The following is a 214958-nucleotide window of genomic DNA, read 5'->3' on the forward strand; positions in this document are numbered from 1 at the left end:
TAATCCATCTGTCAGCGGTGGTACCCTGACGGTGCAGGTAGAAAAATATAATCCGTCAAAACCGGTACAGGTGCAGTTACTGGATGTGAACAGGAAAGTAGCGGCTTTTAAGAAAACAAATACACAACGTGTATCGCTTGCTACCGGCAATATCGCCAGCGGTTTTTATATCCTGGTGGTAACAAACGGTGCTGAGGTGTATACGAAGAAAGTATTGATCCAATAATAATTCGGCTCCCTATATATATGTAAAAAGGCTGTCCGCATGTGACAGCCTTTTTCGTTGATTACATCCTTTCTTACTTGCCTGTTTTAACGTGCTTCAGTTCTGCGCCGTCTCTTAACTCTTCGGTGGCGGTAGTTACGATGGTGTCGCCTTCGTTGAGATTACTTCCGTATATTTCAATTTTTCCATCTGCTTCACGTCCGGTCTGCACCTGTACTCTTTCGGCCTTACCATTTACCACCCTCACTACGAATATATTCACGGTAGAATTGACGACTGCTGTCTTTGGAACCAGGAATGTGCTGTCAGTGCTGTTCATTGGAATGTTCACTTCTGCGATCATACCGGGAAGCAGTTTTTTATCATTGTTGATGACGTCCATTTCAATACGCTGTGAACGAAGTCTGGTATCAAGCGCCCCGGAAAGGCGGTTCACCTTTGCGGTGAATGACTGACCGGTGAATGCTTTTACATTGAAGCGTACCTCGCTGTTGTTGGCCAGGTAGCTGGTATATGCTTCCGGAACAGAGATCACAAGACGCAGTTTCTTCTGTTCCTGCAGGGTAAATAAGGGGAATTCAGAGCCTTTTCCGGTTGGACCAACATATGCACCCGCACTGACATTTCTTGCGCTTATAACGCCTGAAAATGGCGCTCTGATCTCCAGGTAGTTCCTGTTATCGGTGATCTCCCTGTAGGAAGCCCTGGCAGCATCCAGTTGTGCTTTATCTGAGTTCTGACGGGCCAGTGCTATATCGAGATCGTTCTTTGATACGGTGCCCGGTGTCAGACTGGTACTGTACAAACGGTCATAGTTCGCTTTGCTGGCAAGGTATATTGCCTCCTGTGCCTTTAACCTGGATTCTGCGCCAGCCAGCTGGGAAGTGATCTCAGGGGCTTCCATGGTGGCCAGCAGCTGACCAGTGCTCACTTCAGAACCTACATCTACGTGCAGCTTTCTTACGAAGCTGCTCACCTTTGCATAAATATCTACCTGTTGGTAAGCAATCAGCTCACCAGGTATCTGCAGGGAGGAAGATAATTTACCCTTTTGGAGGGACAGGGCGGATACGGCCGCCTCTTCAGGCGCTGCAGCTTCTGTCGTTTCTGATTTGCCTTCTGTGTGGCCGCAGCTGCTCAGCAGCATCGTAGCTGGCAAACTGCATATTATCGTGATAGCAAGTGCTTTTAGACTGTTCATATTATTCGTGTAAGGATGGTACATAGTTTTTACTTTCTTTATCTTCCGGATCGAGTGATACCGACTGGGTCGTTGTCTTACCCTGCGCCCATGCAAATACCAGTGGTAAAATGAAGAGCGTACTGAAGGTAGAAGCAATCAGACCGCCGATCACCGCACGTCCCAGCGGAGATGTCTGGTCGCCGGATTCTCCCAGGCCGCTTGCCATCGGGATCATACCTGCCACCATCGCAAGACTGGTCATCAGAATGGGGCGGAGACGTAATGCTACGGCTTCTTTCGCAGAAAGCAAAGCATTGCCGTTACCCAGGCGCAGCTGTTCCGCATTGGTGATCAGCAATACGGCGTTCGAAATGGACACGCCCACCGACATGATGATACCCATATAAGACTGCAGGTTCAGGGTAGATCCGGTGATAAGCAGTAAGGTCAGTGAACCGATCAATACTGCCGGTACTGAAGCCAGTACCACCGCCGATACTTTGAAAGACTGGAAGTTGGCTGCCAGCATCAGGAAGATCACTACTACTGCTACAATCAATCCCGATTGCAGGCTGTCCAGTGTTTCGGTAAGGGTTGAGCTCAAACCGATCAGTTCAACGCTCAGACCACGTGGCAACTCACCGATGGAAGCAATCGCTTTGTTCACATCATCAGTTGCGGTACCAAGATCGATATTGTTTGTATTTGCCGTCACAGAAAGTGAAGGGATAGCACCCAGGTTGTCTGCTTCACCATAAGTGGTATCGCGGGTGATCGTGGCCACATCTCCCAATACGGGCCTGCTGGCGTTCCTTAAAAGGGGAATTTCTGCAATATCCTGTACATCCGTCATTTTGTTTTCCGGAACCTGTACCTGCACGCTGTAACTCAGGTTTGATTTTTCATCTATCCAGATGTTCTTCTCGGTATAACGGGAAGAAGAAGTAGATGCGATCAGTGAACGGGAAATATCACTCACGTCCACACCCAGTTGTGCTGCGCGCACGCGGTCTATCGTGATCTTCAAGGCAGGATACTTGGTAGATTGACCAAGTTGCACATCCCTGAGATATGGGATCTTTTTCAGTTTCCCGATCACTTTCTCCGCATACTGCTCATTGAGCTGTTTATTCCTGCCGGAAAGCCTTACTTCTATCGGCGTAGGAGAACCCTGGCTCAGGATCTTATCCGTCAGTTCTATTGGCTCAAATGAAGGAGTAACACCCGGCAATTCTGCCTTCATCCTTTCCCTGATCTTATCTTTCAGCTCATCCATGTTTACTTTATAATCCTCTTTCAGCGCAACCTGTATTACCGCTTCCTGTGGTCCGGGCATGAACAGGTAAATAGGGCTGATGGAGAATTGTCCGGGGTGTTGTCCTACATAAGAAGATGAAATAGCTACATTCTCTGGTCCTACAATGCTTCTGATAGCCTTAACCGTTTTTATAGTGATCTCTTCTGTTCTTTCAGCGCGGGTGCCCTGTGGCGCACGTATCCTTAACTGGAACTGACTGCCGTTACCACGGGGCAATACGTCCCTTCCTATTGTATTCAGCAGCAGCAAAACCAGCCCTATACCTGCTACCAGGTAAATTGATACGATCACTTTACGGGCAGGCATAACACGTTCTATGAAACGCATGAACCGGTTACGCAATCTCTCAAAGAAGGAAAGTTTACCATTACTATTTAAGTCTGCTCTTTCAGCGAGTTCTTTCTTACTGAGGATATGATCAGGTTCATGACCTGCGTGCGGATGCGCCTTCATCAGCCAGTTGGCCATGATAGGTACAAAGGTTTGCGCCAGGAAGTAAGAAATGATCATGGCAAAACCTATTGCTAATGCCAATGGCAGGAACAACGATCCCGGAATGCCACCCATAGTGAATGCCGGCGCAAATACAGCCAGGATACAGAACAGGATGAGCAGTTTCGGGAAAGCGATCTCCTTACACGCGTCCCAGATGGCCAGCCCCTTCGGTTTACCCATATCAAGGTGCTGGTGTATATTTTCTATCGTCACCGTACTCTCATCCACTAATATACCAATGGCCAGCGCCAGACCGCTCAACGTCATAATGTTGATGGTCTGTCCTGCCACTTTGAGGCAGAGCACTGCCGCAATAATGGAGGTCGGGATGGTCAGTATCACAATCAGCGCACCTCTTGGGTCACCGAGAAATAACAGTACCATTAACCCTGTCAGGATCGCACCAATGGCGCCCTCACTGATCAGGCTTTTTACAGCGTTGATCACATATACAGACTGGTCAAATTCATATGTCAGTTTTACATCTTCCGGCAGCAGGGACTGGAATTTCGGCAATGCCTTTTTCAGTTTCTGTACTACTTCCCAGGTAGATGCATCACCCGATTTTGCCACACTGAGGTATACGGAACGGCGTCCGTTCACCAGTGCATAACCGGCAGTAATATCTGCGCCGTCTTCCACAGTGGCTACGTCGCGCAGGTAAAGGTTCTGTACGCCTCCTTTGTAAAGGGGGATGTTCTCAAAATCTTTTACAGTGCGGATAGCAGTATTGGCTGGTGTGATAAAGTTGATATCTCCGATACGTACGTTACCGGATGGAGAGGTCTGGTTGTTGATACGTAATGCCTCTACCAGCTGGTCGGGCGTCATATTGTGAGAACGAAGCAGTTCAGGATCTGCCTTGATCACTACGGTACGTAAGTTACCACCGAAGGGAGGTGCAGACACCAGACCCGGAATAGAAGTAAAAGATGAACGTACATAAGTGTTGGCAAGGTCCAGCAGCTCGTTATTGTTACGTTTTTCACTGCTCAATACCAGCTCGCCTACAGGCAGGGTAGAAGCGTCAAAACGGATAATGAAAGGAGGCTGTGAGCCCGGCGGGAAAATGGCCTGTATACGGTTACAGAAGGCACTTAGCTCTGCCTGTGCCTGTGCCATGTTCGTGCCCGGATAAAAACTCACCTTGATGAGGGTAAGACCTTGTATGTTCTTTGTTTCAATGGTTTTGATACCATTCACATAAAGCAGGACGTTGATATATTGTTTACCAAAATATGCTTCCATCTGGGTGGGAGTGTATCCGCCGAAGGGATGCGCGATGTACATCACCGGCAGGTCCAGTTTGGGGAAGATGTCCACCTTGATCGTTCTTACAGCGCCTATGCCGAAGAAGAAGAGGGCAGCCACTATTACCAGTATGGATATTGGTTTGCGTAATGCTGATCTTATCAGGTTCATTTAATTAGAATTCATTGATGAATAGAGAGAAATTGCCGGTAGCGGCAGCTTTCAGTAACAGCGCCTGCCATACGTTGGTGTAGGCAATATCACGATCTGTTTCTGCACGGTTCAGTGTATAAAAGACCTGTGTCACATCCACGATCGTATTCAGTCCGTTCCTATACAGTACCGTTCTTTGCTGATAAGCTTCAGTTGCCGCATTGACCTGTATAGGCGCTTCTGCATAATTGACAAGCGCATTTTTGATCCTGGTGTCAGACAGTGATAACTGTGCCGTCAACTGCTGGCGTACCAGTTCATATTCATCCTGCAAGCCTTTTGATATGAATTTCTGAGAGGCTGCCTGGTGTTTTACTCTCAGCGGAGAAGTAATGTTCCAGGTTACGCCTACCCCCAGCAGATAGTTACTGCGGTTAGGTTTTACACCATCCCAGTATCCTTTATCGTATGCTGTCTGGTCTGTTACATAGCTGGCATCGAAACCGGAACCTCTTGTCTGCATGACCCCGAAAACAGAAAACGCAGGGAAGTTCAGGGTATGTATGTAACGTGCCTGTTCATCACTTAACCTGATACGGTTTTCATAGTATTTCAGTAAAGGATGGCTCTGTACTGCAGCATTGACGCTGTCAGTCAGCGCCGCCGGAATGCGGTTAATGAACACGGTATCCAGTATGAACTCAGTAGGAGGTACGCCCATCAGTACCGCCAGCTGATTAGCCTGTGTCTGTTCTGCGTCCTTTGCCTTTGTGTAGGCGATCTTTGCATTGGATACTTCTGCATTGGCCAATGTAGAATCTACGCCGGGGATTAACCCGTTCTTCGCCCTTGTTACCACCACTGAGCGGAACGTATCAGCACGTTCCAGATTATTCCACCATGACCGGGTCAGGCGTTGTGCGGCCAGCAGATTAAGGTATGCTCCCGCAACCCTTACAGATTGCTGGAATTGTTCCTGCTCCCAGTCTGCCTGGTCCCTGGCTACGGCTGCCTGTGCGGCTTTGATCTTCTCTTTGGCGCGGCCAAAGGCAAAGAAATCCCAGTTGACATTGGCGAGATAGAGTCCGCCGAAAGCGGCATTCCAGTTCTGCGACGGAAGGGTAGGACCTGATGAAGATACCCCCAGACCATTCAGACCATAGGAAGGGCCGAACTGCCCGTTCACAGTACCGTAATCCTGCTGGGCAGAAAGATTAAGGTTCGGGAGATAATCCCGCTTCGCCTGGGTAACGGTGGACTTAGAGGCATTCAGGTAATTGGCCTTGGCCTTAATTGATCCATAGTTGGCGAGTGCAGTCTGTACGGCGTCTTTCAGCGTTAGTAGCTGCTGTGCGTGTAATACTTCCATCGATCCGTGCCATAACAGCAGGAACAGGACCACGACGATTCTTTTTGTTTGCATGATAATACTTGAACATTAGACCATAAGCACTAATGTTGTCTTTCCGGAAATAATGCGTTGGCGTCTTCCTTCTGTAACATTGTGCTCCCTGTTGATTCCTCGAAAATTATTTGCATAGTATGCCATCCGTCGGCATAATTATATTGGATATTAAAATGATTGACGTCACAGATCTGTTTTACAATGGCCAGGCCTATTCCTATCGAATCGCTATTCCTGCGGCCCTTTTTAAAACGTTTGAACAGTTCTGTGGTTGGCACTTCCGGTGGATTACCGGTATTGCTGATGATCAGTTTCGCTTTAGACAGCCTTACCCTGATCATGCCCCCGTATATATTGTGCCTGATCGCATTGCTCAGCAAGTTGCCCAGTAGAATGTCTGTCAGTGCAGGATGTAATTGCACTGATACGCCTGAAGTGATCTTCGTGTCCAGCTTAATGGCTTTCATGTCCATCAGCTCGGAAAATCCCTGTAACGCGTCTGTGGTCAGCTGGCAGAATGAGATAGCCTGCTTGTTGCGAAATTCATTGTTTTCCAGCCTGGCCAGCAAGGTCAGGGAACTGTTGATCCTGGAAAGTTTATCAATGGCGTTCTGCATATCTGCTATCAGCCCGGTAATAGTATCCGGGTCTTTCGCCTGCAGATAAGACTCTGTCAACAGCTCCAGCTTATTACGTAGTATGGCTACCGGTGTCTGTAACTCATGAGAGGCATTTTCAGTGAACTCCTTCAGCGACCGGTAGTCATCCAAAGCCTTATCTGTCATGCTATTCAGAAAGCTGTTCAATGTTTTCAGCTCTGCCGCATTGACCGTAGGCAGCTGCAATGGCTTCTTATCTTTCAGGTTGAACAGGCGTACCTTTTTCAGTGTATAATGAAAAGGCGCCAGTATCAATCGCGATACAAAGCGTGCTGAGAGCACCGTCAGCAGCAGCAGGATGGCGAAGATCCAGATGAAAGAGCTCATTAACCCCTCCAGGATCTCCTTTGCCTTGGTAATATAATTATATGACGAAATGCTGTAATAGTGTCCGTTTATCTTGTAAAAAGAAGTAACGGTCAGCCGGCACTCCTTGTGTTGCAGCATGGTATTGTAAAACGAATGCTCTAACACTTCATATTTATTGACCGGTACCTCATTCAATAATAGTTTGATCTCTGCCGGCCTGCCGCGCATGTAAGTATCCGGAGATACGCCACGTTGCATCTGCAGCGCCATCTGATCATTATATACCTTCAGCCTGTTGATCTCTGCCTCGTCAATACCTGATTTTACTTTATTGTAAGCGATCGCCACCCCTACAAGCATTGCTGCCAGTGTGATGCATAGATACCATAAAGTGAATTTGTTGATCAGTTTCATGACACGGCAGTATTAAATTTGTATCCTAATCCGTATACCGTACTAATATAATCTCCGCCTTCAGCTGCGTGTATCTTCTTTCGCAGGTTCTTAACATGCTGGTATACGAAGTCAAAATTGGCCAGGTTGTCGGTATAGTCTCCCCACAGATGGGCGGCAATAGACTGACGCGATAGTACCCTGTTCTTGTTGACCAGAAAATAAAGCAGCAGATCAAATTCTTTCGGCGTTACGTCCAGTTTTATATCGTGGACGATAGCCTCCAGCGTATCCGTATTCAATGTGATCTCATTGAACGTGATAATGTTGTTTCCCTGCAGTTTCTTTCTCCTGTATATAGCTCTAAGCCGGGCATGTAACTCTGTAAGATGGAAAGGTTTTGTCAGATAATCGTCGGCGCCGCCTTCCAGTCCTGTTATCTTATCATCTAATGAATTCCTGGCGGAAATGATCAGTACACAACTATCAATCTTCTCCAGGTGGATGAACTGAAGCAGTTCCAGTCCATTGCCATCAGGTAATGTAATGTCCAACAGCACACAGTCATATTGAAACGATACCAATTTATCATGTGCTTCATTACTGGTATAACTCACTTCGCACAGGTAGCCTTCTTTTTCGAGAAAATTACTAATGCTGCCGGCCAGCTCCATATTATCTTCAACGAGCAGTACTTTCATATCAACTGCATAATTCGTTTTAAAGTTTGAAGGAATCTTGAAGCAATGATTTTTTATAAGAAAAGAACCACTCGTCATACGTGGTTCTTTTCTTACTGTCTTTTGTCCGTTGAGTACCTTCAAATTCTGGTGTAAAGGTGGAAAGAATCCTGCTCGTTTTATTGTTTCATTCAAATGAATAGTTGTAAAATTCAAAGTTTTTTATGGCCGGGGTCGCCTGATGTTCACAAACGTAAAAAAGGGCTGATTAAAGCACAATTAGCTATTAATCAACCCTATACAAAATATGGCAATCTTTAGTAGTATTATGATCCTTACTTTATGCCGTAGTGGTCATTCATCAGTTTTGTAAACAGCCCGCCGGGGAGGATGGCCTTTAGTGTCGGCACAATAGTCTGTCCCAGGGCGCCTACCAGGTAGTTGTGAGAAGGACTGGATTTAGCAATGATCTTAGAGATCTTTTTGGCTACAACATCCGGATGGCTGCCGTTTTGCTCATCTCTTCCCATATTGCTGACTGCAGTATCAAAGTCCTTATGCAGTTTTTCATTCACGATAGGGAAAGGTAATTTCTCGCGGTTGTCTGTAAAAGCAGTCTTGAAATCGCCCGGATTTACAACAGCCACTTTTACACCGGTATATAGTAATTCCATGCGAAGACTCTGTGAATAACCTTCCACTGCAAATTTGGAAGCGCAGTACATACCCTGATAGGGCAACCCAAAGAGACCTCCCAATGAACTCACCTGTACTATCAGGCCTTTCTTACGCTCGATCATTCCCGGGAGAACGGCGCTGTTCACACGCACCATACCGAAGAAATTCACTTCGAATTGTCTTTTGGCCTGTTCTACAGGCATGGCATACAGCGGGCCTACTATGCCGTTACCTGCATTGTTGACAACGACGTCGATATGGCCCTCATTTTTGATGATGTCTGCTATAGCATTATTTACTGATGCATCATCAGTAATATCCATTTGAAGCGGCTTAAAGGGAACGTCTTTGATACGTTTTATATCCCGGCTTGTGCCATAGACGGTGTGACCTTCTGCAGTAAGTGCTTTGGCGGTAGCCAAGCCCAGGCCTGTGGAGGCGCCGGTTACGAGAATTACTTTTTTCATTGTCGGATTCGAAACTTTTGAGTGTTTATAAGAGACATCTGTAAAGGGATAGCTCTTGATGTGTGTTCTTAACGTTGTTTTTGAATATGATGAATGATGGATACGGCTTCACCGACCCCGCGAATGTCCCTTGTGACGCTTTTCATTATCTGTTTCTGTGTCTCTTATCTGGTACCCGGAATGATTCCGGCAACGCAAAGATGGGCAGAAAACGTTTATTCCATTGTTAAATATCTCCTGCGAAAGTTACTATCTTTTTTGGTAGTAAGAGATGGATAGATAAAAAGAAGGGCATCCTTAAAGTAGTAACTCTTTAAGGATGCCCTGAATAAAACGGGTTATTGCCAGGTTTATCGTAGGAGGTTGATGGCCCCTTTTCTTGTCAGCTCAGTCTTGTTATTCAGGGTGATCCTTACAGTGTAAGTATATACTCCTGTAGGCTGCAGCTTACCATTATAAGTACCGTTCCAACCTGTTAGCTGATTGGTCTGGTAGATCAGTTCTCCCCACTGGTTGAACACTTTCATGTCAATGGCAGAGATAGTAGTGCCTTCCGGTTTGAAGTAGTCATTCTTCCCGTCGCCGTTAGGCGTAAATGCATTCGGGATGAATATTTCCCCAGGCTTAGGTTTGGCCGCAGCAAGGCCTGGTAAACTATTCTGACAGCTTATCGGACCGAGCGCGATCACTTTGATGGAGATGGATTCCTGGTTGGTAATACCCGTCACTACGTGCGAAGTGCCGGTATTGCCGGAGCTCGGCGTAATATAGGCGGCTCCATCTACAGAAACAATGTAACCTGTTGCTCCGGGTACTGGGTCCCAGGTGAAGGTTACTCCACTTGTAGTGATATCTCCGGCCTTTACCACCGGTGTAGTAGCCCGGTCATATGGACTGACGGTCACCGCCGTTCTGTCACTGCTGCAAGGGCCATTTACTGCCTCCACATACCAGGTCGTCTCCGTGCTCACCGCAGGTGTGGTATAAGTGGCGCCCTGACCTTCCACGTCACCGCCGGAAGGGTAAGTATACCAGTTATAAGTGAAGGGTGTGGTGGCGTTGTCTATTTTTAACACTGCTGTACTGTCGGGGCAAATGCTTTGTGCAGATACAAGTGGTGCGGCCGGCTTTTTGGTTACAGTCACTTTGATACTATCTATTACATGACAGCCATTCTGATCTTCGGCGGTCAGTTTGAAGGTAGTGGTGGTATCGGGTGCGACTGTGAAGCTGGAGTCAGTGATATTGCCTGGTTCCCAGGTATAACTCCTCATGCTACCGCCGGTAGGGATGGCGTATAACTTGGTTGTTGTACCTGAACAGATATCGCCCGGTTTAGCCAGCGCTTTTAAGAGTATCATGGATTCCTCACTGATATCTGCTGCAAAATCCGCAGGACAACCATTAGCATCTGTCACAGTACAGGTATAGGTGCCTGCTGGCAGGTCTGTAGCTGTTTCTGTGGTCTGTACCGGTGTCGTGTTCCATGAATAGGTAAGCGGGAAGGCACCACCGGTAGCCATAATGGCAATACTACCGTCACTGTTGCCGCAGGTAGCCTTCGTCACGTCGGAAGTCACCGTAACAGGAACATAAGCCTGCCCTGATACCGCCAGGATTACAGCCCTGGACACATTACTGGGGTTACCACTTACCAGGTATTCTATAGTGACAGATGCAATATCTTTTGCCTGGTTTTCACAGGCAGGAGCAATATCAATGCAATAGATACGCGGATCGTTGCTGCTAAGTCCTTCTACATTGTAAGGTCCCGCTGGCAATCTTTGGATACGGCCATAACTGTCAAATACAGGATTGATACCACCAAACCAGTCAAGGATACTGGCAACGACCTGCGGCGATGTTGTGCCGTCTGTATAATTGAAGGTGATGCCTAATGTGCTGCTCTGTTCAGTAGAGAAGCACAACAGGCTTATCTTACTGTATGCATCCGGTGTGGTAAATGTCAGTGTGCCGGTTCCGAGCGTATTGGTTACGCCTCCCAGTTTGGAAAGATAGAGTACGTTGTTGTCTGCAAAACCATTCATCTGATAGGTACGCAGCCCTGTGCTAAACAGACCATCATTCGCTATCCCTGCCAGCAAGCCATTGGTGGCGGCAAAATCATATGTGTAGAGTATTTTCTGCTGGATGTCAAGTCCGGTGGTGGTCACAGCCTCAGCATTGACACCTGTTTCAGCTACTCCGTCATTGTTGAAACCTGTTACGGCAATGGGCGTATAGGTTTGAGCGTATAACCTGCAGGCGCATATTACCAGCATGGAGGCAACAATAAGAACACGTTTCATTCAATTGTATTTTTGGTTGATACTAAATTTTATTACCGTAGCAGGGCCACCCATCCTGTATAGGGCTTTTCATCTGCTGATGTTTTGATGACATAATAATACGTGCCTTCCGGCAGCAGCCTTCCATTGCGTGTTCCATCCCATGGATTATAACCGATACCTGTGAACACTATTTGTCCCCAGCGGTTATAGATCTCTGTCGTGGCGGCAGGCCTTGCTTTCAATCCATCTATGCTCCAGCGGTCATTGATACCATCTCCGTTCGGACTGAAAACATTGGGTATTTCCAACACCAGGTCAGGCACAACGATATACCATGCATGACTGATGCTATCTATACAGCCGATATCATTCTTTGCATACAACGTTACTCTGTAGCTGCCAGGTAGTTCATACTTATGCTGCGCATCTTCGAGATCGGAGAGGGTGCCGTCTCCGAAATCCCAATTGTATGCTATTGCAAACTGTGAAGTATTATTAAATGTGAAAGTGCCGTTCTTGAACTCTACCGGATTATTTGCTCCAGGCGCAGCGCTGAATGCTGCAACAGGAGCGGCCAGTATTTTGATCAAAGCGGTTTTTGTAACGGTTGTTGAGCACTGACCTTGCGCGATAGCCTTTAAGGTTACGGTGTAAGTACCGGGCGTATTGTAACTATATACAGGCTCGGCATCACCTGTCTGGTAGCCGTTTCCGAGCGACCATTCATACGTATCTGCAAACTGTGAAAGATTGTCAAAGCTGATTTCTGTCGGCGCGCAACCTGTAGTCAGATCTGTTCTGAAATCAGCCACCGGCATCGGAATAGCGGTTACCGTAACAGGAGCAGCGGTATCTGCGCATATATTATCTTGTATAACCAGACTGATGGTGCCGCTTTGCTGATAAGTAACGGTATAAGGCCCAAAACCACTGCCGCTCTGCACTACGCCGCCACCCCAGTTCCAGACAGGAGTAGCATTACCTGCATAGGCGCCGGTAAAATTGATGGTGGTGACCTCTCCTGCACATACAGGTGTTTTACTGACGGTGAAACTGGCCGTTGGTGGTTGTGACACTGTGATATTATGTGTGGAAGTACCAGACACGCAGCCATCTTCCGTGACCTGTAATTGTATGGGATAAACGCCTGCTGTAGTAAAGCGTATATCATACGGACCTGCACCGGCGCCGCTTTGTATAGTAGCACCTGAAAAGTTATGCCAGTCGTAAGTAGCAGCGGTTCCCGCTGTACCTGTGAATGTCAGCGTATGGCCTGTACCCAGGCACACTACATCCGGCAGTACAGAGAAATCGGCGACAGGTGTAGGTTTAACAATTACTTCCACGGTATCTTTCAACACGCAGCCGAAGGCGTCTTGCGCAGTAACGATGTAGGATGTTGTATCTGTCGGACTCACGGAAACGGTATTTCCGGTAGCAGGACCGGGTGTCCATGAATAATTATTCGCAGTGCCACCCGTTGCAGTCACTGAAAGTGTAGCTGTTTCTCCCGCACAGATCTTGGCAGGACTGGTGGCTGCTGTGAGCTTCACCAGCGATAATTTCTCTACAGTATCCTTAACAGTTGTAATACAATTATTCCCATCCCTGATGGATAATGTATAAAAGCCTGCAGCCAATCCTGTGGCGGTAGGCGTAGTCTGTACAGGAGTAGTATTCCAGGAATAGCTCAGCGGAGCAGTACCGCCGCTTGCAGTCACCGCAATGCTGCCGTTCGCACCTCCGCAGATGGCATCGGTAACGGTGTGTGTATATATAAGTGGCGTATACTGTACGCCGGAAAGCGCCATGATCAAGGCCCTGGAGCTGATATTGGGTCCCGCTACATACAGAAAAGAAACGGACCTGATCAGTTTTGACTGATCAGCGCAGGGAATATTAAAGTCAAATGCGTACATCCTCGGATTGCTGGGAAGACCGTCCACCGTAGGGGCGGTAGTGGTGCGCGTCAATCTGCCCATACCGCTGAATATAAACGGAGTTCCGAAGAACCAGTCTTTGATCTGCAGGGTACCCGCATTGGAAGACGTACCATCGGTATAGTTCAATGTCACGGTCACGGTACTATTATTTTCCGTGCCAAATGCCAGGATGCTCAATTTGCTGAAACTGGCGGGTGTGGTGAGGGTTAAGGTACCTGCGGGCAGGGAGTTGGCAACGTTGCCAGCGGCAGAGAGATACAATGCATTCAGGCCGGTATAAGGATTCATCTGGTAAGTGCGGGTGCCACTAACGAAGGTGCCGGAGTTGATAATGCCGCCACCGATCCCATTCGCCGTGGCGAATGCCTGGGTATGCAGAATGTGGTTACTACCGTCTATTACGGTCGATGTTACAGCGACTGCGTTGGTGCCCGCTTCAGCTACAATGTCGGCATTGAAGCCGGTAACAGGTACCGGTGTATAGGTTTGTGCAGACAATAACTGTATGCCGGCATGGATGAACAATAGGGTAATTGTAAAGATACGCTTCATGAACGGTCATTATAGATTTCGGTCTTTTATAGATTTACTAAGCTCTATGAATTGGCAGGGTATAGGCTTACAGCCATGCACAATGCCGGAGGCCCCTGAAGGAAGCTTCCGCCAGCAACAGTTAACTTTCACCAGTAAATACTTATGGAGAAGAAAAAAGGGTGGGTACGGGGATATATATTTTTTATTTCAATAATTAAAACAGGTAAGAGATAGACTGTTTTTACAGCTACCGGATTCTAAAGAGGGGCATTTTTATGGGGAGTTGGATTTCTAAAATGGTCAGGTAACAGTTATTTCTAATCTTCTGGCATTGATAGCCTGACCTTCTTTTTCCCAGATGCGCCTTTGTTCAAAGGTGACGCTAGCATGTCCCGGGGCCTTTCCGTTAATAACAAAGGCCTCTTCATTACTGGTGCCTACGTCCTGCCGGAAGGTATCCACGGCATGATCGTAAGGTCTTACATCAACGCATTCGCTATTGCTGACCTTGTAGAACCATTGGAATCCTGCGGTACCAAGACCCGGTAGAACTACAGTGAGGGATGTCCCTGCTTTTATTTCTTTAGCCTCGCTTTCCATAGTTTTAGGTTTTTAATAAAATGCGAATTACAGTCACTATACTTAACTTCCGGCAATCATCAGGCCAGAAGATGAGATAGTTAACCGTAATTCGCAATTATGACTGCTATTTATACGTACCATTTATGGTACATAGCGGAATCGGTTCCTTGCACAAAGCAGTCGAGTCGTCCGGCTGCCCATGAAGATACGCCTACATCAGAAGAGAGGATACCTCCGAGGTTTTCATCTCCGCTCCACTTAGCGCCATCCCACCATTTATGCATCATATTGTAGGTTTGTCCAGGGAAGAATACATCTATCCTGTTATCGCCCCATGACACGGCAGCAGGACTGCCGAACATATTGGACTGCAGGTCTTCCCATCCGCTCCATTTGGTATCAAACCATTTGTGGAACAGGTGATTGTTCAGGCCGCGCGCAAAACAATCCAGTCTGCCCGGAGCCCATGAAGATACTGCCGGAGCTGAATTGATAACGCCTCCGAGGTCTTCCCATCCATGCCATGCGCCATTCCACCAGAGATGCCACATAGAGGAGTTCATGCCTCTTGCGAAGATGTCAATGCGGTTTGGTCCCCAGCTTACGCAGGCTGGTTCTGAAGATAGCAATCCACCGAGATCTTCCCATCCGCTCCATCCACCCTGATACCATTTATGATACAGGTGATGGTTGAGGCCCAGCGCGAAGATGTCCAGGCGTCCGGATGCCCATGAGCAGATAGCAGGAGCTCCCTGGATCTGTCCACCTAAAGATTCCCAGCCATTCCAGGAAGTACCGTTCCACCATTTGTGATAAACGGCAGAATCCATGCCCCGTACGACAACGTCAATGCGGTTTGGTCCCCACGACACTGCATTTGGTCTGGATGATAATAAACCGCCCAGGTTTTCATATCCGTGCCATTGATGTTGTTGCGCAGGAAGTTTAATGCCGCTGGCAGTCCAGAATGGGAATTCTGTATCTATACCAGCTTGTCCGTAAGCGATCTTAAAGAATCCTCCTTTACCCCATCCGGTGCCCCAGGAGTTTTTACAGATCCAGCAGTGGTCTACTTCTGAATAACCGATCACTGTTACGCAGTGCAGACCATAATCTGAGCCGCTGACATGTTTGTATACGCCATCAGCATAAGAGAAGAAGTCTTCATACACGTGCATAACAGCAGAGCATGGGCCATTGTTGGAAATATAGTTCTTTCTTTCAGTGATGTTTGCAATGGTAGTAGAGTTAGTGATCTTTACTGCCCTTGCATCACGATTGGGGCCTACTTTACATGTGGGAGGTTGCTTCCAGATATTGTTGTCCGGGAAAGCCGTATCATAAGGGAAGCAGGCTTCATCCGGAATACCTCTTGATTTGATCTGACTGAAAGCATCAGTAGGCCACCATCCTCCGCAATTTGCACCGTGCGAAGAGCAGAAATGGAGGTCTGCTTCTGAGAGGTTGAGTAATTGTCCTTTTTCAATGGACGCCATTGCTTCAGTAACTGAGGTAGTACAGAACGAAACGCAGGAGCCACATCCACCCTGGTCTTTCACAGGAGTGATATGATTACCATTGCGGTTGCGCCAGTCCACCTCCTGAGCAAAATTGGCTACCGGAGCAGTAGCAGCCCGTTTGTTCATAACGGCGGCAAGTTCCTCAGTGTTTACAATGACACCCAATAAAGCTTTTTGCTGTGGATCGGGCAGTTGGGAAACCGTAGTTTCTCTTGCCTGCCACTGGGTATCGGCCTTCTGAAGGTCGGCTACCAAATCTGAGATCTTGATCTTAGACATTTGAATGGTATTGTTTTGGAGTGAACAGAATAACGATAACGATCCGAAATTCAATGCTGAATTTAGAAGTAAGTAAAGGTGCTAAGAAATGCACGTGCAGGATTTACTGTTGATGTTACTACATCATCCTCATCTTCACAAGAGATATGTTAAATGTGCTGCCTGTCTGGTGGTTCCCGATAGAGAAAGAAAAAATAAGGTTCTTAAGGTGCTTTTTTACGTAATAAAGTGGAATACTTCCATTCTTGTGTCTGCAAATCTATATGATTATCAGAAGTTTTAAAAATAAATTTAGTGTGCTAACGATTGCAGAAGCATAAAAATTTACTCCTTGTATAAACATGTGGGATCGTTGAAAGAACGTACAGAGATATATGATATAGGTTATCTGCATGTAGATGAAAAAAATAAATACTTATTAACTTCCAATTAACTAAATACTATAAATTGTTTCTTAAACTTGCGTGCAGTTGCATTGTATGGATGCATTAATACCATTGTTTGTAAGATGAAAAACTGACAACCATTGTACCCGGATTTCTTCTTACATCTTATCATATTTTCCTGAACAGTTTGTATACCGCAAATCCACAGCTGTTTAAGCGTTCGTGAATGTTGAACTAAAAACTATACATATGAAGAATGCATTATTATTAAAAAAGAAAGCAAGAGTACGCAAGCGTAAACGCAAAAAAGTGTATCTTTTTTCACCCAGGGTGATAAATGGAAAAGACCGGCAGTATGTATTTAATTTCCCTTTACTTTCTATCATGAGCAAAGAAAATGGTCATTACGTGATTGAGAACAGCATGCTTTCTATCTTTGGCGTCGGCAGGACACGTACAGAAGCTATGCGGGATTTTGCCGAGGTATTTGATGATGTCTACAGATGGTACGGTGAGCTTCAAGATGAAGCACTCACTCCCAAAATGCTAAGAATAAAAACAATGTTGAACAGCACAGTGAGAGGTGTCATTGTCGCTCCCTGACAGGCAGGAAGAAATATTATGTCAGAACAAAGCGCATGATATGAAGGAACAGTGGTACGGGCAAATAATGTCACAGGCAAATAGTATCACAAATAATGGCGTCCTGGATAAATGGTGAAACAAATAAAGTGGTTTAATAGCTGAAAACAGCCATTTTGATATTTATAGCTTGTTGATGTGAACTTAATGTTATATTTTTTCGCATCATTTCGAATGTTATGGATATTGATTTGTTTGAACAACTTCAAAAAGAGGGGACTATTTCCGCTGCATCAGCAGAAAAAGTACGCACCATCACAACAACCAGGCTTTTCTCTGTACACTGGGAGCTTAAAACCATCCTGTACCTGGGCGTTTTGTTACTAAGCGGAGGCTTAGGAATACTGGTATACAAGAATATTGACACGATAGGTCATCAGGTCATTCTGCTGGCGATCGCATTAGCTTGTGGCGGTTGCTTTTATTATAGCTTCCGCCATAAGTTACCGTTCTCCAGAGAGAAGGTACCTGCGCCCAACAGCTTTTTCGATTATATCCTGTTGCTGGGCTGTTTGCTGCTGATCACTTTCATCACTTATCTGCAGGTGCAATACAATGTGTTTGGCACCAGATACGGTGCAGCCACCTTTATGCCGATGCTGGTATTGTTTTTCTCGGCTTACTACTTTGATCACCTGGGAGTACTGAGTATGGCTGTTACCAATCTGGCGGCATGGATGGGCGTAACAGTAACACCGCTTCAATTGTTAAGCGCCAACGATTTTTCCAGTTATACGCTTGTATATACCGGATTAGCACTGGGAGCTTTGCTGATAGTAGCTGCTTTGTTGAGTCACCGCTTACGGTTCAAAGCTCACTTCGCATTCACTTACAGCAACTTCGGTACGCATGTTTTTCTCATTGCAAATCTGGCAGGCATGTTTGCCGCATACGATGGTCCATATGGATTATGGTTTCTGTTGCTGGTTGCGGCAACCGTTTTCTTTTACAGCCAGGCCATGAAGCAAGGTTCTTTTTATTTCATATTGATCATTACACTATATGCTTATATAGGACTGAGCTTTGTGATAGTAAGATTGTTAATGAGAACAGAATCAGAGGGTGGTATTTATGCCGGGCTATTGTATTTCATTATGTCTGGTATAGGCGCTATTTTATTGTTGATTAACCTTAATAAAAAACTGAAGAGAGCATGATCGCATATAACAGTCAGTCATTGGACAACCTGTATGTTCAGGAACAGGCGGAAATGGCAAAGGGGGCAGATTGTATTACAGCGGAGGAGTATAATGCCATCATCACCGCATATCCGGCAGATCTTTATACGCCTAATCCTTACATGCGTATCGGTATTTTTATCCTGACAGCTATCATTCTGCTGTTTTCTTTCGGGCTTTTCTGCCTGTTGTCAATAGCGGGAGGTGAAGGTGCAATTACTTTCCTGTGTGTGCTTTTCGGCGGAGGGTCTTACGCGCTGGCCGAGTATATGGTACGCGAAAAGAAACATTATAAATCAGGAGCTGATGCGGCTTTGATATGGGGGGCAGGCATCTTTTTGCTTTCGGCATTAGGCATTGCGACCGACGCCGATGCACCTGTGTGGGTATGGTGTTTAGCGGCGCTGATATTATCACTCTTTTTTGTATTGCGCTTTGCGGATGTCAGTATGAGTATTGTAACGCATTTGTCCTTGCTGGGCCTGATCTTTTCCGGATGTGTACAACTTGGCAATATTGCGAAGCTGATCATCCCGTTTATGGTCATGCTGGCTTCCGCAGGCGTATATTTCCTTTCGGTAAAACTGATTGCAATACATACCTACCGGCATTATAAAAAATGTCTGCAGATGTTGCAATGCTGTGCCCTGATCACACTTTATCTGGGCGGAAATTATTTCGTGATAAGGGAAGTAAGTAATGAGATGTTCAATCTGGATCTGCAACCAGGACAGGATATTCCCGGAGGGTGGTTCTTCTGGATACTGACCGTTGCATTACCACTGTTATACATTTATGCAGGTATCCGTAAGAAAGACAGGATATTGATCTGCGTAGGTCTGTTGCTGATTGCGGGTATAGTGTACACTGTCCGGTATTATCACAGTGTGGCTCCGCTCGAAGTGGCAATGACACTGGGCGGCCTGGCTATGATAGGTATAGCCTATGCACTGATTCGTTACCTTAAAACACCGCGTCACGGTTTCACGGAAGCATCTTCTGATGAAAGACATGCTATGGAGGCCATGCAGATAGAATCGCTGGTAATTGCACAAACTATGAGCCATGCTGCTACTCCACGACCCGATCAATTCGAATTTGGCGGTGGCTCTGGTGGAGGTGGTGGCGCCTCTGGTGATTATTAAAGGTGACCGCCCGCTAATTTGAGCGGCCACCTGATGCTTACCTGCTTTGTGGTGTATCGTCAGACGGTGAAACGGAAATAAGACCATTCGGACCAGGAGCAATAACGGTCTCCTACTTTTGCTCTTACACGCCAGCGTCCCGGTTGTGCACCTACAAAATTATGATTGAAGGAGGTGCCTGTAATGTTGTGGTATACGCCAAAGCTGCGGAAAGATTGAGCCGCCCACTGACCAGCAGTGATAGCGCCAAAGGCGTCTATTTCCAGCGAATAGGTGGCTCCGGGTATGTTCACCGGCGCCCAGCGGAAGGTCATCGTTCTTGGATAGTGGTTGAACACTGATCCATCAGCAGGCTCCAGCAATCTCGGTACAGCGCCTTTCCACCAGGTGAGGGTAGGATCGCCCAGAATACTCATACCATAGAACCATTGCCTTTCACCCAGATCATGATCTGCACCGCGGGCCTGCCACCACTGTGTGAGCGCAGATCCTATGCAGCTGCCTTTACCGATAGGTTCATAAAAGTCCGCAAAGAACAGCATAGAGCCTGTTTTAGTACTGCCTACTACGGTTAGTCCCATATTGGTTTCTCCACCTGCCTTGTCGAAAATGTACCATCCGCCGAGATAGTCACTTTCGGTGAAGCGTGCAGTGCTGCAGCAGAACAGGTTAAAGAAATTGGCGTTCGGACAGCGTTCATCCCGGAAATAGGACCTGTCGATCCATTCCGTAGTGCCCTCTGCGGGAACACGGAAAGAGTGTACATAAGGGGATGAATGAGAACATAGCTGTACGAAGGAACGGGTTTTGTTAATTTCTGTCTTGTACAGATCAGCATCTGTAATGTCAGGGTTGGTGTATTTGGTGATATAGGCAGAAGGGGTCATCAGGTCCATCTCACAATCATCAAACCCGGTCCAGTCATCTTCCACGTATGCCAGCGCGGAACGGGAATGGCCCAGTGAGCCTATACGGAACAGGTGATTGCGGTCAAAATAATTGTTGATCAGTGCTACATCATTGCCATTGGACGTGGGCGTCCAGATACGCCCTAACCAGATTTCAGGCGTAACATTGCCGCTTACTGCATTATACTTACCATCGCCGTCGGCATCTGTCCAGGTACCATTGGTATCCATGTAGAACAGGTCGCAGGGGAATTCAGCATGTGCACCATAGAAATCGTCGTCCATTTCAAACCATGCCACAGGAATAGCGCCTACCATTACGACGCCTGCTGGCGCTTTATCGTGGATGTAGTTCCTGATATAGGCTGGTTTGCCTCCCCGTACCACGTGAATAGTGGCCCAGAAGCCATCCCGGCCCAGGTCCAGTACATAACGATGGATGCGGTCCTGTACCTTTTCAAAGATATCGGCATGTACCATCACCAATACCTTACCACGGGTAAACCGGAGTTTGTTATAGGTATTCAGGTAGCTTTCTCCCGCAGGATAGGAGGGCCGGGGCTTTTCTTCAATGAGGGGTTTCAACTCCAGGAAATTCTTATAACGCGACAGGTAGTCATTGTAGGTTTGCAGCTGTATGTTCTCTTTGTCTGTCAGTCGCAGGTTACGAACGCTTTTGTAAGCCTGCCCGAGTTTGTAGTCACGGCCTACAGCTTCAAGGTTGAAGATGGTTCTGTCCTGTACGACTTGCGTACGGATATGTTGAAGGTCAACAAGTGCCTGCTTTTCATCTGCTGATGTGTGGTTTTTCTTTTCTTTTGACATTTTGGGTTTTTTGGGTTTGTTAACGATGAAAACAAAGGTAAGACGCTGAAATGGAAGCCATTAGGTAGGAAATACGTGATTCCCGCGTATTTATACGTGAAATGAAATTGAACAGTAGTGATGGGGGAAGGATGGTTTTGTATCAGGATATTTCCGGGATATGACTAGCATACAACCAGCATATGACCAGGATCTTTCTTCGTTCTTCTTACGTTAAAAACGGAGGAAGAACGGAGGAAAGACGGAGGAAGATGCTAGTTATATGCAAGTCATATCCTGGATACATTGGAACCAGAATGGTCCCTCCAGGCAGATGATGAAGACGAAAGATAAGATCAGACTGCCACTGCACGTGCCGGTGCAGGCTGAGTTCTTAACTGTCTGATAGTGATCATTTTATTGACCTCCGGGCTCCAGATCTTCAGTTTCAGGCATGCCATAATAGCCCTTGGCGACAGGGATGTGGTTTTTGCCTGCTGTAACTCTGGAATAGCCGCCATTGCTTCCGGCAAGCGGTAAAAAGGTATACGGGAGTTCAGGTGGTGAATATGATGATAGCCGATATTACCGGTTACCCATTTCCAGAAAGGATTCATCAGCATGTAACTGGAAGACGCCATGGCAGCATTGTCATGGCACCAGCCTTCCTTGTCCCTGAAGGTTACGCCGGGGAAATTATGTTGTGCATAGAACAGGTAGGCGCCGATGGCACAGGCGATGAAAAACGGCACGATCATCAACAGGAGCAGACTGAGCCAGTCCATAAATATAAAGATCAGCGTGCCGGCAGTGAAATGCAGTACCAGTGCCAGCAGGGAGTCCATATGGCGGGAAGGGCTGCTGGTAAATGAACGTACGCTCATACCCACCATAAACATGCTGATATAACCGAACAGGATGGTTACCGGGTGACGGGCAGCCAGGTAAGAACGTCTTTCTGCGGGAGTAGATTCCAGGAATTTCTGCTGTGTCATGATAGGAAAAGAACCGATGCTGGCGGTGAACAGCTTGGAATTGTGCGCATGATGGTAATCGTGCGAGCGTTTCCATATGCTGGCAGGAGCCAGTATAAACACGCCAAAGGCGCTGAACAACAATTTGGCCGCCTTAGATTGGTAAAGAATAGTGTGATGCTGGTAATCATGATAGATCACGAACATCCGGACGATCACCAGCCCCGACAGTATACTGCAGAGAATGCGTAAAAGCAGCCAGGGAAGGAGGGCAGTGCCTGCAAAAAGTCCAACCAGTATCACCGCGGTGGAAAGGGTATAGTACCAGCTTTTCCAGCGGGTCTCTTTCGCATAAGGTTTTGTGGCAAGGATCAGTTGTTTTCCTGTTAGCATTGGTTCTGTAAGTAATAAACGTAGATGTAAAAAAGGTATAGGATAAATTATGTTCAGACGGCGGCTGCCTGCCGGTCAGCCGGCTGTTTGGCAGCTTCAGGCCGTTTATGTTTCCATCTTCTGTGGCTCCAGAGCCAGAATTCAGGATGAGCGCAGATATCATGTTCCAGTGCCTGGGTATGAGCCGTGGTGATCTCCCCATCTTTCGTAGCTGCCGGTTCGTCAAAAAGCGTGCGTGCGGAAATCTCGTAATAGCCGCGTTTTACACGCTGTACCTGCACATATACTACCGGATAGTTCATTTTGCGGGCGATCTTTTCTGTGCCCTGGAAAACTGGCGTGTCCTGGTTCAGGAAGTTTGTCCAGTAGGCGCTGTTTGGTGCGGGTGTCTGGTCGGCAATAAAAGCAGTGGCGTCCAGCTCGCTTTTGTGTGCTACCATGTCGCGGAAAGTATCTTTCATACTGATGAGACCTGTACCAAAACGGGTACGCATACGGTACATCAGTCCATTGAAATATTTATTGCTGAGAGGATGATATACTACATAGAGGTGGTGTTTGCCCTGGAGGCTGAAAGTATTACCCGCCCATTCCCAGTTGCCATAATGCCCCATAACGATCATAATGCTCCTGTTTTCGGCGGCATAACGGTCAAACAGTACCTGTGCCTCCGGGGTGAGCTTGCAGCGCCTGATGGCGGCAGCGCGGGAAATAGTCAATGTTTTGAACGTTTCCAGCAGCAAATCGCAGAAATAGCGGTAAAAACGGCGGCGGATCTGCTCGATCTCCTTCGCGGATTTGTCAGGGAAAGCGTTTTGCAGGTTCTGAAGTACTACCTTCTTACGATAACCAATTACATAGTACAGTAAAAGGAACATCACATCACAGACACCGTAGAATAACGGGAACGGTAACAGGGATATAAGATAGATAAACGGTAATACGAAATAATAAGTCAGCATTGGTTCAAAATTACAAATTAAAAATTAATATAAAACAATGCATTTTAGTTGTATATGCAGTAAAAATGAGTTTCAATTGTATCAAAAGTGAGTTTCAATTGTATCATTGACGGATATTCCTGTTCCAACCCCTATCCGCACACCCGATTTTGCTTGTATTTGCTGGCATTTCTCTGTATTATTATTGCTCATGCAAATGCAACCAAAATATGTTGAGACGAATTTTACTGGCAGCTTCCTGCCTTGTCATGTGTATCAGTGCCAGCGCACAAAAAACGGCCAATGATCCTGCGAAAGAAAAATGGTTTATGGACCTTGGACTGGGAATGTTCATTCACTGGAGTGTGGACGTACAGGTCGGTGCTGTGATCAGCCATTCCATGGCAGGGGCTTCTGACGATTATCTGGAACGTTTTACGACTGAATTGCCTAAAACATTCAATCCGCACAAGTTCAATCCGGACGACTGGGCAGTACTGGCAAAACTGGCAGGCATGAAGTATATCGTCTTTACAGCTAAACACCATGCGGGGTTCTGTATGTGGGACACCAAAACGACGCCTTTCAACATTATGAACACCCCTTTCAAAAAAGATGCGACCCGCGCCATCTTTGATGCTTTCCGCAAGCAGGGCATCGCCATCGGCGTCTACTTCTCTCCCGAAGACTTCTACTACCTCTACAAGCATAAAGTGCCCATTGGCAGGATGCAGCTGCCACAGCATTTCCCGGAAAAGAATCCTGGTCTGATGGCTTATGATAAGTCACAGCTGAAAGAACTGCTGACTAACTACGGTAAGATCGATTTTATCTTCTTTGACGGGCCGGCCGAAGGACTGAAAGAGTACGCCTGGGAGCTGCAGCCGGATATTGTGGTGACCCGCGGACAAATGAACACGCCTGAGCAGGAATTGCCGGATGCTATCATGCCAGGCCCCTGGGAGGCCTGTTTTACAATGGGGACCGACTGGCAGTACAAACCGACTAATGATCCACAGAAGTCAGGCACAGAGATGATCAATATGCTGATAGAAACCCGTGCCAAAGGAGGCAATCTTTTGCTGAATGTCGGCCCTAAACCTGACGGTGAGATCCAGATAGAACAGGAAGCCCTGCTGCGTGAACTGGCACTCTGGAACCTGGCGAACGGAGAGTCGGTACAGGGCGTAAGGCCCTGGCATATTGCAAGGGAAGGAAATATATGGTTCACCCGTGGAAAAGATACCAGTACCATATACGCATTTGTGCCAGGTGGAAAAGACTGGAAATATGGGGAAAGGAAGGACCTGGTGATCCGTACGCTGGAAGGTACGCCGCAGACCAAAGTGTCCATCCTTGGGTATGCCAGTGAGCTGGTGGAGTATAAGGAAGGATTTGACGCCGGGATCTATTCACAGTCAACGCCGGTAGGACTGTTGATCAGCGCTGTGAACGGACAACGTTTTTATACAGACCGGAAATGGCCCAATCCTGTGGTGATAAAGATCGAAAATGTCAAATACAGGCCCGTGACGACAAGCTATAAGCAGAGCACTATTGATGGAGCCAAGTAGCAAGAGACATATTCCTGCGGGACTACATACGCAGATATGTAGTCCCGCAGGGAATTTTCGCGAGACTATCTGTACCGTATATACGTTATATCATTTTTTTCTTTATCAGCCTCTTCTGCTGACCCCGCATGACTGATGTACTGAATATTGTATTTAAGCCAGTTATACCAACTTAAATAAATTATGCCCGGCGTCTATGCCAGCAAGCGTCCGGATTACTAAAATATTTTTAGTTTAATCAAAGTTCCCTATTTTTGTCATGCTAAGAATCACATCTATCCTTACACTTCACATGTAACTGACCGTATTTCAGAAAAGCAATGTAGTCTGTTCCCCAAGCAGCTATGTTATCGTTTTGCCACAACACGAGTATATCTAAAATGCTGATGATATGGAAAATACAGACAAAGAGCTGTTCACGAACCGTCGTGACTTTCTGGGTAAGATGATGCTGGGTGCAACCGCACTTAGTTTACCCTCATTCGGAGCGCTACCGCTGTATGCGGCAACGCCTGCTGCCGCTGTTACTTCAAGTGGTGAAGATCCTGATGCCTGGATCAACAAGATCAAAGGGAAACACCGCCTCGTACTGGATGTACCACGACCACATGAAATATTTCCTTTTGCATGGGCTAAGATATTCCTGTTAACGAACGAAGCAACAGGCGTACCTGAAAAAGACTGTGGTGTGGTTGTCGTATTACGGCATGATGCCATTCCTTACGCCATGAAAGATGAGTTATGGGCGAAGTATAAGCTTGGCGAAGTATTCAAGGCAGATGATCCTCTTACAAAAGCCCCTGCTACCCGGAACCCCTTCTGGCAGCCTAAGGTGGGCGATTTTAATGTTCCGGGCATAGGTAATGTCGCCATCGGCATCAATGAACTGCAGAACAGTGGTGTAATGTTTTGTGTCTGCAATATGGCATTGACGGTCTATAGCGCTGTTGTAGCCCAGCAAATGGGGCTACAGGCGGAAGATGTCAAAAAAGAATGGATCGCAGGATTGCTACCTGGTATACAGATAGTACCATCCGGCATATGGGCTATCAGCCGTGCACAGGAGAAGAACTGTGGTTATTGTTTTGCCGGTTGATCTGTTAATCATCACCTATGCGACTTGTTGTGATGATGCTGTTCATCCTCTGGACAGTAAGCGTGATTGTCATGCACGTAGCCTGCAGGAATGATAAGGCATATTGGACTCCTCCTGATACTGCTGATATTCCTCATGCTGCGGCTGGTGACCTTATATTGTATGGCCGGGAACTGATAGCACGTACTGCTGTTTACCTGGGGCCAGCCGGAAAGGTGGCCAATATCAGTAATGGCATGAATTGCCAGAATTGTCACCTTGAAGCAGGTACGAAATTCATGGGAAATAATTATGCTGCCGCTGCAGCAAATTTCCCACGTTTCAGGGAACGTAGCGGTACTATAGAGTCGCTGGAAAAAAAGATCAATGATTGCCTTATCAGAAGTCTGAATGGTAGTCCGCTGGACAGCAACAGCCGGGAAATGCGGGCAATGATAGCCTACATGGAATGGCTGGGAAAGGATGTTGCTAAAGGGTATAGACCTCCTGGCAGCGGTATTAAAGAATTGCCTTACCTGGAAAGGGCGGCTGATACGTTAAAGGGAAGAATGATCTTTGAACGTGAATGTGTGCAATGTCATGCTCGTGATGGAAGTGGAAAATATGATTCATCAGGAGTAAATTATTTATATCCTCCTTTATGGGGAACGCATAGTTATAATACAGGCGCGGGCATTTTCAGGTTGACGAAACTAGCGGGATATGTTAAGGCAAATATGCCTTTCGGGAATGCCTATCTTAGTGAAGAAGAAGCGTGGGATGTAGCTGCGTTTGTAAATTCCCAATCAAGACCTGTTAAAGTGTTTGAAGAAGATTGGCCGGTGTTATCTACCAAGCCAGTGGATGTGGCGACAGGGCCATTCCCTGATACGTTTTCTGTTATGCAACATAAGTATGGCCCGTTTGGGCCAATTGTGCAGAGTAGGAAAAAGAAATAACCGTTTAAGTACGGTTATTTCTTTTTTGTTCTTCCATTTGTTCAAGTAAAATATCATAAATAGGTTTGGGTTGAAATTTGTCCTCTACAAATCCCCAGAGATACATTTTGCCTCGTATGCCTTCTACGGGAATCATATCTCTAACATGTCCTCCTCCCGGCAAGCCGTATTTTATTGTTTCGACCAGGTTATCGTCGATTTCTTTGAATTTTGGTTTTTTCCACCACATATATGATTGGTTTTGGTAAAACTACTTAAATTATTAATAATTTCTTTTTTCAAAAGAACCTTTTTTTCGGAGTTTATCTGTAACCAAATGCAGTACAGATAAGGAATGCAAGCCATGATTGCAAAACGAAAAGCACGATTGTAAAATGACGTTTTGCGGTTTAGTTTTAACCTATTTGTAATGATGGCTTTTTCGAGTTCTGTGATGTAATATCTTTTAACCATGACATCAGTCTGAGCGGACGAAATACCTTTTGTTTCAAAGGTTTGTCTAATCCTCTTGTAATATACACTAGGTGCAACTAGAATATACAACGCCTCTGGTGATAGAAGCATGATAGAATTGACGATAGAAATGATGAAAAGAGTACAGAACAAATAAAATGAACAATAGTAGGACCAATGATACTGCTCTTTACTAAAAAACAATGTCTGAATGATTGGCACTAAAAAAATACAGAATGCTGAATAAACCATCAGCAATGTCGTAAACCGATCGACACTCTTCTGATGAAGATTTATATACTGCTCCAATCGTTGTTCGTTGATCTCAATAATATAATCGAGATCATAAAAAGATTTATTCCCCATAGTTAATAATTAACAAACCAATAAATAAGCATCCAGGGGAATTGAAGAGAAGGTGTAAGCCGTAACAACGATTTCAAAATAAGGATATTTTGTATACCAAAATAAACCTGCGGAAAATTATCTTAGAATTCTCTTAACATTAAGATAATTTCAGTTTTCTTCTTTTAAATACCAACTTGCTTTGCATAACAGGATTATAATGAAACGTACTTTTCTTTTACAGATAGCAATGATAGCAGCAGCTGCACATGCTTCCGCCCAACAGAAAACAGATGTACAGGCACATCGTGGGGGAAGAGGTTTAATGCCGGAGAACACTATCCCAGCTATGTTACACGCCGTTGATCTCGGTGTAAGGACATTGGAACTGGACTGTGTGATCTCTTCAGATAACAAGGTGGTAGTGTCTCACGACGTGTTTATGTCGTCAGTATTTATCCGGAAACCTGACGGCTCTGATATAACGAAGGAAGAAGAGAAACAGTACGCACTATACACGATGACGTATGACAGCATCCGTAAATTTGACGTGGGAACAAAGCCGCATCCGCAGTTTCCGGAGCAGGTGAAGATGAAAGCATATAAACCGCTGCTGGCAGATCTGATCGATAGCGTGGAAGCCTATGTGAAAAAACATCACCTGAAACCGGTATACTACAATATTGAAACTAAATGTTCTCCCGATGGAGATAATAAGTATCATCCAAAACCGGACGTGTTTGCAGGAATGGTGATGGATGTGATAAAGAAAAAGAAGATCACCGACAGGGTAACTATACAGTCTTTCGACGTGCGTACTTTGCAGGTGATCCGCAAAACAGATCCAAAGCAAACCCTGGCACTGCTGATCATGAATAAGGACACTTTTGCCGCTAACCTGGAGAAGCTTGGATTTACACCTGCTATTTACAGCCCTTATTACTTAATGGTTACACCAGAGCTGGTGAAGGAAGCACATGATAAAAAGGTACAGGTTTTACCCTGGACAGTGAACGAAGTGAGTGATATGGAAAAGATGATGTCCCTTCATGTGGATGGGATCATTACGGACTATCCCGACAGACTGGTTAAGGTAGCAGGAAGCTATCAGCAGAAATAAACTACATAAACGAACGTCCTGAAATCGCTTAAATGAACTGCCTGACTTCATCAGGTACCCGAATAAAAAGGCTGCTCAATACTTTTGGAGCAGCCTTTTTGATGTAGGTAAGTTGGGTAAATGAATGATTTTCAATTATAATATACTGTTTCACGGAAACCGGTGGTCCAGAAGTGAGCAATCGGGATAAGTTCTGTATAACTAAAGGACAAGCGGAGGTACATATATATCTTTAAGTTTATATATTTGTATTAAATATTTCCTTAATGGCATTCCGCGGGTTTCTTCCTTATATCGGCATTGTTGTGTGTTTTGGCGTAATCTACTGGTTAACAATGATGATTCCCAACAATATCTTATACCTTGGTTTCAAGAGCACTCTGCTGGAGGCAGACAGAAAAACTATTTACCAGGAACGCATTTTTACTTATGGTCTTAGCCTGGTATTGTTAATGCTGAACCTTGCGGAGCTGTTATCCTCGAGAGAAGACCGTTACTGGTTGCGGATTGTAAAATCATTACTGACAGTGATCTTTGCCTATGCGGCAGGCGCTGTGGTATTTCTGCTGATGAATACGCAGGAATGGAATATGTACCTGTATGCCAGGGAGATACCCGCCTGGATCTTCTGTGGCATTACCCTTGCCATGACCATTGGTCTCCTGCTGGTTTTGCAGATATTAAGCCCCATGATCCGGGCAAAAGCCGGTACGGCTTTCCTGGAAGATTATCTCCCTTCCTGGCTCCGTTTTGACAGATAATGCCCGCCCAATAATGAATGTGCAGGATTAGCAGTACCTTTGCCGTTCATTTTTATCTGAATTATGACTTTTGACGAATTAAACCTGAGCAAGCCTTTATTGAATGCATTGAGTGATCTGGGATATACGACGCCCACCGTCATCCAGCAGAAGGTGTTCTCAGTGGTGATGTCAGGGGCGGATGTATGTGGAATAGCCCAGACCGGTACAGGAAAGACTTTTGCATACCTGCTGCCCTGTCTGCGGCAGTTTAAATTTTCCAAAGAACGTTTTCCGCAACTGCTGATAGTGGTGCCTACCCGTGAGCTGGTAGTGCAGGTAGTGGACGCTGTAAAACAGCTGACGCCCTATATGAGCGTGGAAGTTGCCGGTTTTTACGGAGGTGTGAATATGAACCCGCAGATGGACATTGCGGCAGGTAAACTGGATGTGGTGGTTGCTACCCCGGGCCGCCTGGTGGATATAGTGTTGAGCGGCACCCTGAAACTGAAGGCTATCAAAAGGGTGGTGATAGATGAAATGGATGAGATGCTGAACCTGGGCTTCCGTCCACAGATCCAGCATATCCTCGACCTGTTGCCGGTAAAACGGCAGAGTCTTTTGTTCTCAGCCACTATTACAGAGGAAGTGGAGCAGCTGATAGCAACACATTTTAATTTCCCTGTGACCGTCGAAGCAGCTCCTGTAGGAACACCACTGAAAAATATCAGCCAGACGGGTTACCATGTCCCTAATTTTTATACAAAGGTAAACCTGCTGGAACTGTTACTGGAAAGGGACAGCTCCATGACGAAAGTCCTGATATTCGTAGCTACAAAAGAAATGGCCAACCAGCTATATGAACAGTTGGAAGCCAAATATCCTGAAAAGGCGGGTGTGATCCACTCGAATAAAGAACAGAACCACCGTTTTAATACGGTGAAAAGGTTCAAGGACGGTACCTACAGGTTTATCATTGCTACAGATATTATCGCGAGGGGGCTAGACATTGCGGAAGTATCACACGTTATTAACTTTGATACGCCGGAAATACCGGAAAGCTATCTGCATCGTATAGGCAGAACAGGCCGTGCCGATAAAGAAGGGAACTCCATCGTTCTTATAGCGGATAGAGAGCGGGAACGCCAGGAAAAGATTGAGGAGTTGATGAATTACCAGATCCCTATAGTGCCTTTGCCGGAAGACCTGGTGATCTCAGAGGTATTGACAGATGATGAGAAGCCGGAAGTGAAGATGAAGAACTTCCTGATAAAGCTTCCTTCCAGAGAAGAGGCAGGGCCGGCTTTCCATGAGAAGCTGGCGAAGAATAAAAAGGTAAACGTTAAGATCTCTCACGCAGATAAAATGAAGAAAAAGTACGGCAAGCCCAAAACGAGAGGGGCGAAGCCTAAACGGAAAAAATAAAAAGAAGAGGATGTGGCAAAAATAAACGAACGTCCTCAGAAGCGCATAAAAGATTACCTGATTTCATCAGGTACCCTGACAAAAGAGCCCGCATCAAAAGTAAGATGCAGGCTCTTTCTTATTGTGAGCTGGTGTATGTTATGGCCATGTATTTTCGCCTTTCTGCATTTTAGCCATCACCACCTGGTAATCAGGTTGTTCACTTTCCGGCGCCAACACAACTGCTTTATCCATCCATTTCAAAGCCTCTTCTTTATGCCCCAGTTTATATAACAGATTGGCATAAGTACTCATAGTAAATGAGTTTCTTTCCATGTCCACGGCTTTTTCCATCCATTTTAAAGCCTGATGTAGCAGCGTTGTATCATTCGTACCTTCAAAAACCTTCTTTGAAATGCTGCTGATTTTGGCAGGGGAGAAGCTGGTGCCGCCGTTACTGAGATAATCGGTCAGGGTATCGGTCAGTGTTTTATAGTTCCCCGTCTTCTTTACATCGGCATCCATTTCCAGCAATGCAAGGAACTGCCGGCGATGAGGATCGGGTATGGATGTAGTATCTGCATTTTTTAATGCGAGGGCAGGCAATAACATTTTACTGCGTTCCTGGGCTGTGAAAGGCGCATGGAGCTGGCGTAAAGTCTCCAATGGTACTTTCACAACCTCCCTGTCATAGGTGATCAGGCCGTTTTCCTCTATTTCCACATCAAATGGTTCAGTGTAGATGGAGCCTGATTGCCCGGCGGTTTCGTATGTCCTCAGACGTTTAATCATGGAAGCGTATTTGTCAATCATTTCGGAAGGAGTGATTTTGACATAGCCCCATCCTGCGGCTGCATTCCACTGATGTCCTTTTACAGGAACGCCCACTCCTCCCCACTCTCCGAGAACTCTGGCTTTGCCCGGCAGGGCAGGAGCAATTCCCGGGCCGGGATAATCATGTATGTCAGCAAGGTCGCTGTTGGCCCATTTGCCTGCAAGGTCCTGCGGACCATCCTTGCCATAGTTTTCACCGGTATGACCATTGATAAGCCGTGTATGATCCCTTTCCTGTAACCATTGCGTCAGACGAGGCTGATCGTAAGTATACCAGCCTTCATTGAACAACACCCAGCAGATGATGGAAGGATGGTTGTACAGCTGGTCTACATTGGCCTTATTTTCAGCTTCAAAGGCTGCTTTGGCATCCGGTTCCAGGGTGGCGCAGGTTACCATATCCTGCCATACCAGCATGCCCAGTTTATCTGCATGATAATACCAGCGGGCCGGTTCTATTTTGATATGCTTGCGGATAGTATTAAATCCCATACCCTTGATAGCTGCAATATCAAACCGCAAGGCTTCATCGGTGGGGGCAGTATAGATGCCATCCGGCCAGAACCCCTGGTCAAGCACGCCGAGATTGTACGTGTATTTGTTATTGAGGAAAATACGTTCCTGTCCCTGCTCGTCTTTCTTTACCTCAATTTTGCGCATACCGAAATAGGATGTCACTTTATCTTTTACAGTACCATTTTTCACCAGTTTGACAGAAAGGTCGTAAAGAAAAGGATCTTCCGGGCTCCAGAGATGTGCATTACGCAGCGGAAGTTTCAATGGCTGATTGGCGGGCCCTTTTACAGAGCCGGCCATTTTACCGGCGGTACCGGCTATGGCTTCAATGGTATAATCCGTGCTGCCTGAAGTATTGACCGTAAGCGACAGATAGCCTTCATCCACTTCGGGAGTGATCACCAGGCCGGTAATGGCGACCGCTGGAACAGTTTCCAACCATGCCGTCTGCCAGATGCCGGTAGTAGCCGTATAGCGGATACCTTTGGGCTCCAACACCTGTTTCCCATGTGGATTAGGCCCCTGATCCGTAGGGTCATAAACATCAATGACCAGTTCATTCCGGCCGCTGACCAGCAGGGAGGTAATGTCAAAAGAGAAGTTTTGATATCCGCCTGTATGCTGACCTGCGTCTTTACCGTTCACATATACTTTCGTTTGCCAGTCTACTGCGCCAAAGTGCAACAATACCCTTTCTCCTTCTTTTGTAGCCGGACGATCAAAGCTACGTTTATACCAGAGCCGTTGAGTTGGCAGAACAGGCTTTTTAACGCCTGAGAGGGCTGACTCTACCGGGAAGGGGACAAGGATCTCTCCGTCGAAGGAAGAGGGCTGTTTTGCAGCCTTGTCTGTAATGGCATATTGCCATAATCCATTTAGATTGACCCATTGTTCACGTACCATCTGGGGGCGCGGGTATTCAGGTAATACACTGGCAGGGTTGACCTGCCTGGCCCAGCGGGTCTGTATGGCTACTGGCTGCATCTTCCAGGAGGATTGGCTATGGCTGTCAGCATAAAGTAAGCTGGCGATACCTGACAACAAAAGGGTTTTTGCAAAACGTTTCATTATAAAGTGCAGGTGGTTTAATCTGGCAATATAACTGACCGCGCGGCAATGCTGCCGCAGTGCAGGAGTTATATTGGCCGGTCAGAAAATATTCCGTGGTTGCACTCGCAATGAAAAAGTAACAACATTCCTTTGAAAAGTATGGGATGCGGTCTATCCCTCTGAAAATGACGGATTGCTTAGAATGACTTGATATGTTCACCGATGTCGGTGATTTCCATATTATCCGGCAAAGCTGCTTCGAGAATGCTGCTGGCGGCAGCGCTGCGGTATCCGCCTGCACAGTGAACAGCGATGGGTTTATCCAGCGGTATTTCCTTCAGTCGCAGCCGTAGTTCAGGCAGGGGAATATTGATTGCATGAGGAAAGAGCTGTTTCATTTTTACCTCGGCAGCATTACGGACATCTATGATAGTATATTCATCTCTGTGCTGTGCAAAGTAATCAGCATCAAATGGTGTCTGTTTTTCAGATCCGGTGCGCAGGATAAGTCCTGCTTTGATAAATGGTTCATAGCCGATCCTGGCTGTGCGTTCCATTGCCTGTTGTAAAGATATAGTATCGGCTGTCAGCAGATAGAAAGGCTCATGAGGTGGAAGTATTGATCCCAGCCAGGTCTCAAGTTTTCCGTCCAGCATCAGGTTAAAGGAGCCAGACAGATGACCTGCTTTAAAGTCTGCAGCAGGCCGGGTATCTATCACGATTTCATCAGGAATGAAGTTTGCTGCCGGCTTGGTAATACGTATTCCCGATAAGGCAGTTTTCATGGCCGGTGCACCCTGGCGGTTGACTTCCACATCATAGGGGAAATACTGCGGAATGAATGGCTGGTCTTCCAGCAATATGCTGACAAACTGGTCAGGCTCCATTTCCTGTAGCGACCAGTTGTTGTTTTTTTCTTCACCAATCGTAGACTGACTTGCCTCGCGGATATCTTTGCCACATAAGGTGCCTGCGCCATGTCCCGGGTATAAGATCACATCATCAGCCAATACCATCAGTTTATCGCGGAGAGAATAGTACATCTGCCTGGCTAGTTCAATGCGGAGGGCTTTTTGACTGCCTGCATTCTCCCGAAGATCAGGTCTTCCGCAGTCGCCGATAAAGAGCGTATCGCCGGTGAAAACAGCATGATCTTCCCCATTATATATAAGCAGAACGGAAATACTGTCAGGAGAATGACCGGGTGTATTGATCGCCTTAAAGGAGAGAGCTCCGGAAGTAATGGTTTGTCCATCGTCAAAAGGCTGGTGCGCATAAACAGCGCCTGTTTGTGCCGAGCAATGAATAACAGCGCCGCTTAGTTCATGTAACTCCAGGTGACTACTGATAAAATCAGCATGTGGATGTGTTTCTATCACTGTCGTGATCCTGGCGTTATTGGCAGTGGCATACTCCATGTAAGGACGGATATCCCTGGCTGGATCGATCAGTATAAGGGCCGATTCGTCTTCGCTGAGAATAGCGTATGAATACTGTGAGAGTGCTTTATCTTCAAATTGTTTAATCTTCATGTTGTTGTTTTAAAATCCGTTTAATGAGGCAGGCGCTCTTTTATAACGCCATATGCGTGCGTACCCGGTAAGGCAACTGCAATAACAAGTAACGTCACGGGAAAACCCCGGCCTAACAGTACAAATATTGGTCCGGGACAGGTGCCGGTGAGTGCCCCGGCCTAACTCAAAAATAATGTTACCGGTCAGATAGCGTTTTCATTATCAGGCATTTATCCGGAAAGATAATTGTTATTCCAGGTAAAGAATGTATTTAATAAGGAGCAGGCTTACGGAAGAATTATATTATTTTGTGATGTAAAACAGGTAAACTGTGAAGTGCTTATTTTCTATCCTTTGTGATAGTAACTGGTTGTCACGCGCGAATGCAGACGGAACAGCGGAAGGATTCATTGACAATCGCCGCTGTAGCTGATAAAACCACCAGTATGATTTTATCAATCCGGATTTCTTCCCGGATGAAAAAGTGGTCCGTGGAGTAGGGTATGGCCATCCCGGCCAGGTAGGTTTGTATAAATTGAAGTGGAATGATACTGTTTTGCAGAATATAGAATATATCTATAGAGATCCGGAAAACAGTAAACAGTTTATCCGGACATATAAACCAACAGCCGATCCTTCTCCGGGAAATGGAGAGGTGCTAAAGGCCGTTCCTGAAGAATATCGTCGTATCAGTGGATATGACTGGTTTTTGTATGAAGAATAAACTTTTCTAATAATATAACAATTACTCATGAAGACCATTATCCTGACCGTATTTTTTCTAATTGTTCTTTTACGTCTTATCAGTAGTGTCATCTCTGGTATCAATGAACGTAAGCTCAAAAAAATGGGCGCTGTAGAATATGGCAAGAAGAATTCCCTGTTGCTGATAATTTCCCATGTGCTGTTTTACCTGTCCTGTATTACAGAAGGCACCATGAAAGGCGCATTCTTTTACGATAATATCAGTTATACAGGATTGACGATTTTTGCAGCTTCCGTTGCCATATTGTACTATGTGATCTATTCATTACGGCATATCTGGACGTTGAAGCTGATCATTGCACCGGCAGAACATCACACGATCAACAAATCAGCCTTGTTCAGACTGGTGAGGCATCCTAACTATTATCTGAGTGTGCTGCCGGAACTGGTCGGATTTGCGTTGTTCTTTCATGCCTGGATAACGCTGGTAGTTGGAATGGCCATTTACCTGATCCCGCTGGTCACCAGGATACGGGAAGAAGAAAAGGTGATGAAGTCGCAGTTTAACGATTATTAATATGAAGGCGCTAATACAGATAGCGCCTTTTTTATGCCTGTTTATACTGAAATGATATTTGTCATAGTCGCCTGTTCTGTATTTAGTAGTTTTGAGGTGTAAATTGAATTTACCAATGGATGATTTTATCGCTGCCAGGTCGCAGATGGCGTTGTCATTAGGGTTTCATATTGTTTTCTCCTGTATAGGTATGGTGATGCCCTTTTTTATGGCTGTTGCGCACTTTTACTGGCTTAGGACGAATGATGTTGTATACAGGAATATCACGAAAGCGTGGAGCAAGGGAGTGGCTATCTTTTTTGCCACAGGAGCGGTATCGGGGACGGTACTTTCTTTTGAACTGGGGTTGTTATGGCCGGAGTTCATGAAGCATGCAGGGCCGATATTTGGTATGCCATTTTCACTGGAAGGAACGGCATTTTTCATAGAGGCCATCGCGTTAGGATTTTTCCTGTATGGGTGGGGACGGTTTAATAAATGGTTCCACTGGTTCACTGGTGTGGTTGTGGGTGTAAGCGGATTGGTATCTGGTATACTGGTAGTGGCTGCCAATGCATGGATGAATAGTCCGGCAGGGTTTGATTATGTGAATGGGCAGTATCTGAATATAGATCCTATAAAGGCAATGTTTAATGATGCCTGGTTCTCGCAGGCGCTGCATATGTGTATTGCCGCTTTTGCTGCAACGGGATTTGCGGTAGCGGGTATTCATGCGCTGATGATCCTGAAGAAGAAAAATGTACGTTTTCATATGCAGTCGTTCAGGATAGCCGCTGTTTTTGCTTGTATAGCAGCCCTGATGCAACCGCTGAGTGGAGATATATCTGCAAAGGATGTGGCCAAAAGGCAGCCCGCCAAGCTGGCAGCGATGGAAGCACATTTTCACACGGAAGCAGCCGCGCCGCTCATTGTAGGGGGCATACCGGATAGCAAGGCGAAGGAAGTTAAATACGCGCTTAAGTTACCAGGCATGTTGAGTTTTATGGTGCATGGCGACTTCCAGACGCCTGTGACAGGATTGGATAGAATACCCGAACAGGATCAGCCGCCGGTAGCGATCACTCACTACGCTTTTCAGGTAATGGTAGGTTTAGGGATGTTGATGCTGGCTATCTCGTTATGTTATTTTGTTGCGATCTGGAAGAAGCGAAGCTGGCTGCAGAACAACTGGTTACTACGTCTGTTTGTGCTGGCAACGCCGATGGGATTTGTTGCTGTGGAGGCAGGATGGACGGTAACTGAAGTGGGACGTCAACCCTGGATCATCAACGGGATCATGCGTACTGCAGACGCGGTAACACCAATGCCGGGCATTGTGTATTCATTCTATATTTTCACAGCAGTGTATATTTCCCTGTCGCTGATCGTAACATTCCTCCTGTACAGGCAGATAAAAATGGTGGATAAATTGTATGACGTTTCACCCTCAGTATAAAATTTCAGTATCATGATTTACGTAGTGATCGCATTTTTATGGGCAGCCATTTTATTATATATATTACTGGGTGGTGCAGACTTCGGGGCAGGGATTATTGAATTATTCACATCCAATAAGAACAAGCAATATACACGTACGACCATGTACCAGGCGATAGGACCGGTATGGGAGGCCAATCACATGTGGCTGATCATTGCAATAGTGGTGTTGTTTGTAGGCTTTCCGGAGATCTATACAACGGTATCCACGCATCTGCATATTCCGCTGGTGATCATGTTATTTGGTATCATCGCCAGGGGAACGGCCTTTACCTTCAGGCACTATGATGCAGTGGTTGACAATATGCAGAAGGTTTATAATAAGATCTTTGTGTATTCCAGTTTTGTAACGCCATTCTTCCTGGGTGTAATTGCAGCAAGTGCTGTTTCAGGCAGGATAGATACAGGTGCGAGAGACTTTCTCTCTGCCTATATCTTCAGTTGGTTAAACTGGTTTTCGATAACAGTCGGCTTTTTTACAGTAGCCATTTGTGGTTACCTGGCAGCTATCTTCATCATTGGGGAAACAAAAGATGATAACAGCCGTATCCGTTTTATACGTAAGGCCAAACAGATGAATGTGGCAGCGGTAGTGTTTGGCGCGCTGGTATTCTGGGCGGCACATTCAGAAGATATTCCGCTTGACGAATGGCTGTTTGACAATGCCATAGGGGTGATTGCGCTGACAGCAGCAATACTCTCGCTGGTATTGTTGTGGTACCTGCTGTTACAGAGAGGGAAAGTGTATATTATCCGCGTGCTGGCGGGGTTCCAGGTGACCATGATCCTGCTGGCTATTACCTTACGGCACTATCCCAATATAGTGATCCTGAAGGGAGGGCAGTATCTTTCCCTGATGGAACATGCGGGGCAGGAGAAAACAATCTGGTCCCTGGGGATAGCCTTATTGTTAGGGAGCATTTTTATTCTGCCTGCTTTATTTTACCTGATCTATAGTTTCCAGAAGAATAAAGGAGAAGTACATTAGTCTTCTGACTTAAATAAGGGAAGGTCTCACATATTGTGAGACCTTCGTTGTTATTACCGTCTTTTACGACCAGTCTACTGGTTTTGGATCTCAAATTTTATTGTACCAATAAAACTGAAGGGCAACTGCTTTTGGGGCATGTTGGCCAGGGAGAATATATGCTCGTTGATAGCGCCATATATATCCTGCTTGCCAAACAGGAATATAATGGTATTGTGCGCAGATAATGAGTCATGATTGATCAATGGTGTGAGATCATGTTTAAAGTATTCACTAAAAGAAACACCACTGATGATCTCTTCGGCGTTCATTGTATTGCTGAAAGAAGCATGTTCCAGGAAGTCGCTGTCAAAGTGTTTCAGTCCTACAGCGTTGCCGAATCCGGACTGACTGTTGCCATCTTCATCGTACGTTACTTCCAGGTAATTATGCAGTTCTTTCTCATGGTTAAAATTTGCCAGCCAAATTGCAACAACATATTGTGCTTTCGTCTTCATATAAAGATGTTTTGCCGAAAAAAGGTTTTTCAAAAAAATAGGTTCGTGCTTCGGTTATACTGTAGTGCTTGCAAAAACGGTTCCAGATATATTAATTGTTGTTTGTCAATGTTTTATGTTGTGTTTAGAAACGAGAATATTTATTTACCTGAGCAGTAATCAGGCTAATGATTGCACAATTTAGCCTGAACATTTCTACCAATTACTTCAGACAGTTAAGCTATTATTATCAGGAAAAAAACTGACGGGCATATTTTTTTCCTGGATACAATCAGAAGCAGGTGATTGTTCAACGCTGCTTCCAGGGCTGAAAATGTTGAAACCCGGCATATGGAAAGGAAAAGATGCATGAAATAAACTTATGTATTAAATATTTCTATTGTATATTCTTTGCCGTTAGAAAGAAGCTTGATCAAAGGGCTCCTTTTCCGTTAGAAAAGGGGTGATTTTAAATATATTCCTTCCCGTTATAGACTAAGCGGTCCGATTTCTCCCAGCCAGATTTATTTTATGATAAATTAACACATTATGAAAATTTATGTATATTTATTTTGTATATTAGATATTGATAGTCTGGCTTTTGGGGCGAAAAAAAAGTTTTATTACACGCATAATATTTTAACTTCGCCCTCGTTTTGGAAAAAGTACTTTTGCTTGTTTTTTGAAAACTTTTAAAAAAAAAGGGGGTATTGTTATTAGTTAAATGCATTGCAGAGAGAAAATGCCAATTTTTAGAGAAAAAACCAGAGTAAGACAACATTAAGGGAATTTTTAATATTTAAACCATATCGCTAGGCCGCTTGCAGGGGGAATATGCAAGAATGCGGCTTGCATGACCATAACATTATAGAAAAACCATGAAAATCAGACATGACTACCGCCGGCATACGCTTATTGCCGCAGCAGCACTCCTTTCGTTTATTGTAGGATGTAAGAAAGAAGCAGATGAAAGCATTGATAAGACGATCGGGAATTCAGCAACAAGTGTCACCACGACAACGGGCAGGACATTTACGTTAGTACCGGATGCATACGGAAGATTGGTTATAGACAATAAGGCCGGAACTTATAAACCAGGTGACGTTATTAATTTGAAGGGAACCTTTAAAGCGGTTTTCATTTCTAACATGAGCGGAACAGCAACTGCTCCTATCATTTTCCAGAATCCATCAGGTTCCATTTCCTATTTCGGGGATCCTACCTGGGCCGGAGGAGGTTATCCATGTGCATTTGATTTTTCTAATTGCCATCACATTAAACTGGGTAGCCCGAATGGTAAAGCTTATTTTGTGATCAACGGTTCTACCACGACTGCAAGAGAAGCCTATTTCAACATTCACCTGGGCAACCATACTGACAACTTCGAGGTCTACAACCTAAGCATCAACAATGGTGGTACAGGTATCGTAGCGAAGACAGAACCAGTTAGTGGTGACGCTAGCACTGCGTATCCTAACTCTACCATGTACAACTTGTCCATCCATGGTATTTCCATCAACAATACCAGGAATGAAGCGATGTACCTCGGCCATACCGCAACTTATTGGGATCTCACAGCGGGCGTACCTTACTACGGTACTACAGCTGGTATGACTGCAGGCCACACATACGTACAGCCAATAAAATGGAATGGTGTGAAGATTTACAGCAACATTGTATCCAACAGCGGTCTGGATGGTATTCAGACATCTGCGATGGATAACGTGGAGATCTATTCCAACACTGTGACCAATTGGGCTACACAGCACAATTCTGCTCACAATGGCGGTATCCTGATCGGTGGACGTACAACAGGTACCAATACACACGACAACATCGTTCGTAATGGTTGGGGTGAACTGTGCCAGTTCTATGGTTCAGGTACCAATCACATTATCAAGAACAACCTGTTCGCTGATAACGTGGGTGATGGCGTGAGCATGAGAGGTGCTGCCGGTGCTGCTGTACAGTTCCTGAACAACACAGTGGCTAATACAGGGGGTAACAACCTGCGTATCAATGGCTATACCGGTCAGACAGGCACGAACATTGTAAGGAGTAATGTGTTCATTGCTCCCCTGAAAGGTGTTGGTACGATCTATCCTAAGTATTATATCTACCTTGAGAATGGTGCCGTAGTGTCTGAGGGCACAGGCTCGCTGGCAAACTTTAAGTTCGCTACAGTAGCACTTTCCGGTACTACCGCCAGCAACTACTACCAGATCACTAACAAGACGCTTACAAGTGGTTACACATCCGGGTATGTGAAATTATACTAAGAGCGCATAACTACGGATTAGAATCATGATTGAAATGCTGTGGGAATCGTCACACCATATTCTCCATGATTCTAATCCGTAATTTTTAGTTCCTGTTCTTACTGATTATCTACCTGTGCTTCCACAACCTGCTGGATGCTGGCAGGCACGTTGGATAAAAGATCATAGCCGGTTGCGGTTTCTATTGCATCTACACTGGTACGGTAGCTTTTCCAGTCTGTTCCTATACTGTTGATGTTGGGCGTATTTACCGCGATCACACGGGTGGAAGAGGTAATGCGGCTGAGGTCATTATTGCCGTTGGCGATGACAACAATTACTTTCCAAACGTTGGATGGTACTGTAACATGACCATTATCTATGGTGGTCGTAGTGCCTCCGTTACTTCCGGTTCCACCGGTACCGTAGTTTCCCATTATTACATACACTTCATTACCTGCCGTAACGAGCGAGCGGGTGTACATTTCCAGGTTATTCCATGTCTGCTGATTGTTCTGTGGCGCCTGCGGGATCATATTGGTCATGAGGAAGGTGGAAGAATTGGCTGTCACGGTCGATGTCCTGTCTGCGGAAGGACAGTTATGTCCGCGGTCAAAACCACTGCCTGAATAGCTGGTGGCGCCTACCTGGTACCATCCTGAAGGCAGGCTGGTATTTGCTCTGAAGTCGTCCTGACGTGCTGCGCTGCCAAGGTCAGAACTGCTGATATGCCAGCTTACCCAATTGGGTGTCCCTCTGACATTATTGTAGGACAGTACGTAATATGTCTGATCCATCAGATAATTGGTAGGGTAGGAGGTGCTGGCCACTGCTCCACTCGGATTGCCCAACAGCAGATGACTGTTATCTCCCGGGGTACCACCTCCGCCGGAAGTGCCGGTGCTGATGGTAATGTTGTCAATGTTGATACGGTTGCTGCCACCGGATACTTTACGTATGGATAAGCGGATGTTCCCCGTTATACTGAGGGTGAAGGTAGCCGTCTGCAGGGTTGTGGACGATGTTGTAACGGTGCTGCCTGTCTGGGTATAGGTGCTGCCACCGTCGGTGGAGATCCAGAGCTGCCAGGTACTGCTTCCATCAGCGCCAAATACCGCATGCGAAATGGTGATGGTGTTCGCACCGGAGGCATTGAAATTCATCGTAATAGATCCTGTGTTCCGGATACGGGCAGACGCTGCGCCCGTCTTAACGTCTGTTGACAGATTGCCGATAAGTGCCTCATCGAAATACCAGCTGCCGCTGCCAAGTGTTACGTTAGCAGCTGCGTAGGCTGCCTTTGTGCCCGATTCAAAATCTTCCGTCAGAGAGACAGCCGTCGCGGTTACTTCGTTTACGACACCTTTTGCGGGTGGAGCAGGACGTGGCGTGATCTCTTCTTTCGTACAGGAAGCAATGATAAAGGAGATAACTGCTATCCAGAGCAGCCGTGGGGAAAGGGTTTTCATGGTGATTTGAGTTTTGACCAGTTTAAAGATATGGATACTGCCTGCAACAGGGAACACTTTTGTATTAGTTTTCAATAAAATAATATTAGTAGAGAGAATGCTAAAACCGTTTATCTTTTTGTTGGAAAATGTAGCGGGTATTAACAAAATTTTTACATTTCTCACGGGATCATAACGGAGGATTTATATGATTTATATATATGTGTAATGCACATCGAAATAGTGTTACTTAACACTCTTTTCCGGCAGCCTCACCTTCGTGTTTTATAGGCCCGGACCGAAGTCTCAACCTGTTGCTGGCATATACGATTTTAGTAAAGTTGAGGAATATATATCGTTGCTGTGCTGTAAAATATTCTGTATGATACAAATGAAAGAGGCTGTCCGCCGGAGCGGAACAGCCTCTGTTGCCATCATTATGCCAGAATTATTGTGCTATTGTTATCTCAGTACCTGGGTTCCAGTGTTTGTATTCAGGCATATAATACAAATAGGTAGTACTTGCTTTTCCTCTGTATTGGCCTGCAATTTCCGCCTTAAGGTCAAGATTGATCTGCTTTGTTTCTCCTCCTGCAAATCCCATCCAGTATAACACCAGGTAATTATCGAAGATCTCGTAGTAGGCCACCTGGTTTTTTTCCGTGATCTCTTTTAATTGCCACGGCTGTACTGTTAAGCCGGCTGGTATTCCGATCTTGGCGATGCTCATTGGCTGCAGATAGTCTTTGATGTTTTTCACTTCTACCTGTAATCTTACCGTTTCACCCACTTTTGTATCAGTAGCAGAGAGATGGGTCGATAACTTCAGTTCTGCTTCCGGATTATCAGGTGGAAGTAATGTATAGTAAGCCAGCTCCAGCTGATATGGGATCGCGTCTTTTTCATCTGTGTATCTTACAGAGAAGGTATTATCTCCTTCTTTGATATTGTTGATGATATTCTTTCCTGCAACCGTTGCCTGGTTGTTTACTGTTATTTCCATTTTTGATGCCGCTGCAATCTCACCCAGCAATCGCCTGTATTCAACAATAGCCTGCAGTGCCAGTACGGTGGCTTGTGTGGATCCATATCCATAGTAGGTCTTTTCACCCAGTATGCGTGATACTACATTTGCAATGGCGGCCATGTCCGGAGATTTTTCTCTTGTAAGCGCCAGGGCATAAAGTGCCATTGTTTCTACTCTCAGTGATGACTCTCTTGAATTCGTCACGCTTGTTTCTGACCGGAGTTTGGTTTCCTGCAGTGCCTTCATCAATTGAGAGAAATCTTTTTCATTCTTCATGTTGCTGGCGGCAAGCGCCATCATTGCCAGCTGGTAGGCATCTTTACTATTCAATGCCTGTTTAATGGCTGTTTCATATTCCAGCTGTATTTCGTTTCCAATACCGGCCTGGGTGAGTGCATATACAATGTAGGTATTGGCGATCTTGTTGGGCACTGCTGCAAAAGCATCATACCCGTTTTTAACGATGTTAAATGTGCCTTTACCATCCCTTCGGCTTAACAGGAATTTCTTTGTACGGGCCAGCATATTTTTATCGACATTAATGAACTCCTGCATGTCAGTAAACTCCAGCAGGCCATAGGCAGTGAGCGCTTCATGTGCTGGTGTTTTACCGAACCATTCAAAGCCATTTTCTGCAGTTTCAAATCCAATCAACCGCTGGTAACCATTTTTGATATAGGTCAGTGCTTTATTCTCAATGTCCGGATTGCTTTTGTTATTTGAACGGAGGTATTTCAGAATATAAATGTTAGGATATGTGCTGGAAGATGTCTGCTCAAAGCAGCCATGAGGCTCTCTTAGCATAGATTCTATATCATTCAGCAGCTGTCCTTCCAGATTGTTAAATACTTTCAATTCTGTTGCCAGACTGCCGGCCATCATGTTACTGATCGTGAAATTAGTTGTAGTCGCTTTATTCCCTGAAATAGTAGTAATAACCGGGAAGCCGTTGCTGGTTACTGTAATTGGCAGGGAAAGCGTTTCTGTGTTTGTTGCCGTCGTGACAATAAACCTGATGTCACCCTTGACAGTAGCGATGGCCTTTACTGGAATGAGTACCTGTGTGGCACTGTCTGCCGCGATGTCGACAGTACTGTTATAGTTACCGGCAACCATATTTTGTGGCAGGGCTGCACTGATATTGGCAGAAATAGCTTTATTGCTGCTGTTCCTGATAACGAGCGGAATAAGTGCATTGTCGCCAATGGTCATATAAGGCGGTATCTTGGCATCCACACTCATAGGCGGCTGTACTGCATAAGTCATTTCCGTTCTGCCAAGCTTACCGTTATAACCGATGCCTTCAGCAATAGCGCGGAAAGTGGTAGTAGCATCGGAATTATAGAACTCTATCTGAGCGTCTCCATTTTTGTCTGTTTGTACTACGGGATTCCAATAGATTGTTTCCCTGAAGTCATCCCTTTCTGTTGTCTGCGGAGAATAGTATTTAGGCGCATAGAAGCGTCTTGCTATGGTATATGCATCCTTCTTTACCTGTACGGATTGTGAGGCATAATAGTAAGTCCGGTCCAGGTTGATAATAGTCTTCGGCGTTTTGGCATTTTTGGTAGTAACGAGGATGACCCCATTTGCTCCCCGGCTGCCATATATCGCGGTAGCATCAGCACCCTTAAGAACGTCGATGGTTTCAATGTCAATAGTATTAATTGCATCCTCCAGATTCCTGAAAGGAATACCATTTACGACGAACAAGGGTTGATCTAATCCGGAAACGGAATTGGCACCTCTGATCTTTATCTGGGCAACATTACCGGCAGCTCCTGTGGACTGTGTGATCATCATGCCTGCAACTCTGCCCTGCAACTGCTGCAATGGACTAGCAGAAACAATTTGCTCTTGACTCACCGTTACCATAGAACCCGTAAGCACCCTTTTGGTTTGTGTTCCAAAGCCTATGACAACAACTTCCTGGAGCCGTTTCTCATCACCATCGGGGAATAATTCTTTAACTTTATCAGCCTTGTGTTCCTGCCCTTGATTGAATGCCATCAGTGGAGCAGGCAGGCGGTCGTCATCATCAAACGGATCTTTTGTCTTCCTGGCGGGCATAGGTGCATAACCAGTGCCCTGTTCCAGTATCTTGATGGTAACTGGTTCTTTTTTACGGACGGAGCGCGCTATAAGGTGATAGTTCAGGGCAGGAGTAATATCAGTAAAGAAGAAAAGACCGTCGTCGCCTGTGGTCTGCTGCACCGCATTTCCACTGGTATAGATACGTTTGTCCGTACCACTGATAAGGTATACTGTTGATTTTACCGGGTTGCCATTTTTATCCAGTATAATTCCACTCAGTACATTATTCAGGTCAGGATTATATTTGGGCTTGCCTGTTTTTTCAATATAGTCGATGTAGTCAAAGTAGCGATAGCCATGTGTCAGCATGACCAGGTCGAGTGAAGGGATAGCTGCTTTTTCTTCCTGTTTGAAATAGAACTGAGGTTCTTCTACCTTACCATGAAGTTCAGAGCTCATCAGCAACCAGGATAGGATGTGGTCCTGTTTATCATCAGCAAGCGACCATAATTTGTCATCTATTACTGACAGTGAGAAATTGGACGGTACAGGCTTCCCGTTTTCATCCAGTGTTTTAAGATGAAGCGTCACCTTTTCACGCGGGAGATATTTACTTTTATCTGCGGTAATTTTTACCTGTAAGATTCTATTGGGATGCAGGAATACAATTCTTTCTGCGAGCGGGATACGTTGCTCATTGGTAATGGTGAAACGTGCGATACCAGCGGGGAAATCTGCAGGGGCTACGTCAATTAGTTGTTCTCCCTTTTTAAGCGAAATCTCTTTACGATAATACACGTCATCTTTGCTCTGGCCAATCAGCCTTATTTTCATGTCCTGCGTCGCGTTTATTTTGAACTGTAACAGTTTTTCCTTCCTGTCAATGTTCATAACGATGCCCTTCTTCGCGGCAGCCGGCAGATCAAAGGGCTGTTTTATCCCCGAAGGGGAAATAATCTTCGCGCTGTAGGTCTTCCCTGCCTGTGGGGTGAAAGAGAACTGTCCCATGCCATCATGGTAGCTGGTAAAGGTAGCGGCTACATTCCCGAGGTTGTCAAGCACTTCTCCTTTTACATCAGCAGGTTTACCATATTCATTGATAGCCTTAAAAGCGACATTGGTAGGAATATTCTCAATGAGAGTACCTCCCTCTGGCATAAACTGCAGATCGAGCTTATTCAGCGCAATCGGGATACTTCTTGAAATAGCTTCCGTATAAGCACCGTAGTTGACAGTGACGTTCAGGATGCCATCATTGGTATTCAGATCAGCGGGTAGTTTGAAACTGATATTTGCCTTGCCCTCTGCATCGGTTTTGGCCTTTGCATTTTCGATGCTTTTCCCACCGAGTGATACCGTATATTTTATCTCATAATTTGGAATGGCCTTATTGGATAGATCACGGATGGAATAAGCTGCTACCACCGCATCTCCCGGACCATAGCCCTTCCGGGGAAAGTCGAGCTTCATCATGACCCTGGGAGCGATCACCTTTTGCAGGGTGATCTCTTTGGTAAACCAGGTCGATTCTTTTTCGTTCCTCATCCAGGTAGTATAAGCTCTTATCTTATACACGCCTCCGGTAGCTGACTGGCCAAACTCGTAATGCCCTTCAGCATAACCTTCTTCAACCCTGTAATTCATTTTCTCTAATACGCTGCCGGAAGGCCCTACTATCTCCACATACACTACATTACTGATCACAGAAACAAGCTGGTTCTTTGCATTTACCAGGTAGACTTTAAAAAACAGATCATCACCGGGTTTAAAAAATACATGGTTGGTCTGTATATAGATCTTTTCTTTATTATCATTGTATGCCGCTAGCTGTGCCATTCCTTTACCCATAAATGCAAGCAGGAACAGTATCAGTAAGGTATAAGCTTTTTTATAATTCTTCATGGGGCTTAAAATTGGAATGAAACGTTAAATCCGTAAGTCTTTATTGCAGGCAGGTTAAAAAAGTCCAGACCTGTGGTATTGGGCTGATCAAACAGCAGTTGATCCGGATCTGCTCCTTTATAGGCTGACCACAGCAGGATATTGTGCACATAGGTGGACAGGGTGAGCACCTGTTTACTACGATGCAGGTTAAACCTGTAACTTAGATTAACGTTGTTGAGCCTGAGGTAATCCGTCTTTTGCACATATGACGCTGCTACCCCCGACAATCCATACCTGGTCCAGCGGTTCTTTTCCACTGGCTGGGAGGCATCATAAAAGCTGACGGGTATATCATTTACATGACCGTTTTGCTGTACACCCTGGAATATATAGTTGACGATATTTCTCTGTGTACCGGTAATGGCAGCTCTTCCATAGTAATCAAGCGCTGCCTGTGTGCCATTCCAGGTTTCACCACCTTTCTTCCATTCCCAGTCGGCCTGCAGGGTAAATTTCTTCCAGCTCAGGTTGTTATTAAACTTTACGATGAAATCCGGTATCGGATTGCCAATGACCTGTGGTACAGGATTTACAAGGGGAAAACCATCATCCCCGATCACTACGTTGCCGGAAGCGTCTCTCAGATAAGTGTTACCAACGATCACACCTAATGGTTGTCCCTGTACAAGTGCTTTGTGAACATTGCGGAATCCAGCAATTGGTGTAAAATTGTCCCCCTCATTGACGCGTGTTACAGTGGTGTTATACGCAAAGAAAGAAAGCGTGCCGGAAAGGCGAACGCCTCTTCTGTAGTTGTTATTATTGACATATAACGATAGTTCAATCCCTTTATTCCTCAGGTCTGCAATGTTCTTTAAGTGCAGTGTTCCATTACTGTAAACAGGGAAAACATCATTACGGGTATTCTTAATATAGACATTGGCATAGAATTGTAATATATACTGATACGCCAGGCTTAGCCCACCGGTCCATTCCCTTTGATTGACAGGCGTCAGGCCTTTATAGCCGACCGCCTCTGTAACAGGACGATAACTGAAAACCTGTTCGGTCGGGTATTGGAGCAGATTGGTATATGCCAGGGATTTGTCAATAGCCAGTTCGCTGCTAACTTCATGATAGGAGGATGATATATTCAGTTCAAAGCTGGGAAGGATATTCCACATTTTCAGTGCAACGTCAAAAGCAGGTAAGACAAAGTCATTCTTTGATGCTGTATTGGAAAGATACAATTTATTCCCGGCGTTTACTTTTAATTCAAAGTCATCCCCGCGATAGGTGTTGCTAAGAGTAAGGAAGGCGTCATGTGATGAACGTTGATAATTATACAGGCTTCCGTCTGGTTTATACCTGATGCGGGTATTCGCATTACCATAGGTGTAGTATAAGCCCAGCTGGGAGTTAAAGTGATCATCAAAATATTCAATGTCGTAGAGTCCCTGTGATTGTAACAGATAGTTAAAATCTCTTTTATCCCTGTCTGTATACATACCATTGGCCCATCCTGCAGTACCTGGCTTATAGCTTTCAATCGTGTTTTCCAGTACATGCTGGAGAGATTGGGTAAGTTTAATATCAAATTGAGACGTCTTCATGCCTAAAACAAGGGATGCATTCTGTTCTGTAAAGCGGTAACGATTGCTGTTATCTTTAAGCAGGAACCAGGGATTATCAGCCGTATTACTGTAACTGCGTTGTGCCTCTCCATTCATGGTGCCTTGTATGTTGCTGAAAGATGCCGGTGTAAGCAGCGCATTCTGATAAGCTCTGTTCAGAAAGCCAGTTCTATTGCCGTTAGAAAGTTGGTCATGGTTATACATATAGGCACCTTTGATGGACAACCATTTGATGCTGGTCCCAACATCGGCTGCCAACGTCTGTGAGATGCTTTTATTCTCCTTAATGATCATATTCTCGTTAGTCTGTCCCAGCTTCAGGCCAAAGTTCCAGGTGCGTTTACCATATCTGAAAAGCTCTCCCGATAGCTTCAACTGATGAGAGTGGGCAATGGCGGTCCTGAAAATGTTATTGTTATATGCAGTGGCGGTTTTTCCGTTCCCTGTACCCAATGAAACAAGTCTTCCGCTCTGGTCATAAGGGTAGTTGCTGCCATCAAATTCAAGCGCATGTATATTGGGGCCATAACTAAACATTTCCCCTGTTTCAGGTCCTCTCCAGGCCGAGGCTCCATTTACAGAGCGGCCCTGCACATAATCGGTTTGAAGTTCCGGCAACCGGTTGTGGGTTTTGATCTCTACAGTCCCGCTATAGCTGGTTGAAAGGGAAAGATAGCGTGTGTACTGTGGTGATATTTGCAGATAATTGTCCAACATTTTTATACGCCTGATGGGAAAGTCAGGATAGAACTGACCTTTCAGCTTCAGAGGGGTATTTCTGCTATTGCTGACAGAATCTACCGGGTCTATGCTACCTCTGAGTTTTCTTACCTGCTCCATATAGTCCTCGGAGATGATGGGCTCCACACTGCTACGTACCTGCGCGGCTGCGAGGGTGGGAAGTAAAAGAAGGAGTAAAGTAAATTTCAAGGTATCAGTTTTTAGGTGATATAAATATAGCGATTCCGGTGGTCCATGTTCCGGCTGTATGATGCGGGGCTTAACAGGATTCCATAAAATGGGGAAGAAAAATATAAATGGCTGGTTATTATGGGGTTCGGTGGGAGGGGAGGGGACAGTTAACTATATGCAGAAAAGTGCCCCGGTTTACAGGACACTTTCAACAATTCAAAACAGCTTTAATTTTTTACAATCATTCTCCTGTACCCAAACCAACCTGCGATCATCACTACAAGAAACGGCCAGCAGGAAAGCAGGAATACGAAAAGATTACTGAGCGTTTCCATACCTGAAGTCAGGGCTGTCAATATTCTTGTACCCAAACCGGCACGGGTAACCTTGTCAGGGTTAACGATCACCTGTATATCTGCCTGCTGTGGCTGAAATAGCTGAACAGAGAATGTAGCATAGTGTACATCATCCAGGATAGCCAGGTTGGCAATGCTGCGGTCTGTGCCTTCCTCATATTGCTGTTTCTGGTAAGTGGCCACGTCTAACGGGGTACCTTTCCCTGCGGGCTTTAATGCAGCTGGTTGGGGCGCATCGTTCTTCAATGAATTGGAAAGATAGAGCAGTGTTTTGTCCTCATCTTTTAATGCGCGATAATCAATGAAGGTCGCCATAGACGTCAATGTATGCACGACAGAATCAAGACTAGCCACGGGTACACGTAAGGTGAGATTCGCTGTGGGTGTATACAATTGTATACGTTTTAATGAATCAGCAGAATAAGGTACATCTTGTGTCATCGCCACATCATTATGCATCGTACTTTCTGCGATCATTCCATCCACTCCGATAACGGTATGTTCCAGCACTGACAATGAATTGAATACATTGCTGACACGACATCGTACATCGGCAGTCCGAACCCTTTTACGGGAGGGAGAATTAAGAGAAGTAATATCATTGGCTAAACCCGTGGAATCAGCCGTGGCTACATAAGATTCTTCCTCTTTTGAAAGGCTTGACGGCGCAGTTGAGCATGCGGCAGCCAGCAGCACTGGTGCCATTAAATATAGGGGAATACGCATAAATGGTGTTTACATTTTATACCGCAAACAGGCAAAAGGTAACCTTAAAAGAAATGTTAAAGTGAAACAGGACGTATGGGATGAATTGGAATCCTTTTTGTGATGATAAACTGATTAAATTATATAAGCGCTCAGTTAATAAACCAAAACAGGAAATAGACTAATATGGTAAGAGTATACTTTAATCCCGACTATACCCTGGACTCTCCACTGATTGGTGATGAGGTAAAGGTCGAAAATCTGCGGCATATCGCTGATGTGGATGTAAACGATCTGCAGGAAGCATTTGAGCTTTGTCAGAATACCGACCAGCCATGGACAAGCAGAAGTGAGGTAACTCTTTTGCCCGGGGCGTAAGTTGCTCTCCTTCATACCAGTTTTCATTGCCATTCTCATCTGTCTTAATACTGATATCCAGATGGCCGTCTTCGCCGGCTATATATACAAGGAATGTCCGCTGCTCTCCGGTATCGTCAACGTCAACCCGGGTTTCCTCCCCATTATATGTGATATAAAATGTTTTGCGGTTCATTGTTTTATGTTTTACTTAGATGCCTGAAAAACTATGCCAGAACGGTTAGCAATCTTGGCCATTACATATGAAGAAATTTATAAGAAACATAATAGTACAGTTGTCAAACTCGGTATCTTCCAAACCGGACAAGCAGCTGGTATTCGATTCATTATCCCAACTGTATAAACAGATATGTGATGGAAAAAAGGACAAGGGACTTGTATTGACATGTGATTATGAGAAGACTTCCATGATCATTTTTTCAGATCAGCATAAAGGAGGCAAAGACGGATCGGACGATTTTATGCTGGCAGAAGCCTCTTACCTTGCTGCTTTACGCCACTACTACGAAAAGGGTTTTACATTGGTGAACCTGGGAGATTGTGAAGAACTGTGGGAGAATACGCCCTCTGTAGTAGTGGAGAAGAACAGGATATCCCTGTTGGAAGAAGCCCGCTTTCTGCAGGAAGGACGTTATTACAGGATAGTGGGCAACCATGACCTGGAATGGAACTACCAGGTGCCAAGAGATATGTATCTGAAACCTTTGTTTGGGAAGGAACTTAAAATTTACGAAGGACTGGTGCTGAAGATGAAATATAAGGACGCTGATGAAACCATCTTTCTGGCCCATGGCCATCAGGGAGATCTGAGAAGTGACGGGAATGCCTTCAGTAAGTGGTTTGTAGCTGCAATATGGACACCTATCCAGCGCTTGTTTGATGTCAGACTTGACACGCTTTCAGATAATTTTGACCTGGTGGATGAACATAACATCACTATGTATGAATGGAGCCAGCAATATAAGAAGATACTGTTGATATCAGGACATACACATAAGCCGGTATTTGCTTCTATGGATCACGTAGACCGGCTGACCAAACAGCTGATGAAAGCAACGGCACTACATAATGAAGAACGCATAAAGACCTTGCAGGAGGCTTTGGAAAAGAGAAAGGCAGAATATGCAGGGAAGCAGTTTGTGAAGACAATGGTAAGTCCCAGTTATTTTAATACCGGCTGTTGCTGTTTCAGTGACGGGGACATTACAGGTATAGAGATCGCCGAAGGTTTTATCCGTCTTGTCAAATGGGAACAGGAAGGAAAAAATGTAAACAGGATGGTATTGGAAGAAGCGCCGCTGGATTACCTGTTTGAACAGTTATAAGCAGCGGCGCTTTTGTTTAATCCTTATCCAGGAATTTTGTATTTGATTCGTTGTACCTGTCGCCCACATTAGGATATTTTGCCAGCAGGTTTTCTATTTCCTGCTTGTCGGCAGATGAAAGGGTAATATTCACTGCTGCGGCATTTTCCTCCAGGTATTTTCTTCGTTTGGTGCCAGGGATCGGGATGATGTCTTCTCCCTGATTCAGCACCCAGGCCAGCGCCAGTTGAGCGGCTGTACAATGCCTATCGGCAGCCAGTGCGCCAAATGCCTCTGCCAGGTTCCGGTTGTTCTCAGCATATTCTCCCTGGTATCGTGGCAATGATTTCCTGAAGTCATTTTCCTTCAGTGTATTAACATCCAGCGTGTTGGTGACAAGGCCACGCGCCAGCGGGCTGAATGGCACGAAAGAGATCTTTAGCTCCTGACAGAGGGGAATAATCTGTTCCTCCACATCTCTTGTCAGCAGAGAGTATTCACTCTGTAATGCTGAAATGGGATGTACGGCATGTGCCTTACGGATAGAGTTTACGCCAGCTTCAGATAAGCCCAGGTAGCGTACTTTCCCTTCTTTTACCAGGTCGGCCATCGCCCCCACGGTTTCTTCAATGGGCACCTTCGGATCAACACGGTGTACGTAATAAAGATCGATCACATCTGTCTGTAATCTTCTCAGGCTGTCTGTCACCGCCTTTTTCATATAAGCAGGTGAACCATCAAATCCTGAAGGCTGACCATCGGTGAAGGTAAAGCCGAATTTGGTAGCGATGAATATTTTTGACCTGTTCGGCTTTAATACTTTGGCTACCAGTTCTTCATTTTTACCATTGGCATAGATATCTGCTGTATCCCAGAAATTAATGCCCAGTTCAATGGCCCTTTCTAATGTAGCGATGGATTCAACATCGTCTGCTTCACCATAAGCATGGTTCATTCCCATGCATCCGAGACCTATTGCAGATAATAGGACGTCTGTGTTACCTAGTTTCCTGAATTTCATGAGATCGTCGTTTGGGTTATGTTTTTCTGTTACGTCGTTCTCTAAAGATACGAACTAATGTGCATACCTGTCTGACGGAATCTTTGGGTGATTAGTTGCCGTCGTCATTTTTAATGCCGCGTTTATTCTTTTTAATATCCTGCCTGAGTTTGCCGAAATTATAATTGACGCTCATATTCACGGTACGGAAATATTCCTGCGTGTGGTTGTCTTGTGTGAAGAGGATACCTGTCATTGTTATATGGCTATCACGGTATTGTGTAAACGGATTATTGATGGTTCCCGAGCAGGATAGCCTGTCTTTTATCAGTTCCTTGTTAAACCCGAAAGAGGAGCTGAGCATGGCATTGGCATAGGCCTGTAGCGACACCTGGTTGCGGCCGATGTAATTCATGGAAGCATTCAGTCTCCATCCTTTGTTCAAACGCACAGAGGTAGCGGTGTTTACAGAATATATCCATGTGTGTAACCTGACAACTGTTTCATCTGATTCTCCTTTAACGGAGATATAGACGGCATTACCGTTAATGTTGAGGTTCAGCCAGCGCAGGATGGGATAGTTGATACTGTAATTTAGCCCAAGACCGCCTCCTTTGACATTATTCTCAATAATTGTGCGGGTGATATAACGGGCTGTATCAAAGGCCGTTATTTCCATGAACATATTTTTGTTGTAGGAATAGCTGATACCGGCATTGACAGACATCTTTCCGGACCAGTTATAACTGAGCTGGAAATCAGTGATCGAGCTAGGCCGCAGAGCAGGATTACCTGATGATTCACTGGAAGGATTGGACCTGTCTGTGAATGGATTGAGCCGGTAGATATTGGGCCGTTTCAAACGCTGGCTGACACCCAGGTTCAGTGAGCTGTTATTAGTCAGTTTCCGGTTGATGAGGAGGGAAGGGAGAATATTGAGGAACTGCTGGTGGATGTGCATAGAGTCGCTCTGAAATGCAGCGCTCATGAATGTCTGCTCTACGCGCACGCCGCCTTTTACATCCCATTTTTTTGTGGAGAAAGTATAGGCATTATATACACTGAAAATGTTCTGGTTGCCATTGAAACGGTTAGAGGAGGGATCGGGCTCAAACTTCCCGGAAGATGGTTGATAATATTCATATCTGAAATCGCTGTTATTGTTACGCCATATTCCTTTAACGCCGGCTTCCATGCTGAACTTTTTGAAGGTGCGTACATAGTCAGCCTGAAGAGCGTGCTCGCGGAACGTTTCATTGTCATGCTGCCGGTAGCCGGGAATAGAATAATTGATAGTATCAGTAAAGGTTTGCTCATAACCCTTTTTGGCGCCATTGGTCATATAGCGGTAGGAAAATGTAAGGAGATTGTTCTTATTCTTCCTGGAACTGATCTGGTAATTGAGGCCCGCGTCCATGCTATTGCCTTTACCCTCATCAGCGCTGTTGAGATTATAACGTTGAAGGGTAGCATGGCTGTTGCTAAGGTTGGAAAGCAGGTAGCCCTTGCCGTCGGAATTGTTGCCGCTGATGTTGAACTGGGCAGTAAGCAGGTGCAGACTATCGGCTTCAAAGCTGATCTCTGTGCCCAGATAGGCGGATTTGCGGTCGGTACGCCTGTCGCCATCCTGTTCCAGGTAGGCTGGTGACTCCCCTTCTGAATGGCGCTGCATGTCGTTTCTCGCATGTGGCTGGTCAGACTTGCTGGCGCCACCGAAAGCAGATATGCCCAGTTTGCCGCTTTTCAGGGCAAAGGAAGCGCCTGTTCCCGGTCCATTGGCGGGAAACTTTTCACTGACGTTAATTGAGCCATTATACCCATCTGCTTTCCTTTTAATGGTGATGATGTTAATGATGCCGGTAAGTCCTTCGCCGTCATATTTGGCCGGCGGGGTGGTAATGACCTCTATCTGCTGGATAGTGGAGGCCGGAATGGTACGGAGTAGCTGGGAGGGATCTTTTTCCAGCAGAGCGGAAGGCTTGCCATTGATCAGGATGCGGTAGCTGTTGTTGCCTTTCAGGAGGATGTTGCCGGCGGCATCCAGGGACAGGTAAGGCACTTTACGCATGATCTCCAGGACAGTACTGCTTTTACTGTCAGGATCGGCCTGGAAGTCATAAATAAGCCGGTCAATCTCCTGTCGGATAAGTGGCTTTTGTGCAGTAACAGTAACCGTTTTTAGCCCTTTTATACGGGATGAATCAGGTGTCTGCGCCATTGCTGTCAGGCTGCCTGCAAGCAGGATGACCGTGCATATGGGTGGTAGCTGTTTTTTCATGGTAACTATTTTTTACGGCATGGCAATTCCCGTTAAAGCGCAGGAGGCTTTAAAAACAGGGATTGCAATAAGTGAATGATAATAGCCGGGCTGGTATAGGGACAGATAGTTCCGGCGAAGAGGGGAGAGATTAGTCCTGGTGCTGTTTGTTCTTCACGATGTAGAAGTATACGAGGAACCCGATGGCGATGAATACAGTTTCAATACCATAGGGAAGTGTGGACTTTTCTACGTCGTACGGAATATATTCCAGGACGATCAGGCCCAGGCCGGCAAAGAGAAGAATGACACCCCATTTCAGCATTTCGGTGTTCATCCGGGAGTAGGCTGGTATTAATTTCAGCGTGTTCTCGTCTACCGGACCGGCGTCGAGAATACGTTTTTTCAGCCGGTAATTAAGAAAAGAGGTAATGACAGCGGCGATAATCGCAAAAACGGAGATGATCATAATAAAACTCCCAAGTGTTTCGATAATAGCAAACATATTTAGCGGTTTTCTCAGTAGACAAGACGAATTCCGAAAATGTTGCAAATCTCTCATAATTTTTGCAACATTTATAGCCAAACCGTTGTCTACTCTGACATGATTGATGAAAAGGAACTGCTCCCGCGTATCCTGCATGGAGATCTTAAGGCCTTTGAGGTATTGGTAAAACAATACCAGGGATTGGTGTTCCATGTAGTGAACAGGATCATCAATACAAAGGAAGACAAGGAGGACATCTGCCAGGAGGTCTTTATGAAGGTGCATCAGCACCTGCACCGGTTTGAGTATAAGTCGAGATTATCTACCTGGATTGCCCGTATTGCTTATGTAACGGCGATTAATTATGGGAAGAAGTATAATAACGATAATACCGTTGCCCATCCGGCGGACATTGAGAATTATAGCTTTGCAGGTGAGCACCCGGGACAGCAGCTGGATAAAAAGGACGTAACGGAGTATATTAACAGGCTGATAGCACAGATGCCGGAGCAATACAGAACGGTATTGACGTTATTTCATTTGAATGAGTTCTCATACCAGGAGATAGAAGAAATAACGGGTATGCCGGAAGGAACGGTAAAAAGTTACCTGTTCCGAGGCAGGAAACTATTGAAAGAGAAATTAAATGTTTATCTTAAAAATGAGCTGTCATGAAGGAGATGGATGATAAAAGACTACAGGAATTACTGGAAAAGGGTCTGGCCGGTCAAAAGGCTGGTTTGTCGCCGGAGGAGAAAGAGGAACTGGAAGTATACAGCATGTTGTTTGAGGCATTGGGTAAGGAGCCTGCCCCCGATCTTCCCCGCGATTTTGCTGTAAAGGTGACCGCTAAACTGAGATCGCGTAAGGAGCGTATGGCGGAAACACGGGCTAATCTGATCATTATCTTTTGCTGCCTGTTTGCCGGAGGAAGCGCCCTGGCAGCATTAGTGCATTTTGGGGAAGGGGCGGTGATCATGGGTTTTATCTCCCGCTATGGAACCATATTCATATTGGGCACCGTCATTTTATTGCTGATACAATTTCTTGATGAGAAGCTGGTAAAACAGACCTTCCTGAAGGGCAGGTGAACTGTAGACCTGATTTTTTTGTTGGAAAAGGTGTAGGGAAAATGGGTGATAGCAGTCCCCTGATTTGGGGATATGGCATCAGTGTATTTCAATTTACTTTCGTGCTCTCGCAAATACGCAACTCTAAACCTGAACCTAAACAACACTCAATGAGAAATGTTATTTTTCTGCTGATAATACTCTTCGCAGCATGTAGTCAGGCTCCACAAGGAGTCAACTATCAACAGTATTTTATGCCACACGATTCCGGCGTTCAGACTGGTGGAGTAAAAATGGTGGAGATAGAAACGCCGAAGGGTAAATTTCATGTGTGGACAAAACGGATCGGCAACAACCCCAAAATGAAACTGTTACTGTTGCATGGCGGTCCCGGCGCAACGCATGAATTCTTTGAATGTTTTGAAAGCTTTTTGCCTCAGGAGGGTATAGAGCTGATCGAATACGACCAGCTGGAATCTTACTACAGTGAACAGCCAAACGATAGCAGCCTTTGGACCATGGAACATTATGTAGAAGAAGTAGAACAGGTCCGTCAGGCGTTAGGGCTTGACAGTACAAACTTCTATCTGCTGGGTCACAGCTGGGGTGGCATGCTTGCGATAGACTATGCATTGAAATATCAGCAGCATATAAAAGGGCTCATCATATCTGATATGATGTCCAGCATGAATAGTTACGCTGCGTACAATAAGGTGCTGAGAGGACAAATGAGAAAGTCGCTGGTCGATTCACTGGAAGCATATGAAAACAATAATCAATACGGAGATAGCACATATCAGGCACTCGTAATGAACGAATACTACAGAAAGCATATCTGTGTGTTGCCTGAATGGCCGGAGGCTATCAACAGAACCTTCAAACATCTTAACGCAGCTGTTTATGTTACCATGCAGGGACCCAGTGAATTCAAACCAGGTGGCCGTCTCATTAACTGGGAGCGCAGCGGTGACCTTCCTAAGATCAAGGTGCCGACATTGACCATAGGAGCGAAGTTTGATACAATGGACCCCGAGCATATGAAGTGGATGAGCACACAGGTACAAAATGGAAGTAATGTCTACTGTCCGGAAGGCAGCCATTTCAGTTGCTGGGATGATCAGAAACATTATTTTCCCGGGCTTATCGCATTTATGAAGCGTGTTGACCAGGGCACATTCCGGAAGGGTTAAAAGCATTATAATAATAGCGATCAACCTATACGAAAACTGACTACCGTATGATCTGGCCCAGAATGCCTTAAAGTGATATTATTTTACCAGGGAGTATGCAGGTGGCGTTTTACAGGAGGGATACCTGCTTTTCCCCCGTATTAAAGAGGCTTCGCAGTGCCTTTGATATGGAATTGAGCTGGACTTGAGGTGGACTTGATATAAATATAAACAGGTTAAGATTACATTATAAGGGACGCCCAATATATTATAAGGGCTGACCAACGAAGTGAAAGAAGTCTTCGTTGGTCAGCCCTATTTTTTACAATGATCGCCGTAGATACGATAATTGTTATTTCGTTTGTTGCTGTGCCTGCGCGCTGCCGAACACAGTTTTCAACAGGTCGGTCACACGGGCGGCAGGATCCTGTCTGATCTTTTGCTCTTCGAGCGCTACTTCCTGGAAGATACCGGCAATCGCTTTTTCAGTTACATAAGCGGTAAGGTCGGTATTCACCGGGGTGGAAGAGAACTTGTTGTATACGGAGAACAGATCTGACCAGTATTTGGTAGCATCCACTTTCTTCAGGGCATCGCTGATAGCCGGTTTGAAAGCACTGGTGAGTGCAGCGGTGGTTTTATCCTTGAAGTAGTTGGTGGCGGCAGAGTTACCTCCTTTCAGAATGCCCAGGGCATCAGTGATCGTCATTTGTTTGATAGCGTTTACGAAGATAGGAGCGGCGGATTTTGCAGCTTCTTCAGCACCTCTGTTCATGGAAAGGATAGCCTTATCCACTACACTACCCAGACCTACATTACGCAGGGTGTTTTCCACTTTCTGGGCCTCGGGAGGCATCAATATCTTCAATGCAGCATTGGCAAAAAAGCCGTTGGCAGCAGAAAGCTTGTTTGCACTGTTCTGGGTGCCGATAGTGAGTGCTTCTTTCAGTGCTGCTGCAATCTGTGCAGAGCTCAGACCTCCGGAAGTTGGCAGATTGGCAGGCAGGTTATTCAGGATCTGTTGCGAAGTTTCACAACCAGTGCTGGTTAAAAGTAGAGCGGCTAAAATACATGCAAAAAAGCCTTGTTTCATAATAGATTGTATTACATTGATAAATGTTAGAGATGGCAAAGATAGATTTTTCTTTTTAATAGAATATTCCCTTTAAAATGCGATATTGCATAAAGGGAAAAACAATGATCCCTTACAGTCAGGGATACTATTAAACTATATAGTAGAGCAGCATATTTGAAGCCAAAAAGACAGCTTTTAAACTGAGTCAGTAACTGAGTGCGCAACCTGAAGTTCATCTTTCAGTATGCGATATTTAAAAATTCCACATGAAAACGATCATCATCATCGTCGGCGTAACAGCCCTATACATTCTATTTGTTGTTGTCAAACTGATCAAACTGAATCGCAGGGCGAAAGAGATTGCCTTAAGAGCAAAACAGGACCGTGCAATGCAACCAGAAGAGGAGGATACGCCGGAGTTGCATGAAGATGGTACCCTTTCCCTGCATGACAGACAATATATAGCCTGCGGCGCCAACCTGGCCTATCTGCATGGCGACCGCATGGATACACTGGAAACAGATAGTGACCAGGAAGAGATCAGGGGAATGCTGAAAAGAGAATGGCATATCAATACCAGGGATAAACTGCTGGCTAATATCGACTGGCTGGTGAACCATGGTCATCGCGTTTACTTCAAACCCATCTGGAATATACTTACCACCCTGCCTGTAAGGGAAAGGGCGGCGGAACTGGAAAAACTGCAGGAGGAATTTACCGCTAAAGGCGATGAAATATCCGTAGATCTGTACGCAGCCAATATTTCCGAAGGCTATAAGCACCTCCGTGAGGAAGCGGGCTGTTTTGAAGGTAAAAAATGTAAACTGGATGCCCTCACCTGGGACCTTGGCCGCGCTATTAATCTTTGCCGCTGGGGCTATGATGCCGGTTTCCTGTCAAGGGATGAGGCAATGGCGTATATCCGGAAATTTGGCAAGGATTTGCTGCACAATTATACTACCTGGACTAACCTGGGCGAAAATTACCTGATGGGATTCGCTATGTGGAGCGGTGATCTTGAACAGCTGGATGAGCTATATGGCGCTCAGTGCGATCTGCTTTCCGAAGATAGCAGCCCCTGGGTACAACTGGAAAGCCGCTAAGTTTAGAAAAAGCTTTTTTCTCAGAAACAATATTTTCATAGACAAGAGCCCGTCCACCCCGGTGGACGGGCTCTTGTTATATGTTATATGGGTGTCTGATAGAGCGTGGTCTAATCTTTATACACCAATAGTCTCAATGCATTAAATACCACCAGTAAAGTAGAGCCTTCATGTGCAATGATGGCCGGGCCTATAGAAGCGATACCCGACATGGTAAGCGGGATTAACACTACAACCATACCAAGGCTGAATACAAGGTTCTGGCGGATGATGTTTTTCGCCTGCCTGCTTAAGCGGATCGCAAAGGGCAGGAGGGACAGTTTATCACCCATCAGCGCTATATCCGCTGTTTCAAGGGCTACATCGCTACCTGCAGCACCCATAGCGATGCCCACTGTGCTGTTTGCCATGGCCGGGGCATCGTTTACTCCATCGCCTATCATAGCCACCTTATTTTCGTCCTGTTTTAATTTTTTGATGGCATCTACTTTCTCTTCAGGAAGCAGGTCGCCCCATGCTTCTGTAAGCCCTGTCTGCCGGGCCACAGCATCAGCTACCTGCTGATTATCGCCCGTCAGCATGATCATCCTCCGGATGCCCGCAGCACGAAGGTCCTGTAATACCTGCCGGGCTTCCTCCCGTGGGGTATCCATAACAGATATAAGACCAATGTAATCACTATTCTTCCTGACGATCATCGTAGTGTTCCCGCCTTCCTGCAGTGCGGCTACTTTTTCCACCAGTTCCTGCGGCATTTGTTCCTTCTCAAACAAGGCCGGATTCCCGATCACAATAGTATCATCGCCGGCCCGGGCGCTGATGCCTTTTCCGGCTACAGACTTTAGATCGCTGACAGCGGGAAGTGTGGCATTACGTAGTTTTGTTTTCCCGTCCTTTACAATGGCTTTACCCAGGGGATGATCACTCAGGGATTCTACCGCAATCGTTAGTTGCAGCAACTCTTCTTCACTGGTGCCGTTAAGGGAAATAATATCGGTGAGTTTCGGTCTTCCTTCTGTGAGCGTACCTGTTTTATCGAAGGCCAATGCAGTCAGCGTGCCCAGATCTTCCAATGGCCTTCCTCCTTTGATCAGCACACCGGACCTCGCAGCCCTGGCTACACCGCTTAATACGGCGCTGGGAGTTGCTATCGCCAATGCACAGGGGCTTGCCGCTACCAGTACAGACATGGCGCGGTAGAAACTTCTGCTGAATGGTTCGTCTATTACCAGGAACGCAAAACATAAAGCAGTTACCAGGATCAGCACTGCCGGCACATAATATCGTTGTACCTTATCTGTAAACCGCTGGGAGGGAGATTTTCCCGATTGGGCTTCGTTCACCAGTTTTATGAGCCGGGCGATAGTAGAACCGGACGCTAAACGTGAAACCTTTACTTCCAGCGAACCATTACCATTGATAGTACCCGCAAAGACCCTGTATTTAGCTTCCAGTTGATCAGCCTTATCTGGTGTTATATCGGGACCGGCTACAGCCTGCTTTTCTACCGGCATACTTTCCCCCGTGATAGGTGCCTGATTGACGCTGCTGTTGCCTGCTATGATGATACCATCCGCAGGAATTTTTGTGTCCGGTTTTATAAGGATAATATCGCCTGTTTTCAGTGTTTCCACGTCCACCTCTTGCCCTGACTTTAACAGGGCTGTTTTAGGCGTTAATTCAGCCGATGCTGCTATGGACTTTTTTGCCTTGCCCATGGCATAATGCTCTAACGCATGACCAAGACTGAACAGGAACAATAGCAAGGCTCCCTCTGCCCAGTCGGCGAGTATAGCTGCGCCTGCAGCGGCCACCAGCATGAGGAAGTCAATTTCAAATTCACCTTTACTGATCGCAGTAACTGCTTCCTTAGCTGTAAAAAATCCTCCGAAGAAATAAGCCCCGGTATAAAGTATCAGGGGAATGCCCGGGGTCAGCGTCTTTATGAAATGAAGGCCAAAACCTATGCCCAGGCATATGCCGCAGATAATGCTAAAGATCAGTTCCGTATTGTGACCGAAAATGCCTCCATGAGTATGTGAATGCTCCTGCTTGTTATGTTGTTCCATGGGGGATAAATTAAGAAAATGATTTGAAACAATGCTACTTTAGCGAAAAGGAATATGCCCCATCTACAACTATTTAATCCACAAAAACATACAAAACATGGAACATCCTACCTTCGGAAACGGCAAGATCTGTTATATCGAAATTCCTGCGAAAGATGTGAAGGAATCAGCCGGTTTCTATGAGAAAATATTTGGCTGGAAGATCAGAACACGTGGCGACGGCTCCGTTGCTTTTGATGATGCTGTTGAAGAAGTGAGCGGCACTTTTATAACCGGTCGTGAAGCACATGGCGACAAAGGCCTTAGTATTCACCTGATGGTATCTGATATGCGCGCTACCCTGAAACTGATCACTGCAAACGGAGGAAAGATCATAGAAGATATGAATGATGACGCGCGCGAGATCACAGCAAAGTTCAGCGACCCTGCAGGTAATATATTCGGATTATATCAGCATTCTCAACATTGACCAACATTCAGGCAGACGCATGTGTGTGCCTGGCATGTTTTTTTCGCCTCTAAGCCAGAGACTAAGCTGCTCTCGTCATGTTGCCCGGCCTGAAGGTGGCGCCGCCGATTCAGGAGGAAGATCCCAAAACGATCGGAATTGACATATTACATCATGCAGTATATGCTGTTGCTGCAGGACTTGTATATGACATGATCACCAGGAAAAAATAAATGGCCGGATCAATACCGTTTCTTTTGCTGACCCGGCGCATAAGGCTTGGCTGATTTGGATCCTGTTAACTTTTTAGCCTGTCCGGGAGGTAAGCCATGAGGATTTCCCCGAGGTGGCGCAACACGGTAAGTACATGCGCTGATAGTACAGCAAATGAAAAAGGAAAATAGCAGCGACAGTATGAGTATCGGTCTTACGAACATGAAATAAATACTTTGTGGTAAAAGAAAAACAAATATAATACCAGAATTTAATACCTGAGTAATTAAGCACTGACCCGGAGGCAGTCAGGCCTGGGTTAAATCTTTCAAATGGGAGGATATATTGATGATATTCTAAATTTTCATATGTATATTTGTATTGTTAAAGCGGGGGATTCTGCCGCAGGGAAGATGCCTATGATTGATTCTTGTGCCAACGTATGAAGCAGGCAGGTTGCAGCAATTGCAACGATATTTGTGTATCCCTTACAAATTGTCATATGAAACAGCATTCAGGAAGATTATTGTTGACGTTGTGTTTTTTGTCATTCTCAATGACCGTTCTCTCCTGTGGGAAGAACAAACATAAACGACATGCGGTAATAGAGAGATCTACAGACGCAACAACAGAGCAGACAGAAAGAGTATACCCCACATATAATGCTTACACTGCCGATACAAGGGATAACAAAAGCCGTTTTAAGGAGCATCTGCAGATCGAACTGACGAGCGACGTGAAAGATCTTTATACCTACGGCGACTTCATGGCTATTGATTATTCTGTGCTGATGTCTTTTAGCTGCGATCAGTCAACGATTGACAAGATCGTTGAGCAGAACGGGCTTCAATTGTCAACAGAAGACAATATGGGAGCTATTTCCTTCCCGGGAAAATTTAACTGGTGGAAACAGGAAGAGATAGATCAGCTGATCCCCTACAGAGCAGGAGAGGAAGATGATTTCTGGCAGTACCTTTGGTATAATCCCGCTACCAGACAGGCTTTTTACGAGGAGTTTAGTATGTAGACCGTTTCGGGGATATGTTCTTTTTTCGGAGTTCCATGGGGTAAATACCGTGTATATTTTTGAATGTACGGGAGAAATTATAATCGTTGCTGTATCCTAATTCTTCTGCTATATCTGCTACAGTCTTTTGGGTATTTTCCAGCAGGTATCTGGCCCGCTGCATCACCTGCTCCAGTATAAAATCACTGATCTTTACCCTAAATGTTTTCGTGAATGCCCTGCTCAGCGTTTTTTCGTTAATAAAGTGCTTTTTGGCAAGTATCCGCAGGCTATGTTCGTGAATATTGGGATTAAGCATTACTTCATTTCTGATGATCATCATCGTTGTTGACAGAGCTGTTTCTGTATGTTCCTGCGGTGTCTGCTTTTCCTGGTATTCCGTCAGCAACTCTACCGTAATATTACCCAGCTCATAGCCATTTGTGCCGTTTTCCTGCATGGTGCCTGACAGATGATCGAGATAACGCGTCATGCAGGTGCTGACCATTATCTGCGGCAATGGCGGGGGAGAAGAGCTGCCTGCATGGATCTGTAAGGCCTGTGGCCCGGTACCCTGTTGGGATCTGATCAGATCAAGCAACATTTGTAAAGGGGGGCTGCCGCTTGTTGTCTCGCCGGCAGGCCGGGCATTTAGCTCAAAATGAAGTGCTGCGAATACTACCAGTTCCATATAGCTAAGAGATTAACTCTTATCAAGTTACGCTATTTAACTGCAATCCGGAGCACTTCCGGTTTATTTTATCTGAACATGGTGATAGTACCCTGCTGCTTCATCGGTTGTTTATTACTGGCTGTATAGGTAGCTACCCATATATAGGTGCCCGGTGGCAGGTCAAGGCCTTTCTGCTTCCCATCCCATCCCGTCTCAGGATCTGTTGTTTCGAAAATAAGCTGTCCCCAGCGGCCATAAACAGCCAATCTGTACGCAGTAATATCATCCTGCAGCCTGGCCTTAAAAATGTCGTTTTTACCGTCTCCATTAGGGCTGAATGCAGTAGGCATATATATGGCGCAATCTCTCCACTCTTTCTCTATCGTTGCATTTCCTTCTATTGAGCAGTCACGTCCATCTGTAACGGTGTAATGATAACTACCTGCATCCAGGTGGCGGAACCTGTTTTCCAGCTGGAATGTATCTGCAAGTTTGTATTGATAAGGCGGGGTGCCTCCGGCAGGAGTGAAGATGAGCTGGCCGTCCTGTACACTACTGCAGGATACTGGTCTTGCTATAACATCTTTCATCTGCAGAAGACCCGGATTAACAATGTTGATACCTTGCGTTTTGTAACAGCCCATACTATCTGTCACCTTCAGCGTGTAGTAGTTAGCTGCCAGGTTATCGAAGCCGGGTGTATCCTGATCCGGGAACTCATTTACCAGTGCATATTTATAGGGACTTAAGCTTCCACTCGCAGTTACTAAAATGCTTGCATCTGATTCACCAAAACAACTGATGCCTGATACAGCTGCATCGATCTTGATATCCCATTGTTTTACCAGTATACTTTCTGCTCTTGAATTACCCTTATTATTGCTTGTTACTGTGACGGTGTATTTACCTGCCGGAAGATGGGATACTTCAGGTGTGGTATAACCACCCGGTTCCCAGCGGAAGCTATATGTGTCTTTTTCCAGGCTATGCATGGTGACAACTACCTTACCGTCGCTCTCGCCATAACATGTATTCTCTGCACTCACATCAAAGTTGAGCGTTTCTTCGATCATCGAAATATTGTCGAGAAAAGTTACCACATAACAGGTATCATCATAGTCTGTAACGTAGGGCTCAAAACGAAGGTGGGTGTAGTTTTTTTTAGGTTTTAATACAGCTGTGAACCTGTTCCATTTTCTTTCGTAGCAGATATCCGAATACCAGATCCTTTCTCCTATATCCGGTTCTGAAGTGCTGCCCAGAATGGCCAATGCAGTAGATGTAGCCGCTGTATTGTCACTGTGGTCTTCTTCAGGCATCAATGCCATATCAAAAGAGATCAGGTATGCCCTGCCTGCTTCGATAGGTTGTGATAGTCGTTGTCCGATAGATGTCCATACAGCATGTCCGGCAGAAGTATTGTTTTCAGATGCAGCCAGTAATGCGGCATAAGTTTTTCCATCCGAAGGGGCTATCTCATTGGTACTGCCAAGTGGTAAAGTGTATGCTATCAAATTGACAGATCGCTGATACCATGGGGCAGGAATTCCATTCATTGTTGGCTGTCCTTCAAATGACGGATTTTCAAGATAGATAGGTATCGTTTGTGACCTGGCTGTAAAAGGAAGCATGATCAATAAGGATACGGTGATGGTTTTCAGTATGTTGAATAGTACACTGAAGGTTTTCATAGATTATATTACGGGTATAGGTAATACAAAGCTACGTAATTACCATGAGAATACAGCCTGATCAGGGTATAAATCGGGGTTTTTCAGCAATAAAATATATTGTTTTTTTTATGGGTTCTTTTCCCATACTGTTACAAAACTTCCAGTCAGTTGATAAGGAAGGACTTCTGCAATTGCGCCATCCCACTTCTGTAGAATTTTGATCTTTTTCGTGAAGAAAGAAAAAGGAAAAACATCGTCAATAAAGTTCGTTTTTCCGAAACTGATGATCTTAAACCGTGTTTTGCGGGCAAGATTTTCAAGAGAGTGCTTGCTGAAGAACTGCACATGCGTCAGATCATCTGCATCTGATTGAACAGTAGTGCCTTTATAGCCAAGCATGGACTTTATTTTCTGTATACAGCGCCATGCCCAGTTATCCTTCTTTTGTAAGGCAATAACAGGCTTTGTTATCAGCACTTCCCTGGGACCCATGCCGTTAGGTACAGTAACGATCAGCACACCATCATCAGCAAGTGACTGATACAATACATTCAGCAATTTTTCCGGTTGATTAAGATGCTCTAACACCTCGCTGCAGATGATGGCATGATACTTCCTGCCATCAGCCACCAGCTGTTCCGCACTGATCACATCAAAACTGACATTAGGCAGGTCAGTGAGCGCCCTTGCTTTTTCTATTGCTTTAGGACTGATATCAATGCCATAAACATTGAATCCTTCGCCACCAAGATGACGGGCAATAATACCATTACCACAACCCACGTCAAGTACAACGGAGCCGGCAGGGAGGTGTTTCTTCAAACTGTTGATGATAAATTGTAAACGCTTGATATCAGCGATTCTGTTGTATTCCATCTGCATAGTGCTTAATGATTATATGTTCGCATTGGGGGAGAACAGTAGAGGCATATTTTTATTATCATCTAATTTCGTATGAGGACTGTAAACTACCACCTCATTTACGGAAATACTGACCCTCATTTGCGGACAAAATCTCTTTGCAGATAGTAACGGATGAGCTACATCGATAACAGGATCGCTACGAAGTGACAGATAGCAGCTGCAAGCACAAAGGAATGCCACACTGCATGCGCAAAGGTGCGCCTGTCTGTGAGATAGAAATACACACCGGAAGTATACAGGGCGCCGCCAGTACAAAGCAGTATCAGAACAGATAAAGGTAATTCAGTAAAGAACCTCGGCCCGCCTGCCAGAAATATCCAGCCCATCAGGAGATAAATGACAGTGGAGATGATCTCATATTTCCCTGTGAACCGCATCTTAAAAAAAGTACCCGCTAGTGTCAGTCCCCACAATACAGACAGCAGTGTGATGCCAAAGGCATTGTTCATATATACAAGCAGGAAAGGAGTATATGTCCCTGCTATCAGGAAATAAATACTGATGTGATCGAAGATGAGAAATAATTTCTTGGCAGCAGCATCGAGTGAGAGATGATATACGGTAGAACAGGTAAATAAAAGCAGGAAACAGAAACTGTAGACAGCAGCGCCTGCAATGCCCGCAATATTGTTGTGTATTGCTGCGATAGCTATCAGCACAGGCAGTGCACTGATGCCAAACAGTACGCCTGCACCATGAATAAGTCCGTTTACGATCTCCTGTCTGCGGCTGTATTTTGACTGTGATACTTCTGGTGCCATCTGTATACGTTTGGCATAAAAGTAATCACAATCTACGGGCTGCATAAATAGAAAATCTCTATAATAGAAATTGTCTATAAGTGGTAGCTGAAATTCTCTATAAATGATGTCAATGCCGGACCATTCTTACAAACAGCCCGGCATGTTTACGTTATTTTATCTGTGCTATTTCAAAGTGCATTCCATCTTTACGGGAGAAATGTCCGCCCCAGTAAAAGCCATTCAGATTAGCTATCTGCACCAGCTCTCTCACAGTCCCTTTCTGACCTACCAACGCAGGTATGGCACCAAGCGGATTCCATGCCACATTGATGTCGAATGCTGAGCCAAAAGAATGATTGCTCAACGTTGTACGGCTGCCTCTGATGAATCTTGGAACATAAGAGCCGCCCCAGGTCAGCACCAGTGGAAGTAAGCCTGCTTTTTCCCAGTCAGCCCACAGTTTAACAAGCTGATTGGCCGCTAGCTTATGGAACTGTACCCTGTCCGATCCTTTGATGTGGATCAGCTGTGGGATAGATGCTGTTACAATATTCTGGCTTACCCAGTTGTCGGTAACTTTGATGTTTTCCGGATTGCCGGCAATAGGCTGGGATACGAACGAGAATTTACCAAACACCCTGGCTCTTTCTTCATTGGAAACCATTGGCTGAAATGAGGGCGGTTTAGGGTAATCTGCGCTGGATTTGTCAGTCCGGTCATCAATAATACCATCAAATCCAAATTGCATGGCAACACCATATGTCTTGTTGCCTACAACACCGTCAGGCTGGAGGTTATTTTTACGTTGGAATTGGATAGTTGCATCCTGTAGCTCTCTTGAAAAAATGCCGTCAGCGACGCCTTCGTACAAGTGCTGACCGATTAAAAAGAACTGCCAGCTTGTTACTAAAGGACCCTGGCTATTGATCCTGATGAGTTTAAGTTCCATGATGTTGGAAGGGTGATTTAGTTAAATAATGGGGGTTGTGGGTTTTATTGTGATTCTTTAACATTCATATTCAGGGGTGTTGTAATTGAGGTCCAAAAACAATGGTTCCGAAGATACATGCTTTTTCCGTAAAGCCTATACAAAACAGGGAGTATTTTGGCAACTTTTCATGTAAATGACTGCGGGCATATTTCTACCGGTCATGTTTATATTACTCCCTCTTAAAAAACTCAATATTATGACCATTTACTCCAAACGTTCGTGGTGCATCTACCTCTTTATGATCCTTGTTATTGCCGCGTGTAGCAAGGAAGATCAGGCACCCCAAATCCCCACAATTGCTGCTGCCGAATTCACGCCCCAAAGTAATGCAGCAGCTGCTGTACCGGTTTCGTGGTATCAGCTCGAATTTAAACTGATCAGAGAGACGCCGGGATTCAGTCCGCCGGTGGCTGCCAGAGCACTTGCCTATACAGGCGTTGCACTGCATGAAGCAGTGATATGGAGTGACAGGTACGGTCATTCCCTCAGTGGCCAGCTGGATGGCCTGAGCAATGTACCCCGCCCCGAATGGGGAAAAAGATATAATTGGGAGATCGTTGCCAATAGTGCAATGGCAGACATCATTAAGCGTCTGTATCCCAACGCCAGCGCTGCCAACCTGGCGCTGATCGCTGCACTTGACAGTACCAACAAAGCAGCAGCTTCAGGTAGTTGTGGCGCCGATGAGATTAACCGCTCTGTTAATTTTGGTAAACAGGTGAGCGCCGCTATTTATACCTGGTCAACTACCGATGGCGGAAAGGACGGCTATCTGAATAACTTTCCTACCGATTACGTACCTCCGGTAGGTCCTTCCTTCTGGGTACCAACCCCGCCTGCCTTTCAGCGTGCCATGCTGCCTTACTGGGGCAATAACCGGCTGATGGTGCGACCACTTAATCCGGAGACCGCAGATATCGCCCATCCTGCCTTCTCAACAGATACGGCTTCTGCGTTCTATAAGGCCGCTTATTTCGTTTATAACAAGGTGAATACACTTACGCCAGAAGAGAACACTATTGCCCGTTATTGGGCTGATGGAGGCGGTACTTTCACTCCGCCGGGACATATGCTGGCTATCACTGCTCAGCTGATCACTGACAACAGCCTTGGCCTGACGGAAGCTGCAAAGCTTTTCGCGCAGGCAGGTATTGGTGAAAACGATGCTGCCATTGTGTGCTGGAAGTATAAGTACAAATACAATCTGCTGCGTCCAGTCACTTATATACAGACGTATATAGCTGCAGGTTGGAACTCGCTGATCGGTACACCGCCGTTCCCTTCTTATACATCAGGGCATGCTACATTTACGAGTGCTGCAGGCAATATCCTGGGAGATTATTTTGGAAGTAGTTTTTCATTCACGGATAACCAGAAAGTGGCGGAGGGATTTAGTGCCCGCTCTTTCAATGGTTTTCAGCAGATGATAGATGAGGCTTCTATTTCGAGGATCTATGGTGGTATTCATTACCAGTTTGATAGCCAGATAGGCGCGCAGACGGGTAGGGATATTGCTCTGCGTGTACTGTCGCTGAGGTATTGATTTTTTTCCCGCTAAGTAGCTCCGGTTTCAGTATGGGATGTCGGTCGGCGCCTCTCCGGAAGACGATTGAGCGTTGTCAATCGTATAGGATTTTGAATACGGATTGGACAACATCGGTCGTGTCTCCCGAGAGCCGAAGGCCCGCCATTCCCATCTGAAACCGGGTGCTACTTTCGCTCTCCCTAGTACTGTTTAGATGTCTGTTTGTCATGACCCTGGGTCTGAGCCTTTGGCTTAATTGCAGGCAATCATTATCTCCTCTGTGTTACACTGGTCAATTACTTTTGAGTTCCTTTGAGTTCCCCCTTTGTTTATAGACAGATCTTCCTGAAAAACAGTATATTTATCAGGTTAATCAGTCATTATGCCACGTGGGAACAATACCTCCATCAACAGAAGAAAATTCATTGCACAGGTAGCGGTAGCTGCGGGATCTGCTGTAGCTCTTACTTCTCCCTTTGCCGGTTTTGCTACTGGTTTTATGTCGGTACAGGAGCGGATCACTGTAGGGCAGATAATGGACCTGTTCATAAAAGAGGCGCCGGGTGCTCCTTTTCCCAATACTGTCGATACTTTGAAATCGGGGAGTAGAGATGTGGTGGTAACCGGTATTGTAACCACTATGTTTGCTACTGTGGAGGTGATCAGAAAGGCTATTTCGCTGAATGCAAATTTTATCATCGCTCACGAGCCTACGTTCTATAACCATACAGACGAAACAGCATGGCTTGAAAAGGACGATGTATACCGTTATAAAGCCGATCTGCTGAAGAAACACAATATTGTTGTATGGCGTAACCATGACTACATACACGGCGTAAAGCCGGATGGGGTGCGTAAAGGCCTGGTGGATCAGCTGGGGTGGCAACAGTTTGAGGATAGCAGTCATGTTATCTATAATTTGTCGCCCGCAATGACATTAAAAGCGCTGATAGGAGATCTGAAGCAGAAACTGAACATCGAGGCCGTGCGGTATGTTGGTGATCCTGAACAGCAATGCAAAAAGGTACTGCTGCTGCCCGGTGCTTATGGTGGCAGGAACCAGATCCAGAGTATCAGCAATACGCAACCTGATGTATTAGTATGCGGCGAAGTGGCAGAATGGGAGACCGCTGAATATGTTCGCGATGCCCGGGCGGCTGGTAAACAATTGTCGTTGATCGTACTTGGCCATATCGTAAGTGAGGAGCCAGGATCTGAATTTATGGCCAAATGGCTGCAGGAAAAATTCCCTGCCATCAAAACTACGCATATCCCAACGGGTAGTTCCCTCTCATTTTTATAGCTGAACGTCTATATTTTTTTAGATAGCAGCCCTATGTCAATGGGGTGATTATCATACTATTTGTATTTTTAAAGCTTTCTTTTCTTCTATATTTCTGCCATACTATTATGTGGGTTAACGCCGGGGGATTATTTTCGCTGCGGAAAAGCCATATCGTCATTCTCAAAAGAACCATTTATTTATTCATCAAATCTCCCTCAAAATGAGAACTCTATTATGGGCCTGTTGTGCCCTGTTCCTGTTCGCGTGTAACAAATCGTCGCTGGAACCACAGGAACACCTGTCTGCCGACCTGAATACCAAGGCTGCGGTAGCTGTCAGCAAATCCACAAGCAAAAAGATCTTTATCCATTGGATGCCCTGGTTTGAAACACCGGCATCCAGGGGCGCCTGGGGGTATCACTGGAAAATGAATACCCAGAACCCGGACATTATCGTCAATGGTAAAAGACAGATCGCCGCTTATTTCTATCCTAAAACAGGGCCTTACGCTTCCGGCGATCCGGATATCATCGAGTATCAACTACTGCTGATGAAATATGCCGGTGCAGATGGTGTATTTATTGACTGGCCGGGCACCAGGCAACGGTATGACTATCCCGATAACCTGAGCAATTCCAATGCACTGATCAACAAACTGAATGCCGTAGGATTGCAATTCTCCATCGTACATGAAGACCGCAACTGGGATCCTGGCATGGCTTCCAGTGCCAACGGCGATTTTGTATACATGCAGAACAACTATTTCAATCAGGGAAATTATCTGAGGAATGCTGCTAATGAACCGGTAGTACTGAACTTCGGGCCTATCACTTTCCATCAGCCTTCCGAATGGAATACTATCCTGAATGGTATTAATCCGCGTCCGAAGATCATCCCGCTTTACGGGTTTACCAATGAAGTAGGCGCTAACAATGCGGGTGGTGAATTCCCCTGGATATACCAGGAACATCCGGGTGTAGTAGACCGCTACTATACGCAGGCGGCAAGTTTCCCGCTGTCTATAGGTGTGGTTTATCCCGGTTTCAAATCTTTCTATGCAGCTGGTGGCGCCGATGGCCCTACCTGGGAGATCGCGTATAATGGTACCGCTACTTTCTCTACCATGCTGGATAAAGCGCTTAATTCCAGCGTAAATATCATCCAGTTTGCTACCTGGAATGACTATGGCGAAGGCACTATCATTGAGCCGACCGATGAATTTGGCTACTCCTTCCTGACCACTATGCAGCAGAAATTAGGTGTTCCCTACGGACAGCATGAACTGGAACTGGTTGCCCGCTTATACGGGTACAGAAAACAGTATGCAGGCAACAGTACTGTACAGCAGCAGCTGAACCAGGTGTTCTCCTATCTGGCCAACCTGCAGGTGAGCAATGCGGAGAACCTGTTAAACAGCATTGGTGGTGGCAATCCTCCGCCGGGAACGACAGGTGTTCTTATCAAAAACAAGTGGTTAAATACTTACCTGTATGAAGAGAACGGACAGGTGAAATATAACGGTAATAGCAGCGGTAATCAATACAGATGGGTACAGGAAACGGTGAACGGACATATCCGGTTTAAAAACCTGGCAACAGGCCATTACCTGAATATTGAACACCTGTACAGTTATGTGGAGAGTTCGGATGTACCTAATACTTTCTACAGCAGTTATTGGGTGTTGGAAAGTTATAACGGTTATACCCGTCTGAAGAATGAGTGGCAGAATACCTATCTGAACCTGGAGAATCAGAGTGGTTTGGCACAATGTACGAATGTACCAGCCTACTTTGAAAGCAGCCAGTGGACCTTACAGAATTGAGTAGTGATTATATGAAGATAAGAGCCTGTCCTGCCTACTTGGCGGACAGGCTCTTTTTATCCGGGTACCTAAAGGAATCAGGTACTCTTTTATGCGCTTCTAAGGACATACATTTATTTTTGTTACATCCCCCTTTATGATCATTCAGATCTTAAGCTTTTTACAGGATTGACCATCGCCGCCCTGATGGCTTTGAAGCTAATGGTTAGCATAGTGATGAGCGCCATCAGGAAAATAGATACTGCAAATATTGCCCAGTTGATATTGATACGGTAGGCAAAGTTCTGTAGCCATTTGTTCATGAGCAACCAGGCCAGTGGTGTGGCAATCACTGCTGCCAGTGCGATCAGCTTCAGGAAGTCTGCTGATAGCATAGCCACAATACCTGATACAGATGCGCCTAATACCTTGCGGATACCGATCTCCTTGGTACGCTGTTCCGCGGCATAGGTAATAAGCCCAAATACACCCAGGGAAGCGATCAGGATGGCTAATACGGCAAAGGAGATAAAGATCTTACCTGTGCGTTCTTCTGCCTGGTATAACCTGTTAAAGTTATCGTCAAGGAAAGTATATCTGAAAGGTTGTCCCTGCATAGCCGGCCGTGCATGATATAACGCAGCGATCCTGTTGATGACCTGCTGAATATTGGTCGTATTAACACGGAATGCCATGGTGCCCGTATATTCGCCTAATTTGAGTACAGCCGGAGGGGTCTTGCTGCGTAAAGTACCTGAATTGAAATCCTTCAATATTCCGATGATCTTCATTTTACTGTTGCCGGAGTAAAGATATTTGTCAGTGATATCCGTAAATCCAAGCAGCCGTGCGGCTGTTTCATTGATAATAAGCGCTGATCCGGTATCAGTAGGCATATCAGGTGAAAAATTCCGTCCGCTCGCCATCTGCATGCCAAGGGTAGGTATATAGTCGGCGTCTACATGCCATTCCGGAATACCCACCACCTGTCCGGGACTCCTGGCGGCATCTTTGGAGTAGATATTCGTATTCATGTTAATGTCGGTAGGCAATGTATTTGTCATGGTACCCGCCGTAATTCCCGGGATTTTCAGTACATCATCCCTGAACCCTTTGGCGTGTATCCATAGTGCCTGTGTATTTTCTATGACCAATACCTGTTGCCGGTTATACCCCAGCTGTTTATTGTGTATATAACTCAGCTGATTGTAGATGACCAGCGTACCGACGATGAGCAGGATAGCTGCGGCAAACTGGAAGATGACCAGGCTGTTCCTGAGCCAGCTGCTCTTAAAGCCGCTGGAAAGTTTCCCTTTCAGCACTTTCACCGGTTCAAATGAGGAGAGGAAGAATGCAGGATAACTGCCTGCCATCAGTCCTACTATGATCACTATAAGCAACAATAAAGGAAGCACCCATGCCAGGGATGCGACAGTAATGCTGAGCGATTTTCCTGACAATTCATTCAGATAAGGTATCAGTAATGCGGTCAGGGCTATTGCAATGATCATAGCGCAGCAGCTGGTGAGGATAGATTCAGCCAGGAACTGTATTATCAGGCTGCTTCTTTGTGAACCCATGACCTTACGCAGTCCTACTTCCTTGGCCCTTCCGGCGGAGCGGGCGGTGGAAAGGTTCATGAAGTTCACGCAAGCGATCAGCAGAATGATAATGGCAGTGATAATGAAAATGTAGATGTATTGTATGTTCCCCGAAGGTTCTGCTTCATTGGTCAGATCGGAATAGAGATGGATCTTTTTGAGGGGGATGGATTGATACCTGAAATATCCTCCTTTCTTTTCCAGGTCGGCAAGGTCGCTCCCTGTCATTTTTTTGAGATCATTCTCCATGTATTTTTTTGTGGCCTGCTGCAGGTATCTGTCCAGTTGCGCCTGGGTGGTACCTGGACGAACCTGGACATATGTTACAAAATTGTCGGCCATCCATTGCGTTTCTCTGCTGTATTCTTCCTGCGCCATCGCTCTGATGAAATCAAAGTGAAGATGGGATTGTGGCGGTACATCTTTGATCACGCCTGTAACGGTATACTGGTTGATATTGTCGGTGTTTAATATTTTGCCGACAACGTCCGTACTGTTGAAGTACTTTTTAGCCATCCTTTCCGAAATAACCATTGAAAAGGGATTACGCAGCGCCGTAACCGGGTTGCCGGCGATCATATGCAGGCTGAAGATGTCGAAAACACTGGAATCTGCAAAGCAGGCATTGTTCTCCATCAGGGTTTCTTGCCCCTTTTTCACGAGTATATGTTCCTCCTGGAGAAAGCGCACATATTTTTCAATCTGCGGATAATCCTGCTGCAGTACAGGCCCAAACTGTGCCGGTGTATTCCTTTCTTTGAATGCGCCGCCATTCACCAGGAAGTCTGCATTTATACGGTAGATACGGTCGGCCTTATCATTGAAGTACTCATACCTCAACTCATCCGTTACAAATAAAGTGATTAATAAACAGGTAGCCAGCCCGATGGCCAACCCAAAGATTGTAATGGCTGAGAAGCCTTTATTCCTCCAGAGGTTGCGAATGGCAATCTTGTAATAGTACCTGAACATTGAATTGTATTTAGGTCTTGGCAATACGAAATATACGACAGTGCCGGCTCCAAGAGAATGCCAATTTGTAATTGTATTGATAATGAATTGTTTAGATGCGTATTCTTAGTGTTAAGTGTCCGGTTTTGATATAGAGGTGTTCGCTTTTAGTCAGCGGATAAGGTACGAAAATTGCGGGGTCACATTTACATGAACGGGTTGCAGGAGCCCGTTTTTATGAATATCTTACCAGTACTCTCAAATTGTTATAAAACCCTTGTTATGAAGAATACCCGACGACACTTCTTACAAAATTTTACTGTTTCTGCGATAGCATTGACTGTTCTTCCCCGTCTGGGAATGGCCGGCAAACCTGATCTGTATGAGCAGCCTTATGACGGTCCGGTACTAAGAGTGGCTATTATGGGACTGGGCAGCTATGGCACCAGGGTGGCGGAAGCCATGCAGTCCTGTAAGAAAGCCAAACTGGTAGGCGTGATCAGCGGTACGCCTTCCAAGATCAAAAACTGGCAGGGGAAATATAATATCCCGGAGAAGAACTGTTATAACTACGAGAACTTTGACAAGATCAAAGACAACCCGGACATTGATGCGGTATATGTGATCACGCCGAATGCCCTGCATCATGACCAGGTGATCAGGGTGGCAAAGGCCGGCAAACATGTGATCTGCGAAAAGCCAATGGCATTGAACGCGAAAGAAGGACAGGAAATGGTGGATGCCTGCCGTAATGCTAAGGTAAAACTCCTGGTAGGTTACCGTATGCACTTCGAGCCACATACGCTGGAAGTGATCCGTATGCGGAATGCAGGAGAGTTTGGAAAGATCCTCTTCTTCCAGGGGTTGTGTGGGTTTAAGATAGGAGACCCTACACAATGGCGTCTGAACAAACAGCTGGCCGGTGGTGGTTCCCTGATGGATATCGGGATCTATGCTGTGAACGGTGCGCGTTATATGGTGGGGGAAGAGCCTGTATGGGTAACCGCAGAGGAGACCAAGACCGATCATGAGAAGTTCAAACCGGGAGTAGATGAAACGATCCAGTTCCAGCTGGGCTTCCCCAGCGGTGTAGTGGCTTCCTGCCTGTCTACCTATAGCATGAATAACCTGGATAAATTCTTCCTGAACGGTGAGAAAGGATTTGCAGAGATGCAACCATCTACCGGGTACGGACCTATCAAAGGACGCACACACAAGGGTGATCTGAATCAGCCTGTTGTTGTGCATCAGACATTACAGATGGAAGAAATGTCGGATATTATCCTCAACGGTAAACAACCTGTGGTGCCTGTGAATGGTGAGGAAGCAGTGAAAGACCTGAAGATCATGGATGCGATCTATCAGGCTGCGAAGACAGGAGATAAAGTAAGTCTGAAATTGTAAAGATAATCCGGCAGTCTTCGGGCTGCCGGATGTTTTATTCTATATTTGTGATATGAAAATTGGAAGACAGTTTAATACCCTAAACCTGAAGGATTATCTCTTCTTCATTGATAATCATAAAAAATATACTGATTTCAATACCCTGGGACTTTACAGGTCGATTATAGAAAATGAACGTTTGACGATCGCCGATAAGATCGCAGTACGGGAATATGCCCATCAGACGTTTAAAAGATCATTTGATTTTCTGCAGATAAAAGACCCGCAAACTTATCTGGAGGTGCTGACACTTGGACAGGAACTGACCAGGGTAGAGACAAAGAGGATCTGGGAGGACATCAGAAAATACCAGCAAAAGACAATTGCCGAAAAGCGCTTTGGACACAGGAACTTTGGGGTTTATTCCAAACATTCCTGTGGCTATGATACCTGTCATCTGAATGGTGTTATGATAAGACAGGGGTCTTTCATATCCGACGGGGAAATCTACTTCGGAAATGATAAGAACAGGTATGCCGCTAAAGATAAATCTGATAAACGCAGACAGGAACGGAAGAAAGCGCAGCAGATGATCCGCAAGATGCTTGAGAATGAATGATCATTCCTGTTTCGGCGCGTCCTCTTCTCTTTCTACCGTAATTGTACATTCCCCGACCAGTGCCGCTAATGCGCCAACAGCTGCCAGTACGGGTGCTAACAATACGCCCACTACGCCAATAGTCAATGGGAGCGACATCAGTTCCTTACCTGATTTATCCGTAATAGTGATCTTTCTTACGTTACCTTCTGCAATGAGTTCTTTTACTTTTTTGAGCAGGTGCTCGCCATTCAGGGAGAAGGATTCTTTAGTTGCCATGGGTTGAGATTATAAATGATAATTTAGGTACGGGAAGTTACGATATTTTAGATAAAATACTAGTGATAGTAGCTATATTGAGTATAAATAAAACCTATGAAATTGAATTTAGATCTTCCTGCCTTAAAAAAACAGGCACTTATTTTTACTCCTGCTGTAATTATAGCAAGCGTATCTGTGATGGTACTCATTGTTCTGCTTGTCTTAATGGTGCTTGGCGAAGATATGGGAAATGGTGTCTATGTACTTTTGCTGTTTATACCCTGTGCAATTGGTGCGTTATTATTAGATGTCTTTCTTCGGATATTATTCCGGAAAGACGTGAAATATAAAGCGCTATACATGTGGGTGATAGAAATAGTGGCAATGGTGGTGGGCGGTTACATTATTCTACGGGCATAATAAGTGTTACTCATCTTCTATATTTAATTTAAATCAATACCTGTGGACGCTGATACTACACCTAACAGGAACTGGGCATATATTTTTTCACCCTGCGTAGTTTTAGCCATTATATCCGTGGTGATTGCAGGCATTTATACACTGGCCCCGGCAGCACGCAGTGAAGAAGGCGCATATATGATCTTAGCAATCCTGTTTCTCTTGCCTTGCTCAATTATTTCGTTATTGATAGATCAAATTGTCAGATTTTGCCTGACGGAGGTGAAAAAGAAAGCGCAATACATCTGGGTGATAGAAGTGATGTTGATAGTCTTTGTGTTTGCCCTTTTCTTTTTTTTGTTCGGTCTCTAAAAGTATTTAATCCATAAAGAAGCCGGCTCAATTAACAAGAGCCGGCTTTCTTTTTGTTGCTTAATGAGGTTTAGTTTTTGATAACCTTCTTAGTCGTTACTATACCATTATGGATCAGTTTAACAATATATACTCCCGCAGGCAGGTGGCTTGCAGAGACTGATCTGTTATAACTACCAGCAGAAAGATGCTCTCTGAATATCGCCGCTACCTGTTTACCATTGATATCATATATCACCAGGGCTGTTACACCAGCATCTTTCAATGTGAATGCAACATTAGCATTGGTGGCGAATGGTGTTGGATAGATGCTGAACTGCGTAGTTGACGGCTTTTCAGACGCAACCGCCGCTATTTTCGCGGCTGCAGGAGCAGTGGCGGTAACCAGTAACTGAGGCGCATTAGACCCTGTTTCTTTTGAGTTAAATACGATCCTCGGCGTACTGATAGTACTGTTGATCAATGCCAGTGAGATAGCGTTACGGCCTGCAGCTTTTTCGCTGTTCACATAAGCTGTGATATCCCAGTTGTAATACCTGGCAGTGCTATCAGGGATTGTTACGGAACCTAATGAACTACCGGTAGCTGGTTTGTTGTTCCAGGTAAGGCCGGCTTCTGTCCAGGTGGTGTTGGCCACTGAATATACACCCACAGGAATGTTAGTTGACCTGATATCTTCCAGTTTGCCATACACTTTTAATACTGCACTGGTAATAGTACCACTCACACTACTCAGGTCAAAACCGATATAGGTCTGCCTGTCATAACCGGTAGTTTCAGCCGTATTCAGCTTGGTGGACAGGATAGAAGGATCTGTACTGCCATAAGCCGTTGCAGCGTAATCACCATTTCTTATATAAGCGTCTTTCGTTGCGGTTAATGTAGTAGTAGTTGTAGTTGAAGACTGACCAGTCCTGACCTTTATTTCAGTAATACTGTTCCATGCATTCACGGTGTTGCCATGTCCCAGGATCCGTACATATTTGGCAGACCTGGCTGCGAATGTAAAGGTTTCCAGTGCGGTACTGGTACCACTGCTACGAAGGCCGGTGGCCGCTGATGTCCATGCACTGCCGTCGGTGCTGGTCAGGATATCAAATATCGCACTTCTTGTATCGCCGCTGTAGAAAGCCATATCAACTCCACTTACGTTAGCCGCTGTACCGAGACAGAGTTGTATATACTGACCATCGCCACTGGCAGACCAACGGGTATTAAAGTCGTTGTCCAGTACATTGGCCGCTACATTACCATCGTCGCTGCTGGCGCTTGCAGGCTCACATGTTGGCGGTGGCGGTGTAGTACCAGCTTCCGGTTTCCACCAGTTGCCTGAGATGAACAACTGACATAACAGGCTGTAAGAATCGCTGTAATAACCGGATTTAGCCGTCTTGAGGAAGTTCCATCCACTGTTCACGAAAGCCTGGTTGCTGCTGTTCGCTACAGCTGCCGCTATAAATGGTGCTACGAACACCGCTTCAGGATCGCTGCCGGAAACGGTACCATTCAGCTGGTAACCATCTTTAACATTCGCAGGATTACCGCCTGTTTTACCAATGATCCAGGTAGCGATCTTGTTGGAAATACTCTGGGCATTGGTATTGCCATACAGGGCATAGTCCATTACCACACGTAAAGGTACGCGGCAGGCATTGTAGTTATATTCGTTTGTCTGCGGACCTTCATCAATGAAATCTTTCGGTGCCGGCTCCGGAGGATTCTTCACCACAAAATCAGAGATAAGCCCGGTAGAAGGAGAGTAGGTAGCGCTGAACTGATTGTACACTGCATACAGGTTGTTGATCAGGTTCAGCCAGGTAGCATCGCCGGTCTCCTGGTAGAAGGCGCGCATATGGCTTAACATCCAGTCGGAAGGACGGGTATTCAGCGCGCTTTTGGCGTCCCAGTCACCCAGGTTCAGGCGGTTGGTAGAAGTGACATTGGCTGCTTTTAAGCCATTGGTGATCATCTTCTTTGCTTCATTGAGATAGTTGATAGTACCATTGGAGCCCCACTGATAATGCGCCAGGATCAGCGAATAGGCGATATCAATATCACCGTCTGTAGCGGAATCAAAATGACCCTGGGCGCCCGATGCATCTGCAACCACCCATCCCATCAGGTTGGTGTTGATGCCGCTGTGGAAGGCACGGGCAGTTTTGTACAATCCGTCATAAATAGTTTTTGCGTTAGGGTCATAACCAGCCATCAGGGCGGTGATCACCATGCCATAGCCATGTCCTTCAGAGGTGCCTAGTGGTACAAAACCTTCAGCATCCCCGCTGATCTCTCCTCTTACATAATAACCTCCCGGGAGGGATGCAAGATTGTTTTTCAGGTACTTTGATTTCCAGTAATCATAGTAGCTGGCTACACTGGCATTCATGGCTGCCTGCGTAACGTTGTTCGGTTTGATACAGTTCGGATAGGATACTGCCTGTGGGAAAGGTTTGTTCTGTGCTTGCACAAGAAGGCTGGTAACACACAAGGTGCTGGTTACCAGTAATGAATAAAATTTAGTCATATACGGTCAATTTTAAGGGTGCGGTTTTTCCTGTTTTACAGGTTATTTTGAGTTTTTGTAATGGCTTATGCAAACGATTGCTAAAGTAAGAATAAGTACAATATAAATGAGCAAATTTATTTAAGTAAGTAGCAGGCATCCTGCAATTTTACTGCTCTGTTTTCCCTTAGTGGGCATGACCTTGTTGGCTAAGGTGTTGATAAAGATTAAATTTATCATCCGAAAGCTATCTTATCATCAATCTAATATTTATGACTATGAGACTAGGGATACTATTATTATGCTTCGCCGCTCTTACCGGAAGCGTGAACGCTCAGATCAGCGCGCCAGATACTTTAAAAACCGCAAAAGGCTCCCTGGTGATTCAGCCGGTGGAACATGCCAGCCTGGTACTCTCTATAGCCGGTACTGTTATCTATACAGATCCTGCGGGTAAAACAAGCCATTTTAGGGGGCTGGCAGCACCGGACATCATCCTCATCACAGATATACATGGAGACCACTTCGATTCGGCCGCTATTGCCTCTCTAAAGACCAATAATACCCGTCTGATCGTGCCGCAGGCAGTGGCCGATAAATTGCCGGCTTCCTATAAACCCATGGTGACCGTATTAAAGAACTTTGGGGTTACTACTCAAAACGGTATTACCATTAATGCCATTCCCATGTATAACCTCCCGGAAACACCCGATTCCAAACATCCGAAGGGTAGGGGGAATGGATATATAGTGAGCGTAGGCGGTACACGCATCTATATATCCGGCGATACACAGGGCATTCCTGAAATGCGTTCACTCAGAAATATCAATGTGGCCTTCGTTTGTATGAACCTGCCTTATACTATGGACGTAAAAGAAGCGGCAGACGCTGTACTGGCCTTTAAACCCAGGATCGTTTATCCATACCACTACCGCGGTGCAAAGGGCTTAAGTGATGTGAATGCCTTTAAAGAGAAAGTGAATACAGGGAATAAGAATATAGAAGTCCGCCTGCGCAACTGGTATCCACAGCAGTAGAGCGGGTTTGAGCCAAAATGATGATATAAAGCCGGCATCATATGCCGGCTTTTTTTGTGCCCCTGGGAAAAATGTCCATCAGGTTGGGAATTACTGTCATTCTCCACGGAGCCATTTTGAACCATCTTTGTATCACAAAACGAAACATAAACACGAAAACAAAACGTAAAAATATACACACAATGAAAACAACATCAACTTCAAAATGGCAGTTAAAGCGTTCTTTATTTACTGCATTTATGCTGATCTTAAGTCTCTTTTCCGTATCAGCTTTTGCACAGAAAAAGACCGCTAAAAACATCGTACTGGTACATGGTGCTTTCGTAGACGGCTCCGGCTGGAAAAAGGTACACGACATCTTAGTGAAAAAAGGCTATAAAGTGACGATCGTGCAATATCCGCTCACTTCCCTGGCAGAAGACGTTGCAGCTACCAAACGTATACTGGACAGGCAGGATGGTCCCACTGTACTGGTAGGTCATTCCTGGGGCGGTACTATCATCACGGAAGCAGGCGCCCATCCTAACGTAGCATCCCTGGTATATGTAGCTGCTTTCCAGCCTGACAAAGGTGAGAATACGCTCCAATGGGCTACATCACTGCCTGGCGCTCCTGAAGCTGGCATACTGCCTCCCGATGAAAAAGGATTTCTCTACTATGATATCGCGAAGTTCCATGCTGGTTTTGCCGCAGACCTGAGCAAAGAAGAATCTGACTTTATGGCCGCATCACAGGCGCCCATCTTTGGAGCAAGTTTTACAGTGCCTGTAGCTGAAGCTGCATGGAAAACAAAACCAGCCTATGCTGTGGTAGCTACAGAAGATAAAGCCATCGTTCCGGACATTCAGCGCAATATGTACAAACGTGGTGGTGATAAGATAACAGAAGTAAAAGGTAGTCACGCGGTATTTATTTCACAACCCGAAGCAGTTGCGAAAGTGATCATAGCTGCGGCTGAAGGTAAATAGTTTTTGGAAGACCAGATCCGAGATATAACCAATAGAATGGACAACAAATGAAAACAGGGCCGTAAATGGCCCTGTTCCTTTTTTTATAAACTCAGCTCCACGCTTTTTTCAGCGAATTCCTGTAAGCCTGCGGAGAAGTGTTGATCGCATTTTTGAAATACCTGCTGAAATGATATTCATCTTTAAAACCAAGATCATACGAGATCTCTTTAATGGGTTTGGACGTCAGATACAGTTCCCGCTTTGCCTCCACTATGATCCTTTCCGTGATCATGTCGGTTGGAGTTCTGCCATGATACTCCCTGACAATTTTCCCAAGGTTTTTGACGGTCATATTTAACAGCTCAGCATACTCACCGGCACTGTGTTTCTCCCGGAAATGTTTGTCAATATAGGCTTTGAATTGCAGCAGTGCATCCGATTCGCCTGCGTGTTCCATAACTGGCGGTTTAACGTGGTCCTGCGATACCTTTATCCTGGTTACATTGATCAGCAATATCTTCAGATAAGAGATCAGCAGATCGTGTTGTGCAAGCCCTGCCACCTGCAACTCATTTTCCACCTGGGTAATCAGCAGCCGGATGGTAGGCGCTTCATCAGGAGGAATATTTACCAACGGCGTCTGATTGATATTATTAAAGAGAATGCCATCACAGGCCACTTCCTTATGATGTTTGATAACACAGAAAAAGTCATGATGGAAATTCAGCATCACGCCTTTCATACGCTCTCCACTGATCATAAAAGGCTGACCGGGGGCAAAGAAGAGCATCGATCCTGCCGAGATATTATACTCGGTGAAATCTGCCTTCAGGAGCCCTTCTCCCTCAAAAAGCCATATGATGGAAAAGTATGGTACCCGTTGTAGTTCTTTAAAATACGCGTTGTCATCGAAATGGATCATTCTGAAACCCATGCTGCCGTCAACAGGGTTCTTTATCTCAAAAGCTGGTGTCGTTGTTGTTGCCATATGTTGTAAGCTTACCTGTTCTCAAGCCAGGACAGGAACATCTGTACTTTTTCCTTATTGATTAATAATTTTTCAGGTGTTGGAATAACCAGGTTAACCAGCAGTTTCCTCGCAAAATAATGTTCCACGTCTTTTATCGCCTTAAAATTAACCAGGTATTGCCTGTTAAGACGGAAGAACTGATCCGGCGACAACATACCATAGACCTGGTCGAGCGACTGATTGATCGAATATTCCTCCAGCTCAAAAGTCTTGATAATAGTTGCTTCATGCCTGATGTAAAAAAAAGCAATGGCTTCTGTAGAGATGTTGACGTACTTATTATTTTTGAAGACCAGAAAATTCTTCTTACCTGCAGGCGCCGATACCTTTGCCAGCAGATCATTCAGCTGGGGAACGGCGGTATTCTGCTGGAAAAAGTTCTTCAGCTCATCCACTTTTGTGAACGCAGCAATGATATCCTCTTTGGAAAATGGCTTCAGCACATAGTCCACACCGTTCGCTTTAAATGCATCCAGTGTATAGTCTTCGAACGCAGTACAAAATACTACAGGACATGAAATCTTGACTGCCTTAAAGATATTAAAACAGAGCCCGTCAGACAGCTGGATATCCATAAAGATCAGGTCCGGCTGTTCGTTTTCAGAAAGATATTTAACGCTGGATGAGACGCTTTGCAGTTGTGCTACTATTTTGGCCTCCGGTTTAATCTTCATGATCAATGCCGCCAGCGAAGCAGCAGCTTTGATCTCGTCTTCAATAATGAGTATATTCATGGATCACTGGGAGTTTTACCTTAAATATTTTATCGTCTGATTCAATGATTATTTCTTTTTCCAGGAGATGATTATATCTTTCACTGATGTTATTCAACCCCACTTTCATCGAAGCACCCTGGTCCATTTTAAGCTGCACAGCATTCTCAACGATAATGACATCCTTTTCAGAATAAAGCCTGATCTCCAGCGGTTGCTCCAGCGATACAATATTATGTTTGATGCAATTCTCGATCAACAGCTGTAGGGTGAACGGCGGGATCAGTGACTGAAGATAAGCAGGATCAATGGTATTGGTCAGATGAATACCATCTTCAAACCGTGCTTTCAGCAGGAACATATATGCGGAGAGGATCTTCAATTCTTCCGACAGTTGGATCAGGTCCAGCTTGCGGCTCTCCAGTGTGAAGCGGTAGAATTCAGAAAGCTTTAACACGAAATCGACAGACTGTTTATCGTCGGCCTCTATCATCGTTTTCAGGGTATTGAGACTGTTGAACAGGAAATGAGGATTTATCTGTTGCTTGAGCAGCTCGTACTGAGCGCCGAGATTGTCTGAACGGGAACGCTCCAGTTCTATACTCATCTGCTGGTTCTGGTAGTTCTGATACAGCAGATGCAGGATCATATAAAATCCGAGATTGATCATAATGCCTCTTACTTCCACCATCAGCATCACCGGACCAAAATTCAAATGAGAAAGCAACCACTGTTGACAATAGGCCAGCAGTAACATGACGCCGATTCCGAATACAAGGCTGGTGAGCAGCCGGGAGACTGACAAACCGCGGTTGATATCCCGCCTGGAATAGGTAGGCAGGGTATAAATATTGTAATACCATACAAAGATGGAAAAGAGAAATGTAATCGCCGAATTGACAAGGGCTTCAGGCGCGCTAAATGGCCGCTCCGCAATTTTAGGAACAGAGGCAATGATCCCAAGAAAGAGGGAACTGCACCAGATGATCCAGGGAGACACTTTGAATGTTTTCTTATTCATCACACGTTATTGCTTTATAGAAATACTAAGGCCATTGGGCCAAAGATATAGTTAATTCTTTCCGCTTGTTTATAAATTTATATACCTATTGATGTCTCCAATCGCGTTTCTGTTGACACTTTTATCGCTAATGACAGGGTGAGGGCGTCATGTAAAACTATAACGATGTTAGCCCTAAGAACAGGATGAACCGGGTTAAGCAGGCAGATTAAGGGGGGAAGTGGACATTTGCGTCCTTCAAAGAAAGCAGGTCTATGCCTTCCGGCATTTCAGTTTCAGCACCCCGGCAGCGTTTGTATACCCTCCGCCGGCGCCATCTACAAAGTGAATATGGTCGTCTTTCATATCGCGAACATAACAGGACATCACAGATTCCTTGCTGACATAACAGGCATAGAAGATCTCTCCAGCCTGTTCCAGCCTGTTCAGTTTTTCTTCGAGGAGTAAACGTTGTAACTCTGTACCGGTAATGACAGTATTGATCTTACCATCTATTACAAGGGTATCTGACATTTCTACCAGCCGTGTGAGATAAGTCCGGCCTGGTTTGGTCTGAAAGTAGATATAGCCAAGTGTGGTGGTGAGCCAGGTCTGTATGAGTGAAAAGACCTTCATGCGGCCAAACCTGATGCGTATTTCTGAGCCCAGTTTGGTAAAGGATGCTTTGAGCCTGAGCTTTGATATAGAGATAGGTTGTCTTTTTTCGGGGGCGCCATAGATTTCATCAATGTAGGTGATGACTTTCTGAAATGCTACGGATTGCTTTGCGTCATCGGTTGCAAGGACAATCAGGCTGACTACTTCATAGTTGTTTTCCGGTGGTTTGATCCTGTCCCAGCGGCATTGCATCCCACTAAGGTCTAATTCATTTTCACCGGGAGCCAGGCCAGGAAAGAGGTAATCGTCTCCTTTTATCAGTTTTTCGGCATAACTGAGACCGTTTCCTAACAGGATGGGAATGGTGAAATTGCCGGAGCTGGTGAACTTAGTGATCCTGAGTGCATGTCCGCGCGCGTAGATATCTCTGACGTCCACCGTGCCTGCACGCAATTCAATATTGAAATTTTCCAGGGTATTATGTCTGTATAGCAGCAGCGCTCCCATAGCGGCGTCTTTCACAGTGGGAGGAACAATGAAAGAAGCACCGTCCCCTCCGAAGAAGAAAGGGACGGTGATATTGGCTTTAAAACAGATGTTCAATACTGCAACGATGCTTCCGGTGGCAATCTGGTTGACGGTTTCGTGCAAACCTTTTTGTACTACGGCCGTAGAGCCTTTAATATCTGTTACAATAACGTGCCAGTTGTCTGGAACCTGGTAGAATAAATGTTCTTCCGTCAACAGTTCACTGAGTGGAATACGATTGACCGGTAATCTGGAGTAGAACAGATCGTTATTTGCTGACATAGTCCATTACCCCTTTAGCAGGGAATTAAAAGTGTAGTCTGAATTCAACATTCAGCGCCGGACCTGACTTACTATCCTTTACTTTGGTGCCGGGAACCTCATTGCCGTTTGCATGAAGCGTTGTTGTCTGCTGCAGGGAAGACACCAGGATCTGTGCACCAAAGCTTGCTTTTTCCGGTATTACTTCAAAGAAGGGACCGATACCTGCCAGCTGGCAGAAAGCATGCCCTTTTATTTTGACATACTGTTCCGGCGCGCCCGGCTGGGATGTCATTGATTTCACGCTGATAGGTCCCCAGGTGGCACCTACTATCGGCGCTAAGAAAACTGTTTTTGAGAGCGGGATCATGTACTGTACGATAGGACCGACCAGCAAACTGATGCCCCGGGTATATATACCCTTGCTCTTTTTGTCAGAGATGCTGATCCCGGCCGTTAAGCTGACCCCTACAGAAAATTTGTCAAAAAAGTGATATCCCCCTTTGGCGGATAACTGGGCTGCCGTGCCAATATATTGCCCCATTGGCGCTACGGAGCCAGTCAGGCCCAGACCGCCGCCGATCCAATAGTCACCCTTGTTGATCTTTAGCGTATAGGCTTTCTTTTTAGCCGGAGCTTTGGTTACATCAAGAGTCTGCGCTGAACAAGTGGTAAATGGCGTCAGGGCAATAATCAGAGGTAATAGGACAAAAAGCAACACGGCTTTTGCAGGCATTAGTCGTTGTTTGTTTTTCATGAAGGAAATTTATTTGGTTGTAAAAATGTGAGACATATACTGTTCCTTGTCATCAGAGGAAGTACTGTTGGTAAGCAGTTGTATGTTTTCGCATCATAGCATATCATTCACGTATATCTTGATATTTGTTAATGTGAATAAAGTGGTGATCTGCCGGAAAGGGACGTGAAAGCATATACTTCACATGAACTTGAATATTTGGTTGATAACTGATGGCCTGGGGCTTGTTTTTGTTTTAACTCCTTTTGCTACATTACTGTAAGCAAATGTAGTAACTTATTGGGAAAAGTAAAGCCTTTTGAGTATAGATATTGGAAAATCGGTTGCAATCCGGGCGGGTAGGACAAATAAGGAAAGTTAACATGTGAAGGTGCTGAAATTGCTTTTTTTACACTTAAGCTGCCCGGGTACTGTAGAAAATGTGTATACGTTATCTTTTGCGGGACCTATGAAAGAGAAGCGTGTATTGGTTTCAGTTGGCCCTATTACAAGCAGGAAATCCATTACAATAAAAAAATGGTTGCGCTAATAACCGGCAATCCTGATTTATTTAAAAGTATAATCTGAAGATATGTAGAAGGCCTGGCCCGGATTAATTATTCTCCAGGTAATCTTTAATAGCAGAATGGTATACCGTACTGCCAGGTCTTACTTTATAAGCAACCTTCTTCGCCGGGTCACTAATAATACTCTTTGCATATTCAACCGCATGCATAAATCTATCCTTATACGTGAGCTGTAATGCTGAGGGGACAACATTGCTCATGTCAGGGTATTTACTGATAAACGTTTTGTCTCCGCGTTTTTTCAGTACGAAGTCTTTATTTATTTTTCCACGGCTTATCTTTAAGCCGTTCCATAAATGATTGTTTGTTCTTGCCATATTTTTTTCTATAAAATTAGGGCTTTTTTCATTGCGGTTTTTACGCATTCTGAACTTGAAAAGACATGGAATTGATGCCGATTTAAACACGATTTAACAATGTTTCTCCTATGTCTATCTTACGTTCATCTTACGTCTTTGAACATAGGATGAACGTAAGATAGACATAGGAGAAACATTGTTTGTACGAATTTATATCATTATCAGATGGGGGAAATAGTAGTTTCTATTTAGTCTGTAAGGGCTTGTTTTTCGTATCTTTGTATAGACAAAAGATGATAGGTTAACTCCCGCCAATGGGCATTATTGCTACATACAGTTACTGTTCCATCTTTCATTATTCATCTTTAAATACTTTAACAATGGCTTATGTAAAACAAAACATGTTCATGGACGGAGTGTCAGGGAGCATCGAAGGAATGACACTTCGAGTAAGAAAAGGGAAAACAGTTATAACCGCCCACTGCGGACCTGTCAAAACGCCGCCGACAGATCAGCAGTTGGTCGCCCGCGGGAAATTCGAAGATGCTACAGCATATGCGAAAGAAGCAATGACTGATCCTGAAAAAAAACTGATGTATGCAGCTGTTGCAAAAAAAAATCAGACTGCGTATAATGCTGCCTTTCAGGATGCTGCCAAAGCTCCTAAGATCGTACTTATTGACACGGAAAAGTATAGAGGAGAAGAGGGAAATGTCATTACTATTGCCGTCAGGGATATTGTTCGTGCGGAATCTGTAAAAGTCCGTATCCTCTCAGCTTCAGGAACTGAACTTGAACAGGGCGACGCTGTTGCGGGGAAGGGCATTTCGGGCTGGCATTATACATCTGTTGCTGTCAATCCGGCATTACGGGGTACGCATATACTGATTACAGCAACAGATCTGCCGGGTAATATTACCGAGGCTGAAAAAGTGCTTTAGCCATATGGACAAAACATCCATCCTGAAGTGTCAAAATGCCATTTTACCGGTTCCTGTGTTATGCTACTTTTGTGCTGGCAACAGGGCTCACTAGATGAGCAACCCGTTTTATCATTAAGTTAAATTAAACCTTAATCATTCAACACATGAAAGTATTGATGTTATTCATATCGCTGTTGATAAGCTCAATAGCATTTGCACAAACACCAGAGGAGAAACTGGCAGCATTAAAGATCACATTGCCGGAAGTACCGCCTGCCATTGGCAGTTATGTGGATGTACGGAGGGTAGGTAATCTGCTCTATTTATCCGGCAAGGGGCCTCGTAGTGCCAATGGTGAATACACAACCGGCAAGCTGGGGCAGGAGCTGAGCATACAACAGGGTTATGAGGCTGCAAGACTAACAGCTATCAACCAACTGGCAGTGTTGAAAAAGGAACTGGGCAGCCTGAATAAGGTGAAGCAGATCGTGAAAGTAAATGGTTATGTGAATTGTACTGCAGCCTTTTCCGATCAGCCTAAAGTGATAAATGGCTTTTCTGATCTGTTGATACAGGTATTTGGGGAATCAGGCAGGCATGCACGTACTGCGCTGGGTACCAATGCCCTACCCCTGAACATGGCTGTGGAGGTGGAGATGATTGTGGAAGTGGAGTAGTGAAAGGAATTGTATAAAACAATGGTGGATTATGTTGACAGAAATATATCATTGTTTGTGAAGGAATAAGATGGGCTTTATGAGTAGAGTGTTGTGTAGAAGGCAACTTACCGGATAATTAAGTTAAATTTGCATAACACTGTTAATTTAAAACCCATAATCTATGAAAACCAGATCTTTCTTTTCCCTCGTCGGGATGTTATGTCTTCGCACTACCCTCCTGCTGACATTAACATTTGCAACTGCGGACGCAGTGCTGGCTCAGGCCACAGTACCCTTCACATTACAAAACAACTCATCGTACGCCGATGGGAATATCTATGTAGCCGTTGTTGGAATTGTCAACGGCAATCATGTATGGATCAATCCGAAAACCAGTGCCGTCAACCTGATGAGCGTGTCCAACAACACAGTACCCGGACCGGTCATCAACGGAAATATGGGACCGGGAAACAACGGGTTATATGCTAACTGTTTTGCTAAGCTTAGCGAGATCCCCAACAAGATTATCAACATTCCCGGTATTGCAGGATGTCGTATTCTGATCTCCTTCAATTCACAGCTGTATCTCTATTTCTTCGGTGCTTCCGGCGCACCGAGTGGTTACGCAGCGCCCAACCTGTCCAATCCGACAGACCCTAACCAGGGTATCCGGTTTGAGACAATCGAACTGACCAATGCCTCTAATGGTCTTTGGGTGAACACCACGCGTGTTGATAGTTATCAATACCCAATGGGGCTCGAAGCCTGGGGCAATGGTGGCTTCTATCAAAAGGTAGGCGAAGTGATGACACACTCGCAGATCCTTTCACAGTGGCAGGCTACAGCGCCAGCTGAATTTGCCGGCTGCTACGAAGCGACTAATGGCATCATCAAATTCCCTTCAAAAACAACTGCCTTCCAGCCCGGAGGCGCACAGGGAAATTATTTTGGTTCTTACATCGATGCCATCTGGTCTAAGTACAGCAGTGGCAACCTGGTATTCAATGCAGGCGATGCCGGTACCTGGAGCGGCCGCGTATCAGGAAACGTATTCACCTTTACAAGAACGTCCGATGGACAGGTGGGCACTATTTCCAATAAACCTACCAACATTGAAGTGATGGAAGGCAGCGGCGTAATGGCCTCCGGCGGACAATTTGATAAGGTGGTGCAGGCACAGATCTGTGCAGCGATCAATCGTCATGCCATTAACCTGAATCTCGCTACCGGTGCTACGCAGGACTTTGCTACTGCATCAGGGTATTATCAGACTTCCCCTTACAACTGGTATTGCAAATTCTGGCACCGCAGCGACATCAGCCTTAACAGCCTGACTTATGCGTTTTGCTATGATGATGTGTTCAATCATTCATCAACAGTCAATGCTCCTTCACCACAGCGCGTAACTATTGCTATCGGTGGTTATGCAGGCCAGACGCCAACCGGTCCGGTTATTACTTACAAGGATTGTAACTACGGAGGTACTGCAGTAGGTCTCAGTCCCGGAACGTATACGCTTAGTCAGCTGAATGCACTGGGTATCCAGAATGATGAAGTTTCTTCCATCAAAGTAACTTCAGGATATAAAGTAACTCTTTACCAGAATGACAACTTCAGTGGTTCAACACTGGTGCTGACGGGAGACGATGAATGCCTGGTGGACAATAGCTGGAACGATGTGGCGACTTCTATCAAAGTAGAATCCAATACCACTTCCACTTCAACTGTTATCCAGGCGGAGAGCTACAACTATATGGCTGGCATCGATGTAGAGGCAACAACAGATGCAGGAGGCGGTCAGAATGTGGGATGGATAGATGCAGGCGACTGGATGTCTTATGCTGTGAATATTCCTGTAACAGGTACTTACAGAGTGAGCTATCGCGTAGCCAGCCCTAATTCCAATATGTCCCTGAGACTGGAAAAAGACGCAGGCGCTACCCAACTGGGTTCTGTTGTGATACCTAATACCGGCGGCTGGCAGAACTGGACAGATGTGTCACATACGGTATCATTGCCTGCCGGAAGCTATGACATTGGTATTGCTACATCTACCGGCGGATTCAACCTTAATTACCTGACCATCACCAATGTTTCTTCCGCCAGAATAGCGATGCAGCAACAGCCTGCAGCGGAGCAAACTACGCTTGCACTGTCGCCCAATCCGGTGAAAGACCAGCTCTCCATCCGTGGTAATGATAAAGTAAGCACACTGCGTATCTATGATATCAGCGGACGTGAAGTGATGAGGGTTAAAAATCCGGGTAGTACAATTAGTGTATCGTCTCTTCATGCCGGCGTGCATATTGTTGTGATAGAGCGTAAAGACGGTAGTCAGAAGCAGGTGAAGATATTAAAACAGTAGTAGTTTCGAACAACTGTTTATTTTAAATAGAAATACCCTGCATTCCTTGTCGGAGAGAGATGCAGGGTATTTTATTTTTCCTTTAGAAAAGTAGCACGTACCAGAGAGAATATTTACTATCTTACAGATAGATGCCAACCATTACCAGCGAGCATCAGCGTCAATATAATTGTTCGGGAGACAATATCAAGCAAGAAGCGTTATGAAAAAATTGTTATACACTGGCCTGTATATCCTTTACCTTTCCTTTGTTACAGGTATTGTCCATGCTGCTCCTAATCCGCCTATTCTCCATCTTGGCATTGAACAGGGATTATCCAACAATACCGTCCGCTGTATCATCCAGGACCATTATGGTTTCATGTGGTTCGGTACCTACGATGGTCTGAACCGTTACGATGGCCAGGGATTTAAAGTGTTCCGCAGTAAACCGAGCGACTCCAGTTCGCTTGTTAATAATATCATTACCGCCATCATTGAAGACCGTCACCATTACCTATGGATCGGCACCCGTCAGGGGCTTAGTCGCTATAACCCCTTGCTGGGGAATTTTACCAGTATTGCTTATGGCCGGCCGGCTCAGAAAATAGCGACTGTGATCAGAAGTGTGGGAGCCGATAAAGACAACAATATATTTATTGGCACTGAAGGGCTGGGAATGCTGCTTTGTACGCACGGAGCTACGGTGGCTACGGCTGTTCCCCTGGTCCTCGATGGGAAGCTCACCGGTAAATATGGGGTACATAGTATCCTGACCGATGCAGAGAACCGCATCTGGGCGCTGGTGCAGAACAAGGGGCTGGCGCTGTATGACAGTACCACCCGTCAGCTGCGCCTGGTAAATACCGAACTGCCATCTGCGGCCTGTTTTGCCACAGATGGTAAAGATGTCTGGATCGGCGCCGGCGATGCTGTATATGCCTATAATATTGCCTCCCGGCAGGTGGCCAAAGTATTTGGAGGCGCGGCACAGTTGCCGGAGGTGCTTGCCCTCATGCTGACCAAAGACCGGCAACAGCTCTGGATCAGTACAGAGACGGGTAGTATTTATACCTGGAACAGGCTGAGTGGGGAGGTAAATTATATCAAATCAGGAGAGGGGAGAGATGAGCTGACAGGGGGCGCTATTCACACTATGTATGAGGACAAGGCCGCGGGCAAATGGATTGGTACGCTACGCGGCGGGATCAATATTATCGGCCTGCAGAAAAGCCGCTTTCTGACCATTCGCCGGGAGCCGGGCAACAATAATACACTCTCCGGAAATGTGATTTCCTCCTTCTATGAGACGCCCGACAGCATTCTCTGGATCGGCACCGATGGTAATGGTCTGAACCGCTGGAACCGGCATAACAACACCTTTACGGCATATGTGCACAATCCCGGGGATCCGCATTCCCTGGCCGATAATTTTATCACCTGCCTGGCCGGCGATGACCAGCAGCATGTATGGGCGGCTACTTTCACGAAAGGCATTCAGCGGTTTGATATAAAAGCACAGCAGTTTAAGCACTATGGTTGTATTAACCCAAATACCGGTGCAGAGAACAGGGTCGTATTTGTGTTGTATACCGACAGTAAGGGACAGCTCTGGGCTACCACCCTGCGTAGCACAGGTATCTATGGCGCCTTGTATCGCTACAATGCGGCTAAAGATGCTTTTGAAATGTTCGATGATAGTCTTTCCGATCTATTCTCCCTGCAGGAAGACAGCCAGGGGAATTTCTGGGGTGGCAACCTCACGCATCTGGTAAAGATCGACAGGGTGAATCACCGGCATCAGTTCTTCCCTATTGGTCATACTGTCAGGGCTATCAGGGAGGAAGGAAAGCAATATCTCTGGGTTGGTACAGAAGGCGGCGGACTATTCCTGTTCGATAAGGTAAAAGGCGCTGTCATTGCCCGTTATACTACCGACAATGGCCTGTGTAATGATGCTGTCCTGAACCTGCTCGACGATCATCATGGTAATCTCTGGGCCAGCACTTACAACGGACTGTCAAAGTTCAATATGGCTACCCGTACCTTCATCAACTATTACCAGGGGGATGGCCTGCAGAGTAACCAGTTCTTTTACAATGCAGCACAGCTACTCCGCTCCGGCGAAATGGCCTTCGGCGGTATCAAAGGTTTCAGCCTGTTCTATCCGGGCCAGATCAGGAGCGATCGTGGGCAACTGAACCTGGTGCTCACAGATATTTCCGTTAATAATTCTCCCCTGGAAAAGAATGCAAAGTTCATTGGGGAGGTAACAGATGATGCGGTTCAATCTATTGAGGTGCCTTACAATGAAGCGGTCTTCTCGTTTTCCTTTACTGCGCTGGAATACGCTTCTCCAAGGAGGATCAGCTACGCCTATTATATGGAAGGCTGGGATAAAGGGTGGAACAATGCCGGCAATGCACGCTCTGCTACCTATACCCACCTCAATGAGGGTTCCTATACCTTCCGCGTAAGATGTACCAATGCAGAGGGTATCCGGAATCCGCAGGAAATAGCGCTCAGCATTACTGTGCTGCCGCCATGGTACAGGAGCTGGTGGGCGTATCTGTTGTATACCGCTCTCTTGTCGGGCGGTGTTTACATGTATTTCCTCTATAAAATGCGTCAGAACCGTCTGAAGTATGAGATCCGCCTGGCGCATGTCAATGCACAGAAAGAAAAGGACCTGCATGAGAAAAAGCTTTCGTTCTTTACCCATATATCGCATGAATTCAGAACCCCGCTTACACTTATCATCAACCCGATCAGGGAGATGCTTTCCGCTGTGGAAGACGATAACGGACGTGAGGAGCTGAATACTGTATACCGTAATGCCCGCCGTTTATTAAGCCTGATAGATCAGCTGCTGCTGTTCCGCAAAGCAGATAGCGAGGCGGACACCCTGAAAGTGGTGCAGCTGGACTTTGCACATCTCTGTAAAGAGGTATACCTCTGTTTTATACAGCAGGCAAGGATCAAGAAGATAGACTATCGTTTCGATTGTCCTGATACACCTATTGAAATGTATGTAGACCGTGAGAAGATAGAGATCGTGCTTTTCAACCTTGTGTCGAATGCCATTAAGTTCACACCGCCTGGAGGTACAGTGGCCTTTACCGTACAGGAGAAGGATGACAGTGTACAGGTGGAGGTGTCGGATACAGGATGTGGTATTCCCCCGGAAGTGGGCGACCGCCTGTTCCATAAGTTCTACCAGGTTAAAACAGGGCAGACATCCGGAGGCTTTGGTATAGGGCTGTTTCTTGTAAAGCATTTTATAGACCGTCATGGTGGTATGGTTGCCTATGAGAGCAAGGCAGGAGAGGGCACCCGTTTCCGTACTGTCCTGCTGAAAGGGAAAACGCATTTTGGCAGTGAAACCATCTTTACTGATATCCCTGAGGAATCCATTTTCCTGCGGGAGGAACTACCGGAAGACAATGTGCCGGAAAAGAAAGAGAACAGTCTGGCGATGCTTGTCACAGAAAGGCAGTCTATATTGATCATTGATGACGATGAAGAGCTGAGGAAGTATGTGGCGCTCCTGTTTGCCGACAGTTTTACTGTGCTGGAAGCAGCAAATGGTGAGGATGGCCTAAAACTGGCGGTCGATTCCCTACCCGATGCGATCATCAGTGATATTACCATGCAGGGCATGAGCGGTCTGGATGTCTGCGAGGCTATTAAAGGCAATGCAGCCCTGAGCCATATACCGGTGATCCTGCTGACGGCTACCACCTCCTCAGACATCCAGCTGAGAGGGATCGAAAGCGGGGCGGATGATTATATTACCAAGCCGTTTGAAAAAGACCTGCTGAAGGCCCGCGTGCTGGGTATACTGAGAAAGCGTAATACCCTGCAGCAGTATTTCTATAACGAGGTCACCCTGAAAAGGAATGATCTCAAGGTATCTGTAGAGTACAAGGAATTCCTGGACCGTTGTATTAAAATCGTGGAAGCGCACCTGGATGATGAGAATTTCTCCATCCGCACCCTGGCGAGGGAGGTAGGTATGAGTCACTCGGGGCTCTATAAAAAGGTGAAATCAGTGTCCGGTCAGTCCATCAATGGTTTTATCCGTTTCATCCGTCTGCGCAAGGCGGCAGAGATCATGATCAGCACCGAGTATAATATCGGGGAGATTGCTTCCATGGTCGGCTTCAATAACATCAAATACTTCCGTCAGCACTTTAATGAGCTTTTCGGTATGCGGCCTTCCGAATATGTCAAAAAATACCGCCGTCCTTTCCATAACACCCACCATGTGAACATGAAAGGCGGTAAGTAAGGCGAAAAATATACCCCTTTTTTCCGAATCCGTTCCCCTCGGGCGCTACCCGTGCCGGGTATTTTTGTATGAAGTGAAAAACTGAACAAAATACCGGGATACGGAGAATTACATGAAAGGATATTTGCTCTTCTTCGGCATGTTGATAGCGACCACGTGCTATGGACAATCAGCCGCACCCATAACAGGCTCAATGGCGACAGTGCAGTCGCCTGATAATAATCTTAGCGCCAGGTGCTACCAGGTAAAGGAAAGCTATGGCAATACACTGTACTATGAAGTGACTTATAAAGGCAGGACAATTATCAGGCCTTCTGCACTCGACATACGGTTGGACAATCACATTACCGAAAATGCCATGGCGCTGAAGGTGGATACTTTCACCCGCTGGACCGCCAATCTTGTGGTGACGAATATCAGCAGCAGTACCTACGATACCAGCTGGCAACCTGTGGCCGGGGAGCAGTCTATTATACGCGATCATTACAATGCTATCACCATATCCTTGCAAAAGGACAACAATTCTGACTACCTGATGAATATCGAGATGCGTGCCTATAACGAAGGCATTGCGTTCCGGTATTACTTCCCCGAAAATGCAAAGGGTTCTTACTATCGTATTACTGTGGAGCATACGGAGTTTGCCCTTCCGGAAGGCGTTACCGCCTTCCACGCATTATGGGGGCAGGCAAAATATCAGGAACTGCCACTGCACAACTGGCCTGGTCCGGCAGAACGTCCGCTGACGCTGAAACTGCCTGGTGGTCTTTATGCTTGCCTGGCCGAAGCGCAGATGGTAGATTATACAAAAACAAGGTTCTCCCTGAGTCCTGACAAACCGAATACGATCGTAACGGATCTCTATAATTCTGCTGATCTTATTTCACCATTTGCCACTCCCTGGCGGGTGATCATGGTGGCCGAACGTCCTGGTGCGCTGCTGGAGAACAACAGCATCCTGCTGAACCTGAACCCGCCATCACGCATTACCGATACCGGCTGGATAAAACCCGGTAAGATCATGCGGGTAATGACACAGACAACTGCTATCGCAAAGGAACATATAGACTTTGCTGAGAAGCATCACCTGCAGTATATCCTCTTTGACTGGAAATGGTATGGCAATGCATTCAGCTTTAGTTCTAACGCTACCAAAGTAGCTATTCCTGACTTCGACCTTCCTGCTATCATACAGTATGGAAAAACGAAGGGGATTGGTATATGGTTATATGTGAATCAGCAGGCCTTGCTGGCACAGTCAGATTCGCTGTTCCGCGTATACAGGCAGTGGGGCGTAAAAGGTGTAAAGTTTGGCTTCGTGCAGGTAGGCTCCCATCGCTGGACCACCTGGCTGGAAGATATGTTCAGGAAAGCTGCCGAAAGCCACATCATGGTGAACGTGCACGATGAATGGCGCCCTACCGGCGAGCAGCGCACCTGGCCTAATCTTATGACGGCAGAGGGTATTCGTGGTAATGAGGAAATGCCTGATGCTACGCACAATACTGTGTTGCCCTTCACGCGTTTTATTGCCGGTCCGGCAGACTATACTATCTGCTATTACGATCCCCGCATAAAGACCACGCACGCACATCAGCTGGCCCTGGCGGCTGTGTATTATAGTCCCCTGCAAACCCTTTTCTGGTATGATAATCCGCAGTTGAGCAATGGTGAGCCTGAGCTGGAATTCTGGGACCACATACCTGTTACCTGGGATGAAACCCGCGTACTGCAGGGTGCTCCGGGAGCATATGTCGTAGTGGCGCGCAGGAAAGGAGAGGAATGGTTTATCGGCGGCATTGGCAACAATGCCTCAAGGGACGTGCGACTACCATTTGATTTTTTACCCAAAGGAAAATCCTTTACCGCAAAAATATATACGGATGATTCAACTGTTCGCACCAACACAAAAGTGAAGGTGGAACAGCGAAAGGTAAATGCTGCAACAGTCACGGATTTTAAGCTGTCCGCTTCAGGCGGATTTGCGGTGTGGGTCTATCCTTCGGACCCCGGATAAAAGCCTTTATTAAAACCCACGATTTATGAAAACATGTACCTCCCTCGTACAAATCCTGTTATGCTGTCTGTTGCTAATAACAACCCATCAGCTGACAGCACAAACCTTCATTCATCCCGGCCTTCTGCATACGGAGGCGGACTTTGCCCGTATGCGCACAAAAGTGAACGCCGGCGCCCAGCCCTGGAAAGGCAGCTGGGATATTCTTGTAGCTAATGCACGCTCACAGCTTACCTGGACTGCCCGTCCTGTGGATACTGTGCGTAGGGGTGGCGACCGCCAGAACTATGGTCAGCTGATGAACGATATCGCTGCAGCATATCAGGCAGCACTCCGCTGGAAGATCAGCGGCGATGTGGCTTACGCTAATAAGTCGATAGAGATTATGAATGCCTGGTCGTCTAATCTCCAATTTGTGACTGGTAATGCAGACAGGTTTCTGGCAGCGGGTATCTATGGCTACGAGTTCGCCAATGTAGGAGAGATCATGCGTACTTACAGCGGCTGGGCCAGTGCAGATTTTGAACGTTTCAAAGACATGCTGCTCACTAAATTCTATCCGCTTAGTGATGACTTCCTCAATGATCACAATGATGCCTGTATTACTAACTACTGGGCCAACTGGGATCTTTGCAACATGGCCTTCATCCTTTCTCTTGGAGTACTTTGTGACCGCCGTGATCTGTATAACCGGGCGATTGAATATTTTAAGAATGGGGCTGGTAATGGCGCTATCACACATGCGGTATGGTATCTTCATTCATCAACATTAGGCCAATGGCAGGAGAGTGGCCGCGATCAGGGGCACTGTACACTTGGCATCGGCCTGATGGGCGCTTTCTGTGAAATGGCCTGGAATCAGGGAGATGATATGTATGGTTACGACAGTAACCGCTTTATGAAAGGTGCAGAGTATGTTGCGAAATATAATATCGGCGACTCTGTACCATATGTTACTTACAACTGGGGTACCGGGCAGAATTGCGCTGCTTCCTCACAGACGGTGATCTCTTCTTCTGCAAGAGGGAATATACGTCCGGTATGGGAAATGGTGTACAACCATTATGCGAACCGTATGGGACTTTCTGTACCGGCTATGGCGGCATATGCAGCCATCCACAGGCCCGAAGGTGGTGGTGGGGATTATGGCACTGCCAGTGGAGGTTTCGATCAGCTGGGCTTCGGCTCGCTGACTTTTACGCGCGATCCTTTGCCTGCGGGCGGTCCTGCGAATGGGACGTACCAGATCTTTGCACGGCATAGTGGTAAGGCAATGGATGTGGCGAATAATGGTACTGCGAATGGTACGAATGTCCGTCAGTGGACGCCGAATGATTGTCCGTGTCAGCAGTGGGAGGTGACGGGTACTGGTAATGGGCAATATGCTGTTGTGGGGGTAGGGAGTGGGAAGAATCTTGATATCAATGGGGTGAGTACTGCGGATGGTGCAAATGTACAGATATGGCAGTCTACCGGGGCGAATAATCAGCGGTTTACATTTACGGCTGTTGGTGGTGGGTTTTACCGGATTACGCCGGTGCATAGTGGGAAAGCGGTGGATGTGAATGCCAGTGGCATGACGGATGGGGCGAACATCCAGCAGTGGACTTACAATAGTGGTAAGAATCAGCAGTGGCAGTTGGTGCCGGTTGCGGGTGCTGCTGCTGCGCGCATGGCTGTGGCGGTTGTAAAAGTGGTTGATAGTGTTGCTGTTTATCCTAATCCTGTGGTGAATAATGTTGTTGTGATGATACCGTTTTCAAAAGGTGCTGTTGTTACGTTGAGCGATGTTGCGGGGAGGGTTTTGTATAGGGCGCGGGAGGCTTCGCGAAAGCATATTATTGATATGAGTGGTGTTGTGCCGGGTGTTTATTTTGTTACTATCAGTAATGGGAGGGAAAAGATCACGCGGAGGATTGTGAAGTAGTTTTTTGCGCTAAGTTGATTCGGTTTTTGGTTGCTTTTTTTTTCGCTAAGTAGCTTCGGTTTCAGTATGGGATGGCGGTCGGCGCCTCTCTGGATGACGATTGGGCGTTGTCAATCGAATAGAGCTTTGAATATAGATTGGGCAGCGTCGGTCGTGTCACCCGAGAGCCGAAGGCCCACCATTCCCATCTGAAACCGGTGCTACTTACGCTGTCCCTATTGAATTTTAGAGGGAGCTTATCATGAAGAAGGAACTCGGTACTGCTTACGTTGTCCCTACTGAATTTCAGAGGAGCTTATTATGAAGAAGAAACTCGGTGCTACTTACGTTGTCCCTACTGAATTTTAGAGGGAGCTTATCATGAAGAAGGAACTCGGTACTGCTTACGTTGTCCCTACTGAATTTCAGAGGAGCTTATTATGAAGAAGAAACTCGGTGCTACTTACGTTGTCCCTACTGAATTTTAGAGGGAGCTTATCATGAAGAAGGAACTCGGTACTACTTACGCTGTCCCCACTGAATTTTAGAGGGAGCTTATCATGAAGAAGCAACTTGGTACTACTTACGCTGTCCCTACTGAATTTTAGAGGGAGCTTATCATGAAGAAGGAACTCGGTACTACTTACGCTGTCCCCATTGAATTTCAGAGGGAGCTTATCATGAAGAAGGAACTTGGTACTACTTGCGCTGTCCCTACTGAATTTTAGAGGGAGCTTATCATGAAGAAGCAACTTGGTACTACTTACGCTGTCCCTACTGAATTTAGGGTAGCTTATCATGAAGAAGGAACTCGGTACTACTTACGCTGTCCCCACTGAATTTAGGGTAGCTTATCATGAAGAAGGAACTCGGTACTACTTACGCTGTCCCCATTGAATTTCAGAGGGAGCTTATTATGAAGAAGGAACTTGGTACTACTTACGCTGTCCCTACTGAATTTTAGAGAGAGAGTATCAGGACTGAAGGTTCCTTTTATTTTGTCAGCCTTTTTTACCAGGTTGCAAAGAACCTTACATTTTTCTTATGCACATCCAGCACAACGCATCCAACATACCTGCTTCGGGAATGGCCTGTATTCAACGAAGCTGACTGCAATAGATGAACCTTCTGCCTTAAAATGCTTTCTCTTACAATTCAATGGGGAGAGCGTAAGTAGCACCGGTTTCAGATGGGAATGGCGGGCCTTCGGCTCTCGGGTGACACGACCGGTGCGCTCCATCCATATTCAAAATCCTATTCGCTTGACAACGCCCAATCGTCATCCAGAGAGGCGCCGACCGCCATCCCATACTGAAACCGAAGCTACTTAGCGTGAAAATCATCAACAAATCCTATTGACAATACTCAATCGTCATCCAGAGAGGCGCCGACCGCCATCCCATACTGAAACCGAAGCTACTTAGCGTTAAAAAAAGCAATTTCCCTACTACGTTCGTTATCTGGCTGAAGGCCCCTGCATATACAATTTCGTACAGACAGTTTACTTTGTTTTAATCCGTATAACAGTAAAGGAATAAGCTGGCAATTCAGTATTGAACTTTGTCGCAACCGGATAATTGGATACAAGAGGTCTGGCATCTTTGCTATCTGGACTGCCCTGTAATACGGTTTTTATTGCGGTGGTATCTGCAATGCTGATGCCGCTAAGATCAATGCCGGATTGAATAGGCTTAGGTAGCAGGTTCACCAGCTTTATGATCACCGTATTGGATTTGGTATCCTTTACTATGGAGACAGCTACTCTCTCTTTTACGCCGTCAATATTGACATCCTTATTCTTATCATTGCCCGTGTTATTGGAGATAGTGATAGTGCCCGGCAGGTATGTGTCACCTGCGTTGGTACCGTATAGCTGCTGGACGTAATAGTTTACAGTGGGCTTTACGGTGGTGTTATTGAAATAGATGAGGTCAGGCGTCCACTGCGTATGTTTTTCTTTAGCCAGCAGGGGGGCGTAGGATGCCATGCTTACGATGTCTCCGTTTCGCTCCAATGCTGTGAGGTAGAGTGCTTCGGCTAATGCGGTTTCGATGTTGCTGGGCCGTCCGGGTAGGTGGGCTGCGTATTCGCCGAGGTATACTTTGGATCTGGAACGGTCGTATTTGTCGTAGAAGTCCTGGTTGTGGATGAACCAGCCCGGCGATACATAGTAATGCTCGTCGATCATGGGGACCTTCAGTTTGTTAGCAATGTCCCAGCCTTCTTCGTAGTCGGTGCCTTCAAAGAATGGTCCGGCGGTACCTATTATGGTGATCTCAGGATGTTGTTTTTTTACGGCGTTGAAGAGCATCGTGAATCGTTCTTCAAAGACGTCCGTGATCAGGTCTTCATTTCCGATTCCGATATACTTTAGATGGAATGGTTGGGGATGTCCGGCTTCTGCGCGTTTCTTGCCCCAGGTGGTGTGAATGTCTCCGTTGGCATATTCTATCAGGTCCAGGATGTCCTGTACATATTCATCCATTTCAGTCATGGGGATACCACCCTGCTGGCCGCTGCCTTTGGCAGAAGGGCCGGAGTTCTGACAGGGAACGCCTGCTGCAACGACAGGTACAGGTTCGGCGCCAATGTCTTCACAGAAGCGGAAGTATTCGAAGTATCCAAGGCCGGCTGATTGGTGATAGCCCCAGAGGTTGCGTTGTGGTTTGCGCGCTTCCAGGGGGCCAATGGTGTTTTTCCATCGGTAGATGTTATTCAATCCATCCCCGTGGGATACGCAGCCGCCGGGGAAACGTACGAAGCGGGGATGTATGTCGGCAACTACCTGCGTCAGGTCTTTACGTAAGCCGTTCTTTCTGCCTTTGAAAGTTTCCTGCGGAAAGAGCGAGATCAGGTCCAGCGCCAGGCGGCCTGTAGTGAGTGGTTGCAGTTCAAGCTGCGCACTGTCTGCGGATGCTGTGGCGGTGAGTACGGCCTGGGCTTTTTTCCAGGAATTGCCGGAGATGGTGATGGTAGTTTGTGCAAGTATATTGTTTGGTGAGCCTGGACTGACAAGGCGGACCAGTACCTTCCCGCTTTTTCCGTCCAGCTGGTTGGAAAAGAGTGAGAGATCGTATTTATCCCCCTTCTTTACCGGGATCCCGTCATACCCATTGTTTACCAGGGCAGCGCCGGGACTCTTTGTGTCCAGTACTGCATAGTGTGAGTTGTTGGGATGAATGGGGGCTTTTGTATCGATAGTGAAGGTGCTGTTTTCTCCATGTAATGACCAGGAGTGATAACTGTTCCAGTTTGGATCACGTTCTTCTTTATCGCCTGATGCATATTCAAAGTCGCGGTTCTGTACCAGTTCGGCATACAGGCCACCGTCTGCCGCGTAGTTAATGTCTTCAAAGAAGATACCCAATAGCAGGTCGCTGATCGGTTTTGCTTTTTCAGGCTGCAGGGTAATGCTGGCCTGTAATGGTTGCTGCAGCTTTGTGAAACGCTCGTTGTCCTGTATGGAGGATTCCGCCTGCTGCCGCCATTTATACTGCGCCAGTTCATGGGTTTTGATCAGCCGGTCTACTACTTCCCAGGCTACCCGGTGTACTTGTCCGGTGGCGGTGCCTTCCGGTAGGGGAATGGTTACGCCGGCTTCTGCATAATGGGAGGCGCTAACGGCTGTGGCAGGGCGGTATGTTTTAAAGTCGGTGGTAGTGGTTTGGAATTGTTTTCCGTCTGCATCCGTATAGATGATGGTATAAGACTTTTGTGCGGCGTCATACTGAACCGCAGGGTGCAGAAAGTTACGGCCCGCACTGATGTCGGGGTAACTTTGGCGTTTCCAGTTCACCAGGTCTGCCGATGCGGCATGCGCAAAAAGATGGTCCCGCTCATTCAGGCTCCAGATGCAATGCCATATCCCGTCAGGTCCCTGTATCAGCCAGGGGCTGTTCATCCGCTTGTCTGCTACCCAGCGGCCGTAATCGCTGTGCAGGAAGGCGAAGCCGTTCCCAATCACATGCCATTGCTGTTTGTCCTGGCTCCAGGCAAACTGCAGTCCGCCCCGTTCATTGTTCCTGGCTGTCGCGTAAGAAAAGAGGTAGACGGAATCGGGAGCATGTGAGGCAGAGGGAGCATATGTAATATGGGTAGCGTAAGCAGCCTGGTTGTCATGGATGGTAAGGCCAATATGGCTGGTATGTGCAACATTGTTGCCATGGCCGGCATGTGTGACATCATTGGCAAGGACGGCATGAGTGGCATGGCTGGCATGTGTAATGTGGTTGACACAGGTAGTATGATTGATATGGGTAGCTGCAACTGCCGGTTGCGCTGCCAGGTACACCATTATTAATAGAAATGAGCAGTGCTTTATCATAGTGGAACTAATTACTTGTTATGTTAACCCTGAAATCGTTACCCAAATTAATAATAAAAGTGTGAATCTGACATTTAAAAATATCGGAATAGCCTGGGAACAATCGATTACATATGAGTCTGTCCCCCATATTGGGCGAAAAATAACCCCTTCTTTTACGAATAGATACCCCTGATTCGTGGTGCGGGGGATCTATTTTTGTCATGGGCTGATACAAAAGAAAGAACATTTTATACCGGCTTTGATACGCCAGGGGGGACACGGTGAACAATGAAAAAACGTCCTTTTTAAAACTATAAATTCCCGAGATGAAAAAAAGTCTATTCTTGCGCTTCCACGATGGCTGCCTTGCAGTATTATTCTTCTTATGCGCTTTAACGGTTCCCGGGCAGGGGTACGCCCAGGAGAAAACCGTCACAGGAATCGTAAAGGACTCCAGCGGAAATCCGCTGCCCGGTGTCCGCGTTACCATCAAGAATGCCAAAGGCGGTACCATTACCAGTGCCGAAGGAAAATTCAGTATTGCTGTCCCTGATAGCAAGGGAGTGCTGGTCTTTAATATGATGGGCAGTGCTACCCGGGAGCTACCGGTAGAAGGTGCCGGGCCTTTCAACGTGACACTCAGACCCGAGGCTGTAGGCCTGCAGGATGTAGTGGTGGTAGGATATGGCGTACAGCGCAAATCCGACCTTACCGGTTCGGTGACCAGCCTGAAAGCAGCCGACATCACTAAAATAGGCGGCAGCAACGCGGCAGAAGCCCTGCAGGGTAAAGCCCCGGGGGTACAGATATTAAATGTGGGCCAGCCCGGTAATGCGCCTATTGTTCGCATACGCGGTGTCGGCACCAATGGCGATCCTAATCCGCTGTACGTGGTAGACGGTATGTTCGTGAATGACATTCAGTACCTGAACAGTCACGATATCGCCTCCATGGAGATATTGAAAGACGCTTCTGCTACCGCTATTTATGGTTCCCGTGGCGCCAACGGTGTGATTCTGGTTACCACAAAAAAGGGCCGGACAGGCAAACCGACATTTAATGTCAGCGGCAGTGAAGGCTTCCAGTTCCTCACCCGCCGTTACCAGGTGGCAGATGCCAGTCAGTATGCTACCCTGCAGAATATGATCAATGGCACAAATACTTACCCTGATCCCAAATCCCTGGGTAAAGGAACCAACTGGTTGGATGAAAGTACACAGAAGGGATGGGTCAGGGATTACCAGGCGTCTATTGCCGGCGGTAGCGAGAATGTAAGCTATAATATCAGCGGGGGCTATTTCAAACAGGAAGGAGTAATGAAGTTCACAGATTATGACCGTCTTACACTCCGGGCCAATAATGAATACCGTCTCAGCAAGAGGTTGAGGATCGGTCACAACCTGTCCATGAGCAACTCCAATATCACAGGAGTGGGCAGCAGTGCAGGCGCCCGTGTGTTCAATGCCATGGTGCGTATCTCCCCCCTGATCAAGGTGCAGGACGCTAATGGTAATTTTAATGCCGGACAGGATCCTGATATCATCAATCCCTATGCTGCGCTTTATTACGGTAAAGATGCCAATAATAACAGCCTGCGTTTTGTAGGTAATGGATGGCTTAATTATGAAGTGATTCCAGGCCTGGTGTTCCGTAGCAGTTATGGTATTGATTATGCGTATGACCGCTATCATTATTTCGAACCTGCCTACAATATCTCAAGCCCTAACCAGATACATGCCAGTAATTCCCTCACAGAAAATCATGTCAATAACAAAACATGGTTGTGGGAGAATACACTGAGCTATGATAAGCAGATCGGGAAAGATCATCATCTGAACCTGCTGGCCGGTATTACCGCACAGGATGGGTATTACAATAAACTGGAGGGCGTAGGACAAAACCTCGCATTTGATTATCCCGACTACCAGTACCTGGGCGCTGTACCAGCAGGCAATATCAGTATTACCAGCCAGGCTTACAGTGAATCGATGCTTTCTTACCTTTTCAGGGCCAACTATGTCCTGAAGAATAAATATCTTTTCACAGGTACCTTCCGCGCAGATGGTTCTTCCAAATTCGGGCCTAATAATCGTTATGGATACTTCCCCTCCCTGGCAGTGGGATGGCGTGTATCTGAGGAAGATTTCATGCGTAACCTTACCTGGGTAGACAACCTGAAACTGCGTGCCAGCTGGGGACAGGTAGGTAATAATAAGATCAATAACTATATTGCCTACAACACTGTTGTACAGGATCCTGTTTACAATGCGCTGTTCAATGGCGTTTACTACTCGAACGGTACAGTGACCGCTGCTGCCAATCCGAATATCAAATGGGAACGTACAGAACAGACAGATTTCGGTGTTGAGTTTGCCACAATGAAGAAAAGACTGAATGTGGAGTTCGATTACTTCAACCGTACTACAAAAGATCTGTTGCTGATCATACCAATCCCTGGCGGGTCTACAGGTATCACACCTACCTACTCCAATGTGGGCAGCATTCGTAACCGCGGTTTCGAATTCCTGGTGAACTGGAATGATCATGCAGGCGATTTCACTTATGGTGTAACATTGTCCGGAAGTACCTACAAGAATACGGTGCTGGATTTTGGCAACCAGATCATCAGCAGCTCACAGTGGATGTCAGGTTCTGTGCATAGGGGAGAGAAAGGTCAGCCGCTCGGTTATTTCTATGGCTATAAGACAATCGGCATCTTCCAGAGTGATGCGCAGATCGCGGAATATAATGGTAAGAACACGCAGGGAAAACCTTATCAGGCGAATGCCAAACCAGGTGACCTGATCTATGCAGATACAGATGGTAATGGTTACATCACCGGCAATGACCAGACCAATATCGGTTCTCCGCATCCTAAGTTCATCGGTGGTCTTACACTCACTGCTTCCTATAAAAACTTTGATTTCGCACTGGATGTCATGGGGAGCTTTGGCGCTAAAATATGGAACTCTGCCCGCAACCAGATCAATTCAACCAATACCAATCTGCATGTGGACTGGCTGAATGCCTGGACGCCTACGCATACAAATACAGACATTCCCCGTCTTGCGGCGAACACCAGTAACTCATGGGGTTCCAGCTTTAATGTGCAGGACGGTACCTATGGTAAGATCCGCAATGTGGAGCTGGGATATACCCTTAACAGGGAATTGGCGAACAGAATGAAGATTGCTAACCTGCGGCTGTATATCAATCTTACCAACCCTTTATACTTCACAAAGTACAAAGGCTTCTCTCCGGAAGTGGCCAATGCGAGCCCGCTGGAAATGGGTACCGACTTCAGTACCTATCCCGTTTCCGGTACAGCAAAAGCAGGCGTAAACCTTACTTTTTAACATCAATTCAAGCGTAAGACCATGAGCAATCTTAAATATATATTCCTGGCAGGATGCCTGCTGTCATTAGCTTCCTGTGAAAAGTTCCTGGAGAAAACGCCACAGGGTGTTGTTTCCTCCGACCAGTTCTTTGCTGACGAAAAGAACCTGGACCTTGCGGTGGACAGGATATACGGAACACTAAGCTGGCGCGAATATACCATCGGCCGTCAGTTCTTCAGTACACATGAAATGGGTGGGGAAGATTTTGTGGGTAGCAGCAATAATGGTATCGGTACCACACTGAACACTTTCCAGTCGTTTACATATGATGCCAGCCAGGGATTCCTGCAGCAATACTGGGACAGGACATATGCCAATCTTAACTTCTGCAACCAGGTAACAGACCGCACGCCGGGCATTAAAAACCGTGAGCTGGCAGAGAAAGCAGAAGCGCAGGCAAAGTTCTTCCGGGCATATTATCACTTCGAGCTGGCAAATGTATTTGGTCAGGCGCCACTACGCGATCATGTCCCTACTTCTTCCGCGGAATATGATATTCCCAAAAGCAGTGAAGATGCATTATATACGCTGATCATTAGTGACCTGGAATATGCGATCGCCCACCTGCCTACTAAATCAGAATGGGGTGCTGCCGGCAACGGACGCATCACAAAAGGTACGGCACAGGGGCTACTGGCAAAGGTGTACCTGTTCCGCCAGGACTATACCAAAGCGCAGCAATATGCGAACGACGTGATCACGGGCGGGGAGTATAGCCTGTTTAACGATTATCGCATGCTCTTCCATCCCAGCAACCTGTACTCCAGCGAGAACATGATGCCGGGTGGATATCAGTTCACCAGCACGATCTGGTCTGGCCGCTGGTACAATCCTTACCTGCAATACCAGGGGGTATCCGGTGAGTTTGGAGACGGCGTGCTGTATCCTGCACAGGCATTGGTGAACAGTTATGAAGCAGGCGATCCACGTAAGGATGCGACCATCCTTACTACCGGAGATAAAGTAGAAGGCTGGACCAGTAAAGATGCCAACACACCGAAAGATGGTACAGTACATTTCCCATCCAATACTACCATTGCCAACAAAAAGGTGATATGGCCAAAGTCCTACTGGAACAATGGTGAGTTCTCTTTCCAGAATGTCAATCCTATGTTCCTGCGTTACGCCGATGTACTGCTGATATATGCAGAGGCCAGTAATGAACTGGGACAGGCAGGTAATGCACTTGCAGTGCTTGAGCAGATCCGGTACCGTGCGCGTGGTAATAAGAGCTTTGCAGATGCAGGGGTATTGCCGCAGATCACTACTACCGATAAAGTGGAACTGCGTGAGAAAATATGGCATGAACGCCATATAGAGCTGGCCCTGGAAGGTCATCGCTGGTTTGACCTGGTACGTTATAACAAGGTAGTACCTGGATATACCGTGAACCTGCTGAAGAATGTATACAATCGCGCTGCCTTTGATTATAACAGGCATAGCAAATTCCCTATACCTCAGAATATGATAACAAGTTCCCAGGGTATCCTTACCCAAAGTGACGCGTGGAAATGATGCCATGGATCTCTGCATAACGTGAAATGAATGGGGGAGCTCCCACTCCTCCATTTCATTCTTTATTGGCATATCCCCTTATTGAAAAATAAACTTTCCCTTATGAAGACGATCATTACTATCATGAAAACGTTGCTGTTGCTATGGCTTATAGTGAGCATACGTACAGCCAACGCACAACAGTTCGTGCATCCGGGAATCCCCTTCACCAGGAGCGACCTGGATCAACTGAAGCAGAATATTACCCGCGAACCCTGGCTTAGCGCCTACAATAGTTTTAAAAGCGATGCCAAATCCCAGTTGTCGTACGGTATGCAGGGGCCTTTTACCACTGTAAGCCGGGCTCCCGACATCAACAGGAACCAGTGGATCAATGACATGACAGCTGTTCACAACCTGGCCTTCATGTGGATCTTCACCGGCGATACCGCTTATGCAAAGAAAGCAACAGATATACTCAACGCCTGGGCAGTGACCCAGACCACCTGGACAGGCGACGAAAGCTTTCTCGACCTGGGCGACCAGGCCAATATGTTTGTAACAGCGGCAGATATCCTCAAGTCCACCTATCCTGGCTGGACAGCTACCAATACAACCAATGTGAACCGTTATTTCGGTACGGTGATCTGGTCTCAGCTGGATGTGCCCAACCCGGTAAGAGGCCTTAATCAGGGCGCTATACAGCTCAAGGCGGCAGTCAGCATTGCTGCCTTCCTCGATGATCCGGTAAAGTGGAACCAGGCTATCCAGTCATACCGTGCAGACGCCGGTGGAGGTTTGTCCAACAGTCTGCCTAACGGACAGGTAGGAGATGCTGGTCGGGATGAAGGTCACTGGCGCGGACAGGGAGAAGCGCTGGCATGGAGTGCGGAAGTAGCCTGGAAGCAGGGAACAGACCTATTTACAGATCTTGATAATCGCTTATTGGCCATCAGTGAGTTGTATAGCCATTTCCACAGCGATACTACCGGCCTGCGGTTCATACCGTTTGGCGGTACTTATGGCTTCTTTACAGGCTGGGGCTCTAATGGTACAGCCAAGCAGCTGTTCAGGATGTACAATATCATAGAAGCTGCTTATACATTACGTAAAGGTATTCCGGCGCCTTATTCTGTTGCTATGCGCGACAGGCTGGGTGAAAATTCGGCCACCTTCCTTTACCGTAAAAGCGCAGACTCCAGTACCGCTGTTGCGTTGCCACCATTGCAACATCCAGTGGCTACAGCAGTTACTAATCTTACGAATGCAGATGTAGGCGCTACCGGTTTGGCGGGCAGCGCTGTTTACAATAATGGCAGCTGGACAGTCAAAGGTGCAGGTGCTGATATACCTGTTCCTGTGCTGCAGGCTAAAGATGCTTTTAACTTTGCCTTTCAGCAACTGAGTGGAAACATCACTATTATAGCCCGTATTACAGCGATGGATGAAACGGATCCTGCCGCTAAAGCAGGTATTATGTTCCGTGAATCCCTCAATGATGATGCACGCTTCACCGGTCTGTTCATGCAGCCCAATAATCGTATCGCTTCTACCTGGCGTGGAGCTGCTGCCTGGAGTAAGACAAATATCTCCTGGAACAATCCTCCCGGTGGATACCTGGACCACTTTGTGGCAGGTAGGCCTTATTGGCTGAAGATGGAAAAGATTGGTTCCCGTATTACTGCTTATCACTCGTTTGACAGCATCAGCTGGACCTGTCTTTCCGCTGTAGAGATTCCGATGGCAGAGCCATTATATGTTGGTCTCTGTGTAAGTTCACACAATACTTCCGCTCTGAATACAGCAGTATTTGATGGCGTGTCTATTACCAATACATCACCGGCAGGTTCCCCTGTAATCAGCAGTGCAACAGCCGATACGGCGATGTTGGGTGCGGCATTCAGTTATGCTATCAGCGCCTCGCCAGCCGCTACATCATTCAGTGCTACAGGCTTGCCTACAGGGCTTTCCATTGATAGCACCAGCGGCATCATCTCCGGAACGCCCGGTGCTACTGGCACTTTCCCTGTAACGTTGAATGCAGCAAATACCAGTGGCAGCGGGTCTGCCATACTGATGCTGCAAGTGGTGAGTAACGTTCCGCCTGCATCACCGGCAAGTCCTGCGCTGGCAGCAGAAACAGACAGCACGATCCGTATTTCCTGGTCACCATCTGCTGGCGCTACCAGTTATACTGTAAAACGTTCGCTTACTGCGGGAGGGCCTTATGCAAGCATTGTATCAGGAGTGACCGGTACGTCTTATTTGGACGCTATGGCTTACCCTGGTCATAACTACTATGTAGTTACTGCATCTGCCGGGGCACAGGAAGGCGCTGCTTCTGCTGAAGTAACTTTACAGCTTCCGCCTACTATACCATCAGTGCCTGCTGTTGAAAATGCCAGTGGCAAGGTGAGCCTGAGCTGGAGTGTGGCTGAAGGAGCAGATACTTATAATGTAAAAAGAAGCGCTGTAAGGGGTGGCCCTTACACCACTATTGCTACCGGTCTGACTGCTACACAGTATACAGACAGTACTGTTGCCAATGGCAGCTATTATTACTACGTCATATCTTCTTTTGCAACGCCGCTGGAAAGTGATAACTCAACTGAAGTACTGGGCGTGCCATCAGCGGTATCCGCCAGCTGGAGCATTACTGCTGCTACCGGTAACTGGAGCAATGGCGCCAACTGGACAGGTGGAGTAGCACCAACAAGCCCGGCCCTGCTGAGCTTTAATACTTCAACAATCGATACGCTGAATAACGATATAGATAACCTGGAAGTGGCCAGTATGCAATTCAATACAGGGGCAGATGCCTTTGTTATCAGCGGTGATTCTATCCGCCTGGGTAATGATATTACCAACAATGCGGCAAAAGCCCAGGTAATCAATCTACCACTTCAGATAAACCGTACTGTTGTTATCAATGCAACTGCAGGAGATATTTCTCTGAGCGGACCGATAACTGGTACTGGTGGCATTGTAAAGAACGGACGTGCTACACTGAACATTGCAGGTGCTAATACATTTGCAGGTGGGTTGACCCTTAATGGTACCAATGCAGGAGGATGGCCTCCTAATACAGCTACAGCGCTGACAGGCGTGGGTACAGGTACTATCGGCGCTCCATTAACCGGTCCGGCAGGTACAGGTCCTGTTGTCATGAATGGTGGTGCGTTAATGAACAACAATACAGCTGTGCTCTTCAATGATATCATCATAAAGGATAGCGTAAAAAGTTATCTCTACAGCAATGGCGGTGGACTGACTTTCGCAGGTAGAATGCTGGGCAACGGTATCATAGAGCATGACGGCGCAAGCACCAGTGGTTTGCAGCTGAATGGCGATAACCGTGAATTTACCGGAACGTTTATTTCTGTGAACAGAAGTTCCAATCACCGCATCCGTTTCAATGTTGCTACTGCAGGTAGTGCTAAGGCTAACTGGGTATTTAATAACGGATTTACGGATGGACAAGGCTTTACGTTTACTGATACAATCCGCTTCGGCGCTATGTCGGGAGGCGGACAACTCCGCAGGGATAATGGCGCACCGGTTATAAGCATTGGGGCATTGAATACTAATACTACCTTCTTTGGTATCATTACCGGCGCTCTTACAATCGTTAAAGAAGGTACAGGTATACTGCGCTTCACCGGAGCTAATAACTATAGCGGAACTACGACGGTTACAGGCGGTACCCTGCTGATAGATAGTACTGGTCAGATCTCCAGTACTACCAATGTGGTGGTAGGTACGATAGGCGGTATCGGCAAATGTATCGGTGCAGTAACTGTAGGTACAGGAGCGATACTTGCCCCGGGTAGCCAGGGTATTGGTAAGTTCACAATAGGTCAGCTTACACTGCAGCAAGGTGCTGTTTATCTCGCAGAACTGAATACTGCCAGCGGCGATGGCGACCAGGTAAGTGTTGGAGGTATAGTGCTCAACAAGCCACGTTTAAACATCACTGGTATAGGTGCAGCAAATATTCCGCAGGGAACATCCTATACTATCGTAGATAATACGGGTACTACGGCTGTTAGCGGTACCTTTGACAGCCTGCCTGAAATGTCTCTTGTGACAGTAAATGGATTGAACTTCCGCATTACTTACAGAGGCGGTACCGGCAATGATATCGTACTACTGGACGACCGTACTTTACCATCTGTGATCACCAGTCCGGATTCAGCAGCTATCATTATTGGCAAGCCATTCAGTTATACCGTTACGGCGATTAAATCGCCCGGCGTGTTTCATGCTACTGGTCTTCCACAAGGACTACGCATTGATACCGCAACTGGCGTAATATCAGGTACTCCTACAGTAGCAGGTGTATTTGCAGTACAGCTGAGTGCCACAGGTACAAGTGGTACAGGAACGGCCACGCTTACACTCACGGTATACAGCAATGTTGTAAATGGTTTGATCGTGGCTTCAGGCGATAAAAAGAATATTGTGGAATGGAATGCTATCCAGGACCTGCGCTACCTGGTAAAACGTGCTACCGAGCCTGACGGACCGTTTACTGCATTTGACACAGTTGCTATTACCAGGTATACAGATACTACTGTTACTAACGGAAGCATTTACTATTACACTGTATCATCAGTAGATGCCGGCAAGGTGAATCCTGCCAGCGATCCGGTAACAGCAACACCTAATGTTGGGCAGTATGGCTACTGGAAGTTCGACGAGCAAAGCGGTGCAAGTGCGCGCGATGTATGGGGCGCCAATCATGCAACCCTTGCTTCCACCGCCAAACGTGATACCGGCTATGCAGCTTCCGCACTGAAACTGGACGGTACTGCGAACGCTTATGCGTCACTGCCTGCCGGCACCCTAAGCACGTTGAACGATTTTACTATCACTACCTGGGTTAAAATGGATGCCATCACTACCTGGATGCGCATATTTGATTTCGGTAGTGGCACGAATAATTATCTATTCCTTACTCCGCAGGCAGGTGTGACATCCGGGAAATCTATTGTCCGCTATGCCATCAGGAACGGAGGAGGAGAGCAGCAGGTGAATTATAATTACACCTTCCCGCTCAATACATGGACTCATTTCGCTATTACCCAGTCGGGCAATACCTGTAGACTGTACATCAACGGAACGTTGGTAGCTACTAATACCGGCGTAACTATTAAGCCAGCAGCATTGGGCGGCACAACACAGAACTACCTGGGTAAATCGCAGTTTACAGCAGATCCAAATCTGAAAGCGAAAATCGATGAGTTCAGGATCTATAACCGGGCGCTGACAGCATCTGAAATAGCTGCCGGTATGAAGGCTATGCAGGAAATAACATTTGCTGCTATACCCGGAAAACGTATTGGTGATGCCGATTTCAACGTAACAGCTACAGCTTCTTCCAACCTTCCTGTTACCTTCTCAAGTGCTAATGAGGCAATGGCTAAAGTAACAAATGGTCTTGTCAGCATATTGCAACCTGGCGCCGATACCATCATCGCTACACAGGCAGGCGACAGTATCTATGCCGCTGCTACTGCGAAACAGGTATTACATGTGTTGCCGTTTAATCTGCAGGTGCAGCATATGGACGGAGACAGTCAGACTGCGGGTACAAGCATCAAGCCTTATCTGAAGGTCATCAATACAGATACGATAGCCGCTGCTTACAAAGAGTTGACAGCCCGTTACTGGTTCACCGCAGAGAATTTTGCAGGCATTAATACCTGGATCGATTATGCGGCCATGGGAAGCAGCAAGGTTAAAATGAAGTACATAGCATTGGATACACCACGCAACGGCGCCTTTGGCTATGTTGAGTATAGTTTTGACTCAACGGCAGGTGCGCTGGCAGCAGGTGTTAACTCCGGCGCTATTCAATCCAGGATCGCTAATAAAAACTCAGCTGTTCTGCAGGAAACGGATGATTATTCTTATTTGCCTAACAGGACCTATACAGCTAACGACCATATAACGCTCTATCGTAACGGCAAGCTGATATGGGGTATAGAACCAGCAGTTACTGCTGCTGTTGTGAACCTGAAGGTGGCTACGCAGGCGGTTTCCAGCGCACAGAATCAGATCAGCACATATGTCAGGATCAATAATGAAGGTAATGTACCGGTGAATTATGAAGACCTGTCTGTACGTTACTGGTTCACTGCTGAGGATAGTGTCAGCGCATTGAATTACTGGATAGATTATGCAGTACTGGGCGCGCAGAATATCAGCGGGTCTTTTGTACGCCTGAACCCTGCGCTTGACGGAGCTGACGCTTATTTCGAAGTGAAGGTGAAAGCTGTGGCAGGCAAGCTATATCCACTGAGTAATTCCGGCAATATACAATACCGTATTGCTAAGGCGAACTGGTCTAACTTCAATCAGGCGAATGACTATTCTTATCAGTCAGGTGTTCTGAACCTGAATGCTCACGCAACGCTGTATTATAAAGGACAGCTGATCTGGGGAACGGAGCCAGCTGCATTAAGTGGGGCAGCAAGACAGGCTGTGATAGCTGCAGGTAAAGCCGTACCGTCGCTGTCTCCAGGAGTTACTTTATACCCTAATCCGGTAGTGAACGAACTGCGTGTAAAGGTGCAGGAACCTTTGCAGGATGCATGGATAACGGTCTTGTCTAACAGCGGGACAGTGATGCGTGTGCAACGCATTACCAGTGCCTTACAGACTGTATCTTTCAGCGGAGTGCCGGCAGGTGTGTATTATGTCACCATACGGAATAATGGTAGGGAAACCACGAAGATCATTATCAAGGAATAGGATGGGGGACATCCATTTGAAATGGGGCTGTTCGCTATAGCGAACGGCCCTTTTCTTTCTAATAAACAATGATGTTCTTCTTATCAGACACCAGCTTTTCATGCGGATGGTCGAGAAAGTGTATCAGGAAAGGTTGCAATTCCCTTCCTCCCACACCATGAGACCGGTGTGTAAACAGTAAGCGCTGACTGTTAGGCATATAATGATGGATCATATCGATATATAATGGTCTACAGGCATTATCCATTTCCCCGTCAGCCAGCAGTGCGGGCTTTGGGGAGTAGAAGGGCTGTTTGGTAGCGGGATTGATAGGGGTATATGTCCAGCAATCGCACATGGCGTTGTAGACGTCGTTAATATGATATCCTTCCATATAGGGATAGGCCTTGTATAACTGCCGGAGAACATTTTCATCGTGATACACGGCCTGATCGGCACAATATACTGAGATCCGCATACCGGAAGGCCCGCGGTAACCGCTGAATATTCCGTCCAGCAATTGTGTTACATAGTCACGGTGATTACCCTTGATCAGTTCTTTGATGACATAGGGTGTTTCGGAAGGATTGGAAAAGTAGTTCTGGATAATATCGAACAGGTCGTTCCTGGAGTATTGTACACGGATGGAATCTGTCGTACCCTTTTCCAGGTAAGAGATGTAAAAAGGCGTATGGCCTATAGCTGTGAAGTATTGGATAAACTCCGCTTTAAGGTTGCCATATCGTGCTTTATCAGTGGAATCTTTTTCAACGTGCTCAAACAAGATGTTCAGCGCTTCATTAAAATTGGCTGCTTCATCTTCGTCGATAGGGACGAATGTTGGCAACGGGGAATCCAGTATCAGCGATCTGATACGGGAAGGATCGCGCTGTAAAACGGCCTGCATCAGGCCTCCGCTGTAGGAGATACCCATCAGGTTTACAGAATCGATGTGCAGGGCGTAGAGAAGATCATGGATATCGGACACTGTCTCGTCTGTATTATAACCTGAAAGATCAATGCCCCGGGCTTCCAGTCCTTTCCGGAGCTGCTTCACGCCTTCGATCACCATGCTGTCTTTGTTGAGGTTTTTCTTATAGGATGCTTTGATGGCGGCGCCCAGTTCTGGTCCAAAGAGGCCCGGAATGGAATAACCGGTGCCCCGCTGCTCGAAGGCGATACAGTCCCTGTCACTGATAACCTGGCTTGCGGCAGCACCTCTTGCCCATCCCAGGGAGCCAGCGCCGGGACCTCCGCTGGTGAAAAGCAAAGGGTCTTTCTTTTTATTTGGATTCTTGCTTTCAACGACGATAAATGGCAGTTTAACAGTCCTGCCGTTGTTCTTTTTCCTGTTCTCAGGCACTACGAGGTAGGCGCAGCGGGTTTTAAAGCTGCTGTCTACTTTAATGGGACATGCGCATGGTTCTATGACAGGCTGATAGCTGCGTTTTTCCTGCGAACGGGCAATAGAAAGCAGGAAAACGATGGTGGCAAAGGTTAATAAGATCGTCTTCTTCATGAATGGCTTTTTTGTCAAAAGTAGAATGGCGGGAATAACTAATCCAGGTAAAAAACGGACATTTTTACTGCTGTGTTGCCAGGCCCTGGCCTGTGAACCTGATCACTTCCTTATAGAAATGACTCATATCATGATAGCCGTGGTGACAGGGAGAAAAGGTTTGCTTACCGGCTACATAGGCGGTTAAAGCAGCTCTTGCCCGCAGGATGGAGAAGTACTTTTTAGGACTGACGCCAACAATATTATTGAAATAGCGGTTGATGGTTTTGGAGGTAATAAACAGCTTCTCTGCTATCTCGCTGGTATTATATTGCATGCGGTTTGCCGCGTACAGATCAATACTGTCCTTTACGATGTGTATATAGTGGTCTTTCTTTTGTTGTCTTGAAAGTTGCAATAAAAAGAAATCCTGCAACAGGGCCATTCGTTCTTCAAAGGATCCGGCGGTTTTTACCTGGTGAATAAGCAACGCCGGCAGGATGTCCTTTAAGGGGGCTACTTTGTTAATGAAGTGTGCCTGGTTAATACCCAGCACGGCTTCCAGTCCGCCGGGGAAAAACTTTACCGTGAAGATATAGTCCGACGGCAGGTTGTGGCGTTCTGTGATCGAATCCCTTAAAATAAGCACGTCTTCGGCAGCGTTGACATGATAGTAGTCCTTAGCCATTATAAGGCGATATGGAGCACCCAGATTGATCCAGATAGTAGGAGTCCAGCTGGGGAACATTTTTACGGTAAAAGGGTTGTTATTGGCATGTAATGCAGTTTCTTCGAAAGAGGATTCGGAAATGAATTCAATATACGCCTCCAGTTCAGGACAGGGGGTGCTGAAGTTGTAGAGTTGTCTGATATTGTCGAAGATTTCTATCATACAAAGACTAAGTTACGCAATTAATCATTAGATGTAGATTACTCCAGGTGTTCTAAAGGATCATCTAATTCCCTATTTTTACAAGTCATAAGATCCCATTCTGACATGAGGCATTGATGAAAGGATGGACCAATATCTTTTTATTAACCGCGAACTAAATTCGTTTCTGAAGCCCGCATTGATATGGATACTATAGTAACAAGAAAAGCCACATTGAATGATCTGCCTGTACTCGATAATTTCCTGCAGCAATTGGTGAATGCAGAAAGACCTTTTGACGAAACTATAAAAGAGGGAATAGTTATCTATTATGACCTTCGGGCATTGATGGAAAGTGATGATGCTGAATTACTGGTACTGGAGGGAAATGGTAGGCTGGTAGGGTGTGGTTATGCCGACATCCGAAAAGCGAAGTCATATTTAAAGTACGAGGAATATGCTCATCTGGGATTTATGTATGTTATGCCTGAATACAGAGGCATGGGGCTAAACCAGCAATTAATTACAGCGCTCAAGCAATGGGTCTTGTCAAAGGGTATTAGAGAGGTGCGTCTGGAGGTGTATGAAGAGAACGCAGCTGCAGTAAAAGCCTATGAAAAAGCTGGTTTCAAAAAGCTGCTTTCAACGATGCGTTGTGAAATAGGATAGGAGGCAGTTTTTTTACGACAGCCCATCCTTTATGGCCTTCACATACTTTTTACTGTTCGATTTTTTAATGACAATATCTCTGCACTGGTTGAAGCCGGCAAATGCTTTAATAGCATCAGTAAGCTTATCTAACATTAGCTCGCTTAGCTTCACCGGTTCGAAGTGAAGATTGTGGATGATCAATGTTCTTTGTTTCCGGTCGGCCTTTGAGTCCATCCTGGCTACAAAGGTGTCTCCGATCAATATAGGTAATGAGAAGTATCCGTATTTCCGTTTGGGTTCGGGAACAAAACATTCAATCTGATAATCGAAATTAAAGAAGTCCCTTAAGCGATGTCTGAAAACGTTTAGTACATCGAAGGGCGAAAGAATGAATGCCTCATCAGATAGCCCGATCTTTTTGTTTTTGTACCCGGACAACATGTAGAGGGGAGCACTTTTAAGCCCTTCGACCGTCACCTGGCAAATTTCACCTTCGGCCACGAGTTTCTGCAGTTCCTGTTTTACTAAGTGATCTTTTACACGGCGGGCACGCCAGGCTATTTCCTTTACATACGCGATACCCAGTGCCTGTAAGGTACGCAGGATGATATGCCTGGCAAATTCCTCCGGTGTTGGCATTGTGGTTTCAATGTCTGTCGGGATAATATTTATGGGTAGGTCATATAATTTATGGAAATCTTTATTGCGCGTACACATTAGTTGCCCTTCCATGTACAGGCGTTCTAGCGCGATCTTGGAGGGCCGCCAATCCCACCAGCCAGAGCTGGCTTCCTGCCGGTCATTATCAAAATCCTTTACCGTTAATGGGCCTTCCCGTTCAATCCTGTCCAGTATCTTCTTCATGAGACTGCCTTCGGCTTGCGTGAGTGGCTTTCCATTCACAGAAAAGCTTTCCTTTACTGGTAAGGAAAAGCGGAAGTCATGCATGGGCATATATCCCGCGTCGGAAATGAAGAATTCAAAGATCCTTCCATCTTCCTGTAGATCTTCCAGCCATTCGGGCTTGTAATCAGGTACACGCGATGCAATGGTATGATGATGTGCACGCTCGACAACATAATTGGTATCGATCTGGATAAAACCGAGGTGGTCAATCAGTTTATAGACTGCCTCAGGCCCCTTCCCAAACTGTGCCCGTTTAGAAAGCCCTGCCGCATGGAGGATGATCTTCCTGGCTTGTGAGGGAGTGAGGATATGTTGATTCATATGCGAAATAAAATAAAAATAGCGCGAAAATCAAAGAAAGAGCAGGCACGAGGCCTGCTTTTATTTTGTTCCGAGTACTTCCCTATGTTTCTGGTCGGCCAGATTCTGCACAAACCAATGAGGGTATGAAATACCTGGTTGCGTCAGATCATCCAGGGTTTTGATCTCGGCGTCACTTAGTTCTACCTCTACGGCTTTCAGATTATTTTCCAGCTGGTGGAGTTTACTGGCGCCAACAAGGATGCTGGATACCACTGGTTTGCTGAGCAGCCATGACAGCGCTACCTGTGCGGCGGAAGCATTGTGCGCGGTAGCGATATCTTTTAATACATCCACCACATCGTAGCCTTTTTCCTTGTCGAAGGGTAAGATGTCAAATCCAGACAGGCGATTATCCTGGTCTTTTGCACCTTCGCGTGTATACTTACCGCTGAGGAAACCACCAGCCAGTGGACTCCAGATGGTCATTCCTATACCTGCATGCTGCATAAAAGGAACGATGTCATGTTCTACATCCCGGCCTAACAGGGAGTAATACATCTGGCCATTACAGAAGGTAGCCCAGCCGCGTTCCTTTTGCATCTGGTAGGCTACGGCTGCTTTCCATACTGTCCAGTTGGAAAAGCCTATATATCGCACCTTGCCTGCACGCACCAGCATATCCAGTGTTTCCAATGTCTCTTCCAGTGGCGTATAAGGGTCTTCCTTATGCACGATATACAGGTCAATATACTCTGTGTTCAGTCTTTTGAGGCTTTGTTCGCAGGAGAAAAGGATATGTCGTCTTGAAAGCCCTGCCTGTGTAACAGGTTCGCCTGTTCTAAAGCCAACCTTCGTAGCGATAACTACATCCTGGCGGCGTTTAGCCAGGGTCTTTCCCAACATCACCTCCGACTGACCGCCGGAATAACCATCCGCAGTATCAAAGAAATTAATGCCAGCTTCCAGTGCCTTATCCACCATTATCTGTGCATCTTCCTGTGTTACTTTGTACACCGAGGTAATGGAAGGATCGTTGCCAAAGGTCATAGCGCCAAAAGAAAGCCTGGAAACTACCAGGCCGGTATTGCCGAGTTTACTGTATTTCATAAATGATATTTTATAATGGCTAATAGATGTGAACAGGTTATCAATCTTTCTCCATTCAGGAGTAGGGTAAAACTAATAGAATCCAACTTACAATCCAACTTGTTCTATTATTACCGGACCAGACAAGATAAGTAGACCGATATAGTAACAATGTGCTGATCATAAAAGAAAAGTGTATAGGCTGGATGATCTATACCTTTTGATAATGGAACTTGTGTATACATGGCTGTAAAAATAATACAGATAAAGTATTCAATCTAAAATTTGTCTAATACAGCTATGATACATTTTTCTACCAAAAAAAACTTAAATTGATTTCGCAAATGGCAACCCAAAATCAAAATAACCAGGTCGTCAACCCTTTAATTTGTAAACCCTAAGCATAAACTGTTTAATAATATGATAACCCGTTACGAGCATCCCTATGTATTTAGAGGGGACGCGACTTCCGTATTATTCGCTGTAAGTTCCTGTTAGATATTGTTTTCCAAATAATCCCACATATATCGTTAACCATTTAAATCTTAATCTCGAATGAAAAAAATTGCATTTTTCTTTCGCTACCTTGTTGTTCTGTCGGTAGTATCATCTCTTTTATTTTCCTGTAAGAAAACTGATATCGCGCGCGAGCAGCCTGGTATCGATCAAAACAACCCTGTTTTAAGTTATATCAAGAAATTAGGGTATCGTGATACTGAAATTAAAGATATCGGTGACGAATATCTTGTTGACGGCGATATCCTATTTGCAAAAGACAGCAAGCCTGATGTTTCACTTTTAGGTGGCCCCAAAACCGAACAATACGGTACGGCTAATTACGTGGGCTATAGCGTGCAACCCAATATTTTCATTTACGTTGATGCATCCATGAGTGGATATATCAATGAAATTAACGGCGCTATTGCCATGTGGAATAACGTCATCAATTGCAGGGTTAAATTTGGTATCACTACTCTCTCAGGTATTGCGCATATCCGCATCACCAATGCCAATCTGGGATCGGGTGTTTGCGGTGCAGCGTACTTCCCGATGAATGGCCGGCCGGGTGCACTGGTAAGAATTAATATTAATCAGATTGCCGGCAATTCTTTTGACCAGCGGCAACGTACCATCGCGCATGAAATTGGTCACTGTATCGGATTCAGGCATAGTAACTGGCAGCCTGGTGAACCACAATCCGGCGTAGCAAGCGACAATGGCGCTTATTTCGATGCAATGCATATATTAGGTACGCCTACAGGTGGTGATCCTAACTCTATCATGAATGGCGGACAATGCGGTATTGGGGCTACTACGCTTTCCAATTTTGATATACTGACTGTACAATTCTTATATCCGGCCAATCCTCCGGTAGCAGGAACGGTGCCTGTATTCCGGTATTACGCAAGGTCTACATGGCAGGATCACTTCTATACAACCAATATCAATGAGCTGGGCAACGGAACTAACGCTGACTATATCTTTGAAGGCATTGGCTTCTTTGCATTTCCTGACCAGGTGGCTAATTCAGTACCTATATATCGCTGGTATATGCCACAAAGCGGAGATCACTTCTATACTGCCAATCCGAATGAAATTGCGCCGGGTAACCTTGAAGGAATAGCTTTCTATGCTTATCCATCGGCTATTAATGGTGCGGTGCCGGTGCACAGGTATTACAATGGATCATTTGATGACCATTTATACACAAAGAATCAGAACGAACTCTCATTTATACCTGGCTATACATATGAAGGTATTGGCTGGTATGCGTATTAATATATTGGGGTTGTAAGGGGAAAAGCAGCAATAAATCTCCTGATAAGAGTTAAACAGGCCGCAGAAATTGCGGCCTGTTTATTTTCCAATCCAAATTTACCTACATTTGGTACGGACTATTATTCATTCCCATGAAAAGAACTGAATGGTTTAAAAGAACATTTCCTATAATTGAAGACAACGGACTGTTGCCCTCCATCATAGAACGTCTCAGCGGAACTCCTGCGCGTGTTGAGGAAATAATCGGCCAGCTGGACCCTGACCTGCTGACAATGAAACCAGGTGGCAAATGGAGTGTTAAAGAAGAGATAGGACATCTTGGTGATATTGAACCGCTGTGGTATGGAAGAATAGATGACTTTGTGAACGGATTGACTGAACTAAGGCCTGCGGATCTGACGAACCAGGCTACACATGATGCTGATCATAATGCCACGAAAATAGTAACGCTACTGCAACGCTTTAGAGAGCAACGGCAGGCATTGGTGAATAAGCTGCTCACGTTGACGGATGAACAGCTGGAAAGAAAGGCGCTGCATCCAAGACTAAAAACGCCGATGCGGGTCATTGACCTGGCATATTTTACTGCAGAGCATGATGATCATCATCTGGCGTGCGTGAGGGAGATTGTGAGGATGTATTCCCTTGAGTATAAGGACTAAACGTGGTCTCTACGGCTAGTAATACCTAATCTTCCGATTGGTAAAAAGATTTACGATGTTTGATGGGTCCAAATTTTTTCTGCTGTTTTAGGACGCGCTGCTCAGTGGTGACATCAATAATTAAATGAATAAAAAATGGCTGCATCAAAATATCTGATGCAGCCAATTCTGTATATCGCTAAAAATGGGTGTTAATTATCCGTTTTCTGTTCCGCTAAAAAGCTCACTACATCTCTTATTTCTTTTTTGGACAGGATCTGTGTCATATCCGGCATGCTGGATTGCGCGTACTGTTTGTGCGTGATCTGGTCTGCTGCAATAGTGCGTTCGGCATTTCCTTCTTTGATCGTTATCCCGGTTTTAGTCTCTCCCTGCAGAATGCCATTCACCTTTTTACCATCTTTCAGTTCCAGCGTCACCATACCAAATCCGGGCGCCAGGCGGGCGCTGGGGGTGATAAGCGCCTGGAGTATCTGTTCCCTTGTAATGCGGCCGGCAACACCGTTTAATCGTGGGCCTGCTGTACCGCCACGGTCATCATAAGAGTGGCAGCGCATACACTGAGCGTTTTCGTTATGGAAAAATATTTGTCTGCCACGTCCTGGATCACCACCCAACAGGCAGCTGCGGTAGGTTGCCATCATATCGTTGGACGACAGTTTACTGTTCACCGCTTTGTAACGGTCCGCCAACTGGCTGGAGCGGCTGCTGTCGATCGCTTCGCCCAGTTCAAGATAGATGTCCGGATCCAGCTGACCGGCAGCCATCTTGTCGAGCAGGTCGTTCAGCGGCTTTTCTGTATACTGTGACGGCAGTTTGCCCAGCGTCAGCAGGGCTGCCTGTTTTTCCTCCATGGTCTTGTTGGCAATTACTCCTGTGAGCAGGTTTACCATTACATTTTCGGATAAATGCATTTTCCCCAGCAGGTCCAGACCGGTTACGCGTACTGACTTTTCCCGGTCAGCTAATGCAGCGGTGATACCTTGCTCTACACCGGCATCCTGTAAGGCTACCAGTGTTTCCAATGCGGCTGCCCGCATATCTGCATCCTTGTCTGTTTTTACGGCAGCGAGCAGCTGAGGACCTGCCTGTTTGATCTGCAGTTTGGCAATGGCTTTGGCTGCGCTGATGCGCACGGGCAGCTCCTTATCCTTTAACAGGGCGGTGAGTGGTGTAGTAGAAAGACTCACTACAGGCGCCGGGTTCCTCTTTACTTCTCCACGTAGCCTGCCGTCAACACGGTCCAGCACAGATGGTTTAGCCCATACGCTTAAAGCGTCTATCGCTTCTGCCCGCATAGGCGCCGGACTGCCTGCTTTTTGCGCATAAGCCACCAGGTTATGCATGGCGGCGTCCGTGCCCACCCGCAGGTTAGCATTGATAGCGCGGCGGATCAGGGCTTCATTTTTAAACGTTGTAGTACCAAGCAGATTGGCCAGGGCGGGTAATGCCTCTTTAACGGAGAGGTCGTCATTGATGGCGCGGGCTGTTTCTGTTACTACAAATTCATCTTTATCATTAAGGAATGCCGCGATGCCAGGATGGCTCATCCTCCTCAGCGCCACTACGGCGGCAATACGCAAAGCACGGGAAGGGCTGTTTGCTAATGCAATCAGTGGTTCCGCCTGACCTATGCGGGACAGCGCCAGGGCGCCGGCATGCCGTTGGTAGGCGTCTACATCATTATTCGCTTCCAGGAAGGCGATCAATGGTTGTACTGCAGGAGCGTACTGTATCCTGCCCAAAGCTTCCGCAGCAAAGAAACGTGCGCGGCTGGCTGTGTCCTTCAACACAGGTACCAGGGCAGCTCCTGCTTCCTTATAGCGGATATCGCCCAGCCATTTGGCCGCCTGGGCCCGTATTTCAGGGTCATTATCCTTTAACAGGGGCAGTAATGCTTTAGCATATTGTTTATCCTGGCGGGCAAGCTGGCTCAGTCCCCATATAGCGTGCACTCTTGCCAGCTGGCTATCTGTTTGTTTTAATGCCTGTTCGAACAGCGGTGCGCCTTTGTCTTTACGTTTCACCAGCTCAAACTGGGCTTTCATGCGTACACGCATATCAGGATTTTTCAGCAGATCAGCCAGTTCTGTTTCCTTACGTTTGCTGAAATCTTCCGCCAGTAAGGATTTGGTAGTTTTTCGTTCTGCTGTGGCGGCTTGGCTTTTATCATCCAGCTTCCAGATACGGCCGTAGTTATGCGTATCCCAGCCATCTATCCAGTCGGCCACATATAGCGCTCCATCTGGTCCAAAGTCAATGCCGGTGGCCAGTATACCGCCCAGCACTTTCTTATGTTCGCCCAGCTCGAAGGTGGCTCCTTTAGGATTTAACTTAAATGCATGTATGCCGGAGTTGGAAGGATTGCCCACAAACTCCGCTACAAAGAAAGTATTCTTGTAAGCAGGACCTAATGCTGTACCCGGATTGTATACAAAACCCGCAGGACCATTTACGAAGTTGCTGATACAGGGAGTGATATAAGCGGCCTGACCTTCAAAACGGGGTGTGTACATCTTTTCATCCATCCATACCTTGTAACCGTTATTATCCTGGTCGCGGTATTTCCCATATTGCCAGTTGCTGCGCCAGCCCTGGTCACCACCATTCACGAGATATACCAGGCGCTCGCTTTCACCGGGATGATCGCCGTCATTGTCTTCGCTGATGATATTGCCATATTCGTCAAAGGCAAATTCATGTGTATTACGGATGCCATAGGCATATATCTCAAAGTCGCTGCCATCAGGGTTGGAACGGGCCAGTACCCCACAGTTCGGGAAGGACCATTGTTGTCCGTCGGGGCCTTTACCATTAAAGCCAATATCACCTATCTGCCAGTAAATGCGCCCATCAGGGCCCATTTCCACGCCAGACATACCATGGCCGCTGAAGCCCACGTGGATGCCGTATCCATGGGAGATGGATGTTTTTTCGTCTGCAATGCCGTCATGGTTCTTATCCCTTATACGCCAGAGGTCCGGCGCTACAGCCAGGTACAGGTCCTCGCCATCGCTCAGTACTCCACCGGCAACATCTGTTACCTCGTCGTGAAAGTCGTCCACTACCAATTGTGTCTGATCTGCTACACCATCTCCGGAGATATCATCCACCCTGTATACGTGTTCTTTTTCTATGGTCAGGTCCCGCCAGTCGTGAGAGCTGTCGCCGTTCAGGTCTTCCAGCCATCCGTTCTTCTTGCTGTTTTCAGGAGACAACTCCTTATGCAGGAAGGCACGGCGATCTTCTACCGTTTGCAGGCTGATGGATGGTATTTCCCAGTCCCGGTGCCCGCGTATGTCAAATTCAGAATGCTTTTGCCGGTCTGTGGTGGTGTAATACACTCTTCCCTGGTCGTCTATATCAATAGCAATAGGAGATATCACCAGTGAGTCGATACCCCATAGGGTAAGGGAAAGATTATCCGCCAGTTCAGGCTTCACTATAGCGCTGATAGAGTCTGCCAGATGGGCCGTAAGAGTGCTGTCCATCCGCTTGATACGCTTATCCGCCGGGCCGGAATCCTGTTTACAGGCAGGAAGGCAGGCCGCGGAAAAGAGTAATGTTGCCAGAATAGGATCTTTTAAAGCATGTAGTTTTTTCATAAAAGGAAGCAATGATTGTCAGTTGTACACATTGTTATAATGATAGACCTGTGACCGATTAAGATATGGCAAAAAAAATGTAGAAGAGAATATTTTTTTTGAGTGGTGGGAGAATGTATATAATTCTCTATTTTGGTGTCAACATTGTTTCAGGGGGCCGCCAGGGACACTACAGCCTGTGAGAAATAGAAATGGGGATATCAATGCTAATTTATTATCGAATACCATTAATCATCAAACTATACATCCCAATGAAAATTAAATTTATCCTTTTAGTTATACTTATAGCCATCATCGGCGGTAAGGGAAACGTAGTAAAGGCACAGGATACCGTCAGGCGAGTGTTCGATATAGGAAAACTCGACTCTATAAATTCAGATATACTAAAAGAGAAACGGTTTTTACAGGTATTCGTACCTCAAGGCTATAAGGCGGGAAGCACTGCTAAATATGATGTGCTGTATGTGCTTGATGGTGGTAACTGGAACACAGGTTTAATAAACAAGGTGCAACAATTTCTGGAAGGTGAGGGTTATATGCCGCCAACAATAATTGTAAGCATACTGGGTATCGATCGTAGCAAAGATCTTACGCCCACTCATATGAATGACTGGAAAACCTCTGGGGGAGCGGCTAAATTCCTTGGTTTTATTAAAGATGAACTGATACCTTATATCAACAAAGAATACCCGTCTGACGGCGATAATACACTGTGGGGACATTCACTAGGCGGCCTGTTTGTTATCAATGCACTGTTGAATGAGCCCAAAACTTTTAAATCATACATCGCCGTTGATCCCAGTCTTTGGTGGGATGACAGTTATATACAAAAGATCGCACCTGGTAAGTTGCCTGCATTAGCCGGTTTAAATACCACGCTATTCATCAGCGGCAGGGAAGGGAAGGAAGGTGAATCCATGAGGATTGCTTCCATGGATACCGTTCTTAATAAAATGGCTCCTGTAGGGTTGACCTGGAAACATATTAATTACCCTGATGAAACACATAGCTCCGTAAGGCTGAAAAGTATATATGACGGATTGAAGTTTTCTTATGGATGGCATAATGGTCAAATTGAGTTTCACCCTATGAATGGTATCGTTTCGAAAGACAAGCCGCTGAAAGTATGGTACTTTGGTGATACAACAAAAGCTTATTACACGCTTGATGGAACCCCGCCTACCAGCTCGTCTGCAAAGGTGCAGCCTGAGATCAATATAGCTGATGCCACAAAGATCACTGTGAAGCAGTTCACCAACCGCTCGCGTTATGATAAAATGAAAAGCGGTGATTTCATAGTTGAAAAAACTTTAAGCCCTGTCTCAAAGCAGAAGAATATACAGGCAGGCGGTTTTCATTATGCTTATTATGAAGGGAAATGGGACAGTACTACGAACTTTAAGCGCCTGAAACCGCAGCAGGAGGGGATCACAACCGCAGATTTCGATATAGATAAGCTGCCACGGAAGAATGATTTCGCCTTGGTTATTGACGGACTATTGCAGACAAAGGAAGATGGCTATTATATTTTTGTTCTGGATGCTGATAAAGATTCAAAACTCTACCTGGACAATCAGTTACTGATACAATGGGAAGGTTCTTACAGCAACCGGACGTATTCATACATATTACCGCTGAAAAAAGGATATTATCCTTTTCGGTTGGAATACCTGCATAAGAATGAAGACTTTAAATTAAAGCTATCCTATCTTACCCCAGGTATACTGAATACTAAACAACCTATTCCGATTCCCGTAGATCTTCAATATCAGGCGCGGTAGCTAAAAACCAGGTGAATGTAATGCAGCATTCAAAAGAAAGTGCCTTCCATTTTGGTACAATAGGTTGACAATTTTTCCGTCAGACCCTGCATGTTTTGTAGTAAATATTGCTGCATTTCTTCCGGGACCGGAGATGGCCCGTTATTCAAAAAACGGCACGCAAAAAAGCAGGACGTCTCGCTTAGTTTGTTAAATACAAATTCGTAGACCAGAGAGAGAGCCATCTCCGGAATGTTGCAGCTTTCGGCATAGAAGATCTGCTCGTCAGACAACGTCATCCGTAGCGGGGATATAATAGCTTGATAGGTCTCAAATGTACAGTAATGAATACTTCCAATAAACACCGCAGGTATATCCTGCTCTACTTTAAGTAAGCCCGGCATCCATTCAGCCCGGCCCGGAATATTCATTACTACCATATACACATCACGAAAGTTGGCTGGTATTGGTTTTTCTACATAACAGGTGTTATCGATGCAATAATCGTTTTGCAAGCCGGGTAATTCCGGCACTTTTTCCCGGGCTTTGTTAAGCAATGCGAAGCGATAGTCAACCCTGCCGATAGAAGGATATTCTTCTGATGAACTAAGCCATTCCAGTTCATCCTGTTCAGATGCGCCATCCACCTCTTCGAAAAGTTTTTCTGTAATCAGGAGGTATTCGTTGCTGTCAATACTATTTTTCAGTAAACGATGTGCGATGATCATTTCAGGACCCGATTGTTTTACAAAACGTCCGACTGTTATTTCAGCTACAGGGCCATGATGCACTACAAACTTCAGGGTGAGATTATTAATAGCCTGGCAGGCCCCACAGGGACAAACCATATGTTGCTGCATCCATTTTCGCTGGTAATGAAAAGCATTGAAGATGTTCATGCAGGTTTTCATTATCTCTTCCCGGGAGGGCGCAGCTCCTTTTCTGACCAGCAAAACGGCATCGCCTTCGATCTCGGCTACCTCATATTCGTCGCCAATAGCTTTAATCATCGCATCTATAAGCATGTTAATGGCAAGTGTGCTATGGTTGAGTTCAGTAGTTGTCATGAACTCAGTAAACCCGCTGATATCCGGGATCAGGATGGTTGCGTTGGTTGTTGCCATGGTTTGGGGGTATATGTAATATAAAGTTACGGAAGATTGAGGTTATAAGGTTTAATAGTTTTGAGAGGGCGCAGGAGGGGAACAGCATAGAGGGGCCAGATAGGGTTGCTGGAGTACCTGGGGACAGACGCTGCCAAAATACCGGAAAAATCCCCTGGATGCTTTCTGTCAGACAGTAAAGGGTTTATACCACCTGGCCAGGAATAATGTTCGTGTAGAATTGAGGATAGTGCTTCATAAACAAACCATTCCCCGGCTTAGACAATTATCCAGATTCATTTACAAGAACCTGCCCTTTGCAGAACATGTGACGTTTATGGGGCTGGAACATCAGGGATATACGCCACATAACATTCAGAAGCTCTGGATAGATCCGTTGGATTATAGCACAGCGCTAACGGACGCGGTTACTTATCTGGGAGATATGGGTATGAACGTCTCTATTTACAATTCCCAGCTATGTGTGCTGCCCCGGGAACTATGGCGGTATGCGAGGAAATCAATATCGGACTGGAAGAATGTTTATCATGATGAGTGTGGGAAGTGTGTCGTAAAGGAGGAGTGCGGAGGGTTCTTTGCGTCAGGAATACAGCAACATAGCAGAGGTTTGAGTGCGGTATATTGAAAGCATCCGGGGAACGTCCCCCGGATGCTTTCACCATATTGATAGAGCAAAAAATCCTATTCAAAAATGTAGGATATGGATCAACTTTTGCCGTAGCTATAAATCCTGTTTCAACATTTGTTGCTTATAGATACCAAAAGTATGAATGGCTGCACATGCCTTGCCTTCAGTAATCCGTAGCCGTATCTGTGAAGCTGTTACAGGTTTGAACTTGACAAGCCATTTATAACCGATTGACTGCTTTCCTGTTGCCTCAGGAATAGGGACCCAGTTTTTACCATTGTTTGAGTATTCTACAGACCATCCGGTAGTACGATGTCCCAACTCAATCACTTCCTGCAGCATCAGCACATCAAATGTCTTTGCAGCCCTAAGATTGAAAACTATTGTGTCGGTTTTAGCGCCATCTGCCGTTGCATAATAAGTGTTCTCAAGGTTATCCACCATGTTAGATGGTTTATAATTTTCACCACGCGGATGAAGCGTCTTAATAGTAGCGCCACTGGCCAGATTGGTTTTAAAAGTACCCCTGATCATTGCTCCCAGGCTATCACTTCTTTTAGCATCAACAGGAGAGATCAATCCTTCCTTATTGGGCGGGTAGTTCAGTAGCAACACACTATTGTGGCCTACGGAATTAAAGTAAATATCCCATAGTGTAGCAACACTTTTTACTTGTGTATCTTCCTCCGGATGATAAAACCAACTCGGACGAATGGAAACATCCACTTCGGCAGGCACATAAGCTGCTCCATTTATCTCTCCATGATTTAATGCAGGAATATTATCGGATTCATTCTTTATGGAGGATAAATTAATCGTTGACCAGCATGGATCACCGGCTATTCCTGATTCATTTCCCATCCAGCGGCAATCGGCAAAGGCATTGGAGTTTTTTGTTCCAAAGACAACGCAATTGGGTTGTAAACGGCGAACGGAATCCGCCCATCGTGTATAGTAAGCAGTAGTGAGTTTATCAGCACCTGCTCCATCCCACCATATTTCCCAGATCGGGCCGTAATTCCTCAATAACTCTGACAATTGACTGGCATAGTAATCACTGTAATCATCTGTTCCGTATCTGGAATCATGTCTGTCATGTGGTCCAAGATATATCCCGGCTTTAATGCCGGCAGATTTACAGGCATCCGTAAATTCCCTGACAACATCTCCTTTTCCCTCTTTCCACGGACTGTTTTTAACTGAATAGTTTGTGTGGGCGGTAGGCCAGTTACAAAAACCATCTGCATGTTTTGCCACAAAAATAGCGCTTGTGATACCGGCACTTTTAAGCACACCTGTCCATTGATTGCAATCTAATGCAGTAGGATTAAATAGTCGCGGACTTGCCGTTCCATCGCCCTCGTTATCATTGGTAAAAGTATTCATGCCGAAATGAAAGAAAGCTATCATCTCACGGTGGTACCATTCAATCTGTCTGGCGTTGGGTACCGGGCCTACCGGAGACGGGGCTGTTTGTCCACTCACCTGAGAGGGGAGAAAGGTAGCTATAGCCGATATAAAAACCAGGGGTGTGGCTAATTGTAATATAATCTGCTTAAAGTTCATATTAAAAGCTATTAAATTGATCTTGTTTTATTTACCATGCACGGGGGCATACGGTTGTATGCTGAATGATAATGTTGCCGGTTTAAAGGGAATGTAATATTGCGGTAATGGAATAGGACCGCAACTGGCATTTCCAAGGCCCATTTGAGCCTTATCAAGGCTTAGAATGGTTTCCGGCCTTCTGCGTAACTCATACAGGTGTTGCGCCGCCCATAAGTCCTGGTCTGTATAGTGCAATGCTGTAAAACACAGCTGATCATCTGCTGTAAAGAGGATCCCTTTATCATCTGCATCGGTCAGTTTTACCCAGCGAACATCTTCCCGGTTGGCCATTCCCTGCGGACGTTCATATTGTTCCAGCATATTGTCAACCGTACGTTGGTATTGCCCTATATCGGCAGCCGTTTTTCTGTCTGCATAATTTTCAAAAGGACCACGGCCATACCATTCAACATTTTCCAGCCCGGGGTTCAATGTCATACGTAATCCGAGACGGGGAATAGGCAAACCACTGGTGTCAGGAGTAAAGTCTGCCTTCACGTGAATGAAACCATTTCCGTATACGGTATACTTCATGTGTGTAGCTACCTTGAAACCTGAGCGTGTAGCGGCGGTAGTAATAGTTGTAACTTCGACGGTCTTGCTGTCAAGTGGTTTTACTGCAAAGCTGTTCAATGTATATTGCAGACTGTCATAACCGGCCTGCATCCATTCAATGGCAGGACCTCTTTCTTTGGTGCGGTCGTTATCCAGTCTTGCGCGATACAGGTTAAACACTGGCCCATTTTGTGCACCGTTAATGATAAGACGATCGCCATATTGAAGAGCACTGATATTGCCGGTTGATTTATCGAATGAAATGGAATAATCTTTCCCGATTATCTGTACCGTTGTACCGTTCTGTTGCAGATCTAAATCGGGCAACTCCGCCACGTTGATCGCTGCTTTAGGAACGGTATTGAAAGGAACTTTCATTTGTTCATGCGCCACCTCTGTTCCTTGTTTGCCCCACAAGGCATCCTCACGTAGCCGGAATGCTACCCTCAGCCAATATTCAGCGCCGGGTGTCAACACAGGCTTTTGCCAGGGGATGGTCACAATGGTGGAATCATTGGGCGACAAATGTACCGGCGCTAATGTACCCGATTGTATCACCCTGCCATTTTCAGATAAGCTCCAGGTGCAGTCGAAGGCATCGAGGTTCAGAAAATCATATTTATTCCTGATGGCAACACGACCTGTTTGTCCGTCTGCCATGCTGATCTTTACATACTGGTATACTTTTCTGACATCTTCCATTTTAGGCGTAAACTGCCTGTCTGAAGTGGTAAGCCCTTTAATGCTGAAAGTACCGTCATTCGGTTTATCGCCAAAATCACCACCGTAGGCAATAAATGTTTTACCTGTTGTATCGCCGGGAATCCGTTTGTTAACGCCCTGGTCTACCCATTCCCAGATACAACCGCCAATAAGGCGCTTATGTGATTCGATAGCGTCCCAGTATTCCTGCAGGTTACCGCCTGAGTTCCCCATCACATGCTCATATTCGCACATAAAGAAGGGTTTGGGCGATGTTTTTTCTCCTTCAGCTATCAGCGTGTTCACTGATGGATACATGGTAGATTCAATGTCTGCGATGTCGTTATATCCTTCATAATGGATCGGCCGGGAGCTATCTATAGCCAGTATGGCAGCTTTGCCTGCCACAAAGTTCTCACCTCCCCATGATTCGTTGCCCATAGACCAGATAATGACAGAAGGATGGTTCTTGTCCCTTTCTACCAGGCGTACCTGCCTGTCAACATAAGCTTTTTTCCATGCAGGGTCTTTGGTCAGCTTATCACCCATACCATGTGTTTCCAGGTTCGCTTCATCTACTACATACAAACCGTATTCATCACAGAGTTGATACCACAATGGATCATTGGGATAGTGGCAGGTACGTACCGTATTGATATTACATTGTTTCATCAGGGTGATATCCCGTATCATGGTTGCCCTTGGTACTGCCTTGCCATAAGCAGGGTGTACTTCATGGCGGTTTACGCCTTTCAGTAATACAGGTTCACCATTCACCCAGAGGCGACTGTCTTTTATTTCTACTTTTCTGAAACCGAATTTAGATGAAAGTGTTTCCAGTACCTGCCCCTGTTTATCTTTCAGCGTTAGCAATACGGTGTAAAGATTGGGCGTTTCGGCTGTCCATAATGCGGGTTGCCTGATATCAGACTTTAGTGTATATGTTTGAGCCGATAAGCCTTTCAGTGCTGCTACAGGCTGATTGATACTGTTGCACAATTTGCCGGCGGGGTCATATACATCAACGCTGACTGTGGCCGCAGAAACAGCGGCATTGCCATCATTCTTTATATCTGTTTTTGCAAAAAAGACAGCTGATTTAAAATCAGCTGCAAGGTCTGATTGCAGGAAATAGTCCTGTATATGTACCTTAGGTTTCGCATAGAGATAGACACTTCTGTGGATGCCGCTGAAGCGGAACATGTCCTGATCTTCCAGGTAACTGCCGTCACTCCATTTGTATACTTCCACGGCTACCAGGTTCTTCCCGGGTTTGATATATTTTGTGACATCAAACTCTGCCGGGTTAAAACTGCTCTCGCTATAGCCTACCTTTTGTCCGTTTACCCACACATACATTGCACTGATAACGCCGTCAAAATGGATAAATACTTCTTTCCCGTTCCAGTTAGCCGGAATTTCAAAATCCCTCCGGTAAGATCCTACCGGATTGGGTTCTTTCGCCGTTGTCCAGTCGGAAGGTACTGCGCCCATTACCCGGGGAGGATCCACTTTAAAAGGATATTCGATGTTCGTATAAATGGGTGTACCATAGCCCTGCATTTCCATATTGGAAGGTACGGGAATGGTGGCCCATTGAGTGGCATCAAAATCCGTTCTGTAGAAATTGAGCGGCCTTTCAGAAGGCTGTTTTACCCAATGAAATTTCCAGGTTCCGTCTAATGTAATATACCAGGGTGATGTTGATGGTACATCTTTTAATGCCTGTTCTTTACTGGCATAAGGAATACAGATGGTACGAGCCGCTTCCTTGTTAATGCCTGATACCTGTTCGTTCTCCCAGTCATGACTTTGCGCATGGATAGTGGCATGACCTGCTGCCAGCAGGCATGCTGTAATACCAAATGTTTTGAGACCCATTTCCTGTTTTTATGTTTACAATTAATATGCCTGGTCAGCTTGGCTGGAATTACCATTTCACACGAGACTTCTGCGAGTCAACTGAATACCTCCACGATCAGGCTCGTCAGGAGCCCCGTGCTTGTGGTAGATTCTAACAACAACTATTTACCTCCAAGATTCGCTTTCACCAGTTTTACAAAAACATCCGGTGTTACTACGCGTATATTAGGATTTAAACCGTCTACGACTGTTTTGATACTGGCGAGATCTTTTGTCCAGGTATGGACAAACACCAGCGTATAACCCGATGCGCTGGAAGGATCTGCCGGCCGGGCGTTGATATTGCTGATCACGGTGGCCTCTTCTTCCAGTCCTGCCCAGAGATTGTCTCTCGCTTCTATCACAGGTTTACCATTATCTGCAAACTGAATGCTTCCATTTGGCGCTTCTCCATACCCCGTATAGATCAATCCGTCTATATTGCTTTGAGATAAATATTTATTCCAGAGATCCATGCGCCCGATAGCGCCCTGGTCCAGTATGTTCACAATATTGAGGTCCGCCTTTCCCATGAATGTATTCAACCTGTTGAGGTATTTATCAAGAGCGGCAGCCGGCATTTTACTGGGAAAGGTGTAACCACTTCCGCTGGGACCGGCTACAAAGCGATCTTTGCCAGATGCATTTTCATAATACCAGCGTAATGCAGCGGGCGCAAGGTCCACCAGGGAAGGACTGATCGTATATCCCATATTAAAGGAACCGCGGATCGGGTTACTGAAATAATGCTGCAAGGACCAGAGGTCATATGCGATGTTATCGCCATCGCTTACCAGGAATGTTACATAATGTACATTGCTTTCTGTAGCAGGGGTTGCCGGTGTTTGCTGCCGGATAGCAGTGTTGTCGTATATACTGTTTAGCGGAGCGAGGTTAGCGGCGAGGTCTGTGGGAAGCATTACAACCCCCGCCTGGGCGGCATTAGATACCATAGAGAATTCTTCCTGTCCATATCCGAAACAGAAAGCTTCGGGGTCAAGGTGCTTCAGCACCGTTTGGCGCCAGGATGTTTCTCCGTCATAGAAAGTAAATGCGTTGGTGAGTGTAATGTAATCGCGCAGGTGATGATTGATAGTCGGTGTCAGTTCAGCTGCGAGGGCATTGCTAAAAGCCTTCGGATAATTGCTGTACACCCATTTCTCATCGCGTGTACGTACATCTGCTTTGCGGGTGGTAATACCTGCCGCACGCAGTGCTGTTTCCAGGCTTGCATCCACAGCAATCGCATTCATGGGGCCACACAGAGAGGTGGCTGCTGTCAGCGATCTTTGATTGCTTGCACGGTTGTACAACACATACCCACTTATTTTCGACTTAAAGTGATTTACGAGATCTGCCCAGGAAGAATAGTTGGTGAGTGTAATGCCATATTTGCTGCTCATGTAATTGGTCCATACAGCAGAGGGACCTCCTTCGTCAATGTATATCTGATCGGCAGAAGTTTTAGCAACAAGTCCCTGTAAAGTAGCGACCAATACTTTCTCTTCAGCGGAAAGATTGTTGCCGCTGATCACACAAAGAGATTTCAATGCAGTCCCTTTCTGGTGCAGTACACCTTTGCTGAGTATCTGGGTGTTTTTGACTGTATCGGTCTTTGAGGCATCTATAGGAGTGCCTGTAATAGCTGGTGATTGATTACTGCTTTTACTACATCCAAAACATCCGATACCCGCCGCAATCAGCAGCGTGCAAACAAGTTTTTTCTTCATGTTCCTTGGGTTTAGAATATTTGTATTTCTGCAATATTGGTACTGGATGTGGCGTATACTTTTGTTACGGTGACCTTCACGTACCTCGCCTCTTTTAATGTAGACACAAAGTATCTATACCAGGGCTGGCCGGCATCGTGTGGAATATCTTTGATACTGGCAACATCATCCCATGTAACATTATCAGCACTTACAGACACCGTAACATCCTGAGGTTGTCCATGGCCCTCTGTTTGCCAGTCGCCTTCAAAATAACGGTCCATAATGCCTATGCCATGTACCGGTTTTATTTCACCCATATCAATGATAATATAATGTGGCGGTCCGGGTTCACCACCAGACCATTTTGAATTCCAGAAAGTAGAAGGATCTTCGTCAATAGCTGCCTTAGCAAGGCCGTTGCCTCCACCTTCTGCAGGTTCTTCGGTAGAAAACCCCGCAATGCTCCATCCACTTTCATCGTAAGGTTGCATACTCGCCAGATCGGCCGTACCATTTACAACAAAATAGGTGGTTTGCTGATAGCCACTTCCTGCCGCCCCGGTAATGCTTTCTATGCTTACGGGAATCATATAATCCTGGAACGGATTTATTTTATCCTTTGCAATTATTTTAAGGGACAGGTTGCCGGTACCGGCAGCTCCTTTCGCGATGGTGGCGCTGGCCTGCAGCTCGTAGCTGCCTGCCGGCAGTAAAGGGTAACTGGTACCGTTTTCTTCATTGAACTTTGCCACAAGAGAAGTGTCTGCCTTGAAATGTATTGTAATCTCGTTAGCAGCGTTTATGCCCGATACAGTAGCATAATCTGTTCCTGTTAATACGGCGCTATAGGATACAACAAAAGGAGTATCTGCAATAGCAAATTCCTTTTTTACAATGCCTTTCCCGGCTTCCGGCATGTAGACCGTTTCGGCGCTATGGTCATCTTTTTTGCATGCGCTAATGCAGGCAACAGCTAGAAGAAATGTGTATATATGAAGATGAGAGATCTTTGTTTTCATGACTGCGTTTTTATGTACGATTAATACCCTGGATTCTGTCCGTTTATCCATGCATCCTTACCTCCGTTTTGTGCCCGGATCTTGTAATTACGATCCAATACATTCTGCGGAATAGGCATGTGGTACATTTTGGGAAGGAATAAACGGTTGCTCACATTCGTGCGTGTGTAAACGAGTGACCCATTATTGGATGTTATGACCATACCAACTTCCGGACGGTTTAATACACCTGGCGTACCATCCACCATTTTATCAGCAATCTTCCAACGCAATACATCCCACCAGCGTTTATCTTCAAATGCCAGTTCTACACGGCGTTCGCGGCGGATGATCTCCCGCATTTTATCCTTATTTACAGCGCCATAGGTAGCTTCTACAGTCGGCAGGTTATTATTACGGGTCCGCACTTTGTTCACTGCAGCCAGTACGTCAGGCGTAGGGCCATTCACTTCATTTTCTGCTTCTGCAAAACTGAGCAGTACTTCTGCATAGCGGAAGAACATATAGTTCTGATAGGAGGTGCTGTTAGCCCTGTTATCGCTTCCGATAATACTTTCATCCAGCCTTTTGCAGGCATAATAGCCGGTATGCGTAACGTCGCTGCTATAGCCCAGATCTATTTCATTTTCTGTGCTCCGTCCCAGGCCCACTACTGTCCGGATGGTATCGCCCTGCCATGGAGATCCGTTGAAAAGGATCGTCTGGTAGAAACGTTTTTCCCTGTTCACATATGGATGCTGTGGATCATAACCGGAGCCGGATTCTCCGATGGCTTTTCCGTTGGCCATGGAGAATTCATCTACCAGTTCCTGTGTGGGCTGGAAGTTACCCCATGCCACTTCAGTTCCATTGACGATAGTAGGGCCTTCTTTACCCTCCAGTTGTCCGCCTTTACCGGGCATATATTGTCTGGCAAAAATAGATTCAAGGCTATTGTTAGCTGTTTTCAGGAATAAAGTCCTGAAGTCGGGATATAGGTCATACACACCCAGGTCTATCACGGCCTTGTTGGTGGCAGATGCTTTTTTCCATTTTTCCAGGTCGCCTCCCGGACTAGCCGCATTACCTGAATTGCGTAAGGGACTGGCTTCATAGAGTTCACACCATCCTTTCAGCGTAAGTGCTGCACCTTTCGTAGGTCTGCCGGGTTCCGACTGATTGGGCGGTAAGATAGTTGCTATATCCGCCAGTTCATTCGTAATAAACTGGAAGGTTGCTTCTTCAGTGCTCCTTGGTACATAAATGCTGTCGCCCTGTGTGATATTGTCCAGTGTTCTCGTGATAACAGGTACACCACCATAGGCCATCCACAGCCAGTGATAGAACATAGTACGGAGAAAGCGCGCTTCAGCAATCCTTTTTGTTTTATAATCGTCGGGCAGATTTGACGCCGTTACTTTTTCTATGAACAGGTTACATTTTCTGATCTTCTCGTAGTTGCCGGTTCTGCTGTCATTGTTGTCTGTTTTTCCCCAATACCACATATCCCAGGGGCCGCGGGGCAGGTTGGAAGGGGTCACATTGGCCACACGTATATTGGCATATCCCTGCATCCAGGTAACGCCTACATCGGAGTTGTCAGTATATTGATCCAGGTGTTCCGTTTCATTATTCATGTCCGGAAGCTGGTTGTAAACATCGTTCAGGAACAGGTCTGCATTGGCCGCTGATGACCATACAATATCATCGCCTACGCGATCTCTTGGTGATATTTCCAGGGAGTTTTTATTACAGGCTGTTAGCGATACACCCAGAAGGGCAATAAGGCAGCTTTGTTTTATGGTGATCATTTTTCTTTCAATTTTTGTTTAGAAGATAACATTCAGACCCACTGAAGTAGTTTGTTGCTGAAAGTAATATTGTCCGTTTGAAGAGCGGGCTTCAGGATCGATCTTCTCTTTCATATTTGGTGTCCATGTCCACAGGTTTTGTCCGGCAGCATATACACGCAGTTGTTGTATACCTATCCGTTTAGTGAGTTTTGAAGGCAGGGAATAACCCAGTTCAGCACTTCTGAGTTTGATATAGGAGGCATCTCTTACCCACCAGGAAGAAAACCTTGTGTTATAGTCTTTAGGTTGTGTGCTGACGCGTGGATATAGGGCGCTTGTATTGGCCGGCGTCCAGTGATCTTTGTAATACAGTTCACTTGCGGATCCCTGTTGATCAAATGGGAATACCAGGTTACCTCCTACAGGAAGGCTGATCTGGGTAGCCGCCTGCAACAGGAGGTTGAGATCAAATCCTTTCCAGGATAAGGCGGGTGAAAGACCAAAGATCATCTGTGGTGTACCGTTTGGTCTGCCAATCACTGTCTGGTCATTATCGTCAATAATGCCATCTGGTTTACCAGAGGGGCCACTCAGGTCTGCATATTTCAGATCGCCGGGACGTACCGGAGCATCCGGAATAGAAGCAACGCCTGTTTTCAGGGAACCATCTGTATTAAAATCGGCTGGTGTAAAATAACCAAGCGCTTTCAATCCGAATTGTGTACCGTTTGCACGTCCTGTCTGACGGCGGTTAGGATTATTGTAGGTCGCATCTGTTTCAAATACCTGCAGCAGTTTATTTTGCGCATAGGTGAAATTCCCATTCAGGTCCAGCCGCAAGCCGTTGGAAAAAGTATGACTGGTGCCAATGCCCAGTTCAAATCCATGGTTACTCATAATGGCTGCATTCTGTTCCGTAAGACCTACACCATATTCTGCCGGTACAGTAACAGTGGGAGGGACGAGCATGTTGGAGCGTTTTTCATAGAAGTAGTCGGCAGTTATATTGAGTTTACCCTTCCACAAAGCAGCATCTATACCCACATCGGTTTTTTTAGCTCTTTCCCATGTAATGGCAGTATTAGCCTGCAATACTTCACTGATACCTGCCGTTAACCTGCCATCGAGCACGGCGGCATTGTTATAGATGGAATAGCCTGTCAGATATTGAAAAGGACCTCCGGCCAGGTTGCCGGATTCTCCATAGGAAGCTCTTATCTTCAGTGCATCTACCCAGGCCACATTATCTTTCATGAAGTTTTCACGTGCCATATTCCAGCCGAGTGAAAATGCGGGGAAGAAACCATATTTATGACCAGGAGCGAAGTAATAGTGTCCATCATATCTACCTGATACTTCTGCCAGGTACTTACCATCATAATTATAGCTCAGGCGGTATACATAGCCTATCTGTCTTTGCTGTGATGATGATCCTCCATTGGAGAGTTCACCCTGTGCAGTACCGCCACGATCCAGTTCATCAATATCAATAGGATAATTGATCCTGCCGCCGGAAAGATCCCAGTATTTCTGAGTCCGTGATTCCAATACACCCAGGAAAGTAACATCGTGTTTACCAAAGGTATTGTGATAGTTCAGGTATCCCTGGTAGGTGAACGATTTATTCTGACTGGTACTCAGGTTCAGCGTTGGTTTGGATGGACCGATATAAGTTGGATTGAAGGTGTAGGGCGTTGTCGTAAAATCTGCGCTGTAAGTCAGAATAGGTGTTTTCCATGTTTTAGAATAGGTATTATAGGGGTCGTAACTGGCCACACCTTTTATGCTCAAACCCTTTATGAATGGCAGTTGCTGTTCAATGCTGAACGTGGTCATGATCTGTGTATTCTCGTTACGGGAATACCCGCTATGTGCAATAGTACCTACCAGTGAATTGGTGATGTAACTACCCCATAAACCGTTGGAATAATAGATGGCCGATGTGGGCGGTGTTCTGAATGCCTGGTACATGATGCCTCCACCAGCAGAAGCGTACCGGTTATTGGGGTCGCCGCTGCCAGCATCTGAATATCCGGAGTAATTCTGATCTTCCACCCAGCCACTGAGAGAGAGGGATACGTGGGTGTATTTAGCCGCCTCGATGTCCAGGTTCGCCAGTGCATTATATTTTTTCAGGTTGGTGGTTGAGAATTGTCCTTCCTGACTGGTATACCCTAGTGCCGCAAAATATTTCATCTTTTCTGAGCCTCCTGATAGTTGCAGGTTATGGTTGGTCAGTATCGCATTTCGCTGGATCACATCCCGTAATCCCCGGCTGTTGGGATACCTGTCGCGGTCTGCATCGGCGGCGCCATCCACTGTTTTCTTGTATCCGGCTATTTGTGCATCTGTGAATGATAGGTTGAAGTTATCGTTCCGGTTGGCTTCATTGGTCAGCAATGCATACTGGTATGAGTTCACCATACGGGGCATCCTGGTAGGATTCTGAAATCCTGCATAGCCATTATAGGATAGCACAGGAGCGCCGGTTTTCCCTTTTTTGGTAGTGACCAGGATCACGCCATTGGCGCCGGCAAGGCCATACGGTGCTACGGCGGCAGCATCTTTTAATATGGTAATGCTTTCAATCGTAGCGGGATCCAGCCTTGAGAAGTCCCTGTAGATACCATCAACGACCAGCAGCGGATTGGCATTGCCAATGGTGGAAGTACCTCTGATCCGGATTCTCGAACCATCCAGTCCCGGTTCACCACTTCCCTGATCGGCGATAAGACCAGGCATACGGCCTACAAGATTATTGGTGAGATTCACTACCGGTTTCTGTGCAAAATCTTTCCCTTTCATAGTGGATACCGCCGCTATACTGGTGGCTTTCAGCTGTGTTCCATAACCAACCACTATTACTTCACCAAGGGCAGTAGTATTTTCTTCCAGTTGTACATTTATTGATGGACGGCCGGCTACCGGTACTTCTTTGGTAATGTAGCCGATAAAAGAGAAAACCAGTATGCTTTGTTCGTCAGCCACCCGGATAGAGAATTTCCCTTCCTGGTCTGTATTGGTCCCATTTAAAGCGCCTTTTAACCGGATACTGACGCCGGGTAGTTTTTCACCCTTTGCAGAGGTTACTGTACCTGTGACCACCAGTTGTTGCTGCTGTGGTGTATTCTCCGGTACAGGCGCCGGAATAACCGGGATAATGAAGATGTAATGATCTTTCTGTTGATACGTGAGACCGGTACCTGAAAGCAGAAGATCCAGGGTGGAAGCTACCGTGCGGGTAGATGCAGGAAGCTGGATATGTGTAAACCGGCTTATCTCAGCTTTCCTGTAGCCGAAACGGAAATTGGTCTTTTGTTCAATCTCCTTCAATGCCGTTTCCAGGCTTTTCCCCGAAAGGCCCATTGAAATGGTGGTTTCGCGGATGTCCTGACCGCTTGTTTTTGCTGCTATCAGTATGTTACAGCAGATTAATAGTATTGCTAATACTAACGTGGAGCATCTCATAATCCAAATGATGGTTTTGAGCGGGACAGAACGTTCATAAGGAGGGAACGTGGAGCCCTGACTTACAAAAAAATGCATAGATTTGTTTGGTTTTAATCGGTTTGAACGCTGGTTTAAAATCTACCTGATTGCAGGTACTTGCCTGTACCTGTAATTATCCTTTATTACCGCTGTGGTTGCCTCCGCAGCGGTTTTTTCTGGCTGATAGTGATGATATTTCCTTCTATGTGATAGCTAAAGCCGTTCAGTTGGCTGATCATATTCATAACTTCCCCTATATTTTCTCCATGTAGGAAGGAGAAAGAAAACCGGGACTTTTTCAGTTCGGGATCGGCGAATACGATTGCTACATTGTACCATTTGCCTATGGTAACTGCAGCTTCTTCCATGGTCACATTGTCCAGTATTAATTCGCCTTTTGTCCAGGCTACCATATTGCCTGCAATAGTGTCTCTCAGGGCCACCTGCTTATTTTGCGGATGATATTCCAGGAGCTGGTTAGCTACAACCACGCCCAGCGCTGTGTTGCCTTCAGCTACGCTTACTTTACCGTTTACCACTGCCACTGTCAGTTGCTGATCATATGCCTGTATATTAAATGCGGTACCTAATACTTTAGTAGTAACACTGCCGGTATGCACCAGGAAGGGTTGATTATCCCGGTGCGTTACATCGAAATATCCCTCACCATGTAGGAACAGCTCCCGCGTGTTGCCTGTAAAACTGGCAGGATAACGAAGTGTGCTACCCCCTTTGAGCCAGACGGTAGAACCGTCTGCCAGCTTCAGTTGCTGGCGTTGGCCCGCCGGAACAGACAATTCCCTGTAAGCAACAGGAGCTGTCCGGGTTGGCGTAAATAATAAGTAGGCGCTTGCCCCGGTAGCCAGCAGCAGTAATATAGCTGCTGCATAGCTTAACCAGCGGCGTTTCTTATGTATAGGTTGTTGGACAAAACGCGCATTTCCTGTAATCTGCTGATATAATGCATCTGATTCCTCCGGCCTCAATTGCTGGGCGGGCGACAATTCCGCCCACATACGGTCTATTGCCGACTGGAGGGCGGCATCTTCCGTTGCGGCGGCCAGGTACCCCATAAGTTCATCATAATCTTCAGCATTGATGTTATTATTAGTCAGGTAGCCGAGCAGTTGATATATGCGTTCTTCATTCACGTGGATTACATTTTATATGTCCTTAAAAAGGTGATATAGTGCAATACACGCGAGCCTGCCTGTTCGGGTAGTCAGTTTTAAAAAAAATTAATAAAACAGGAAAAAGAAGAAAACCGGAAGGAGAATTTCGGTTTTGTCAAAGCAGGTCCGCAGGGTTTTTAATGCGCCTGTCAGATGATATTTTACGGTATGGACGGAGATTTGCATACGGGAGGCAATTTCTTCATAGGTAAGCCCTTCAAATCTGCTTAGCCGGAAAACCATTTGCTGCTGCAATGGTAATTTATTCAAAATCAGTGTAGTAAGACGTTCGAGGTCGGCGCTGAGAATGGCTTCTTCGGTTTCATTATGTTCCGGGTGCATGGTAAGCCATAACTTCTTGCGGGCAGCCTGTGAGGTGGCAGTTTGCCGTAACATATTCAGCGTCACCCTTCTCGCTATCGTAAATAACCAGGGGGCCAGTGGATATTCACTATTCAATTGTAAGCGGTGCTCCCACAGTCGTAACATCGTTTCCTGCACCACTTCCTTGCTTTGTTCCTTATTTTTAAAAAACTGATAAGCGAGGCCATAAATCCTTTGGCTGTATTGGTCAAATACTACCCTGAATGCAGATTCATCCCCATCACGCAGACGCATGATCAGATCCCAATCAAAAGATTTTATGACACTTTCCACCAACCAGGTAATTAATTTAGAAAAACGTGGTATTGATCCCCCAGAATAATGCTGATGAATCTAAGGTATGGAATTTAATATCGATTTTTTATCTTTTTTAGTTGTATATAATTTTTGTTATAGAATGGAATAGCCGCTAAATATAATATGATAAAAATGAGCATGCATAATGGCCGGGTAGGGCTGGCAGGAATCTGTTGTGCATTATCTACCGCTGTTACAAGGGATGAAAGGGGGCGTCCTGGAATGAAATTTCAGTCCGAAGGATAACATTTTCACAATAGGAGCGCAATTTTTTAAAAGCCCAAAAAGATACCATTCTTTAGTGCGGCATCATACTTCTTTTTTTCAAATTTATACAGGTAAGGAGACCGGTGTGCACCGATATTCCGCGTTTCATCGAGCTTTTTTATTATTCCGCTTGACATCAATTTTCGCGTGAAGTTGCGGTTATCAAGCGTTTTACCTAAAATGGTTTCATACAGGCTATGTATTTCAGGAAGCGTAAACTTCCGGGGGAGGAGTTCGTAACCGATAGGATAATGATAGATATCCCGACGCAATGCTTTTAGCGCTTCTTCAATAATGTATGCATGATCAAACATCATGGGTGGTAGTTGGGTAACAGGCCACCAATCAAGGGCTTCGTCAAATGGGCCTTTCTGTACCGTTACTAATGAAAAATCAGTGAGCGTATAAAAAGCTATAGATACGCTGTAGTCCAGGATCCAGGAATCAGGGGGCGACTTCATGCCGGCATTTTCAAATGCTTTTTTTATTGCCTGCCAGTCGTCTTTTGTTCTTGACGGACTACCAAATGACTTGAATTGCTCAAGGAAAAGGTTTTTCAATCCCGTTCTCAGAAACGCGATGTTATGTGCTGCTTCTTCAATTGACTCGGTTTTACGTACGTATCCGCCCGCCACTGTCCATTTAAGCTGGAAATTGGGCCTTTGAAGTAATACTTTCAACTCCCTGTCGTGATATCCAAAAATGACATTGTCGACAGCCACATTCTTAACATAGAGTCGCTCATCAAAATAAGAAGCTTCTAACTCGTTTGTATCCATATCATGCCTTTGGTGCCTTGAAAAATACGCCTTTTTATTCGGTTCATTATCAAATCATTAGATAAATATTCCCTTCCCAAAGATATATATTCTGTCATTTTGACGAAATAAATTTTGCTGATTAATAAACTCACCTTAGATTTAATCCGTCATTTGTACGTTATGAAAAGTGCTTGTTCAATAGATCAGTATTGAACGGTCAGGTGTTGCTATTGGCGCCTGCTTCAGTATTGATACCCGTTATGTAAACCAGTGCTTAACCCAGTTGATGACAGCAACATCTGCAATTAACCATCACCACAAAATATCAAAATCATGGCCAGGAAAGATCTATCGGCTTTTGTTCTGTTATTAGCTATTTTAACTTTCGGAACGAATTATACTAATGCTCAATCGCTCCGCGTGCTTGTGTTTTCCAAAACCGAGGGATTCAGGCATTCTTCAATAATAGCTGGCAAGGATGCCTTTTCAAAAATGGCAGCTGAAAAAAACTTTGCTGTAGATTTCACTGAAGATGCTACGCTTTTTAAAACGTCGAATTTAAAACGTTATAATGCGGTTGTTTTTCTTAATACTACAGGTGATGTGTTGAACGAAGTACAACAGCAGGAATTCGAAAGGTATATAGAAGCCGGCGGTGGCTTTGTTGGTATTCATGCTGCTACAGACTGCGAGTATGACTGGCCATGGTATGGACGTCTTGCCGGTGCATGGTTTCTTGATCATCCTATGCCTAACAATGTTCAAAAGGGTAAATTCTATGTGGCAGATAAAAACAACTTTGCTACCAAAGAGATGCCCGATACATTTGAACGCACGGACGAGTTTTACAGCTTTAAGCAAATAGATCCCACTATACACACACTGGTAAAACTCGATGAAAAGAGCTATACAGGGGGTAAGAACGGTAACAACCATCCTATGAGCTGGTACCACGATTTTGACGGTGGCCGTTCATTTTATACTAATATGGGACATACTGACGAAACGTTTAAAGAGCCGTTGTTTTTAAAGCACCTTTTTGCTGGTCTTGAATATGCCATGAGTGCCAGCGCGCCTGTTACATTGGATTATTCAAAAGCAAAACCCGAGGAGAACAGGTTTACCAAAGTGGTGCTGGCTGAGAAACTGAATGAACCCATGGAGATAGCGATATTAAATGACGGACGCATACTGTTTATTGAGCGGCATGGCGCTGTAAAACTGTACAACCTTAAAACAAAACAGCTGAAGACCATTGCAACGATTCCGGTAAGTACAAAATATAAAGACAAAGAAGGGAAGGAATCTGAAGCTGAAGATGGTTTATTGGGATTGAACAAAGACCCCAATTTTGCTTCGAATCATTGGATATATCTGTATTATTCCGACCCGTCTAAATCGCAGAACATCCTGACCAGGTACACATTGAACGGTGATGTACTCGATCTGAAATCTAAAAAGGTCTTGCTCGAAGTGTCAACGCAACGTGAACAATGTTGCCATACAGGAGGGTCAATAAGCTGGGATGGCCAGGGTAACCTGTATTTGTCTACCGGAGATAATACAAGTCCGCGGGCTACCGCCTATGCACCTATTGATGAACGTGAAATGAGATCGCCCTGGGATGCACAGAAATCTTCTGCCAACACAAACGATTTAAGGGGCAAGATTATTCGTATCAAACCGCAGGCTGATGGCTCGTATACCATCCCCGAAGGAAATCTTTTTCCCAAAGGCACGTCGAAGACACGGCCGGAAATTTATGTGATGGGTGACAGAAATCCATTCAGAATAAATGTGGACAGAAAATCCGGCTTCTTATACTGGGGCGAAATAGGACCAGATGCCAACGATGCTGATGCAGTAAAAGGTCCGGGAGGGCAGGATGAAATAAACCAGGCGAGAAAAGCAGGAAACTTTGGCTGGCCTTATTTTGTAGGTGATAATATAGCTTACCCGAAAGTGAACTTTGCTACTGATGCGGCCACCGGTAAATTCGATGCATCAAAACCTATAAATACATCTCCCAACAACACCGGCCTGAACGAATTGCCGCCGGCACAGAAGGCATTCATATGGTACCCTTATGGTGTATCAAAAGAATTTCCAATGGTAGGTAGTGGTGGAAGAAGTGCGATGGCTGGTCCTGTTTTCTATAGTGAGGATTTCAAAAAAGCGCCGCACGCTTTTCCTGGATATTATGACGGAAAATTGCTGATATACGAATGGATGAGAGGGTGGATAATGGCGGTAACACTTGACAAGGAAGGTAACTATGTATCTATGGAAAGGGTTATGCCAAGCTACAAGTTTAGTAACCCGATGGATATGGAGTTTGCCGATAATGGCGATCTGTACATGTTGGAGTATGGCTCAGGATGGTTCTCTGCAAATGACGATGCCCGGCTGATTCGTATTGAATACAACGGTGGTAACAGGAAGCCAATGATCCAGATGTTAACAGATAAACCTGGTGGTGCTATTCCACTACAGATTGCTCTTTCTGCAAATGGAACAACTGATCCGGATGGAGATACGCTTAAGTATGTATGGAACGTCACTTCAAAAAATGGTTATGCAAAAACAATTACAGGCCAGGATGCAAGTGTCGTTTTTTCAAAGCCTGGTTTGTATAAAGCCAATCTGACTGTATCTGACAATAAGGGAGGCGTATCTACACAGTCAATTGAATTAACGGCAGGTAATGAAGCGCCGGATGTCAGGATTGACATAGGTAAGAACAATAGAAGCTTTTTCACACCTGATAAGGCATATCACTATAAACTGGATGTAAAAGATAAAGAAGACGGGACCTTATCTGGCGGCAGGATAAAAGCTACGGATGTATTTGTTAACATTGATTATGTTGCACCCGGACAAGAAAACCCTGTTGTTGCAACAGGGCATAAAGCGCCGCTTGCTTCGTCCAGTTATGCTAAAGGCTTGAAGTTGCTGAATGCCAGTGATTGCAGATCCTGCCATAGTGATTATAAGAAATCTATAGGCCCGGCCTACTTTGCAGTTTCTAAAAAATACCAGGGAAATAACGGTGTACTTGAAAAGCTTGTAAAGAAAACAATAGCAGGCGGTAAAGGTGTTTGGGGAGACGTGCCTATGTCAGCGCATCCGCAGCTGTCTGCAGAAGATGCTGCCGAAATGATTAAATACATTCTTAGCTTATCAACACCGAAGCCGGCTGGTAAGTCATTGCCCGTAACAGGAACTTACGCAGCAAAAATACCAGCAGGTGATAAAGGCAGCGGGGTTTTTGTTTTTAATGCAACGTATACAGACAAGGGGAGCAATGGTTTGCCCGGCATAACATCAGTAGATTCTATTACACTACGTAATCCTAATATTAATCCTACTAAATACGATATAGTAAAGGATGCTACGAAGATGAGCTATGGTGGCAACAATTTTATTATCCCCGCACAGTCAGGTAGCTATATCGGCTTAAAACATATTGACCTGACAGGTATTGCGGGAATAGAATTTATTGCAATGGCGCCCAAAGCGCAGCTAAATGCAGCCGGCGGTATTATTGAATTGCACATAGATGATCCGAATGGTAAATTGTTAGGGCAAACACCGTTTATTGGCGATGTACAGGGCGGTTCCATATTCAGTGGTAAACCAGCACAGTTATCTGTAGCTCCGACAGAGGGATTTCATGATATCTATTTTGTATTCAAAAACAAAGATGCGGCGGCTGGATCTTCTCTCATGGTAGTACTGAATACGACTTTTAAAATGGCGGATTAGTTGGATACCTGAAATGTAAAGAGGCCGTATCGTATTCATGATACGGCCTCTTTGCATTTCAGGCATAGCTATCAGATCTGACCCTCCGGCGTATTTTGTTCGTCCTGGGTGGCAAATAGCAGATAATTTCCCCCGAATGCAAACTGTTTCAAAAATTTTTCAGACCTTCGTGATTCCATTTTAAAACTCGAATGATGAAAGGCAGGTTTCGGATGACCTTCACTTATTAGGTAGTAGCATTCTCCCACAGTATTGGCTGTGTGGCACGCTCTGATCACATATTACTCCTGGCATTCTCTCAGGAAGAACCCGATTTATTTACTTTTTCATTAGTCATAAAATGCCTAATCCATATATCGCTTTGTTGCGGACAGCATATCATTATGCGCGCCGCGAACGGAAAAGATACATCCTTGTTTATACGTTATTCATTTTTGCGAATGTCATCTTCTCCCTGAACCCCATTCTTTTTGGCTGGTTTATCGGGAAGATTCAGCAGGATACCCAGCGTGTTTTTTACTACGCTTTCGTTTATGCCATTGTGTATTTTGGGTTGAAACTGGTGGAATGGTGCTTCCATGGGCCTGCACGTGTGATGGAGCGTCAGCTGGCCTTCAACCTCAGCCGTAACTTCCTGATGGAACGCTATCATCAGGCCCTGCACCTGCCGATAAAATGGCATCAGGACCATCACAGTGGTTCCACTATCAATCGTATCCGCAAGGCCTTTGAGGCGCTGAAAGAATTTTTTGATAAAGGATTCATGTATATCCATGCGCTCGCCAAAATGGTGTTTTCCGTTACTGCAATGCTATACTTCTCTCCGCTGTTTGGCAGTATAGGGATCCTGCTCGGCTTTATCACCATCTGGGTGATCATGAAATTTGACAAGCCCTTCATCAAAACACTCGATGAGGTGAATGAGCGGGAACACGTAGTCTCTTCCACGCTGTTCGATAGCCTGTCGAACATCATGACCGTGATCACGCTCCGCCTGGAAAAAAGTATGGAAAGCGGATTGTTGAGTAAAGTGCAGCTGATCGCACGGCCGTTCAGAAAGAATGCCTTGATCAATGAATGGAAATGGTTCGCGGCTGATATGTTAGTGACCCTCATTTACGTGACTGTCGCCGCGGGGTATGTATACCAGCATTGGGAATCCGGTAAGGTGTTCCCTGTGGCCGGATTGATTACCCTGCTGGGTTTTGTTACACAGTTTACCACTGTATTCCATGACGTAGCATGGCAATACACTGAAATTGTACAGTTCAATACCCATGTGGAAACAGCCCGTAACATTGAGAAGGCTTACAGGGAACAGCACCGTCCGGATCAACTCACCGATTTGCCGGATAACTGGCAAACTATTGAAATCAGGGACCTCAGTTTCTCGCATCGTAACCAGTACGACAGCGAACATGCCCCCCAAAGCCTGCATAATCTGCATCTTACCATTGGCCGGGGAAAAAAGATTGCCCTGATCGGTGAAAGCGGTAGCGGAAAAAGTACCCTACTGTCTTTATTAAGAGGGCTGTATACTCCCGAGCCAGGCATGCAGTTACTGGTAGACGGTAAGCCCTTCGGACTGGCTACCATCAATGAAACCGTTACCTTATTCCCACAGGAGCCGGAGATATTTGAGAACACCATTGCTTACAATATCACACTTGGCCTCCCTTTTACAGACGACGAAATAATGGAGGTCAGCGAAAGCGCCCATTTCACGGATGTGATCCGCCAGCTCCCCAAAGGACTGGAATCTGACATACGGGAAAAAGGCGTAAACCTGTCTGGTGGACAGAAGCAACGGCTGGCACTGGCTCGTGGTATTCTGGCCGCCCGTGAAAGCGACGTGGTATTGCTGGATGAACCTACCAGCAGTGTTGATCCGAAGACAGAAGCCATGATCTATCAGAAAATGTTTACTGCTTTCGAAGACAAGGCGCTCATCTCTTCTATGCATCGCTTGCACCTGCTGTATCAGTTCGATTATATTTATGTGCTCAGACAGGGTAGTATTGTGGCGGAAGGGACGTTTGAATACCTGCGTGAACACAGTTCCATTTTTCAGGAGCTATGGAAACACCAGAAGGATACAGATAGGTAAATTTAAATGACGTTGCCCCGAACTTAAAACGCCCACTTAACAGATATGCTATTAATAAAGTATAAATGGCTGCTCGTAACCTGCAAGGTTATGGTAGCCATTTATACTTTACAGTCTGTAACATTCTATCAGATTATTCTACCTGGTAACAATCAGATCCCGGTATTCGAACAAGTGATGCGTGTCCATTAAATGGACAGGGATACTTCTATATTCAAATATTTCTCCTTCTGATGCTACTTCCAGATACTCTTCACCATGTGTTCCTCCTCCGTCATAAGACGGATGCTCACCTCTTAATACAATACCTCCCCAACCTCCACAATGCGCCCAAAGGAACAAAACAACATTGAAGTACGGTTTATCAGCAATAACCTTACTACGGGCAGTTTGAATTACAGGTATACGAAACGCATCTTCCCCAAAATCATAATGATCTATTCCTTCTGATAATAGATAGGAAAGCATATTTGGACTCCTCTGCAATTCATTGTGAATGTCTAGTTTCTCCACCTGATGTTTCAGATCCGCTTTTTCATCTGCAGTCAGCGCCTTATAGGCTTCTATGATGGCCATGGCAAACGACGCGTTTATCTGTACGATCAGGCTGGCCTTTGAGCCTTCTGTACAAAGTCTTCGTATTTCACGATGAAAGTCATTTTCCGGAGCGCCAACATGCTCGTAAAAATATTTGATATCTGCCGGAATTTCAATCTGATGTAATTCCTCGACCTGTGAAAACTCTTTTGCCTGGATAAACACCCGGTCAAATGGCTTGAAGAAACGAAGGGGGGCTTTAAATCGTGCCAATCGCGTGGCTATATCTGTTGAAATTGTTTGTTGAATCGCCTGCCTGGTAAATACTTTTAGCTCTTCCAATAGTTTAAACGCGCTCTTTCCTTGTACCATAGCCTTTTTTCTCTCCTCCAGCGTTTCTTCAGCGTCACCTAAAATAGTTTTAAATAAATACTCTTCAGCATGTATGACTATATATTTTCCATCGTAATAATCATATAATTGCTTCGATAAAGTTTCATAGTATGAATCAACGATCAGTGTTTCAATGTCCGGAAGTTGTGCCGATTCCAGAAACTTTTTCAAATAACTCCAATTATCCCAACTACCATGCAGGCTTTCTTTATCATAAACGCGATAATCCATGAAAACAGCACTCGTGTCAGACCATTCTTTAAATCCGGAACAGGCTACAATAACAAAAGGATATCGGGGAGCGCAGATAATTTCAAAGGCATATATCATAGGTATAAATTCGCCGGTTTTTCGGTCTGTTAAAGTTAGTATTTATTGGACAAATTGGGCCTTCTGTAATACCTGAAGATGGTGCGATGTGTGTGGGTTATGTTATTTAAATGTATTGTTATCAAATATTTGTGTGCGTCGACCAGGACAATATAAAATTCAGGATATTGTTTTGTAAATTGATTTTACAAAACCCAATACAATGACAAAACGTGAAATAACCCTTGTTTGTATCACTGCGCTGATCATGTGCATCCCAATAGCTATAATTGCACATAAAAACCAGCAGCCTCCTTTATCATCCACTATATACGACTGGAATGATATCAAGGTAGAACCTACAAAAACGGGAGAAAAACGCCAGTTCCTTCAGGCGCCTACACCAACACTGAACGAACTGGAGCTACATGTAACTACATTGAATCCCGGAGAAGCGCCACATCCTCCGCATCAACACCCTGACGAAGAACTGATCATCATAAAAGAGGGAACCGTTGAATCGACCGTGAACGGCATCACAAAACGTGTTGGGCCAGGCTCTGTTATATTCCAGGCATCTAATCAATTACATGGTATTAGAAATGTAGGCGCTACCAAAGCGGTGTACCATGTTATTAAATGGAAAACAGACAAGACACCTAAGGCCAAATAAAGCGTTCTTCATTAAAACTTTAAAGTGGCAGGTCGTACAGACCTGTCTTAAAAGCTATAATTATATCCCACGGTCGCTGTTACATTACTGACTGTGCCCCTGGGACTCCATCGTGTTTGACGCACCGCATTCATATTCAGATTATGTTTTTTCATGAACAGGTACGCTGCATTCATACGTAAATTCAGCACCTGCCCTTGTTGTTGTCCATTGCTGGTGCTGCTATTGTACGAGCTGTTAAAGCCAGCTGTCACCTTTTTATCAAATAACCGTGTGTTCACGCCAAGGGTAGGGCCCAGTGTAAGAAAGGCATCCCTGGCAATGGTATTATAGCTCAGGTTAAAAGCGCCGGTAAAGCTTATCTGCCGCGGTATCAGTAACAAGGTATATGCTGTGCTGGTGTTATAGAAACGCGATCCGTTGCCTTTCCATAACACATCGTTCTGGATATCTGCCGCATCCTGCACGCTCAGGTTCAGGTTGATGTTATGGCTTTTGGTCTTATTGGTCTTTAACATATAGGTAAGCGTCAACCCGGCACTCTGCGATATCTGTTTAAAGTTCAGCGTATCCATGTTCTCATATGGATTCGTCTGGTTAATATAATCAAACTGTGGTTTTATATGCGTGAAGGTCTGGAAGTTGGAATACGTAAAGTTTGCGTTCCACTTTTCATTCGGCATGTAACTCGCGTTTACTGCGCTAACCATGCGGAAGGTGGCGCCTGCCTTGGTATTGTTTAGGTCGTCGCGCTGGTAACCCACGTTAGCGGATATGGTGGCCTTATCATGCAGTAGTGGTTGCGACAGGTTCACGGTGATGTTCTCCAGGTCATTGTTCATATAATAAGTGCCTAGTGTCTGATAGCCGGGGTCTATACGCTCGTAGCCTACGCCTATCACGCTCTTATGGAATGCGTAGTTCATCCCCGCTCTGATAGCTTTAAAGAATTGCGTATTCTTGATATCATACATAAATACGCTTTCCAGCAGATTGCCACGGCCTGATTTGGTGGGGTGGTAGTCCCGTTTATCCAGTTTCATGGCGCTGTTGGCGTATTCCACGGTAAGCTCCAGCCCTTTGGCGGGGCGTAACATACCGGTAACGCTCACAGCAAGGTTTGCTTTGGGGTAGATGTGCAGGGTGTCCGGGATATACTGCATAGGATCTTTGAAATCCTGGGCCCGTATGAAGTTAAGGGACAACGCATAGTTTTGCTGCTGCAGGGCAAGTTTAGCGCCATAACCCATACGCCGGTATGTAGGTAATATGCTTCGGTTCGTGCTGTCATAATCTACCGCACGCAGCAGCCGCCCGTACATTACGCTGATGCTCCAGGTCTGTTCAGGTGCTATGTCCAGTCCTACGCCCGTAAATTGGTGACCGTTTAAGGTGTAGGGAGAGAACGACATGGCAACATCCCCAATATGAGCGGTCACCCCTTTATAACTGGGATGCAGGCTCAGACGGTTAGGCATGGTAGGGTAGGAGTAACCTGCACCGGCATTGGTCAGATTAAACGAAAAGGGTAGGTTGATCCGCCCTAGTATATTGGTATTTATGCTGCCGTTAAGGAACCAGCTGAATGGTTGCCTGCCACCACCGCTGCCGCTGTTGAATACAGTGCTGGCATTTAGTCCGCCGTTCACTTTAAGCGGTTTACCCTTGCCAAACAAATCCCGGATATGTTCCAGGTCTACCTGCTGCGCGGATGATAGTAGCGGCAGCAGTAAAGCAGCAGTACACAGGTATAGGATGCGGGATCTATTCATATTTCTGGACTTTAATATCCGCCATTATATAGGCTGTGCTGCCTTCCAGCACATAGTCCTTTATCTTAATGGCGCCTTTACGGCCGTCTGCCGTCTGGAATAATATAATACGGGGTAATACTGTCTGGTCAAATTGCAGGCCGCCGCTGGCGCCGTTGGGCATCTGGATAGCTTGCAGGGGAGCATCGTTCTGCATGTTGTCAAAATCGCTTTCGCTGAACGATACGCCACAATAGCATTGTTCCTGCTTATTGATAAACCGCGTCACCGTAGCGCCAGGTATGGCGGGGAAGGTATAGCTGGCAGCAGAATCCGGCGATACAAATTTGTTGTAGGTGAAGCTGCGGCTCAGCCCAAAGAATACCAGGTCTATCTCTTTCCCTTCTTTTGTCAGATCATCGTTCTTACGATATACCTTCCGCAAGCGGGTAGAATAAAAACAGCCAATATCTGCGTGCGCAGTGCTGATACCCAGTTTAACGTCCGTGATTGTACGCAGGTGTGAATTAGGTCTTACCGTGATGGTCTTATTTACCGTTTGTGATCCTTTCCCATTGGTATTCGTCAGTGTAACAGTATAGGTGCCCGGATTGGCAAAGTATACGGTATTGTCGGATGATGTATCGCTGGTCAACACACCGCCGGTAGTTTGCCACTGCTGTGTCAGATAACTTACACTTTTACCGTTCAGTACCGCTGTCAATGGTGCTTCATAGTCATCGTCAAAAGGCCCGGGGTTTAAGGTAAAATCCGTAAGCAAAGGTTGTTTTACGGTGATGGTTTTGCTGGCCGTGAATGTCTGTCCGCCATTGCTTACCTGTAACGTAATAGTATGCGGCCCGGGTTTGGTAAAAGTAACCATTGGTGGTACAGCTGTATTGGCGCTGGCCGGTTCACCGTCCTGGAAGGTCCAGTTATAACTACTGGCCCCTGTGGTATTGTTAGTGAGCTTTACCTGTACGGGTGAATAATCATTCACCTGTACTTCCGCGTCAAAGGACACCTGTACGGCACTGTCAAGCTCCAGGGTGATGGTCTTACTATTCCGGGTGTCCGCATTCCAGGCCTCCAGCGTGATCTTATGCGGGCCGGCTTGGGCAAAGCTGACGGTGCCAGGATTCTCGTAGTCAGAAGTGGCAGGCTCGCCGCCTTCAAAGGTCCATTTAAAACTCGTGGCGCCTGTGCTGCGGTTGGCGATGTTCACAGATATTGGAACGGTGTGCGAACTGTCGGCCAGCACGTAGGCAAAATCTACTGTAAGCGGCCGGTTGACTTCTTTGTAGCAAGCGGCCAGCAACAGTAAAGCAAATAGGATATAGGGAATAGGTTTGGTCATCATGCCGTTATAAAATCAAAATAAACCATGCTTAGGGATGAAGTTTCATAGCTGTAATGATATGCAACTTAACATTCGGGAACATCTCCCGGAATTGCGCCATTACATAGGTACAGGAGCGACAAGGGATAAGATCCGTGTATATTGTTATTTCACCGGCAACATTATTATTTCCTTTAACCGCTTTCTCGTGGTCGGCAAAATACTCCAGGGCAACCAGATCCGTATCAAAACGTCTTAAGTCTATCTTATACTTAAACTTTCTTTCACCTGAAGCCAATTTATCATAAATTGATTCCGGAATAAACTTGTCACTCCTGGTCATTCGATCGTTGTATTGCTGCTTGTCTTCCGCAATAAGGAATTCCTTCCAGGAGTAGATGACACGCGCCATATTTCTTTCGCTGCTTATATTATAGCCATCCTTAGATTGCCAGTTGCTAACCTGGGCGGCCCATTTATCGTCCGCCAGGTCAACAGTTGTCATTGGATCATTAATGTAGAATTGCCGGAATGCCTGGAAGTTCTGTGCATCTTTGACAGGCAAAAACATGTTGTCAATAGCTATCTGTCTGGCGTCATTGGCTGATTTGGAAATGATCCCATCATTTAATAAAGCCTGAGCAAAATCACTTAAGGGCCCATTGATGCTCGCGAAATTCGCATCCGTATAAATATTGGCTTTAGTCAGGCATTTCTGCCAGAATAAAATAACATCACAAATCTTTCTTACAGACGAAATGCTGATTGTATCAGCACTTAACGCCTTTGCAAGCGAGAAATGTTTGCCGAGGCCGCCAAGCAAGTCAATGAATTCCTGGCCATACTCCATTTTGAGAATTTCTTCTTTAATATCGGGAGCTTCGGTAACAGTGGTTGCTATCGTCTGAAAGGTGCCCAGGTTCTTAGACCACTTTTGTATCTTTTCTCTTAGCGATTTTGTTTTGTTCAAATTAAATGAGATGCCATCCCTGAAGACGTTGATTACGTTGAAAGCTGTTGTGAGCCCATCCACGGCACTTTTGGTTTTGATCTTGTCAATATTCCAGTAAAGCAACAATGCCGGAACAATGATCTTCTCCCCCTTATAAGTCGCTTTCTTGCCATTAACAACAAATTCAAACGGGACATCGACATCAGGAATAATACCTATAAATTCAAAAGGCTTTTTAGTTCTGTCGATGGACCGATAGCTGTTCCCGGAAGCTGACATATCCACAATTCTGCAATAGGCCTGGGTGCTGCCCCGGAACTTGAACTCAATGTTGTTTTTGGCCGTGTAGTCAGCCGTTACATTCTTGGCGTTGCCATTGTATTCAGCCTCCGGATCATAAAGTATCCAGTCGCAGGGGAATGTGGCATTATCCCTGAAAGCAATGATCCTGTCCTGATAAACATCATAAGCATATTGACAAAGCAGCTCCACAACCGCGGTATAATTGAGCTTGCCACCTAATTTAGGCAGGCTTGCACTTTTATTTACTACAGTCTTAACGATATCAGCCACGTCCTCAGGCCCTGCATCTTGGATCTTGCTGTTAATGATCCTGGGCAGCACACCATTATCCGCACTCAGGAACTCAAGTAACCCTGCTTTGTCTTCTTTGGGAACACTGCTTATCAGGTCTACGATCATGTTCTCGCAATAATTGCCGAGACTAAGGATCTTGTCGCCATCCCCGCAAAGGGTGGATTTGCTCAGCTGCTCCAGCAAACATGTCCGGGTTGCGAGGGGAAGATATTCCAGCGATGCAGCGGCGCTCATCGACGAGTTGGGTAGCCCATGCGCATATAGATCCTGCAGTTGTTTGAGCAGTTTCTTGTCCTGATCACATGGAAGATCAGACGGTTTAAATCCATCCTTAAGAGAAAAAAATGTGAACGCATTCCTGACCATTTGGGTGAAGTAATCCACCCGCGTGGTAATGTCGCCTGTAGTCCTGCTAGGTGCAGCAACTGTCTGATGGTCCGTGTTATATTTCAACAGTTCTTCAATCAGGCCGGGCGCTATGGAAGAGCTGTAAAAACATCCGTTAATGACAAAGGTGCGTGGCTGCGTACGCGTCTTTACTACCGATATCTGGTCTCCCATTCCCATGGTACCCTGACGGACTATAGTTTCACTGTGCGGGTACTTATAGAAGTTAAATAAGAAGAAGACTATATACTTTTCCTTTTCTATGATGGTGGTTAACTGTTTATTCTCACCATCCTGCTTCACTTTTTTCAAAACGGCATTCAGGATTGTTTTCTCCTTTTTTGCAAGGTCCACCCCTGCTGTCTTGTCATCGTTTACCACTTCAGTATATGAGGTAGGCGCCATCGAGGCCCAGTCATATTGCGGCTCCTTCCCGTCAATATATTCATAATTGTAAATACCAGAAATAACAAAGTATAGTTTGTAATCTTTATAGGCTGTTTGATCCAGATAGTTTTTTCTGAGCTGACCTATCCATTTGTTCAATGTTAGCTTTTCACTAACACCATCCTTGTCAATCGTATAATCAATCAGAGTCCCATAAACATCCCTCCAGAAATCCCGGTCAACCCAAAATTTCCTGGCAAATGAGCTGGTGAAGTGCTTAAAGAAATAAACCGGATCATCGTCCGTTACTATATAGTTTGCTTCTTCAGCCCGGCCTTCGCTGATAAGACGTTGGTTTTCCTGTATACGCGTCAGCAGGCGTTGCTGTATGGCAGCTGCCTGTTTATCGATCAGGCTATCTTCCGCAGAATTTGCCCTTGCCATATGCACTATGCCTGAAAGCACAATAAAAAGAAGCGTTAGTTTAAGATATGCCAGTTTCATTATTTCGTAAGTTGATCTGAATTTAGAATGATGATGAGCTGGTCCAGGATAGACTGTTTTACTACCTTGATCAGTTCTTTGTCCGTTTTACCCTGCATTTTATCTGTCATCAATGCCTTCAGCATACTGGTGCCTTTCAGCGCCTTATCCTGCGACAGGAACTGCGCAATAGCGGCAGGTGTATCATAAAACTTCTGGATGGCACTAACGAGCCTATAGGCTTTTACATTGGCGCTGGTAAGATGGAATTGTTCCACCACTTCGTCAAACTGTTTCATTTCATCGCTGATCTCTGCGTCTGACAAGGTAACTTGCTGTATATCGCCTATTGCGAAGCCAATGCTGGCATCCGTTGTTTCCTCCAGCCCTTGTTTGTCATACACAGCCTGCCTCATAGCCGCTTGCTGAGTAGATAGGTCAGCAGATTTATCCCAACCCTTCGCATCTTCTTTCAACTCCTTGATCGCTTTCACAATAATGCCCGCTACGTCATTCACCAACTTCTCCTTCTCCTTATTCACCGCTTTTACTTCCTCCTTCGCATCGTCAAATTTCTTCTCGGCATCTTTCACCTTTTGTTCCGCCGCTGCTTTCTCTTCCGGTGTCTTCGCATCAGCCAGTTCTTTCTTCGCTGCATCATACTCATCTTTTGCGTTTACCAGGTTATCTGCCGCCTGGTTCATACGTGTCTTCAGCTCTTCCGGCAACTCCTCTTCCGCCGCTTTTTTGATGGCTTCTGCCATCTCTTTTACTTTTACGTAATCTGCATCCAGCGTCAAATGAATCAGGTCATTGATCACACTAGCCAGACTGCCAATCGCCTGCACCACCGAATCCACACTCGTTCCCTGCAGTTTTGTTGAATCAAACGTCGTCACCAGCATACCCTTCATCAGCTGCCGGTTCGTATTCACCTGTATATTGTCAAACTTCACCTTCACGCGGTTATACCCCAGGAATGGGATCGTGATATAACCGGTACCGCTATAAGAGCCGCCGTTATTTTTTAAGGTCATGAACCGCACAGGGAAGTCGCCCGCCATGATCTGATCATCCGGTTGCAGCGTTTTTAAGGCAGTGTCATTGGCAAGTTTAATATCTGATAAGAGCCCGCAGGAGCCGCTATCCACAGCATCCTTCGCCGGCATCTCAAAGGAGTGTAACTCTCCCAGTGTTTTACTTCCCAGGCTACAGGAGCCACCTACGCGGTACTCATATTTATGTCCGGGTACGGCGTCACGGATCACTGCCTGCGGATCGCTGCTCTTTACGTTAAACCATGTTGCCTTGTCATTATCCTGCTCCCGGTATTCTACCAGGTATTCAAACATCTTCGGCTGAGGTAACCAGGTAACGGTGGCTTCACCATTGGCTACGGTGGCAGCTACCTGTTGCGGCGGCTGACAATCGTCCTGCAGATTGAAGTAGTAGATCTCGCTATAGCCATGATTGGTGAATATGTCAAATTCATCAACGCCCTGTTTGGCTATGGCGCGTATCCGCCAGCCATAGCGTTTGCCAGGTAGTAGTGGCGGCTCTGCAGGGCCGTATAATAAAGTGGTAGCGCTGGTGTAGGTCTGGTATAACGGTGGCATGGTGCCAAAAGCGGCTTCCGGCAAAATGGTCGTATCCCATAATTCTACCAGCGTAAACTCGTATTCCGTCAGGAAAGCCGCATTAGGACTGCCCATATGCCGGGGCGTCCAGTTAAACACAATGTTCAGGGGCTCACGGAAGGCCACGGCTTCTCCTTTACGCGGCAGGTTCAGCAAAGGTGGTTCGCTGGTGCTGATCCATGCGGGAGGGGAGCAGCTCAGTTTATCATTGCTGACCAGCCGTCCGCTGTTGGCATCTAAAACATCTACGCAAAACGTGTAAAACCCATCCGGTAACTTGCCAGTCTGTTGCAGCTGCGAAGGCGGGATGCCGGATATCTCCATGTTATCCAGGTTAAAATAAGGCGCCAGGTCGTTCAGCGACAATTGTACTGGTATCCCGGCGTCCAGCCGTACCAAAGGGTAGGAACCATAATCACGGTTACGCAAGGCTACCGTAGTACCCTTGATGTTCAACCGTAGCCGCACGTTCATCGTTGCCTCCTGCAAATCGGTGTTCAGCAGGGTGATGATCATCCTCGCCTGCGAGCCGTTATACAGGTTGCTGATTTGTGCGGGTACCGGCTGCAGGGTCTGTACCTGCACTTTCACCGGGTATTGTTGTGCGGCAAGAGGGCTGCATATTATGCATAATAACATGCCCACGGCTATTTGTATAATGCGTTTAGCTGTCAACGGTAGCTTCTTTATTGTGTGATGATGATCTTCCTTATCGCAGTGCCCAGCGGCGTTTCCAACAGCAGCACATAGGTGCCGGCCGATATATTCAGCTGGTAGGGTACGTTGAATTGTGCGGCAGCGCTTTCCTTGCGGTCGTTTACCAGTTGGTTGCTCATAACGTTGAACATGCGCAGGCGTATTTCCGCCGCTTTATCCAAAATCACGTGCGCGCTGAATTGTCCGGTATTAGGATTGGGCAATACCTCAAATGTGGTGATGAACGGCTGCTGTGCGCCTCCAGGCGTCGGCATGGATTGTGGTTCCAGTACGGCAATATCTTTGGTGAAAACCTTTTCACATTCGCCGATATAGGAGTGTAGCCGGATGCGATACACACCCGTATCTGCAAAACGCAGCTCTGCCAGCAGCGGGGTATTTTGCAATACGGTAATGTTCTTGTCTGCCGGTATTTCCCATTCAATACGCTCCGGCAGGGGAGTGCTGACATTGATCAGCGATACGCCCTCATTGCGGAACACCTGTGTAGCTACCACAAACCTGGCTTCTATATCGGTTTGGCGTTGTTTTATGCTGATGGTATCACTACCGGTACAGCCTTTGCCGTCCATAACGCTCACCCAATACTGGCCGCTCTGGCTGAGCGTAACCTGTGGTGTGGTGGCCAGGAAGGCAGGATCGCCGCCCCATGTATAAGTAGCAGCGGGATCTGCTATGGCGGCATTTACCGTATAAGTCTGATCTGTACAAAGTGTTTTGTCGGCCCCCAGCTGTATCAGCAACGGCTGCGGGTCCGGCATATTAAAGGATTGCACACGTTTACAATTGTTGGCGTCCTCGATGGTAAGGGTGTATTTACCTGCGCATGCCTGATCTATCCTGTTGCCAGTGGCGCCGTTGCTCCACGCATACCGATAGGGAGGAATACCTCCGCTGATCAGCGTACTAATAGCACCATCACAACTGCCTGCACAAATCGGTGCGGTGATGTCTGCCTCTATCACAATGCCATTCGGTATAGATACATCGGCGTTGTTTTGTGCCTCACAGCCGCGGGAATCTGTTACAAACACCAGGTAAGATCCTTCCGTTAAGTTGCTGATATCGCTGGTGGTTGCGCCATTTGTCCATTCATAGCGATAAGAACCGGTACCGCCACTAACGGTGGTCTTTACCGCGCCATCCTGTCCGCTGGCACAGGTCACCGGTGTGGTGGTCAGTTGCACCTGCAGCAGGTCCGGCTCTACGAGATGGAAGGAGTCTGATGTTTTGTTAATATTATTTGCGTCTGTAATGATCACTTTATAGATACCGGTTGTTAACCCACTGGCTGATGGTGTCGTTTGCCCAATGGCGTTATAACCGCTACTCCCCTTCTTATACCAGACAAATCGGTATGGCAGCGGACCAATTATGCGTACGCCACCGGCGGCAGTTGCAGTCAGCACTCCGTCTGCAGCTCCTTTGCAGGACACATAGCGCTGCTCTGCGATGCTTACCTCCAATGGAGGCGGTTCTTTTAATGGGAACTCTGCTGTCAACGTACAGCCCTGCATATTCAGGTCCGGACCGGTATATTGAGCATCTGTAATGATAACCTCGTAATCGCCTGCAGGTATACCCGACAACGTACTTTCATAACCACCAGCCACTACCTGACTGGTAACACTGCTCAGCGGAGTGCCGTTTTTCTTTTGCCAGCTAACATTGTAGCTGCCGTCCGCATTAGCGGTACCACCTTGCAGCAGTATTTTGATGCTACCGTCCGAGTAACCATTGGCAAGGGGCTGGGTTAATAACTGTTGTACTACCTGTATCGGAGCAGCAGGTTGTTCTACTGCGGAGTCGCCTGATAAGGGACATCCATGATAGTCAGTGATATTCACCGTGTATGTGCCGGCGTGTATGCCGGTGTTATGCGCTTGCTGGCTGCCATTGCTCCAGTTATACTCGTATGGTGTTGTACCGCCGCTCACGAGTGCTTCCAACGCACCATTGCTGCCATCATAGCAGGTAGCAGGTGTGGTGTTGAATTGCACCTGTAAGAGAGCAGGATCTATCAGGTCAGTAGTATCGGATAATATCGTGATACCATTGGCGTCTGTAGCTTTTACCAGGTATTGGCCGGCAGGCAGGTCAACTGCGGTGCTATCTGTTTGTCCGATAGGCACAGTCGCACCGTTTACTACCTGGTACCATTCGTAGGTATAATGAGGCGCTGTTTTAAATGGTACACCGCCGCTTATTATTGCGGTAAGCGTACCATCGGCCTTGCCGGTACAGCTAACGCTGTCCGCAATCTGTATATTGGCGACTAATAGTGGTGGTTGTCTTAGTGTAAATGTATTATTAAGCGCACAGCCTGTTCTGCTGTCGGTGGCAGCGGCGTTATAGTTGCCATCTGTGACTGTCAGGGTATAATCACCGTCAGGCTGGTTGCTGATGGTGGTGGTATAGATGCCATTGCCATCTACAGTATTTACGGGTGTTAACAAGGTGCCGTCTGACTTCCGCCATTCAACATCGTAGGAACCATCCGGCTTGGGCGTACCACCCTTCAGATGGACGGTAATGCTGCCATCGGAATATCCGAATGCTTTTGGATCGGTGATGGAGGTAGCATCTACCGCAAGTGGTGCGTCAGGTTGTTTAACGCTGAAGCTTATTTCCTCATCGCCGGCAGCTGTATGACCGGAACATCCGTTCTGGTCTTTTACCTTTATCAGGTAGTCTCCCTTGGCCAGGCCTGTTATGGTGTTCTGGGTGAACGGTTGTGTGAGATAATCATTATCCGTAACCCCTTTATACGACGCTACATAACCACCTGCGCCTCCATTAATGTTAAGGTTGATACCGCCATCGCTGCCATCGTAACATTTTGCAGCAATAGGCGCGGGTGTAGAGAAGGTGACCGGTGTAGGTTCATCTAACTGGAACTCGAACGTACTTGCGTCGCTGTAACTGTTGGTGTTATTAATATTCCCGGTTACTTTTACCTGGAAGTTGCTGGCGAAAAGTGTATTTGAAGGCCAGGTATACGTCTGATTTGGTCCCATCGTAACACCTATCTGATTAGGTAGGGTGCCGCCAATAACGTTTTTCAGGTCCTTGACTTCTACATTTATCGTCTCACCGGTATATGCCGGACGGTCAAAGATGACTGTAAAACCGCCGTCACTGGCGCCGTTACAGGATATTTTCTTAGGAATGATGTTTGTAATGTGCGGCGATTCCAACCGGTAGTCCAATGTAATAGTACCGGATTCCCGGTCCTGCGCGCAAACCGGTAACATTCTAACCCGTATCAGTTTCGTGAGATATCGTTCCCAGTCATTTCCCAGAAGGCTTTTACCCGAGACCTGAAGCACATTAGATCCCTGCTTGTTTGCAGGGGCATTCGTCCAGGGGCCGTTATCAGCCGAGTATTGCCAGAGGTATTGCTGGTTTGGTATCCCTGGGGTACCAATGATCCTGATCTCAGCGTCTGTAGGTAATATATTGGGGCTTGTTCCGTCGTACACCAGGTTATTCATGACTTTTCCATAGGTCACATGAATTTTACTGCTCGGGTCCATCGACGAGACAAACGGATTATTAATATCTCCGGTAAAGTCCTGCCCCGTATGACTGACAGGGAAGGTCGCCGACCGTTTTACATCGGTCCATGGGAAGCTTCGAACCCATGTACTGTTAACTTCTATGGATGTTATTTGTTTTGGGGAGCTATGTATGACGCTGCCTGTCCGGTTGATGACATCCCATGCCGAAGGAAGCGCAGTCGATACAAACGCAAATATCTCGTCCTGCGTGCCATCTGTATAATGAGCAATCACGTTATAGTCTAGCTGCAGACTACTGGGATATACCTCGGTTGTCTGCATCTGCAATTCATATGCATTAGACACAGGCTTAATGTCTATAAACAGAGTAGATTCAGAATGATAGCCAGCAAACATGCCACCCACCCTGGTACTAAAACAGGTATGATCGCCGGGCGGGAACATGTAGTCTAATTCCTTTGACTCCTGGGTTTTGTTGCAGCTGGATTTCCGCTTGCCATATACAGCAATTCCTTTTACCGGATTGTCTGACGTAAAGGTGATCGTCTTGGCTGGAAAATACCATGGCTCGCCATCTCCGATACCGTCCAGGGATCCGGAGGAGATAAGCCTTGAACCACCGTGGTCCATAATGGCATATACTTCATAGAGACTGCCGCAAGTTGCTGTGCCGAAGCCCATGATGTCGCATTTCACGGTCAGTTCGTACACCGCCGTCGGGTTCTGCGCGGCTAGCCTGCTGGTAAACACCAACAGGGGAAGGAATAACAAGAATAGGGCTCTTTTTATCATTGGTCGCATAGGTAAAAAGTATGCAGGGATTTAACTTGTTTTAACTTTTTTGAGCGGACCTGCTCAGACCGTCTTTGTTCACAGCACGTACGTCATACTCAAAAACGGTGTTGAATCTTCAGCGATTCTTCTTCAGTCGTTTTCACGTTTGCCGGAACTACTTTCAGCAACTCAGCGGCTGTTCACCAGCCGCTGAGTATAACCGGTATTCGTTTATTCCGGCGTTATTATCTTTCCCGGTATAATTCAATGTTCCGCTTTCGGAGAACTGTATAGGGTGCTGCCTGTCCTGTTGATGTTGATGACATCCCCGTTGGCAGGAGTTGCAGTCGATATGGACGCAGGTTTAATAGTTATATGCATATTAGACTCAAGGTGATAGCCAGTAAATAAACCGCCAACGTTCACATCAAACCAGCTAATATTGCCCACCGGAAGTAAGTAATCTATTTCGCCAGCAGCCGCGGTTTTGCTACAGCTGGTTTTCCGTTTGCTCCATACTGCAATCCGTATTACCGGATTGTCTGAAGTAAAGGTGATAGTCTGGGGAGGAAAATACCACACCTCGCCATCGTTGAGACCATCCAGAGATCCGGAGGCGATAAGGTTCGTACTGCCATTCTGCATAATAGCATTTATTTCATAGTTGCTCCCGCAGGTTGCTGTATTACCGAAGCCCATGATGCCGTAATCTACGGTCAGTTCGTACACCGCTGTGTTCTGCGCGGACAGCCTGCTTGTAAACGCCAGCAGGGGAAGGAATAACAACAATAGGACTCTTTGTGTCATGGTTTTCATAAATAAAAGGTATTTAGGTGTTAATAACTTGTTTTAACTTTTTTGAGCGGGCCGCTCAAACCGTTTTTGTTCACGGCGCGTACGCCGTACTCATAAACAGTATTGATCTTCAGCGATTCGTCTACAATCTTTTTCACGTTTGCCGGAACTACTTTCCAGAGACTCAGCGGTTGACCGCCTGCTCCTTTATACAACTGGTATTCGTTTACACCAGTGTTGCTATCCTTCCAGGATAGTTCAATGTAGCGCCCCTCCTGGTTCACATACGCATTCAATGTTTTCACGCTGATGGCATTCGGGTCTGAAGGTATTGTTACGGTAATAGGCTGGGTAGGCGGCGACTCAAGGCCACTGCTATCCTTCGCCATCAGGATATAAGTATAGGTTTGTCCACCTTCAATCAGCTGATCCGCATAATACTGCGTGTGGTCACTGAATGTCTGAAGCAATAACCACTTATGGCTGGAATCTGCGCGGTTCTTCCGGTATAGCAGGTGCGCGGCAACATCTTCATCTCCACTGTTCACCCAGGATAATTGTACCTGGCCATCTACTACCTTATAAGCACTGAACACCGGCGAAGTAGGTGGTATCACATCCGGTTTCTTCAGCTCCAGGATGGCGGAATAATCGGATTGATTATAACGTTTATCCAATGCTGCTACCGCATAGTATACTTTTCTGTTCAGGAATTTTATAGGAACAGTGTCTTTGTAAACAGTCTTCATATAGATAGCGTCTACCAGGGGAGACAATTCTTCATTCAGTCTGCCGGCGCGGAACACTTTGTACCCCAACATATCCTTTTCCATATTGGCTTTCCAGGTGAGGGTTACCACACCATTACTGTCAACAGTGCCTGCCAGTCCTACAGGTGGTGCAGGTGGAGTAGAATCTACCGGTTGCACCAGCACAGGAAATGAGGTCGTCGATTCGCCTTCTTTGGCAACAGCCGTAATGGTGAAATAGTTGGAAGGTAATAGTTGGTCGTATTGCAGGCTGCGCTGATCAGGAGCAATATTGGCAAGTACGGTCTTGTAAGGTCCGCCCTCACTTGCTGCCTGGTTCAATGCAAAACCTTTAATCATGGCGTTGCCTGCTGCTTCAAAATCCCAGGTAAGCGTCATTTTTCCCTGCGCCGAGATCTTGTTGCTGCGGATGTTGGGCACATATATCAATACGTGCCTGCCTTTGCCGGTAGTTACTGCAGAAGGTGGGCCCTTTTCACCGAATGCGGAAATACCTCTTACCCTGAACTGGTATACCGTATTGTTGTCCTCCAGCGAGTCAAGAAAATACATGCGGGAAGAAGGCCTGTTCTCTTTTTCATTCAGGTTGGTCACCGGCAGCGAACGGGCCGGCTCAAAGGTCTTACCGCCATCTTTAGAGCGTTCTACTATCCACGAAGTATAGTAGTGTTTCAACACGCTGTAATCCCAGCTAAGCGCTACCTGTTTATCGCCAAACACAGCCCCTACATCTCCGGGTACCGGCAGCGGTGCATAGTCCTGTATGCCAATGAATACACCTCCGGAATCGACAACCAGGCGCTCTTTTGGCGCCAGCGAATTAACCCGGTACAGGTATTTCTCATTGGGACGGGCGTCTTTGTCTTCCCAGCCCCACCCTGCCATCACAGCGGCTTCAAAGCTATTGTCTGCAGCATACAGGGAGAGGGAAAAACGCTGCTCCTGTTCGGCAGATTGTGCCATGATACTTGCAATACCCTTATTACCGGCACTACCTACTTCAAAGTCCTTACCATACAATGCCTGTGCAATGATGGCGGCATATTGGTCCTGCTGTACTATTTTTTCCCATTCATCTAATGGTTTAGGTCGCAGTGCTTGCGTATTCAATACTTTAACCTCCGGCGACGACAACAACTTCCCATCGCGGGTAACGGTATAACGGGTAAGTTGAAAACCATATTGATTGCCGAGCTTCCAGGCGCGGGATGTGGTCATGCCCCATCGCAGCAATATGCTGTGCTGGCGGGCCCTGGCGGTAACCGCTATCCTGGCGCTGTCTTTATGCTGAGCGTGTAGCGGCAATGCAGCGGTAAAGCATAAAAGTATAAGCAGTATAGAAGATAGCCTGCGCATTGTATACATTAGAAGCCGGTGGTTTTAAATGGATTATGATAATTGAATATCGCGCTGCTGGTTTTAGTCCCGTCAGGCAGCACATATTGGTATTTTACTTTGTAAGCGCCATACCGTATGAAAGGGAAATGTCCGTTTATCAGGTATGCGTATTTCGACGCTTCCTCTGTACCCATAAACCTGTTCACTACTTTGTATTGCAGCTCGTTGAAGTCCAGGCTGTATACCTGTGGAAGATCGTACAGATATGGCAGCCTTGTCTTTATCCAGCTGGTCACCTTGCCGGTAGATGCTTCTGCCAGGTAAGTAGGCATCAGGATAAACGCCTTGCTTGGCGTCACGCCAAATTCATCCGTATTACGTTTATTAATGAATATCTCGTTATTGATAGGGTAGTTGGCATACAACAGCGGGTTAATGTCGTTGGTAAAATACGCATCATCCATTACCGCTTCCACATTCACCATCGGTTTATAACCGGTGTAATTGTTACCAGTCATTTCCACTACTTCAAAGCCTTCATAGTCGCCTACATCGGCCAGCAGGCGTACTACATCTGTCGAAACTGTTTCACCAATGCCGTCTTTCAAACGCAGCGACTGCATCTTCTCTCCAAACGTGTTGAATTTGCTGGTACGGAATCCATAATGCAGCAATGACTTAGCCACATCGCCCCTGGAAACTGTCTGTGCCTGGTTGTTGGCAACAGCATAGCTACCGTCCTCGCCCGCATCCTGTTGTTGCTGGTAAGCCACTACTTCATCGGTGCTTTGTGCGCCCGGAGGGATAGCAATTACGTCAAACTGATAGGCTGTGTTTGCCTTCAGTGCCGTTGGTGTAAAATGAATCGTCTGTGAAGGGACGTCATAGCTCATGTCCACCTTAGTGGTCTGACCTGTGGCATCTTTGAAATTGATCGCATACTGCCATCTGGCGTCGAACAGATAACCCTGTCCCGTACTCAGGTTAATGACACCTTTATCAGATTCATCTTTGTAATAGTATTGCTGGTTTACTACCGGGTACGCATAAGCGATGTTCTGCATCGGGATATAGTCCGGCGCAGTACCGGTAGTGAAGGTCACCGTTTCAATCTCTTCGCCCGGTTTGCCATCTACATAAGCTGTTTGCCAGGTTACGCCCACCCGCTCTTCAAATGCCACCTTCACCGTAGCCGTCAGCTGTTTTTGAGAAGGCAGTACCTCCTTGGAGTAGAAGGAAACACCATCATTGTTGGCATTCCATTCCAGGCGACCAGGTATCGGCTGACCATTATCCATAACGGTAAAGGATGCCAGTCTCGCGCGGTAGGTCTTTGTCCCCTGGTCGTCATCTACATCGAACTGCTGACCCATACGCATATTAAAGGCGGCTTGCGGTGCAGTGAATACATCCACTGCGTCGGCATTCGCTGCCGGTTTTACGTCTGATATGATCTTCACATCTACCGGGCTGTTACCATTCATTACGATCTCACACTCATCACCGATAACAACCTTCATGCGCATATTACCCTTTACAAGGCCGTTTAACACGCTGAATTTAACGGCCATATATCCCCTTACCCAGGTAGGATTGGGCAGTTTAGCCTGCATCAGCATAGCGGCTGCGCCGGATATGAGTGGTATGCGGGCCTTTATGATTCTCAGGTTTACTTTCACACCTAACTCACCCTGCAGATATACATATGCCTGGCCGTTAGCGTACCAGCCATCTATACCGATTTTCTCTGTACTACCAACGCAATGCGCATCTCCATAATCTTTCAGCATGATGTCAAAACCTAAGCCTGCCTTAAAGTTGGCATATAGTATCAGGAAAGTGATATCGCCGGTTTCCACGCTAAGGTTGGCGCCAAATGCAAATCCCCGGCCATCACCCAGCGCATTGGCGTCGCGCATATAATCCAGCTCCTCCATATCTACGCCCAGGATATCCGCAACTTCCTGCGGTGGTGGTGGAGAGCCGGGTATCTTATCACCCACCATCAGGTAGGCACCTGATTTAATAGAGAGACCTCCTATAGAGAACTTGGTACCTAAACGATTGGTAGGCGTTCCCATATGCAGGTACCACTCGCTGGGTGAAATATGGATCACTGCCCAGCCCGCGCGGTTGCCGCTGGAGTTACCCGTCAGCATGCCGTTGGCTACGTTCATGTACATATCAAAGTTGCCGTGCAACGTAGAAGTCGTGAAGTCATATTGAATACCTACATAGGCGGTTATGCCCACTTCGGCAGATAGATTCTGATCGCCCGCCAGAAGGGAGGCAGCACTTGAAGGATCGGATACTTTCAATTCCTCCAGTTTCTGGCCTGTGGACCCCAGTTTGGCGATCGCCTTCTGTTCCTGTTCCTGTATTTTGGCAAATTGTCTGCTTAATTTCCCTGTGATATTGCCCATCGGCACTGTGGCCAGTATTTTAGCATAGCCATACAGGCCCATGAAGTTGATACCGCCGCTACGGTTAAACGCCACTTCAAAAGATACCTCCCCATGCACTACCTCGTCTTTCACCATATCAAACAACACAGCCGCTTTAATGCCCAGTCCTGCGGTGGAATCCGGCACGTACTTTACGCCGGTTGGGGAAGCAATGGTATCAATACCTTCTTTTTTCATCCGGTAATAGGCGCCGCCGCCGAAACCTGAGATTTTCAGGGGCGGTGCTATTGCGATGCCCGGCTTAAATTCAGCCTTGCCATCCACATACCAGTAGCGGAAATTCTTAGCGCCAAACATAGCACGGGTTCTTACCTTTATTTTTCCCTTCATGAAGCTCGCGTTTACCTCGCCACTCAGTGCATCTCCATATACAGCGTCATCATCATATACTTTCAGCAGGCCGGATATCGACATAGCTTCGCTCAGATCAGCATGGAGCGAAATCGAGTCCAGCTTTATCTTCTGAAATTTCCAGGTCTGTATTCCTTTGCTGTTATCAAACTTTCCAACCAGCGCGAGCCGCGTATCACCACCAAATTTCCCTTCCATCAGGTTAAAGCGTACGTCAATATTGAGGTTGGCGGTAGTACTATCCTTGGTTTCCAGGGCGATTTCCTTAATAGCCACCGGGAAATTGGAAATTGTATTCTCATCCCTGTATCCAAAATACTCGGCGGTGAGATAAGGTGCTTTGGTCTGCAGGTGCAATCCCTGGAACATGATACCTTTAAATTTGGCTACAGGATTACCGTTGTCGTCTACTTTCAGAGACGATGCCACGATCAGGTAGCCATTTAGCATGGCTTCCGGCTCAAAGCGACCATCAGCCAGTTTTAACTGTACCCAGGAGTTCGGGTTTATCTGGGCTTTTGCCCGCCACACCATAAAATCCAGTGTGTCAAGATTGCTCAGCTTCAGTATATATTCATTATCAGCGGTAATAACGGCAGAATAGCCCAGCGGTGCATTGCACATGGGAATGCCCAGCATACCGTTGAATGCTGCCCCTGTGAGATGGTTGGCCTCCAGATCTATGTCGAAATGATCTACTGAAAAACGCCAACCGGCTGCACTGCCAGCCGATAATACATTATTGCCAAAGAAGTTGCCGGTGATGCCGTTATTGTCGATGATCAGGTTTTTGCCGCCAAACGAAACACGTTTGTCAGGTCGGTCAGCCCGTGCAAATTGTTTAGGCAAGGTTACTTCCAGGTCCGACACATAAACTCCCCGCCATAAGTTCGGGTCATCCTGAGGCAGGTAACGCTCCTGGTATTTTGCAGGGTATACCACATCAGGAGAGTTACGCAGGTCACTGCCATCATATACAGCTTTGCCTATACGGAACCCTACGCCTTTAAGGGGTGTTATCTCAAATGCAGGCAAGTCTACGCTTACGAGTATATCATTCCAGTCGCGCACTACCGTATTGAATGAAGCTTTTACCTGCGAGCTGTCTGTAGTTCTTTCTCCGTCTGGTTTCAAAGGCACCAGCATGCTCCGCGGAAACATCAGGTCTGCGCTAAGCCCCAATTCCTTAAAGCCATTACAATCTATGGTTACATAAGTAAGGTCAAGACCCTGGCCGGTCTGCATATCCATGCCGCCCTTCAATACCAGCGCTGCTGTACCGCCGCCCAGCCGTATAGGTACATCACCCAGCAATACCAGTTTAGCATCGCCCAATATGCCACCTTTGTACGATAGTTTAAGGCCTTTCAGGCCAAAAAAGATCTCACGTGGCTCCTGTGGTATCTGCACTTTGGCATATACGGTGAGCTCCGCATAAGTGGAATAAAAAATGGCATTGCTTACCGCGATGGTCACGGTAGTATTGCCAACGGTCTTAAAAAGCCCTATAGGCAGCTCATTTAAGTCGTCTGGTGAGAGGGAGGCAGTATAGCGGTTATTCTTGTCTATTTTCTCAAATTCTGCCCTGGCTATGTCACGATATACGTGAGCATTGCTGTCTACGTCAAACATACGCTGCAGGTTGGCATCGGTGAACAAGCCGGTTTCAGGCGCTATCAGCGCTTCAGCTACCAGCTGCTTATCTATATCCGGAAAGTTGCGGGTTTCCATCATACTGGTTGCCATGATAGTAGCGGCCGGTAAGGGGGGCTTCACGTAATCACTGTCTTCCGCATGCACGGTAACAGCTTGGCTAACAATTAACAGCGCTAACAGGCTAATGTAACGGCAATAGAAATTTTGTAGGTAAGGTTTTACCATAAGACCAATAGTATAGGTATAGAGTTGTCGGTTATAGCTCAGTTAACAACGATCAAATGCTACAGAAAACAACAGGTTATTTCGTGTGTTTACAAACTTTCCCGAATGTAAAATCAGGTTGTAATATCAGTATTTTTTTAATATTGTTAAAAAAAATTATCTGTCTCTCTGCTGGTTTACATGGGTATCCTTACTCTGTTTGAATTGCTGAGCCTATAGCCTCCACCGAATCTCAGACGAAGCGAATCCCGACCGGATTAAATACGGAAGAAATTCTACATCCCCGGGTTTCCAATAAAGTGCTGATCTATTGAGTAATACTGGTTGTTTATCCCGATAGGGAGAGGTCAAAAAGTTATGACTCAGTATGCAAAGATCAAAAAAACAGGAATTGTACGAAATTGTACTCTATAAAATCCCACTTCATACCCCCTGTATCTAAAGCACGGTGGGTATTTTTACAGGTCCAGCTTCAGGTCTCTTTGTAAACCTGAAGCGTTGCTGATAATTTATTCATTCCACTAAACGAGTTTTATTCAAAATGCGATTACTGCTGCTCATTAGCTTCCTTGTTACTACCATTATCCGCGTCAATGCGCAGGAATATCCGAAGGTCATTTTACCTGGCGATTATCCAGACCCTTCCATCCTCCGGGATGGAGAGGACTATTATATGACCCATTCACCATTTTATTATGCGCCCGGATTTTTGATCTGGCACTCAAAAGACCTGATGAATTGGGAACCTGTTGGCCGGGCCATTACAGCATACAAGGGTTCTGCGATGGCGCCTGATCTCGTAAAGTATAAGAACAAATATTATATCTATTATCCCGCTGCGGGAACGATTTGGGTTATCTGGGCGGATGTAATAACCGGCCCCTGGAGCAAACCGGTCGATTTAAAGGTTTCGGGAATTGATCCCGGACATGTTGCCGATGCCCAGGGGGACCGTTATTTGTATGTCGATAAAGGAGAAGTAATACAGCTCACAGCTGATGGCCTTGCAACAGTGGGCGAAAAGAAAAAGGTGTACGATGGGTGGGTGTATCCGAAAAACTGGGTTACTGAATGTATGTGCCTGGAGTCTCCAAAACTCAGCTACCATGACGGCTATTATTATTTAACCTCTGCGGAAGGAGGTACTGCCGGACCTGCAACCAGTCACATGGCTGTTGCTGCCCGTTCAAAAAATGTATTGGGTCCCTGGGAGAACTCCCCGTATAACCCGATCATACATACCTATAGTGGGGATGACAATTGGTGGTCCAAAGGACATGGTACTTTAATTGACGATGTAAACGGCAACTGGTGGATGGTGTATCATGCTTATGCAAATGGGTACCATACCCTGGGCAGACAAACATTGATTGAACCGATCGAATGGACCAGTGATGGCTGGTATCGTGCAAAAGCAGGTAACCCTCCCATAAAAACCACTCAATCCATCAAACCCGGGCTGTCGCTTTCAGACGACTTCCAAGGAGATAGTCTGGGCCTGCAATGGACTTTCTGGAAAGAATTTGCGCCCCAATCGCTCAGGTTCCGGTTACAAAGCCTTTTTGTAGAAGCGAAGGGAAGTTATCCCGGTAATGGTCGCTTATTACTCACTACTGCTACCGATAAAAATTATGAAACGCAGGTTGCACTAGCAACAGATAAAGGGAATATAGCCGGTCTGATGTTGTACTACAATGAAAATGCCTATGCAGGGCTGATATCGGATGGCAACTGGCTGACAGTATATAGAAATGCGAAGGACTCTTTTAAAATAGCCAATCAGCTGGGCAAGCAGTTCATTGCAAAAATTCAGAACCATGGCAACTCCGTCGATGTATTGGTAAGTAAAGATGGAAAGACCTGGAACAGGATATTGGAAAATGTTGATGTCTCCGGGCTGAATCACAACAACTACCATGGTTTTTATGCCCTGCGTATCGGATTATTGTCTGCCGGTAAAGGGCAGGCAAAGTTCAATGATTTCCTTTATAAAAAAGGAGCTCCCCGGGAAGAAGATATGAGCGCCTATCTGATGGTTTTTCATAAGGATGAAACCCATGGTTTGTACATGGCGCTAAGCCCGGATGGTTATCGTTTTACAGCATTGAACAATGGCAAGCCGGTAATAGCAGGAGATACCATTGCTATGCAAAAAGGCATCCGCGATCCCCATATTTTCCGTGGCCCGGATGGCGGCTTTTACCTCGCTATGACCGACCTGCATGTTTTTGCAAAAAGAGATGGCTTGCGGGAAACGGAATGGGAGCGTGACGGTCAGCAATATGGCTGGGGTAATAACCGAGGTTTGGTACTGATGAAATCCTGGGACCTTATAAACTGGAAACGTACTAATATACGATTTGACACACTCTCGGCAGCATTGAGCGAAATCGGTTGTGCATGGGCGCCGGAAACCATTTATGACGAGCAAAAAGGAAAGCTGATGGTTTACTTCACCATGCGATTCAAAAATGAAGCTAACAGATTATATTATGTGTATGTAAACGACGCCTTTGATAAAATTGAGACATTGCCGCAACCATTGTTCCAATATCCTGATCCCAGGGTATCAGCAATTGACGCCGATATAACAAAGGTCGGCGATAAATATCATATGTTTTATGTTGCTCATGATGGCCAGTCCGGCATCAGACAGGCTGTTTCGGATAAAATCAATCGTGAATACGAATTCGATACCCGCTGGTACGATCCCGAACCAGTAGCCTGTGAGGCCCCGCATGTATTTAAGCGTATTGGCGAAAATAAATGGGTGCTGATGTACGATATATATGGAAGGGTACCTCACAACTTCGGTTTCAGCGAAACAAGTGATTTTGTCCACTTCACTGATCTCGGGCATTTTAATGAAGGGGTAATGAAGACAAGCAATTTCACCTCACCTAAACATGGCGCCATCATCCATCTCACAAAAGAAGAAGCAACGAGACTGGCGGAAAATTGGGGATTATCCTATGATTCGCTTAAAGTACCCGATAAGAACAATCGGTGATACAGGCCGCCGGGAAAGATGAAAGGCATGTTATGATGCCCAAAGTCAACCCGGCCTGGCGGAAGTAGGGACCTTTATCCGCTGAATAAACAAAACGCCGGAGATACTATCTCCTGACTTGATCCTCGCGCCAATAAGCGGGGGAGCCGCAGATATCTCTAAATGCAAAACGCCGGAGACATCATCTCCGGCGTTTTGCCAATATGCCCGGAGGCGTATAATTTATTGCTGATAAGCACCCATGCTACTCACATTATTCTTCACCAGCGGCAGACCGTCTTTATCCAGCTGTGTAGCGTCTTTAATCGCACTCACGTCGGCTATATTACGGGAAGGACTACTACTTTGCAGATGGAAATCACTTGTACTTGCAAATAGAGGATCTTTATTGATGGAATGTGTATCCTGTTTAGCACCTGACTGATAAGTGGTAAAGCTTGAATAGCTTTTGCCGGCCCATTGTACAGTCACAGTACCTGTAGGTGTAAACCATGTGTTATAGTCAAAACGGTTGTTCTGCTGAGGACTGATAGATTCTACATAAAAAAGCAATTTTGCATTGGTATAGAATATGTTATTCGAGATAACACAATTAGATGCCTTGGTCATTGCAATTTCTCCGGAGGATGCGTTTGTGCTGTTCCGGTAAAAAGTATTGTTGATAATAGTAGCGTTTAATACCTGTCCGCTGGTACCCGAATTGTAACCGCCAAGTGCCAGACCAGTTTCCCTGTTACCCTGCAGTACGTTTGCAACTACGGTGATATTAGAAGCAGAACCATTTTCTTCGGCGCCTACCTCGATGCCGTAGCCGTTACCTTTACAAAAGTTCCTTTCAATCTTGATATCACGTGCGCCATCTACATAGATACCAGCGCTGGTAGCATAGTCAGCAACATTATCATAACAGTTATTCTGACTAACAACACCATTGCGGGCCTGATCAAGAGACGCTGTGCTGCTTACACCATAGTTACCAATCAAAGCAATACCAATGTTAGTGTTGTTGTACACTTCACAATGGGTGATGCGGAAACCATCGATGTTGCCATCAAGAGAAATAGCCTCGCTGAAGCCAGTGATGTTGTTGAATACTTTACAGCTGTCAATACGGATGTTACTAACAGCATTAGTCTGGGCCTTACCTTCTCCATAGATGATAATGCCTTGTGCATTATCATTGCTTCCGGGAGTTTGGGTACGCTGAGTAGTCCATGCTACTTCAGATACGTTTACATGATTCAGCTCAATGTCTGTTACACTGCCTGTTGAAGTTGCAGAGATCAGGATACCCTGGGCATCTTTTTTAGTTACCTTACCAACGTTCAGGCCATAGAGACGGATATGACTCTGGTTTTCAATCGTTACAATGGCACTATTGGCGCCGCCTTGCTGGATATAAGCAGGGGCATCGGGAGAACCACTGAAAGTAATTGGCTGCTCGGCCGTTCCGGAGACATTGATTTCCAGTTGCTGTTGGTAAACGCCACCTGCCAGATGTACTGTTGTTCCTGCTTTGGCAAGGTTAGCTGCTTTTTGAATGGTTTTAAAAGCTTTTTCCGGTGATTTACCGTCATTGTTGTCACTGCCAGTAGGGCTTACATAATAATCCTGAACTGCGAGGACTGCTGCTGCTGATAAATTAGCATTGTCTTCGAGCTGCTCCAGGTTTTTCGAACAGGATGTGAGAACGATAGCACACGATGCTACAAAGAATAGTGGTTTCATAATGGTTAAGTTATTAAAATAGCATTAACGTGCGGAAAGCGTGATAAAGTATATCCGCTATCTGTTAAATTAACAAAAAACATTATTTCACCACTGTCACTGTGCCGTTGAACATAAACGTTCCTCCTTCCTCACAGACAGTCTCTATCGAATATACGTATGTCCCGATTGGCGCCACCCGATTCTTCCATGTTCCATCCCATCCCGCAGTTGCAGTATTGATCTGGAAATACATTCTCTCAAACACCAGACTGCCCCATCGGTCATATACCCGCATCGATATTACTTCTTTTACGCCACGCCCCTTAGGATAGAACCATTCATTCTTCCCATCTCCGTTAGGTGAAAAGGCAGTGGGAAGGAATATAGCATCCTGATTGCAGAGTAGCTTTAAGGAAAACTCGTCAGTAGCTTTACAGCCATAAATGTTCTCTACTTCCACTTTATAGATCGTAGACAGGTTAGGCAGGGCTTGCGGTGTTTGACAGGTGGTACAATTCAGGTATTCCGCTGGGCTCCAATTCCATTTTACAATATCCGGGCTACCTGTTGTGCGGAGTGTGATCAGCTTTCCCGCCGTTACTGTCCGGTCAGGCCCGGCGTCAATAGTGGGAGAGGGGTGTACCGTTACTATCAGTGAAGTATCATGTGTGAAACAGCCTTCAGCGTCGTAGCCGGTTACCTCGTAGGTATAATTACCCGCTGTTCTGAGGGTAGCATTGGGATAAGGACTATGAACATCATCCAATCCCTGCCCTTTCCAGACATAATGATCTGCGCCGGATACCCGTAATGGCACACTTTGTCCCGGGCATATGGCAGTATCCGGTGTGGCTTGTATGGTGAAGGGTTGTACTACACGGAGGCTTACATCGCCGGTATCGCTACAGCCGTTGGCGTCTGTCACTGCTACCTGGTAGTTTGTAGTAACGCCAGGAGTTGCAAGAGGGGACGATGTTTTTGGATTGCTCAGGCTTTCGGCAGGTGACCATTGATAAGTAATACCACCACTTGCGCTCAGTGTGGTGCTGTTACCGAGACATATGAACTTAGCCGCGGCAGTAGCGTTGGCCACAGGTTTAGGTACGATATTGATGGTGTGATCCGCTGTGTCGGTACAGCCATTGCTGTTGGTAACAAGAAGCAGCACATTTGAAGGGCCGGTCTTGTTGTAGGTTTGATCAGCAGGTTGCTGTATGTTGGCGGAGTTCCCGTTACCAAACGTCCAGCTCCAGATAACATCAGGCGTCTTAGTCACATTTCCACTGAAGCTTACCGCTGCGTCCTGACATGCTTGCGAAGGACCGCTGATAGTCGCTTCGGGCTTGGGATAAACAGTAACCGTTTTACTCACCGCCTGCGTACAGCCGTAAGCTGTCGTAGTTGTGAGCGTGAAATTATATTCCTTTATTTTATTTAAGTAGAAGCGGGGAGTAGCAGAAGTATCATTTTCAGCGGAAATACCCGCCTCATATGTCCATTTGTATTTCGCAGCTTTTTTCAGCTCGTCAATGGAGAAGCTGTTAAATTTCGACGTAAAGGAAACCCAGCCCTCATCGCATACAAACTGTGGTGATGCCGTCATTTCCACTTCCAGTTTGTCTATTACGATAGGCTCAGCCAGGAAGGCAGTTCCTTTACAGCCTGCCTGATCGGAGAGTATAAGACGAGGCTTGTATATGCCTGGATTTTTGAAGGTATGTTTAATGGTGGAATCCGTTGTTTCCCTAACAAGACCATCTGTAAAGTCCCATGCAAAATTAACTGCCGAGATAGCGGATACCTTGAATTCGATCTCTTTTGTCAGGCAACCGCCATTGGAAGATGTTGCAATCGTGCCATAAGGGCCCTTTACCTCTATTTCCTGTTCATACTGGTCTTCATTACCAGCTTCGCCTGTTACTGTGAGTTTCACTTTATACTTCCCGGCATATGTGTAGGTATGAGAAGGATTATTGATGGTGGCAAAGCTACCATCGCCAAAATTCCAATATGAGCTGGTATAGTTGCTTGAGGTATTGTTGAACCGGGCGATTACCGGCGGACATTGACTATTATTAACGAAGGAGGTCGTAACAGTAAAGCCGGCGCCGACGGTAGAGACCTTGATCTGTTTTTTGATGCTGTCTGTACAGCCATTATTGTCCCTTACGAGCAGTGTCACCGTATACACACCCTTAGCAGGATAACTCTTGGTGGGACTCTTTTCCGTGGAGGTGGTATTGTCTCCGAAGTCCCAGTGATAAATAGGAGTACCACCGGTTCCAGTCGTATAATTATAGAATTGCACATTGCTGCCTGGAGGTACCAGCAACTTGCTTGGCACAAAGTCTGCGTTAGGACCATTCACCTGTACCTTAGGCCCGGAGGCGGTGCTGGTGCAGCCTGCCTGGTCTGTAACGGTCAGCTTTGGATAGAAATACCCCGACTTATTATACGTGTATTTGAAAGGAGGTGAAGTAAATACTTTTGTAGTGCTGCCATCTCCAAAATCCCATGACCATGTTTTTATAGGCTTGCCTTTGGAAATATTTGTCTTGTCGGTAAACGTAAGCTCCGTACCCCGGCATGCAGCAACATCAGGAATAAGGAATTTAGCCGCCGGTCCATTTACGTTTACAACAACCTTATTGCTGGTATCAGGGCATCCCTGCAGGTTATACGCCACAAAGCGGATGGTGTCAGCACCGGCTTGCAGATTACTGAAAGTAGTGCGCTGATAATCGTTGCTGTTCGGCTGGGCAGGAGTGCCGTCAGAGGAGGTCCACAAATAAGACCAGACATTCAGGCCATAGATATCTTTGTTGATAGCTATTACGCTGGCCTTGAGCGTATCACTACCACACAGCGTTGTTTTATCTGTGGTGATGGTAATGGGCGAGGGTGCATACAGTTTGATGGTCATAGTGTCAAAGCTGGTGCATGCCCCAGCTGAAACAGTCAGCTTCACTTTGTAGGTGCCGGTTTTGTTATACTTGTGCCTGACAGTGCTTGTTTTGGTCGTATATGAGTCTTCCTTTCCATCGCCCCAGCTCCATTTCCAGCTGGTAATATTGCCGGAGGAGTTGTCAGTAAAACGAATCTCCGTTCTGTTTTTGCAGTCGATAGGCTGCATGTTAAAGTGCGGAAAAGGATTCACGGCTGTGATGTAATCTATTTTCGTGACTTTTTCCATGCAACCATGATTTGAAACGGTCAACGATACCGTATAAGTGCCTGGTTGCCTGTAGCTATGTGTGGTATTCTGTGAATGATCTGCACCTGAGTTATCTCCGAAATTCCATATCCATTCGTTACCGACATCTGTTGTACCGTTAAAATGTACCGTGTTGTTGCCACAGATCTGAGGTGCTTCCGGAGACGAAAAGTCGGGTTTTGGTTTCTTATATACACGGATACCGGTGGATGAATAGAGATTTACAGTTCCTTTACAGCCATTCTTCGTTATATAGCTAAGCGTTACGGGGAATGTGCCATCATTGTTGTACGTATGCTTTGGAATAGCCTCTGTGGATTTGGGACTACCATCACCGAAATCCCATTCATAACTGACAATACTATCTTCTGTGCTGATATGGCTGCTGAATGTGGTAGTCAGCCCTGTGCAGCCTTGCGGCACGCTGGCAGTGATAGTGACTTGCGGTTTAACCAGATTGACATACTGTTCTGCTATGCCGGAGCAACCTGATGCACTGGTGGCGGTAAGTTTGATCTTGAAAGTTCCCAGGCTGCTGTAGGTAACGGAAGGGTTTTGTTGAATGGATGATTGCCCATCGCCAAAATCCCAGTTCCAGTTGCTGGCCCCTTGGGATTGATTGGTCAGTTTTACGGTAACGGGCGCATCACAGATCGGTTTCACATCACTCACGAAGTCTGCCTGTGGAGCGGCTATCACCATAAAGTCTTTGGTCACTGTTTCCTGGCATTTGCCATAGTCGGCCGTCATAGTCACCTTTACCGTGCCTGTGCCGGCAGGACGATATACAGTCGTAGCGCCGTTCGCGGTGACGGTGCCTTTATCAACAGTCCAGGTAACTTTATCAGCCAGCGGCGTAGTGAGCGCTCTGAATGTAGCGAAACTGTTCTCACAGACAGTGGCCGGCAACTGGAAATCTGATTTGAAAGTAGCAACATTGATAGCTTCGGATGTTTTGGTACCAGTACATCCTTTATCACTGGTAACCGTGAGCTTTATCTTGTAAACTCCTTTCGTGGTATATTGATGTGGACCCGGTGTAGCGACTGAAGCAGTGCCGCCATCGCCAAAATCCCATTGATAGGAGAGATTACCCGGGCCTGTGGTGGTATTGTTGATAGTCACTGCGCCGGGCACAGTACACAGGGTATTGTCAGACACGTTAAAATTGACCTTCAGTGCTGCTGCCACCTCTACAATTTTGCTGATCCGTTTTGATGCCGTACACCCCTTACTATTAGTGATGGTAAGGGTAACCGTAGGTGTTAATACATCCTTATATATATGCACGGGGTTGCTGGCCGAGCCGATAACGCCATCTCCGAAATCCCAACTGTAGGCAGTGATGGTACCGTCTACAGGGTCTGATTTATCCTTGAAAGTAACGGCAAGAGGCATACAGCCGCTGGCAGGGTTGGCGCTAAAATCCGGTAGGGGTTTTGCCCATACAGTAACCGTTTTCGTTATGGTACTGGTATTTCCTGTAGCATTTTTTACAGTCAGTATTACGTTATAGTTGCCAGGAGACGTATAGGCAGCCCTGGGGCTTTGTTCTGTAGAGGTAAAACCGTTACCCAGATCCCACCGCCAGGAAACAGGGGTGCCGGTAGACTTATCAATGAATTGGGTGATCAGACTTTCGCAATCGCTGGTCTTGCTTGGAGTGAAGTCCGCTTTTAATTGTGCATGAGCAACAGTACTCAGCAGGAGCATGCTCCAGAATATAGCCAATGTGAGGACATTGCCTAAAGTGGTTTCGGTTTTTAGGGGCATAGCATATGGTTCGTACCTGAAAGTAACTAAATTCTATAACCCTTATTATAGCACGCAAGTGTTACATTATTAATGAGTTGTGGGTAGTGTTCTAACGGTAGAGCATGGTGGTAGATTAGTTAGTTGATTGCGTGTATGCAAGAGATAATGTTATTATCATATTCTATTTACTTGCAGGATATCGGGGGTAAAGATTTTTTATTTTCTTTGAAAAAGGACTGAGATATTGTCTCATGTGTTTGCTGTTAGTGTATCCGTAACGGCCCCAACGATTTTTTTATCCTGCTGTTATTGTGTGTGTCAGCAATCGCAATTAGCGAGGCTGCGTTTAAAACAGGAGAGGAGGCCTCCTGCATCCGACAGTGTCTATTTTAACTTTCCTGCCCGCAGGGCATCTTTATAGAAATCTTCTACCTTCGTTCTTGCCCAGGGAGTTTTACGCAGGAATTTTAGGCTGGATTGTATGGAAGGGTTGCTGATAAAGCAATTGATCCTGATCTGGTATCCAAGTTCATCCCATCCGTAGGTATCTACGAGTTGCGTGATGATCTTTTCAAGTGTTACGCCGTGTAAAGGATCTTTTGATGTATTCCCTGCTTCCATATGTTGCTGTTTGCATGGCAAAGATACAGTACATAACATAAGAAACATTGCGTCTTTCAGAGAATGAAAGAGAAACGATCATTTCCATTTTTCAAATGATCGACGAAGGACAGAACAGCAGGATGGATGATTTTAGCCAGGATGTTATGATTTCCCATATCGAGTTACTGCTGAATTACGCGAATCGCTTTTATAAGCGGCAGTTCCTTACCCGCAAAGTAGTGCACAACGATCTGTTACAAAAAGTGGAAGACCTGTTGGATCTGGTCGGAAATTCCAGATTCAAATAAAACATTGCAGATCAAACGGTATCTGCAGATTTTATGTTATATTCACAATATGTCAAAATTCAAAGATGTTGTTGTGACGCTTTCAAAAAAGCATCCCCAAACCGGTGAACCCGCGCAAGCCGGACATTCCTTCGTTATTGGAACACTAGGTAAAAAGACAGGCTGGTACGAAATTGAGACCGAACAATTAAATAAACACAAAAACGAAGATCTTCAGCTGGAGCTTTTTAAGCTGTTGCACCCGCAAACTCATCATTAATTGATGAAAATAGCTTTACTTATCTTGATTTCACAATGATTTCGTTGTGGAACAGGGGGTATTTAATGCCATTATTTACCCCGCTGCTAGCCTCAACGTATCTGCATTATATGGTAAACCGGATTGCTGAAATATTTCCGTATGGTTGACAATTCCGGGTTCTTTATCCATCACATCTGCGGCGTTATTTCACTTCTTTCCACCATTCCTCAAATACCTGTTTATCATTGTGCAGATCCACCAGCTGACCTATCATAGGCGTGGCCAGCGGAATGTCTGCAATTGCCTTCAATCTTTGTAAAGGTTCATCCCACGGGTGATTGCCCAGTGTGAATTTGGAGGAGTGTACCGGCAGCAGTCTTTTGGCCTTCAGGTCTTTTGCAGCCTGCAGCACCTCTTCCGGCTGCATATGAATGTATTTCCATGCAAGGTCATACTGGCCATTTTCAAGAATGGCAAAATCCATCGGGCCGAATTTCTTCCCTATCTCTGCAAAGTGGGTATCATAACCACTGTCACCTCCTATATAGATCTTCATGGCCGGCGTTTGCAATACATAAGACTGCCATAATGTGTTATTCCGGGAAAAGGTCCTGCCTGAAAAATGACGGGTAGGGGCTGTATGTACAACAAATCCATCTCCCAGATCCACATCCTGCCACCAATCCGTCTCTATGATCTGGTCAGGTGTATAGCCCCACTTTTCAAGGTGTTCTCCAACTCCCAGCCCGCAGAGCACTTTACCAACCTTACCCTTTAGTGCCAGCATGGTCTTATAATCCAGGTGATCGTAATGGTCGTGCGATATGAACAGGTAATCTATTACCGGGAAATCGTCGGTCGTGTAAATATCAGCACCTTTAAATGCTTTAGTCCCTCCGGGTAAAGGCGAGGCGCTGCCGGAAAACACAGGATCTGTCAGGAAGCGCTTTCCTCCTGCCTGTATAAAATAAGATGAGTGGCCAAACCAGACCAGCACATCCTGCTCCGGTGCAAGCGCCATCAGATTAGTTTTCACAGAGGGCAATGAATCTATGGGGCGCAAACGCAAACGTTTTTTGAACATAAAATCATATAAAACGCCGCCCATGCTGTACCCTTCTGACAGTTGCGGTGTATTGTGAATGTTCTGGAACTGCCCGTCTTTATAATGAGGCGATTGTCTGATTAATTCTAATCTCTTTCCTGATGGTTTTTTTCCGAATAGTGGATGTCTCATATATATTAACACTGTGATTATCAATAACACCAGTATGGCAAGTGCTATCTTCAGGCATTTGATAGTTGTCCTGATTAATTTCTTCATACGAGTTTAATGACGAATCAGGTGTAAGGATATTGTACAGAATAAAAATATTTCTGGCAAAATTCCTCTTTGCATAGTTTTTTATCGCTACAAGCGCGTAGTGTTCATTACTGAGACTTTAAGTCCTTGCGGAATGGCATGTACGGCATTGTTGGAACTGGTTACTAATATAACTATTCGCGGATTTTGGTTTTGAATATATGCGTATATTATTGAATTTTAAGTAAATATTTTGCGGACTGCTTCAAACATTGCTCAGTATAGCACCCGGTAGCAACACTCTAATGATGGTAAATAGTGTCGATAAATCCAATATATTTTATCAGGAGATCTGGTACATAATCCATCGTGTCATTTGTATACAGATCGTTAGCCAAAAATTGATATATTTTGCACTTGGAAAACCTGTGAGATGATCGTAGGTTTTCTGTCCTTGCGCGTGTTTGATAGGGACACGGGTAGCCCGACGCTATTCAGCCGGCAAAGGAAAGCAAGAAGCCGGCGGCAAATACCCAGGCAGAGTTCCGAAAGGTGTTCAAGGAAGAGACAAAAGCAATTGCTGATTTTATAAAAGGATTCGATAACCGATGAGAAATGAAAATTTAATAGCCTTTGAGAAAAGAAGTGGACTATTTTTAAACCCAGTAAATATAGCTGCGACGATATTGGTATTTATAATTGGGATTCTTGGGATGGGAGATAAATTCCAGTTAGGGATGTTGGTTTTGCCTGTAATACTTGTTGTGATTCTTCCGGGATTGGCAAAGAAAAGTTTAGAATCTGTCGTCCTTGACCCGACTAATGGAGAAGGAGTAATTGTTCTAAACAGATGGGGGCGTGTTCACAAACGTATAAAAATTCCTATTGTGGATCTTAATGTATCATACAAGGATGAGTTGAGCATGAAAGGTATAAAACGTAAAGTATTAAGACTCTTCCATAAAAAACTGCTGATAGCAGCTGTTTTTAGTGGAGAAGGATGGGATGCCGAATCATTGGAAGGAATGGCTGCCGCTATCAATGAATTAAAAGGATCAACCTCCAACGCTTAAATCAGTTTTATAACAGTGGATAAACGAATATCTTTCTGTCCCTTTTCAACCTTGACAATGTGCCTACTGTCCATTTCAGCAAGATGTCCAGGTGCTTCTAAGATTAATCCTAGCTCTTTCCTTCTCTGTCGTAGGTTTGCCCCAAATTCTTTTAAGTCTATTTTCTCCATTTAGCAAAGACAAGATCATCTCCGCCTTGCAGCATGTATGTCAGACTGGGAGCATAGTTTGAAGACACAACAAGAAGAAGTTATACTGCCATAGAACTGCGAGCCGGATTTTATATCCGGTCTCTTTTTTATCATAAACAAAACCAGTAAACGATTTGATTTATATTATTAATAAGTAATATTTGTAGTAAAAAAATATCCACTTTTTGATTCATGTTTTCAACAAACTATTTAAATTGCATCTCGCAGTATCATTTTAACTGCGATAATTTTAAATCAATACAAGATGAAACAAATACATTTGAACAGACACTTGACCTCACTGGTCCCCCTGCCTGATCTCTCAGGTTTAAACGCAATATATCCTACTTCTACCTCCAGCTTCTCTCTACTAGCCCTACTACCCCTACTACTACTATCTCTACCTGTCCTACTATAATTTCCCCAGGACTCAGTTACCCCGTCTTTTCATAGCTTTTTACAACATCTTACTATAAAATAATTCAACGCATGTAAGCATGTGCGCAATAGTCTTTGCGTATACTTATTTGCCTTGAAGCTGTAATTATTTTTAACAACTAAATCTGATAACATGCAAATGTTAAATCACCTTGCATTCCTCATCAACGAGGAAATTCCAAAACAATTAAGAAAATCGCCCGTTCTCAACCCGAGATTTATCAGCCAGGTAATGTTTGGAAGATTCCCCAAGCTGGAATCTCTGGAGCGGGAGTTCTTATCATCACTTAGAACTGCAACAAAGGAAGAGACTATCCGTATCGCAGTAAAGTCTTGCCAGTACAGCATTGTACCATTGCTGGACAAATTAATGCGATGGCTTCCGGAGGATGAAGTATGTCGAATGGACATCCTTGATCCCGATGATGACGGAAAAAGTTTATTTAAATTTCTTCACAAGCTGCTCTATGATTTGCATTTGTACCTGGAGAAAAATTTCTACCGGTATATGGACGATGATTACAAGATACCGGCTTACAGCAGGTATTTGTTTCGGGAGTTTATTATGCAAACATTGGTGACTGTAAAAAGCTCGCCCCGATTCCGCTCTCTCAACGGCCATCTGCAGCGCATCGTAACTGGTCCGCTGGAACTGTCAGTTTCAACATCAGGTGATAATTATCTCACTTACTGTAATCGCGACTATGTTGAAAAGTTGGCAAATCAATTACTTGGATTTGTGAAGAAAGGTAATGATAACGTCTGGCGACTTTACAACCGGCTGCAATACATTGATTTCAACAGCATTGATTATGTCAGGTACTTAATGTCCCAATTCAGGGAAGAGTGCACCGCCATCACAAGTAACAAAGAGAAGTACATATGGCTCATTGAACGGCGAAAGAAGATTGCTCACAAGTTGGTTGAAGATGGAACATCTTTCCAACCTAGCCAAAAATCCCTGAAAGCAGCGCTGGGAGAATGGTTGAAATGGGAAATATACTACACGAAAAGAATGTTGGAACTCGAAATGGCCAGTAAATAGAATTGTTAATCACCGTCTACTAAAAACTCAAATGACCAAAGTATATGAATAACCAGTATCTCAACATCAATTTCATCCGTCATCTTAACGCATTTTACACACTAGTCCACGAGCACGAGCGACTACGTGCAAATGATATTAGCCTCTATATGGCACTATTTCAGTTATGGAATCTGGAGCATTTTCCTGAGTCCTTGATCATCAACAGGAGTTTAGTCGTAAAACTTTGCAAGATAGGCTCGCTCCACACATATACAGAATGCCTGAAGCGGTTGCACAATTTCGGTTTCCTGACGTATGAGCCGTCTGAGAGTCTTTTTTCACGCAGCGTGATAAAAATGCTACCGCTGGAAAAAAATGAATCATCTAAGCATGTTAAAAATGACACGCATATGGGTGGCAATAAAGACCCCGGTAAGGGTGGCAGTATTAACACACAGACGGTGTCAAATTTGACACACTTTAATAATAAACAAATAAACAATTTAATAAACGAGAGTAAAACAGCGCGCCCGCAAAAAGAAAGTAAAGATAAAATCGAGGTGCCGGAATTAGCGGAAATATGCACCTATTTCCTTGCCGCCGCGCAATCAGAAAAAGAAGCAGCGCTGTTTTATTTTCATTACAAAGCCATAGGCTGGACCATAAGCGGTACGCCGATCCTTGATTGGACAGCCGCCGCCGAAAAATGGATCAGCCGCATTCCATCATTCAAAAACAATACAATTGCAAATACAACATCAACAACCGGAGGACTCCGATCAGAAGAAGACAAACGTTACGATGAGCCCTTTTGATTACCACTACATGCTGAAGCAGGTAGAAGAGAAGGGCAGGGACCTGTATCGTTGTGATTTTGTTATTGATGATATCGACCGGCCCGTTATAACGAAACTGATCGCGTATTTTCTTCGTGATGGAGACGTCGCAGCAAAGGAGAAACTTGACCTGCATAAAGGCCTGCTTTTAACAGGGCCGGTAGGCTGCGGGAAAACATCGATCATGCGTATCCTGTCAAATTTCAGTTTGCCTGACCATCGACCGTTTCTTAAATCGTCTCAGGAGATAAGTCTCGAATTTACGGATCTCGGTAGTGACGTGATCCTGAAATACAGCAAAAGGGCATTTAATCCTTACAGACGGATGCCACATGTCCACTGCTTCGATGATCTTGGCTTTGAACCCCTCGTTAACTATTGGGGGAATAAGATCAATCTCATGGCTCAGATACTCTTCACCAGGTACAATCTGATGCATTCTCATGGGATGATCACACATGCTATAACACGATTAAATGCTGTTGAACTGGGAGCAATTTATGGCGATCACTTACGTAGCCGCATGCGTGAGATGTTTAACCTGATTGCTTTTCAGCCGGATTCGCGCGACAAAAGAAAGTAGTCGTAGTTAAGGATAACTACAGAAAAAACGGCCGGGTATTCTTGCCTGGCCTTCATCCCATCGAATTTCTGCGTTTCAAAAGCTATCTCCGTTCCTTAATAGACTAACAATAAAATACGTAAAACCCGCAATCCTGATTTGCGTAGCTTTAAACAAAAAACTATGGCAAGAACAAAGAATCCATTATTTAACGGCGTAAAAATAGGCCGTGGTAAAATAGCTCCGGGCTTTATACTGAAAAAGCGTAGAGGAAAGGCATTTATCAGCAAATGTCCCGATATGAGCAATGTCGTTCCTTCCGATTTGCAGCTTGTATATAAAAATCGATTCGGATGTGCTGTGGAATATGCAAAGAGCATTATCAGCGATCCTTTTAGGAAAGCTACATATAAGGTAAGGCGTGGCAGTACAGTATATCATTCTGCCATTAAAGACTATCTTGAAAATAATTGAGGATGCCTTTTGCTGGCAAATCCATCGCACCATGAAGGTGCCATTATAGACCTGTGCTTGTCAATAACCATTATCTCCCCCAATTTTACTAGCGTACTTTCCCGAATAAACTATGTCACTTTAGTCCCAATATCAGTATATCCGTTCATGCATACTTAAATTCAGAGAGGTATTCCTTTTTTCTTTATCGTGTATGTTTATATTCCGGAGAATAATCAGGATGTATCCGGTATGTATTCGTTACAGACGGCTTTGAGATGGCTTTATCTTACGTTCATCTTACGTTCAAAGACGTAAGATGAACGTAAGATAAAGCCATCTCAAAGCCGTCTGTAGCGAATCTAATAACTATGAAAATTTAAGTTTCAATTTGATCTCTAATAGTTATTTTTCAGTAAATTACAGGGATAATGTTGATCCTGTTCCTTGAACAAATTTTCATTTTAAAAGAAGCAACATGAAAGCTATTTCAATTAACCTGAGTGCTAACAAATCCATTCTCCGTAACACCATTACTGGTCAGTCTAAGCCCTTGCTACTACTGCATCTACTACTATACTCCCTACGCAGCTTCCACAGCTTTCTCTCTCTCTGTCTTAATCACGAATTGTTAACTACTATTCCGAAATCATATGAACAACCGTATGCTCATGCCCACCAAGGGCGGCATTCGAAAGATGATCAATAGCAATCAGATCATCTATATCAAAGTACATCTTACGAATAGCATTATTAAGTTTTCTGATGGCCATTCCCTGGTAATGCAGCTTAGCCTGAAACAATTTGAAGCACGCCTCCCACCTGAATTATTTTGCCGCACTCATAGGAATTATATCGTTTGTCTTGATCACGTTATAAGCGTGGCGGAAAGTCATATTGCCGTCACAGCTGAAAAAGAGGGAATTCCACTCAGCGAGAACTACAAAAAGAATTTTTACAGTCATTTCATTGTGATTTAAAGACAGCTCTTATGAGGCGATTTTCGGCTCTTATGAGCCAATTTCCCGTCCTCGTATAGTTTTTTTTGAGCTCCTTTAAATTCCTTCCTAACGTTGTGTTATCAATCACAGCCAAAGGGGCTGCACCCGCAACAGGAGAGAGGTGCCTCCTGTTGCACCCGGCGGTAGTGATTGTAACAAACCTTTATTTTAAAAATCTTAAAACTTTTAAATATGGCTTTTATAAAACAAAATAAAATGATGGAAGGAACGTCCGGTACTATTGGAAACGTAACCTTCAGCGTAAGAAAGGATAAAACAGTTTCCGGTCCCAGACGTGGCCCCAGCACGAAGCCGCCGACAGAAAATCAGGTAGCGGTTCAACTGAAATTCGAACGTTCTTTGGCGTATGCTCAGGAAGCAATGTCTGATCCTGTAAAGAAGTTGTTGTATGAAAAAGCAGCAACAGGTGGGCAAACAGCCTATAATGCTGCCTTCCGGGATGCAGCCAGGCCGCCCAGGATCCTGGAAATTGATACAAAAAAGTATCAGGGGCTCGTGGGTAATGTGATCAGAATCCTGGTGAAAGACGTTGTCCGTGTCGAATCTGTAAAGGTGACGATCCTGTCTGCGGCAGGTGCGGAGCTGGAACAGGGAGATGCTGTTCCGGGTACAGGTAACTTCTGGAACTATACGGTCACTGCGGCAAATGCGGCGTTACCAGGTACCCGTGTGGTCGCTACGGCAATGGACTTGCCTGGTAATACAACCGAGAAGACATCCACGATTTCCTAAAAGTGTAAACCAGCGTCCCGGTATTTAACCGGGGCGCTTTTTTTACATTAGAACTTACGTACTATGAAAATTTTGAGCGTTTATCCATATCACCATCAGAAGGTGTTAATTATCAAGTGTGTAAACACGCGACACCCACCGGAGCTGAAATGCAGCAGCCTTCACCCAGGTTTTCAATGGCGCGCCATTTTTCCCAGCAATTCCGGCAAATAATCCTTTAGATCCAATGGTTTCCTATCTAACAGCATTTCCAGGCAATCATCTGTTATATCTGTTTCCCCTTTTAAAATGGCGTCAGCTCCACTTACGATTAAATTGATCAGGGCGAGGGGGATACCAGATTGTTGCATGCCTTGTCTCATAGTTTCCAAAGAAATGGGAATGTATACAATCGGTTTGTCTGTAATGCTACTTAACAACCCTGCTATTTCGCTGAATGTATAAGAAGTGCGGGATGCGATTTCATAAGTCTTATTTTTGTGCATGGCCGGATTAGCCATTACGTTTGCCAAAGCCTCGGCAATATTCTTTCTTGCAACAAAGTTGACTTTTGCATTACCTGCCGGATAATACCAGGTACCGGTTTGAAGTGCATCCCCCATTAACATGGGGATTATTTCCCCGTAGAATGCATTCCTGAATATCGTATATGGAATTCCTGTTTGCTTTAACAGCTCTTCTGTATGAAAATGATCAATCGCCGGTTCAAAGGTAGAGGTTTCAGAAGCGTTCAGCATACTTGTATAAACAATATGTTTGACGTCATTTTCTTTTGCTGCCCGAAGTACATTTGCATGTTGTTGCAATCTGTTTTCGGTAGCATTTGTAGAGATAAACAATAAAGTATCCACTCCTTTAAAGGCATGTACGAGTGTAGGGAAGTCATTATAATCTCCCATCCGAACATCAATGTCGTTCCAATTTAGAGATGCGTCTCTTGCCATTACTGCAATAGGTGATGTAATATTTTTCGTCATTAAATATTCCATAGTATACCGGCCTAAATGACCAGTTGCGCCTGTTAGTAAGATCATAGTAGTTTCTTATTATTCATTTGAGTGAAATGTACCAACTTATATGTTACTTTGGTATGTTAAAAGTAAGATGGATCGGATTTAGAACCAATAAGGCACAAGTGTATAACTTACTTACATGAATGTTACTAATGCTAAAAATCAATTGAATAAAATGGAAAAAGGTTTAGAAAAATATATGGATCACGTAGATTGTCCCATTAGACAAATACTGGATCGCTTCGGAGATAAATGGTCAATTCTTGTTTTATGTCTGTTAAGTCACAGGGGAACGCTTCGTTTTAATCAGATCAGCAGTCATATCAGTGATATATCTCAGAGAATGCTGACACTTACCCTCCGCTCATTGGAAACAGACGGGCTTGTATGCAGGGAAATATTTCCTGAAGTGCCGCCCCGTGTCGAATATAGATTAACACCGCTAGGGAATAGCCTGGTTCCGTATATTGAAAAATTAGCTGAATGGGCAGCGCACAACATGCCTGAAATTATGAAGAATAGGGAGACGCGTAAATTATAAGTGTAAGCCGGGAGGTTAGCAGCCAACATGTGCATTTACAAATGGTGGAAGGTACAGATTGAGGTTGTTTTGGAAATAATTATTTGTATGAGACTTCCAAATATTCGATATTCCAGCTGCAAATGCATGGTCATGAGAAAATAAATACACTAAGCCCAAAGCTACGCGGCCATTATGCCTGCTATGGTATAAGCATATTCATCAGGATCTCCACCTGAGGCATTGTAAACTTATTTCCAAAGGTCATTCTGAATGCCGCTAACCCTTGTGTAGCTGCAACCAACATGACAGCGAGTTGTAATGGGTCGCCTTTTAGAAATACGCCTTCATGCTGTCCTGCTTTGATAATACTGGTGAGCAATTCCATGGATTTCAACTTGCGATTATTCAGAACGTCATTTTGAGAAGTATCCTTTGTCTCGAATTGTTGACCAATGATGATGAAGTAGCATATTTCAGGATGCTTTTGAACACCAGTCAAAAAGCCCTGGATGAAACCTTCAACTTTTTCTTTTGCGCCTATCCGCTGTTTTTTCAGGGAGTTTAACAGGGCAATCGACATATCCATAGCCTCGTTAGCTAATGCCAGATAAAGCTCATCTTTGGATGAATAATAGTGATACATTAAACCCAGGCTGATCTGCGCTTTTTCCGCTATTTCTTTGATATTAGTTCCAGCTAGCCCCTTTCGCGCAAAGAGCTCGAGTCCGGCTGTCTTTATTTTCCTGACGGCTTCCTGCCGCATTTCTTCAAACTGCTCTTTCGCCTTAGGCATTCGATGTATAATTGAAAAATTATTCAATGATAAGATTCTTTCCTGGGAAATAAAAAAAAAGTTAACCGGATCATGTTATATTTTTATGATTGAATAAAATTTCAATAATAAAAACCTATGGCAACTTTTGTAAAACATACTGCCTTATCTGCCGATGGCACCATCATTACCTACGACACAACCGGTCGCGGACCGGGACTTATTATCGTACATGGTGCGCTAAGCGATATGGAAGAATATACTCAATTGGCAATCGCTCTTTCCGGCAAGTTCACGATTCACCTGATGCAGCGACGTGACAGGCAGGGACAACGCGAAGTGTATAGCATTGAAAATGAATGTCAGGATTTACTGGCTATACAACAGGTCACTGGTGCCACATTCCTGTTCGGCCATAGTTTTGGCGGTCTGGTAGCATTGGAGACAGCTATATTATTTAATCCTTTTAAAAAGATAATTGTTTATGAACCAGGAGTTTCTATAAATGGGAATTGGGACTGGCTAACTGTTTATCAATCTGCAATTACAGGTAAAAAATACCGGACTGCTTTCACTGCATTTGTACAGGGTATGGGACACAGCCCACTTAGTAAGGCCCCGAGGTGGTTGGCAACATTCATTTTAAGAATAGCTATAAGAGGCAAAGATTGGCAACTGAAGAAAAAATTACTTGTAAGTAACCTGCGTGAACATCAGGAAGTTAAAAAGTTGGAGGGTAGTTATAAAAAGTACTCAACGATATCTATTCCCGTCTTATTAGCCGGTGGACAGGCAAGTCCTGATTTTATTGCTGATATGCTCAGTACATTGACACAAACAATTCCTCAATCGCAGGTGCTCATACTACCTGGTCTTCACCACCTGTCGCCTCAGAATAATGGGGCTCCAGCATTAATAGCTGACCATATCAGCGATTTTTTTGGTAGTCCGGTTGAATTTATTCAGAAGTTGGATGACAATTATTGACCTGATCATTCCACTAAGGCTACAATTATGCTACTTTGCTTTTGTTAATTAAGTTGTCTGTCCCTCCTGCTGTTTCAGGTCAGGATAACGGGAAACCAGTTCCTCGTGCAGAAGGCGCATACCACATACATATGTAGATACCAGGATCCTTTTACCCTTTCCCTTGTGAGGAACGATATGCAGATAGTTCCAGGCAAACTTGTATCCTTTTATGTCTTCCAGCAGGATCTCCCTGTTAACAAGTCTGGATACTTTACGGACGCTATGATTATTCCAAAAGATCTTTTCATCTACCTGTAGAATACCGCACACACAAACGCCAATAGCAATAAGGGATACCGGTAGAATGAAGAAGATACCTTTCCTGAGAAAAGGATCGAAGAATGAGTAGAGCAGCAGGCTAACAAATACGCATATCAGGGCGCCGAACATAATATAAGTGGCATTCCTCCAGCCGCGGGTTAAATAAAAAACGTCTTCCATAGAATGAGCATAAATATTTACTGTAAATATAGAGCTTGCCGGTTAAAATCCAACTTTTAACGTAGCAGTCACTTCCAGAATACGTGTGTCCTCATTTCAGAAGAAGTTGTATCTGGACCTGCTGATGGGGATTGCTGAAAAATTGAATTGGGAATTGATAGAAGAAAGTGAAGATGATGATGGAGAGGTAAGATCCCCAAATATGCGACAATTCTTAATGCAACGTGTAAACTATCCCATTGGGTAGGTTGCCTATCAGCGTAATCTGACTGGTATGCATATAGGTTTTTCGATAAATGATTAAAAGAGGCAATGTGTAAACGAACAGTACGGGTAAACAGGGCTTAACACTAGTAAGATAACATTTTCTGATTTTTCAGACAGCCGTAAACAATCGGAAGTGAACAGTTGTTTACAACCTGGATTTCAGCGTATTAACAGACCGTTAAAATACCAACACCATATTCATGATACCCAAACAAATTTCCACAGCAGGAAGCTTCTGAATAACCAAACTCCAAAACTCCATCATATGGCAACACAACAAATGGCTCAGGCTGCACGCCAGACCAGTGACGATGTGATCGAACACGCGTTCGACCAGACTACACGCTGGACACGTGATTATGTATTCGATATCCTGAAAGATCTGGGTATCCATTACATTTTCGGTGTACCAGGAACCAATGAAATTCCTATTATTGATGGTACCTCTTACCCGGAGAATGAAGTACGCTATATTGAGTGTCTTCATGAAAATATTGCCATTGGTGCCGCAATGGGATCTGCCCGGATGACCGGTAAACCAGGCGTACTGGTGGTACACGTTACCCCGGGTATAGCCCATAGCATAGGCAATCTGTTCAATGCTTGCCGTTCTCAGGTACCACTGGTGATTCTTTGTTGCCAGCAACAGAATGAACTGGTCACCCAGGAACCTCTACTGGCATCTAATCTGGTAGACCTTGCTAAACAGTACACTAAATGGGCGCATGAAGTGCGTACCCCTGATGAAATTCCATTAGTATTACAACGTGCTTTTAAAGAAGCCATGGCGCCGCCTAATGGTCCTGTATTCGTATCAATCCCATGGGACTTTACCATGGTAGCCATTGAAAATGAAGATAAGATCAAAGGTGTGACCCGCATATCTCCACATTTTACAGGAGATGATGCGTCTATCAAACAGGCAGCAGGTATTCTCGCAGCAGCTAACAATCCAGTCATAGTAGCCGGCGATGCAGTAGGTTATGCAGATGCCTGGACAGAATTGCAGGAATTGGCTGAACTGCTGGGTGCACCAGTAGTATTGCAAACCTTTAGCAGTCTGGCTAATTTCCCTAATAATGACTATCACTGGCAGGGAGAACTGCCCGGTAGTCAGGCGGGTATCCAGGGGGTGTTCAAAGATCATGATGTGGCATTCCTGGTCGGATTTGGCGCACAGGCACAGCTGGCCGTATATAAGTATTCCGACGGACCGCTATTCCCTCCTGAACTGAAACAGGTATACCTGACTAACAATACCTGGGATATTGCGAAGAACTATTACGGAGAAGCAGCAATTTTCGGTGATATTAAAGCAACACTGCCCATTCTGAACGGTTATATTAAGCCAACTCCTCCGGCAGGTGCTGCTGCCAGAAATGAACAGATGCGGTTGTTGTCTGTAAAAAGAACGGCGGACTGGGATGCGTATCTGCTGGAAGCTATGGGGCAGGAAGATATATGGTCTGTTGTTATCGCTAAAGCATTGAAAGAGGAGATTGAAGAAAGGAAACTGGTGGACAACTTCGTATATGTGCATGAAGCAGTATCCGATGGCGCTCCTTTTCAATATTATCTGCCATTCAGTACCAATGGTGCTAAACCAGTAAGCTATTACTGTGTAGCCGGAGGTTCATTAGGTTGGTCAATGCCGGCATCCCTGGGCATTAAACTGGAGAATGCCTCATCACAGGGTACAGGTACAAAACTGGTGATCAATGCAGTGGGAGATGGTTCTTCGCTGTTCTATCCGCAAACCTACTGGACGGCAGCACATGAGCAACTACCTATTCTATACATTATTACAAACAACCAGGAGTATCATACCCTGCAACTAGGCTTACAACAGGTAGTCGGTGCTTATGGCAGTGCGCCCGGCTATGGCTGGAAACCCAAAACGATGGACCCTCCATATCTGCGTCTCGAAAGACCAAAACTCGACTTCGTATCACTGGCGAAAGCCTTTGGCGGTGAGAACGGAGAAGTAGTGGAAACGCCGGGCGCCGTTAAGGCAGCGATCACGCGAGGCATTGATCATGTACTCACTCATACTACTTCTTATATATTGGATATGAGAATAGCTGGCAATACTCCAGCAGCTCCATCCACATCTGATACAATCGCCGCATATTACAGCAAGCAACCAGTATTGGATTATTTCCACCAGGATACAGTAAAAGCAAAACTGTTGTCTGCAGGTAATGGACATATACCATCCAACATTCCTTCAATTTTCTAAAACCATTAGCATTATGGCAAACGAACAAATCGATATCGCCATCGTAGGTGGCGGTGTTTCCGGAGTGTATAGCGCCTGGAAACTGAAAAAGCAATTCCCTGATCAGAAGATCGTTGTATTCGAAGGCAGCGATCATATTGGAGGACGTTTACTATCAGTGAAACCGCCTGAGATCCCTTATATGACTGCAGAACTGGGTGGTATGCGTATCCTGGAAAATACCCAGAAACTGATTGTAGGTCTTATTGACACGCTCAATGCAGAATTACCGCCTGCAGAACAGATCGTACGCTATGATTTTCCAGTAGATGAACCTCAGAATCTGGCATATCTGCGTGGTGAATACCTGCGCCTGGTTGACTTTGTAACCAGACCAGATAAAGTACCCTACAATATGTCATTCCTGGAAAAAGGAAATGGTCCGGGTACTATCATTGTTAACGCCATTGAACAGATTGTACCTGGTATCACTAATACTGAGCTGACAGAGGAGGAACGTCGTGAAATGACCCGGGAAGCTTCTTTTGATGGAGTGCCTTTATACCAATGGGGTTTCTGGAATCTGCTGTACAGAGTGATCAGCAGTGAAGGCTACCAGTTCAGTATGGATGCTGGTGGTTATGATTCTACCCTGGTGAACTGGAATGCAAGCGATGCTATTCCATGGTACCTATCAGACTTTGGTATCTCTCCAAAATACCAGGGCTTTACCAATGGTTTCCAACAGGTGCCTATTGCCCTGGCAGAGCTGTTTGAAAAAGATGGGGGAGAAGTTCGCCTGGAACATCAGCTCCGTGGATTTGATTATACAAACGGACAGTTTACACTCAATTTCGGTAATGGACAAACTATTATTGCAGGAAAACTGATCCTGGCTATGCCTCGTCGTGCCCTCGATCTGATACTGCCTAATAGTCCGCAGTTACAACTGATCCAGCCATTAATCAATAGTGTTACACCAAGACCACTGTTCAAACTCTTCACCACTTATGCGAATCCATGGTGGAGAATAGCTGGTTTTACAGATCCGGATGGACAATTTGTTCCGGTACAGTCAGGCCGTTCTGTAACTGACCTGCCTGTAAGACAAACATACTACTGGCCAAACAGTAATGGCACACCAGCCGAGAATGGCAGGGCGATGTTGCTGGCCAGCTATGATGATGGTAATAACGTAGGCTTCTGGGATGGACTAAGACCTCAACGTGCTGAAGCCTGGAAGGCAGGTCGTTCGCATTCAAAGATCGTTGATCCATTTATCGGAGATGATGATAGAAAGACAAATGGAAGGGACGCAGCTGCACAAGGTCAACTGAACCAGACATGGGATGAATACCAGGCTCCCCGTCGTATGGTGGATGAAGTAGCCCGTCAGTTGCAACAGATGCACGGACTGGATTATACGCCGCTGGTGAAGAGTGCTGCCTTCCGCGACTGGGGTGAAGATCCATATGGTGGCGGATGGAATAGCTGGAATATCGGTGTGAAGAGCTGGGAAGTAAGAGACCAGATCACATATCCGATAGCTGGTACACCATTATACATTTGTGGAGAAGCATATTCCGATGCACAAGGATGGGTAGAAGGCGCTTTGCAGACTGCAGAGATCATGTTGGCCAAATTCCTGGCACCATTGACGAGTGCTAAACAAACGAGTAATGTTAGTCAGCTGCAACCCAGCTGATAACTGACCTGGATTGTATGATATACTGACGGCAAAGCAGCTATTAAACTGTTTTGCCGTTTTTCATTTGGTTTTCCCTGGATTCCTGAGTCCCTCTGGCTAGCGTCTGTGGGAAGAGTATACGGATACAATAAATTCTCTATCTTCCGAATTAAGGTGATAATATCATTGTTAAGTATGTTGTTCAACCTCTGTTCATTTTTCTATTACATAGAAAATCGAGAAAATTTTCGCTTAAGTTTGGAATATACTATAGCGACGAAATTTTATAGATCAACAATTTCCACCTGCGCGAATACACCCAAATAATCTTTAAAATGTTGTCCTACTATTCATTTAATAAATCTCCCCAAAATGAAAAACGCGTTTCGAAAGGTCGTGTTCGTTACTTGTACACTGACCTCAATTATCAACCATTGACCATATGTTTATGAGTAATGATAAGAAATCAAACATAATTTCTTTTATTCTCGGAACATTAACATATGCTATCCCGTTTATAATTTTATCGGCTATTTTTCGTAAAGACTGGGATATCTTTATTGCATTAACAGCTATAATGGGGGGCATCTTGTTGGAAGTTTGGGATAGATATCGTGCTCGTAAGAGGAACTGATTTTTTATCGTCTTTAATAGAAAACTTACATATTTGTTGCTCACCAAACACCTGCAGCGTAAATGAACCTATTTTATCATCCTCTTCTTCCGGATCAGCATTGGGATTAATTTTTTCTATTCCATAAAAGCAGCAGCAGGACATTAAGCGCGGTAAGCAAGCATAAATATAAGATAGGTTTATGATGATACAGGCCCTTGCACATCCGGCTCAGGGATATCAGAACGGTTATCCATAAGAAGACGAAGGACAATTTATCTACCTTGGCGGAGCTATACCTGCCAGCAAGATACAGGAGCAAATGGCCAATTGCCATGTGAACAATGTACCAGGCAAGAAACTGTTTGCCTGCCAGATGATATGGGAACCAGCTGGCCAGGAACCAGCCACCATACAAACAAGGTAACAAGAGATAGCCAGCTATGGTCAGCAGGTAGCCTGCTTTATTTATTGGTACTATATTTCTTTCTTTCATAAGTCTGTTTTTGATTTAATCACCCTCCACATCCTCCGCAACCGCCACCACACCCGCCACCACACCCACTGCTACAGCTACTTCCGCAACTACTTCCACAACTACTGGTGTTGCTCCCATTCTTTTTTCTTTTCTCTTCGGTATTATTTCCTCGTGAGCCGGTTATGATCGATCCGATAACTATCATAAAACCTATGATAATGGGAGCAAACACGGTAGAGGTCTCGTTGCAGGCAGTAAGAAAGAAGAATGGCAGTAGGAGTGGAAGGAGGAATATTCTTTTTAAGAACCGGAGGAGAAAGTTGGTGGTGGCGTGTTTGTCATTCCAGTATTCAGGTGGTGGTTCTGCGTGAAACGTGTTGCGGTAAAGATCAAGCGTATCTGCCCGCCAGCTTTCGTGTTTATCTCTTTCCTGTGGCCCGCCTGCTGAAGGATGGTGATGGATATTGCGATTCAATGTTTTTCCGCAAAATTCTTCCCAGTAGCTCTGTGTGTAGATCAGGTGCAGATGCCATACCTCATCGATCACTTTGGAAGGGGAGGCGCCCTGTGGCGAGATACAACAGAGGAAAATGAACTTCCGGTATTCTTCTATGGCTTTCAACCCGAAATTGTAGTCCCATTTGTTCTCCCGGGCAAGCCTGCGTGAAAAGGGAAGCCGGGTATCAGGGGCATCGAAGGGAAAGGATAAGATCCTTTGCCATAGCAGCTCCTGTTCTTCCCAGGTAAGTGCTGTTGTTTGATTCATAACTGTTTGTTTCATTTGTCTTTTTTTATACTGATACAAAATTCCCCCTATTAGGGAAGATGGACGTATTGGAATTATCCTTTGGAGACTTATTTTCGTATTAAAATCGTATTATGACTACGAACGAACTGGAGCACCTCGAACGGATAATGAATTACATCGCCCACCATTTTATCAAAAAAAGCAGCTGGGAAGATGTGTCAAAGGCGGAATGGCTTTATATTTCAGCGGAATTCAACAAGTTAATGCAGAAAGGCAAGCAGCTGCCGGAAGAAGCTGCCTTCCTGGGGGATAATTATTTTTATGAGCACCTCATCATAAAAAGGCTGAAGGCTGCAAAGGCGGGAAAAGCATTGGCCGGCATCAGCAGCCCCAATTTTGGGAAAATGAATACCATAGCCGGAATACTGGGCTATGACAGCTATATGGATTTCCTCAGGAATGCCGCTACCGTTTTTAGTTTTCACGAACTTAAGATCAATATTCCGTCGGGAGTGGTCAACACCGCGTTATTGGACCACCTTACGGGATGTTGGTATTGCTATAACAGTAATCTGCCGCTGACGGGCCCCGGTGTTAAAGAGGAGAGAGTAAGGCGTTCAGCCATGGAGATCTATCAATCAGGCGATGAATACCTGGTGGAACGCAGCGGTAAGGACAATCATATGTATTACGGCAAGATCACTGCCTATGCCGACTACATTTTCATCATCATGAACAGTACTACTTTCATCCGCCAAAGACATTTTATTGGCCGGGTGAAAGACGCTACCCGTAAGCTGAAGCAAAAAGATTTCAGTGTGAACCAGATGAATTTTGTAAGTACTTGTGTTAGCTTCAGCGAAGACCCGGTAGCGCTGAACGAAATATTTGACCGCGTACCCGCAGGAGATTTTGAGAAGCTATCCGTTGATTTACCCCTAAGCAGCCCTGAATTGCCGTCTCATATCCTGCAACAGCTTAAGAATAAAGGCCTGCACCAGATCTCGGATTATTGATGTTGTAGAAGCTAACCGTTCGTGGATAAGGCCTTCTATTGATCACTCTGCCATTTATCTGTCGGTATTGTTACAAATAATTTTAGTAACTTTCCTTATGCCCCGATCCTCTAATTAAGGGGACAATCCAGCTATGAAACTTATTTTATTGCTGATGCTACTCGCATCTGCAGGTAAATCCCAGGCTGACAAGGTATATGTATGTAAATCTGGCACCAGCTATGCCTATCACAATAGGCTTTGTCAGGGATTACGAAAGTGTACCCACCGTATTGATACCGTTACTATACGCGAAGCTATGGCTACCGGGCATAAGAAACCTTGTGGGTATTGTTATGGGAGGTAGCATGTACATTGTTTGTCGATGGAGAACAGGAAGCGCGTTTAAATAAGCGGGGCATATGGGCAATGCCAAACCCTATTGCATCCTAAGACTGGAGGAAGGGGTAAATTAAGGAAGTCACTCTGTACTTCTAGCGGAGCTGTTCTCGTTAACTTTGCTATGGGCTTAAATATCAAGTATTTCACGATGAAAGAAACAACCCGAAGATTCACACTGATTGACCCTTGATAAATTAACATTAGTGAACTCTGAAAAATGGGTTCCCATAAGCATGAAGGCAAGCATATGCTTTGGGCGTCGGATATTCATTTTTAACAGCCGTATTGCCATCATAAACAGCATCTATCAGTTCCTTTCCAGAGTCAAAAGATTCTAGAAATGCAGGCAACCAAAACTTTACAATGGAGATGTTTAAAGCCCAAAACGGTGCTATCACGGCTTCATAGCCAGATTGGAGGGCTTCCCTTACCAGAGTTGCAACCCTATTTCTTAAAAAATCAGATCTCATTGATCCGGAATGACAAACGAAAAGTATTAGTATTTTCCCTGATCCAATTACACCTTTTATGTCAACAATTGACAGTCTTCCTTCTTCGCTTTTTGCATGGAACGCTGGAAAGGTGTTAATATCTTCACTTCCATGTGCTGCAACAATATTCAGGTCGGATTGCAATTGTTTAGATGGAACTTTTGTAGTGGCAATATCAAACTTGTGTGTGTTGATAGTATCTTCAATATAGCTATATAGATAATTTAAAGCCATGTCACCTGAATCAGTTGGTATCCAGATGGATTTTGAATATTTTTTGGGTAAAGTTTGATTTGACCGTCCCATAATCCATTCGGTGGATAAAATGTTAAACGTTGGGATTAAGCTGGAAATAAATTGGCCTGATTTGTTAATTAATAGATTGTGTGGAAATCGAGCAAGCTCGTAATCTTTGATTATCAGCAATCTTTCAATAGATTGTATGTCTATGGATGTAGATTGCAGATCGGCAGCGAGAAGTATTTCTTCCGAAATGAGCTCCTCTTCTGTTTTATGAGCATTACCTCCGCTTATAAGCCTTTTATATTCGACAAATGGTAGCGTATTAATGTTTGCCTCATACCAATTATTTATCGCTGATATTGTAAAAATGGCATCTTGATGGAATAAAAACATTTCGTTTTGGCATGTCATTGGCAAAACTTCAACTTTGTTAGTACCGAGCCAGAGAATTGTATGATTATCAAGTGATTTAAAATAATGTTTTATGTTTTCAAAGGAATAATAAACTTCTTCGAAGTTCTTTTTTCTATTCCACAATGGTAATGTGGCATTGATAGTCGTATTTTTGAAACATATGGTAAAATCTGCATTTACTATCATGCATAAAAGATATTCTTCTGGATTTCTTACTTTGAAAGATTTGACAATAAGTTGATCTGAAATAAATCTAGCATGCGTATTATCCGTCGCAAAATCTACTCCTGTTATAGTTGCACTTAAGTCTGTGAGTGATGTTTTTAAGCGTTGGCTCAATTTTTCGATTGTTCCTTCAAATATATCTTTGATGCCTATAGCGTTGTCGGGACCAACAATTTTTTCAAAGACGGAAATATACATTTTGGATTCCTCGATTCCAGTATGGCTAGTGGGGTAGTAATGTATGATATTATATAATAATGTAATCCACTGCATGATATTTGGTACTCCGCTTGGAATAATTTCTTCCCTATGTTTATTTAAGTAGTCAACAACTGTTGATGGTAGAAGAGCTTCTTCATTACCCAACAAACACGTGAAATAAATATAGGTTAGGGCATGCTCATTAAGTGCCCAATTTTTTGGACGATTTCTATATATATCTATTGCAAGAGAATATATTTTGCAGTTGCGATATAGTTTCATAGTTTGAGATATCAATATTTGATACCAATAATCAGAAATTTTCCCCTTTGTTATTGCAGATGTCATGGCGCAAATTGAATAGTGCAATGCTTGGGCTGCAGCCCCTGTACTGGCGTATACCTTAAATGCCAGATTGTAACCTAGATCAATTTTATGATCAAAGTATCCGCAAACTAAAGCATCTTCTGCGATGCCCCTAGAAAGTTGATAGTCTCCAGCTCTATAAAGTAAATCAATATATGAGTCTAGTAATACATAAAAGCTGTCCTCCTTTTTTTCTGTTATACATATGTTTCTAACGATTGAGAGCTGTATGAAGAATGATTCAATCTCGTTATCGCTGAGACGAAACTGTCCGTTATGTAAATTGAGACATTTGATAAGTAAGCTACCTATTTCTTTCCTTTCTGAAATGGTTAACTGCAAATCTATAAAGTCTGATATTCTATATTTTGAGATGCCAGACTGTCCCATTTTAGCAATTGCTTTTTGTACGATTTTGAATTGTTCGTTTGTGTCTAGTTCTCCTATCCAAAAACTGAGATTCAATCGTTCTATTTCTAATGACTGTAACTTGTTGTAGAGGAAACCTTGGCAAGAACTGAGGTGTGCTACACTTTTTATTCCGTGTTTTTCATATACTTGAAATAGCTCTGATCCCCATTTTTTTTGAATATCATAAGAAGATATGAACTCTTGACTTATCTCGCTTATTAGTGTAATAATTTTTGTTTCGTGTTCATTAGAATTGTGAAGTACTTCTTCGGTTAGGTACCGATCTAATGTCTTAATTCGATCCTGCATAAATTTTATTTTGTTTGGGATGTTTGCTATTTGGTATATCGATTTGTATAAATAAACGGTCGTTGGAGTTATATGATATCTATAACTGCGAAACAGGTAATTATTTGCCCTTGTAGGTCTTTCTATTATTTATCCTGTCGGTATAGTGGTGACTTCCTTCGGTCTTGAAATTACTCCGCTAAGTACTGACCGACAGTTTAAGGGAGAAGAGCGGTGGACCTCTCATCAGTCCCAGATAAGGTATGTTCAATACTGGTCTTGTCTTAAGCCTGCGCCAAGATCCTTTCGCCTATGGCGGCGATGCTGTTACGATCTCGGAGACCATAGGGCGATAATAGTGGCTTATAATACTGAAAAATTATATATTAAAAAGTAAGAAGTGAATAACTAATCATTAACAAAATTGTCTTTTTTTTATGGAGGAAGTATTTATCATTCCTACAGTGAAGGTAAAAGCAAGAGCTATCAGATATGAAATGAAATCGGAGAAGAGATTTAATAGTATGTCGTTAAATACGTCCATTAAAACGAATATACTGAATTCGGTTTAGAATATCCAAATTTTAACCCTTGCTTCTGTTACTATGTCTTTGCAGGTTCTCCTGTCCCTGCAGAATCTATGAGCGCTATCGCCATGTGATATACAGAAGGACCCTCGGTTATATTGCATACCTTGATATTGCTGGGCAGATCGTTTACAATCGGCGGGCTGGTTTTTTCGATAACATTCTTCAAGAGAATATGGCTTAGTAGTAAGGTTATGTAGATTTGGTGATGTCATTTTGATTTGATCTTTTTCATTAACACAGTATTAACTTCTTGGCAAAGAATATGCTTTATCTTCATTCATAGAAACAATCATTCTCTATCTCAAAATAAACACTTATCAATCTATGGAATAATGTTTTTGTGCCCCAGTTTCTTTTCCATCAGGAATAAGTAACCCCTTTATTGGTCATATTAGCTGCAGTAAATGATACATTTATTGCGGACGATCCTGTAACCCATTTGGCTCGTTAGCGCACAAAGTATGCTGCCGAAGGCGTATACACAATTAATGCTGCTTCTTAATTACATGATGGTTCGCTTACGGCGATATCAGGTAAATCCACTATAACTATTTCAAAAAAATTCAATGAAAAAGACTTTACTGTTAGCTGTACTTAGCATAAGTGCAGGTGTCTCCTTTGGACAAAATACGTTCCCTGCCTCTGGAAATGCCGGAGTAAATACGACCGCACCAGAATACAACCTGGACGTGAATGGCACTTTTAACGCCAATTCCTTATATCTTGCTAAACAACTGTTGCTACCACAGGTGGCCTCTACTCAGGAGAGAGGTATAGCTAACTTACTACTTCCTGGCTTACGTGCAAGCAAGGTTATGCAGAGGGATGAACAATTTGAAAATGGTACTAACGAGATTGTGGTTTATAACAATTCGGGCAATGGTACGGTTGCTATAAATCGTGTTGCAGCATCCGGACTACCCAACACTTCCGGCTATTGTTTAGAGATTACACATACGGGTGCTGCATCGCCCGGAATAGGTGGATATTACCAACCTTCTATGAGTGGTCAAAATAAGACACTGGTGCATCTTTTCCGTGCGAAAGTACCGGTTGGTTACGCGCTCAATTTTGCCGCCAATGCGCTCGGTACCGGTGGCAGTCGTCAGTGGCTTACTAACAATGTAGGTACCGGCAAATGGGAAGATTATGCGATTTTGATCGTGTGCGGTTATGCTGGTCCATTTGGAACTGGTGGTTATGTTTTCCTAACTGGTAATACCCCCTCAGCAGGTGCTCCTGTAGTATGGCAGTTGGCTTCATCTGCTATGTATGATCTCAGCGATGTTGGTGACAATAGGATCGAAAATCAACAATCTATGGATCAAATCGCAGATCTGAGAATAACGGGAAATGGCTTTATGGGTGGTAATGTTGGTATCGGTACTACCGATACTAAAGGATATAAGCTGGCTGTAAATGGTACCGCAGTGTTTAACAAAGCAGTAGTAAAATTGTATAGTAGCTGGCCAGATTATGTTTTTAAACCCGGTTACCTGCTTCCTTCTCTTTCTGAATTAGAAGCCTATATTAAAAAAGAACAGCACTTGCCGCATATTCCTTCCGAAAAGCAGGTGGCTGATACAGGAATAGATCTGGCAGAGAACCAAAAGGCGCTGGTGAAGACCGTAGAAGAGCTAACGCTATATATTCTTCAACTGAAGAACGAAATAGATGCACTAAAAGCCGCCCGTAACTAATTGTTCATCTGAAAAGCTGATCACCATGAAACTTTTCACCTTCTGGTTGGCCGCAGGGCTTGCCATAGGCGTTCAGCAAATATTGGCGCAAAGTAATGGCCAGGTCGGCCTGTTACAGCAAGTCGCCACCACAGCTCCGGATAGCATATCTAAGCTACCATCAAAATACCTGACACGGTTAAGCGCCAAATCAGCTAAAATGGAGCATATCCTAAACAGACAGTCTGATAAGGCCCTTTCCAGGCTTAATAAATTGGAGCAAAGAATAAAAAGAAAGTTAAGAGGGAGGGTCAATCCTGAATTGCTTTCGCTGCTTTCAGATTCTTCTTACCAGGGCTTTACAGAGAAAGCGTTTCCTGTAAAGGGGTTAGCTGGAAATCCCTATCTTGATAGTCTCCAATGCACTTTCCGTTTTCTCGGAGCACATCAGGAACTACTATCGCATTCGAAGCAGGAACTGTCAAAAGCGATCAAAGGTATAAACGCGCTAGGAGGAGAATTGGAGAGAGTCAAAGAGATTAAAGCGTTCATCTGCAATCGTAAAAGGTTATTCCAGCAGCAGTTGTCAGGCTATGGTGATATTCAAAAATACCTCGCAAAATATAACAAGGAGGCCTACTATTATAGCGCCCGGATACGCGAATACAAATCGCTGTTAAACGACCGTAGTAAAATAGAAAGCAAAGCACAGGATGTTTTACGCAAACTGCCTGCCTATAAAGATTTCATCAAACGAAATTCAGCGCTGGCCTCTTTCTTCAATCTTCCTTCTGCAACTGGTGCTGCCAGCAGTCTTGAAGGGTTACAGAACAGAAGCATGATAGAGGCATTGTTACAACAAAGATTGGGAACTAGTGGCATGGCCAGCCAAGTAATGCAGCAACAAATGCAAACGGCTCAAAGCCAGTTCAATGCGCAGGCAGCTATTCCTGGCATAACTACCATAAGGAACACTATCAGTAATCAGATGAGCGCCGCTCGCAGCCGGATGAATGAATTGCGGCAGAACTACCCTGATCTGGACGATGCGGCTGAAATGCCAAACTTCACCCCTTCCCCTTTAAAGGCAAAACGATTTTGGCAACGGATGGAATGGGGCGGTAACATTCAGTTTCAAAAGTCAACCTACTATTTCCCCGCCACTTCCGATATCGCCGTCCAGACAGCCTATCTTTTTCATAAGAATGGATCAGTAGGAGCAGGGCTTACGTATCAACTGGGATTGGGTACTGATTGGGCGCATATTCGCTTTTCCCATTCCGGCATGGGTATCCGTTTTTTTCTTGACTGGAGGTTAAAGAGCACGTACTTTTTGAATGGAGGCTTCGAGTTAAACCGTTTGTCAATAAAAACAGTGAATGGCAGTCCTGTGGACTGGCATGGTTGGCGAACGGCTGCTCTTGCGGGCATTAGCAAAAAGTACAAGATCAATGCACGCTTGAAAGGAAATATTATGGTACTGTATGATTTTCTGGCCCCACTGCAGGTACCTAAAACCAATGGTCTTAAGGTCAGATTCGGCTATTCATTATAACCCCAGGATTCCATTTGCTCATCCCGTTAGAAAATAAATAAACCGATCCCCAATTACAAAACAGGTAAATATGAGATACCTATATTTTATGGCCTTGCTACTGCTTTCTTCCTTGAAGATAGTGGCGCAGGAGGCTCCCAATATGAACAACAATATTTCCGGGTCAGCAGCAGCTACCGCGTCAGGAAAACAAATAAATATCCCCGTCAATTATTTCACAGGTATACCCAATATCAGTATTCCCATTCACAGCTATATGAGAAGCGGCATTTCCACCAACGTTTCCCTTGACTATTTCGCTGGCGGCATAAAGGTTGACGAACCGGCATCCAACGTAGGCTTAGGATGGCAGTTAAGTGCAGCGGGAATCATCACGAGAAACCGACGCGGTCTTCCGGATGACTTTCCAGGCCGTGGTTTCCTGTATACGCCAGAAGTGGATCCAGGTTCAAGAACTGGCCGGGACCCTAAACGATACACTTATGAAAATTACGGAACCGATTCTATTGACAGTGAACAGGATATTTTCCAGTACACTATTGGAGGAAGGACAGGTACCTTTTTGATTGGGAAAAATGGACAAGTGGTTACCATTCCCAAGCAGAACATCAAAGTACGGTGGAAAACCGGTTCTCTAACCAATGTAGATGCCAGTAACATTACTGAGTTTACTATCATCTTTGAAGATGGGAGCCGGTACTTATTCTCTACGCCGGAGATCACTACCCATCAACTCTCTGTTCATGATTATTATAGCAGATCTTACGTTTCTGCCTGGCACCTTAGTTTCATTACCTCCACCTATGCGGAGGATACCATTCAATTCAAATACAAAACTGTGTTAACTGACAAGACTCTTCCACAGGTGGCCAGCCGTTTTGAGCGGGCAGGGGAGTCGCCAGTCAATTACAACAACAGCCAGTATGTAAGGGTGGAGCAAAAATATCTGGAGCAAATTGTGTTTCCCTATAAAGTAACCCTGAACTTTTTGTACGATACCGCAGGAAGGGCCGATGCCAAACGGGAATACGCACTTAAAAATATTGAGTTGCGGGACACTGTATTGCGAATGGGGTATAAGCTGGAGTACCAGTATTTCTCCGATAATGGCACCGTATATCCTTATGGTAGCACCGCTTCCGCTATATCTAAGCTAAGGCTGCAGCGATTGAGCACCTATACACAGTTCAGAACCTTGTATCCATACGAGTTCAGCTACGCCAATCTGAAGGTGCCGAAAATAAATAACTTTTCGCAGGACAATTGGGGTTATTTCAATAATAAACCTAATACCGATCTCATTCCCGCTGTGGGCGCTTATACAGGAGCAGACCGGGAGCCTGATAGTGTTTATGCCCGTTCAGGCATTCTTACGGCTATTAAGTATCCCAGCGGGGCAAAAACAACGTTTATTTACGAGGGTAATGAACGTAAGAATTACTTCTATCAAGAGAATGAGACGGCGATTATTGGTTCATACCCCGACTATATACA

142 protein-coding genes (1 of these 142 only partly in view) are annotated in these 214958 nt (G+C 45.6%); 67 read left to right on the top strand and 75 right to left on the bottom strand.

The features are described from left to right. A protein-coding gene (locus tag F3I09_RS29205; protein ID WP_149698590.1) for a T9SS type A sorting domain-containing protein crosses the window boundary here: on the top strand, positions 1-226 show its final stretch. It extends 1196 nt beyond the left edge of the window; the window shows 226 of its 1422 coding nt (coding positions 1197-1422); the start codon falls outside the window, past its left edge; its stop codon occupies positions 224-226. A gap of 73 nt (positions 227-299) precedes the next feature. Here the strand turns inward: F3I09_RS29205 and F3I09_RS29210 are convergent, their stop codons facing one another. From F3I09_RS29210 to F3I09_RS29255, 10 genes are all read right to left on the bottom strand, one after another. Next, a complete protein-coding gene (locus tag F3I09_RS29210) occupies positions 300-1427 on the bottom strand; it encodes an efflux RND transporter periplasmic adaptor subunit (protein WP_223233430.1) in 1128 nt (375 codons plus the stop codon). A 1-nt stretch (position 1428) separates the two neighbouring features. Next, the gene (locus F3I09_RS29215) at positions 1429-4644 is read right to left on the bottom strand and encodes an efflux RND transporter permease subunit (RefSeq protein WP_149698592.1); all 3216 of its coding nucleotides are present in this window, start codon (positions 4642-4644) and stop codon (positions 1429-1431) included. 4 nt (positions 4645-4648) lie between these two features. Next, a complete protein-coding gene (locus F3I09_RS29220) occupies positions 4649-6049 on the bottom strand; it encodes a TolC family protein (protein WP_149698593.1) in 1401 nt (466 codons plus the stop codon). Between the two features lie 29 nt (positions 6050-6078). Then, positions 6079-7413 carry a HAMP domain-containing sensor histidine kinase gene (locus tag F3I09_RS29225; RefSeq protein ID WP_149698594.1) on the bottom strand — a complete coding sequence of 445 codons (1335 nt, stop codon included), beginning with the start codon at positions 7411-7413 and terminating at the stop codon, positions 6079-6081. Next, positions 7410-8093, bottom strand: coding sequence for a response regulator transcription factor (locus F3I09_RS29230; RefSeq protein ID WP_149698595.1), 684 nt, complete (start codon positions 8091-8093; stop codon positions 7410-7412). Before F3I09_RS29230 ends, F3I09_RS29225 begins: the two co-directional genes overlap by 4 nt. 314 nt (positions 8094-8407) lie before the next feature. Beyond that, positions 8408-9217 carry an SDR family oxidoreductase gene (locus tag F3I09_RS29235; protein ID WP_149698596.1) on the bottom strand — a complete coding sequence of 270 codons (810 nt, stop codon included), beginning with the start codon at positions 9215-9217 and terminating at the stop codon, positions 8408-8410. A 350-nt stretch (positions 9218-9567) separates the two neighbouring features. Further along, positions 9568-11526, bottom strand: coding sequence for a gliding motility-associated C-terminal domain-containing protein (locus F3I09_RS29240; protein ID WP_149698597.1), 1959 nt, complete (start codon positions 11524-11526; stop codon positions 9568-9570). A gap of 32 nt (positions 11527-11558) precedes the next feature. Beyond that, entirely contained in the window at positions 11559-14003 is a 2445-nt protein-coding gene (locus tag F3I09_RS29245; protein WP_149698598.1) for a PKD domain-containing protein, read from the bottom strand. A gap of 282 nt (positions 14004-14285) precedes the next feature. Continuing rightward, the gene (locus tag F3I09_RS29250; protein WP_149698599.1) at positions 14286-14585 is read right to left on the bottom strand and encodes a protease inhibitor I42 family protein; all 300 of its coding nucleotides are present in this window, start codon (positions 14583-14585) and stop codon (positions 14286-14288) included. A 110-nt stretch (positions 14586-14695) separates the two neighbouring features. After that, positions 14696-16366, bottom strand: coding sequence for a C1 family peptidase (locus tag F3I09_RS29255; RefSeq protein ID WP_149698600.1), 1671 nt, complete (start codon positions 16364-16366; stop codon positions 14696-14698). Positions 16367-17001: 635 nt separating this feature from the next. Between F3I09_RS29255 and F3I09_RS29260 the strand changes: the two genes are divergently transcribed. From F3I09_RS29260 to F3I09_RS29270, 3 genes are all read left to right on the top strand, one after another. After that, the gene (locus F3I09_RS29260) at positions 17002-17355 is read left to right on the top strand and encodes a hypothetical protein (protein WP_149698601.1); all 354 of its coding nucleotides are present in this window, start codon (positions 17002-17004) and stop codon (positions 17353-17355) included. 218 nt (positions 17356-17573) lie between these two features. Next, positions 17574-18551: a DUF2157 domain-containing protein gene (locus F3I09_RS29265; RefSeq protein WP_149698602.1), complete on the top strand. Its 978-nt coding sequence runs from the start codon at positions 17574-17576 to the stop codon at positions 18549-18551. Beyond that, entirely contained in the window at positions 18548-19717 is a 1170-nt protein-coding gene (locus tag F3I09_RS29270) for a hypothetical protein (RefSeq protein WP_149698603.1), read from the top strand. The genes F3I09_RS29265 and F3I09_RS29270 overlap by 4 nt, the downstream gene beginning before the upstream one ends. 59 nt (positions 19718-19776) lie before the next feature. On the opposite strand, the gene F3I09_RS29275 is transcribed toward F3I09_RS29270, so the two are convergent. The 3 genes from F3I09_RS29275 to F3I09_RS29285 all read right to left on the bottom strand — a co-directional run bounded on the left by F3I09_RS29275 (position 19777) and on the right by F3I09_RS29285 (position 23758). Further along, on the bottom strand, positions 19777-21450 hold the full coding sequence (locus F3I09_RS29275; RefSeq protein ID WP_149698604.1) for a C25 family cysteine peptidase: 1674 nt from the start codon (positions 21448-21450) through the stop codon (positions 19777-19779). Between the two features lie 335 nt (positions 21451-21785). Next, complete coding sequence (locus F3I09_RS29280; RefSeq protein WP_149698605.1) at positions 21786-22796, bottom strand: fatty acid desaturase; 1011 nt, start codon at positions 22794-22796, stop codon at positions 21786-21788. 53 nt (positions 22797-22849) lie between these two features. After that, positions 22850-23758: a lysophospholipid acyltransferase family protein gene (locus tag F3I09_RS29285; RefSeq protein ID WP_149698606.1), complete on the bottom strand. Its 909-nt coding sequence runs from the start codon at positions 23756-23758 to the stop codon at positions 22850-22852. A 209-nt stretch (positions 23759-23967) separates the two neighbouring features. Between F3I09_RS29285 and F3I09_RS29290 the strand changes: the two genes are divergently transcribed. The 3 genes from F3I09_RS29290 (at position 23968) to F3I09_RS29300 (ending at position 27345) form a co-directional block, all read left to right on the top strand. Next, positions 23968-25311, top strand: a complete 1344-nt coding sequence (locus F3I09_RS29290; protein ID WP_149698607.1) for an alpha-L-fucosidase — start codon at positions 23968-23970, stop codon at positions 25309-25311. A gap of 391 nt (positions 25312-25702) precedes the next feature. After that, complete coding sequence (locus F3I09_RS29295; protein WP_149698608.1) at positions 25703-26407, top strand: hypothetical protein; 705 nt, start codon at positions 25703-25705, stop codon at positions 26405-26407. Between the two features lie 17 nt (positions 26408-26424). Then, positions 26425-27345: a c-type cytochrome gene (locus tag F3I09_RS29300; RefSeq protein ID WP_149698609.1), complete on the top strand. Its 921-nt coding sequence runs from the start codon at positions 26425-26427 to the stop codon at positions 27343-27345. A 4-nt stretch (positions 27346-27349) separates the two neighbouring features. Here F3I09_RS29300 and F3I09_RS29305 read toward each other — a convergent pair whose 3' ends face one another. Beyond that, complete coding sequence (locus tag F3I09_RS29305; protein ID WP_149698610.1) at positions 27350-27574, bottom strand: hypothetical protein; 225 nt, start codon at positions 27572-27574, stop codon at positions 27350-27352. Between the two features lie 789 nt (positions 27575-28363). On the opposite strand from F3I09_RS29305, the gene F3I09_RS29310 reads away from it, so the two are divergent. The 3 genes from F3I09_RS29310 (at position 28364) to F3I09_RS29320 (ending at position 31428) form a co-directional block, all read left to right on the top strand. After that, positions 28364-29263 (top strand): glycerophosphodiester phosphodiesterase, encoded by a 900-nt coding sequence (locus tag F3I09_RS29310; protein WP_149698611.1) that lies wholly within the window; start codon positions 28364-28366, stop codon positions 29261-29263. A gap of 266 nt (positions 29264-29529) precedes the next feature. Continuing rightward, entirely contained in the window at positions 29530-30024 is a 495-nt protein-coding gene (locus tag F3I09_RS29315; protein WP_149698612.1) for a hypothetical protein, read from the top strand. A gap of 63 nt (positions 30025-30087) precedes the next feature. Beyond that, on the top strand, positions 30088-31428 hold the full coding sequence (locus tag F3I09_RS29320; protein ID WP_149698613.1) for a DEAD/DEAH box helicase: 1341 nt from the start codon (positions 30088-30090) through the stop codon (positions 31426-31428). A gap of 138 nt (positions 31429-31566) precedes the next feature. Here F3I09_RS29320 and F3I09_RS29325 read toward each other — a convergent pair whose 3' ends face one another. Then, positions 31567-33825: a sugar-binding domain-containing protein gene (locus F3I09_RS29325; protein ID WP_149698614.1), complete on the bottom strand. Its 2259-nt coding sequence runs from the start codon at positions 33823-33825 to the stop codon at positions 31567-31569. Positions 33826-34004: 179 nt separating this feature from the next. Beyond that, positions 34005-35339, bottom strand: coding sequence for a rhodanese-like domain-containing protein (locus F3I09_RS29330; RefSeq protein ID WP_149698615.1), 1335 nt, complete (start codon positions 35337-35339; stop codon positions 34005-34007). Positions 35340-35805: 466 nt separating this feature from the next. Here F3I09_RS29330 and F3I09_RS29340 point away from each other — a divergent pair, with 466 nt between their 5' ends. The 4 genes from F3I09_RS29340 to F3I09_RS29355 all read left to right on the top strand — a co-directional run bounded on the left by F3I09_RS29340 (position 35806) and on the right by F3I09_RS29355 (position 39067). After that, positions 35806-36045: a hypothetical protein gene (locus F3I09_RS29340; protein WP_149698616.1), complete on the top strand. Its 240-nt coding sequence runs from the start codon at positions 35806-35808 to the stop codon at positions 36043-36045. Positions 36046-36072: 27 nt separating this feature from the next. Then, positions 36073-36603: an isoprenylcysteine carboxyl methyltransferase family protein gene (locus F3I09_RS29345; RefSeq protein ID WP_149698617.1), complete on the top strand. Its 531-nt coding sequence runs from the start codon at positions 36073-36075 to the stop codon at positions 36601-36603. 115 nt (positions 36604-36718) lie between these two features. Beyond that, a complete protein-coding gene (locus tag F3I09_RS29350; RefSeq protein WP_149698618.1) occupies positions 36719-38038 on the top strand; it encodes a cytochrome ubiquinol oxidase subunit I in 1320 nt (439 codons plus the stop codon). A gap of 12 nt (positions 38039-38050) precedes the next feature. Beyond that, positions 38051-39067, top strand: a complete 1017-nt coding sequence (locus F3I09_RS29355) for a cytochrome d ubiquinol oxidase subunit II (RefSeq protein WP_149698619.1) — start codon at positions 38051-38053, stop codon at positions 39065-39067. Positions 39068-39141: 74 nt separating this feature from the next. Here the strand turns inward: F3I09_RS29355 and F3I09_RS29360 are convergent, their stop codons facing one another. Then, positions 39142-39564 (bottom strand): immunity 22 family protein, encoded by a 423-nt coding sequence (locus tag F3I09_RS29360; protein ID WP_149698620.1) that lies wholly within the window; start codon positions 39562-39564, stop codon positions 39142-39144. An 857-nt stretch (positions 39565-40421) separates the two neighbouring features. On the opposite strand from F3I09_RS29360, the gene F3I09_RS29365 reads away from it, so the two are divergent. Next, complete coding sequence (locus tag F3I09_RS29365) at positions 40422-41822, top strand: right-handed parallel beta-helix repeat-containing protein (protein ID WP_149698621.1); 1401 nt, start codon at positions 40422-40424, stop codon at positions 41820-41822. Between the two features lie 98 nt (positions 41823-41920). Here the strand turns inward: F3I09_RS29365 and F3I09_RS29370 are convergent, their stop codons facing one another. The 4 genes from F3I09_RS29370 to F3I09_RS29385 form a co-directional block, all read right to left on the bottom strand. Beyond that, complete coding sequence (locus tag F3I09_RS29370) at positions 41921-43270, bottom strand: DNA/RNA non-specific endonuclease (RefSeq protein WP_149698622.1); 1350 nt, start codon at positions 43268-43270, stop codon at positions 41921-41923. Positions 43271-43697: 427 nt separating this feature from the next. Next, entirely contained in the window at positions 43698-48212 is a 4515-nt protein-coding gene (locus F3I09_RS29375; RefSeq protein WP_149698623.1) for a TonB-dependent receptor plug domain-containing protein, read from the bottom strand. A 5-nt stretch (positions 48213-48217) separates the two neighbouring features. Next, positions 48218-50758: a hypothetical protein gene (locus F3I09_RS29380; protein ID WP_149698624.1), complete on the bottom strand. Its 2541-nt coding sequence runs from the start codon at positions 50756-50758 to the stop codon at positions 48218-48220. Positions 50759-50967: 209 nt separating this feature from the next. Beyond that, entirely contained in the window at positions 50968-51822 is an 855-nt protein-coding gene (locus tag F3I09_RS29385) for a DUF4349 domain-containing protein (protein WP_149698625.1), read from the bottom strand. A gap of 165 nt (positions 51823-51987) precedes the next feature. Here F3I09_RS29385 and F3I09_RS29390 point away from each other — a divergent pair, with 165 nt between their 5' ends. Together F3I09_RS29390 and F3I09_RS29395 are read left to right on the top strand one after the other, a co-directional pair. Beyond that, positions 51988-52179: a hypothetical protein gene (locus F3I09_RS29390; RefSeq protein ID WP_149698626.1), complete on the top strand. Its 192-nt coding sequence runs from the start codon at positions 51988-51990 to the stop codon at positions 52177-52179. 242 nt (positions 52180-52421) lie between these two features. Further along, entirely contained in the window at positions 52422-53504 is a 1083-nt protein-coding gene (locus F3I09_RS29395; RefSeq protein WP_149698627.1) for a metallophosphoesterase, read from the top strand. Positions 53505-53520: 16 nt separating this feature from the next. Here the strand turns inward: F3I09_RS29395 and F3I09_RS29400 are convergent, their stop codons facing one another. From F3I09_RS29400 to F3I09_RS29410, 3 genes are all read right to left on the bottom strand, one after another. Then, the gene (locus F3I09_RS29400) at positions 53521-54504 is read right to left on the bottom strand and encodes an aldo/keto reductase (RefSeq protein ID WP_149698628.1); all 984 of its coding nucleotides are present in this window, start codon (positions 54502-54504) and stop codon (positions 53521-53523) included. Between the two features lie 91 nt (positions 54505-54595). Beyond that, positions 54596-56761 (bottom strand): outer membrane beta-barrel protein, encoded by a 2166-nt coding sequence (locus tag F3I09_RS29405; protein ID WP_149698629.1) that lies wholly within the window; start codon positions 56759-56761, stop codon positions 54596-54598. 130 nt (positions 56762-56891) lie between these two features. Next, entirely contained in the window at positions 56892-57245 is a 354-nt protein-coding gene (locus F3I09_RS29410; protein WP_149698630.1) for a hypothetical protein, read from the bottom strand. A 99-nt stretch (positions 57246-57344) separates the two neighbouring features. Between F3I09_RS29410 and F3I09_RS29415 the strand changes: the two genes are divergently transcribed. From F3I09_RS29415 to F3I09_RS29425, 3 genes are all read left to right on the top strand, one after another. Continuing rightward, positions 57345-57902 (top strand): RNA polymerase sigma factor, encoded by a 558-nt coding sequence (locus F3I09_RS29415; protein WP_149698631.1) that lies wholly within the window; start codon positions 57345-57347, stop codon positions 57900-57902. After that, a complete protein-coding gene (locus F3I09_RS29420; protein WP_149698632.1) occupies positions 57899-58318 on the top strand; it encodes a hypothetical protein in 420 nt (139 codons plus the stop codon). The genes F3I09_RS29415 and F3I09_RS29420 overlap by 4 nt, the downstream gene beginning before the upstream one ends. A 149-nt stretch (positions 58319-58467) precedes the next feature. Beyond that, positions 58468-59487 (top strand): proline iminopeptidase-family hydrolase, encoded by a 1020-nt coding sequence (locus F3I09_RS29425; RefSeq protein WP_149698633.1) that lies wholly within the window; start codon positions 58468-58470, stop codon positions 59485-59487. A 331-nt stretch (positions 59488-59818) separates the two neighbouring features. Here the strand turns inward: F3I09_RS29425 and F3I09_RS29430 are convergent, their stop codons facing one another. Next, positions 59819-60559 (bottom strand): DUF4197 domain-containing protein, encoded by a 741-nt coding sequence (locus F3I09_RS29430; protein ID WP_149698634.1) that lies wholly within the window; start codon positions 60557-60559, stop codon positions 59819-59821. 248 nt (positions 60560-60807) lie between these two features. Here F3I09_RS29430 and F3I09_RS29435 point away from each other — a divergent pair, with 248 nt between their 5' ends. Next, positions 60808-61644, top strand: a complete 837-nt coding sequence (locus tag F3I09_RS29435) for a DUF1266 domain-containing protein (protein WP_149698635.1) — start codon at positions 60808-60810, stop codon at positions 61642-61644. Positions 61645-61754: 110 nt separating this feature from the next. On the opposite strand, the gene F3I09_RS29440 is transcribed toward F3I09_RS29435, so the two are convergent. Continuing rightward, positions 61755-63713 (bottom strand): heavy metal translocating P-type ATPase, encoded by a 1959-nt coding sequence (locus F3I09_RS29440; RefSeq protein ID WP_149698636.1) that lies wholly within the window; start codon positions 63711-63713, stop codon positions 61755-61757. Positions 63714-63810: 97 nt separating this feature from the next. On the opposite strand from F3I09_RS29440, the gene F3I09_RS29445 reads away from it, so the two are divergent. Further along, a complete protein-coding gene (locus F3I09_RS29445) occupies positions 63811-64182 on the top strand; it encodes a VOC family protein (RefSeq protein ID WP_188134001.1) in 372 nt (123 codons plus the stop codon). A 694-nt stretch (positions 64183-64876) separates the two neighbouring features. Continuing rightward, the gene (locus F3I09_RS29455) at positions 64877-65401 is read left to right on the top strand and encodes a hypothetical protein (protein WP_149698639.1); all 525 of its coding nucleotides are present in this window, start codon (positions 64877-64879) and stop codon (positions 65399-65401) included. Here the strand turns inward: F3I09_RS29455 and F3I09_RS29460 are convergent. The 5 genes from F3I09_RS29460 to F3I09_RS29480 form a co-directional block, all read right to left on the bottom strand. After that, on the bottom strand, positions 65391-66071 hold the full coding sequence (locus F3I09_RS29460) for an AraC family transcriptional regulator (RefSeq protein ID WP_149698640.1): 681 nt from the start codon (positions 66069-66071) through the stop codon (positions 65391-65393). The genes F3I09_RS29455 and F3I09_RS29460 overlap by 11 nt on opposite strands. A 68-nt stretch (positions 66072-66139) precedes the next feature. Beyond that, the gene (locus tag F3I09_RS29465) at positions 66140-67744 is read right to left on the bottom strand and encodes a gliding motility-associated C-terminal domain-containing protein (protein ID WP_149698641.1); all 1605 of its coding nucleotides are present in this window, start codon (positions 67742-67744) and stop codon (positions 66140-66142) included. Positions 67745-67852: 108 nt separating this feature from the next. After that, the gene (locus F3I09_RS29470; protein ID WP_188134002.1) at positions 67853-68602 is read right to left on the bottom strand and encodes a bifunctional 2-polyprenyl-6-hydroxyphenol methylase/3-demethylubiquinol 3-O-methyltransferase UbiG; all 750 of its coding nucleotides are present in this window, start codon (positions 68600-68602) and stop codon (positions 67853-67855) included. A gap of 164 nt (positions 68603-68766) precedes the next feature. Then, positions 68767-69411, bottom strand: coding sequence for a hemolysin III family protein (locus tag F3I09_RS29475; protein ID WP_149698643.1), 645 nt, complete (start codon positions 69409-69411; stop codon positions 68767-68769). Positions 69412-69562: 151 nt separating this feature from the next. After that, positions 69563-70342, bottom strand: coding sequence for a M15 family metallopeptidase (locus F3I09_RS29480; RefSeq protein WP_149698644.1), 780 nt, complete (start codon positions 70340-70342; stop codon positions 69563-69565). Positions 70343-70580: 238 nt separating this feature from the next. On the opposite strand from F3I09_RS29480, the gene F3I09_RS29485 reads away from it, so the two are divergent. The 3 genes from F3I09_RS29485 to F3I09_RS29495 all read left to right on the top strand — a co-directional run bounded on the left by F3I09_RS29485 (position 70581) and on the right by F3I09_RS29495 (position 75016). Next, positions 70581-71927: a vanadium-dependent haloperoxidase gene (locus tag F3I09_RS29485; RefSeq protein WP_149698645.1), complete on the top strand. Its 1347-nt coding sequence runs from the start codon at positions 70581-70583 to the stop codon at positions 71925-71927. A 364-nt stretch (positions 71928-72291) separates the two neighbouring features. After that, entirely contained in the window at positions 72292-73212 is a 921-nt protein-coding gene (locus tag F3I09_RS29490; protein ID WP_149698646.1) for a Nif3-like dinuclear metal center hexameric protein, read from the top strand. 202 nt (positions 73213-73414) lie between these two features. After that, positions 73415-75016, top strand: a complete 1602-nt coding sequence (locus F3I09_RS29495) for a glycoside hydrolase family 71/99-like protein (RefSeq protein ID WP_149698647.1) — start codon at positions 73415-73417, stop codon at positions 75014-75016. A 140-nt stretch (positions 75017-75156) separates the two neighbouring features. Here F3I09_RS29495 and F3I09_RS29500 read toward each other — a convergent pair whose 3' ends face one another. Next, entirely contained in the window at positions 75157-77568 is a 2412-nt protein-coding gene (locus F3I09_RS29500; RefSeq protein ID WP_149698648.1) for an ABC transporter permease, read from the bottom strand. A gap of 261 nt (positions 77569-77829) precedes the next feature. Here F3I09_RS29500 and F3I09_RS29505 point away from each other — a divergent pair, with 261 nt between their 5' ends. Next, positions 77830-78951 (top strand): Gfo/Idh/MocA family protein, encoded by a 1122-nt coding sequence (locus tag F3I09_RS29505; RefSeq protein WP_149698649.1) that lies wholly within the window; start codon positions 77830-77832, stop codon positions 78949-78951. Between the two features lie 52 nt (positions 78952-79003). Beyond that, positions 79004-79549, top strand: coding sequence for a hypothetical protein (locus F3I09_RS29510; protein WP_149698650.1), 546 nt, complete (start codon positions 79004-79006; stop codon positions 79547-79549). Here the strand turns inward: F3I09_RS29510 and F3I09_RS29515 are convergent, their stop codons facing one another. After that, entirely contained in the window at positions 79550-79807 is a 258-nt protein-coding gene (locus F3I09_RS29515) for a DUF4342 domain-containing protein (RefSeq protein WP_149698651.1), read from the bottom strand. 96 nt (positions 79808-79903) lie between these two features. Between F3I09_RS29515 and F3I09_RS29520 the strand changes: the two genes are divergently transcribed. After that, positions 79904-80209 (top strand): hypothetical protein, encoded by a 306-nt coding sequence (locus tag F3I09_RS29520; protein WP_149698652.1) that lies wholly within the window; start codon positions 79904-79906, stop codon positions 80207-80209. 42 nt (positions 80210-80251) lie between these two features. Then, positions 80252-80560 carry a hypothetical protein gene (locus tag F3I09_RS29525; RefSeq protein ID WP_149698653.1) on the top strand — a complete coding sequence of 103 codons (309 nt, stop codon included), beginning with the start codon at positions 80252-80254 and terminating at the stop codon, positions 80558-80560. 70 nt (positions 80561-80630) lie between these two features. Here F3I09_RS29525 and F3I09_RS29530 read toward each other — a convergent pair whose 3' ends face one another. Beyond that, the gene (locus F3I09_RS29530; protein ID WP_149698654.1) at positions 80631-83084 is read right to left on the bottom strand and encodes a glycosyl hydrolase family 8; all 2454 of its coding nucleotides are present in this window, start codon (positions 83082-83084) and stop codon (positions 80631-80633) included. A gap of 251 nt (positions 83085-83335) precedes the next feature. Between F3I09_RS29530 and F3I09_RS29535 the strand changes: the two genes are divergently transcribed. Together F3I09_RS29535 and F3I09_RS29540 are read left to right on the top strand one after the other, a co-directional pair. Next, complete coding sequence (locus tag F3I09_RS29535) at positions 83336-84100, top strand: MBL fold metallo-hydrolase (RefSeq protein ID WP_223233431.1); 765 nt, start codon at positions 83336-83338, stop codon at positions 84098-84100. A 182-nt stretch (positions 84101-84282) separates the two neighbouring features. Next, positions 84283-85068, top strand: coding sequence for an alpha/beta hydrolase (locus tag F3I09_RS29540; RefSeq protein WP_149698655.1), 786 nt, complete (start codon positions 84283-84285; stop codon positions 85066-85068). Positions 85069-85159: 91 nt separating this feature from the next. Here F3I09_RS29540 and F3I09_RS29545 read toward each other — a convergent pair whose 3' ends face one another. From F3I09_RS29545 to F3I09_RS29570, 6 genes are all read right to left on the bottom strand, one after another. Then, positions 85160-86038 (bottom strand): AraC family transcriptional regulator, encoded by an 879-nt coding sequence (locus F3I09_RS29545; RefSeq protein ID WP_149698656.1) that lies wholly within the window; start codon positions 86036-86038, stop codon positions 85160-85162. A gap of 11 nt (positions 86039-86049) precedes the next feature. Next, complete coding sequence (locus F3I09_RS29550) at positions 86050-86814, bottom strand: LytTR family DNA-binding domain-containing protein (RefSeq protein WP_149698657.1); 765 nt, start codon at positions 86812-86814, stop codon at positions 86050-86052. After that, on the bottom strand, positions 86795-87814 hold the full coding sequence (locus F3I09_RS29555; RefSeq protein WP_149698658.1) for a sensor histidine kinase: 1020 nt from the start codon (positions 87812-87814) through the stop codon (positions 86795-86797). Before F3I09_RS29555 ends, F3I09_RS29550 begins: the two co-directional genes overlap by 20 nt. 252 nt (positions 87815-88066) lie before the next feature. Beyond that, positions 88067-89221, bottom strand: a complete 1155-nt coding sequence (locus tag F3I09_RS29560; RefSeq protein ID WP_149698659.1) for a DUF3095 domain-containing protein — start codon at positions 89219-89221, stop codon at positions 88067-88069. A gap of 25 nt (positions 89222-89246) precedes the next feature. After that, entirely contained in the window at positions 89247-89957 is a 711-nt protein-coding gene (locus F3I09_RS29565) for a hypothetical protein (RefSeq protein ID WP_149698660.1), read from the bottom strand. Positions 89958-90549: 592 nt separating this feature from the next. Then, a complete protein-coding gene (locus F3I09_RS29570) occupies positions 90550-90840 on the bottom strand; it encodes a hypothetical protein (protein WP_149698661.1) in 291 nt (96 codons plus the stop codon). Positions 90841-91202: 362 nt separating this feature from the next. Here F3I09_RS29570 and F3I09_RS29575 point away from each other — a divergent pair, with 362 nt between their 5' ends. The 6 genes from F3I09_RS29575 to F3I09_RS29600 all read left to right on the top strand — a co-directional run bounded on the left by F3I09_RS29575 (position 91203) and on the right by F3I09_RS29600 (position 102983). Then, the gene (locus tag F3I09_RS29575) at positions 91203-91763 is read left to right on the top strand and encodes a hypothetical protein (RefSeq protein ID WP_149698662.1); all 561 of its coding nucleotides are present in this window, start codon (positions 91203-91205) and stop codon (positions 91761-91763) included. A gap of 146 nt (positions 91764-91909) precedes the next feature. Next, entirely contained in the window at positions 91910-92422 is a 513-nt protein-coding gene (locus tag F3I09_RS29580; RefSeq protein WP_149698663.1) for a RidA family protein, read from the top strand. Between the two features lie 163 nt (positions 92423-92585). Then, entirely contained in the window at positions 92586-94769 is a 2184-nt protein-coding gene (locus tag F3I09_RS29585; protein WP_149698664.1) for a beta-1,3-glucanase family protein, read from the top strand. A 202-nt stretch (positions 94770-94971) separates the two neighbouring features. Further along, positions 94972-99039 (top strand): two-component regulator propeller domain-containing protein, encoded by a 4068-nt coding sequence (locus tag F3I09_RS29590; RefSeq protein ID WP_149698665.1) that lies wholly within the window; start codon positions 94972-94974, stop codon positions 99037-99039. Between the two features lie 112 nt (positions 99040-99151). Then, positions 99152-101056 carry a glycoside hydrolase family 97 protein gene (locus F3I09_RS29595; RefSeq protein ID WP_149698666.1) on the top strand — a complete coding sequence of 635 codons (1905 nt, stop codon included), beginning with the start codon at positions 99152-99154 and terminating at the stop codon, positions 101054-101056. 25 nt (positions 101057-101081) lie between these two features. Then, positions 101082-102983, top strand: coding sequence for an RICIN domain-containing protein (locus F3I09_RS29600; protein ID WP_188134003.1), 1902 nt, complete (start codon positions 101082-101084; stop codon positions 102981-102983). 1480 nt (positions 102984-104463) lie between these two features. On the opposite strand, the gene F3I09_RS29605 is transcribed toward F3I09_RS29600, so the two are convergent. Beyond that, positions 104464-107286: an alpha-L-arabinofuranosidase C-terminal domain-containing protein gene (locus F3I09_RS29605; protein ID WP_223233432.1), complete on the bottom strand. Its 2823-nt coding sequence runs from the start codon at positions 107284-107286 to the stop codon at positions 104464-104466. A gap of 308 nt (positions 107287-107594) precedes the next feature. Between F3I09_RS29605 and F3I09_RS29610 the strand changes: the two genes are divergently transcribed. The 3 genes from F3I09_RS29610 to F3I09_RS29620 all read left to right on the top strand — a co-directional run bounded on the left by F3I09_RS29610 (position 107595) and on the right by F3I09_RS29620 (position 118916). Beyond that, entirely contained in the window at positions 107595-110624 is a 3030-nt protein-coding gene (locus tag F3I09_RS29610; protein WP_149698667.1) for a TonB-dependent receptor, read from the top strand. Between the two features lie 21 nt (positions 110625-110645). Further along, complete coding sequence (locus F3I09_RS29615) at positions 110646-112181, top strand: RagB/SusD family nutrient uptake outer membrane protein (RefSeq protein ID WP_149698668.1); 1536 nt, start codon at positions 110646-110648, stop codon at positions 112179-112181. A gap of 102 nt (positions 112182-112283) precedes the next feature. Next, on the top strand, positions 112284-118916 hold the full coding sequence (locus F3I09_RS29620; RefSeq protein WP_188134004.1) for a cellulose binding domain-containing protein: 6633 nt from the start codon (positions 112284-112286) through the stop codon (positions 118914-118916). Between the two features lie 58 nt (positions 118917-118974). Here F3I09_RS29620 and F3I09_RS29625 read toward each other — a convergent pair whose 3' ends face one another. Together F3I09_RS29625 and F3I09_RS29630 are read right to left on the bottom strand one after the other, a co-directional pair. Then, positions 118975-120414 carry an alpha/beta fold hydrolase gene (locus F3I09_RS29625; RefSeq protein ID WP_149698670.1) on the bottom strand — a complete coding sequence of 480 codons (1440 nt, stop codon included), beginning with the start codon at positions 120412-120414 and terminating at the stop codon, positions 118975-118977. 64 nt (positions 120415-120478) lie between these two features. Then, complete coding sequence (locus F3I09_RS29630; protein ID WP_149698671.1) at positions 120479-121285, bottom strand: AraC family transcriptional regulator; 807 nt, start codon at positions 121283-121285, stop codon at positions 120479-120481. Between the two features lie 183 nt (positions 121286-121468). Between F3I09_RS29630 and F3I09_RS29635 the strand changes: the two genes are divergently transcribed. After that, positions 121469-121933 carry a GNAT family N-acetyltransferase gene (locus F3I09_RS29635; protein WP_149698672.1) on the top strand — a complete coding sequence of 155 codons (465 nt, stop codon included), beginning with the start codon at positions 121469-121471 and terminating at the stop codon, positions 121931-121933. A gap of 12 nt (positions 121934-121945) precedes the next feature. On the opposite strand, the gene F3I09_RS29640 is transcribed toward F3I09_RS29635, so the two are convergent. After that, a complete protein-coding gene (locus F3I09_RS29640; protein WP_149698673.1) occupies positions 121946-123142 on the bottom strand; it encodes a winged helix-turn-helix domain-containing protein in 1197 nt (398 codons plus the stop codon). Positions 123143-123202: 60 nt separating this feature from the next. Then, entirely contained in the window at positions 123203-124231 is a 1029-nt protein-coding gene (locus tag F3I09_RS29645; protein ID WP_149698674.1) for an aldo/keto reductase, read from the bottom strand. A 534-nt stretch (positions 124232-124765) separates the two neighbouring features. Between F3I09_RS29645 and F3I09_RS29650 the strand changes: the two genes are divergently transcribed. Together F3I09_RS29650 and F3I09_RS29655 are read left to right on the top strand one after the other, a co-directional pair. Further along, positions 124766-125989, top strand: a complete 1224-nt coding sequence (locus tag F3I09_RS29650) for a M57 family metalloprotease (RefSeq protein WP_149698675.1) — start codon at positions 124766-124768, stop codon at positions 125987-125989. Positions 125990-126120: 131 nt separating this feature from the next. Then, entirely contained in the window at positions 126121-126651 is a 531-nt protein-coding gene (locus F3I09_RS29655; RefSeq protein ID WP_149698676.1) for a DinB family protein, read from the top strand. Positions 126652-126842: 191 nt separating this feature from the next. Here F3I09_RS29655 and F3I09_RS29660 read toward each other — a convergent pair whose 3' ends face one another. Beyond that, complete coding sequence (locus F3I09_RS29660) at positions 126843-130256, bottom strand: HEAT repeat domain-containing protein (protein WP_149698677.1); 3414 nt, start codon at positions 130254-130256, stop codon at positions 126843-126845. Between the two features lie 251 nt (positions 130257-130507). Between F3I09_RS29660 and F3I09_RS29665 the strand changes: the two genes are divergently transcribed. Then, on the top strand, positions 130508-132037 hold the full coding sequence (locus F3I09_RS29665) for an alpha/beta hydrolase-fold protein (RefSeq protein ID WP_188134005.1): 1530 nt from the start codon (positions 130508-130510) through the stop codon (positions 132035-132037). 29 nt (positions 132038-132066) lie between these two features. Here the strand turns inward: F3I09_RS29665 and F3I09_RS29670 are convergent, their stop codons facing one another. Continuing rightward, on the bottom strand, positions 132067-133140 hold the full coding sequence (locus F3I09_RS29670; protein ID WP_149698679.1) for a DUF2652 domain-containing protein: 1074 nt from the start codon (positions 133138-133140) through the stop codon (positions 132067-132069). Positions 133141-133369: 229 nt separating this feature from the next. Between F3I09_RS29670 and F3I09_RS29675 the strand changes: the two genes are divergently transcribed. Next, the gene (locus F3I09_RS29675) at positions 133370-133765 is read left to right on the top strand and encodes a hypothetical protein (protein ID WP_149698680.1); all 396 of its coding nucleotides are present in this window, start codon (positions 133370-133372) and stop codon (positions 133763-133765) included. 96 nt (positions 133766-133861) lie between these two features. On the opposite strand, the gene F3I09_RS29680 is transcribed toward F3I09_RS29675, so the two are convergent. From F3I09_RS29680 to F3I09_RS29720, 9 genes are all read right to left on the bottom strand, one after another. Further along, positions 133862-135334, bottom strand: a complete 1473-nt coding sequence (locus tag F3I09_RS29680) for an alpha-L-fucosidase (RefSeq protein ID WP_149698681.1) — start codon at positions 135332-135334, stop codon at positions 133862-133864. Positions 135335-135361: 27 nt separating this feature from the next. Further along, positions 135362-138514: a glycoside hydrolase family 2 TIM barrel-domain containing protein gene (locus F3I09_RS29685; protein ID WP_149698682.1), complete on the bottom strand. Its 3153-nt coding sequence runs from the start codon at positions 138512-138514 to the stop codon at positions 135362-135364. A gap of 143 nt (positions 138515-138657) precedes the next feature. Further along, positions 138658-140265 (bottom strand): GxGYxYP domain-containing protein, encoded by a 1608-nt coding sequence (locus F3I09_RS29690; protein WP_149698683.1) that lies wholly within the window; start codon positions 140263-140265, stop codon positions 138658-138660. Positions 140266-140276: 11 nt separating this feature from the next. Beyond that, complete coding sequence (locus F3I09_RS29695; RefSeq protein ID WP_188134006.1) at positions 140277-141266, bottom strand: BT_3987 domain-containing protein; 990 nt, start codon at positions 141264-141266, stop codon at positions 140277-140279. Positions 141267-141286: 20 nt separating this feature from the next. Continuing rightward, complete coding sequence (locus tag F3I09_RS29700) at positions 141287-143056, bottom strand: RagB/SusD family nutrient uptake outer membrane protein (RefSeq protein ID WP_149698685.1); 1770 nt, start codon at positions 143054-143056, stop codon at positions 141287-141289. Between the two features lie 18 nt (positions 143057-143074). Next, complete coding sequence (locus F3I09_RS29705; protein WP_188134007.1) at positions 143075-146506, bottom strand: TonB-dependent receptor; 3432 nt, start codon at positions 146504-146506, stop codon at positions 143075-143077. Between the two features lie 164 nt (positions 146507-146670). Continuing rightward, positions 146671-147678 carry a FecR family protein gene (locus F3I09_RS29710; RefSeq protein WP_149698687.1) on the bottom strand — a complete coding sequence of 336 codons (1008 nt, stop codon included), beginning with the start codon at positions 147676-147678 and terminating at the stop codon, positions 146671-146673. 87 nt (positions 147679-147765) lie between these two features. Further along, positions 147766-148356 (bottom strand): RNA polymerase sigma factor, encoded by a 591-nt coding sequence (locus F3I09_RS29715; protein WP_223233433.1) that lies wholly within the window; start codon positions 148354-148356, stop codon positions 147766-147768. A 296-nt stretch (positions 148357-148652) separates the two neighbouring features. After that, entirely contained in the window at positions 148653-149426 is a 774-nt protein-coding gene (locus F3I09_RS29720) for an NUDIX hydrolase (RefSeq protein WP_149698688.1), read from the bottom strand. A gap of 315 nt (positions 149427-149741) precedes the next feature. On the opposite strand from F3I09_RS29720, the gene F3I09_RS29725 reads away from it, so the two are divergent. Then, entirely contained in the window at positions 149742-153173 is a 3432-nt protein-coding gene (locus F3I09_RS29725; RefSeq protein WP_149698689.1) for a ThuA domain-containing protein, read from the top strand. A gap of 340 nt (positions 153174-153513) precedes the next feature. Beyond that, entirely contained in the window at positions 153514-155280 is a 1767-nt protein-coding gene (locus tag F3I09_RS29730) for an ABC transporter ATP-binding protein (protein WP_149698690.1), read from the top strand. Between the two features lie 138 nt (positions 155281-155418). On the opposite strand, the gene F3I09_RS29735 is transcribed toward F3I09_RS29730, so the two are convergent. Then, the gene (locus tag F3I09_RS29735; RefSeq protein ID WP_149698691.1) at positions 155419-156540 is read right to left on the bottom strand and encodes a hypothetical protein; all 1122 of its coding nucleotides are present in this window, start codon (positions 156538-156540) and stop codon (positions 155419-155421) included. Between the two features lie 202 nt (positions 156541-156742). On the opposite strand from F3I09_RS29735, the gene F3I09_RS29740 reads away from it, so the two are divergent. Beyond that, the gene (locus F3I09_RS29740) at positions 156743-157192 is read left to right on the top strand and encodes a cupin domain-containing protein (protein ID WP_149698692.1); all 450 of its coding nucleotides are present in this window, start codon (positions 156743-156745) and stop codon (positions 157190-157192) included. Positions 157193-157239: 47 nt separating this feature from the next. Here F3I09_RS29740 and F3I09_RS29745 read toward each other — a convergent pair whose 3' ends face one another. The 8 genes from F3I09_RS29745 to F3I09_RS29780 form a co-directional block, all read right to left on the bottom strand. Next, the gene (locus tag F3I09_RS29745) at positions 157240-158964 is read right to left on the bottom strand and encodes a hypothetical protein (protein ID WP_149698693.1); all 1725 of its coding nucleotides are present in this window, start codon (positions 158962-158964) and stop codon (positions 157240-157242) included. Continuing rightward, complete coding sequence (locus tag F3I09_RS29750) at positions 158957-160303, bottom strand: PKD domain-containing protein (RefSeq protein ID WP_149698694.1); 1347 nt, start codon at positions 160301-160303, stop codon at positions 158957-158959. Before F3I09_RS29750 ends, F3I09_RS29745 begins: the two co-directional genes overlap by 8 nt. 28 nt (positions 160304-160331) lie before the next feature. Next, positions 160332-163109: a deaminase domain-containing protein gene (locus F3I09_RS29755; RefSeq protein ID WP_149698695.1), complete on the bottom strand. Its 2778-nt coding sequence runs from the start codon at positions 163107-163109 to the stop codon at positions 160332-160334. Further along, the gene (locus tag F3I09_RS29760) at positions 163109-165364 is read right to left on the bottom strand and encodes a fibronectin type III domain-containing protein (protein ID WP_149698696.1); all 2256 of its coding nucleotides are present in this window, start codon (positions 165362-165364) and stop codon (positions 163109-163111) included. Before F3I09_RS29760 ends, F3I09_RS29755 begins: the two co-directional genes overlap by 1 nt. 47 nt (positions 165365-165411) lie before the next feature. Continuing rightward, a complete protein-coding gene (locus F3I09_RS29765) occupies positions 165412-169755 on the bottom strand; it encodes a hypothetical protein (protein WP_188134008.1) in 4344 nt (1447 codons plus the stop codon). A gap of 246 nt (positions 169756-170001) precedes the next feature. Continuing rightward, positions 170002-170544 carry a hypothetical protein gene (locus F3I09_RS29770; RefSeq protein ID WP_149698698.1) on the bottom strand — a complete coding sequence of 181 codons (543 nt, stop codon included), beginning with the start codon at positions 170542-170544 and terminating at the stop codon, positions 170002-170004. A 29-nt stretch (positions 170545-170573) separates the two neighbouring features. After that, entirely contained in the window at positions 170574-172658 is a 2085-nt protein-coding gene (locus F3I09_RS29775) for a hypothetical protein (RefSeq protein WP_149698699.1), read from the bottom strand. An 8-nt stretch (positions 172659-172666) separates the two neighbouring features. After that, positions 172667-177337, bottom strand: a complete 4671-nt coding sequence (locus F3I09_RS29780; protein WP_149698700.1) for a hypothetical protein — start codon at positions 177335-177337, stop codon at positions 172667-172669. Positions 177338-177878: 541 nt separating this feature from the next. Here F3I09_RS29780 and F3I09_RS29785 point away from each other — a divergent pair. Next, the gene (locus F3I09_RS29785; RefSeq protein ID WP_149698701.1) at positions 177879-180347 is read left to right on the top strand and encodes a family 43 glycosylhydrolase; all 2469 of its coding nucleotides are present in this window, start codon (positions 177879-177881) and stop codon (positions 180345-180347) included. A gap of 222 nt (positions 180348-180569) precedes the next feature. Here F3I09_RS29785 and F3I09_RS29790 read toward each other — a convergent pair whose 3' ends face one another. The 3 genes from F3I09_RS29790 to F3I09_RS29800 all read right to left on the bottom strand — a co-directional run bounded on the left by F3I09_RS29790 (position 180570) and on the right by F3I09_RS29800 (position 187647). Then, complete coding sequence (locus F3I09_RS29790) at positions 180570-182075, bottom strand: right-handed parallel beta-helix repeat-containing protein (RefSeq protein WP_149698702.1); 1506 nt, start codon at positions 182073-182075, stop codon at positions 180570-180572. 82 nt (positions 182076-182157) lie between these two features. Next, entirely contained in the window at positions 182158-187044 is a 4887-nt protein-coding gene (locus F3I09_RS29795; protein WP_223233434.1) for a PKD domain-containing protein, read from the bottom strand. Between the two features lie 366 nt (positions 187045-187410). Beyond that, entirely contained in the window at positions 187411-187647 is a 237-nt protein-coding gene (locus F3I09_RS29800; protein WP_149698703.1) for a VF530 family DNA-binding protein, read from the bottom strand. A gap of 47 nt (positions 187648-187694) precedes the next feature. Between F3I09_RS29800 and F3I09_RS29805 the strand changes: the two genes are divergently transcribed. Both F3I09_RS29805 and F3I09_RS29810 read left to right on the top strand, forming a co-directional pair. After that, entirely contained in the window at positions 187695-187937 is a 243-nt protein-coding gene (locus F3I09_RS29805) for a hypothetical protein (RefSeq protein WP_223233435.1), read from the top strand. 49 nt (positions 187938-187986) lie between these two features. After that, positions 187987-188196, top strand: coding sequence for a hypothetical protein (locus F3I09_RS29810; RefSeq protein WP_149698704.1), 210 nt, complete (start codon positions 187987-187989; stop codon positions 188194-188196). Positions 188197-188380: 184 nt separating this feature from the next. Here F3I09_RS29810 and F3I09_RS29815 read toward each other — a convergent pair whose 3' ends face one another. Next, on the bottom strand, positions 188381-189502 hold the full coding sequence (locus F3I09_RS29815; protein ID WP_149698705.1) for an MBL fold metallo-hydrolase: 1122 nt from the start codon (positions 189500-189502) through the stop codon (positions 188381-188383). 587 nt (positions 189503-190089) lie between these two features. Here F3I09_RS29815 and F3I09_RS29820 point away from each other — a divergent pair. From F3I09_RS29820 to F3I09_RS29850, 7 genes are all read left to right on the top strand, one after another. Continuing rightward, entirely contained in the window at positions 190090-190554 is a 465-nt protein-coding gene (locus tag F3I09_RS29820; protein ID WP_149698706.1) for a hypothetical protein, read from the top strand. Positions 190555-191316: 762 nt separating this feature from the next. Continuing rightward, positions 191317-192228, top strand: a complete 912-nt coding sequence (locus F3I09_RS29825; protein WP_149698707.1) for a hypothetical protein — start codon at positions 191317-191319, stop codon at positions 192226-192228. A 44-nt stretch (positions 192229-192272) separates the two neighbouring features. Then, entirely contained in the window at positions 192273-193025 is a 753-nt protein-coding gene (locus F3I09_RS29830) for a hypothetical protein (RefSeq protein WP_149698708.1), read from the top strand. Next, complete coding sequence (locus F3I09_RS29835) at positions 193012-193629, top strand: ATPase (RefSeq protein WP_149698709.1); 618 nt, start codon at positions 193012-193014, stop codon at positions 193627-193629. Before F3I09_RS29830 ends, F3I09_RS29835 begins: the two co-directional genes overlap by 14 nt. A 162-nt stretch (positions 193630-193791) precedes the next feature. Then, positions 193792-194082, top strand: coding sequence for a hypothetical protein (locus F3I09_RS29840; RefSeq protein ID WP_149698710.1), 291 nt, complete (start codon positions 193792-193794; stop codon positions 194080-194082). Between the two features lie 632 nt (positions 194083-194714). Next, the gene (locus tag F3I09_RS29845) at positions 194715-195041 is read left to right on the top strand and encodes a LytTR family DNA-binding domain-containing protein (protein WP_149698711.1); all 327 of its coding nucleotides are present in this window, start codon (positions 194715-194717) and stop codon (positions 195039-195041) included. A 213-nt stretch (positions 195042-195254) separates the two neighbouring features. Continuing rightward, positions 195255-195815 (top strand): hypothetical protein, encoded by a 561-nt coding sequence (locus F3I09_RS29850; protein WP_149698712.1) that lies wholly within the window; start codon positions 195255-195257, stop codon positions 195813-195815. Between the two features lie 173 nt (positions 195816-195988). Here the strand turns inward: F3I09_RS29850 and F3I09_RS29855 are convergent, their stop codons facing one another. Beyond that, positions 195989-196849, bottom strand: a complete 861-nt coding sequence (locus tag F3I09_RS29855; RefSeq protein ID WP_149698713.1) for an SDR family oxidoreductase — start codon at positions 196847-196849, stop codon at positions 195989-195991. 118 nt (positions 196850-196967) lie between these two features. Here F3I09_RS29855 and F3I09_RS29860 point away from each other — a divergent pair, with 118 nt between their 5' ends. Further along, positions 196968-197369 (top strand): helix-turn-helix domain-containing protein, encoded by a 402-nt coding sequence (locus tag F3I09_RS29860; RefSeq protein WP_223233436.1) that lies wholly within the window; start codon positions 196968-196970, stop codon positions 197367-197369. Between the two features lie 181 nt (positions 197370-197550). On the opposite strand, the gene F3I09_RS29865 is transcribed toward F3I09_RS29860, so the two are convergent. Beyond that, the gene (locus tag F3I09_RS29865; RefSeq protein ID WP_149698714.1) at positions 197551-198144 is read right to left on the bottom strand and encodes a TetR/AcrR family transcriptional regulator; all 594 of its coding nucleotides are present in this window, start codon (positions 198142-198144) and stop codon (positions 197551-197553) included. Between the two features lie 117 nt (positions 198145-198261). On the opposite strand from F3I09_RS29865, the gene F3I09_RS29870 reads away from it, so the two are divergent. After that, the gene (locus F3I09_RS29870; protein ID WP_149698715.1) at positions 198262-199110 is read left to right on the top strand and encodes an alpha/beta fold hydrolase; all 849 of its coding nucleotides are present in this window, start codon (positions 198262-198264) and stop codon (positions 199108-199110) included. A gap of 48 nt (positions 199111-199158) precedes the next feature. Here the strand turns inward: F3I09_RS29870 and F3I09_RS29875 are convergent, their stop codons facing one another. Further along, complete coding sequence (locus F3I09_RS29875; protein WP_149698716.1) at positions 199159-199593, bottom strand: hypothetical protein; 435 nt, start codon at positions 199591-199593, stop codon at positions 199159-199161. A 532-nt stretch (positions 199594-200125) separates the two neighbouring features. Here F3I09_RS29875 and F3I09_RS29880 point away from each other — a divergent pair. After that, positions 200126-202099, top strand: a complete 1974-nt coding sequence (locus tag F3I09_RS29880; protein ID WP_149698717.1) for a thiamine pyrophosphate-binding protein — start codon at positions 200126-200128, stop codon at positions 202097-202099. Positions 202100-202112: 13 nt separating this feature from the next. Continuing rightward, a complete protein-coding gene (locus F3I09_RS29885; RefSeq protein ID WP_149698718.1) occupies positions 202113-203783 on the top strand; it encodes an FAD-dependent oxidoreductase in 1671 nt (556 codons plus the stop codon). Between the two features lie 722 nt (positions 203784-204505). On the opposite strand, the gene F3I09_RS29890 is transcribed toward F3I09_RS29885, so the two are convergent. Beyond that, positions 204506-204874: a hypothetical protein gene (locus F3I09_RS29890; protein ID WP_149698719.1), complete on the bottom strand. Its 369-nt coding sequence runs from the start codon at positions 204872-204874 to the stop codon at positions 204506-204508. 19 nt (positions 204875-204893) lie between these two features. Next, the gene (locus F3I09_RS29895) at positions 204894-205622 is read right to left on the bottom strand and encodes a hypothetical protein (RefSeq protein WP_149698720.1); all 729 of its coding nucleotides are present in this window, start codon (positions 205620-205622) and stop codon (positions 204894-204896) included. 113 nt (positions 205623-205735) lie between these two features. Between F3I09_RS29895 and F3I09_RS29900 the strand changes: the two genes are divergently transcribed. After that, a complete protein-coding gene (locus F3I09_RS29900; protein WP_149698721.1) occupies positions 205736-206620 on the top strand; it encodes a hypothetical protein in 885 nt (294 codons plus the stop codon). Positions 206621-207201: 581 nt separating this feature from the next. Here F3I09_RS29900 and F3I09_RS29905 read toward each other — a convergent pair. Beyond that, positions 207202-209661 carry a hypothetical protein gene (locus F3I09_RS29905; protein ID WP_149698722.1) on the bottom strand — a complete coding sequence of 820 codons (2460 nt, stop codon included), beginning with the start codon at positions 209659-209661 and terminating at the stop codon, positions 207202-207204. 1135 nt (positions 209662-210796) lie between these two features. On the opposite strand from F3I09_RS29905, the gene F3I09_RS29910 reads away from it, so the two are divergent. From F3I09_RS29910 to F3I09_RS29920, 3 genes are all read left to right on the top strand, one after another. Continuing rightward, positions 210797-211930, top strand: a complete 1134-nt coding sequence (locus F3I09_RS29910; protein WP_149698723.1) for a hypothetical protein — start codon at positions 210797-210799, stop codon at positions 211928-211930. Between the two features lie 25 nt (positions 211931-211955). Next, positions 211956-213464, top strand: a complete 1509-nt coding sequence (locus tag F3I09_RS29915; RefSeq protein WP_149698724.1) for a hypothetical protein — start codon at positions 211956-211958, stop codon at positions 213462-213464. 70 nt (positions 213465-213534) lie between these two features. Then, positions 213535-214958 (top strand): hypothetical protein (locus tag F3I09_RS29920; RefSeq protein WP_149698725.1); only part of this gene is annotated, 1424 nt, incomplete at its 3' end.

This window comes from Chitinophaga sp. CF418 (assembly GCF_900142925.1).
In the GTDB taxonomy this organism is placed as follows: Bacteria; Bacteroidota; Bacteroidia; order Chitinophagales; family Chitinophagaceae; genus Chitinophaga.

Bases quoted from the DNA above. Each gene is read 5' to 3' on its own strand.
- F3I09_RS29790 (WP_149698702.1), bottom strand. From the start codon at position 182,075: ATGAAACCACTATTCTTTGTAGCATCGTGTGCTATCGTTCTCACATCC.
- F3I09_RS29890 (WP_149698719.1), bottom strand. From the start codon at position 204,874: ATGAAAGAAAGAAATATAGTACCAATAAATAAAGCAGGCTACCTGCTG.
- F3I09_RS29625 (WP_149698670.1), bottom strand. From the start codon at position 120,414: ATGAAGAAGACGATCTTATTAACCTTTGCCACCATCGTTTTCCTGCTT.
- F3I09_RS29740 (WP_149698692.1), top strand. From the start codon at position 156,743: ATGACAAAACGTGAAATAACCCTTGTTTGTATCACTGCGCTGATCATG.
- F3I09_RS29910 (WP_149698723.1), top strand. From the start codon at position 210,797: ATGAAAAAGACTTTACTGTTAGCTGTACTTAGCATAAGTGCAGGTGTC.
- F3I09_RS29880 (WP_149698717.1), top strand. From the start codon at position 200,126: ATGGCAACACAACAAATGGCTCAGGCTGCACGCCAGACCAGTGACGAT.
- F3I09_RS29820 (WP_149698706.1), top strand. From the start codon at position 190,090: ATGAGAAATGAAAATTTAATAGCCTTTGAGAAAAGAAGTGGACTATTT.
- F3I09_RS29550 (WP_149698657.1), bottom strand. From the start codon at position 86,814: ATGAATATACTCATTATTGAAGACGAGATCAAAGCTGCTGCTTCGCTG.
- F3I09_RS29630 (WP_149698671.1), bottom strand. From the start codon at position 121,285: ATGATAGAAATCTTCGACAATATCAGACAACTCTACAACTTCAGCACC.
- F3I09_RS29250 (WP_149698599.1), bottom strand. From the start codon at position 14,585: ATGGAAAGCGAGGCTAAAGAAATAAAAGCAGGGACATCCCTCACTGTA.
- F3I09_RS29290 (WP_149698607.1), top strand. From the start codon at position 23,968: ATGTTGAGACGAATTTTACTGGCAGCTTCCTGCCTTGTCATGTGTATC.
- F3I09_RS29605 (WP_223233432.1), bottom strand. From the start codon at position 107,286: ATGATAAAGCACTGCTCATTTCTATTAATAATGGTGTACCTGGCAGCG.
- F3I09_RS29465 (WP_149698641.1), bottom strand. From the start codon at position 67,744: ATGAAAACCTTCAGTGTACTATTCAACATACTGAAAACCATCACCGTA.
- F3I09_RS29345 (WP_149698617.1), top strand. From the start codon at position 36,073: ATGAAGACCATTATCCTGACCGTATTTTTTCTAATTGTTCTTTTACGT.
- F3I09_RS29695 (WP_188134006.1), bottom strand. From the start codon at position 141,266: ATGAAAACAAAGATCTCTCATCTTCATATATACACATTTCTTCTAGCT.
- F3I09_RS29775 (WP_149698699.1), bottom strand. From the start codon at position 172,658: ATGCGCAGGCTATCTTCTATACTGCTTATACTTTTATGCTTTACCGCT.
- F3I09_RS29255 (WP_149698600.1), bottom strand. From the start codon at position 16,366: ATGTCTAAGATCAAGATCTCAGATTTGGTAGCCGACCTTCAGAAGGCC.
- F3I09_RS29735 (WP_149698691.1), bottom strand. From the start codon at position 156,540: ATGATATATGCCTTTGAAATTATCTGCGCTCCCCGATATCCTTTTGTT.
- F3I09_RS29590 (WP_149698665.1), top strand. From the start codon at position 94,972: ATGAAAAAATTGTTATACACTGGCCTGTATATCCTTTACCTTTCCTTT.
- F3I09_RS29905 (WP_149698722.1), bottom strand. From the start codon at position 209,661: ATGCAGGATCGAATTAAGACATTAGATCGGTACCTAACCGAAGAAGTA.
- F3I09_RS29225 (WP_149698594.1), bottom strand. From the start codon at position 7,413: ATGAAACTGATCAACAAATTCACTTTATGGTATCTATGCATCACACTG.
- F3I09_RS29500 (WP_149698648.1), bottom strand. From the start codon at position 77,568: ATGTTCAGGTACTATTACAAGATTGCCATTCGCAACCTCTGGAGGAAT.
- F3I09_RS29680 (WP_149698681.1), bottom strand. From the start codon at position 135,334: ATGAACTTTAAGCAGATTATATTACAATTAGCCACACCCCTGGTTTTT.
- F3I09_RS29900 (WP_149698721.1), top strand. From the start codon at position 205,736: ATGACTACGAACGAACTGGAGCACCTCGAACGGATAATGAATTACATC.
- F3I09_RS29730 (WP_149698690.1), top strand. From the start codon at position 153,514: ATGCCTAATCCATATATCGCTTTGTTGCGGACAGCATATCATTATGCG.
- F3I09_RS29765 (WP_188134008.1), bottom strand. From the start codon at position 169,755: ATGATAAAAAGAGCCCTATTCTTGTTATTCCTTCCCCTGTTGGTGTTT.
- F3I09_RS29545 (WP_149698656.1), bottom strand. From the start codon at position 86,038: ATGGCAACAACAACGACACCAGCTTTTGAGATAAAGAACCCTGTTGAC.
- F3I09_RS29535 (WP_223233431.1), top strand. From the start codon at position 83,336: ATGACTATGAGACTAGGGATACTATTATTATGCTTCGCCGCTCTTACC.
- F3I09_RS29570 (WP_149698661.1), bottom strand. From the start codon at position 90,840: ATGGCAAGAACAAACAATCATTTATGGAACGGCTTAAAGATAAGCCGT.
- F3I09_RS29330 (WP_149698615.1), bottom strand. From the start codon at position 35,339: ATGAAGATTAAACAATTTGAAGATAAAGCACTCTCACAGTATTCATAC.
- F3I09_RS29230 (WP_149698595.1), bottom strand. From the start codon at position 8,093: ATGAAAGTACTGCTCGTTGAAGATAATATGGAGCTGGCCGGCAGCATT.
- F3I09_RS29670 (WP_149698679.1), bottom strand. From the start codon at position 133,140: ATGGCAACAACCAACGCAACCATCCTGATCCCGGATATCAGCGGGTTT.
- F3I09_RS29780 (WP_149698700.1), bottom strand. From the start codon at position 177,337: ATGGTAAAACCTTACCTACAAAATTTCTATTGCCGTTACATTAGCCTG.
- F3I09_RS29785 (WP_149698701.1), top strand. From the start codon at position 177,879: ATGCGATTACTGCTGCTCATTAGCTTCCTTGTTACTACCATTATCCGC.
- F3I09_RS29310 (WP_149698611.1), top strand. From the start codon at position 28,364: ATGAAACGTACTTTTCTTTTACAGATAGCAATGATAGCAGCAGCTGCA.
- F3I09_RS29455 (WP_149698639.1), top strand. From the start codon at position 64,877: ATGAAACAGCATTCAGGAAGATTATTGTTGACGTTGTGTTTTTTGTCA.
- F3I09_RS29845 (WP_149698711.1), top strand. From the start codon at position 194,715: ATGAACAACCGTATGCTCATGCCCACCAAGGGCGGCATTCGAAAGATG.
- F3I09_RS29875 (WP_149698716.1), bottom strand. From the start codon at position 199,593: ATGGAAGACGTTTTTTATTTAACCCGCGGCTGGAGGAATGCCACTTAT.
- F3I09_RS29540 (WP_149698655.1), top strand. From the start codon at position 84,283: ATGAAAACAACATCAACTTCAAAATGGCAGTTAAAGCGTTCTTTATTT.
- F3I09_RS29505 (WP_149698649.1), top strand. From the start codon at position 77,830: ATGAAGAATACCCGACGACACTTCTTACAAAATTTTACTGTTTCTGCG.
- F3I09_RS29620 (WP_188134004.1), top strand. From the start codon at position 112,284: ATGAAGACGATCATTACTATCATGAAAACGTTGCTGTTGCTATGGCTT.
- F3I09_RS29565 (WP_149698660.1), bottom strand. From the start codon at position 89,957: ATGAAAAACAAACAACGACTAATGCCTGCAAAAGCCGTGTTGCTTTTT.
- F3I09_RS29725 (WP_149698689.1), top strand. From the start codon at position 149,742: ATGGCCAGGAAAGATCTATCGGCTTTTGTTCTGTTATTAGCTATTTTA.
- F3I09_RS29615 (WP_149698668.1), top strand. From the start codon at position 110,646: ATGAGCAATCTTAAATATATATTCCTGGCAGGATGCCTGCTGTCATTA.
- F3I09_RS29245 (WP_149698598.1), bottom strand. From the start codon at position 14,003: ATGAAGCGTATCTTTACAATTACCCTATTGTTCATCCATGCCGGCATA.
- F3I09_RS29240 (WP_149698597.1), bottom strand. From the start codon at position 11,526: ATGAAACGTGTTCTTATTGTTGCCTCCATGCTGGTAATATGCGCCTGC.
- F3I09_RS29495 (WP_149698647.1), top strand. From the start codon at position 73,415: ATGAGAACTCTATTATGGGCCTGTTGTGCCCTGTTCCTGTTCGCGTGT.
- F3I09_RS29370 (WP_149698622.1), bottom strand. From the start codon at position 43,270: ATGAAAACCCTTTCCCCACGGCTGCTCTGGATAGCAGTTATCTCCTTT.
- F3I09_RS29860 (WP_223233436.1), top strand. From the start codon at position 196,968: ATGAATGTTACTAATGCTAAAAATCAATTGAATAAAATGGAAAAAGGT.
- F3I09_RS29220 (WP_149698593.1), bottom strand. From the start codon at position 6,049: ATGCAAACAAAAAGAATCGTCGTGGTCCTGTTCCTGCTGTTATGGCAC.
- F3I09_RS29510 (WP_149698650.1), top strand. From the start codon at position 79,004: ATGAAAATTGGAAGACAGTTTAATACCCTAAACCTGAAGGATTATCTC.
- F3I09_RS29355 (WP_149698619.1), top strand. From the start codon at position 38,051: ATGATTTACGTAGTGATCGCATTTTTATGGGCAGCCATTTTATTATAT.
- F3I09_RS29360 (WP_149698620.1), bottom strand. From the start codon at position 39,564: ATGAAGACGAAAGCACAATATGTTGTTGCAATTTGGCTGGCAAATTTT.
- F3I09_RS29385 (WP_149698625.1), bottom strand. From the start codon at position 51,822: ATGCGTATTCCCCTATATTTAATGGCACCAGTGCTGCTGGCTGCCGCA.
- F3I09_RS29475 (WP_149698643.1), bottom strand. From the start codon at position 69,411: ATGGCACCAGAAGTATCACAGTCAAAATACAGCCGCAGACAGGAGATC.
- F3I09_RS29425 (WP_149698633.1), top strand. From the start codon at position 58,468: ATGAGAAATGTTATTTTTCTGCTGATAATACTCTTCGCAGCATGTAGT.
- F3I09_RS29750 (WP_149698694.1), bottom strand. From the start codon at position 160,303: ATGATGACCAAACCTATTCCCTATATCCTATTTGCTTTACTGTTGCTG.
- F3I09_RS29280 (WP_149698605.1), bottom strand. From the start codon at position 22,796: ATGCTAACAGGAAAACAACTGATCCTTGCCACAAAACCTTATGCGAAA.
- F3I09_RS29480 (WP_149698644.1), bottom strand. From the start codon at position 70,342: ATGGAACTTAAACTCATCAGGATCAATAGCCAGGGTCCTTTAGTAACA.
- F3I09_RS29395 (WP_149698627.1), top strand. From the start codon at position 52,422: ATGAAGAAATTTATAAGAAACATAATAGTACAGTTGTCAAACTCGGTA.
- F3I09_RS29365 (WP_149698621.1), top strand. From the start codon at position 40,422: ATGAAAATCAGACATGACTACCGCCGGCATACGCTTATTGCCGCAGCA.
- F3I09_RS29915 (WP_149698724.1), top strand. From the start codon at position 211,956: ATGAAACTTTTCACCTTCTGGTTGGCCGCAGGGCTTGCCATAGGCGTT.
- F3I09_RS29665 (WP_188134005.1), top strand. From the start codon at position 130,508: ATGAAAATTAAATTTATCCTTTTAGTTATACTTATAGCCATCATCGGC.
- F3I09_RS29435 (WP_149698635.1), top strand. From the start codon at position 60,808: ATGAAAACGATCATCATCATCGTCGGCGTAACAGCCCTATACATTCTA.
- F3I09_RS29825 (WP_149698707.1), top strand. From the start codon at position 191,317: ATGCAAATGTTAAATCACCTTGCATTCCTCATCAACGAGGAAATTCCA.
- F3I09_RS29315 (WP_149698612.1), top strand. From the start codon at position 29,530: ATGGCATTCCGCGGGTTTCTTCCTTATATCGGCATTGTTGTGTGTTTT.
- F3I09_RS29560 (WP_149698659.1), bottom strand. From the start codon at position 89,221: ATGTCAGCAAATAACGATCTGTTCTACTCCAGATTACCGGTCAATCGT.
- F3I09_RS29885 (WP_149698718.1), top strand. From the start codon at position 202,113: ATGGCAAACGAACAAATCGATATCGCCATCGTAGGTGGCGGTGTTTCC.
- F3I09_RS29655 (WP_149698676.1), top strand. From the start codon at position 126,121: ATGAAAAGAACTGAATGGTTTAAAAGAACATTTCCTATAATTGAAGAC.
- F3I09_RS29810 (WP_149698704.1), top strand. From the start codon at position 187,987: ATGTCAAAATTCAAAGATGTTGTTGTGACGCTTTCAAAAAAGCATCCC.
- F3I09_RS29470 (WP_188134002.1), bottom strand. From the start codon at position 68,602: ATGGAATACAACAGAATCGCTGATATCAAGCGTTTACAATTTATCATC.
- F3I09_RS29400 (WP_149698628.1), bottom strand. From the start codon at position 54,504: ATGAAATTCAGGAAACTAGGTAACACAGACGTCCTATTATCTGCAATA.
- F3I09_RS29490 (WP_149698646.1), top strand. From the start codon at position 72,292: ATGCCACGTGGGAACAATACCTCCATCAACAGAAGAAAATTCATTGCA.
- F3I09_RS29325 (WP_149698614.1), bottom strand. From the start codon at position 33,825: ATGAAACGTTTTGCAAAAACCCTTTTGTTGTCAGGTATCGCCAGCTTA.
- F3I09_RS29210 (WP_223233430.1), bottom strand. From the start codon at position 1,427: ATGAACAGTCTAAAAGCACTTGCTATCACGATAATATGCAGTTTGCCA.
- F3I09_RS29795 (WP_223233434.1), bottom strand. From the start codon at position 187,044: ATGCCCCTAAAAACCGAAACCACTTTAGGCAATGTCCTCACATTGGCT.
- F3I09_RS29575 (WP_149698662.1), top strand. From the start codon at position 91,203: ATGGCTTATGTAAAACAAAACATGTTCATGGACGGAGTGTCAGGGAGC.
- F3I09_RS29800 (WP_149698703.1), bottom strand. From the start codon at position 187,647: ATGGAAGCAGGGAATACATCAAAAGATCCTTTACACGGCGTAACACTT.
- F3I09_RS29445 (WP_188134001.1), top strand. From the start codon at position 63,811: ATGGAACATCCTACCTTCGGAAACGGCAAGATCTGTTATATCGAAATT.
- F3I09_RS29350 (WP_149698618.1), top strand. From the start codon at position 36,719: ATGGATGATTTTATCGCTGCCAGGTCGCAGATGGCGTTGTCATTAGGG.
- F3I09_RS29770 (WP_149698698.1), bottom strand. From the start codon at position 170,544: ATGACACAAAGAGTCCTATTGTTGTTATTCCTTCCCCTGCTGGCGTTT.
- F3I09_RS29580 (WP_149698663.1), top strand. From the start codon at position 91,910: ATGAAAGTATTGATGTTATTCATATCGCTGTTGATAAGCTCAATAGCA.
- F3I09_RS29650 (WP_149698675.1), top strand. From the start codon at position 124,766: ATGAAAAAAATTGCATTTTTCTTTCGCTACCTTGTTGTTCTGTCGGTA.
- F3I09_RS29835 (WP_149698709.1), top strand. From the start codon at position 193,012: ATGAGCCCTTTTGATTACCACTACATGCTGAAGCAGGTAGAAGAGAAG.
- F3I09_RS29260 (WP_149698601.1), top strand. From the start codon at position 17,002: ATGAAGAATGCATTATTATTAAAAAAGAAAGCAAGAGTACGCAAGCGT.
- F3I09_RS29895 (WP_149698720.1), bottom strand. From the start codon at position 205,622: ATGAATCAAACAACAGCACTTACCTGGGAAGAACAGGAGCTGCTATGG.
- F3I09_RS29300 (WP_149698609.1), top strand. From the start codon at position 26,425: ATGCGACTTGTTGTGATGATGCTGTTCATCCTCTGGACAGTAAGCGTG.
- F3I09_RS29855 (WP_149698713.1), bottom strand. From the start codon at position 196,849: ATGATCTTACTAACAGGCGCAACTGGTCATTTAGGCCGGTATACTATG.
- F3I09_RS29410 (WP_149698630.1), bottom strand. From the start codon at position 57,245: ATGTTTGCTATTATCGAAACACTTGGGAGTTTTATTATGATCATCTCC.
- F3I09_RS29215 (WP_149698592.1), bottom strand. From the start codon at position 4,644: ATGAACCTGATAAGATCAGCATTACGCAAACCAATATCCATACTGGTA.
- F3I09_RS29690 (WP_149698683.1), bottom strand. From the start codon at position 140,265: ATGAAGAAAAAACTTGTTTGCACGCTGCTGATTGCGGCGGGTATCGGA.
- F3I09_RS29270 (WP_149698603.1), top strand. From the start codon at position 18,548: ATGATCGCATATAACAGTCAGTCATTGGACAACCTGTATGTTCAGGAA.
- F3I09_RS29830 (WP_149698708.1), top strand. From the start codon at position 192,273: ATGAATAACCAGTATCTCAACATCAATTTCATCCGTCATCTTAACGCA.
- F3I09_RS29515 (WP_149698651.1), bottom strand. From the start codon at position 79,807: ATGGCAACTAAAGAATCCTTCTCCCTGAATGGCGAGCACCTGCTCAAA.
- F3I09_RS29840 (WP_149698710.1), top strand. From the start codon at position 193,792: ATGGCAAGAACAAAGAATCCATTATTTAACGGCGTAAAAATAGGCCGT.
- F3I09_RS29705 (WP_188134007.1), bottom strand. From the start codon at position 146,506: ATGAGATGCTCCACGTTAGTATTAGCAATACTATTAATCTGCTGTAAC.
- F3I09_RS29390 (WP_149698626.1), top strand. From the start codon at position 51,988: ATGGTAAGAGTATACTTTAATCCCGACTATACCCTGGACTCTCCACTG.
- F3I09_RS29640 (WP_149698673.1), bottom strand. From the start codon at position 123,142: ATGAATCAACATATCCTCACTCCCTCACAAGCCAGGAAGATCATCCTC.
- F3I09_RS29720 (WP_149698688.1), bottom strand. From the start codon at position 149,426: ATGGATACAAACGAGTTAGAAGCTTCTTATTTTGATGAGCGACTCTAT.
- F3I09_RS29865 (WP_149698714.1), bottom strand. From the start codon at position 198,144: ATGCCTAAGGCGAAAGAGCAGTTTGAAGAAATGCGGCAGGAAGCCGTC.
- F3I09_RS29660 (WP_149698677.1), bottom strand. From the start codon at position 130,256: ATGAAAAAACTACATGCTTTAAAAGATCCTATTCTGGCAACATTACTC.
- F3I09_RS29430 (WP_149698634.1), bottom strand. From the start codon at position 60,559: ATGAAACAAGGCTTTTTTGCATGTATTTTAGCCGCTCTACTTTTAACC.
- F3I09_RS29440 (WP_149698636.1), bottom strand. From the start codon at position 63,713: ATGGAACAACATAACAAGCAGGAGCATTCACATACTCATGGAGGCATT.
- F3I09_RS29295 (WP_149698608.1), top strand. From the start codon at position 25,703: ATGGAAAATACAGACAAAGAGCTGTTCACGAACCGTCGTGACTTTCTG.
- F3I09_RS29635 (WP_149698672.1), top strand. From the start codon at position 121,469: ATGGATACTATAGTAACAAGAAAAGCCACATTGAATGATCTGCCTGTA.
- F3I09_RS29815 (WP_149698705.1), bottom strand. From the start codon at position 189,502: ATGAAGAAATTAATCAGGACAACTATCAAATGCCTGAAGATAGCACTT.
- F3I09_RS29460 (WP_149698640.1), bottom strand. From the start codon at position 66,071: ATGGAACTGGTAGTATTCGCAGCACTTCATTTTGAGCTAAATGCCCGG.
- F3I09_RS29520 (WP_149698652.1), top strand. From the start codon at position 79,904: ATGAAATTGAATTTAGATCTTCCTGCCTTAAAAAAACAGGCACTTATT.
- F3I09_RS29585 (WP_149698664.1), top strand. From the start codon at position 92,586: ATGAAAACCAGATCTTTCTTTTCCCTCGTCGGGATGTTATGTCTTCGC.
- F3I09_RS29600 (WP_188134003.1), top strand. From the start codon at position 101,082: ATGAAAACATGTACCTCCCTCGTACAAATCCTGTTATGCTGTCTGTTG.
- F3I09_RS29850 (WP_149698712.1), top strand. From the start codon at position 195,255: ATGGCTTTTATAAAACAAAATAAAATGATGGAAGGAACGTCCGGTACT.
- F3I09_RS29420 (WP_149698632.1), top strand. From the start codon at position 57,899: ATGAAGGAGATGGATGATAAAAGACTACAGGAATTACTGGAAAAGGGT.
- F3I09_RS29700 (WP_149698685.1), bottom strand. From the start codon at position 143,056: ATGATCACCATAAAACAAAGCTGCCTTATTGCCCTTCTGGGTGTATCG.
- F3I09_RS29285 (WP_149698606.1), bottom strand. From the start codon at position 23,758: ATGCTGACTTATTATTTCGTATTACCGTTTATCTATCTTATATCCCTG.
- F3I09_RS29870 (WP_149698715.1), top strand. From the start codon at position 198,262: ATGGCAACTTTTGTAAAACATACTGCCTTATCTGCCGATGGCACCATC.
- F3I09_RS29320 (WP_149698613.1), top strand. From the start codon at position 30,088: ATGACTTTTGACGAATTAAACCTGAGCAAGCCTTTATTGAATGCATTG.
- F3I09_RS29745 (WP_149698693.1), bottom strand. From the start codon at position 158,964: ATGAATAGATCCCGCATCCTATACCTGTGTACTGCTGCTTTACTGCTG.
- F3I09_RS29530 (WP_149698654.1), bottom strand. From the start codon at position 83,084: ATGACTAAATTTTATTCATTACTGGTAACCAGCACCTTGTGTGTTACC.
- F3I09_RS29405 (WP_149698629.1), bottom strand. From the start codon at position 56,761: ATGAAAAAACAGCTACCACCCATATGCACGGTCATCCTGCTTGCAGGC.
- F3I09_RS29375 (WP_149698623.1), bottom strand. From the start codon at position 48,212: ATGAAGAATTATAAAAAAGCTTATACCTTACTGATACTGTTCCTGCTT.
- F3I09_RS29305 (WP_149698610.1), bottom strand. From the start codon at position 27,574: ATGTGGTGGAAAAAACCAAAATTCAAAGAAATCGACGATAACCTGGTC.
- F3I09_RS29645 (WP_149698674.1), bottom strand. From the start codon at position 124,231: ATGAAATACAGTAAACTCGGCAATACCGGCCTGGTAGTTTCCAGGCTT.
- F3I09_RS29275 (WP_149698604.1), bottom strand. From the start codon at position 21,450: ATGTCAAAAGAAAAGAAAAACCACACATCAGCAGATGAAAAGCAGGCA.
- F3I09_RS29595 (WP_149698666.1), top strand. From the start codon at position 99,152: ATGAAAGGATATTTGCTCTTCTTCGGCATGTTGATAGCGACCACGTGC.
- F3I09_RS29265 (WP_149698602.1), top strand. From the start codon at position 17,574: ATGGATATTGATTTGTTTGAACAACTTCAAAAAGAGGGGACTATTTCC.
- F3I09_RS29760 (WP_149698696.1), bottom strand. From the start codon at position 165,364: ATGTTATTATGCATAATATGCAGCCCTCTTGCCGCACAACAATACCCG.
- F3I09_RS29555 (WP_149698658.1), bottom strand. From the start codon at position 87,814: ATGAATAAGAAAACATTCAAAGTGTCTCCCTGGATCATCTGGTGCAGT.
- F3I09_RS29415 (WP_149698631.1), top strand. From the start codon at position 57,345: ATGATTGATGAAAAGGAACTGCTCCCGCGTATCCTGCATGGAGATCTT.
- F3I09_RS29235 (WP_149698596.1), bottom strand. From the start codon at position 9,217: ATGAAAAAAGTAATTCTCGTAACCGGCGCCTCCACAGGCCTGGGCTTG.
- F3I09_RS29685 (WP_149698682.1), bottom strand. From the start codon at position 138,514: ATGGGTCTCAAAACATTTGGTATTACAGCATGCCTGCTGGCAGCAGGT.
- F3I09_RS29755 (WP_149698695.1), bottom strand. From the start codon at position 163,109: ATGAAACTGGCATATCTTAAACTAACGCTTCTTTTTATTGTGCTTTCA.
- F3I09_RS29485 (WP_149698645.1), top strand. From the start codon at position 70,581: ATGACCATTTACTCCAAACGTTCGTGGTGCATCTACCTCTTTATGATC.
- F3I09_RS29610 (WP_149698667.1), top strand. From the start codon at position 107,595: ATGAAAAAAAGTCTATTCTTGCGCTTCCACGATGGCTGCCTTGCAGTA.